We start from the raw sequence: 230,686 nt of genomic DNA, 5'->3' as shown, positions 1-230,686 counted from the left end.
AATGACAAATGGGTGAACCCATGGTTATCCTTTTTAACGGAAAAGGGTGTTGACTATCATTTGGCTGCGAAAGTGGAGAGCATCGATTGTGTCGATGGTGTCATCCGAAGCGCGAAGGTAACGGAGAACGGCGAAACTTTTGACGTTGAAGCGGATTATTTCATTGCCGCATTCCCAGTAGAGGTGATGGGGAAATTCATTACTGGCGCAATGTTAGAAGCAGACCCAACACTTGCTGGTGTTCAGAAGTTGGTTGATTCTGTGGCATGGATGAACGGGATCCAGTATTATTTGAAAAAGGATGTTACAATTACGCATGGCCATGTTATTTATTTGGATGCTCCTTGGTCGCTCACATCCGTTTCACAGAAACAATTCTGGCCAGATGTTCATCTGAGCGAGTATGGCGATGGCACGGTTCAAGGCGTACTGTCTGTAGATATTTCTGATTGGGATACACCAGGAATTCTATACGGTAAGCCAGCCACGCTTTGTACGGCTGAAGAGATCAAAGAGGAAGTCTGGGCACAGATGAAGAAAAGCCTGAATGTGGATGGAGCCGTTATTTTGGAAGACGAAGTCCTGCATTCCTGGTTCCTGGATACCGATATCCAGTTTGATAATCCTGAACATGCGTGCACGAATATGGAACCACTCCTTATTAACCGTGTAGGGACTTGGGATTACCGCCCAGAAGCGTACACCGCTATTCCGAATTTGTTCTTAGGGGCTGATTACGTTCGTACGAATACGAATCTTGCGACGATGGAAGGTGCCAATGAAGCAGCGCGCCGTGCGGTTAATGCGATTCTTGAACGAGACGGTTCGAAGGAAAAGCCATGTAAAATATGGGAAATGTATACCTTTGAGCTGGGGCATCTCGATATATTGAAGCCTTATCATGTACATGATAAGCACCGTTTTGAGAAAGGTCTTCCTTGGGACGGCAAGATGATAGGTTGGTAATACATAGCAGGTAGTACATAGCAGATAATACATAATTCCAGGCCAATGCGCTCCTTAATTGCTAAGGGGCGTTTGTCTGTGGAAGTACCTGGCAGCAAGTTTTACTAGGAGGATTTTATGTTAATTTTGCCGGAATATGAATTGATCAGACAGATTTACCAAGGCGACCGGACCGTGCTGTTCCGTGCCATCCATAAGCCGACTATGGAAAAAGTAATTATCAAAACCCTTCGCTCGGATTTTCCGGTTTCTGCGGATGTAGCACGACTGAAGCGAGAATATGAAATTGGCAAAATGCTTGATATATCCGGTATTGTGAAACCGCTGGGGCTGCCGAAATACCAGAACAGCATAGCGCTTGTTTTGGAGGACTTTGACGGCGATACCTTGTCAGCTTACTTTCCTTTGTTTCGCCAGTCTCTTCAGGCGTTCTTAACGGCAGCGATTCAATTGGTCAAGATCGTCGGAAATATTCATCAGCGTTACGTCATACATAAAGATATTAAGCCAAGCAACATTATTATTAATCCCGACAAAAAGATTATGAAACTAGCGGATTTCAGCATCTCGTCCTTTACTAGAGAGCGTCAGGAAATGCTGGATCCGAATCAACTTGAAGGAACACTAAGTTATATGTCCCCAGAACAAACAGGCCGAATGAATCGGATTATCGATTATCGCTCGGACTATTATTCCCTAGGGGTTACTTTTTACGAAATGCTCACGGGCCGGCTTCCTTTTCAAACAGAAGATCCAGTGGAGCTTATTCATTGTCACTTTGCAGTGACGCCAGTTTCTCCAGATAACATCAGGATGGATATCCCCAAGCCTCTAGCCGAAATTGTTATGAAACTCTTGGCCAAAAATGCAGAAGATCGCTATCAAAGCGCTTACGGGATTATTCAGGATCTTGAGCATTGTCTGATGATGGTCAATACGCCAGATGAAATCCACAATTTCACCATTGGCCTCTATGATATGACCGATATGTTCCAAATACCGCAGGGGTTATATGGACGTTCCCAAGAAATTGAAAAGTTGCTGCACGTCTATTCCCGTGCTATTCATGGCTCAGTGGAAGCCGTTTGGGTAACGGGGGAGTCCGGTTACGGCAAATCGTTCCTCATTGCAGAGACGATGAAGATGGTTATGAAGGACAACAGTTGGTTCTTGGCCGGACGCTTTGAACCCGGCAAACAACATGTCTCTTATCATGCGCTATCGAGAGCGCTTCGGCAGTTAGTCCGTCAGCTTCTGACGGAGAAAGATCAACAAATTGAAGAGTACCACGTGCAATTGCTTAAAGTGCTGGGAACAAGCGGTAAAGTATTAACCGATTTAATCCCAGAACTTGATCTGCTGATCGGTGAGCAGCCTAACGCGAAGCAGCTCCCGCCGCAAGAGACGCAAAATCGGTTGCATTTCTTATTGCAGCAGTTTCTACTCATCTTTTGCTCGAAAGATAGACCAATCGTGCTGTTTCTTGATGATTTGCAGTGGGCGGATGCGGCTTCCTTGCAGTTCATTGATCTGCTTTTAAGCGACTCGCAGATGAGGCATTTCCTATTTATTGGTTCCTATCGAAGCGAACACGATACCAATTGGTTATCCTCCACGCATGTTCAACTGCTCGACAAGCTGCCAGAACGGCTTGTTTCCGAACGCATAGTGCTAAAGGCGCTGGAAATCAGCGATGTCAAACAGTTGGTTGCAGAGTCGTTAAAGACGGAAAACCAGCAAGTAGCCGAATTGGCACAGCTGGTTCTGCAAAAAACAGGGGGCAATCCTTTTTTCGTTAAGCAATTCCTAACGGCCTTATATGAACAAAACTTGCTTGCCTACAGCTATGAAGCCAATCGGTGGATCTGGGATATGAATGAAATTCAAAAGTTGCGAATTACAGACAATCTCATGTTCCTTTTGGCAGAAAAATTGCTGCGAATGCCGTCCAGAACGCAATATTTATTACGACAGGCAGCTTGCTTGGGTGCAACCTTCGATCTCGAGGCGCTAGGCATCATTGCGATGACGTCATTTGAAGATGTCTTACAAGAACTGGAAGTTTCTATCCAAACAGGTTTGATCATCCCAGTTGGTACGGACTATAAATTTTATACGGATTCGCAAGGCCATTCAGGCGCTCAAGACATTCGCTTTATGTTCGTGCATGACTCCATTCAGGAAGCTGTATATGGTTCAATCGAGCAATCTAATCTGGCTGAGACACATTTGCACATTGCACGCAAGTTGTTGGAGTATTTACCTGAAGCACAAATCGAGCAGCGCTTATTCGATATCATCAACCATATGAATTTAGGTTCCGATTTATTAAAAGAGCGTCAAGAGCTTGTTACTCTGCTTGAGTTCAACTTGCGAGCTGGCCGTAAAGCCAAATCCTCGAATGCCTATCGTTCAGCGCTGCAGTATTACAACAAGGCTTTGGCGCTGCTGATTTTGGTAGATAATAAGGAGATGGAGGATCTCAGTTTCTCGATTCGGCTTGAAAAGTCCGAGGTACTCTATTTGAACGGCCAAGCAGATGAGGCAGAGACATCCTATGAGCAACTGCTCCTGGATGCCCGCACGAACGAGCTGAAGCTTGAAGTGTATAACTTACAAGTAATTTTGTACACCAACGTAGGAAAACAGCGCAAAAGTGTCGAGGTCGGCTTAAAAGCACTGGCAGAACAAGGAATTCGCATACCCAGTGAACCAACGAGTGCGAACATTTTTCTAGCCTATCTCAACCTAAAAGCCAAAATTGGGCGCAAAAATACGCTGCAGCTGTATGATCTGCCAATCATGGAAGACGAATACCGCTTCAAATTGATGAGTTTGATGATGAGTATTGCCGTTTCTGCTTATTTCGTAAATACGAATTTATTCGTACTTTTCATGTTCATCATGACCAAACACGCTTTGAAATACGGCAATACACCAGTTATGGCCTACGTGTACGGCTCCTATGGATTAATCCTGGGTTCGGGCTTCGGAGACTATCAGCTTGGTTACCAATATGGACAGCTTGGCGACAGGTTGAATGCCCGTTTCCAATCTCATCAATACCGCAGTAAAAGCCACTTCTCCTTCGGGTTGTTCGTTACACCTTGGGTCAAACCGCTGCAAGTTAGTTTGGAGCATCTGAACGAGTCATTCAAAAGCGGAATCGAAGACGGAGATCTCGTTTTCGCCGGCTATGCACTGACCTATCAAGTGCTGGCGAAGGACTTTCAAGGTGTGGCGCTTCCTGAGGTGCAAGAGGATTTGAACAAACATTATCGCATCCTGGAACAGACCAACCATCATGACACGCTGCTTATGTTAGAAATGCTGCGCATGGTGATTCAGAATCTGGAAGGAAAAGCCGGCAATCCCCTGATCGTTGGCACGGATGAAGAAGCGGAAGAGCGGTTTGTCCAGAAGCTGATTATCCACCCGAATCAAGTGATTTTACATGAATATAAGGTTAAAAAAATGATGCTGTACTATTTGTTCGGTCAGTACGATGCTGCTCTGCAGACTGGCAAAGAAGCAGAACCGATGCAGTCCGTCTCTTTCGGATTGTTCCACATTCCTGAGAACTATTTCTACTATACATTGTCCATTGCTGCTACGTATAAGGATGCTACCATTTTTGAGCAGAAGGTTTTCGCCAAGCAGGTGGGCAAAATGCAGCGCAAAATGGACAAGTGGGCAGCCCACTGTCCGGAGAACTTCTCGCATCTTAGCTCTTTGATGCGTGCCGAGTGGAGCCGTGTCACGGGGAATTTCCAGAAAGCCGAGCAGGACTACGAAATGTCCATACGGCAAGCAAGGGAGCAGGGCTTCATCCAACATGAAGCGATCGCCTGCGAGCTGGCAGGAAGGCTGTACAAAGATGCAGGCCGCGAGAAAATCGCTAAAACGTACTTCATTGATGCCTATTATGGCTATTTAAGCTGGGGTGCCAAAGCAAAGGCCGATGAGCTGAAGCTGCGCTATCCGAACTACTTAACCTCACTCAAGGAGCAGCAGGACTGGAGTACGACGAATATTAGCGACTACTCGCTGCAGGCGCTGGATTTTATGACGATCATGAATACATCCAGGTCCTTGTCCAGTGAAGTTAATTTGGAGCAGTTGATCAAACGATTGATGGAAATTGTAACCTATTCATCAGGCGCAGAGCGAAGTATCCTTGTTTTGAAGGAGAAAGAAAGCCTGTATGTCGAGGCGGAAATGCTTGCAACAGAAGGAAAAGATTCCTGCACAGTGAGTTCGGTTGCCTTGGAAACGCGGGAAGATCTCCCAGCTGCTGTTATTCATTTCGTTGCTCGGACGAAGGAAGGCGTCGTTCTGGATGATGCCGCGAACAAAGGAATCTTCACCCATGATCCTTATATTCGCGCAGCCGAAGGCAGGTCGATTTTCTGTGAGCCTATTCTGCATCAAGGCAATCTCGTCGGAGTTTTTTATCTGGAAAATAATTTGATTCGCAATGCCTTTACGTCGGACCGCCTTGATATTATCAAGCTGCTGTCTGCACAGGCGGCTATTTCCATTGAAAATGCCAGACTTTATAACGATTTGGAGTCAAAAGTCAAAGAGCGCACGAATGAATTGATCCTGATGGAGACCTCGCGGCGCGATTTGCTTTCCAATATTTCGCATGATTTGGGTACACCGCTGACTTCCATTCAGGGTTATGTAGAAGCGATTCTGGACGGCGTGATTCAGGAGCCCGAAGAACAAAGAAAGTATCTCTCCGTTGTGCATATGCGCATTGTCGGTATCCAGCGATTGATTACCGATCTCTATCAGCTGAGTCGTTTGGAGACGAAGCAGTTCCACTTCCAGCTCGCGCCTACCTCATGTCAGACCATGGTGCGCCAGCTTTTTGCCAAGTATGAACTGGACTGTGCAAATGCAGGTATCACTTATACGCTGGACATGGCGAGTTCGGAAGATGAAGAAATGCTGTTAACCGTTGATACGGATCGCATCGAGCAGGTATATGCGAACATTATTTACAATGCCATTAAGTTTTCGGCCAAAGGCGGCTTCATTCATGTGCATGCAGACATTAAAGGTGATCCGCGCGAGCTTGTGATCCGAGTTACTGATACTGGCGTCGGAATCAGCGAGGAAGATCTGCCGCATATTTTTGAAAGGTTCTACAAGGTTTCTAAATCACGCAGTACATCTGGTGGAAGCGGGCTAGGTCTTGCCATTGCCAAAGAGATTGTCCAGTATCACGGAGGGCAAATCTGGGCAGAGAGCCGTCTAGGGAAAGGCTGCAGTATCTCGTTCTCTTTGCCCGTACACCGGATTTAATGAAAAAGGAGCTAAGATGCTTGCTAGCGCTTAGCTCCTTTGCTTTTGGATATTGCTGTTCGGTATCGATCGCGCAAACCTCCCGAACTCACCAGTTTCGCTGCTGTAACGATGTTTTACATCGCTAACGCACGCTGAACGGGCTCCAGGACAGCTGTAACGATGTAAAACATCGTTAACTATCGCGCAAACCTCCCGAACTCACCAGTTTCGCTGCTGTAACGATGTTTTACATCGCTAACGCACGCTTTACGGGCTTAAGGACAACTGTAACGATGTAAAACATCGTCAACTATCGCGCAAACCTCCCGAACTCACCAGTTTCGCTGCTGTAACGATGTTTTACATCGCTAACGCACGCTTTACGGGCTTAAGGACAACTGTAACGTTGTAAAACATCGTTAGAGCCCGCGCATAGCGGGGGAAGCCCTTCATGGACGAATCGTCACGCGGGTGTTGATGGGCACGAGTGAAGCTAGCTCAAGTACATCCTCATTGTACATTCGGATGCATCCGTGAGAGGTGCGTTTGCCAATGGAGGAAGGGTCATTCGTGCCATGAATGCCATAATGCGGTCTGCTCAGTCCCATCCAGAAGGCGCCGAAAGGTCCGCCTGGATCGGCCTGTTTATTGATAATTTTATACTCGCCTATGGGTGTTCGAGTTACCATCCGGCCGATCCCCACCGGGAAACCGCGCACAACGCGATTTACATCGAGCAAATATAATTGGAAATCGGACAGGTCAATAATAATGCGATAATTAGGCATGGGAATTTCACCTCGGTCTATCTTATGTGGGTACATGGGGAACGAACAGGGCGCTTAACCTTTTTCGAAAATAAATCGGACTTGTGGTATACTGCTTTAGTTAGATTAGATATCAGTCATCCAAGGGAGCTACAGTCATGCAATCTTTTTTACAATTCAATCCAACGAAATTATGGTTCGGCAAAGGGCAAATAGAGCAGCTAACGAGGGAACTTGGCACTCCTGGTAAGAAGGTATTGCTCGTATTTGGCGGCGGAAGCATCAAGAATAATGGCGTTTACGAGGCTGTTAAACAACAGCTTGACCATATGCAAGCAGAAGTGCATGAGATGTCAGGCGTTGAGCCGAACCCGCGGCTTACGACAGTGAAGAAGGGAATCGAACTGTGCAGAGAGCATGGAATTGAGCTCATTCTTGCTGTAGGCGGGGGCAGCGTGATTGACTGTGCCAAAGCGATTTCAGTTGGCGTTTATTATGAGGGAGATGTTTGGGACATTATTACGCGCAAAGCTGTTCCTGCCAAAGCATTGCCGTTCGGAACGGTGCTAACATTAGCAGCTACGGGCTCCGAGATGAACAACATTTCAGTCATTACTCACTGGGAGAAAAATGAAAAACGCGGCTGGAGCAGCCCACTGGCATATCCGGCATTCTCAATTTTGGACCCGGCGTTTACGTATTCGGTGCCACTCGACCAAACGGTATACGGCATAGTAGACATGATGTCTCACGTGCTTGAGCAGTATTTCCACCTCACAGAAAATACGCCAATGATGGATCGTTTCATGGAGTCGGTGCTGTTGACGGTCATAGAAGCTGCGCCCAAACTGCTTGAGAATCTGCACAGTTATGAGCATCGAGCAACAATCATGTATGCAGGAACCACGGCTTTTAACGGGCTTCTATCGAGTGGAACCGATGGTGGAGACTGGGCATCTCACCAGATCGAGCACGGCTTGTCCGCAGTCTATGATATTCCGCATGGCGGAGGTCTTGCCATCATTTATCCGAACTGGATGAGACACTGCGCAGAGGATGACCCATCACGAATGAAAAAGCTGGCGATGACTGTTTTCGGGGTTGATCCCACAGGCAAAACGGATCACGAAATTGCCTACGAAGGCATTGAGGCGCTGCGTCAATTCTGGAATTCACTAGGTGCGCCGAATTGTTTAGCGGACTATGACATTAGTGATTCCAGACTGGAAGAGTTAATTCATAAGTCCTTCATGAAGGAGCAAGTCGGGAGTTACAAAATCATGACGCGCGATACGGTCAGAGAAATCCTGACGAATTCCCTATGATGAAATATTATTTATTCGTGTTGGCTGGCGCTTGCAGCTTCGGATTGTTATCCACATTTGTTAAAAAGGCTTATGAATCGGGCTTCCACGTGGGGGAAGTGGTTGGCAGCCAAAATTTGTTTGGCGTGCTGATGATTTGGATATTGGTTCTCGTTACAGCGAAATCTAATCGAGGCGGCTCAGCCGAGACCAAGAAGTATAAAGTGGCACCGCGGCAAGCCTTATCGCTTATGGCCGTTGGAACAACTTCTGGTTTAACCGGTATTTTCTATTATGCAGCTTTGCAGTATATCTCGGCTTCCTTTGCTATTATTCTTCTGTTTCAATTTACATGGATTGGAATTGTACTTGAGGCTATAACGGAGCGGAAACGTCCGGGAAAAGATAAAGTATTTGCGCTCATCATCTTGTTTGTCGGAATCATTATGGCGAGCGGATATCTGAGTGGCGGTCAAGAAGCACCATCCTTGATGGGGATTAGTCTAGGACTTCTCTCTGCTCTGACTTATGCCTTGTTCATTATGTTTAGCGGTAAAGTTTCTAGCGCAGTTGCGCCAATCACACGCAGCGCTATCATGCAGTCAGGATCGTTAATCTTGGTCATGCTGGTGTATCCGCCGCATTTTCTATTTAACGGCTCTTTACATGAAGAGCTTCTGCCTTGGGCTCTGCTGCTTGCTTTCTTCGGCGTTGTCATACCGCCGCTGTTTTTCGCTATTGGAGTCCCACGCATTGGCGGTGGACTTGCCACTATTATGAGTGCCGCTGAATTGCCGACTGCGGTCATCATGTCCTTCGTTGTGCTTCATGAAACCGTAAATGGCGTGCAATGGTTGGGTGTTATTATTACAATGCTTGGTATTGCTCTGCCAGAGCTCATGAAGTTTCGGAAGCGGCGGAGCCAATTGGGTGTGAATTAGCATGAGGTGAACTCTACATCGTAATGATGAGGGAGTTCACCTTTTTTTTATGCATCAAAGTATAATTTTTTAGATTTTGTATGATTTTTTAGATCTGTTTTCGTATGAAAAGTGCGATCTTGTTACGTTATTTGCGATTTACCCCTGCTAGCCGCGGGTGCTAAGCTGTGACTAGTCAGGAGGAATGAAGATGAAGAAACGAAGCAGCAACCCCGCATTGCTTGTTATGACACTACCCGGGCTCATCTTATTGATCGCCTTCCATTACTTGCCTATCGGCGGGATATTGATCGCTTTCAAAGATTTCAGCTATTCGGGTGGAAGCTTTCTAAAGAATTTCGAGAACAGCTCCTGGGTTGGGCTCAAAAACTTCGAGTTTTTCATCCAAACACCGGATGCACTCATCATCACACGCAATACCATCTTGTACAATCTGGTGTTTATCGCGCTTGGGACAGTAGCGAGCGTATTTCTCGCTATTGCTTTAAATGAACTGAGGAATCGCCGGGCGGCAAAAATATATCAGACGTTCATTTTGCTTCCTTATTTTTTATCGTGGATTGCCGTCAGCTACTTATTTTTTGGCTTTCTCAGCGCAGATAAAGGCATCATCAACAGCATGATTCTTCAGCCGCTCGGTGCAAAACCTGTGGAATGGTACAGCCAGCAGTCGTACTGGCCTTACATTCTAGTCTTCGCGAACTTGTGGAAGTACGCAGGTTATAACGCGATCGTCTACTTGGCGGCCATCACGGGCATCGATCCGGATTACTATGAAGCGGCATCACTCGACGGAGCCTCCAAATGGCAGCAAATCCGCCATATTACGATTCCGTCCATCTCAACGGTAATCACGCTGATGGTACTGCTAGGCATCGGTCGCATGTTTTTTGCCGACTTTGGCCTTTTTTACCAAGTTCCCCTTAATTCTGGGGCGCTCTTTGAGGTCACGAATGTGATCGACACCTATGTGTACCGTGCTTTGATGAACAGCGGCGATATCGGAATGTCTGCAGCAGCTAGCACCTTCCAGGCGTTCGTTGGATTCGTGCTTGTGGTACTGTCCAATTGGATTGTCCGAAGAATTGACAAGGAAAAAGCGATTTTCTAGAAAGGGGAAGACAACGAATGAAGTCGTCAGGAGGCAACATCAACGCCATCCCGAAGTCCGTCAACGCAGCTTTTCATCTCGTATTTATGCTAATGAGTTTAACCTGCATCATACCACTCATCCTTGTTGCCGTTGTTTCCATCACCGATGAGAAGAGTGTTGCCGCAATTGGGTATCGTTTTATACCGGATTATATTTCGCTTGAAGCTTATCGGTACTTGTGGCAGCAGGGGAATGTTATCATTCATGCCTATGGGGTCACGCTTTTCGTTACGGTGGTGGGTACCATTATGAGCTTGCTGATTACCGCAATGTTTGCCTACCCGCTGTCGCGGAAGGATTTCGACTACCGTAAGTTGTTCGCATTTTTGGTGGTATTTACTTTATTATTCCATGGCGGCATGGTTTCTTGGTACCTGGTTACAACGCAAATTCTGCATTTGAAAAATAATATCTGGGCGCTAATCGTTCCCTATCTCTTTAATGGTTGGTACGTGATGATTTTGCGAACGTATTTTGCAACAACGATCCCTGACGCCATTGTGGAGTCAGCCAAAATCGACGGGGCCGGCGAGTACCGTATTTTCTTTTCCATCATCCTAAGGCTCTCATTACCTGGGCTTGCTACGGTAGGTTTGTTCAGCGCTATTGTCTATTGGAACGATTGGTGGCTTCCGCTGATGCTCATTCATGATGACAAAATCATGAATATGCAGTACCTCATGTACAAAGCGCAGAGCATGTCGGACTTCCTTTCCTCAGCTAACGCACTAAATTATGGCGCTACGATGGGGATAGCACCGCCTTCCTTAACGCTGCGAATGGCGCTTGCCGTCATTGGAATCGGTCCAATTGTGCTGGCATATCCATTTTTCCAAAAATATTTCGTTCAGGGTTTGACCATTGGGGCAGTGAAAGGCTAATCTAAGGCTAATCCCAGGGAACTGGATAGCATATAAATGACTCAGGGAGGTTTTTGAGCATGTTAAAGGGGTTTAAGGTGACTCAGCTCACCGTAACAGCAATTGTACTGGTGTCTATGTTAGCGACTGGATGCAGCAATGGGAGCAAGCCTGCAGAAGAAACGAGCACTCCGAGCACGAGCAATACGACAACCTTACCTAAGAAAGCGCTTGCATCGTATCAGATTGATTGGTATATCATTGGACCAGGACCTCAGCCGGACGGCGAGTTAGTAGAAGCAGAAATCAACAAAATCACGCAACCCAAGATCAATGCTACGGTTAAAATGCACGTCATACCATTTGCAGATTATGATGCTAAAATGACAGCTCTGCTTGCCACAGGCGAGAAGGTCGATCTGATGTTCACATCAAATGGAAATATGAACTACAATACGCTGGTCGGCAAGGGCGGGCTAGTCGATATCACGGATAAATTAGATACGCTGGCTCCTGACGCCAAAAAGCTGCTGTCTGATGGGTTCCTGCAAGCAAGCGCAATTAAAGGGCGCACCTACACGATGGCGGCTAATAAAGAGAAGGGCTCTTGGCTCGGTTTCCTTGCTAACAAGACAATGATGGAGAAGTACAAGATTGATATTAGCCAAATTAATTCGCTGGAAGAGCTGGAGCCTGCGCTCAAAACGATTAAAGAGAATGAAGCTGGCGCTATCCCGCTGCTGGCAGTAGGTGCAAGCCGTATACCGAACTACGTTAACCGTAATCTCTGGAATGTATCGCCGGTACAATCGATTGTGCTGAAAAAGGATGCAAGCGGGTACACGTTAGAGCTTGATGAACCCGAGTATTTGAAAACGCTTAAAACGTTGAATAAGTTTTACCAAGCCGGCTATATCCCGAAGGATGCTGCTGTCATGAAGGCGACAAACAGCGATCGCGCCAAGTCTGCGTTTATGTTCGGACAATTGAAGCCGTATGTTGATGTGCAGGTTTCTAATGCTTATGGAGCACCGTTTATTTACCATAACTTCGGCAAACCGATTACAACAACGAATGATTTGGTAGGCTCCATGATGGGCATTCCAACTAACTCCAAAGATCCGGATCGCGTATTGATGTTCTACAATATGATGTACACCGACAAGCAGTTAATCAATCTCGTGGGTCGTGGGATCGAAGGCAAACATATTGTAAAGACAGCTGACAACAGGATTGAATATGCGCCAGGAACGGAAAATGGGAAAAAGTCTGGTTACAATCCCAATGAGACATGGGCATACGGGAATCAATTCCTTACTTATTTGATGCCTGGCGAGCCGGATGATATTTGGGAGCAGTTCAAAAAATTCAACGGCGAATCCGAAATCATGCCAGACCTGGGTTTCAACTTTGACAGTTCAGCGCTAAAAACAGAGGTTGCTGCAATTAAGAACGTCGAAAGCGAATTCCGTCCGATTCTGGAAACGGGCTCCGTTGAGCCGGATTCGACGATTCCTAAGTTCAAAGAGAAACTGAAAGCGGCAGGAATCGATAAGGTTCTCGAAGAAATGAATAAGCAATATGCACAGTGGAAAACCGCTAACAAGAAGTAAAAAATAGGGAACAAGAGGGAGAAAGAATGAAACTGCCAAATCGAATGTCGGAAAGCCGTTATTTCTCCAGCTTGTTCCTTTATTCCTCGACGCTAACCGCTGTCATTGTGCTTGCTGTGACTTATATTTTATATGTCAATTTCGTCCATATTGAACAAAAGAAAATCTTTTCGTATTCGGAAGAATCCTTATCTCAAATAAGTTCATCAGCAGATGCGATGCTGGAAAATGCGAAAATGGCGATTGCCCAAATTTTGCTCGATCGAGATATGCCCAAAGTATTTTATCAGTCAGAGACGGACCCTGTTGAGACGAAAACGATTACAGACCGGATTAATTTAATCGGATCTATGCCTTTTCTGCATTCTGTGTATCTCTATAACGGAAAACTTGATCTATATTACACGTCCACAATTGGATTGCAAAAGAGTGCTTACTTCGCCGATCAAGGAATCGTTGAAATCATGAATGATTATAACAGTGACATGAATTTGAAACCGATTACACGCACAATCAAAAATGCGTCAACCGTTGGTAACATGGATTATAATGTGTATTCTTTTATCTATTACGAAAATTCCGGTTCGGGAAGAGGCAGTGCCATCATTCTGAACATTTCAGATACGTGGATGAAAAAGGCGATTGCCACAATGGATAAAAGCCAAAGCGGCGGCATCATCATCCTTGATTCGGATGGCGTACTGGTTAGCAGCATCTATAAGGATCAAATGCTCAGCGACTTGTCGCATCAGGCATTCGTGCAGGACATTTTGCATGCGGAGGAGAAATCGGGTCATTTTATCGGCGATGTGGATGGCGTGAAATCATTAGTGACCTATGCTTCTTCCGATGCGCTTAATTGGAAATTCGTCCGGTACACCCCCTATGAGGTTGCGGTAAAAGAAGTCGACAAGATGAGAAGCAGAACGCTGCTGCTTTGTTTCATGCTTATTGCGCTTGGACTTTCGCTAGCCTATCTGACTTCCCGTCGATTGAATCGTCCATTCGCTGAAATGTTGAAGAAGCTGGGGGTTCAGGATCAAGCGATAAGAGAAAATTCCTTTAAGTCGAAACAAGAGTTTTTGAAGCAATGGGTGATGGAGGGCGGATCGTTTCCTCCGAATGTGCTGCAGAAGCGCTTTGACACCCATGGGATCAAGCTGAATTTGCAGGATGAAGTGCGAGTGCTGCTTTTGAAAATGGATCGTTATAAGGACATATGCCGCCAATTTGAGTGGAACGATAGAGGTTTATTGCGATTTGGGTTGATGAACATTGCTTTGGAGATTATGAGCAAACATGTTCCATGCGAAGCGGTGGATTCTGGTGATGATCATGTGATCCTCCTCTTTCATTGGCTCCAAATCGATGAGCTTGAAAAGGACATCGCTCAAATTCAACAGGAGATTAAGAAATATCTCAAATTCTCCGTAACTTCGGCTGTCAGTCGAGTCGGCGAGGATGTGACATTGTGCCATAGCTGTTACTCGGAGGCGCTGGAAATCTCGAGATTTCGGGTATTTGCCGGATGGGAAGCTCATCTTGACGCCGATCAGACATCGGAAGCGATGAAACGTTCCTACCGGTATCCGATGCAAAAGGAAGAGCTTCTGACTGATGCGCTAATGCTCGGCAAGATGGAGGAAGTTAAACTGCTCTGTCAGTCTATTTTGGATTCGACGGAAGGGTATTCGTATAAAGATTTGAATTTAACGGTGCTGCGGTTGTTTTTCTCCATCAATATGGTGGTAGATACACTTGAGAAGGCATCCGGCTATAGCTTCGGCATTCCGTTTAATGAAATGTTTGCGCACTTGGCCGAACTGGAGAGATTATGTGATATTAGCGATAGTTTTATGGAGATGTTCCAGCAAATTGAAGATAAGCTCGGCGAGAAGAAAAGCGCCAAGTATGAAGAGCTAATCCGAAAAATATATGCCATCATTGACGTTGAATATCGCAAAGAAGATTTGTGCTTAGATCATATCGCAGACATTTTAAATATGTCACCAGTTTATCTTGGCAGGCTGATCAAGAAACACACATCAAAGTCAGTGACGGACTATATCAATGAAGTTAGAATAGAGAAAGCTGCAGAAATGCTGGAAGGCAGCGAAATGCTCATTTCTGAAATTTCAAGCGTAACAGGATTTGCTAGCACGAGCTACTTCGGTCGGGTGTTCAAGAAGATTCACGGCATTACCCCTAATGAGTATAGGCAAAAAATGAGGGCGGCAGCGAGTAATTTGTGAGTTTGCCGTTCATGGAGGCGATGAGGAATGGTATCGCAAACGGGTGCAGACATCATACGCAAAACAGCACTTGTCACAGGTGGCAGCCGTGGGATTGGCAGGGGCATTGCTTTCGTGCTCGCAGAGCGCGGGTTCGATCTGGTTATTAGTCATTGGCAGGACGAAGTGAATGCGAAGGAGACTTCAGAGCTTATCAGGCATACGTTCGGCCGATCCTGTGAGGTGTTCGAAGGGAATCTGGCGGAGGAGAACGAGCCGGTTAAGCTTGCAGAGCAAGCGATTCATGTTAGGGGTCGCATTGATGTTCTGGTGAACAATGCAGGCATTACGCTTTTTAAAGCAATTGATAAGATTGATATTCTCCATACGAACCGGCTTCTTCACCTGAATTTTCGCGCGCCCGTTCTTCTTATGCAAGCAATCAGCCAGCATATGATTGAGCAGGGGATTCAAGGAAACATCGTGAACATTACCTCAACTCGGGCAGAGCGCGCCTATGCGCAAGATGCTGTGTACGGCGGTGTTAAAGCTGCTTTGGCGAGGGCGGCGGCATCTGCTGCCATTGATCTTGCTCCTCACGGCATCCGCGTCAATTGTATCGGACCAGGAGCGATTGATACAAGAGATGGAAGTTTGGAACCGCTTCATGTTGTCAATCCGGGTGTGCCGCTTAATCGATCCGGAACACCCAAAGATATCGGCAGAGCAGTCGCTTGGCTAGTGTCTCAGGAAGCCTCTTACATGACGGGCACAACGCTGCGTGTTGACGGCGGACTTATTCTGCCCGGTACGCCTCATTAACTTACTAACTTAAGGGAGATGAACGAGTTGTCACAATTACAAATTCGGGATGTACGCGTGATCTTGACCGCTCCGGATGGTATTAATCTTGTTGTTGTCAAAGTGGAGACGACTGAACCTGGCTTATATGGAATCGGTTGTGCTACATTTACCCAGCGTCATTTGACTGTGGCGAGCGCGGTAGAGCAGTACATGAAACCATTTCTTGTGGGTAAAGATCCGCGCCGTATCGAAGATATCTGGCAAACGTCCATGGTCAGCTCTTATTGGCGCAACGGACCTGTACTGAATAACGCCATTGCCGGCGTCGACATGGCGCTGTGGGATATCAAGGGCAAGCTTGCGAATATGCCTGTGTATGAGCTGCTTGGCGGTAAATGCCGCGAAGCGGCGGCGGTCTACCGCCATGCCGATGGACGAGATCCACAAGAAGTCGAACATAATGTTCGCGCTTTCATTGAGCAAGGCTACCGCTACTTGCGCTGCCAGATGGGCGGTTACGGCGGTCGCGGCCATCAACTGCATTCTCCGGAGAATGCGCAGCCCGGCGCGTATTTTGACCCGCAGGCTTATTCGCGCAGCGTGCCTCGTCTGTTCGAGCATATGCGCCTGCAGCTGGGCAACGAAATTGAACTGCTCCATGATATCCACGAGCGGCTTGTGCCGATTGAGGCTGTTCGGTTGGCGAAGCAGCTTGAGCCGTACAGGCTCTTCTTCCTCGAAGACGCGCTGCCCCCTGAGCAGCTCGATTGGTTTGAAAATCTTCGCAGCCAGTGCGCTACACCGCTTGCGATGGGCGAGCTGTTCGTGCATCCAGCAGAATGGATGCCGCTTATTTCGCGGCGCCTCATTGATTTCATACGCTGCCATATCAGCGCCATCGGCGGTCTGACGCCGGCTAGGAAGCTGGCTGCGCTTTGCGAAGCTTTTGGCGTGCGAACGGCTTGGCACGGGCCGGGGGATCTTTCTCCGGTGGGGGCAGCAGCTAATATCCATCTCGATTTGGCCAGTCCAAATTTCGGTATACAGGAGTGGACTGAATATTCGGAGCAGGCTAGAGAAGTATTTCCCGGGTGCCCGGAAGTTCGGAGCGGTTATGTCTACGTCAACGATAAGCCAGGGGTTGGTGTCGACGTGGACGAGAGCAAAGCTGCACTGTACCCTTGTCATGATAAATTGCCAGCGTGGACGCTGGCTCGAATTCCGGATGGAACAGCCATTCGGCCTTAGTGAATGGAGTGAGTGCAGTGGAGGTGAAGAAGCAGAAGCCCCTCTATGTTTGTGAACATGCGGACTTTGATCACTCTCCATCATTTGACGATCCCGTTTGGAAGGGACTGCCTGCGATCAGCCTTTGTGACATCGTCACAGGAGACCGCCCAAGGTTGTCCACGAATGTTAAAGTATGTTGGAACCGATGGCGTGCAGCCATCTATTTCCGGTTCAAATGTGAGGACGATCACGTCATAGCCACAATGAAGCATCATGATGATTCCCTTTACGAAGAAGATGTTGTAGAGGTATTTATTTGCGAAACTGGCGAGCTTACCGCGTACAAAGAGTTCGAGGTTTCTCCGGCGAATGTGAAATTTGACGCCATTATTCACTATGATCCTGCTCATCTGCCAATACGGGTAAATAGGGAGTGGCACGCACTTGACTGGAAAACGGAGACTCGCGTTTTGTTGGGGGGTTATGTATCCATTTGGGATATCCCGCTGCACAACTTTCGGGGAGGCGTTCCCTCTGCAGGCGACGTATGGCGGATGAACCTTTTTCGCATCGACCGGGGGAGCGGCGAGCCGGATGAGTTTTCGGCATGGTCACCAGTGGGGACGATGCAGTTCCATACGCCGGAGAAATTTGGCTTCTTGCAGTTTGCTTGAGAGCCGTTTTCGTGTAAAGTTAGATGCGAGCACCTTAACTGATGTCATTTTATATGAAGCTATCGAAAAGGCGAGGTTGATGAAGTTGGATTTGAAAACGGAACGTTTAGAACTGCATATGGTGGATATCTCGGGTTCAAAGTTTAACAAAGTGAAGGCGGAGCATCTCGTTTTTGATAACGTGAACCTGGCAAACACGAACATTCATAATGCGAATATGAGTGAGATCGAGCTCGATGATATTAATATGCAAAAGTCAAAGATCACGAATACCAATCTTTCGAATACGCGTATTCAAAATGCCAACTTCACCAATGTTCAGATGGAACATGTTCATCTAATTGATACCTCATTCACGAAATGCAATCTGAAGAACACAAAAATAGAGAACTGTGATTTGACCGATGCTGAGCTTACAAATTGTGAACTCAAAGGCATGAAAATCAATGGCATTCTAGTTGAAGATTTACTCAAAAACTATTCAGCCAACCAATAAGTCAGGAAGAGCAGGAGACACGAATGCCATTCTTACAGCGAATTACCTTGGACTGGTCCGAGCTGTCCGAAGCGGATAAGGAAGAATTTCCGTTTAACATTAGGCCCATTCGACAAATCAATGAGCTCAGGTTCCGCTCGAATGTTACCTTTTTTATCGGGAATAATGGTTCGGGGAAGTCTACTCTGCTGGAGGCGATCGGTGTCTCCTGCGGCTTTAGTGTGGTTGGAGGCAGAGATTTAACGATCAAGAAAGAAAAAGATAATGAATCGCTAGCGAATATCATGAGACTATCCTGGCTTCCTAAAGTCAGCCACGGACTCTTTTTCCGTGCGGAGACCTTTGATACATTTGCCGGTTATATCGATGAGCTTGCGAAGGATCCCTATATTGGATTTCAAGCTTACGCGCCATATGGGGGCAAATCCTTAAATGAGCAGTCGCATGGACAAGCATTTTTAACCTTTTTCCAAAACCGGTTGGGCCGTAAGGGCTTGTATTTACTGGATGAGCCTGAGTCAGCGCTTTCTCCGCAAAATCAGTTGGCTTTCCTAAGCATGATTCGGGAATTAGAGAAATCAGGTAATGCGCAATTTATTATAGCGACGCATTCTCCGATCATCATGGCGTATCCTGGCGCGCAAATTTTGCAGTTTACTGAAACCACTCTCGAGCCTATCTCGTATGAAGATACGGATCATTTCAATTTAACGAGAGATTTCTTGAATCATCGGGAGCGGTATTTTCGGGCTCTTTTTGATGATGGGGAAGCGGAGGAGTAATCATGTCTTTTTTTAAGAAAATGATGGCTAAAGTAGGGATTGGGAACATTGAAATTGATACACAGTTTCATACGGAGTCCTTCATTCCTGGGCAGCTGGTAGAAGGAGTCGTCGTTGCCAAAGGCGGGAGTGTGGAGCAGAAAGTAGACAAAATCTATTTTCAAATCATGACCGAATACCTCAAGCCGGCAGAAAATGATTCGAATCGGATGCACAGAGAAACGGTTGTGATCGCCAATATTCTGCTTGGGGAAAGCTTTGTATTTGAACCGGAAGAATCGGTCGAAATCCCTTTTCATTTCGTGTTACCGCATGAGACACCTATCTCGATTGGTGTTAGCCCGATCTGGATCCGTACAGGGATGGATGTGGATAACGCGGTTGATCCATCCGATCGTGATCCGATTGAGGTGCTGGCTCACCCACATACGTCGGTTATCTTTGAGGCGCTGGAGGAATTAGGGTTTCATTTACATAAAGCAGAGAACGAATATTATCCACAGCGCAATTATCACTTGCCATTTATTCAGAACTTTGAATTTGTGCCTTATCAAAATGGTGAATACCGCAGTACTGTTGATGAACTGGAACTTGTCTTTTATCCGGATGAGAACGGCGTTGAGGTCCTCCTGGAATTCGATCGCAGAACGCGGGGATTTGGCGGACTTTTATCGGATATGCTGGATACGGATGAGTCCCATCACCGTTATTATTTCAGCATGGAAGAGCTGGAAGAGGGCGCTGAATCAGTGGCGGATCAGTTCCGTGGTATTTTTGACGATTTGTTGGATGTGTAACTCGCATAGCTATGAAAAACCCTTCTCCCCTTAGCAATTAAGGGGCAGAAGGGTTTTTTATTATCCAAGCAGCCTATGTAAAATGCTGAAGACGCAGGTCTTGAGCAAGTCTTTGAGCTTTTAAAAGATCGGTACTCTTGCTTTGTTGCCGTCTTTTGAATATATAATGGCTTCGGAAGTAAATAGATCTACGCTTTCTACGGATTTAATTAAGTTAGTCATTGTTAATCTGTTGTTCTGTAAAGCATTCAGAAGTGCAGGTAGTAATTTGTGGTCGGTACCAACGAAATTTACCGAAATGGATTTCTTGTTAAACAAGATGCTCATGCGCATTCATTCATCCCCTAAGAAGTATTTTAATAAAGTTTATGAGTCAGTCTTTGAAAAAATCTTGAAAAATGTGTTCGAGATGTGAATGTTTTTTCAAAGATTGTGTAGGACAAAGAGCAACTTCGTTAGAATAACATGCCCAGTACGAGAAGTTGGTCGAAACCTAGTGTCACAAATTGACTTTATTTGTAGAGCGGGTAGAGGCGATTGGTGGGAGAATGGGAAATCGACTGCATGGGGGAACTACAGGGCGTTATTTCCATGAAAAGTTGAAGTTTCGATGATGTAGGAAACTAGGGAGCGCTATTCTGGGGTTTTTGCTCAAGTAGGGCATATCCCGGGGCGGATAAGACCCTGTAGTTCCGCTTGCGTGGAGGGTTTGCTCGGAGAGTTTGCTGTGGATGGTTCTCTTGGTGGGTTGTTGTTGATGATTTGCTCGAAGTGTTGCAGAGAGAGTTTGGTGTGGAGGAGACGAAAAGGAAGTGCTAAGCAGGCTTTGCCGGCTAAATTGTGCAAAGAGACTGCCCAATAGGTTCATCTAAAGGACAGCCTAATTGATCTATTTAGTTACCGTAAAAGTCAACTTCCGTTATGGAGTTCCACCCGTTGCCGGATGAATTGCCGTGACCGACGATGCGGACATAGCGGCCTGCCGTATCTGTAAAGTCGTAGGTCACTTGCGATAACGTCGTACTGCTTACTTTGTTCGATAACACATTTGTCCAGTTCGTATTGTCGCTAGAAATTTGGACGTCAAAGGTGGTGGTGCGGATGTCGCCTTGATGGAAGGCGATCGATGCATAGGCAATGGTTTTGCTAGCGCCCAAATCATACTTAATCCATTGGCCGTCGCCCTGAGAAGACCAACGTGTGCTCAAGCTGTTGTCTAGTGTATTCGTGGCGACATTCCCATCGTTGCCGCTATCGCTAACAGCTGAAACACTCAAGAGGGATGGTGTTGGCGTCCCGCCCGTGCAGGATGTGTAAGTTGTAACCCCAACTGTGTACATATTTCCCGCAGGCGTGCGAGTATTGTTGCAGGCTTTCGCAGAACCCCCGTTAACCAGCACGACATTAGGGGTAGCATTATCTAAATTGGCTGTATTGTTGTAAAAGTCATTGTTATAACCCCAACCTGGTGAGCGTTCATGCACCTGGAAGGCGTCGACGATAATGGAGTTGCCATTGCGGTTAACGATATTATTGCGAATGATGGAATTATTGCCTTTAACATCCATGAAGCTATCGGCTGCATTGGCGCCGCTGATGCCTGTACCGTTGAAGGTGCTGTTCTCTACGATGGTGCCAGTTGTGCCTTCTTTGATGTCGACGGATTCAGCAGTCACGTTCGGCCCGATCGTTACATTCGTAATACGATTGTTATTCGCTTCCTTGATATAGGTTTCCCATTTACCGACGTCAGAACCGACGTAAAGACCTTCGCCATAATCGGCGGTAACTTGTCCGGTATCGTGCACACTGGAATTTTGAATAACGTTGTTGGAACTTCCATCGCGGTAATGAACGCCCTCTTCACCAATATTGTAGACTTCGATACCATCAATTAAGCCGTTGTTGGCATTGTCAATCATGATGCCTTTCTTGGCATTGGTAATCTTCAGATTTTTCACTTGGGTGTAATCGCCAGTCAGGTAAAGCGTATAGCCGCTGGAAGTTCCTCCGCCATTCAGTATGGCTTTGTTGGTGGCACTGGCGCTTTCAATTGTGATCGGATTCGAAGCCGTGCCATTTACACCGGACACAAAGTTGCCCGTGTAGGTTCCTGCGGCAAGTATGATCCGGTCGCCGGGGGCCGCATTCGCCAGGGCAGTTGTGAGGCATGAGGCTGTACTGCAGTTAACGGTTGCTGCTCCAGCTTGCGCCGGCCATGCAAACGCAGCTATGATCGTCGAAACGAGCAGCAGGCGGGAGGATCTCCTCCTAAAAACGTTTGATAAGCCGGCTGATCTCATTGAAAAATAAGTCATTACCTCATACCACCCTTCCCAAAGCGTAATCGCTTACAAAACAAACCATATCATACGACTTCAAATATTTCAAACATTTTCGTACATAAAAAATAGAAAAGAAACATCCGCGACAGCAGTGCACAACGAAAAAGAGGCCCTGAGGCCTCTCATAAGGTTTTACGCATGTGCTAGTTGTTTGATTTCAAGCCTAGTCGTAGTTAAATATGTAAGCTCCGGCGTCGCAAATCTTTCCGCTAACTGCCGAAGGCGCATATAAATTGTTCTTAATATTACGCAATCCATCTGAGTAATCAGACAGCGGTTTGCGATGAAATCGTGCATGCTTACTTTGATCAGATCGTCGCTGCTGCGCAAATCGGTTATTTTTTGCTTGATAGGATGACCGAAATGAACGACATATTGCCTTTGGAGAGTAGCATTTTGAAACAATTCGACACAACGTTTTGATACGTGTACTTGTCTTTTTGCCCCGAAGGCATCCGTGACAGTAAGCAGTTGCTTTTTAGCGTCTAAGGAACTCTTTTTTAAATAAACAATTTCATGGGCCTCAATGCCCTCGACCAGGAGACGGATAATAATCGCGTCTTGCGCATTTGTACAGCCAACCTCAATGTGTTCAATTTTCTCAAGTGTAAGAATACGAAATCAACTTCCCTTCCCAAGTAAAAATGATTTTCTGTAAAAGTTTCATGCGGCTTTCAGTAATATGCAACTATATAAACTATGCAGGAGCGGGGCAGATTTATGCCGAATTACAAAAAATATAAATTTTCAGAAAATAAGCAGGGAATGTCGACTCCATGAAGAATTTGGTTGTTAACTTTATGAATAAAGTTGTGAGGGGGTTGTCAAGATGGCGAAGGAAGAGACGGATTTGAAAAAGGTATTAGGGTTAAAAGACGCGATTGGCATTGCCATTGGTCAAATCATTGGAGCAGGCATCATGTCCATTACAGGGATTGCTATTGGTTTGACGGGGACTGGGGTGCCGCTGGCTTTCGTGCTTTCCTCGATTTTTATGCTCATAATTACGATTCCTCTTGCGGTCCTAGGGTCTGTGTTGCCAACAACAGGCGGTATGTACACCTACACAAGCCGGCTGCTGTCTCCAAATGCGGGGTTTGTTTATCTGCTCTTATTCACCTTCGGTCATTTGACCATTGCGGTCTATGCGATCTCATTCGCCCAATATTTACAGGGACTTATGCCGGAGACACCCATTATGCTGGTCGCCTTCATCATTCTCACATTTTTCTATCTCATTAATTTGTTCGGTGTGAAATTTATGTCATCTTTGGGTAAATGGTTGGTCGTGATCAAACTGCTTTCGCTACTCGTCTTCATTGTGTGGGGAGTCTCAGAAGTAGATTACTCGGTGTTTCATCCAAGGGAGATGATGCCAGGTGGTTGGACGGGGCTCCTAACAGCCGTAGGGATGACCTCCTTCGCTTCCGGCGGCGCTTATGCGGTTGTTGAGATGGGAGGGGAGATGAAGCGCCCTCATCGGGATATTCCGCTTGCCATCCTGATTAGCAGTGGTATCGTTGCTCTTTTGTACATTGGTATAGGCATTGTAGCGACTGGTGTTTTGCCGGTTAGCGAGGTTGCGGGAGAGTCTCTTGCTGATGTGGCCAGAGCGATATTACCCAATCCGTTGTTTTTGTTCTTCATCATTGGGGGAGCCATGTTCGCGTTAGCTTCAACGTTGAACGTGACATTCTCTTGGGTGACGAGGGGAATGCTCGTTGCTTGCCGGGACGGTTGGCTGCCTGCAGCATTTGGTGCTGTTAACCGCAAATTCGGCACACCGCACTGGTTGCTGACGTTCTACTATATACTCGGCGTCATCCCAATTGTGACGGGCATATCCTTAACGACGATTTCTCAGCTTGGTGTCGGCATCTTGCTCTTCTCAAGCATTTTCCCTGTCCTCTCGGCCGTTCAACTGCCACGCAAGCATCCGGAGCTATATCGTAAAGCTCCATTCACCATGAAACCAACGCTGCTATATATCATTGTCTCGATAGCTGTTATTCTACTAGTGTACCAGGGTTATTTACTGCTAAGCGGGCTGTCAACTCCCTTGATTATTGGGAATATCGTGTTGTTCGCAGCTTCTATTCTATATGTGAAAATTGTTGGCAGACGAAGAATCGGTCGATTAGACATTAATTTAACGCAATAATAGCTTTTAATTCTTTGGCAAATTCTCTGGATGCGATGGATTGATGCCGATTTTTTAATCTTATCGAGCAGAAGGAGACATCCATGTCTTCTCCTGTGATCTCTAAGGCAATTGTGTTCCCTGTAAGAATGTAGGGGTCATACTTCAATCCGAGTTCGGTATAAAAACCAATGGCAATGCCTTCGGCGATCACGCGTTTGGCCGCTTCCGAGTTTCCGAGTTTGAATAAAATATTAGGTTCCCCATACTTTTTGAGCTTTTCAATTAAGTATTCGGAATTGAGCAGGATAGGTTGATTCGCCAGTTCCTCAATGGAGATGTTTGTCCGGTGAGCGAATGGCGAATTTTTGCCTACACAGGCCATAACTCGATTATCCATCAGCTTTTCTACAGTTAATTGTTTATTGTTCTCTTCATGCTGATTAGACAAAGCAACTAGTCCCATGTCGACGTTGCCTGAAAGAACCTCTTGTTTGATCTGCTGGTAATCAAGCTCGAGCATTTCTAGCTCAACCTCGGGGTGTTTTCCTTTGAAAATAGCTAATGCTCCAGGGAGTACGCTTAAGCACAGGCTGGGTACGGACGCAATGGAGAGGACTCCGGAGAGCTCTTTGTCATGATGACTGACAGACTCCCGGAGTTCCTCTACTTTGCTAATGATTTCTTCTGCTTTACTTATGATTAGCTTGCCTTCTTCTGTAGGTGCGGCGCCAAAACGTGATCGGGTAAAAAGCTTAACGCCAAGTTCCTCTTCTAAAGAGACGATGGCTTGTGAAATATTCGGTTGGGAAACATGCAGCTTCTCAGCTGCAAGGGAAATAGAGCCTGTTTGGTTGATTTCGATCATATATAGCAGTTGTTCGATACGCATAATTCACCCTGCCCCTGTAGGATATATTGGAGTAAATATATCCCATACATCAGGGGAAGGCAATGATAGTGAAGGCCTATTTTAATAGGAAGGGACTTCTGCGTTCAGTTTGCTGCTCTCGCGAATTTGAGCGTTAAAAACAAAGCGGGAAAGCACAACGCTGATTTCATATAAAGCAAACAATGGCAGGGCGACCATCAGATGTGAAATAAGATCAGGCGGTGAAATGAGGCTGGCCGTGATGACGAGCACGAGATAGGCGTACCGGCGAAACTTGTGCAGGAGCTTCGGATTAATCAGCTTGATTCGCGTCAGGAACATCACGACGATAGGCAACTCGAAAGCGATGGATAAGGGGAGCACGATGTTCAGCATAAAGCCGAAATATTGAGCAACGCCATAGGTTTGGGTCAATCCAAGGTTTTCCGTGATCCGCACTGTGAATGTCATACACATTGGGAAAACGACGAAGTAGGCGAAGGAAAGGCCGATAATAAAACAAAGAAAGGTATAAGGAATATAGCGCAGCGTAGCGCTTTGTTCTTCCTTGGTAAGACCCTCTTTAACGAAGCCCCATAATTGAAAAAGAATAAAAGGCAGCGTGATTGTAAGTGAAATTACGAAGGCGATCATCATATAGATGCGAATGCCATCCATAGGGGAGAATACATGCCAACTCATATCTGAAGCTGGTGGCGTTTCTTTGAAGTAAAGAAGAATTTTCTGGGCTGCGAAAAAACCGCCAATCATCGTAAGAACAAGGACGACCAAAATACGAATAATACGGGTTCGGAGTTCGGATAAATGGTCAACCAGTGACATCATTTCTTTTAGTTGCATAGAAGGCACCTCCAACTTTCAGTTTGCCTTACGAACCTGCCAACATGCGCTTGAGCTCGACGGTGTGGAAGCCGTTCGACATTTTCGTATGAATGTCCATAATCAATTGAATATCCTCGAAAGAATATTTACGAACGCCACCTTTGCTCCTCTCCGGAAAAATAAGCTTCCGATCCTCGTAGTAGCGAATTTGTCTTTCTGATAATCCTGTTAATTCACTGACTACTCCAATTTGTATCACTTTCTTTTGCGTCATCTTCGTTATCATCGTCATCCAACCTCCAATTATGTAAGTTAAACTAACATGTAAGTGACGTAAACATAAGTAAACTCTATCATTACGGCAAATTTAGATCAAATAATCCATTTTTATCCTAGTATAAGTTTTATTTATGTAATGTTATCTTACACAAAGTAATGACGAAACCGTTTTCCGTTGGTATGTTTAATGTGCGGTTTATCCAAACACGAACGAGGAGATGGGAGCATGGAAAAGACACCGATCAAAGAAGATCAAATTACACGTAGACAATTTTTGACTACAGTCGGAAAAGTAGGAGGGTCAGCCGCACTTTTCAGTGTAATGGGTACATTAGGTTTGTTATCCCCAGAGACAATGAAAGCAGCCGACTATACGCCTCCTTCAGGCTGGGATCTCACATCTACAAATCGCAATGGCAAGAAAGTGATCATTTTAGGCGGAGGGATTGCAGGTTTAACAGCTGCCTATGAATTAGGAAATGCGGGGTATCAATGCACCATTCTAGAAGCTAGAGCTCGTGCGGGTGGTAGAGCGTGGTCGGTTCGCAGAGGAACGTCGGTCACGGAAATTGGCGGCACCAAGCAAGTTGCCCGCTTTGATAATGGTATGTATTTTAACGCAGGACCGATGCGGATTCCACAGTTTCATGTGACTTTGGATTATGCCCGTAAATTTGGCGTAGCGCTCGAGCCTTTTAACAATGTGAACGAAAGTGGCTACTACTACAATGAAAATGTTGGCGAATTATCAGGTGTGAAAATTCCGAAGCGCCAGGCCAAAGCGGATGTACGAGGTTATGTAGCTGAAATGCTGGCGAAAGCCGTGAATCAGAAGGCGCTGGATCTCCCACTGACAACAGAAGAAAAAGCGAAACTTGTCGCATACTTGAAATCCGAAGGAGATCTTAACGCGGATCTGTTCTATAAAGGTTCGGAGCGGGCCGGATACACCGAGGAACCAGGCGGTAAATTTGACTCAGGCGTCCGGAAAGATCCATTTAGCTTAAAAGCCATCATTAATTCCGGTTTTGGACAATATTTTAGCAGCGAATATTCCTATGATCAACAAATGATGATGTTCCACCCGGTTGGCGGGATGGATATGATTGCCAAAGCTTTTGAGAAGCGTGTCAGCGACAAAATTGAGTTCCATTCCGAAGTGCAAGAAATTAAACAATCATCCGATGGCGTAACCATTCTGTATAAAGATTTGAACACGGGTGCTGGCAAAGAGATTTCAGGAGACTTCTGTATCTGTACGATTCCGCTCCCTGTCCTCAAAGATATTAAGGCTGATTTCTCGGCTGAAATGAGGACCGCTATTTCCAAAATCGCGTACGCATCTGCAGGTAAAATTGGTCTTCAATTCAAACGCCGCTTCTGGGAGGAAGATGAGTTCATCTACGGCGGAAGCTCGCTGACGAATATGGATATTTCCAGCATCTATTATCCGCCTACCGAATATTTTGCCAAAAAAGGGCTGCTGCTCGGCTACTACGCCTTCGGCGGCAATGCGGATAAACTTGGTAAAATGACACCTGCCCAACGTGAAGACCATGCTTTGAACCAAGGCGCCAAAATTCATCCGCAATATCATAAAGAGTTCGAAGCCTCGTTCTCCATCGACTGGAAGAGTATCAAGTATAATCTGGGTGGATGGGCTTCATATACGGCAGATGACCGTAAAACCTACTATCCGACTTTGTGTAAGCCGGACGGTCGCATTTATTTGGCAGGGGAGCACATCAGTTATATTACCGCTTGGCAAGCAGGGGCTATCGAATCTGCAAGAAAAGTGGTCACCGAGATTCATGAGCGCGTCATGAAAGAGTAGACAAAGGGAGCGATGAACGATGATCTTAACTAAAAAAGTGAAAACAATAGCAGCTGTCACCATAGGTTCATGTCTCATTTGTGTTAGCGCTTATGCAGCGGGAGCTGAAAAGACGAATAAATACGCAGCTGAACCTATTAACGAAGTCGAGTTCTACGGCAATCCGAGCTCTTCAATTGCTGCGGGCGTATCCGTCCCGGCTGGCTCTTCCTATTTGTTCACAAGCGGTACCGTACCGCCAGTTATTAATAAAGAAGGCAAAACCATCTACGAGCGTTATGGGGATACCAAAACGCAAGGTATCGGTATTTTGAAGGAAATTGAGAAGCAACTGAAGGAGAAAGGCTTAACGCTTGCCGATGTCGCTTATCTGCGTGTCTATGTAACAGCTGATGCCGCCAAAGACAATAAGTTTGATTATCAAGGCTGGTTTGATGCGTATGCTCAATTCTTCGGCACAGAAGCAAATCCAGTTAAACCGGCGCGTTCTACGGTTGGCGTGGCAGGTCTCGTTAGCTCTGACTGGCTGATCGAAATCGAAGCGGTAGCGGTATATCCGAAACATCATAACCTAGACTAATGAAACGGAGTTGATGATCTATGCTGCAAAATATTGGGTTTCCAGGTCTCATGTTAATCTTAGTTGTTGTGCTGGTGTTATTTGGACCTTCCAAGCTTCCAGAGCTTGGGCGCGCTGTTGGCCGCACGCTGCATGAATTTAAGAGTTCTGCCAGGGAACTTGTTTCCGATGGCAAAGAAACAGCTGACCATATCGAGAAGGATGATAAGCTGCTTGATAAAGCAAAGGCTTAACTTACTGTACGAGTAAACGAAACCTGTACCTGCGATCCTCCTTTGCGAGGGCTGCAAGTGCAGGTTTTTTTGCCTATAAAAAACACTGGCAGGCCTAGGTTTTACACAATTGTATGAAGGCTGGATGTGGTATAGTGTGCTCACGCAAAAGGTTGCCAGTTCATTCCATCATTTGGAGGGATCGCGATTGAAACTAAGCACGAATGTAGATGTGAGAAAAGAACCGTTTCACCTGAACCATTACAAGATTAGCCGAAAACTCACGTGGGAAATTTACCATGCTCATCCTTGTATGGAATTCCTGTATGTCTACGAGGGCCATGGCCGTGTCGAGGTGAACAAGCAGGTTTTCCCTATTGAACCTGGTACGCTGCTAGTGTTTCAGCCTTTTCAATTGCACCGGATCCAAATAAAGGGTCCATTCATCCGCTCCATCCTCATGTTTGACCCCTATAAGCTGGATGCAGCACTGCTCGCTTTTAGTGGAATTCGCCAATGGTTTAATATCCTCTGGAAGCAGCCTTTACAACGTCAGGCTATTGGCGAGCAACAGCAAGTGGCAGCTTTATTTGAGCGGCTCCACCAGAAACTGGCGCGTATACACATTCATAAACAGCAGGAAGAGTTCGTTTTATCTCTTATAGCTATACTTCAGGGGATTGAACCTGTTAGAAAAGAATTGTATAGCGGGCTTGAAGACAAGCTGAGACCACGGTATTCTCATACGGCCATGCAGATGATCGAATGGATTGAACTTCACTATAAAGAGAAATTTGATTTGAATCGGATGTCCGAGGACTTGCACTTGTCCACCTATTACTTGTCTCATACGTTTCGGCAGTCAACAGGCAGTTCCATCACGGAATTTATCGTGGCCCGCAGGTTAAAAGAAGCATGTTTGCTGCTCGAAACAACGAATAAAACAGCCAGCTTCATCGCGCAGGAGGTCGGTTTTCTGAATGGATCTTATTTATGCCGGGTATTCAAAACGGTTCTTGGCATCACCCCGAAGACATACCGACAGCAGCTTTAAAAATACCGCAACTCAGTGCAACTTCTAAACAATAGAGGGACACATGCCAAGCTGGCAATCTTTTATACTTTTAAATGTAAGCGTTGCCACTTTGGTGGGAAGTGTGGAAAGGAGGAGTGTGTGAACCTGTCTACAGCTGATCTACTGGGCAACGAGGAGAAGATTTGAACTTTTGGGAGGAATGGTGTAATGGTGAAAATATTTCGTAAGAATGCAGGGAAAACTTGGGCAGCGGTTCTGCTTTCGTCTTGGATGCTGATGGCGCTGCCATCGTTCGCAGGTGCCGCGACGACAACACTTACTCCGAGTGATGACTCTTATGTTCATCAAAGTAATGGGGATTCCAATTACGGGACAGCAACTTCCTTGTATGTCAAAAATGATGCAAGCGCATCTCGATATTCGTATCTCAAATTTAATCTAAGCGGACTAACGGGTGTGACAAGCGCCAAATTGCGTGTTTACGGGAGCGCGTCGGCAGCTACGGTTCTATCTGCCTATCAGACTGCTGACAGTTGGACGCAGACGGCGCTTACATGGAATAATAAACCTGCTGTTGGCAGCTCGGCTGGGAGTGTCTCAATCAATACGACGAATACGTATAACGAAATTGATGTGACTTCCTATGTAACGGCACAAGCCTCAGGGGATGGCGTTGTTTCTTTCGCGCTACAGGAAAGTGTCGGCAAGTACACAACCTTGAATAGCAGTGAAAATGCGGCCAATAAACCTCAGCTTGTGGTCGTTAGCGGTAGTGGCGGTGGGGGCGCGGATACACAGGCGCCTACTGCGCCTTCAGGTTTGACGGGGTCTGCGGTCTCCAGTTCGCAAATTAATTTAAGTTGGAACGCAGCCACCGACAATGTGGGGGTTACGGGTTATGATGTGTACCGCAATGGCACATTCCTTAAAACCGTGAGCGGCACTTCGACCAGCGATACGGGTCTGACAGCTTCGACGACTTACAGCTATTATGTCAAAGCGAAAGATGCCGCAGGCAATGCTTCCAACCAAAGCAGTACGATCAATGCGACAACAAATGCAGGGGCACCGCCGACAGGTTGTACGAATGCGCTGAATACAACTGCAGCCATCCAGAATGCGATGTTGAATGCGGCAGCAGGTACTGTGATCTCTATTGCTCCAGGCACTTACACAGGTGACCGCTCAACGAGTGGCGATCCAGGCGGTCAGGGTTTGTTCTATTCAGGTAAAAGCGGGACATCTGCGAATCCGATTATCCTGAAAAGCTGCGACGCCGCGAATCCTGCGATCCTCAAAGGCATCAATGTGAACGATGGCTCATACGGCATTCACCTGACAGGTGATTACTGGCAAATTCGAGATATCGAGATCACCAATGCTCAAAAAGGAATCATCATTGACAACGGGAACCGCAATCTACTTAACAATGTTGAAGTGCATTACGTTGGAGACGAAGGTGTGCATTTCCGTGACGGCAGCTCCAACAACACACTGGAGTATTCTACGATCTATGATACCGGCAAATACCAAGCGGGTTACGGTGAAGGGGCGTATGTAGGTTCGGATTCCAGCTCGGATTATGAGCATGTTGTGACAGGGAATGTGATTTCACACACGAATTTTGACGGCGGTATTACAGCTGAGCATATTGACGTTAAAGAAGGAGCTAGCGGTACAATAATCGAGTATTGTACGTTCAACGGGACAGGGATAAGCGGCGCGAACAGTGCAGACAGCTTTATCGATATCAAAGGTGTAAATACAATCGTGCGTTACAATCAAGGCTACAGAAACGGCAATTCCAATGTGTTGGATGCGTTCCAAGTTCGTACTCATGGTACGGAGTATGCGACAGGCACGAATAATGCTTTTAACAATAACACCTTGAATTTGGATAACTCAACAGGCTATGTGGTGTATGCGACAAGCGCTGCTACTGGGACGACTGCACAGAATGACACCCGTACGGGTGGAGGTAACTTGTATAATTCCAATGTGAATGAATAATGGTGAAGAAGAAGAGGAGGCCCCTGATGCGGGGCTTCTTTTTGCATGTAGGAACTTTATTGCATATAGAAGCAGGCAACATCTACTTGAGCAAGTCAAGTATCGTCGCTACAGCATTTTCTGCAAATGTTCGATCGGGGCGAGATTTCATTAATACAGTAAGTCCAATCATTGAAACGACGAGTGTCTGTGCTAACACTTTTGAGTTCACATCTTTCCCGAGTTCGCCAGATCGCTTTCCTCGTTCAATGGTTTCCTCAAATAACGCCGCAAGATACATCTGATGTTCTCTTGTAAGTACTTCGAATTTTGCATCATGGGGAGCAAGTTCTACCATCACATTGAGGCAAAAACACCCCCGGTTGGGTCCTTCCTTGTATACTTCCGCTACAATCCCCTCAAAGAAGGAGCGAAACGCTTCTTTTGTGGATGAAATGCTTTGAAGTCGAGCGCGAACGAAGGAAGAATGGAATTGATTATATTTGCGTAGCGCAGCTTCAAACAGTTCCTTCTTGTCTCCGAACGCGGAGTAAATACTGGGACGTTGTATCCCCATTCGTGACGTTAACTCGCTTAATGAAGTTGCTTCATACCCCTTTTCCCAAAACAGTTCCATAGCTGCATGTAATGCCTTTTCTTCATCAAACTCCCTGGGCCGTACCATTAGCCATTCCTCTTTTCATATCGTACAGTATGAAATAATCATAGTATTTACGGTGTGAATAGTCAAGTTTACTTCACCTTAACTTGACTGTATATCAATATTAACTCATTATAGTTACATACCAATTGGTATGTAACATAGTTGTTCAGCAGAATGAAGTGCAAGAAGTACTTATACAAACAAAACGTTTATAAAGGAGACTTTCCATGACTCAGTATCGCAAAATCGACTTGTACTCGAATTATGACGGCACCTTTCCATTCAAGCCGCACTTCACGCATGCTCCCGGCTTCGCCATGCACTATGTCGACGAGGGGCGGCAAGGAGACGAAACCATCCTTTGCCTACATGGCGAGCCGACCTGGGGTTATTTGTTCCGTCATCTGATCCCAGTTTTGAGCGAAGATTATCGTGTCGTCGTCCCCGACCATATGGGCTTCGGTAAAAGCGCGACGCCACAGGACCGCAGCTATTGGCTGCAGGACCATATCGATAATCTCGAACAGTTTGTTTTGGCGCTCGACCTGCAAGATATTACGCTTGTTATGCACGATTTCGGCGGGCCGGTGGGCATGGGACTTGCTGCGCGCCATCCAAATCGTATTCGTAGGCTGATCTCGACGAACGGTCCGACACCATTTGGCCAGCTTGACCTCGTCGACCGGCTAATCTCCAATGCTGGTGTTTCTCCCTGGTTCCAATGGATCTTGAGAGCTGAAAAGGAAGGCAGCCTTGAGACCGTCCTGAGCCAGCTTGGTTTTAACATCCTCAGCACGCTCAAATTGAACGGCTTCGAGAACAATGAGCTAATTACCGAAACTTGGCTCGCTGCTTATGGCTCACGCTTTGTCGGCCCGGCTGACTGTGTCGGCGCTATTGGATGGGCTAAAGGGTTCGCCACGGGTGCGCACCAGTTTGAAACGCCGGGTGCAGCAGCTGTAAGCTTTATCCGTGGGAAGCCCGCGCTTGCAATCTGGGGGGATGCTGACCGTACGCTTCAATTCGATCATTTTCTGCCGCTTTTCACAGAGCTATTTCCAAATGCACCTATTCATCGGCTCGTAGGAGTGGGCCATTACTGTCTGGAGGATGCACCAGACGAAATTGGACGTCTCATAGTAGACTTCATCCGGCGGAACTGATATTTTCCCTAGAAGTGAGAGGGGATTAAAACGTTGGAGTTATGGGCATGCATGAGAATAAATGCTCTCGTTTCGTCACTTTTGCATATCGACATTGTCAGGTTTATATGGGATTATGTAGGGTAGTGATTGGGAGATGAGGGGGCGGCGGCAGTGAGTACTGCACGTGGTATCGCACTGGTGACAGGCGCATCGAGCGGATTCGGTTTATTAACGTCAATTGGCATGGCTCAAAAAGGGTATCAAGTGATCGCGACGATGCGCGACTTGAGCAGAAGCGATTCTTTGATGCAGCAAGCTGAAAAGGCAGGCGTGACCTCATTTATCGATACCCTGATCTTAGATGTATCGATTCCGACATCGATTGAGCAGGCTGTTTCTGCTATCATGAAGAAGTATGGACGAATTGATGTGCTGATTAACAATGCCGGTTTCGCTGTTGGCGGATATGTGGAAGATGTCCCGATGGAAGCATGGCGATCCCAACTGGAAACGAATGTGTTTGGGGTCATTGCGACTACCAAGGCTGTTTTACCTTTCATGCGCGCTAGTCAGTCAGGCTGTATCATTAATGTGAGCAGTGTGAGCGGATTGTCCGCCTTTCCTGGGTACGCGCCGTACAGTACATCCAAGTTTGCAATCGAGGGCTTTAGCGAATCCCTTCGTTTGGAAATGATGCCGTTTGGCATTCGTGTACATCTTGTTGAACCGGGAGCTTACCGCACAGAGATTTGGCGAAAAGGTTTCGAGACGATCCATACGACGGAAGCATCGCCATACTGGCAGCGCCTTAGCAGGGTGCTGGCGTATTCGCGGAAAGCATCCATGACTGCACCCGATCCGCAGGAAGTCGCAGACGTAATCGCGCGGCTGGTGGACAGGCCGGGGACTAAGCTTCGATATCCGCTTGGCCGTGGCGTGCAGATGGGACTGTGGGCAAGAAGTTTTTTGCCATGGAAATGGTACGAAGGCCTATTAAATCGATTGTTGAAGTGACAGTGACAGTGACAGTGACAGTGACAGGGAGTCCAGAACGCAGAAAACCAAGGAGTGAAATGAATGTCTCGCAAGTGGGAACGAATGGTCAGTAAAAATGCTAAGAAAATAAATAAGGATAGGTCCAAAAGAGGGATTGCCCCTATTTCTACAGATCCTGATCGGGCTGAAGTATTTAAGGGCAGAAGCATCATGTTAGCTTTGTTTTTCGTCCTGATTTCCGTCTTTCTATTGTTGACCTTGACTAAAACGAGTGGGGACAAAATGTATTGGTATACAACCTGCGCATATTTGGTCGTTGGCTTGTTCGTTTATTTCATTCGCCGGCCTTATTTGAAGGTGAGTAAGACGAGTCTGTCGAAGCGTGGTTTTGCCAGAGAGCTGATGCTTAGCGCGGATAACATTAACGAGATCGTGTATGCGCCTGGACAAGTGGTGATTCATCTGAAAGGCAAGTCACCGCGCTGGGTTTACAACAGAACGTTGAATCGTTTTGATGTTGCGGCAATGGCGGGCAAACTAAAGAAATTTGCTGAGCAGAATCAAGTTACTTTTGTAGATAAAACAGTATAGGTATAGGAAGAAGAAGCTATCCCAAAAGTCGAAAGACCAAGGAATAGCTTCTTTTTTGTATTTACGGGGCAGGATCTAGTCATACTTATCCTCGTCAACTCGGAGAACATTATCCATGATCAGCTCGGCTTCTGTCTCGAAGTTAAGGTGGAGCGGTGGTGGGAGTATGTCCAGGATGTCCTGCACCATCTCCATATCCATCAGCTCCTCGATGGATTGCGGCCGTGGATCTAACGCTTGGACCCATTCACGGAAAGTATCGATGAATAGGTAAAAAGAGGACTGGAATTGGTCCGCGACCGCTTCCTGCTCGTCATTTCGCGAGGCCGACATGGCGTTCCAGTTGTTGATGGTCGTTTGCAGGGCTTGTTCAACGTTAGGATTCATGTGATCTCCTTTGACAACTCGTTTATTCGCAATATAGCGCTGCGAATGGACTTCTGTCAAGGACATGTATCCAGCTATGGAAGTGGCATCGGATCATGGCTCCCAAGCTCATGCCAAAGCTTGCGTAGACGAGCGAATGAGCAGCTCCGAAGGCAGAATCATCTTCCGGTGCTCCTGCGTTGCTTCGCCTTCAATGCGCTCAATGAGCAGCTGCATGCCGAGCGCCCCGAATTGGTAGGCAGGCTGCGAAGCTACGGTTAAGAAAGGATTTAAGACGTCCGTGTGGCCAAAGTCGTCAAAGCAAACGACAGAGAGATCACGGGGAACCTGCAGACCGCGCTTTCTCAAAGCTTGAATGGCGCCGATTGCCAGCATGTTGTTGGCTGCAAAAATGGCGGTAGGTGGATTCTCATGATGGATCAAAGCATCAAGCGCAGATTCATCTTGAAAATCGCGAAAGTTCCGATGAATCACGAGCGAGTCCTCTACAGCGAGTCCATTCAACAGGTGCGCTTCGCGATAGCCCGTATATCTTAAGCGAGCGGTAGAGACATCAGGGGAACCGTTAATCATGGCGATACGGCGATGCCCGAGCTCGATCAAGTGCTCGACGAGTTTTCTTGCACCTTCTTTGCTATCGCCAAGTACGAGATCAGCTTCAATACCCGGGATTTCACGGTCAAGCACGACGAAAGGAATATTGTGTTTCTGCAGTTGCAGCAAGTTCTCAAGCGAGTGATCCCCGGTCGGAGCAAACAGGACGCCATCCACGCGAGTAGATAACATCATATCGACGTAACCTTTCTCCTTCGCATAGTCCTCGTCGCTATTCGCGAACAACAGCCGGTATCCAGCTCGTAGAGCCGCATCCTCAGCTCCGCGAGCCAGTGTCGTATAGAACGGATTCGTAATATCGGTTATGAGCAGGGACAGAATTTTAGTCTTTTGAAGCACGAGGCTGCGAGCCATTGAGTTCGGAATATAGTGGAGTTCTTCCATAACCTTCTTCACGCGCTTACGCGTGGCCTCGCTGATGCGGCCCGTGTTATTGATAACTCGGGAAACGGTCATGGCCGAAACGCCGGCTTTTTCAGCGATATCATAAATTGTTATCAAGTAGCTTCACCTTTTCATTCATGTATTTGTCTATTGTATAGAAATTAAAGATTGACAGCAAGGCATAAAGTTGATAATTTTGAGTTATCGATAACACACATTTTTAGAGGAGGACTTGAATATGCTAAAAGGAATACCTTCCATTTTGTCACCTGAGTTATTGAAGGTGCTGATGGAGATGGGCCATGGCGATGAGATTATTATAGCGGATGGAAACTTTCCGGCAGCAAGTCATACGAATCGTCTGCTTCGTTGCGACGGCCATGGCGTCCCGGAATTATTGGAAGCGGTTTTATCGTTGTTTCCGCTGGATACATATAGTGAACAGCCGGTTGCTTTAATGGCGGTTGTCCCAGGTGATCAAGTAGAAACGCCGATCTGGGGCGTATATGAAGAAATTATTCAAAAGCACATTACACCAGAGATTGAGTATGTAGAACGCTTTGCGTTTTATGAAAGAGCTAAGAAAGCCTATGCCATTGTAGCCACAAGCGAGAAGGCTCTGTACGCTAATGTAATTTTGAAAAAAGGTGTCATCAGCTCCTAATTTGAATTATCGATAACTCTAAATTTAACGTGTGTCAGGACTGTATAAATCGAAATAACCCAATACCGAGGAGGATAACAAAATGGCAAACAGTAACCACAGATGGAATCAGGAATTCCCTAAGATCGGGATCAGACCAACGATTGACGGCAGAAGAAAAGGGGTACGTGAATCCCTTGAAGAGCAGACGATGAACATGGCTAAAGCCGTTGCTGCACTCTTGAGTGAAACTTTGAAATATCCGAATGGCGAGCCTGTCGAGTGTGTCATTGCGGACACTTGTATTGGCGGGGTGGCAGAAGCAGCTGCAGCTGCGAGCAAATTCACGAAATCCGGCGTAGGCGTGTCCATTACAGTTACTCCTTGTTGGTGCTACGGAACTGAAACGATGGATATGGACCCATCCACACCGAAAGCGATTTGGGGCTTTAACGGTACAGAGCGTCCTGGAGCCGTTTATTTGGCAGCTGTTTTGTCTGGTCACGCGCAAAAAGGGATTCCTGCCTTCGGCATTTACGGGAAAGATGTGCAGGATGCCGGTACGACGGATATTCCGCAGGACGTTCAGGATAAATTGATCCGTTTCTCTAAGGCTGGCCTTGCAGCCGCTTACATGAAAGGTAAATCGTATTTGGCGATTGGCTCCGTTTCCATGGGGATTGCGGGTTCCATCGTGAACGAGGAATTATTTCAGAATTACCTTGGCATGCGCAATGAATATGTGGATATGTCGGAGCTAGTTCGCCGTATTGACGAGGAAATTTTCGATCCGGAAGAGTACAAGTTGGCATTAAACTGGGTCAAAGAGAACTGCGCAGAAGGACCGGATAACAATCCAGCCGCCATCCAACAAACCCGCGAAAGAAAAGATCAGAATTGGGAGACCGTTGTGAAAATGTCCTTGATTGTCAAGGATCTAATGATAGGCAATCCGCGACTGAACGATCTTGAATTTGGAGAAGAAGCACTTGGTCACAATGCGATTCTTTCTGGTTTCCAAGGTCAGCGCCACTGGACAGATCACTTCCCGAACGGCGACTTCATGGAAGCTATCCTGAATACGTCTTTTGACTGGAACGGCAAACGCGCGCCTTTTTTGGTTGCAACTGAAAACGACAGCCTTAACGGGGTTGCGATGCTCTTCGGTAACCTGTTGACGAACACGGCGCAAATTTTTGCTGATGTAAGAACCTATTGGAGTCCTGATGCAGTTAAACGGGTAACGGGGCACACATTAAGCGGTGCAGCCAAAGACGGCATTCTTCACTTAATCAACTCAGGTCCGGCAGCACTTGACGGTACGGGTGAGCAGACGCGTGATGGTCAGCCTGTTATGAAGCCATATTGGGAAATCACCGATGAAGAAGTGGGCAAATGCCTGAAAGCGACATCCTGGCGCCCGGCTTCCGTCGAATACTTCCGTGGGGGCGGGTACTCGTCAGACTTCCTTACCAAAGGCGGGATGCCAGTTACGATGTCCCGAATCAACCTTGTGAAGGGCTTGGGACCTGTTCTGCAATTGGCCGAAGGCTACTCGGTGGATCTGCCTGAGGATGTTCATAAGACATTAGATGATCGTACGGATTCAACGTGGCCGACAACATGGTTTGCTCCTATTTTGACAGGAGAAGGGTCATTCACTGATGTGTACTCCGTTATGGATAACTGGGGTTCGAACCACGGTTCAATCAGCTACGGCCATATTGGCGCAGATTTGATCACTTTGGCGGCGATTTTGAGAATTCCGGTTTCTATGCATAACGTGGCCAAAGAGCAAGTTTTCCGTCCGCGCGTTTGGAGTAATTTCGGAACGTCCGATCCTGAAGGTGCGGATTTCAGAGCTTGCAGCTCCTTCGGTCCTTTATACAAGTAAGAGGAATTGAGGTGGCCCTTGTGAGTACGAACCCTTTGAATATGTTGGCCGTCGATTTCGGGGCTAGCAGTGGCAGAACGATGCTAGGGCGGTGGAATGGCTCAAAACTTACAGTAGAAGAGATTCACCGCTTTGCCAATGATCCTGTTGAGCTCGGCGGTAGGCTATATTGGGACTTTCTAAGGCTTTTTCATGAGTTAAAAAAAGGCATTCATGCCTTTAAACAGCAGTCATCGGGTAGCCCAGCGTCTATTGCGGTAGACACATGGGGAGTCGACTATGGTTTCGTTGATGGCAAGGGAAAGCTGCTTGGCAACCCGTATCATTATAGGGAAGCTCGCAATGCAGAGGCCATGGAGGCTATGCTGCAGCATACTTCTCCGCAGGATTTGTACAGCAGATCAGGCATTCAGCCCTTATCTTTTAATACGATTTTTCAACTTTATGCGGAGAAAAATGAGCAGGGCTTAGCGCTGCCTGAGGATGTTCGTCTGCTGCTCATGCCGGACTTATTCCGTTTCTATTTATCCGGCATCCGCTCAACTGAGTACACAATCGCCAGCACAACGGGCCTGCTTGATTCGGCGGCAAGGAACTGGGATCGGAGCTTGCTGCACAAGCTCGGTATCCCGGCAAGCTTGTTCACAGACATTGTGATGCCTGGAACGAAGGAAGGGAATCTGCGTCAAGAAATCGCTGATGAACTCCAGATCGGTGGCATGTCCGTCATAGCGACTGCTTCGCATGACACGGCTTCTGCGGTCGTATCTATCCCTTCATTGGAGAAGGATTACGCGTTCATCTCGTGCGGCACTTGGTCGCTCATGGGTGTTGAAATCGATCAACCGATTTTGACGGAAGAAAGTCTCAGCTATGGTTTTACGAATGAAGGCGGCGCAGAACATAAAATTCGCATGCTGAAGAATATTATGGGCCTGTGGCTGCTGCAAGAATGCAAAAGGCAGTGGGAGCTAGAGGGGGAATCCCTCAGCTTCGCTCAGATGCAGGAGATGGCGAAGGCAGAACCTGGACTTCATAGCTATGTAGATGCGCAAGACCCGGTATTCCTGGCTCCGGGCAATATGCCGGATCGAATTCGCCGTTATTGCGCGCAATCCGGCCAATCCGTACCGCAAACAAAAGCGGAGCTTGTTCGCTGTGTGGTGGACAGTTTGGCGATGAAATTCAAACAAACGTTAGATGAAATCGAAGAGCTGCTGGGCAAAAAGCTGCAAACGATTCATATGGTGGGAGGCGGCATTCAAAACCACCTGCTGTGCCAGCTTACGGCGAATGCAACGGGACGTCCGGTCATTGCAGGGCCTATTGAAGCGACAGCCATCGGCAACATGATGATGCAGGTCAAAGCGCATGGCGAGGTGGATTCGCTCGATCAGATTCGCCAAGCCGTCAGGGATTCCTTTCCGCCAGACCATTATGAGTCGCAAGATGAGTCACAGTGGCAGGAAGCTTATCAAACGTTCAGGCAAGTAATTGCCAAGAAATCTGTAAGGAGCTGAAGACGTGATGTCGGAGCAACATATAAGAGAAGAATTAACGAAATATGCACGGAAAAGTGTAGCCAAAGGTCTCGTCGTAGGTCCAGGCGGTAATATCAGCGCGAGATTCGAGGATACGATGTATCTTTCCCCGAGCGGTTTTGCGCTCGAGGATATTGAGCCGGAACAATGGGTTCCGGTTGATATCCCTTCGGGGACTATTTTAGACAAAACGTATCGTCCATCATCTGAAGTCCTCATGCACTTATTCTGCTATCGCGTGAATCCGAACATGACAGCGATTGTGCATACGCACCCAGCCTACTGTATTGCATTAACACTTGTGGATGATGAACTGCCGATGCTGTTCCCGGACCAAGCTGCGTTAGTCGGCGATGTAGCCTTCGTACCTTACGTTGTGCCAACAACAGATAAACTGGCGAACCTTGTAGCTGAAAAGGCTGATCGATACACCTCGATTTTGCTGAAAAATCATGGGCTCGTGACCACCGGCAAAAACCTGCGTGAAGCCTACTACCGCACCGAAGTGATGGAAGAAAGCGCAAAAATTTATCTCATCGCCAAATCGGTCGGCACGCCTAGAAGGCTGACGGAGGAAGAGTACAAAGAGATTCAAGGCTTGGAAAGCGAAGCTTACCGCGTAAATTTATTGCAGCAAATGAAATAGAGCTGTAATCTGAAAAACCCGTTTTCATCGGTATCCGATGGGGGCGGGTTTTTATGTGTTGGTTGCTTTGGTGGGGCGGAGGTTGCTTTGGTAGAGTGATGGTTGCTTTGGTGAAGTGCTGGTTGCTTAGTTGATGTGTTGTGATAGTGATGAGTTAGTGTGATGTGCTAGTGTTGTGTGGTGTTGTAATGTATCGGATATGGAGATAGTGGCGGCTACAAGCCCAACTCATTGGACGATTTCCAATGAAAACCCAATTACAGGTGCTAATTCGTCCTTTTCGTTGGACAAAATCCAACCAAAAGACGATTTTGGCTTGTTTTAGCCCCATTTTTGTCGATCGCGTTGGATTTCATCCAACGAAACGAAGAAAACACCCTTCAAAAAGCAGTTCTCGTTGGAAAACATCCAACGGGAACTGGAGGTAGGGTGTTGAATATTGGAAGTAGGGTGTAAGTGTGAAGATTAAGAAGCAGCAGTCAGCACCAAGTAGAACAAAAAGGGAATGGATATGGGGTGGAAAAGCGTAGCGCCCGTATTTGAAATCGTGCTCCAACCATAAAAACCAATTCAAAAGAAGCACGATTTCAAGAAACGGTTGGAAGCCCATATCCAATTCCCTCCCCGCGCTCAAATGTTGAAGGTATAGTCATTCACTCTTGTGTGTTTACTCATCCACTCTATGTGTTTAGTCATTCACTCTGTAGGTTTAGTCTTTCAATGGGTCACATAGTTACATCCGACACAACAACCGTAATAAAAACCATAGGAAAACCAACTGTTGTACAATAAAATGAAGAGGATGCAGGAAAAGAATGCCGAGGTGACCTATGGTAAATATTTTAGTTGTAGATGACGAGCCGATGATTTGTAAGGGTGTTGCAACGATTTTGAAGCAATCCAAACTGGATATTGGCGAGGTTTTTATTGCCTATAACGGATTTGAAGCGCTCGATTTCATCCATTTGGAAAAAATTGACCTTGTGTTTACCGATATTCAGATGGAAAAGATGAATGGCATTGAATTAATTGAAAATATATTCATGGAAGATCCATCGATCCCGATTGTCATTTTATCCGCCCATGGCGAATTTGAATATGCCCAGAAAGCGATCCGTTTCGGAGCCAAAGAATATTTGGTTAAGCCGATTACGCCGCCGTACTTGATTGCGGTAACAGCGAAGCTGCTCAAGGAAAAGGAAGAGCGGCAGCAGCATTTTTCCAATTGGGAAGGCAACCGAACGTTGGCGGATATTACCACGCTTGAGATGAACTATTATTTGAGCGAGATTGTCACGGGAACCGTTCATGAATCCGAAGTGCAAGGCATCAGGGAGAAGCTCCGAAATCGTTTGTCCGGTACCCATTACAGCATGCTGGTTATCAAATTATTTTTGAACCGGGGCGGCATTAGAGATGAGGAAATTGCAACGCTGAAAGACCGTAGTCTTCTGAAGTACGCCGCATTGAATATCATCGAAGAGACGGCAAGCCAGTGGAGCCATCTTGTGTTCAATACGCACAATTCCACCTTTACCTTGTTGATGCAAATCCCTGAGGAGGAGAAACAAGGAACACTCCGTATTAATCAGATGCTGATGGTAGCTCAAATGATCAATGCGAATTTGCAAAAATACGTGAATGTCAAATGCCAAATCGGCATCAGCCGCATTCAGGAAGGCATCATCAAGTGGCCTGTCATCTTTAAAGAAGCGATGGAGAGCTTGACGTGGGGCGAGACACAGAAAGACCACTATATGTTTTACATAGAGGATATCGGGAAAACGACGAATGAGCAGAATTTAACAAACACGCAGGTAGACGAGGCGAATAATCGCATTGTTTTTGACACGAAAACGTATATTGAACATCATTTTTGCGAGAAAGGACTGAAGCTGCAGGACATCGCAGACAGTGTGCATTTGAGCCCCAATTATTTGAGTTATCTGTTTAAAAGAGTGATGGGCCAGGGAATCTGGGATTATGTGACGCAGCTGCGGATGGAAAAAGGGAAACAGCTGATTCTCACGACAGATAAACGCCGATATGAGATTTCGGAGGAAATCGGGTACGAATCGCCGGAGCATTTTAGTAAAATATTTAAAAAGCATTTTGGGATGAATATTTCGGAGATCAAAGTAGCGGGACCGTAATATGCGACATGATTAACGTAACAAGGCACATCGCTAGGCTGCCGGGGTACCCCTTATAATCGGAATTGTAGCAGCAAACGTAACTAACATGATGTTGAAAGGGGAACCAACTATGAGAGGTAAAAAGACATCCGCAATCAGTGCAATCGCACTGACTGTCCTACTGGCAGGATGTGGCACGCCGTCAGCAACAACAAACGCACCAAGTGCTAGCCCGGCAAGTCCGGCCGCAACAGGGGCAACGGGCGCTTCTACGGCAACGCCTGCAGCCAAAAGGGTGACCATCACCGCCCAAGGCTTCAAGCCGGATCAAAAAGAGAAAAACGATCAACTGGATCAGCGGATCGCCCGTTTTAAAGCGAAAAATCCGAACGTTGAATTCAAGAAAGACGACTGGCAGTACAATCCGCTTGAAATCGGGATCAAAATGGCTTCCAACAGCGCTCCAACTGAATACACAACCTATGCGACGGAAGGCAAAGTGCTCGTTGACAAGAAGTGGGTAGCGGACATTTCCGACTCCATGAATGCCTGGGAGCATGCGAAAGATATGAATGATCTCCTTTCCAAACCGTTCGTTGTGAATGGAAAAACGTATGGCGTACCGATTGATGGATACGTGATGACGATTACGTTAAACAAAAAGCTGTTCAAAGAGAAAGGCGTCGAACTGCCGCCAATGGATTGGACGTGGGATGACCTACTTGCAGCTGCGAGAAAAATCAACGATCCAGCCAAAGGCATCGCAGGCTTTATCCCAATGGGGAAAGGCCCGGAAGCGGGTTGGAACTGGACGAATTTCCTCTATGCAGCAGGCGGGGACGTACAGAAGCTTGATGGCGGCAAAGTCGTAGGCATCTTCAATTCAGACGCAGGTTTGAAAGCGCTTGAATTTTATAAAAAGCTGAAAGATGAGAACTTGATTCCGCAGAACTGGGCACTCGGCTACGGCGATGCACTGAGCGCATTCTCTCAAGGACGCGGCGCGATGGTGATGTGCGGAAGCGGCAATGCAGCGGATGCAGCGATTAATGAAGGTGGCATCTCCAAAGAGGATATGGTCGTGTATCCGATGCCGGCGCTAACCAAAGGCGGCAAGCATACAGGGGTTCTCGGCGGCAACTACCGCGTGATCAATCCGAAGAGCGACAAAGATCAACAGGCTGTAGCCTTCAAATGGATTACGGATGAGTACTTCACGGACGATTTCTTGAACTCCACGAAAAAAGAGATCGAGGACCGTAAAACGAAAAACCGCGTCTATATTCCACAGCCGATTAACTACTGGAAAGATTCCTCTGATTTCGGTAAAAAGTACACGGACTTATTAGCTAAATATGACAATGTCTTCAAATACGATCCGCAGCTGCTCAGCCTTTGGGACGGCAAGCCGGAAGCCCAGTACGAAGCCCAAAAGTATTACACAGAGATGGCCAATGTGATCCAAAAAGTGTTCACAACCAAAGAGATAGATTTGAAAAAGGCTCTAGCGGATGCATCGAACAAAGTGCAATCAGAAGTATTTGATAAAGTGAAAGTCGAATAGCGACCGGAACAGTCGGATCTAAGCTGCCTTTGCGGTTTAGGTCCGATTTCATAAGGAGTGTTGGAGATGGATGCAGAATTAAGTGTACAGCCTGTCGCTGCGGCAAGCGGAGTTAAAAGGAAGATTAATTGGTATTTGTGGGGGACTCTCTTCATCATCCCGGAGATTGTGTTATTTATTATTTTCTTGTGGGTCCCGATTATCAAAGGTATTTTCTACAGCTTCTACACGATTGATTTTGTGGACGGCAATCATTTTATTGGTCTTGCAAATTATCTAAGTATTTTTCAGGATGAGCTGTTGCTGATATCTGTCAAAAATACCTTGTTTTATATGGCGCTTGGTGTCTTGATTGGCTTCTGGGTGCCTCCGCTCATTGCTATCGCTGTCTCTGAATTGAAGTGGTTTCAGGGGGGAGCGCGCATTATCGGATACTTGCCAAGCGCGATTCCCGCTATTGTCTTATATGGCATGTGGCAGTGGTTCTATGATGCAGTTGGTCCGATTAACTCCCTTTTGCAATCGTTGGGGTTTCCTCAGCTGCAATTCTTCAGTCCTAAACTGGCCATGGGTTCTATTGTTTTGCTTGAAACGTGGCAAAGCTTTGGGGCGGCTACGCTCATCTATATCGCTGCTATCGTAGGAATTCCAAGGGATATTTATGAAGCGGCGGAGATCGACGGGGCGAGCGTGTGGCAGCGAATTCGCAATATTACTTTGCCTAGTATCCGAACATTGATGCTGCTTCTGCTGCTTCTGCAGGTAATCACGACGTCACAAGGCTTCCAGGCGCAGTTATCCATGACGGATGGCGGGCCGAACAATGCTACGTTAACGTACCTGCTATGGCTTAATCATACGGCATTCCGAGATCTTGATTTTGGCAAAGCAAGCGCGATGGGCAGCTTAATGTTTTTCGTGTTAATCCTGTTGTCCGTGTTATACAATCTGCTGCAGCGTAGAGGTGAGAAGGCATGAAGCAAGAAGAACGCGGCATTATTTCTAGCTTTGATATGAAAAAAGGCACGGTGCGCACGGGCTACACCATCATGGTGGTGCTGATGTTTTTGATGGGTGTAACGATGCTGTACCCGTTTTTCAATACGTTTTTTGGTTCATTGAAAACGCGGGAGGAATTTTTCGCTTTCCCTCCAACCTTTTTCCCGAAGAGCTGGGTTTGGACTAATTATAAGGATGCTTTCACCGGATTTGATCTGCCTTTGTTGACTTTTCTCAAAAATACGGTGTTCATCTATGTCGGCAACGTGATTGTTTCCCTGCTGCTGATCGGATTAGCGGCGTATGCGCTGTCTCATTTAAAAGTTCCTTTCAAACGATGGGTGACGCTGTTTTTCTTTTCAACGCTCCTCATCCCGCCGGCCACGTACGTTGTGCCTAACTTGCTCAATTTGAAAAGTCTAGGTATGTTGAATACCTACTGGGCTTTCTGGCTGCCGGCTGCGGCTAATGCGTATTTCATGCTGCTGCTCAAAAACTTCTTTGACGGCATTCACAAAGAGATTCTCGAAGCGGCGAGGATAGATGGCGCAAGCGAATTCAGCTCTTTCCTCCGGATTGCGGTTCCGCTTTCTACTCCAATCATAGGAACGCTGTTAATGTTATCCTTTTCGGCAACGTGGAACGATTTCTACTGGCCGAGTCTCGTCATGTCGGAGAGAGGGATGTATCCCCTCGCAACTGGGATTTATCTGTATGTTGTTTACTCGACATCGGTTATCCCGTGGAGTGTCCGGTTCGCGGTATTGACGATGGCGATGCTGCCGCCGGTGGTGTTTTTCCTCGTTTTTCAAAAATTTATTATTCGCGGTATTTCGGTTTCCGGTGTAAAAGGATAAGCGAATAACGCCCATCAGAATGATTTCTGGTGGCGTTTTCTTTTGCTTAAAGGAGAATGTCTCCACGATCGCGAAACTAGGTGAAAGCAAGGCGTATCAGGAGTATGACCTGATGAAATGGCTGGAAAGAAAGGGTAATCCGTATGCGAAAAATGCTGCGTAATATGAATCTGATGAAAAAGCTGATCGTCCTGCTCATCTTTTTCGTCGTCATCCCGATATTGGTTCTGGATTTGGTTGTCGCCAAAAAGCTGGAGTCCATTACAGAAGAACAGGTGGGCAATGCCTTGCTGCAATTAGTTCGGGGAAGTCACTTAACGCTAGACAGGGAAAGCAGCGATTTCGAGGAAAAGACGGAGAAAATAATGATCTCTCAGGAGATTCAACAGCTCGCGAGCATCCCGTCCTCATCGGAATATGAGCGATTTGAAATCTTCAAGACGCTCGATAAATATTTGAGCAATTATTCGACGAATGCGATTCGTTATTCGATGTTCTTTTCAGACACAGATAAGCAGTATTCCTTCGTGCCGAATTCGGATATTTTAAACAACGGGATCTTCTATGCAACGGATTTGAATGCGCTCTCTTGGTACAAATCGGTCAGCCAAGCCAAGGGGAAAGGGGTTCTTCGCGTTATTGATAAGTTCGGCTATAATCCGAATAACGTGAAAACCGTTGCCTATTTGCGGCAGCTCAACAGCATTTATAACGGGGAAACGGTCATTGGCTACTTACTTGTGTCGGGCATTGAGACACCGTTGCAGCAGGATTTTTCGCCTTTTGACAAGTATGCGGATGGCCAAGTCATGCTGCTGGACCAAGAAAACACGGTGCTCGCAACTAACACGGAGAAATTCCAAATCGGCTCCAGGGTGGCCGCTGCAGCAGACAGAGTGGAGGGGGTTTATAAGCTGAAGGAAGCTGGTGTGGAGTATATGCATGTTCTTTATACAAGTGAGGCTACAAACACGAAACTACTCATGAGGGTGCCCGTTCAATCCATCATTATCGATCATATCAGTGTGCAGCGTCTCGTGGATTGGATTATGTTTATTTATTTTTTCATTTTATTTTTGGCGAGCATGTACTTTATTCAATCGATCTTGAAGCCGATTTCGAGGCTAGCGCGAATTACCAATTCCTATCATCCGGGCAGACCACTGGCGATTTCCATGCATTCGGAGAGTAAAAATGAGATCGTGCTGCTCAGCAACCATTTTATTCGGATGACGGACCGTTTGAATCAGACGATTTATGATCAATATGAGCTGGAGTTAAAGCATAAGGAAATCGAACTATCGATTCTTCATACGCAAATAAATCCGCACCTCCTGTACAACACATTGGAGTCTGTTTATTGGCATACTTTTATGGAAGGCGCGACAGAATCAGCAGAAATGATTAAGGATTTATCGCTTATCATGCGAATTGGGCTAAGCAAAGGAAAGCTGTTGATACCGGTCATGGAGGAAATGAATCACGCGGAAGCTTATGTCCGCTTGCAATTGTTCCGCTACGAGTACGCGTTCCAGGTACATTGGGACATTGAGGAGGATGCCAAAAAGTACCTCGTGCCGAAGGTCATCCTCCAGCCGATCATTGAGAATGCCATTCTGCACGGCATTAAGCATATGAGTCAAGACGGGGAGTTGTGGATCACGGTCCGAGTGCGCAAGAGCCTCGTCATTATCAGCGTAGAAGATAACGGTTACCGGCAGACGGATATCGAGATGCTAAATGCTATTATAAAAGGCAAAGAAAACAATCGAGGGTTCGGCATTATTAATGTTCAGAAGCGGATACAGCTGCATTTTGGCAGCAGCTATGGCTTGCGTTATAGCCACAGAGAAGATCAAGGCGTGCGCGCCTGGATTGAGATTCCGGCGATCCTTGACGAGAACGAATGGAAGCAGCCTCCGGCCTGAGGCTTGGGTTGCAGGTGATGCAATCGCCCTATCACCTTGCATCTGAGGAACTACAGGCCGCTATTTCCTCTCAAAAGTTAACATTTGAGCACAACCTCAGTAATTTCATTGCACTTTGTACAACGAAGGGGAGGAAATACTGAATACCCCCTAACTATGTTGCACAAAGTACAACATAGTGGGAATTATAGCCCTAAAACTAGCTTAACTGTCGCACGGATTTCCGCATCAAGCCCAATCAGCCTCCTCCCAACGGCGGATTCACGCCTGTGGCATTGACTGAGTCCGTCTATAATGCACTTTCTACAACCATTTGGCTGTTATTGCGACATTAGAGCAAGCTACATTGCACTTTCTACAACCATTTGCTCTCAAAAGTTAACATTTGAGCACAACCTCAGTAATTTCATTGCACTTTGTACAACGAAGGGGAGGAAATACCGAATACCCCCTAACTATGTTGCACAAAGTACAACATAGTGGGAATTATAGCCCTAAAACTAGCTTAACTGTCGCACGGATTTCCGCATCAAGCCCAATCAGCCTCCTCCCAACGGCGGATTCACGCCTGTGGCATTGACCGAGTCCGTCTATAATGCACTTTCTACAACCATTTGCTCTCAAAAGCTAACATTTCTGAGCACAACCGCAGTAATGTCATTGCACTTTGTACAAAGAAGGGAAGGAAATACCGAATAACCCCCTAAATAGCTCGAGTGCCTCTAGAGGACTCCAGTTCCTTCCAAGTAAAAAACTTAGCGGAAATCACCGCAAGATTAGCTGAAATGAAATCACAAAAGAACCCAGCGGTATAAAGATACCGCTGGGTTCTTTCCTGTGAGGCTATGTTTAAGTTTAGTTTTGCGGAAAACCAAACTCGCTATTCGTTGATGTGTTGGGATCAGTAAATTCCACATATTGATCGACCGTATCCAGGACCTGGCTCAGCTGCCAGCGGCTAAAAATAACATGGTCTGAAGAGATAGCATTATATGTGCTTTCTTCTTTACTAATCTTAAAGCCTCGGTAATTCTCATATATGGTTCTCATTCTGATCTCTCCCTCACTTTGATGTATATCTTAAACTATCATCAAACGCGGATTTTTGGTAGAGGTGTAAATTGATAGATATTGTCAAATCTTGGCTTATTTCATGTAAATATCATGAATTGCTTCTATTTTGCTGCCTATAGACGGTTGGGGGCATCCCAATATGCTTCTTAAACGCTTTAGAAAAGCTAAATAAATCAGGATAGCCAACGGAGTTTGCAATTTCTGAAAGGGTATACGCCGTTTGCTCCAAGAGAAGTTTGGCCTCATTCATTTTCAAACTCTGGAGGTACTGCATCGGTGTAACCCCGTATGTTTGTCCGAATTGTTTGGTAAAATGAGTTCTCTCTACGCCAACATGCTCGGATACTCGCTGTACAGTGATTCCCTCGGCGTAATGGATTTGCATATAGGAGAGGCCCATCTGCAGCCAGCTAAGTGCGCGGTTTGCATGATTAGAGGCAGGCCGGTGCACGCCGGACAAAGAATCAAAAACTTGATAAAGATGAATAAGCCTCGATAAATCCATCGCCTGGCGTTCTCCTTCGCTGACTGCGCTTATGAAATTCCACATCAGACTGATGGCTTGCTCAGTATCTGCGCTTGAGAGATGAGGCGAATGGGGGCTCAGTCCAATTCGTTCCAACAGATGAAGCGACTGTTTCCCGTCAAAAGCCACGAAGATTTTACGCAGCGGATTGTTCGCGACCGTCACATATTCATGCGTCACCTGCGGAAATAAGCAAAACATATCTCCTTTGCCAAGTGAAAAGGTTTGATTGTTTTGAACAAATGTTCCTTGGCCATCCAGAACGAAAATCAAATAATAATAGGGCGTCGTCCTAGGACCGATATGATAATTGGATTTCGCGATATTATGACCAATACGAATCGGCCAGACATTGCCGGCTTTTTCAAATTCAGAAGGTGTAAAATAATAAATTTCCAAATATTCATGATGATCTTCACGCATGTTCTTCCTCATCGACTACACCTCTTTTTCACATGCCCTGCATACCTTATATTCATGAAGGAGGCAGAACCACAACTCCATAATAAGATCATAACCCACAAATTGACAAGTTAAAAATAACGCGAAATGACATTGACCCTGACCGGTGTTCGTTGTTATGATACTAATACATTCTATTCCTACCTTTTTTGTAGGATATTGACCAGGCTACTGGAAATAACAACATTTATAATAACATCAAGTCGACAGGAGAGACTGAGATGACACTTCATAAAGAGATTGAGTTTGGTTGGTTTTTACCGACATCAGGTGATGGCAAGTATGTTGGAGTAGCCCCGGAGCGAGAAGCTACGTTAGAATATTTAATCGATGTTGCACAAACGGCAGAGCGATCTGGGTTTGAATTTGTGCTGATCCCAACAGGCGGCGCTTGCTTGGACGCTTGGGTTGTGGGCTCTGCCGTGATGAGTCATACGACTACATTGCGCCCGCTAGTCGCGGTACGACCTGGACTTGTTGCTCCCGTTCTAGCAGCGCGCATGGGAGCAGCATTGGATGTGCTTTCTGGAGGGCGGGCTATGATTAACGTCGTAACCGGCTCGTCCGTGCAGGATTTGGAGGAACTAGGGGATCCCTTAGCGCATGCCCATGATGAAAGATACGAGCGTGCGAAAGAGTATGTAGAGGTTATGCAGCAGGCTTGGACGCAAACAGAAGTTCTCGCGGCTTCCGAGTTTGCGGATGCAGCGAAGGGTGAAGCGGTTAAAGAAAACAAACTTTATCAAGGCAAGTACTATCAATTCAATCGTCCCGTGTCATCCCCTTTAACGATTCAAAAGCCGCATCCACCTTTTTACCTAGGAGGAAGTTCTCCAGTTGCCAAGCGATTGGCTGTTGAGACTGCTGACACCTATCTCATGTGGGGAGAGCCGCATGACTGGATTCGCGAGCAGATCGGTGAGATAGAAACGGTTCGGGCTGAGTATAAGGCAGAAACAGGAGTCGATCGTCCTCTTCGTTATGGATTAAGAGCACAGGTGCTCGTTCGTGAAACGGAAGAAGAGGCTTGGGCAGCAGCTTGGGAGAGCATCTCCAAGGTATCGCCGGAAGCCATTGAGAAAGCGCAAGCAGCGTTTGCCAAAACAGATGCTACCAATCAGCAGCGTCAGAACGATTTAAGAGAGCTTTCGAAGGGTCAACAATTCGTCGTAGGACCCAATCTGTGGACCGGTTTATCACTGGTTCGGTCCGGCGGTGCAATCCTCCTTGTAGGTACAGCCGACCAGGTCGCGGATCGTTTGATTGAATATGCTGAACTCGGCATCTCGTCGTTCATCCTTTCTGGGTACCCTCATCTGGAGGAGGCCGAAACTTTTGGTCAAGCCGCACTTCCTTTATTCCGGGAAAAATGGCAGTTGAAGCTGGCAGAAGCCGGAGTGCCATCCAACGTTTAAATGAAGCAACACTTATAATGAAACAAACAATCAGGAGGTCTTTCCATGAAAAAACATAAAAGAAAGAGCGGGTTCCTCGTCGCAACGGTCACACTGCTATCCATTCTTACGGCAGCATGCGGATCAGCTGCGGACACTAGCGCGACGCCAGGAGCATCAACTGGGGCAAGCGCGACTGCTGCTTCAGGCAACCCTGTTACCATTAGCTTCTTGCATTGGCGTGGAGAAGACGTGAACTCCTTGAACGGCATTATTGCCAAATTCCAAGCCGAGAATCCGGCCATTAAGGTCGAGATGCAAACGATGCCCTCGGAACAGTACCAATCCACAGCACAAGCAAAGCTGGCGGACGGTTCTGTAGGTGATGTTTTTACATCGTTCCCTGGCGCGCAGTTCGAAGCGTTATCCAAAGCGGGTATTTTCGCGGATTTATCCTCAGAAAAGTTTCTTGGCAATTATAATGATACCCTCATTCAAGTGGGCAAAAAAGACGGTAAACAAGTGGCGGTGCCTTACCAGCTGGTTTACAACGATCCAATTTATAACGTCAAATTGTTCCAAAAGTTTAATCTGACTCCGCCTAAGGATTGGGAAGGCTTTCTAGTTTTATGCGAAACGTTGAAAAAGAACGGCATCATTCCGATCGCCTTCGCAGGTGCGGATATTGGCCCTGGGCAATTTATGAATACGATGGTTATGAACAATGAACCAAGCACCGATATTTTCACCAAAGTTGAAGCGGGCCAAGCGAAATTAACCGACGAGTTCTGGGTCAAAACCTTAACCCAGTTCAAGGAGCTTAACGATAAAGGCTATCTCCAGCCTGATGCGCTTGGGACGAAGGACGCGGCAGCGGGGGCTCTATTTATACAAGAAAAAGCAGCCATTCTGGCCAGCGGATCTTATCAATTAGCGCAAAATAAAAAGCAAAATCCGAATCTGGAGCAAAAATTGCTCGCTCCAATTACAGTTGCTGCTGATCAAGCAAAATTCGAAGGTGTACATACCAGTACATTCATGCTAGCGGTAAATAGTAAATCCAAGCATCCAGCTGAGGCTAAGAAATTCATTGAATTTTTAAGTCGCAAGGAGATTGCAGGTACGTATGCGAATGAGACAGGGCAAAATGTAACGGTCAAAGACGTCCAGTACACAACCCCCGAGCTTCAGGTAGCGACAGAGTGGGCAGGTAAGAAAACACTCTTCCAGCCTCGCTTCAGCATCACGAGTGCTGATAATCAGAAGGCCATTACGAATTCGATTCAGGCCGTGCTCAGCGGTAAATCGCCTCAGGATGCTGCGAAAGAAGCGCAGGCTATTATCGATCAGCATCTAGTCAAATAAGATGACACATAATCGCCGTGTGCTATGGTTGTTCCTTCTGCCGGGAACGCTGCTGTATTTGTTCTTATTCGTCTTGCCGACATTCACCGGATTGTTTTACTCGTTTACAGATTGGGACGGCGTATCGCCGTCCTATCAGCTTGTCGGAATGAACAATTACGCCAAAACACTGCATAACATTGTCTTCCAGAAAGCGCTCTGGAACAATACGAAATTCATGCTGACGGTTGTGATTGCACAAACGCTTGTGTCCTTGGCGCTAGCCATGTTGCTCGTGAAAAATACGAAAATTCACGTGCTACTGCGTGCGCTTTACTTTTTCCCGACCATCCTCTCGTCTGTAGCGGTGGGGCTCATTTGGTCGTTTATGTACGATCCGTCCCTTGGACTTATCAATACTTTGCTCCACCAAACAGGGCTTGGGGCTTGGGGGCAAAACTGGATTGGCGGGGTCAAAATCGCGCTTTACGCCATTGCGGGTGTTCAGGTCTGGGCACATGCCGGGCAAATGATGATTGTATTTATTGCTGGCCTGCATGCGATTCCAGAAGAGTTGTATGAGGCGGCGAAAATGGATGGGGGCACCAAGTGGCAGGTATTCCGTAAAGTAACCTGGCCGCTGTTAGCTCCGTCAGCGACGATTGTAGTTGCCTATACGACGATCCAGTCGTTTAAAGCTTTTGATTTAATCTTTACCATGACGGATGGCGGTCCCAATTATGCTACCGAAATTTTGACCACATACATTTATCACACGGCTTTTGCTAACTATTCGTTTGGCATGGCTTCTGCCGGTTCTGTTTTGTTCCTGATTTTGTTGTCTATTTTGACGATCCTGCAGTTCAAAGCGCTGCGTGCGGATCGTGTTTCGTATTAATCCAAAAGAGGTTAACTAATTATGGGAATGAAATGGTTTGGTCGCGTTGTGCTGTTGCTGTACGCACTCATTATCTCAGCACCTTTATATTTTGTTTTTATTTCGTCGTTTAAGTCGACGCAGCACTTTTTTGCTTCACCGCTGGGATGGCCGAAGCCATTCACAATGTCTAACTTCACGTCCATGTTCAGAGGCCAGACGATCGGCAAGTACTTTTTGAACAGTGTAGAAGTGACATTAGGTACGGTACTAATTGAGCTGCTGTTAGGCAGCTTGATCGCCTATGCGATCTTCCGGTTGGGTGGCAAACTCGCAACAGTTTTGTTTGCATTGTTCCTTGCAGGACTTATCGTCCCGTCTCAGGTGAACATGCTGCCCATCTATTCGTTAACGCACAAACTTGGCTGGTCAGACAGTTTATATGGCTTAATTCTTGTCTCAGTCGCCATGCTGATGCCTTTAACGGTCTTCATGCTGAAAGGCTTCATGCAGGTACTCAGCAAAGAGATTCTGGAAGCCGGCAGCATCGATGGTGCGGGCGAGTGGAAGTTATACTCTCGCATTGCACTGCCTTTGTCGGCGCCTTCACTCGCCGCTACGGCAACCTTCTTGTTCGTCATGGTATGGAATGATTTGCTCATTCCGATGCTGCTCATCAACAGTAAATCGAAGCTCACGCTTCCGCTTGCCATGCTGCAGTTCCGCGGCGAATACGTGACGGATTACCCGATGTTGTTAACAGGCGTTGTGATTACAGCAGCACCGATGGTTGTCTTGTTTTTGTTCCTGCAGCGTTATTTTGTTGCTGGCGTGATGGCGGGGTCATTGAAGGGATAGTTAGACGACAGCCGTCAGTATCTGCTCAACTGAGGCTGTTCTCTTGAAAGAGCTGCAGGCTGTCATTGGATGAAATCCAACGAAATGCGAAGATTTGGAGGTTGCATGTTATTTTTGTTGGATGATATCCAATGGAATCCTAATTTTTAAGTCAAAATAGCACGATTTTCCCGAAGTCATTGGATTTCATCCAACGAGAAGGAGAAAATTCACCTGATGAGGGCATTCTCATTGGATTTCATCCAATGAGAACTCGTATCTGATTTGGCCTCATGCAGAATGCCCAAAAAGTTGCCGTTGTCTTGTGTGTTAAACACTCCCGAATAGCACAATATATGGAGGGCACGAGCAGTCAAGGATTGAGGCTTGACTGTTTTTTGCTATTCTGTGCTTTCTTGTGTTACAGTTAGAAGTGAGGTGATCGACGATGTTTAAATTGGGTATTTTGGACCAATCACAAATAGGGGAAGGTCGCACGGCGGCAAGTGCGTTGGCCGAAACAACAGAGCTGGCGCAAGAAGCGGATAAATTGGGGTATTCGCGATATTGGGTATCAGAGCATCATGCTTCGCAAGCACTCGCGCACTCAAGTCCAGAGGTGCTTATTGCACATTTGGCTGCCAAAACAAATCGAATACGATTAGGATCAGGCGGCATTATGATGCCTCATTACAGTGCTTATAAAGTAGCAGAGAACTTCCGATTGCTGGAAGCACTTCATCCGGGGCGGATTGACGTTGGTCTCGGCCGCGCACCAGGCGGTATGCCGATATCCACACGTGCCTTGCAAGAAGGAAAATACACAAGTGTAGACCAATATCCACAGCAGGTTGCTGATCTAACGGGTTATTTGTATGACTCGCTGCCGCCGAGCCACCGTTTTGCGGCTTTGCACGCATCTCCAATTATTGAGACTGCACCGGAAATTTGGCTCTTGGGTTCTTCTTACGATAGTGCCCGAATTGCTGCTGATCAAGGGGCTGCTTTTGGCTTTGCGCAATTTTTTGGTAATGCAGACTGCGAGCAGGCTTTGCGGATTTATCGTGAGAACTTTAAGCCGTCGATCCTGAATGAACAAGCTCACTCCCTGGCAGCAATTATGGTTATTTGCGCAGATACGGAAGAAGAGGCGAAACGTCTGGCTTCGAGCTCGGATTTATTTTTCTTATCACTAGGCCGCGGCGCATTGCTGCCATCTTTTCCTTCAGCTGAGACAGCAACGAATTATCCCTATACGCCGGGGGATCTAGCTATGATCCAAGAGCGTCAGCATAAGCGGGTCGTTGGTACACCGGAGCAAGTCAAAGCGCAAATGATTAAGCTTAACGAAGCTTATCAAGCTGATGAATTAATGGTTGTTTCGCCTATTCATGATGTGGCAGCGAGAATCCATTCCTATCGGTTATTGGCTGAAGTATTTGACATGAAGGGCTAATATATTTGCCATCTGATGTAGCATCGTACATTATTTTATCGCAAAAATTTGCGTTTTTTTGCTCTTGCCATTACACTTAAACCAAAAATGGAGTGGTGAAATGAGCAAGAACAGAGTTTGGAACAAAGGGAAACGCAATGGCGGCGGTGGGCCGGCACCTGGAACGGGCTATAAAGAGAAGATCGCTGAGGCTGCGAAGGCAGAAGGCAAGAATCCAGAGATTGATTACAACAATCCGATCAATCAAGTTCGGCCAATGAAACGCGAGAATTGGGTCCAGCGGCCTGTACGCGTCATCCGGGAACAACCTAAAACATAAATAAAAAACCTATTCGATCTTGTAAGGATCTGGATAGGTTTTTTTGTTTGGTTTTAAGGCATAAGACTTCTAACATAATGAAAGGCATCGTTCATGGTTTCATCCGTAAGCTGCTCTAAGGAGATGTCAACGCCCGGTTTAACGCGGTGGAGCTTCTCCAGAAACGATTTGGTTTGGAAAATACCTTCGCCGGAACGCACGGACTTGAGATTGCCGTCTTGAACGACAACATCTTTCAAATGCGCAAGCACGATGCGGTCGCCGAAAGCTGCAAATGCTCCGTCCAGGAATTCCTCTTGTGCATCAATGGCAGTAGGAGGAAGCAAATTAACGGGATCAAAGACCACCCCTAAATTGCTCGACGGGATTTCTTTTAGAATACGAACCATTTTTTCTGTGCTGGATAAGGTGTGTGTGAAAACAGGTTCAAGACCAATGTGAACTCCCCAACGCTCCGCTTCCTCGGCTAATTCCTCAACGGTTTGCTTAAGAAGTTCCCAACCGATGGCTTCATAACGCTCAGGATCCTGCGTGAGATAAGTAGTTAAATCAGCCGTTTCCGTTGCTACGATGGACGTTCCTAGATCTCTAGCATAACGCAGATGTTCTTTGAATCTGTTGATTTCATGGCGGCGTTGCTGCGGGTCTGGATGAATCGGATTGATGTAGCAACCGAGTACGCCAATGCGGACGCCAGCGCGCTGGAACTGTTCGCCAATATGGTTCGCGAGTCCAGGGCTAAGCTTGCCCAAACTTGTGTCGATATCGCTGATGGCTTTGCTAAGAGCCAACTGCACGAAGTCAATGCCTCGTCCGCGCAGCTTCTCTGTTAGTTGATTCAGTGGCAGATGACCGACCGTGTGAGCTAACGTCCCGATGCCCATCTATCTCGCCATCCATCCGCCGTCCACGCATAATACGTGTCCGTTCATATAATCCGAAGCGTTGGAGGATAAGAAAACGACAGGTCCTTTGAGATCTTCAGGTGAGCCCCAACGGCCGGCTGGGATGCGCTCTGTAATGGATTGTGTGCGCTTCTCGTCTTTCAGGATTGGCGCAGTGTTATTCGTCGTCATATAACCAGGTGCGATGGCATTGACTTGGATGCCTTTGCCAGCCCATTCGTTGGCTAATGCCTTGGTAACACCTGCAATCGCATGTTTGCTTGCTGTATAACCCGGTACGTTAATGCCGCCTTGATAAGTCAGCATGGAAGCAATGTTGACGATTTTGCCGCTGCCGCGCTCGATCATGTGACGGCCGATCAGCTGGCACAAGAAGAAAGCGGAGTTCAAGTTCAGGTCGATGACATCGTGCCAGTCTTCACGCGAATGATCAACCGCCGGTGTACGACGAATAATTCCCGCGTTGTTCACAAGAATATCGATGCCGCCATAAATGCCGACAGCTCGGTTCACGACATCCTCAAGGATGTCTTCGTTGCTTAAATCAGCCGCGATCAGCTCAGCTTTGGCGCCTAATGCGCGAATCGCTTCAACGGTCTGTACGCTTTCGGATGAAGATACAGCAATGACGTTAGCACCTGCTTCTGCAAGTCCAATAGCCATTGCTTGCCCTAGTCCGCCGGAAGCTCCGGTAACGAAAGCTGTTTTTCCTGCTAAGTTAAAAAGTGTCATGCAACATACTCCTTTTCACTAGTGAGTGACGATTTGGATACCGGCATTACGGTATTGCTTGGCCGTTTCTGCGGGTAGGTTACTGTCGGTGATAATCATGGCCACCTCCGACAAAGAGGCAAACGTGCGCAGGGCACATTGACCGAATTTGTAATGATCGGCAACACCATAGACGGTTGCGCTGGAAGCAATCAACGCGCGTTTGTAGTCAGCGTGATCACTCGTATAAATCGTAAAGCCGTGCTGCAGATGTACGCCGGTCGCAGAAATGAACGATTTCTGAATGTTAAGCGAGTTCACATAGGCAACAGCTTCTGGCCCAGCGAGCATGTTCCGCGTTCTGTAGCCGCCAGGGACAACGAGCCGGATTTCTTCCTTATGAACGAGCTCGGAAATAATGTACAAATCATTGGTTACAACAGTAAGCGGCTGATTGTCCAGCCGCCTAGCAATTTCAAGTGTTGTGCTGCCGCCGTCGAGGGCAATGATGTCCCCTGGCTGAATGTAGCGAAGGGAGATCGTCGCAATTTCCGATTTTTGATCGGCATGTTTGACGATCGGCTCCTTCGTCGAAAGAATGCCCAGTTGATCGCTTTGAGCGAGCATAGCGCCGCCATGAATGCGGACGAGCAGCCCTTTTTCCTCCAACTTGGCCAAATCTTCACGAATTGTTTTGCCTGTTACGTCCAGTCGTTCACTGAGTTCGTTAACCGTGACTTCTTTCTGTGCCAGGAGTATTTCCATAATGGTTTCATATCTGCGTAAAGGGTTCATCGATGATCATCACTTTCCAAATGAGAGATTACCGATTATTTTAAATCTTTCATAGCCACGGCGTCCATATCGTCGAACATTTGATTTTCGCCAGCCATACCCCAGATGAATGTATAGTTATTAGTGCCTACGCCGCTATGAATGGACCAGCTTGGGGAAATGATCGCTTGCTCATTGCGCATGACAACGTGACGCGTTTGTTGCGGCTCACCCATCATGTGGAAAACAACAGCATCTTCCGGCATATCGAAATAGAAGTAAACTTCGGAACGGCGGTTGTGTGTATGAGACGGCATAGTGTTCCACATGTTACCTGGTTTGAGAAGGGTCATACCCATAACGAGTTGACAGCTTTGAATGCCATCTAAGTGGATATATTTGTAGATTGTACGTTCATTGGAAGTATTGATGCTGCCCAGGTGAGCAGGAGTAGCTTCGCTAATTGCTGCTTTTACAGTTGGGTATGTTTTGTGAGCAGGCGTTGAGTTGAAGTAATATTTAGCTGGATCAGCTGCATTTTCGCTGGCAAACGTAATGTCCTTTGAGCCTAAACCGATGTAAATGCAATCCTTAGGATCCATGTTATAAACGGTTCCGTCAACGGTAATCGTTCCACGGCCACCAACGTTAATGATACCAATTTCACGACGCTCTAAGAAATAATCAGCCGCCATTTCTTTCTTATCAGCTTGCAGCTGCAGGGAACCTGTAATCGGAAGAACGCCACCAATGATAAAACGGTCAACGTGGGAGTACACCAGTTTAATCTCGTTTGGTGCAAACAATGCGTTGATTTGAAACTCGGATTGTAAGCGCTCTGTGTCAAATTGTTTAACTTCATTCGGGTGTGAGGCGTAACGGATATCCATGTGATAATCGCTCCTTGATTTGGTTTATTTGAGTTGATATAGGTTCATATAGGTTTAATTTACTCCAATAAGGAGGATTAAGCAAGTGTTTTCGGAGGATGTAACAAATCGTTCCAAAGAAGTGAATAAAGGAGAAACATTAAGGAAAAAACAACTCTACAGGAGGTTATGTCTATGGATAAAAGTCACTATTTCGACCACGTCTGCAACGATACGATCCCGACCAAACCTGAGGAAGAAAATACGACACCAAATGATTTGGTCAGTGAGGCTGTCGAGGAGATTATGGACAATATCAAAAGCGCCTTCTCGACCAACGAGCGGGATTAAGAGAAAGGACGGAGCAGGGTTGCTGCTTCGTCCTTTTTTCGTTTTGTTAGCTGCGGGGCGGCTAGCTTCCGTTGAACGGAACTACAAGGCGCTATTTCTGCGAAATGCGCCTTTTTTGGAAAGAAGGGGAACTAGGGGCCGCTATTCCTGGAATTTGTCGGAAGCTCCGCCTAAAACTGAGAAATAATGGCCTGTAGTTCCCCTGCATTAGCCCTATCGCCGCTTTTCTGCGAAATAGCGGCTCGTAGTTCCGCTAAGGTGGCTGAGTCCGCCACCTTAGCTCGTTCTTGAAGCTGCGCCCCCCGCGACGCCTCACTAGAACGCTTTTCAACCAGCGTTCACTGCCCACAACCAACCGAAAGTCGCAGATAGCAGGCTCTTCAACTAGCATAACCAACAGAGGGGCAGTTGCCCCCTCTAGAGCATCTCCTACGGCGGAGTTCCGCCGTTGAACGGAACTACAAGGCGCTATTTCTGCGAAATGCCGCTTTTTTGGAGAGAAGGGGAACCAGAGGCCGCTATTTCAAGTTATTTGGCGGAAATTCCGCCTAAAACTGTGAAATAAGGGCCTGTAGTTCCCCAGCATTAGCCCTATCGCCGCTTTTCTGTGAATTAGCGGCCTGTATTTCCTCTAAGATGACCGGCGGGCCACCTAGTCTCTTTCGTGAGTTCGAACGCCCTAAACCCATGCTGATCGCACGCTCTAAAGCGCGTGGCTCCTAAGCTCATCCCACACCAAGCCCTCACTGGCTCATCCGCCACTGCACAGGCGTCATGCCAATTATTCGCTTAAACACAGTGGCAAAATGCTGAGAGGAAGCGTAGCCTAGCCTATTAGCGATCTCGGTAATTGTATCCTTGCTCTCAGCCAGCAAGCTGCAAGCTTTTTTGATCCGCATCCGTTCGATATAACTCATTGGAGGCAGTCCCGTGTACGACTGAAAAGTCCGAAAAAAGTGGGAGGGACTAACGCGGACTATGCCAGCTAATTCTTCAACGTCTGGTCGCCATTCAGGCTCATCTTCGATGCGGCGAAGCAGCAGATTGAATTGATCGGTTAGGTCGTCCGCAAGCGAAAACATTCGCTCATTCGGCTGCACGATGGCAAGCAACAGTCCCATAATAGCCTGCCGTATGGAGGTGGAACGCAGCGGGCTGTTGCTGTTTATTGCTTCGCCTAGCTTCCGGAAGCCTTGAACGGCTTGCAGGCCGATATGGCGAACTCGCGGGAGCATCTGCAAGGCGCTAGCGAAGCCTTCGCTTTCATGCAAAGGAAGTCGAAGCCAATCCCCCGGATGGGGAGGTGTGACGATGAACCACCAGAACCGGCTCGGCTCTATGACATTGAAGCCGCCGCGATGCAGCTCGCCAGGGCAAGTGTGGAAGACATCGCCCGCTTTGGTTTCATAGACTTGTCCGTCCAGTTCCCAGCTTGCTTTCCCGCGCTCTACCAAAACAAATTCATACCCATCATGTTTATGATAGGAGAGGGGAAGCGCCGATTTGATTTCATCGAAGCCGAAAAGGACTAGCTCTGGAACATCGGTAATCGATTCTTGGAAAGCAGCATCATAGGTCCAGCGGGGACTTAGTTTGGCAACCATAGGAAAGCCTCCTTGTCCGAACATGTTCTTATTTGTCTTCTATGTTTCTCATACTACTCAGCAGGTCTATGAACGTCAATGGCGAGCGGAAACCGTATGATGAAAGCAAGACGAATAAGGAGGCCTGTTAAAATGACTATGCAAGCAGAAAGAACTTACAAAATTACATATCAGGATAAGGAGACTTTCGAGCGGGATGGCTATTGGATTTCGCCGAAACTTCTGGATGATGGCCAGATTGAACGACTTCGTGAGGCGCACGAGCGAATTTGGAGCGGTGACTATGACGGGGACGGACTTCCGATGAACCATTATCGGGCAAATTCCAACCCAGACGCGCTCCGCAAGCTGGACAATGGCTGGTGGATTAATGACGAGGTTCGTCGTACCGTTACAGATCCGTTGATTGGAGAGCTGACAGCAGACTTATTGCAAACCGATGAAATTCGACTTTGGCATGATCAGGTCATCTATAAGCCAGGTGTCGGGGACAAAATAACGGCGGTAGGCAACGTGGGCTGGCATCAAGATTATGGCTATTGGCAGTGTTCCAGCAATCCGGGCATGGTGACCGTGTGGATTGCCCTTCAGGACACTGATTTGACAAATGGCGGGATGAAAACGATCGTTGGTTCTCATAAATGGGGGCTGATCCCGGATAGCAACACGTTCTTTAATCCCAACATGGAAGAGCTCAGGGATAAATACGCAGCTGGCCGCGATTGGGTGGAAGAGCCCTGCATTTTGAAGGCAGGGCAGGCTAGCTTTCATCATGGACTGACGTTCCACGGGTCCGGTGCGAACACAACGACGGAGCCTCGTTTGTCAGTCGTAGCACATTTGATGCCTGGCGGCACAAGCTACCGAGCAGGTGTTCAGCGGCATGACAATATCCGGCTGCTAGGGCCGCGCCCGCAGCAGGGACAGCCTTTTGCGAACGCGTATTTTCCGGTTTTGTTCAAGCGTTAATCGCCTCTGAAAATTCGATCCATCACGCTGCACAAAAGGCTCATCATCTCGTCGATTTCCGCTTTGGATACAATCAAAGCGGGCATCAGACGGATGGTACTCGGGCTAGACGCGTTAATCAGCAAGCCAGCATGCAGGCAAGCGGCTGCCAGCTCGGCACCACGCGGCTCAGGCAAATCAAAGGCTAGCAGTAATCCTTTTCCGCGGATATCGGTTAGTCCATAACGCTCCTGAATCTCATGAAGCTGTTGCAGCAAATAAGCACCTTGCTCTGCAGCTTGCTGAGGAAGCTTGCGCTGTAGCACCTCGCCTACGACAGCAAGGCCTACGGCCATGGCAAGTGGTTGCCCTGTATAGGTTCCACCTTGGTCACCTGCTTCAAAAAGGTTATACGCTTCTTTCGCAAGCATCGCCGATAATGGAAACCCGCCGCCAATCCCTTTGGCAAGGGTGAGGACATCCGGCAGTACACCGTAATGCTCATAAGCGAACATGGTTCCAGTCCTTCCAATTCCGGTTTGGACCTCATCGAACATGAGCAAAATCCCTTGTTCATCGCATAACGTGCGGAGTTCCTGGATGTAGGCGGAGTTAGCTTCATAAACGCCGCCTTCGCCTTGGATGAGCTCAATTAGAATAGCGCAAGTATTCGGAGTAATCGCTTGCTTCATTGCTTCAATATCATTAAAAGGCACTTTCACGAAGCCGGGAAATTGCGGAGCAAACATTTGCTCCCAGCCGGCCTTTCCTGTTGCTGCCGTAGTTGCCAATGAACGCCCGTGAAAGCTGCGCTTCGTTGTAATAATTTCGAAAGCGCCATTTTTACGGACGGCCCCATACTTACGAGCAAGCTTGATTGCACTTTCATTGGCTTCTGCGCCTGTGCTGCCAAAAAACACTCGCTCTAGTCCCGATAATCCCGTTAACAGGTGGGCAAATTCAACCATCGGCTTGTTATAAAAGCCTGGACTTGCATGAACGAGCTTGCTTGACTGCTCTAGCAAAGCATCGCTGATGACTTTAGGAGAATGGCCTAAGCTGGTAACCGCCCACCCCCCGATAAAATCCAAATATTTTTTCCCGTCTGTATCCCACAGGTACATCCCTTTGCCATGCTCCATGACGACCTGAGGCCTGTTTGCAATAAACAGAATGGAAGCATTCGCCTCTTCTAGCCATTCATTCGTAACTGTTTTTACTTTTTCCATGCAGACACATCCTTCCTAATAAAAATAAGAAATAATGAATAATTATACATATGTACGTATTTTTATTCAATCCAAAAAATGCCATGATTGTCCATTATTATTTGGCGAAGGTACAGCTACGTGTAAGGTGTGCGTAATTGGCTGCAAGAGGATTTTCTTTTTATCATTAGACGGTTACAATGTCGTTAGGAATGACAGCATGTTTGTGAAGGGGAAAGGAGACGATTATGCCTGATAACGTTTCGTTATTTCCGGCTCTTTTGATGGGAGCGAATGGTCACCCGCACGTGATGGCGTACTATTTTAAACAATGGCAAGGCTTTGAAATGCCCTTTCACCGTCATGATGCCACAGAGATTATGTACACAATCCAAGGTTATTGCGAAATCGAGATTCAAATCCAGCCGTCACATACCGAGAAGGTCGCGCTCAAAAAAGGCGAATTTATTATTATCAATGCCAACGTACCCCATCGTTTGCTCGTAGATGTAGCTAATCCATGCAGAATGCTGAATGTAGAGTTTCGGTTCACACCTAATAAAGGGGTTTTTCCGTCGATTCAGCAATTAGCTGCCGAAGATGATCTGCTGATCGCTTTATTGGCGTCAGAAGCTCCCTATTTGGTACTGCGGGATGGGGACGAAGTTTACCATATTATGAAAAGCTTGGTGCTTGAACTGGATAAAGCAGCTAACAAAAGCGACTTGATGGTTCAACTTCTGATCACGCAGCTGCTGATTCGAATTGCTCGAGTTTGGCGTGAAACGGTAAATAATGGCGAAGCGCAGAGTGAAAGATATGTCAAAATTTCGATGGAGTACTTGCATCAGAACTATGATCGCGACATTCAAGTGAAGGATATTGCCGGAGCTGTTAATTTGCATCCTGGGTATTTGCAGCGAATTTTCAAATCCCTGACTGGACAGACACTAATGGCTTATTTAACCGGTATCCGGATGGAAAAAGCCAAGATGCTGCTGCTCGAAACCGATGTGCCGATTTCCGAGATTTGTGATTACATCGGCGTCGGAAGCCGGCAGTATTTTCATATGCTTTTTAAAGATTATACGGGTCTGACGCCAACGGATTTTCGTAAATCGATGTATGCGGAGAAACGGAATTATCCAGAAAGAAGTTAGAATTTTTGACAAAAGTGAGACGAGGAAGTTAGAAATTTGATAACGGTTTCTCTTTCGTGCTTGATACAATGTGAAAGGTAGAGAACACGATAGAGAGGGCGATAAACATGTCATTTAAAGTAGCTTTTATTGGAGCAGGAAGCATTGGATTTACACGCGGATTACTAAGGGATTTATTATCAGTTCCTGAGTTTAAAGATATTCAGGTCGCTTTTACAGACATTAATCAACATAATTTGGATATGGTTACAGAACTGTGCCAAAGAGATATTTCGGAGAATGGTCTGAACATCCAAATTCAAGCAAGCACGGACCGCAGAGAAGCATTGAAAGACGCAAAGTATGTCTTATGTACGATTCGTGTCGGAGGTCTGGAAGCTTTTGCAACGGATGTAGATATCCCGCTCAAATATGGCGTTGATCAGTGCGTTGGAGATACATTATGCGCTGGGGGCATTATGTACGGTCAACGTGGGATCTCGGAAATGCTGCGTATTTGCGGAGACATTCGCGACGTAGCTTCACCGGATGTGCTGCTGTTAAACTACGCGAATCCAATGGCGATGCTGACATGGGCTTGCAATACTTACGGCGGGGTACGGACGATCGGGTTATGTCACGGCGTGCAGCATGGACATCGTCAAATTGCTAACGTGTACGGCTTGAAGAAAGAAGAAGTCGATATTATTTGTGCAGGCATCAATCATCAAACCTGGTATGTACAAGCCCGCCATCAAGGCAAGGATCTGACACAAGGGCTGCTTGAAGCATTCGAGAACCACCCGGAATATGCCCGCACAGAGAAAGTGCGCATCGACATGCTTCGCCGTTTCGGCTATTACAGCACAGAATCCAATGGGCATCTTAGCGAGTATGTGCCTTGGTACCGGAAGCGCGCCAGTGAGATCCAAGATTGGATCGATCTAGGGAGCTGGATTAATGGTGAAACCGGCGGCTACCTGCGCGTATGTACAGAAGGCCGGAACTGGTTCGAGACCGATTTCCCGAACTGGATGAAGGAAAAGGCGACGGTTTACACAGCCGAGAAGCGCAGTGAAGAGCACGGATCCTACATCATCGAGGGACTTGAAACCGGACGTGTGTACCGCGGACATTTCAACGTAGTGAATAATGGCGTTATCTCGAATCTGCCAAACGATGCTATCATTGAAGCGCCGGGTTATGTGGATGCCAACGGCATTTCGATGCCGCATGTTGGAGATCTTCCGCTGGGACCTGCTGCTGTATGTAATGTCAGTATTTCTGTGCAGCGTCTTGCTGTGGAAGCGGCTGTGCATGGAGACGATAAACTGCTTCGTCAAGCGTTCATGATGGATCCTCTCGTTGGGGCTGTCTGCAATCCGAAAGAAATTTGGCAAATGGTGGATGAGATGCTGGTTGCCCAAGAGAAGTGGCTGCCACAGTACGGAACTGCGATTGAAGAGGCCAAAAACCGCCTTGCCGCAGGCAATCTCATTCCTACCCGTGACTATGAAGGCGCAGCGCGCTTGAAGGTGAAAACGGTGGAAGAAATGAAGCTGGACCGTGAAGCTGCTAACAAAAATGCAGGCGAAGCAGACAAAGGGAAAGATCGCGCGGCTGTCTCATCGTAACATGTTGTGTGATGTTCGTTTATTTTCAAGTATGTTCATTTAGGTGCTTTTGGGTTATAATTAGTTCTGTAAGTGAAGGGCCGCTTGCGGCCCTTTTTTATTTTTCTAAGATTGCTCAAATGGGAGAGGGGAAAGTCAGATGTCGAATATTGGCGTATGGGAACCGGCTGAGCCGGGCGTTAAACGCTGCATTTTGAAAGCTGAGGTTGGGTTAATGATGATGGAGGTTCACTTTGAGCCAGGAGCCATAGGTTACCAGCACAGCCACGTGCATGAACAAATGTCCTATTGCTTAAAAGGCAAAATAGAGTTTACGATAGATGGTGTTGTGACGGTCATCGAACAAGGACAAACGGTTTACATACCTAGCGGAGCGCAGCATGGCGTAACGGCTTTAGAAGCATCCGCTTTGCTGGATGTATTTACACCGATTCGTGAAGATCTTGTGAAACGTTAACCAGTTGCTCTTGCAACTGGTTTTCTTTCTTTTAATATGAATGCGTTTACATGACGAAGGGGAGGAGGCTAACGATGGGGAGAAAAAGCCGCCGAGCTTGGACTTGGTTTTATAGGAGCTTGTTTTTGCGTGATCGACCGTTGACCGTTAAACTGCTTGTATATTCCGCTATGCTGGTCGTTATTCCGCTGCTTATCGTCGGGCTCATTTCGTATCAGAAGTCATCGGAAGTGCTGCGCGAGGAAGCGAGTTTAAGCAACGAACAAATCATCGAGCAGGTGAAGCTGCACATCGAATATTATATTCGGGATTTCGAAATCGACTCCATACGGATGCAAAATCACCCCTCGATGCAGCAGTTTCTTCGCATGACGAGTGAGCAGGAAGTGAGAGAGTCGGGCATTCGCGAGCCGATGATGCAGCTGCTGAAAGATACAGCGTACTCCCGATCGGACATTTCACGGATCATGCTTATTATGGAAAATCAAACGGTGCTCGATACGAGTATGAATAAAAATGTGACACCGGCGCTGCAGCTGATTCAGGAGCCATGGTTCATCAGTGTGCCTGCTAACAGCGACATTATGCTCATTATTCGTCCGCCTTCAGAGCGATATGAGCTGGAGGATGTACCGGTGCTGTCCATTGTAAAGCGATTGGTTAGTCCCAATACCTTAGAACCTGTTGCTACTCTCATCATGGAAGTGAATTTCAAACGTATTCAAGAAATTGCTGAACGTGTAACGATTGGAAGAACGGGATATTTATCGATTCTAGACCCGAGCGGAAGGTATATTTATTCCCCAGAGTACGCGGATATTGGTCATCTGGCGGCGTGGGATCAGCTGGACTATATTTTGCAGCAGGAGAGCGGCTCCTATCAGGCGTTAACTGGCGCTAAGCCTTTTTATACGTTTAGCCGGTCGTCCTATTTAAATTGGAGACTAGTAACGACAATCCCTGAGCACGAGCTGACGCGCGGAACACACTATATCCGGCAAACCATTTGGTGGACGGTCGCTGTGACCCTCGTTATTGCTTACCTAATCGGGATTGGCTTTGCGACAAGCATCGTTCGCCCCGTGCGGGCTTTGCAGTATTTCATGAAACGGGTAAAAGAAGGAGATTTTAGGGCACGGGCGGACATTGAATCGAAGGATGAGATGGGTCAGTTGACGAATGATTTTAATAAAATGGTTGAAAAGCTGCAAATTCTGCTGGGCGAGATTTATTATTCGCAGCTGCGGGAGAAGGATCTCCAGCTTCGCCAGAAGGAAACTGAGCTTAAGGTGCTCCAATCCCAAGTGAATCCACACTTTCTTATGAATGCTTTGGAAACGGTGCGGGGGATGGCGCTGGAAAAAGATATGACCGACATCTCGGTGTTAGTCGCCTCTTTGGCGAGGCTGCTGCGCTACAATTTGAATCATGCTGGAGCAACGAGCTCTGTGCAGCAGGAAATTCACATCTGTGAGATGTATTTGCGGATACAGCAGTACCGTTTTGAGGAGAAGCTCAGTTATGAATTTCAAATTCCACATTGGGCGGAAAATCAGACGATTGCGAAGTTTGCCCTGCAGCCCTTGGTTGAAAATTGCGTGATCCATGGCATCGAGACGAGTGACCGCCCGGTTCATATTGTCATTTCTGCTAAGCAGCTGGATGAGCATCAATTTGTCATCGAGATTCATGATACCGGGATGGGGATACCGGCAGAAAGGCTTCGTACTTTGCAGATCGATTTGCTTCAGAAAGATATGGTTGCAGCCGTTTCACAAATAGGGATCGTGAATGTGCATCGGCGCATCGCCTATTTATTCGGGGAAGCTTATGGATTGGAGTTAGAAAGCTGCGCAGGCGCAGGAACGACCGTTAGCTTGAAATTGCCGCTGGGACTTGGGCTGCGGGAAGGGGCGTAGGGAATATGTACAAAATCATTCTCGCCGACGATGAAAAATGGGTTCGGGTTGTGCTGCGCAAGGCTGTGGAGCAAACGAAGCTTCCTGTTACAATTGTGCAGGAATGTGCCAATGGTCTTGAAGCCTTGGACGCAGTGCAAAAACATGATGCGGATTTAGTTATTTCCGATGTGAAAATGCCGATTATGGACGGCATCGGTTTGGCAGAACAGATGTGGGCGATGACAGCGAATCTGGTGCTTGTGAGCGGTTATGACGATTTTCAATTCGCGCAGAAAGCGATACGTTACGGGGTCAAAGATTATCTGCTAAAGCCAGTGGAAATGGAGGCGATGGCGGATTGCTTGGAGCGATGGATACAAGGTAGAGAGCTGTTGAAAGAGGCGATAGGAGACACGAATGCTTCTCTTCAGACGGAGAAAGCCGAGATGTCTGTCATCGAACAAGTGCAGCAGTTTGTAGCTGCTAATTTAGCGAAGGATATCACTTTAACCGATGCGGCAGCGTTGGTTCATCTGAATCCTAGCTACTTGAGTCAACTGTTTAAGCAGCAAACAGGTGGCAAGTTTGTTGATTATGTCATCGTCTTGCGGATGGAAGAAGCGAAGAGGCTGCTTATCAAAACAGCTTTGCGCGTATCTGAAATCGCGGAGAGACTGGGGTATGGCGATATTGCTTATTTCAGCAATACGTTTAAGAAGCTGACGGGTAGCTCCCCTTTGGAATATCGAAAAAGTGGAGGGAAGCCGGAAGAGAAGAAAGGAACCTGAGATTGGCTCAGGTTCCTTTTGGCTTTTAGGTTAGATGGAAATACTTTTCTGTCATCCCGTGTGCGAATGAAAAGTAACAGTACTTTCTTCAACTATTTGGTAAACGAGATTTAGAGGACAAGCGACTTTATTTTCTCGCCTTTTCAATAGCTTCCAGAGTCTCTTTGTACTCTGTGCGGTATTTCTCGATAACTGGTTTTACTGCGTCCTGCCATGGCTTGAGATCAGAAACATCGGTGATGGTGACACCTGCCGCTTTGACTTTGGCCTCGGAGTCTTTCTCGAATTTATCCCATTCGGCTTTCTGGGTTTGGACGGACTCGAGGGCTGCTTTTTTGATCAGCGCTTTGTCGTCATTGCTTAGCTTATCCCAAGCTACTTTGGAGATCAACAGCACTTCCGGCACCCGTTGATGCTGGTCAAGAATGAGATTTTTTGCCTGCTGAAAATGATTGGAGGAGAAATAGCTTGGATAGTTGTTCTCAGCGGCATCGATAACACCTGTCTGCAAGGCGTTGAACACGTCGCCGTATGGCATTGGTGTTGCATTCGCACCGAGCGCGTTCATGAGATCGATGTTTACTTTGTTTTGAATAACACGAATCTTAAGCCCTTTCAGATCAGCGATGCTTTTGATCGGTTTCTTGGAGTAGAAATGACGCGCTCCGGAGCTATAGTAGGCAAGGCCCTTCATGCGCGAGGATTCCAAACTGTCCAGCAGCTTTGTGCCTTGCTCACTCTCTAGGAACTTCCATTGGTGATTATCGTTGTCGAAAATATAAGGCAAGCTGAACACTTCATATTGTTTGTTGAAGCCGCCAAGCGCTCCGGTGCTGACGCGGGTGAACTCAATCGCACCCAATTGCACCTGTTCAATAACCGCTTTCTCTTCACCGAGCTGGGATGCTGGGAAGACATCGATTTTGATGCGGCCGTTGGAGGCTTGGTTCACGAGTTCGGCGAATTTCTTGTCGCCAAGTGTCGTCGGATAATCAGCAGGATGCGTTTCTGCTAGACGAAATGTCAACTTAGGGCCATCGGCTTTCTTCGTTGCTGCAGGGCTAGCTGCGCCTGGTGCCGTAGTAGAGCTGCTGGTTGTCGGAGTGCTTCCGCCGCCGCAAGCGACTAGCAGTAGACTTGCACCGAGCATCGTGCTAAGCGCGGTTATATATGATTTTTTCAATTTCATCATGTGTGATCACTCTTTTCATCGAATTAGTTGGTTATTTCAGAAGATTTGGCAGCCACATCACAAGGCCTGGAATATAAGTCAGGATCATGAGAACGACGCACATGACATAGAAGAAGGGCATCATCGCTTTGGTGCCTTCAGAAATGGAAATATTACCGATCGCCGAGCCGACGAATAAAACGGTTCCAACAGGAGGCGTCAGCAATCCGATGCCTAAGTTTAACATCATAATGATGCCGAAGTGAACAGGATCCATCCCAAGTGCGGTGACGACAGGCAGCAGAATCGGTGTCATGATCAGGATGAGCGGAGCCATATCCATAGGTGCGCCAAGCAAGAGCAGCAAAACGTTGATGATCAGCAAAATGACAATGGGGCTATCGGTGATGCCTAGCATCCAATCCGTTAGCATGCCGGGAACTTTGAGGAAAGCGAGCACATAACTGAACGTAGCGGAGGCGGCAATGAGGAAAAGCACCATCGCGACTGTTCGGAACGTACGTTTCAGGATGATCCACATACGGCTGATCGGAATATCTCGGTATACGAGAAAGGTTAGGATAAAAGCATACAAACACGCTAACGCGCCGCTTTCTGTAGCCGTAAACCAACCCGTGAAAATACCGCCAAGGATGATGACGGCTGTTAAAAGAGAAAGCAGGCCGTCGCGCACAATTTTGGGGATATCCCGCATCGGAACGGCTTCGCTTTTGGTATAGCCGCGTTTAATGGCAATGAAATAGCTTGTAATCATAAGCGATACGCATAGGATCAAGCCGGGAACGATGCCAGCGAGAAAAAGCGAGGCAATGGAAATCCCACCTCCAGCTGCCAAAGAATACAGCACGAGATTGTGGCTTGGAGGAACGACGACGCCTTGAATGGCGGCAGAGACGGTGACACCTACGGCGTAGTCGGTGTCGTAGCCTTTTTTCTTCATCATGGGAATCATGACGGAGCCGATAGAGGAAACATCCGCAATGGCGGAGCCAGAAATGTTCCCGAAGAACATGCAGGCAACGCAGTTGACCATAGCTAGGCCGCCGCGAATGCCCCCTACGAGAACTTGGGCGAGATTGATGAGGCGCAAGGCCATTTGGCCTTCGCTCATGATTTGGCCAGCCAGGATGAAAAACGGAATGGTCAGAAGCGAGTAAGAATTCATCCCTTGAATCATCGTCTGGCCTACGGTCGCCAGCGGGACTTTCAAGTAAAGCAGTGTAAGCAGGGAAGAACCGGCTAAAGCTAGCGAGATCGGGAAGCGTAGGATGATCAGACCAACGAAGACGATGCAAAGAATGAGTATGGCAATGGTCGGATCCATTAGTGGTTGCCTCCTTCCTGAAGATTAGCATGCCGTTTCGTTTCGATCCCGAACAACTGCAGCAGCGCATAAGCACAGGTCATAACGCCTGTGATCGGCATGATGACGTAGAGTGTGCTGTTCGGCAGGCCCGTGGCAGGCAGCTCAGATTCATTCATCATCACGGTGAAATCCCAGCCATAGAACACAAGATAGATGCCAAAGGCGAGAATGACCAACTCGATCGCTTTATCCAGAGCTTTGTTGACGGGTGCTGGAAGCTTGTGGGTAAAGGAGTCGATGCCGAGATGAAGCTTTTCCCGAAAGCCAATCGCGATGCCCATGAAGGAGAACCAAACGAGCAGCAGCATGGTCACTTCTTCAGACCAGAAGAATACGAAATCGAACAGCTTGCGCGTCATCACCTGCACGGTGACGATGATGATCATGCTGAGCAATCCGATGAGTGCGGCCGATTCGATGAATGTATCGATGCCTAGCGCTATTTTGCGAAGTAACCGCATCGTCAAGCAACCTCCCCTCTCTTGTTTTGTAAGTGCTTTCATTTGAATTGACTTAAGTATAGCGTTCCAGGGTTTGAGGTGGAACGCCATTGCTTTTAGGTTTTTTTGTAGTTTTTTTAGGAGATAGAGGAAAGTGTGGGGAGTGGAGTGAGGAGAAGTTGTGGAAGGTGTAGGGTGAGAAATGAGGAGAAGTTGTGGAGATGAGTGAGGGAGAGTGGAGAAGAGAAGTTGTGAGATGAGTGAGGGAGAATGGATAAGAGAAGTTGTGGAGATGAGTGAGGGAGAACGGAGAAGAGAGGTTGTGAAGATGAGTGAGTGAGAGTGGAGAAGAGAAGTTGTGGAGATGAGTGAGGGAGAACGGAGAAGAGAGGTTGTGAAGATGAGTGAGTGAGAGTGGAGAAGAGAAGTTGTGGAGATGAGCGAGGGGGAATAGAGGCGAGAAGTTGTGAGATGAGTGAGGGAGAATGGAGAAGAGAAGTTATTGAGATGAGTGAGGGAGAGTGGAGAAGAGAAGTTGTGGAGATGAATGAGTGGGAATGGAGGCGAGGTGGAGTGGCGGACATGCTGTGTAAAACCAAGATGGTTATTCATTGTTATTTTGAGAAAAATGACCTATTGCCAGTAAAGCCGTGGGTCTTTGCTACGACCGAGGATTTTAGGCAGCGGTACTTGGTGGCGCACTGCACTATGTTGCAGTTTGTACAACCATATGGGTGTCTATTTGGCTCATTGCCCCTCTATGTTGCAGTTTGTACAACCATTTCGCATGAAATGGGCATTTCTTTGTTATCTAGGGCTAAATGATTGTATGTTGTACAATGAAGATGAAATTGCATCGTAAAAAGCGCCTGCATGTTGTATAAAATACAACGTGAAGTTGGCTTTTAAGCGTTCATCGTAGCGGAGGTGAAGCTGTTCCACCTATTGGTGCAGATCACGTCCTCCTCCCCAAAAACTCATTGGACATATTCCAATGAAACCAGGCTCTAGCCGCGTAAATTCTACTCTTCATTGGACATATTCCAATGAGAGGACTAATTTCAGCGTTTTTGAGGTCAATTTCTTAGTGTCTATTGGAAATCATCCAATGAGATGATGCATTCTGCTCTGAATTTGCTGAGTTCATTGGATTTCATCCAACGACCAGCTGCGATAGTGTATAATTCCAGCAGAATCACTCTGCAAAGGTACTTTCATACTCCAAAGGTGTGTGATCCACACAGATGCACCTGATCTGACCTGGCCGCACCTCACTCACTCACTCACTCGCCTCACGCACCTCACCCTTCATCTCACACAAAATGCAACCCCATATAAACGGCTACGCCCCATATCATGCATGCGGAAACTTTATTCAACCTCGCGATAAAACGCCCGCTTGTATCGTGTTTACCAACGAGCCGCCCTGCAAATGCTAATCCAAAAAACCATAGCCAAGACACACATACGATGCTGATCATGAACACCCACTTTTCCCCGCCAGCATAGTTCAAGGAATTTGTGCCAATAACGCCAATCGTATCTAAAATAGCATGAGGATTCAGCAAGGAAACAGATGCCGCAAAAAGAACTTGTTTTTTCGGCTGGCGCACTATCCCTTCCTGTGTAGAAGGAACAGTGCTTGGCTTACTGCGCCAAAGCACCCAGCCCATGTAGAGCAGGAATAAGCAGCCAATTCCGTACAATGCCGCTTGCAGCCATGAAAAGGTTAGCACGATAAGGGAAACCCCAAAAACCGCTGCGAGAATAAGGAGGGTATCACAGAGGGAAGCTGTGAGAATAACTGGCAGTGCCCCAAGGTAAGAGCGCTGGCTGGCGCCTTGATTAAACACAAAAACATTTTGCACCCCAACAGGTAAAATAAGTCCAAAGCCCAAAACCACCGCATGTAATATCGTTTGAAACAAAATAATCGCCCCTATCTAGCTGTCGAATTCTTTCTTAGTATAGAGGGAATCTGACAGTTGTCTCCGTCCAAATGGATGGAATTGACCCCAACCAAATGATATAGTGAAGCTGTAAGGAAGGAGGAACCGATGGATTGGAGACCTGATTTATCATCTGAAACTCCGTTATATCAACAGATTAAAGAGTTTATTATCCATAAAATATCGCTGGGAGAATGGGCTGTTGGGACCAAAATTCCTTCACAGCGGGCTTTGGCTGAGCATTTTGGCGTGAATCGCAGCACGGTTGTAACGGCAATCAGCGATTTAATTGCTGATGGATTATTGGAAGGAAACACCAAAGGCGGAACGAAGGTTATTAATAACTCTTGGAACCTGTTAACCGCTTCTCCTCCTCCAGACTGGAGCTCATATGTACAAGCCGGAGCACACTATCCCAACCAAGCGGCTATCCAGCACATCAATCGGGCAGAATTTCAAGAAGGTATCATTCGGCTTGGAACCGGGGAGCTTTCACCCGATTTGCTGCCATCTGAACGGATGAAGGAGATTTTCGCTGAAAGCCGGGCGACGAATTCGTTCCTCTTGGGCTACGAAGAACCGAAGGGGAATCTTTATTTACGCAAGCAGCTCGCAGCTTACCTGCAAGGAATTGGCGTCAATACTTCGCCATCGAACATCCTGATTGTCTCTGGAGCTCTCCAAGCTTTACAGCTCATTTCCATTGGATTGCTGCCGCGGGGTTCTTCCATTCTTTTGGAAAAGCCATCCTACTTGTATTCTGTCCATGTTTTTCAGTCAAATCGTATAAAGCTCGTAGGTTTACCTATGGATGAGAATGGCCTGCTTACGAACCAGATTGGACGTTACAAAAAGGGCTATAATGCCTCGCTGCTCTATACGATACCAACCTTTCAAAATCCAACAGGCACTTTGATGCCCGAGGGCAGGCGCCAGGCGCTAATGAACGCTTGCGCCGATGAAGGTCTCCCGATTATTGAGGATGACGCGTACAGGGAGCTTTGGTTTGATGAACCGCCGCCTTTACCTCTTAAAGCGAGGGACCCACACGCGTTGGTTCTGTATCTGGGGACGTTGTCCAAGACGTTAAGTCCAGGGCTTCGCATTGGTTGGGTGGTTGCTCCTGAGCCCGTGATCGAACGATTAGCGGATATCAAAATGCAGAATGACTATGGTTCGAGCTCTGTCTCTCAATGGGCTGCAGCGGAGTGGCTAGGAAGAGGCTTGTATCAGGAGCACCTTGTTACGATCAGAGCGCAATTGAAGATGAGACGAGATCGTACGGTGCGGCTGCTCCAAACTTATTTCACTGGGATTGGCAGTTGGTCGGTACCTACGGGAGGTTTCTACATTTGGGTTCAGCTAACAGTCGATGTTCCGATGCAAATCCTATTTGAGCGCGCTTTAAAAGAGGGTGTTTTGTTAAATCCCGGTTCGATTTATAATCGACTTACAGGCAACTATTTGCGAATCTCTTACGCCTATGCCAAGCTGCATGAGCTTGAATGGGGCCTTAAGCGAGTAGCGATTTTGATCCGAGATTTGGTTGGTAAAAAAAGATTGGAAAGGTGAGCGGGATATGTCAACGAATGACACGCGAACAAATAAGGAAGAAGAGCAATCAGACCTGCCTAAGCTTTCAAATCCTGCACTTCGTGCACTCGCAGGCGCCGGATATCACCGGCTTGAAAAGCTCAGCAAGACGACTGAAAAAGAGATTATGAAGCTGCATGGCATGGGACCGAAATCGCTGGACCCGCTTCGCCGTGCACTTGCCGAGAAGGGACTGACATTTGCAGATGAATCTTAATAGCAGTAATCCCAAGCAAATAGCCGCTGAACAAGCAGTGGAATATATTCAGGATGGCATGACGGTAGGCTTAGGCACAGGCTCCACCGCCTATTGGGCTATCCAGCAAATTGGAAAGAAAGTTCTTAACGGACTACAAATAAAGGCAGTAGCAACATCCATACAATCGGAGAACTTGGCTAAGGAGCTTGGCATTCCGTTGATTCCTCTTTCTGAAGTAGAAGAGATAGATGTTACGATTGATGGCGCTGACGAAGTAGACGGTGCGTGGAATCTGGTCAAAGGCGGAGGAGGTGCGCTGCTGCGTGAGAAAATCATTGCTTCATCCAGCAAGCAGCTTATTATCGTTGTTGATGAAAGCAAGGTTGTCGACTATTTGGGGAAGTTCCACTTGCCAGTTGAAGTTGTGAAGTTCGGTTACGAGCTTACCCGCAACAAGCTTAGAGCGCTTGGATGCGAACCAAAGCTGAGAATGATGGATCAACAACCTTTTACGACAGACAATGGCAACTATATTCTGGATTGTGATTTTAAACAGATTAAGAGGCCAAGTGAGTGCCATGATGCCATTAATAACATCCCGGGTGTTGTCGATAATGGTTTATTTATTAAGATGGCTGCAAGAGTCATCGTTGGTTATCAAGACGGATCTGTGAAAGAGCTGAAGCTTGTCTAATAACTAGGAATGGTGGGAGCGCAGGAGATGTTGTTGAACAAGGCAGTTTGTGTAACCGGAACGGACAGAGGGATTGGACTCGCAATGACTGATGCTCTTTTGCATCAGGGATTTACCGTTTATGCTGGCGGCATTCTGGACAATAACGAGAAGCTCAGCAAGCTCGCGGTACAATTTCCGAATCAACTGCACGCTTTCAAGTTGGACGTGGGATCTGACGAGAGTGTAAGGGAAGCAGCCCGTTATATCAAAAGTAAAACGAATCAGTTGGAGCTTTTGATCAACAACGCTGCCATTCTCGGAGATACCGTGAAAACGATCGAAGATGATCTCGATTTTGAAGAGATTCAGAAGGTATACAATGTGACAGCTCTTGGCGCCATTCGGATGTCTAATAGCTTGATTGAACCGATCATGAATGGCGGAAAGTTGATTGTTAACATCTCTTCCGAAGCAGGCAGTATTGCGAACAGCCATCGGGATGCATGGTTCGGGTACTGCATGGCCAAATCAGCTTTGAATATGGGTTCTACAGTCGTTCATAACAAAATTCGCAAAGAAGGCGGGCGCGTCCTGCTGATCCATCCTGGGTGGGTCAAATCCTTTATGAGCGGTGAATGGAATCCAGCGGGCACCTTTTCTTCGGAAGAAGCCGCCGCGAATATTTTGAATCGGATTGAAGAGCACAAGGACAAGCTGATGGAACTACCGCTTTATATCGAAGCCGACAGCGGAAAAGAGCTGCCCTGGTAAATGGGAGAGGAGAAGGACATATGCGTGAGATAAAAGTCATGTTGATTGGCGATAACACGGATGCTCCTTGGCATCCGCTAGAGCCTGCTAGGCAGCAGCTTGCAGCCATTCTTGGCAACGAGTTTGCGCTAACTGCTACGGAAGACTATCAAACTTTCGCTATACTTGACCACAGCCAGTTTCCTTTGTGCATTTCCTACACGGACTGTTGGAATCGAGACCTGACGCCGCAACAAACCGCGGGACTGCTGCGATATGTCGCAGGGGGAGGCGGCTTGCTGGTTATCCATAATGGTATTTCTCTCCATCGCAGCTACGAGCTGCTGCAGATGATGGGGGCGAAATTCACCGGTCATCCTCCTTACCAGCCATTAACTTATTATGGTTCAGCGGCAAGCCATCCGTTATTGGAAGGTGTCGAGAATTTCAACTTGGAAGAGGAGCCTTACTTATTCGAATTTGATCCTTTTACGAAGAAAACGGTTTTTATGGAGTTTGAATTTGAAGGAAAACGGTACCCCGCGGCATGGGAGCACACTTACGGTCTAGGGAAGGTTGTGTATTTGCAGCCTGGGCATCATGCCCCTTCTTTTCAGCCCGCATCCTATCGGCGTCTAGTGCTGAATAGTGCGCGTTGGTTGAGCCGTCAGGCGTAGATGAAAGCCGCTTAACTCGCTATTTTTCCATATACTCCCTAGTTGGGAATTGTGCTACAATAGGCCAAAAGAGTCGCTAAAGGAGTGAGGATGTTGGAACATTATTTGTTCAAGCAGTTGGCATTCGTTAGAGATCAAGTCTTGCAAGCAGTTGAAGGGACTTCGGAAGAGAAAGCAGACCAGATTCCGGATGGATTCCGTAATTCAATCCGATGGCAAATGGGGCACATTTATGTCGTGATGGAAAGGTACGCTTTTCAATATATGGAGCTCCCGCTTCATCTACCGCAAGGGTTCAAGGAGCAGTTTGAGTACAAGACTTCCCCATTAACTACGCCAGCGGACATTGTTGTTCCTACTCTTTCAGAGCTGAAAATGCTGCTAAAAAGGCAGATTGAGAGAATTCACAGTGAATTGGGTGACAGACTGCATGACAACGTGACACCTTATACAACTTCCGCAGGGATGAGACTCGAATCATTAGAACAGTTCCTCAGCTTTAATTTATATCATGAAGGCATGCACTTTAGTGTCATTAAAATATACAAGGTATTATTATCTAAATAAATAACAGTTTGACGAATGGAGGAGATCCTCAAATGATGAGGTTCATCATGTTCGCAAGGCCTCCCTGCTAAGACGTAACCTTACGTTGTTCACGAGCACCGCCGATCTGGTTGAGTCTATACACCCAATCAGATAACGGAGAGGAGCTCCACATGAACAACACAATGAATATACGAATCCTATTTGCGCTTCGCTTTTTTTCCAGTCTCATCCCAGCTTATGTCATCGAGAGGTTGTACTGGGAGGAGCGGGGCATGACGATTCAGATGGTCGTATATACGGAAATTATATTTGCCCTGACCATCGTGCTGCTAGAAGTTCCAACAGGTGTAATAGCAGACAAATGGGGCAGGAAAAAAATGCTCGTACTAAGCGCGCTGCTAGGCTGCTGCGAGTTTCTGATTCTGATCGTTGCGACTGAGTTTTGGCATTTTGCGCTCGTCGTCTTCTTGGCCGGGATCTCTCGTTCGGCAAGCAGCGGCTCCGAGAACGCACTGTTGTATGATACATTAATGCAGCAGGGGAAGGCTTCTCAGTTCGAGAAGCTGCTTGGACGATTGAACGCCTGTGATTTGCTCTCAGCCATCCTTGCGGCACTCTGCGGGAGCTTGCTCGCTGGTAAATTCGGTCTCGAACTGAACTACTGGCTATCACTAGTCAGTTCAGGTATTGCCCTAATGCTAGCATTCCTGCTGATCGAGCCGCCGATGGGGGGAGAGGGCGCGGAGGATACCGAGGAAGCCATTCCTTTTAAAACGTATGTAACGGCATCATTGCGTTTTTTTAAGGGAAATCCTAATGTCTCCCTTGTTATGCTTTCCGGCATGGTCACAGGCGCTTCGATGAGCTACATTGAAGAATTTTGGCAGTTGTACGCAAACAGATTAGGAACGCCAGTCTACTTTTTCGGGGTACTGTCATCTGTTATTATGCTTTTGCAGCTGCCTGGCAACCTAATGGCCTATGCGCTTTTGCGGCGAATCAGTTACAGGAAGCTGATTGTCCTAATTACGGCGATCATCACGATTGGGTTTCTCTGTGTTTCTATCAGCCATAATTTCATCGGACTGGCAGCCATGCTGATCATCTGCTTATTCTCTGGCGTCATGCAGCCGCTTGCCTCCGGTTACTTGCATCACCGCATAGATTCGAATATGAGGGCAACGATCGATTCCTTTCAGTCTCTGGGGGAGAATGTGCTAAGCACGTTCGCAGGACTTGGCTTCGGCTATTTCGCTGCTCGGTATGACGTATTTGGCGGCTATGGGTTTATTGCACTGCTTTGTTTTGCTTCTTTTGTTTGGTTTGTTTGTGTGTCTCGCACAGTTAAACAAATATAAAAGAGAACAAACGGAAGTCCTTGTGACTTCTTTTTTTTGTTTATTTTTATTTTGAAGAGGATGAGCATTGACGGGACAGGGTTAGCGCGGTAAAGTAAAAGTAATCGGTTATCCAATTTATGGGGAGAGGGTGTAGCGCATGACCACTAGCGGGAAGTTCGCATGGACATGGACGATTCGGGAGGAAGTTCTGGAGGAGTACGTCCAAATGCATTTGGCGCCTTGGCCAGAAATTATGGAAGAACACAGTAAAGCAGGGATCAGGGATTACTCCATTTTCCAAAATGGCAATCAATTCTTCTATTGCTTTTTATGCGATGATGTGGAAGCCGCTTTTGCCTATTTGGCTGAGAGCGAGGCTTGCAATCGATGGAACGCTATTACGAGCAAAATGGTTGTAGGTTCCTTCGATTTCCGTGAAGCCGTACCGATTCAACCGATGCGCGAAGTTTTCTATTTGAAATAGTACATAAATCATAGAAGAGGCTGTCCCAGAAGTCATGAAAATGACGGAGGGGTAGCCTCTTTTGTGGTTTATCGTAGTTCCGCTATCTTCTCTACGAGGATTTCGCCTGCTGAACGACGGCTTCGATATAGGCTCTAAGTGTTTTAATAAAGGTTCTCATAGCATATCCGACATATCTGTCACTGCGGTAAATCAAACAAATATCCTGAGAGGGTGTAGGATGCCGCAGGCTCACGACCTTTATGTCCGGATTTGGCAGGGTATCCAGCAGCAATCGTGGCAGCACACAAGCGCCAACTCCGCTCTGCACCATTTGGAGGAGAGAAGATAATGTTGTTGTCACCATATGCGGCTGCAGAGTAAACCCTTGATCCGTGCAGAAGCGATCGATCAGCTTGCGGCATTGATGGTCGGGAGGAAACATGACCATTTTCAAGTCATTTAACCTGCTTAGAGGGATGAAATTCTCGTTAGCAATGGGATCGTTTACACGGACGGCAAGTGAAAATTCTTCGTGAAATAGAGGAATAGAGGTGAGTCGGTCATCGCTAACAGGTCCGATCGTTACTCCAACATCAATGCTTCGGTCCAGAACTTGATCGGTTACTTTCGTGGTTTCCAAAAGAGAGAGCGAAATAGTGGGATAGGTCTGATGGAAATTCAGCAGCAAGGCATTGAACATGAGATCCGCATCACCGGGTAAGACACCGATGGATAGCGATCCGCCTTGCATTTGCTTCAAGTCAGCAATAGCATCGCTTGCCTGCTTCAGATGCCCGAACACAGATGCACCATGTTCCTGCAGAATGGCTCCGGCTTCTGTAAGAACGATGGTTTTGCCCACTCGATCGAAAAGGAGAACGCCTAATTCTTCTTCCAATCTCCTAATCTGTTGACTGATGTTGGGAGCGCTGACTCCCATCTTATCGGCTGCTCTCGTGAAGTGAAGTTCTTCACATATCGCCATAAAATATTGTAGCTGCTTTAACTCCATAGCTCACACTCGCTTTCAAAGGCATCGCTGAAGGCAGTTTCAATCCTTATTGTTGCTTCATCTTCTTTCTCTGTCAATGCCTAATCGTTAACTTATACTTAACGTTCCGGTAATTCGCACTGCATTGATGGTACCTCCCATGAAATCTATACTAAAAACATAACAAATGCTTCTCAATTCTAAGGAGGTTAAACAGATGTCAGAAACCATTATCGGCACGGCAAAAACAGTACGTCAAGTGGCACTTCACAAGGTGCAGAGTATCCCAGAAGAACTATTTGACATACAACCAGATTCGTATAATAACACGATTCGCTGGAACGTTGGACACATGATTTATTGGATGGATGCCTACATGAAGCTTGGTTTCTCGAAAGATTCGGCCATACCCGAAAGTTATGCGGGGTTCTTTAACTCCGGTACAGCACCAGCTAACTGGAACCAAATACCACCGTCGAAAGAAGAACTCATCAAGCAGTTATCTGCACAACTTAATCAAATAAGTGAATTATCCCCTGAGAGTCTGGAGGCACCTTTCGAATCTCCGCTGCAATTTGGACCGCTCACGTTCCATAAGGTGGGAGAGCTGCTCAACTTTGGAGTTGTCCATGAAGGGATGCATCTTGCAACCTGTGATTGCTTACTTAAGGTGATTGACAAGAAGCATTAAATGCACATGATTGAAATAAGCCGGGACATGATGAAATCATGCCCCGGCTTATGGTAATGAAAGAGCAAGACTCAGTATCAGCTCTCCGTAACAACCGGGAACGTAATCTCAACCTCCGTGCCAACGCCGGGAACGCTGCGATAAATGAGGTTTGCTGATTCGCCAAAATAATGCCGAATGCGCTCAAGTACATTTTTCACACCGTAACCGCTGCCCCCGATTTTACTTCGGCTAATTCCCATCATAATGTCTTCGATCTGTCGCCCATTCATGCCTACACCATCATCCTTGATGAGCAATTGAATGCTGTCTTGTATGAATTTGCCTTGTACCGTTATGGTTCCCTCGCGACCAGCGCGTCCAAGAATACCATGCAGGATAGCATTTTCAACGAGTGGCTGAAGAGTGATTTTGGGTATGGCGTACTCAAGCAGTTCATCTGGTACATCGATTTGGAAGTTGATCTTATTTTCAAAACGAATGTTTTGAATCTGTACGTAGAACGAGACATGCTGGAGCTCCTCGCGCAGCGAGATGATATCTTTGCCGCTGCTCAAGCTTACTTTATAGAAACGAGCTAGCGCTTTGACGACTTTTTTGATATCGGTGTTCAGTCCGCTGTCAGCCATCCAGTTAATGAGATCCAGGGTATTATACAGAAAGTGCGGGTTAATCTGCGATTGGAGCGCCTTTAACTCCGCATTTTTCACTTCTTGCCCGAGCCTGTAGTGCTCCTTATTCATGGAGCTGATCTGCTCAACCATGTAGTTGTAGGTTTGAATCAGCTCGCCAATTTCATCTTTCCCCTGCGTCTGTGCAAGTGCGATCAGATTCCCTTGTTGCACATCCCTTAGACGGCTCGTTAATTGCGTAATTCGCCTCGTTACTGAGAACGAAAATAAATAAGCAAGCAGATAGGCGATTGCGCTGACGATTAGCAAAATGACGAGTAAATCATTGCGCAGTTGATGACTTTGCTGGACAACTTGATCCAGAGGAATAACGGTAAGCATTCCCCAATTGGAAGGGAGCTGTCGGTATAAGTAGTAATTATTTTTGGTCTGCCAAGTGATGGAGACCTCATCTCCGGGGCCGATAGCATTCGGCAACTCGATTTTGGTGTCAGCGACGGGTTCGGAAGCGAGGACGATTTGATGATTTTGATCGACCAGGAATGTGGTACTATTCTTGACAACGTTTGCTTTTTTCAGCATGGACCGAATGGTCTCTGCTTGCACATCAACTCGAAGCTGCCCAATAGGTACAGAGTAATTGTTCGGATCCAGGATACTGCGGACCACATAGAGTGAAGAGTCGTCATGTGTGGCATTTTTACCTAGCTCGGGTGATGAGCACCATAGGTATTTGGCATGAAGCTCTTTCAATCGGTCAAAGCAGGGACTCTGAACGGTCTGATCCATAGGCAGGAAATTCTCAGTTTCATTGGAGAAAATGAACGTTTTGGGTACATACAAAATGACTCGCGAGATATCGAGACTATCCTGCATAGACCTCAGCAATTGTTTGAGATTACTGTAATCCTGGAGTTCGCGATTGATATCTTGTGTTGCGTTCGGATCTAGTAGAATACCCGAGATGGTGGAATTGGACACCAATATATTCGTTGTTTCGGCTATACGCTGTACTCTGTAATTAAGAAAGGAATACGTTTGATCAAAGCCCATCTTGGCGGAGTAAGTCACATGATTAATAATGATGTCGGACATTTTGTCCGAGGCGATGAATTGATAGAACCCCAGAGGCAGCATGATTAGCAGCAGGTACGTGTACATAACCTTATGACGCAGTTTGGTGTTATACAGCCATTTACGCAGAACTTGAATGAAGGAAAAGATCATGGCTGACAACGCTCCCGATAGTCGGAGGGGGTCATCCCCGTTGATTTGCGGAATATTTTGGCGAAATGCTCCCCGTCCTTATAACCTACTTGAGAAGCGACATCCAGTACTTTCAATCGATTGTTGCGCAGCAAATCCTTCGCTTTTTCCATGCGATATTCCGTTACGTATTGCTTAATTGTTTTGCCTGTTGCTTCTTTGAAAATCGAAATGAGATGCGAAGCCGTCATTTGCATGTGGTCGCTCACGTCCTGCACGGATAAATCATCATCAGCAAAATGAAGATGGATATAGCGAGTAATGCGGGAGCTGGTAGATGACATGCCTCCGTTAGTCCGCTCGATAAGTGCGTATTTCAGCTCTTGGAGCTTAGAACTTGTCACTCGCTGAATATCGTCCAAATAATGACATTCTTGAATGAGCTTCCAGGGGACATCGTTTTCTTCCGAAGCATCGAAAAGTCTCATATTTCGGCTTTGGGCAAATTTGTCCATTTCCAGAATGAAACGGTAATACAGCTCTTTCACACTTACAATCAATGTTCCTGGATGTTGACGGATATCTGATGTAACGGTTCGCAGCAGTTGATCAAGTTCATCGAAATTTTCTTCAATCAACGCTTTCTGGAAACGGTTTAACTGCTCAGGGGGTGCTTGATAGTGCTGAGAGCTTGCCTCGCTTCCATGATTATCATGAAGGATGATCGAGCATGGTTTATGAAAAAAAGACGCTTGTAAGCGAAGGACTGCGCTTGTGTAGGATTCCTGCAGTCTTCTGGCATTCGGCATTATTACCCCGGCAGCCATGGAATAAAGCTCAAATTCACGCTTCAATACGAGTGATAGTTCATAACAAATATGATGAAGAGCATGGCTTTCGATGTCGTCATTGTGATGTGAAAACAAATGGATGATGACATGGTGATCATCTTTGGGCGCGTATAAGTAAGGTTTGCCGCAAGAGGTTAATATTGTATCCAAGATGATCCCTAGTTGATCTTTGGAAGGGAGAGGTGACACAAGCTTGATCATGACCGTCACTGCTGGTCCTTGCAGGGCTGCCTCAAAATCTGCGGCTACAAGGCGATTATGCAGGTTCTCATCGTCAAATCCTCCACGTATAAGGTGCAGAGCTGCTTCTTGCTTGATGTAACTTTTGTTTTCTCTAGCTACTGAGTCATTTACGAGATGTCGCTGCTCTTCCTGACATAATGTAATCGCAGCATGAAGGGCTTCTTCCAGCTCTTCGATATCGATCGGCTTCTCTACATAGCTAACTGCTTTTAACGTGATGGCTGCTTTTAAATAATCTTTATCGGCATAACCGCTCATAAAGACAATTTTACACTGGGGGTATTTCCGGCGAAGGTGAAAGGCGAGCTCAATGCCATCCATCCGGGGCATACGTATATCTGTAAGGACAATGTCCGGTTTGATCTGCTCGGCAATCGCCACAGCCTCTAAACCGTCAACCGCCTCGAAAAACTCCGTAATTCCGAGTGACTCCCAAGCAATCGACTTGCGAATGCCATCTCTAGTAAATTTCTCATCCTCTGCAAATAGAAGCTTCATAGTAGGGCCCCCTTTTATGTAGCTATAGATTATCGCAATTTGGACGGCAATACTACTACCTGAGGCGGGGATCTGCAAAACTTACAGGGAATCGATATTTTGTCGGGTTATCACGTCTTATCGAACCTGATAATTTAGATACAGGAGAGTTAACCAACAACCAACACACAACCAGAATCGAATGGGGGGAATGTATAGAGATGAGAACAGGGCTCCTGTATCGAATGAAGTCCAAAAAAACACTATTGTTCATGATTGCGCCTGCAGTCCTGTACTTCTTGCTTTTTAGCTATGTACCGATGGCCGGGATCGTTCTTGCATTCAAGCAATACCGGTATGATCTAGGCATACTGGGCTCGCCATGGGTCGGATTTGAAAATTTCAAATTCTTTTTTATGACAGGAGACGCCTTTAGAGTCACACGAAACACGATGCTATACAACGCTGCATTTATTCTAATCAATAATGTCCTGCAGATTGCCGCCGCTATTTTTATGGCCGAAATTGGTTCCAAGCTGTTTCGTAAAACAGCGCAAACTTTGATGTTCCTGCCTTATTTTCTATCGTGGGTGGTAGTAGGAGCTGTTGCGTACAACTTGTTTAATTACGAGCATGGTACCGTCAATACGCTGCTGCGCATGCTGCACATACCAGAAATCGATATCTACACAACTCCGGAATATTGGACCTATATTCTAGTGTTTTTCTCGGCTTGGAAAACGATTGGTTACGGCGCTGTCTTCTATATGGCTTCCATATTGAGCATTGACCGTGAGACCTATGAAGCTGCTGAAATTGATGGCGCTAATGTCTTCCAACGGATACGTTTCATAACGCTTCCATCGCTGCGTCCAACGATTACGATTCTTATCTTACTTGCCATTGGCGGGATCTTCCGTGGAGACTTCGGACTCTTTTATCAGCTAGTAGGCAATAATGGACTGCTCTATCAAACAACGGATGTTATTGATACGTACGTATATCGTTCTTTGCTGGTTAACAATGAAATCGGGATGTCATCCGCTATTGGGTTTTATCAATCGATTCTTTGCTTTGTGACCATTATGCTCACGAATTTCCTCGTGCGTAAATCAGATAAAGATAACGCGCTTTTCTAAACATACAGCATTTTGCGGGGTGAACCTATGAATACGACGAGTGTCAAAAAAAGCCGCATCGACCAGCGGTCGTTGGATGTATTGGGCTATGTATTTATCAGCCTGATTTGCTTGGCCTGCCTAATCCCATTTCTACTCATTATCAGTGGATCGCTGACAAGCGAATCCTCCATTACAAGCGATGGATTTCGCTTATGGCCGAAAGAATTTTCTTGGGATGCCTATACCTTCGCGCTTAAGCATCCTGAGCAGTTTGTTAAATCCTACTTACTGACAATAGCTCTAACGATTACAGGTACGATTATAGGGTTGTTTATATCCGCAATGGCGGCATATGTGCTGCAGCGTCAGGATTTTGAATGGCGTGGTGGATTTTCCTTCTTTTTCTACTTTACTACCCTGTTTAACGGCGGGCTTGTTCCATGGTACATCTTAATGGTTAACTATTTGCACATGAAGAATACGTTCTGGTCTTTGCTCTTGCCACCGTTATTGAACGTGTTCTACATTATCATCTTACGCACTTTTTTGCGCAGCATCCCCGATGCAATTACCGAGTCAGCGAAAATCGACGGCGCAGGAGATTTTACGATCTTTCTTCGATTGATTTTGCCACTTGCGAAGCCAGGACTAGCCACCATCGGTCTGTTTACGGCATTGAATTATTGGAATGATTGGTTTAACTCGCTGCTGTTCGTGCAAAATGAGAAGCTGTACACTCTGCAATATTTACTTTATAAAATGCTTGGCAATCTCGAAGGAATTCGCAAGGTGATGGCCATTACCGGTATGCAAGTGACTGAATTGCCTGGGGAAAGCCTGAAGATGGCTCTAGCCATTCTTGTAACGGGACCTATTATTTTCTTGTATCCGTTTGTCCAACGCTATTTTGTGCAGGGCTTAACTGTTGGCGCTGTAAAAGGGTAACCCCGGGAAGTCAAATTCCCGGTTATCATATAGGTATTCATTTGTTCATAAGGGGAGAAAAAAATGGTAAAATCCAAGAAATTTGCTAAGTTCGGTTTGGCATCGCTTTTCGTGATGGGGACTGTGTTGACGGCATGCAGCACCAAGGATACTGCTCCGACACCTGCCTCTGCGGCACCTCAAGCAAGCGCTTCCGCAGCTTCTAACGGTATGGATACGAGCAAGGAAGTTAAGCTTAAGATGGTTTTGCTTGGCTCTAAGCCTAAAGCGTTTGATGAGGTTTATGGTGAAGTCAATAAATTGATGAAGCAAAAAATTAATGCCACCCTGGATGTGAGCTTCCTCGACTGGGGCGAGTATCAGCAGAAATATCCGCTTATGTTTGCAGCGAATGAAGACTTCGATCTCGTGTTCTCAGCCACTTGGTCCTACTATGCGCAGCAGGCTACCAAAAATGGTTACATGGAATTAACGGAAGATATGATCAAGAAGTTCGCTCCGAAAACGTGGGCCGAAGAGCCCAAAGTAGCGTGGGAGCAGGCGAAAATCAACGGTAAAATTTATATGGTTCCGCAAAATAATTTCGAATACAGCTATCATATCGTTGGGATACGCGGTGATTTGCGCCAGAAATACAATCTGCCTGAGCTAAAAACGTACGATGACTACGTAACTTACATGAAAACAATTGCAGAGAAAGAAAAAGATTTCAAACCAAGTATTGGCGTCAGTGAGTTCAATGCCGTAGAATTGATTCAACCAAATGAGTGGAACTTCGTCGTACCACAGCTGCCTGTCACGTATAAAGTAACGGATCCATCCAGTAAATTATTCAACTACGTAGACACGCCGGAATTTGCTGATTTTGCTAAGAAAATGAATGAAACGCAAAAAGCAGGTGCTTGGTCCAGAGACGCCATTGCCAATAAAGTGGATAAAACCCAAGCGTTCAAAGACGGTAAACTAGCTTCCGTTGAGTGGAACTTAGGGACACTGCTGCGCACCAAATCTGAAATGCAAACCACGCATCCAGACTGGAAAGTAGAGTTATATGATTTGAGTGCGGATAGGAAGCGTCTATCTAATCCATTCATCAATAACGGAATGTCCATTCACGCTGGTTCCAAGAACTACGAACGCGGTTTGATGGCGATTGATTTACTTCGATATGACCCTGAAATTCATGACCTAACGAATTATGGCATCAAAGGCAAGCACTATGAGCCAGTAGGTAACGATCAATTCAAACCGCTGCCAGCTTCTGCTGATTTTCCGCCATCCGGTACGGATCCATGGGGTTGGAACTCCTTGCATGAGCGCTTAGATTCCACAGTTGCCGCTGAAACGCAGAAATTCACTGAGAACTGGAAGAAAACAGTAACGGTGAATCACCCGTTAGAAACGTTTACCTTTGATGATAGTAAGGTGAAAAATGAGGTTGCAGCTGTAAGCAATGTGATGGATACTTATGGTAAGCCGTTGTTCTATGGTTTAGTTGATCCGAATGATGCAGCGCATGGCTTGAAAATTTTTAATGATAAGCTGAAGCAAGCTGGCATTGATAAGATCGTGGCGGAAATGCAGAACCAAGCCAATCCTTTGATTGCAAAAAAATAAGTCGATGGTTGTTCCGCTTCCTGAAATCAGGAGGCGGAAATTGGCTTTTATAGGTCAAACTCCAATAATATCCAAGAGGTGAACAGCTTGTCACACAAATATCCGCCCGTTAGTCCTAAGCTGCCTGTATTCATGCATGGCGCTGATTACAATCCCGATCAATGGCAGCATGATCCTCAGGTGCTTGAAGAGGATATTCGTTTAATGAAGCTTGCCAAATGTAATGTAATGGCTATCGGCATTTTTGGCTGGTCGGCTCTTGAACCGGAAGAAGGCGTGTTTACCTTTGAATGGTTGGACCGTGTGCTGAATGCCTTTGCCGAGAACGGCATCTACGCCTGGTTGGCAACGCCAAGCGGGGCAAGACCGGCATGGATGGCGGAGAAATACCCGGAAGTGCTGCGTGTTGGCGCTAATCGCGTGCGCAACCTCTTCGGTGCTCGCCATAATCATTGTTATACATCTCCCGTGTATCGTAACAAAGTAGCGGTGATGAATCAGAAATTAGCTGAACGATACTCCCAGCATCCGGCCGTTGTTGGTTGGCATATCTCCAATGAATATAGCGATGATTGCCATTGCAATTATTGCCAAGACGCCTTTCGCGGGTGGCTGCAAAGCAAATATGGAACGCTTGATGCGCTGAACATGGCATGGTGGACAAGTTTCTGGAGCCATACCTATACAAGCTGGTCGCAAATCGAATCTCCGGCACCACATGGGGAGAAGCTTGTGCATGGCATGAATCTGGATTGGAAGCGCTTCGTGACAGATCAGACCGTTGATTTCTGCCGTCATGAGATCGCTCCACTGAAAGCTATCAACCCTGAGCTTCCTGTTACAGCCAATCTCATGGACGCTTACGAAGGATTGAACTACTGGAAATTTACGGATGTGCTGGATGTGATTTCATGGGATGCGTATCCAACTTGGCATCATGCGAAGGATCAAAGCAGCTTGGCTGCTTGGTTCTCACTCAATCATGACATGTTCCGCTCCTTGCGAGGCGGTCAGCCGTTCCTGCTGATGGAAAGCACACCGAGCTTAACGAATTGGCAGCCTGTTTCCAAACTTAAGAGACCGGGCATGCATCTGCTATCCTCTTTGCAGGCTGTTGCTCACGGTTCTGATTCTGTTCAATATTTCCAGTGGCGTAAAAGCAGAGGCGCCAGCGAGAAGCTTCATGGCGCTGTTGTCGATCATGTCGGGCATGAGCACACGCGCGTATTCCGGGATGTTGCAGAGCTTGGCGGTCATCTCGAGAAGCTGACGGAAATTGTGGGTACGACAGTTCCGGCGGAAACCGCGATCATTTTCGATTGGGAGAATCGTTGGGCTGTTAAAGATTCGCAAGGTCCGCGCAACATGGGAATTAATTATGAGCAGACGGTTCTAAGTCATTATCAAGCATTCTGGGACCAGGGAGTTCCTGTTGATGTCATTGATATGACAGGCGATTTTAGCAAATACAAGCTCGTTGTCGCTCCGATGCTGTATATGGTTCGTCCTGGCGTCGGAGAGCGGATTGAGCAATTCGTTGCTGGCGGAGGCACTTTCGTAGCCACTTACTGGTCAGGGATCGTGGACGAGAACGATTTGTGCTTCCTTGGCGGATTCCCAGGGCCGCTTCGTCAAACGCTAGGCATTTGGTCCGAAGAGATTGACGGGCTTTATGATCATGATGAAAATCAAATCATCTACTCGGAAGGGAACTCGCTTGAACTCACAGGGTCCTATAAAGTACATGAGCTGTGCGAGTTAATCCACTTGGAAGGGGCTCGAGCCCTTGCTGTCTATGGCGATGACTTCTATGCGGGCAGGCCAGCTCTGACGGTTAATCAATTTGGCCAAGGAAAAGCTTACTATATCGCAGCCCGTGCGGAGCAATCGTTCCAGAGCAGCTTCTATAAGCAGATCATAAAAGAGACCAATATCGAGCCAGCTTTACAAGCGGAACTGCCTCACGAGGTTACAGCGCAAATTCGAACAGATGGCGTTAGCGAATTCATTTTCTTGATGAATTTCAGCGACCAAGATCAGACGATTAAGCTCGATGAACATACCTATTCTGATATGCTTACTGTTGGTGACACAGATGGTTCTGGCACCGTCGGCTCAAGCCTAGTGCTGCAGCCATACGGGGTGCGAGTTCTGAAGCGGAGCAAGTCGTAGAGCGATAGATTGGATGTTGGGAATGAATCCCAGCATCCTTTTTTTTATGAAGTTAAAGGGAATGACGCCTTCAACCGCGAAGAATCAGTGCAACACGACCTTACACAGGAAGAAAAGTGGTGACTTTACATGAAGACGGGCTTCCGCCTCTGGTTCGATGAAATTCGTAATATGCGGATTAAAGCGAAGCTGTTTCTGCTTATTACCATTACGATGGCTGTTAGCTCAAGCATTTCTCTCGTAGGCTTACAGATCGGCTTTTCGATGTATGATCAGCAAATTTACGAGAAATCGTCGCAAGTTCTGAATCTTTCCTCCACGTTGATTGAGAATGAACTGAATAAAGTAGAGCGGCTGACTTTCAGCATCATGTCGGATGAGCAGATACAGCAGCATTTGATTGTGATGAATTCGAACGAATCGGATTATATCCGCATTCAATCCCGCGCCAAGCTCGTAGACCGGCTAGTGCAGTATATCAACTCAGAGACGTATATCTCAGCGGCGGATATTACCGATGTGAACGGAAATAGCTACTCCAGCGGAAATTTGACAACGCTTTCTCCGGAGCGGAAAGCTCTGATCCAAGAAACATCCGATCGCGGTGGGGGCAGTTTGGGTTGGGTAAATCCGGATGCGCAGGATTACAGCCTCATTGCGACGAGGCAGATCCGATCCTCCGACAATTTGGAGCTCAAGAAGCTCGGCAGCTTAGTGCTGCATGTCAATTTGGACAAGATGGTGAATCAATATGCCAGAGAAGCTGTGACCCGAGACGGCGAGCTCATTATTGTCTCTAAAGGGACTTTAGTCTACCCGAGGACTGTGAGCATGAAGTCATTGATTAGCGAAGACAGTCCGATAGGATCTTCCTTGAGGGGATTTCGCATTATCGAACAGGATGGTGAGAAATATTTTGTTTCGCATATTCATTCTGATTATTTGGGCTGGACGTACTACAACACCCTGCCGTTCCAAACGATTTTTTATAACCTCACCTTGATGAAAAATTGGATGATCGCCGCATTCCTTATTTCTTTTTTTCTGCTGGTCGGATTCGGTATGGCGGTTGCGCGAAGCGTCACTCGTCCGATCGAAGGCTTAATTAGCAATATGCGAGGGCTGCAAATCAGTGATTTGGAAAATTCGGAGCTTCCGCCGATTGCGCCAATTTCTCAGCAGATGGATGAAGTTGGACTGCTTCAGCGGACGTACCGGATGATGATTGTGCGGATTCAGGAATTGATCAAAGAGAACTATACGAAGCAGATTATCATCAAAGAGACCGAGTTCCGATCCTTACAGGCGCAGATCAACCCGCATTTTCTGTATAACACGTTGGAATCAATCAACTGGATTTCTAAGATGAATGGGCAGAAGCAAGTTTCGCAAATGGTGGAATCGCTTGGTTATCTGCTTCGTTCGTCCATTAGTTTGAAGCAGGATATGATCCCAATTGAAGACGAACTGAAGCTTGTGCAGCATTATATCACGATTCAAAAGGTTCGTTTTGAGGAGCGGCTTGACTTCCGGCTGGACGTTTCTGAGGTTTTGAGAGGTTATTGCATTCCGAAATTGACGCTGCAGCCCTTGCTGGAAAATGCGATCAAGTATGCGGTCGAGGTCATGCTGGAACCCTGCATCATCCACATTAGGGGGCGGGAGGAAGGCGATTCTGTTCTTCTGATCGTTGAAGATAATGGCCCCGGTATCGATGAGGCTTACTTGGAACAAATCCTGACGGGTGAACGTCAATCCAGAGGCACAGGCATCGGCCTGAAAAATATTGATGAGCGAATTAAGCTATCGTTTGGCGAAGAATTTGGCATTCAAGTAGAAAATCGCACGGATGGCGGCGCACGTATTACCATTCGTATACCGATGACGAAAAGAGGGTAACGACTTATGTACAAAGTGTTATTGGTTGATGATGAACGGATGATTCTAGAAGGGATTTCATCCATTGTGGATTGGAAATCTGTTGATACTGAGCTAATAGGTACCGCCCGCAATGGAATTGAAGCCTATGCCTTCGTCTGTAAGCACGAGCCCGATATTGTTATCAGCGATATTCGGATGCCTGGTATGGACGGCTTGCAGCTAGTCGCCAAAGTCAAAGAAACTCATCCCCATACGCGTTTTATCATGCTTTCGGGTTTTGATGAATTCGAATATGCGCAAATTGCCATGCAGCATGGCGTTAAGCATTACTTGTTGAAGCCGTGCAACGAGAACAGCATTTTGAAAGCACTTAGTGAAATTGCTGCCGAGTACAAACAGGAAGAGAGCAAGGAAGGCTTCATCCAGTCGATGAAAGCCAATTTACAGAAGGTCTTGCCGCATGTCAAAGAGCAATTCTTGAAGGAGTTCGTGACGAATAAATCGTATGGCAGCCGAGACTGGGAATATTATGAGGATTTATTCGGACTGCATGTCAGCGGAAGGAAAGTTCGTTTGTTATTATTCCGTCTGGAAGACAAGTTCGAATATGAGCATTTATTTGCCGTGAAAAATATTGCTGAAGATATTCTCGATGAACCGCTCCTGAGCTCAACCATTGCGGAGCAAATTTTGGTGATGATTGAGGATCAGGACGACATGAAGCGGCTGCAGGAGCAAATTGAAGAGATCCGGCGTATTTTTATGCTGTATTACAAAATAGATACGACCGCCGCTTTAAGCGAAGCTGGGGAAATCGGGGAAGCCAGAAAACTTTATTTGCAAGCGATTGATTGCTTAAGCCATCGTTTCTATCTAGGGGAAGGCGGGCTAATCACGATGCGCGACATTCTGGGTTCTGCGCAGCCGAGTAAAGCCCAGTTTGTTTTCGATGAAGATCGCATTATATTTCCGATTCGCGCAGGAAATTGGGAAGAAGCCGAAGCAAGTATTGAAGCGTTTCAAGACCTTCTTGTGAACTCCCGATTAGACATACAGACGACGAAATCATATGTCATTCAAAGCTTTATTTCCATGACAAGATTATGCGCAGAACCGCAAATGCACCAATATATGGGGCTAATTGGCCATATCTCGCAGCTGGAAACGCTGCAGGCGAGCATCCAGCTGCTGAAGCAAACCGCTTCCGAAATTACGCACGTCATTTTTGAACAGAACAGAAACAAACATTCCCAGGTCATTCAGAAAGTGATCGATATTGTGAATACGGAGCTCTCGAACGCCGAGCTGTCGCTCAACTGGGTAGCGCACAAAATGCTGTACATGAATCCGGATTATCTGGGGAAATTGTTCAAAAAAGAAACGGGTGAGCGCTTCTCTAACTACGTCGTCACGGTGAGGATCCGCAAAGCCATGGAGCTTATCAAATCGAATGATGATGTCAAAATGTTTGAGCTGGCCGAACAATTAGGTTTCGGCGATAATCCGCAGTACTTTTCGCAGGTGTTCAAGAAGATTGCTGGCTGCGCTCCTTCCGAGTATAAGAAGCTGACGCTGTAGCCTCGTATTCACTGTTTTTTGAACATTTAACGCGGTAAATTAGATTCAACTTTTGCTCCTGCAAGCCCATAATAAGAGTTGTGGAGCGCAGGGTACACAGGAGGACGCTAACAATGAAACGCAGACTATTCCCAGCCATGCTTCTAATTCCATTGATGTTCTCCGTAATCGGATGCAGCGCGAAACAACCATCTGCGGATGGAAACCCGACGACAATTGAGTCTGAAAGAAGCAGCTCCAAGCAAGAAGTTAAGCTGCGAATTGCCTGGTGGGGCGGTCAATCGAGACATGATTACACGTTGAAGCTGATTGCCATGTATCAGGAGCTGAACCCGAACGTGAAAATTGATACGGAATATGCCGGCTTTGATGATTTCTGGAAAAAGCTAGCACCGCAAGCGGCGGCCAATCAATTGCCCGATATTATCCAGATGGATATCTCGTATCTAACCCAATATGCGACGAAGGATCAATTGGAAGACTTGTCTGAGCTGACGAATAGCGGAACGATCGATGTGCGATTAGCATCGCCAGAGACGATTGATTCCGGACGAGTCGATGGTAAGTTGTATGGCATACCGTTAGGCGTGAATGCGATGGGTACCACCTACGATGCAGCCATGCTGAAGGGGGCAGGGATATCTGCCATCCCAAAGAGCTGGACATGGTTCGATTTGGAGCAAATTGCCAAGCAAATGAAGGCAAAAGGTAAAGTGCTCGATCATATGCGCTTCGATCAGTTTTTTCCTTACTATCTGCGCACGCAAGATCAGCACTATTTTAGCCAGGATGGTACGAGTCTTGGATTTACCGATCCGCGATATTTTATAGATTACTTCACCATGTATCTCCAGTGGTACGAAGCGGGTTATATGCGCGACTGGGGCAAAGAGTCATTGTCCAAGCTGACGCCTGAGGAGAACCCGATTGCTCTAGGGGATGGTTTCATGACGATGGCGTGGTCGAATCAATTCACGTCGCTGCAGGAAGCCGCTAACAAGCCTCTTAGTTTAACCGGACTGCCGGGACCGAATGGGAAACTAGGGCTATACTTAAAGCCCACGATGCTGTTCTCCATCGCCAAAAGCTCTAAGCAAAAGACCGAAGCAGCCAAATTCATCTCATGGTTTCTAAATGATTTGGAGGCCAATAAACTGATCAAAGGCGATCGGGGAATTCCCATTTCCTCGAAGGTCAAAGACGCGCTGAAGCCTACGCTCTCTGAAGAAGAATTGAAAGTGTACGATTATGTAACTTGGGTGGAGAAGAACAGCAGCCCCATGGATCCTCCTGATCCGATCGGGTCAGCAGAGGTTAGCAGGCTGCTGCGTGATATGCAAGAACAAATCCTGTTTCGCAAGATCACGGTGGAAGAGGCCGCTGCCAAATTCATGAGTGAAGCTAACGCCATTTTAGCTAAAAATAAGAAGTGAACATCGATGGTTACAACACGTTGTCCAGGTATAAAAGGGTGGCTCTAAGCCAGCTGCCCTTCCAAATACACAGAAAATGATAAGCATAAAGGAGTGGAATTATGAAACTACGTGAAAATGATCACATAGTCGGCTATGTGTTTGTCTCACCTTTCATTCTTGGATTTTTGATCTTCACGCTGTTTCCCATGTTTTCTTCGCTCTATTTCTCATTTACGGAGTATGATTTATTGTCTCCGCCGCGATGGGTAGGATTCTCGAATTACGAGAAGATGTTCACAAATGATGACAAAATTATAGATTCGATTCGTGTGACGCTAACCTACGTGCTCACATCCGTTCCGATGCGTCTAATCATCGCCTTATTGGTAGCCATGCTGCTCAATCGCGCTGCTAGAGGGATTGGGTTATACCGAGCCACTTATTACTTACCGTCGCTCATTGGCGGAAGCGTGGCGGTATCTATCATGTGGCGTCAAATTTTCGGGGACAAAGGGCTGATCAATGCCTTCCTTGGAAGCATAGGTATCCATACCACGACCTCTTGGATTGGTTTGCCGGCTACGGCACTTGGTACGTTGGTGCTCTTGTCAGTCTGGCAGTTCGGTTCTTCGATGCTTATCTTTCTTGCTGGGCTCAAAAACATCCCAGGCACTTACTACGAGGCAGCAAGCGTGGATGGAGCGGGTCCTGTTCGCAAATTTTTTCACATCACATTGCCTTTGTTAAGTCCAATCATCTTGTTTAATCTCATTCTGCAAACGATTTCGGGCTTCCTAACCTTCACGCCGGCTTATATCATTTCGAACGGTGAAGGCGGACCGCTTAATAATACGCTGCTGTATTCGCTGTATTTATTCCATCGCGCATTTGTCTTCTTTGAAATGGGTTATGCCTCAGCAATGGCTTGGTTCATGCTCATCTTAATCGGGCTCATCACCTTGGTTATTTTCAAAACATCAAAATATTGGGTTCATTACGAGAGCTAGGAGGGATCTGACATGGTATTTCGAGCGAAAAATATGAAAACAGTGCTGTATCATCTGATCGTATGCCTCATCGCGCTTATAGCGATTTATCCGATTCTATGGCTGGTCGCCAGCTCCTTTAAGCCAAATGAAGAGATTTACACAACAGCAACCTCTCTGATCCCCAGCAGGCTGGAGTGGGGCAACTATGTGTCCGGTTGGAAGGGATTTGCAGGCATTACGTTCGCAACCTTCATGAAAAATAGCTTCATTATCGTCATTCTTTCGACCATCGGTGCAGTGGCATCCTCCGCTGTTGTCGGATACGGCTTCGCTCGCATCAAGTTTGCCGGGAGTAAGTTCTGGTTCTCCATGGTGATGCTGACGCTGCTGCTACCTCAAGATGTAACCATCATTTCGCAGTATATTTTGTTCGCCAAAATTGGCTGGTTATCGAGCTTTAAACCGATTATTGTGCCGCAGTTTTTCGGAATTCCGTTCTTTATTTTTCTAATTATGCAATTTATCCGCACGATTCCACCTGAGCTTGATGAGGCTGCGAAAATGGATGGCTGCAGCAAATACAGCATTTTCTACAAAATTATTATTCCGCTTATCGTCCCGGCTCTAGTGACATCGGCAATCTTCTCCTTCTACTGGAGATGGGACGATTTCTACACGCCGCTGCTCTATTTAAATAATGCCGAGCTTTACCCTGTATCCCTAGCGCTTAAGCTTTTCTTAGACAGTGAGTCCTTAAATAACTGGGGCGGCATGTTCGCCATGTCGACTTTATCCTTAGTCCCGATCTTCGTTGTGTTCATGATTTTCCAGAAATATATTGTTGACGGAATATCGACGAGCGGCTTGAAAGGGTAACGAGCATGAGTACTCATTTAATCAATAACCGTCTACAGGGAGGAAATGAAGAGATGCCAGCTTTACAATTCGATCCAGATGAAATTCGTCAAGTCATTGACCGCGTTGTGCATAGAACGTTCCGCATGGACTTTAATTGGGATTGGCCGGGCGGCGTAGCTTTCTACGGTGTGACGGAAGCTTATGAAGCAACAGGAAATAAAGAGTATCTTGATATGTTAAAAGAATGGGTTGATGAGAAGTTGGAGGATGGGCTGCCCAAGCTGTCCGTTAACGGCATCTCGATCGGTCACTCTTTGTTAACCTTGTACAAGGAAACCGGGGAAGACCGGTATATAGAAATCGCAACGCAAATGGCGGACTTCCTGAAGCATGAGGCGGAGCGATTTGGAGATGGTATTTTCCAACATACAGTGAACTCGGAGACATACAATTTCCCCGAGCAGGCATGGGTGGATACGATGTTCATGGCGGGCTACTTCCTGGTGCGTATCGGGTCGATGTTGAATCGTGAGGATTATTTCGAGGACGGATTGAAGCAATATCACGGGCATGAGAATGTGCTGCAGGATGCAGCAACGAACTTGTATTACCACGGGTGGGATAATCTGGTGCAAAATCATATGTCAGGTATCTATTGGGCACGCGGCAATTCATGGGCTGCTATAACGATGGCGAGGGCATTGAGGCTCGTTCATGTGACTCATCCATCTTTTATGATTATTGAAGGCTCTCTGCGTGATCAATTAAGCGCACTTGTGCGTTTGCAGGATGAAAGCGGGTTATGGCATACCGTTCTGACGGATAAGGATGCCTATTTGGAAACATCCGGTTCTGCAGGTATCGCGGCCGCACTAATCGGTGCAGGTCCGTTATACAATAAATATACGAACAAGTCGATTAAGGGTATTCTTTCACGCATCACAGAGGACGGTACTGTTGCGGGAGTGTCTGCTGGCACAGCGGTCATGCGGGATATTGACGGCTACAAAGGAGTTCCTTACAAACGAATTCAAGGATGGGGTCAAGGTCTGGGACTCATCTTCTTATCTTCCTTGCTTAACCGCAGGGACTGGTAGAGGGCAGAAATGATGAATATACATTTGAAATTTGATTTTGGTCCGCAGCAAAGCGCAGCCAAAGACGGCTTTACGAAAATTAGCCATAATTCATTCTATCCTGAGAGTAATGGCGGGGGCTATGGCTTTCTGGAAGGCTCTGAGGTGTATGAGAGGGATCGGGGGAGACCGGAAGCGCTTCGTCAAGACTTTTGCATTCCCACCCGCGCTGTGTTCCTTGTCGATTTGCCGAATGGCAATTATACGATTCACACGCTAATGGGGGACCTGATTACAGCGACTGCAACGGGCTTGAAGGTAGGACAGGGAAGGCTGCTTCTGTCGGAATGCCGAACAGCGGCGGGGGAGTTCGTGTCTAACATCTTTAGCGTCCATGTAACAGATGGACAATTAAGGCTTGCATTCTCGGGCGTTGCGCCTCGTATTAACGCGCTAGAGATCATTTCGGCGCCTCAAGCGGCTACCTTGTATTTGGTTGGCGACTCCACCGTAACGGATCAGCCGCAGGATGGATATCCATACACAGGGTGGGGGCAAATGCTCCCGCTTTTCATCAAAGCGGATGCTGCCGTAGCGAATTATGCACTGTCAGGTCGCAGCTCCAAGAGCTTCCTGAATGAAGGGCAATTCGCGCCGATTCTTGAAGCAATGACAGCGAATGATTACTTGTTCATTCAATTTGGGCATAACGATCAAAAGCTGGACGAGGAGCGGGCGACTTCCCCTTTTACCACCTACAAAGAGCATTTAATGATCTATATTCAGGAAGCTCGGGCGCGGGGGGCTGTTCCAATTCTTGTTACGCCTGTGCAGCGGAGATTTTTTGATCAAGCTGGTAAAATCACTGACACGCACGGTGACTACATTACGGCTATGAAGCAGTTGGCGGAAGAGGCGGATGTGATTCTCATTGATTTGGCGGAAGAAAGCAAGCAATTGTTTGAAACGCTCGGTCCTGAGGAAACCAAATCGTTGTTCATGTGGGCCTGGCCCGGGGAGTTCCCTAATTTCCCCAAAGGGGCGGAGGATAATACCCATTTCCAAGAAAAAGGCGGTATCGCGATCGCCGAATTAGTAGTTGCATGTATCCGTAAGCAACATATTCAGCCACTTTGGCGCTATCTTCGATAGGCATTGGATAAGCTTATCCTAACGGAACCAGGTTGACCCGTCTGAAATAGACGTGGTTTTGCCTGGTTCTTTACCAGTCCATTTTACTTGAAAGCGATTCAAGCCTGTAGCATTTATACAAGTCTTGCATATTTTAAACATAAAGCTTAGTACTTACGAAGAGACGGTGATAGGTTTGGAGATTCGAAACTGGCTATTGGAGCATAACGGAGGGATACGCGAATGAAACGTCTTCACATTGTTCAAGTGATTTCTAATTTTCCGGATGCTCAGAAGCTGCCGCCTACGAATCAGGGAGGGACAGAGAAGGTTGTTCATGAACTGACCGAAAGTCTTGTGCAAAGAGGCCACCAGGTGACAATTTTCGCGACTAGAGGCAGTCGGACAAGCGCCAAATTGGTTCCTTTTCCGGTGGGGCTTCGTGATCAGGGTATCGCCAGTTATGTTTTGCGAAAAATGCCGCCAGGCGTAGATGTCATCCATGATCACACCTTCACTTCTGCTCTAGGGATTCGCAAGCTGAGCATTCCAACGGTGTGTACGATGCACCTTCCTGTGAAACAGCGCGTGAAGCACCCTGTCTATGTTTCAAAGCGGGCGAAAACGGTGATGGGCAATAATCGCGGGCACTTCGTCTATAATGGCCTTAATCCCAATGATTATGAGTTCAGTTCAAGAAAAAGCAATATCATGGTTTTCATGGGACGAATTTTGCGGGAAAAAGGGGTTCTGCATGCCATTGAGATCGCTGAGAAAACGAACCGCAAGCTGATCATCGCCGGACCGATTAAGGATCAAGCCTTGTTTCGCAAGGAAATCATGCCTCGTATTCAGAATAATCCTAATATTAAATTCGTAGGTCCTGTCGGGGGCAAAAGAAAACAAAAGCTGCTCAAATACGCGGCTTGTCTATTATTTCCTACGGTCTGGGAAGAACCCTTTGGGCTTGTTATGATTGAAGCGATGGTGTGTGGTACGCCTGTAATTGCTTTAAATCGTGGCGCCGTCCCAGAGGTCATGGCGGGGTTCCCTGAGCTGATATGTCGTTCTGTTCCCGAAATGATTGCCAAAGTCAAGCAAGGGCGTTACCCGGAACCTGCTGCGCTCCGCAGTTATGTGATTCGAAGGTTTGCCACGTCCCTCATGACAAGCAGATACTTAGCCATTTATCAGAAAGCGATGAAAAAATAGTTGGTTTTGCCGCGCGCGCATGCCCTAAGGGTATGCGCTTTTTGCACGCTACTGCCTATGGGTGAATACACTGGAGTACAATTCCACAAACGGGCAATGGGGAGGAAAACAGATGAGAAGGAAGTTAACGGTAAAGCGGGACCCACGTGACTTTCGCGACTTTTTTTACCGAAGCGTTAATTATGTGCGTGAATCTCAGCTGCCCCGCAAAGTCGACTTACGGAGCAAGCTTTCTCCAATTGTCAATCAAGGGAATTTAGGTTCTTGTACGTCGAATGCCATTGTAAGCGGACTGCGTGAATATTGGCTGCGTCAAGAAAGCGATTCATCGCTACGGTTATCCCGGCTTTTTCATTATTGGCACGAGAGACAATTAGAAGGTACGGTAAACAGGGACTCTGGCGCAACAGTCCGCGACGGTATGAAAGTGCTACAGAAAATCGGTGTTTGCCCGGAAAGCGAATGGCCGTATCAAATTGCCAAATTTAAAGAGAAGCCAGATGGAGAAGCTGAGCAAGCGGCAGGGAGCTATCGAATTGGCAGCTATCATCGCATTCATGATCTGGCGGGAATCAAAGCGGCTTTGGCGGACGGTCAGCCTGTTGTCTTCGGGATCTATTTATATGCTTCCTTCGAAAGCTTAGCTGTTCTCAAGACCGGACGGGTTCCGTATCCAGATCGTAAGAAAGAAATGCTGCTTGGCGGGCACGCCATGTTAGCTGTTGGGTATAGGGATGGCAAGAAGAAAGGTCAGGGTGTGGTGATCGCCCGAAACTCTTGGGGAAAAGGCTGGGGTGACCAAGGCTACTGCTATTTACCCTATTCGTTCTTCAAAAGTAATCTTCTCACGTTCGATTATTGGACCGGAAAATAGCGTGTGCTTTTAGGAGGGAGTAAGCTGTGATGAGTGTTGAAGACGCCAATAAAATCATTGCCTTTTTATCTGCGGCATACATGGCAACAGACGATCCGCAGGCAAGAGAAGAGTTTCACCGGTTAGCGAATGAATTGAGGAAAGCTTCCGGTCAACCAACGCAATAGCACAATGAATGTTATCCAAAAGATCTGAAATGATCTGAAACAAGGGGCGGCTCGCATGCCAAAAGAAGATAATCTCAAACTGCTTATTTTAGTACTATTTGTCCTTCTTACATTAATTCTCCTCATGATGTATTAAAAGCAAAAACAGCCGGTACACGAGAGCTTGCTCTCGTGAGTATCGGCTGTTTTTGTGTCCAAATTAGAACCCTTTGTATTGCGGCTCTTCGTTCTCCAATTGCTGTACCCTGGAGGAAACTTGAGTAACAATGTCTTGCGCGGCCATTGCGGCAGTTTCATACAGCTGTTTAGCTTCTTGATTCTGCGTTGCTAACGCAAAGGTCTCTAGGCTGGCTTGCGCGCTTTTGAGGGAGGCTAAAGTTGTTTTTACTTGAGCAGCTACAGTCATGGTAGACACCTCTTCATTTGAATTTGGATGCAACCAAAGAACATAATGATTTCACTTGTTTGCGATCATTAATATACCCTGACTTTTCTTTCTCATAATTGACAATTAAATCCAAAATAATTCGATGATAGCACCCGCTTATTTTGCACATAATGACTTTGTTTGGAGCTTCGCGAAGGAAAGGGGAACAAGTTATGGCAGATTGGGTACATATCGCTATTAGAGCTTTTAGCGCATTAGTCATTCTGTTTGTACTGACACGAATCCTAGGGAAGAAGCAAATATCTCAGCTGACGTTTTTCGAATATGTGATTGGGATCACGCTCGGCGACTTGGCTGGTGCCATTTCAACGGATATAGAAAGCAACTTCATGCATGGGATTGTCGCTATATTAGTTTGGTGTCTTGTACCTTTTATATTGGAGCTGCTGACACTCAAGAGCAAAACCTTGCGCATGTTGTTTGAAGGGAAAGGCACAGTGGTCATCAAAGATGGGAAGGTTCTTGAGGATAATTTGAAAAAAGAAAGATATACAGGGGACGAGCTTCTCGAGCAGCTGCGCACCAAAAGTGTTTTCCGGGTTGCGGATGTGGAGTTTGCGATACTTGAATCTAGCGGCGACTTGAGCGTTTTACTCAAAAGTGATATGCAGCCTCTGACGCCCAAACATCTGGGAATGAAGCTGGGCACAGAGAAACCAACCCAGACAGTCATTATGGATGGGGTGATCCAAAAAGAACCTTTAGCTGCAGCAGGTAAAGGATTGGGATGGCTGCAAACGGAACTGGATAAGCTAGGAGTAACGAAAGAAAATGTGTTTCTTGGGCATGTGGACACCAACGGGGAATTCACCGTTGATCTCTATGATGACAAGCTGCAAGTGCCTCAGCCGAGCGAAAGACCTGCGCTTCTAGCAACGCTGAAGAAATGTGAAGCGGATCTGGAGCTGTATTCCTTAACAACGAAGCATCCTGATGCGAAGAAAATGTATCAAGATTGTTCAGTCATGATGACGAAGATCATTCAGGATCTTCATTCCCTGTTAAGATCCTAGTCAAGCAGGAGGGAAAGTATGCCCAACAATAAGAAGAAGAATCTAACAATGACCCAACAGGAATATCAGGAATTAGCCAAACGAATAGAACCGAAGAGACCTGTTTTTAAAAATTGCCTTAGAGCTTTTTTAGTTGGCGGCTTGATTTGTTTAATTGGTGAGTGCTTTATGCAAATGTTTATCAATTGGTTTGGGTTTACAGAGAAAACAGCCGGCAACCCGACAGTGGCTGTCCTGATTATTATTTCAGTCATTTTAACAAGCTTCGGTATCTACGATAAAATTGCTCAGTGGGCTGGCGCGGGAAGCGCTGTTCCTGTTACAGGGTTCGCAAACTCCCTTTGTTCTGCTGCGATTGAGCACCGTGCTGAGGGACTAGTTCTTGGTGTAGGTGGAAATATGTTTAAACTAGCCGGTTCTGTCATTGTTTTTGGTACCGTGGCTGCTTTCATTGTGGGCCTCTTGCATCTAATCATAATGGGTGGGGGTTGATTATATGCTGAAAGGGCATCAAAGCTGGGTATTCGAGAATCGTCCTGTGATTCTGTCAACAGGGACAGTCGTTGGGCCTGATGAAGGCGAAGGCCCCCTTGCTGAAGATTTTGACATTGTGCATGGCGATCTGACCATCGGTCAGAAGACGTGGGAGAAAGCAGAGAAGGCGCTGCTTGAGGAAGCCGCGCAGCATGCCCTCGATAATGCCGGACTCACGGGCGGCCAAATTCAGTTCTATATTGGAGGCGATCTGATGAATCAGATCATCTCCAATACGTTTGCGGCACGCACGCTGGGCATGCCGTATCTTGGCATCTTCGGCGCTTGCTCGACCTCGATGGAAGGGCTGGCGCTCGCCGCGCAGCTGCTCGACTCAGGCGCCGCCAATTATGTAATGGCAGGCACCTGCAGCCACAACTGCACGGTGGAGAAGCAGTTCCGCTATCCGACGGAATACGGATCGCAGAAGCCGCCGACAGCGCAGTACACCGTGACGGGCGCTGGGGTGGCGGTGCTTGGGAAGACGGGGGATGGCCCCGTCATCACGTCGGCAACGATTGGCAGGGTTGTGGATATGGGCATCACCGACCCATTTAATATGGGCGCAGCCATGGCTCCGGCTGCGGTTGATACGATTCAGGCTCACTTCCGCGATTTGGGCCGCGAGCCAGGTTATTATGATCTCATTGTAACCGGGGATCTTGCTGCAGTCGGTTCGGAGATTGCACGTGAACTTTTTGAGAAGCACAAGGTTCCGATTGAACAAACGACCTATGACGATTGCGGCTTATTGATCTATCAGCGGGACAAGCAGAATGTGCAAGCAGGAGGCAGCGGCTGCGGCTGCTCAGCAACCGTCACCTATGGGCATCTCCTCAAGCGCATGAAGAAAGGAGAGCTGAAACGCATTCTTGTTGTTGCTACAGGCGCATTGTTGTCTCCGCTCTCCTTCCAGCAAGGGGAAAGCATCCCATGTATCGCGCATGCAGTTTCTATCGAGTCTGGAGGGTTGTACGCATGAACTTTTTTTGGGCTTTTGTCATTGGCGGCGCTATCTGTGTCTTCGGTCAGCTCTTAATGGATGTTGGGAAGCTGACGCCGGCACATACGATGAGTACGCTCGTCGTCCTTGGTGCTATCGCAGATGGTTGCAATTTGTATGACCCATTCATTGAATTTGCGGGCGCAGGAGCGACCGTTCCGATTACCAGCTTTGGTAACGCCTTGGTTCATGGGGCTCTGGAGGAGCTGCACAAGGATGGCTACATTGGGATCATAACCGGGATCTTCAAAGTGACCAGCGCGGGTGTCTCGGCAGCGATTATTTTCTCGTTTATTGCCGCTGTGTTTGTTAAACCGAAGGGATAGAAAGATCTACCAAGAGGGGCTGTCTCAGAAGGTCAGGAATGACCTGATGAATAGTCCCTTCCGGCAATATGGAGGAGCTAAGCGTATTCAAGACGCTTAGCTCCTTTTTCAACAGTTAATTAATATGGTTTTGGGTGGTCCAATCCAACCCCACAAACTGCAAAAAGTACAGCAAATGATCTCACTTTTGCCGTTTCTAGAGATAAACATGTAAAAAGTACATGTCATTCATTGCCTTTTACCCGACATACGCAGAAATCACCAATTTAGCTGCACTTTTTGCAGGATTTGTATGGCGCCAGACTTACGTCTCCACTCCCCAATCCAAACTCGCGGAGCACGCCACAATATCTCCCGCCCCGCCTACGCGTACAGTTCAACCATTTCCACTTTTTGCCTTTCCCAACCCCCGTTAAAACCCCAATAACGCTGCTAAATTCACATGGGTAATTTTAACAAATAAATTTAGAGGAATTACAAGTATACGGACGAAAAACTTTGCTGTAAACTGGATTTACGCACTTTTCTCTTCTATTTTAAGAATTACGGTCATTTTGGCGATTTTTTGCCAAAAGGTCGTGATAAGATGAGGTTTTAATGCAACGCAGCAAACGCTTACGAAAACTAAGCTCATGCTTACGACGTAAGTTTCCTAGTGATAACCATCAGCGCTTACGAAGTAAGTTTTCTTATGAAAACTCAGCAGTGCTTACGAAGTAAGTTTTCTAATGAAAACTCTAAGGAGGATTAAGTCATGGAAACTGCCACCCATCATCATGTAGAAGTTTTAACAAGACTGAAAACGAATTTAGAATCATGCATTCTCGGCAAGAGCGCTGAGATTGAATTACTGTTGACTGCGATGCTGGCCGGCGGTCATGTGTTGCTCGAAGATGTGCCTGGTACTGGCAAGACCGTGCTGATCAAGGCTCTCGCCCGTTCCATTGACGGCCAATTCCGTCGCATTCAGTGTAATCCCGATTTATTGCCTTCCGACATTACCGGTGTTTCCATATATCATCCCAAAGAAGAGAAATTCCTGTTTCGTTCAGGACCGATCATGGCGAATATTTTACTAGTCGATGAAATCAATCGCGCAACGACCAAAACACAGTCGGCTTTGCTGGAAGCGATGGAAGAGCAGCATATTACGGTAGACGGCGATATCCATGAGCTGCCATCTCCTTTTCTCATGCTGGCCACTCAAAATCCGATTGATTTCGAAGGCACTTACATCCTGCCAGAAGCGCAGCTTGACCGCTTTATGATTAAGCTTAGCTTAGGTTACCCGAGTGAAGCTGCCGAGAAACAGATGATCGCTTCCCAGAGCAAAGCGCATCCGATGGAAGCCTTGCATGCTGTGATGGATACGGCCGAAGTATTAGCAGCACAGGAGCAAGCGCGCAGGGTACATATGGATGACGCGGTCTCGGATTATTTAGTCAGTATTACCAGAAAAACGCGCGAGCATCAGGCTGTATTTCTGGGTGCAAGCCCACGTGCTACGCTTTCACTTGTGCTAGCTTCGAAGGCATATGCGTTCCTGAAAGGCAGAGAGTATGTCATTCCTGATGACATCAAGTACCTTGCGCCTTTTGTGCTCGGTCACCGCATGATTCTTCATTCCGAAGCCCGCATGGATGGAGCCACCGTTAACTCCGTACTCGGTTCCATTTTTGAGCAGGTGCGCGTGCCAGTTCGATTGGAGAAGTGAGCCTATGACTCGACCGGTATTCAAACGATTCGGGGAGCGTCCCCGGTTTCCGGCTCCTTTATGGCTATTGATTTCCTGCTTCACGGCTAGCTTATTCTTCATGTTATTTCAAGGTGGTAAGCTAGCTTCCATGCTTTTTATTATCATCACCCTCTTGTCGATCTATTTACTCTCTGGCAACTGGAGCGGCATCAGGCGCGCGCAAGGAACGCGAAAGCTCTCCATTCCAGGGCAGGATGCACAACTTGAAGCAGGTCAATCGCTGCAAATCGGCATTGGTGTGCAGATTCCTGGTTTTTGGCCGATTCCTTATATGATCATTAAAGATCAGTTCATTCGTCAGAGCGGCGAAGAAACCATCTTTGAAGGTTCGCTGATTCCGGATTGGAAGCGGCGAGGGGAACTGTTGTACAGTACGCCTCCGCTGCGAAGGGGATATTACCGCTTTGGTGATACGGAATGTCTCACCGAGGATATTTTTGGCTTCTTCCAGCATAAGGGACGCTTGGAACTGCAGCAATCGATTACGGTGTACCCGCAAACCGTTGCCATCCGGGAATGGGCGCAATTCCATCAAATGCTCAAAGGCATGCAGCATCATTCCACGACGACTAGAGCGCACCGGGAAACGACGCAAATTAACGGTGTCCGTGAATATATTTACGGTGATCGCTTATCCCGCATTCACTGGAATGCAACAGCGAAGACGGGGACTTGGAAGTCTAAAGAGTTCGAGCGGGAGTCACTGCCCAAAACGATCATTTTATTAGACCGGACGGCTCGTGCCTATGGTGACGCTGCTGAATTTGAACTAGCTGTCTCTGTGGCGGCATCCTTGTTCCGCTATGGAGCCGGCCGCGATTTGGCGCTGGGATTGCTTTCGATCGGGAAAGAGTCCACCTATTTTGAACCGAAACAAAGCCAGAATCATCACAAGCATATTTTAAAACATTTGGTCGGGGTTGAAGCTGATGGCTTTCACTCTTTGCAGCAAATATTAAAAGAACATGCGCGGGAACTGCCCGCTGGCTGCTTCTTTGTCCTTATTTCCCCGCAAAAGGGCGCTGTCATGATGCAGGTGCTGACGCAGCTCGAGCATCTTCAAATGAATCCTTGTCATATGTGGATTCATGCTGAACCCTCACATGCGTTCAAACTGCAGGGTACGGTACAGGAAAGCGCAAAGGACGATTGGGTCAAAGCGATTCGCTCACAAGGCTATATGGGGTATGAGGTAAGTCAATTAACGGACTTGCCTAACCTGTTGGGAGGGGCGAAACGATATGCTTAGCTCCTTTTGGAAAAGAATTGTTTTCACCGATTGGGAAGAACGCATAAGCGCGCTTCTTACTGGTATTTATCTATATCAATTTGTTATTTGGATCATGAAGGAAGACGGCTTATGGCTCCCTGAAACAGTCGTATTTGCCACAGGAACATTAAGCCTAGTGGCGGTCACCTATCTGATCCCGCATCTTCGCCACATCTGGCGCATTCTCATCCAATTTGGATTGGTTATCGCTCTTCATGTCATTGGGATGGGTTACCATTTCGTTGCTGTACAGGTGACGACTTGGAAAGGCGCGCTCCGATGGATCGCATTAAACGCAGGTCAGTTAGAGCCGTATATTTGGTTTAGTTTAGGTACGTGGCTGACTTATTTGTTTGCCATGTGGTCTATCAAATCCAGGCTGCGTATTTTCGTTCTCATTGCTGTCAGCATTTTGTTTTTTGCTATACGGGATTCCTTCAGCACCATTTTCTTGTGGCCGCAAGTAGCGATGGTTATCTTCTGTGGATTTTCACTGTTGATGGTTCGTCACTTTGCTAAACTGAAGAAACGGGCACCTGTTATTTGGGAAACAATTACGGATTATCCCTCATCGCTTCTGCTCCCAGTTGGGCTGATCGTGGGTGTCATTACGCTTGTTGGGTTATTGGCTCCTACTGTAGAACCAGTGCTAACCGATCCTTATACGGCTTACAAAGTAAGTCGGGGTGAATCCGTACCTTTATTAGGAAAAGGGGTAAGCGTCACGGCATCTACCGCCGATGCTTCATCGGGCTATAGCAGAGATGACAGCCTGCTAGGCGGAGGATTTCAATTTGACTACACACCTGTAATGACAGTTGAGACTAGCAAACGCAGCTATTTCCGAGGCGAGACGAGAGCTCAGTATAATGGAAAAGGATGGGAGCTTAGTCCGAATGAGAAAAAGCTTCCAATGAATCGGATTAATTTGAATACACTGCCTCTTGATCCAAGGTTTGACCTCTCACTTTTGAAAACGCAGGAAGTCACACAAACCGTTGTTATGCAGAGAGAGGATGTTTTTCCGGTTCTCTTTGGCGGTTATGCCATCCAGCGTCTGGTGGAAGTAAATCAAGGTGAGAATCCGTTCCAGCGAATTCTATGGTCGCCTCGGCAATCTGAGCTGCGTTACACAGGCAGAACGAATTACCCCAAAGAGTATGCCATTATTACGCAGGAGCCTATTTTGGATGTAGCGCAACTGCGCGAGGTGAAGAGTGACTATACGAATAAACCGGAATGGGCGGAGTATTTGCAAATACCAGCGGATCTTCCGGAACGTGTCAAACAACTTGCGATCGATATCACCAAATCAGCGACAAATCCTTATGATAAGGCCAAGCTGATTGAAGCTTATTTATCGGAGCATTACCCGTATACGAATACCCCGGACGAAAGTAAAGGCAAAAGCAAAGACTTTGTAGATCGTTTCTTGTTTGAAATCAAACAGGGATACTGTGATTATTATTCCACGTCAATGGCCGTGCTTACGCGTTCAATCGGGCTTCCGACCCGCTGGGTTAAGGGGTATTCATCAGGAACTTCACCAGAGTCTGATCAGATGCGTGAATTGGGTATTTTGAGTCAATTAGGTGAAGACATCGATGCTGACGCTGCCGGCACTTATACAGTCCGGAACTCCGATGCTCATTCTTGGGTTGAAGTGTATTTTGAGGGCTTTGGCTGGATTCCTTTTGAGCCTACTTCCGGTTTTGCGCTACCGAATGTGTTTCCTGAGGAGACGCCTCCGCCTGTTGATCTCTCTACAGAGAGCGATCCGGTTACGGTACCAGAAGAAACAGAGCAAGCTCCAAGTTTTACTTGGCTATGGTTGACGTTAAGTGGAATTGGTGCTGCTCTAGTGATCGCTGCTGGTACTGTGTTCATGCTCAAAAGCAATTATTGGCGGACATGGCGTATGCACAGAAAGAAATTGAAAGCCGTTAATTTTAATCAGAAAATTATTGTGGAATTTGAGAAGCTTCTGCGGATGAGCAGGCGTAAGGGCTATACAAGATTAGAGCATGAAACGATGAGAGAAGCCACGGCTAGGTGGTCAAGCCAAAGCAAGTGGATGAAAAAAGATCTGGAAACGGTACTAGAGCTGTTTGAACGAGCAAAATACAGTCAAAGTGTTTCTACCGAAAGCGATTATCAAACTGTGAGTCAATCGATTACGAAATTAAAAGAACAAATGAAATAGGCAAAGAGAGCCACTCCCCCTTCCCGGGGGGTGGTTTTCCCTATGAGAGGAGCATATACAAATGGCTTTTATCGATTGTCATTTTTATTCAGATTCCCTAGGTGTCTCAGCTTCTATGTATGTTATTTTACCGCAGCCGGCGCAAAATCAGATCGGGATGGCCTCAGCGAGCTACGGCACTACAAAGCACCCTACGCTGTACTTATTGCATGGTTTATCTGACGATCACACCATATGGATGCGGAGAACGTCCATCGAGCGGTATGCGGCCAAGCTAGGGATTGCCGTTGTTATGCCGGCTGTTAATCGCAGCTTTTATACGGACATGGCGGCAGGTCCGAAATACTGGACGTTTATTAGCGAAGAATTGCCGGCAATTGCTAGATCCTTTTTTCCGCTCGCAGAGGAGCGAGAATTGAATTATGCTGCGGGGTTGTCGATGGGCGGATATGGCGCGATGAAGCTGGCTCTCACTCATCCGGACCGGTTTGCAGCCGCTGCCAGCTTGTCTGGATCCGTAGATATTTCGCACCGAGCATTGAACTTTCCGGATGATTTTAAGTTGATTTATGGCGATGTGACGACGATCAAAGGCAGTAGGAATGATTTGTTCTACTTGGCAGAGCAGGTGAGTGCTAGCAAGGGACCGAAGCCGGGCTTATATCAGTGCTGCGGTACGGAAGATTTCCTATATGAAGATAATATCCGTTTCCGTAATTATTGCAGGGAATTGGGTCTAGACTTGACCTATGAGGAAGGGCCTGGCGAACATGAGTGGGGCTATTGGGACCGTAAAATTCAAAATGTCCTGAATTGGCTGCCGCTTCCAGCCCGTACCTAGTGGGAAAATATGTTCTTTTCTTTTTGCAACAAACGGGTCACTATGGTATAGTTTCTCGTATATGTCGAGGAAGCAGTGGAGGGAAATGGTTTGCTGAAAAAGCTCGTACCCAGACAGTCCGTGCATACAATCTATGATATTGATGCCAATCATCTATGGGGATTTGGTGTTCGAGGTATCATTACCGATCTCGATAACACACTCGTAGGCGCACGCGATCCGCATGCGACTCCAGAGTTAATAGAGTGGTTGAACCGATTGCAGAAGATGGGCTTCAAGGTCGTCATCGTGTCCAACAACAATCATGGGCGCGTATCCGCCTTTGCGGAGCCGTTAGGCATTCCATTCATTCACAGAGCCAAGAAACCATGGAACGTTTCATTTCACAGAGCTATGAAGCTGCTTGGTACGAATGCGAGACAAACAGCGGTCATAGGCGATCAAATGCTGACGGATGTGCTTGGCGGCAATCGAATGGGGCTTTACACGATTCTGGTAAATCCAATTTCCATTCATGACGAAGGTTTTTTCACGCGAATTAACCGGCGGATTGAGAAATGGGCAAATGCCAGGATGAAGAATTAGGAGGTTTCATGAGTATAGAAACGATTAATCATTGTGCGGGATGCGGCGTATTGCTGCAAACAGAAGACAAAAGCAAGCTCGGATTTATTCCGGCCGAAGCGCTGCAAAAGGAACCGGTTATTTGTCAACGCTGCTACCGGATCAAGCATTATAACGAATCTTCAAGCATCACGCTGCAGCAGGACGACTTCCTGAAATTGCTTGGACATGTCGGTCAAACCAAGGCGCTAGTTGTGAAGATTGTAGACATTTTTGATTTTGAAGGCAGTATGATCAGCAGTTTGGGTCGTTTTGTCGGCACGAATCCGGTTCTGCTTGTCGTCAATAAGATTGACTTGCTGCCGAAAGTGACAAATGCCAACAAGATCATCAACTGGGTGCAGCGTAGAGCCAAAGAGGCCAACCTGAAGGTTGTTGATATCGTGCTCTGCAGCGCGAAGAAAAACATCGGCTTCGATCGCGTGATTACGGCAGTGCAGGAATACCGCGGCGACATGGATGTGTATGTTGTTGGTGCTACCAATGTCGGGAAATCGACGCTTATTAACCGTTTAATCAGCGATTACAGCGATTTGGAAGCGGAGCTTACGACATCCCAGTACCCGGGAACGACGCTGGATTTGGTCAAAATCCCGCTTGACGATGGGCGGTTTATCGTAGATACGCCGGGGATTGTACACTTGCACCGTTTAACCGAGGTTGTGAAGAAACGTGATTTGGCTCGGATCATGCCAGATAAGCCGCTCAAACCCGTTGTTTTTCAGTTAAATGAAGAACAAACGTTGTTTTTTGGCGCGTTAGCTCGGTTTGATTTTATAAAAGGCGAACACCAGTCGTTCACATGCTACACGTCCAACGCGATCCAGATACATCGCACGAAGTTGGAGCGGGCAGATGATCTGTACGCAGATCACAAAGGCGTCATGCTTGCGCCTCCGAATGAAGCGGACTTGGACGAGCTGCCTCCACTTGTGAAGCATGGGCTGAACATTCCAAAGGGGAAACAAATGGATGTGCTCATCTCTGGTTTAGGTTGGATCAAAGTGAACAGCCTAGCCGGTTCACAGCTTGCCGTTCATGCACCGAAGGGGATCAAGGTTATCACACGCGAGTCATTGATATAGGGGGACCAGAGGAAACCATGGAGAAGAGCCGGGCGATTGATAGTCATACGATTCTATATGGGGTATTCGGAGATCCGATACGGCACTCCCGTTCTCCCATTATGCTGAATCGCGCTTTTCAAGAGGCAGACATTAACGCAGTTTATGCTGCATTTCATGTGCGTCCTGACGAGCTTGGGGATGCGGTTCGGGGAATTCGGGCACTGGGGTATCGCGGGATTAATGTCACGATTCCACATAAAGTAGAAGTTATGCAGTACTTGGACGAAATTGACGAGGGAGCTCGGGTCGTCGGCGCGGTGAATACAATCGTGAATGAAGATGGCAAGCTCATCGGTTACAATACGGATGGTATTGGCTACGTACGGTCGCTTAAAGAAGAGACTGGTATCGATCTGTTGGGCAAAAACGTTCTTGTACTCGGAGCAGGCGGAGCTGCTAGAGGTGTTGCTTATGCGCTTGCCAAAGAGGGAGCAGCCTGCATTTATATAGCTAACCGAACCAAAGCGCGCGCTTTGGAGCTGGCAGAGACGATCAGCGCTTTTACGAAGACAATCGGTCTAGGGCTTGATGAGATTTCGAATGTCGTTGATGAAGTGGCTTTCGTATTGAATACAACCTCGGCTGGTATGCATCCACATACGGATGAGCTGCCAATGCCGGTTGAACTTTTAAGAGAACATCATCTCGTTAGTGATTTGATCTATAATCCACGAATTACAAGGTTCCTTCGAGAGGCTGAAGCCCTGGGATCCCGCATCCATGGCGGACTGGGTATGTTTATTTATCAAGGAGCTTTTGCTTTTGAATACTGGACTGGTAAGCCTGCGCCCGTTGCGGCGATGAGACAGGTGGTAGAACAGTCGTTAGCTGAATAAGAATGAATAGAGGGACATCCATGTTAACAGGCAAACAGAAACGTTATTTGCGCTCGCTAGCGCACCATGTAGATCCGATTTTCCAAGTAGGAAAAGGCGGCGTGAACGAACACTTAATCCGTCATATCCAAGAAGCACTGGAAGTACGTGAGTTGATCAAAATTACGGTGCTGAACAACAGCGGAGAAGATCGTGCTGAGGTAGGTACTGAATTGTCCGAGAAATCCGGTGCTGAGCTTGTACAAGTGATCGGTAAAATCGTCGTGCTTTACAAAGAATCGCGTGATAAGAAGAAGATTGAACTGCCGAGCTAAAGAGGTGTAAGCATGCTTGTCGGAATTATGGGTGGAACCTTCGACCCGATCCATACCGGTCATTTGATCGCTGCGGAGCGGGCGAGGGTGGAAGCAGGATTAGACGAAGTATGGCTGATGCCGGCTAATGTGCCGCCGCATAAGTCCAATGCACCGAAGGCCACTACGCAGCAGCGCTGGGAAATGGTTTGCCTTGCTGCGGAAGGGAATCCTTTTTTTCGTCCAATTGATATCGAAATCAGCAAAGGCGGCGTATCCTATAGTATCGATACGATCGAACTGCTGCGCAAAGAATATCCCACTACAGAATTTGCTTATATTATAGGTGCAGATATGGTTCAGTATTTGCCGCAGTGGCATCGCATCGATGACATCGTGCGGCATATTCGCTTTATCGGTTTAGCCAGACCTGGGTACGAACTGGATATGGCGCATATGTCGGCTAACATCCGCTCGCAAGTAACTATTGTCCCTATGCCGCTTGTTGAAATTTCATCCACGGCTATTCGCGAGGAACGAGGGCAGAAACGATCGGTCCGGTACCTTGTTCCAGAAGTTGTGAACGGCTACATGGAGGTGAACCAATTGTATGAAGCGTGAGAAGCTAATCGCCGCAGTTAAAGAACAGATGCCCGAGAGGCGCTGGCTCCACACACTTGGTGTTATGGAAACAAGCGTCATGCTTGCCAAGCGATTCGGCGGAGATCCGGTCAAAGCTGATCTTGCAGCTATTTTACATGATTATTGCAAGTATTGGCCTGTGCAGGAGCAAGCTAAGATTATTCGCGAGAATGGGCTGCCGCAAGATTTATTGGATTTTGACAAGGAGCTTTGGCATGCTCATGCTGGGGCGTTCATTGCTCAGTCGCAATTTGGCATTCAGGATGAGGAGATACTAGATGCTATTCGGTATCATACCTCAGGGCGCGAACGGATGACGCTGCTCGACAAAATCGTATGTTTAGCGGATTATATGGAGCCAGGCCGTGAATTCCCCGGGGTGGAGCTCATCCGCGAAGAAGCCAAGATCAGCTTGGAGAAGGCGCTAGTTGCCGGTTTTGATTCTACGATTCGGTTTTTAATTGAAAAAGGAAAACGAATTTATCCGCTTACCATTTTGACACGGAATGATTTGATTCAACAAATAAACACCTAACTTATGGAGGTTGATTGAATGAGTAAAAACCCAGAGGAAGTATTAGCATTTGTCGTTGAGGCGGCTGAAGATAAAAAAGCAGCGGACGTTGTAACTCTTAATTTGCAAGGTGTATCCATGATTGCGGATTACTTCGTTATTTGCCACGGAAATTCGGAAACACAAGTGCAAGCAATTGCTAGCGAAGCCAGAAAGAAAGCACATGAATACGGCGTCACGATCAGAGGCTATGAAGGTATTGATACAGCAAGATGGGTTCTGCTTGATTTAGGAGATGTTGTTCTGCACGTTTTCCACCGCGATGATCGCGAATACTATAACATCGAAAGACTTTGGTCCGATGCCAAAGTTGTGGAGCGCGTATGAGACTGGAAGCAGGATCCCTCGTTACCCTTGAGGTAGCGAGGGAAGTTCCACCAAACGGTTATTTCCTGAGCGACGGCTATCAGGATGTCCTTTTACCGTATGCGGAGATTGTGGGTAAGATCAAACCGGGAGAGCACGTGGAAGCCTTTTTATTCCATGATACGCAGGACAGGCTGATGGCTACCATGAAACGTCCGCTCGTCCAGATGGGCGAAGTGGGGCTACTCGAGGTAGTGGATATTCACCCGAGATTTGGCTATTTTCTGGAGATGGGATTGGGACGTAACTTGCTTCTTCCTTACCGTCATGTACCGGAACTTGAGGAATTGCGACCTCAAGTAGGGGACAAGGTGTTTGCAACGTTAGCTCACGACCGTCAAGGTCGTTTAATTGCGAAATTGGCTCTGGAGGATGATCTGGCTCCACTCTGTGTGCGTGCTCCTTCAAGCTGGAGCAACCGCTGGGTGAAAGCCCGCGTGTACAGACCGCTGCAGATGGGCACTTTCGTTATTTGCGAGGCCGGTGTTCTCGGTTACGGGATAATCGGACTTATCGTTCCTACGGAGAGAACTCGTCTACTTCGTGTTGGTGAGCTGGTTGACGTGCGAGTCGCCTTCGTTCGTGAAGAGGATGGTCGCGTGAACTTGTCGATGAGACAGCCGAAGGAAAAAGGGATGGATGAAGACGCAGAGAAAATTCTTAGTGTTCTAGCGTCGCGACCTGGAAATGCAATGCCATTTTCAGATAAAACGTCTGCGGATATCATTAAGGAGCGGTTCGGTCTAAGCAAAGCGGCATTTAAGCGCGCGCTAGGCAAGCTGATGAAAGACGGGCTCATCTATCAGGAGGACAATTGGACTTATCTGAAACAAGAGGAGAATCCTAGTCAAAATGAGCTATGAGAAATTTGCCTATACGTATGACCGTCTAATGAACAGCATGCCTTACGAGGATTGGCTTCGTTTTGTCAAAGAAAGCTTTGAGCGGTTTGGCGTGAAGCCGGTTTCGATCGTTGATCTCGGCTGCGGCACTGGCAATTTGACGATTCCGCTGGCGCTGGAAGGTTATCACATGACAGGAATTGACTTGTCGGAGGATATGCTGGCTGTAGCTGAACAAAAAGCAGGAGAACAGCCTCAGCTTGCGCGCGGTGGATCCGTTCGCTTGTTTCAGCAGGATTTGCGAGAGTGGGAACTAGGGGAGCCTGTTGATGCTGCTCTATCTTTCTGTGATAGCCTGAACTATTTGCTAGAAGAAGAGGACATCGTAGATGCTTTCCGTCAAACCTATGAAGGGCTTAAGCCCGGCGGTTTATTCCTGTTCGATGTGCATACGCCTGAGCAATTGCTTGCTTATGCGGAGTCTCAACCTTTTTTCTTGAACGAAGATGATGTAGCATATATTTGGACAAGCGAGTTGGATGAGGAAAGAGTTCAAATTCAGCACGATTTGACCATCTTTGTCAAAGAGGAAGGCGGCAAGGAACTATTCCGGCGCATCGATGAAACGCATGAGCAGCGTGCTTATGCGCTTGAATGGCTGGAGCAGATGCTGCGGGCTGCAGGCTTTCGTGAAGTGCATAAGGCTGCTGACTTTACATGGGATCAACCCACGAAGCTGACAGAGCGGGCTTTCTTTATTGCGAAGAAATAAAAGCATAAGGAGCCCCGCCGCTTGACAGTACGGCATTATTTTACATATAATCAAAGCTAATCAGATGATCACAAAGCTTGGAAGAGGATTAGTAACTTGCACAGCATCTCGCAGAGAGCCGGTTAAAGGGTGGAAGCCGGTAGATGTCCGTTTAGTGAACTCGCCTTGGAGCTAGATGGTGAATCGCCACGCACGTTGGCGCTAGCCGGATCGTTTCACCCGCGTTAAGGGGCAGAGTGAGCACAGGCAAAGTATGCCTTGTGTTAACTAGGGTGGTACCACGGGAATCTAACCTCTCGTCCCTAGCGATATCCGCTAGCGATGAGGGGTTTTTTGGCGCTTATAGCCGTACACAGGGAGGAAATTTCACATGACACAGGAAACGAAAGAAACAAAGGAATTACAAGGCTACAATCCGCAAGCGATTGAGCCCAAATGGCAAGGTTATTGGGATGCTAAGAAAACATTCAAAGTGCTGGAAAACTCGGATAAGCCGAAATTTTATGCGCTGGATATGTTTCCATATCCTTCAGGAGCCGGGCTGCATGTAGGACATCCGGAAGGATATACGGCAACGGATATCGTCTCCCGTTTTAAACGGATGAGAGGCTACAACGTTCTTCACCCAATGGGCTGGGACGCGTTCGGACTTCCGGCTGAGCAATACGCGCTGGATACGGGGAATGACCCTCGTGATTTTACGAAGAAAAACATCGATACGTTCCGCCGGCAAATTAAATCGCTCGGATTTTCCTACGATTGGGATCGTGAGATCTCCACAACGGATCCTGAGTATTACAAATGGACGCAATGGATCTTCATCCAGCTGTACAACAAAGGGCTTGCTTATGTAGATGAAGTACCTGTGAACTGGTGTCCTGCACTGGGAACGGTGCTTGCCAATGAAGAGGTTATCGACGGCCTAAGTGAGCGTGGAGGCCATCCGGTTATCCGTAAACCGATGCGTCAATGGATTTTGAGAATTACCGAATACGCGGAACGTTTGCTCGAGGATCTGGAAGAGCTGGACTGGTCGGAGAGCATTAAGGATATGCAGCGCAACTGGATCGGGAAATCGACCGGAGCTGAAGTTCAATTTGCTATCGAAGGGCATGAAGAGAAGAGTCTGACTGTGTTTACAACACGTCCAGATACTTTGTTCGGAGCGACTTATTGTGTACTTGCACCTGAGCACGAGCTTGTAGAGCAAATTACAACTGACGGGCAAACGGCTGCTGTGAAGGAATATCAAGAAAAGGCTTCCCGCAAAAGTGATTTAGAGCGTACAGATTTGGCTAAGGACAAAACAGGTGTATTCACAGGTGCCTATGCAATTAATCCTGTAAATGGCGGGAAAGTGCCGATCTGGATCGCTGACTATGTACTTGGCGGTTACGGTACGGGAGCGATCATGGCTGTGCCTGGACACGATCAACGTGACTGGGAGTTTGCTAAACAGTTTGATCTGCCGATTATTGAAGTCGTGCAAGGCGGCAATGTAGAGAAAGAAGCTTACGCTGGAGATGGCGCTCATGTGAATTCCGGACCTATTGATGGGATGAACATTGAGCAAGGGATCAGCCATATGATCGCATGGCTTGAAGAGAGCGGCAAAGGCCGCGGTAAGGTCACTTACCGCTTGAGAGATTGGTTGTTCAGCCGTCAAAGATACTGGGGAGAGCCGATTCCAATTCTTCATTTGGAAGATGGCACGATGAAGCCAGTACCGGTTGACCAGCTTCCGCTTCTGCTTCCTCAAGTCGATGAAATTAAACCTTCGGGCACAGGGGAATCACCACTTGCGAACGTATCGGAATGGGTGAACACAATCGATCCGGAAACGGGGATGAAAGCCCGCCGCGAGACGAATACGATGCCGCAATGGGCTGGCAGCTGCTGGTATTACCTGCGCTTCATCGATCCGCGTAATGATCAAGAGTTCTGCTCACAAGAGCTTCAACAGCAATGGCTGCCAGTTGATCTATATATCGGCGGCGCAGAGCATGCGGTACTTCACTTGCTGTATGCCCGTTTCTGGCATAAAGTGCTTTATGATCTTGGATTTGTTCACACGAAAGAGCCGTTCCATAAGCTGGTAAACCAAGGGATGATTCTTGGCGAAAACATGGAGAAAATGAGTAAATCACGCGGCAACGTTGTAAATCCGGATGATATCGTGAGTGATCAAGGCGCGGATACACTGCGTATTTACGAAATGTTCATGGGACCGCTTGAAGCGACAAAACCTTGGAATACGACGGGTGTAGACGGGATTTACCGCTATTTGAACCGTGTGTGGAGGCTGTTTGTGGATGAGAACGGTCAAGTTCAATCCAAAATCAGCGCGGATGAAACGCTTGGAAGTGACACGTTCAAACGAACATGGCATCGTTCTATCAAAAAGATCACCGAGGATTTCGAAGCACTGCGGTTTAATACGGCGATCAGCCAAATGATGATTTTCGTCAATGAAGCTTACAAAACAGAGATTTTACCGCTCGAAGCGATGAAAAACTTCGTTCAGATGTTATCTCCGCTTGCGCCGCATTTGGCGGAAGAGCTGTGGGAGAAGCTTGGTGGCACAGAGTCGATTACGTATACGCCATGGCCGACTTATGACGAAGCTTGGACCGTCGATAATGAAATTGAGATCGTGGTGCAGGTCAATGGCAAAATTGTGGACCGTGTTCTGATTTCAAAAGACACCGATGAAGCTGCGATGGAGAAAATCGCTTTTGATCTTGATAAAGTCAAAGAAGCGACCGCCGGAAAGGCCGTTCGCAAATTGATTGTTGTAAAAGGGAAATTAGTGAACATCGTTGTAGGTTAGTCAAGAAAAAGACTATTGAGAAGACTGCTGCTTGATTGTTAATTGCTGCTCAGTCTTCTCAAGGTCTTCCTGATATTTGGTGTGCGTAGCGCGGATAACGCGGGAGAAAACACCGGAAAGCTCTTCATCCAAAATACGCAATCCTTCCGCCGTAATACCGCCGGGCACGGAGACGCGTTTTTGCAAGGTCATAGGGTTAAATCCGCCCGTCGTCAGCAGTTTACCTGTTCCAAGTGTCATCTCACTAGCAAGCAGAGTTGCTTCTTCAGGGGAGATGCCTGTTACTTCAACGGCTGCATCGATAAAGGACTGTATGAAATTGGCAAGAAATGCAGGACCGCAGCTGGATAGGTCTGATGAGATGCGTGTATAGTTTTCAGAAACTCGTATCGGAGACGAGATATGGGCAAATAAGTTTTCAAGCCATTCTTTATCCTCAGGTTGCATCCGATTACCATGAATACAGAGTGTAGCACCGCTCAATACATAGTTCGTAATACTTGGAATGATTTTACTTATTTTGGCCGGCAAAAGACTTTCCAAATGCTTAATCAGCACAGGACTTGTGATGGATACGATGAATTGGGAAGGAAGCAAGTCCTCTTTAATTTCATCAATAACCTTTTTAAATTCAGAAGGCTTCACACAGAGGAAAATAATATCGCTCTCCAGCACGACTTCTCTATTCGATTGGGCTACCAGAAGCCCAGGGTATGTCTCCGCAAGAAGCTCAACTTTACGAATCGTTCGATTTCCTGCAATTATTTGCTCCGGATTGAAAGCCCCAGAATGAATGAATGCTTCAATCAGAATACTTCCCATACTCCCAGTGCCGATGAATCCTGCTTTCATCTAGTAATCCCTCCCGAAAAAAATCAGTCACTTTCATTAATATTTATAGAACGGGGTCAGTTTTGGATGCCATTCGGATGCTTTTTCATGTATATGCATGCTTCTTTGCCATTATGAAAGTTTAGCATGTTTTTTTACTGTGCAATTTAATTTCAATGTTAGGAGGGAGTTTGTGATCGTACTTCGATATCGAAAATTTCTGTATGTTTCTATGGTTGTTTGTTTTGCCGTTTTTGTCGTATGGCCATTTGTGGCAGGGGGGCGGTCATCGATGATACAGACGGGGTTTGAACCCGTGAATGCGCAAATAGAAGCTCTCATTGTTGAAGGGGAGGAAACAGCTCTGGCAGCCTCATCTGCATCTGCAAGTCCTGCAACTCATTCAAGCCCCGTAACCCCTGCAACCCCCACCCCAGGTGTGTCTCCGGCTGCCTCAATTACAAACATCACTGAACCTCCGCCCTCGAAGTTAAAAGAAAGCCCAAACCCAGACCCAGACCCAAGCCGAAGTCCAGATCCGAACCCGAACGCAAGAGCAATTGCGAGTCCATCACCGTCGCCTTCTCATGGTTTATTGGATTTGAACACTGCAACACTTAAGCAGTTAAATGATTTGCCTGGGATCGGTGAGAGCAAAGCAAGAGCAATTCTGGATTACCGCATGGAAAAAGGTAGATTTAGCAAGGTTGAAGAATTAACGGAGGTGAAGGGCATTGGGGATAAAATGCTGGAAAAGCTGAAGCCTTTTGTTTACGTAACTTCAACATAGTCCTTTCTTTCATTTTGAGATGAAGTATGAGAGAATACTAGAAATGAAAAAAGGAATATAAAGGACACATGGGAGGGGGAGCTTACGATGAGCGTCCGTAAAGATTGGGACACTTATTTTCTAGATATTGCCTATATGGCTTCCACACGCTCCAGATGTAATCGACGGCACGTCGGAGCTGTGCTCGTTCAAGGCAAAAAGCTGCTCGGAACTGCTTATAACGGTGCTCCGATGGGGGTAGCTGATTGCACAGAAGCAGGCTGCATGCTTGTGGAAGAAATCGAGCTGAAAGTGGTGGAGGATGTTGAGGAAGTGGTGCGCAAACAGCGCTGTATCCGCACCATTCACGCCGAGCAAAATCTTCTGCTATTTACAGATCGCGAGGATCGGGAGGGCTCTACCGTCTATGTCACCGATCAGCCTTGCTGGACTTGTGCAAATATGCTCGCAAACAGCGGTGTGACCGAGATTGTTTTCCATCGCGGCTATCCGAAGGATCACGAGAAAGTTAGTCATTTAATGACTGCTAGAGGCATCAACTTCCGCCGTATGGAAGGGTACGAGCCTCCACCCGGCACAGTATCTGACGTTGTGAATTAGATCAAATTAAATAGACACTGAGGAAGAACCTCATTTCAGCTGGAGCCTATCAAAAGGGCTCATCTGAAATGAGGTTCTTTGTTTAGACTGAAGGGAGAAATAAGCTCAAATGAAACGACCAGTTGTTATAGGATGCTGTCTGTGGATAACTGGCTACGTGCTCGCGCTCTACAGCGAGCTGCCGTGGCTGTCGATGACGACGAGCGTGCTAATGCTTGCCGCGATTGTCGTCATCCACCTGCTGCGGCTGCCCGGCCGACAGCCGCTGTGCGCCCTCCTGCTGGTCGGAGTAGCCTACGGCTACTTCCAATGGACCGACCAGCGCAACGTCACAGCCCTGCTGCCCCGCACGCAGCAGGAAAACCCGGACGGCCGCGAAGTCACGCTGCTCGGCCGATTCAGTTCCCCTGTCACCGTTGACGGGGACAGGGCTAGCTTTACCGTGGAAGCGGAGTCCGTCCGCTTCCAGGACCACGCTTTCCCGCTCGGCGGGGAAAGCGTGCAGGTCTCGCTGCGCTTGCTGGCGCAGGCGCAGCAGGAGGTGGCGTCGGCTTGGCGCCGAGGCGACGCCCTGACGCTCACGGGGACGCTGCGCAGCCCGTCCCCGGCACGCAACTTCGGCGGCTTCGACTACCGCCGATATCTGCGCCTTCACCACACCCATTGGCAGCTTTTAGCCAAAGGGGTGGATCAGGCGCAGGTGCAGCCTGCGGCTGCGAGCTTCCGCGCAGTTCAACTGCTGCGCTGGAACGACATGCTGCGGGAGAGCCTCAGCCGCCGCATGGACCAGATTTTCCCCGCGCAGCAGGCGGGGTTCATGAAGAGCATGCTGATCGGGTTGACTGACGATCTAGATCCAGAACGCTTCCAGCAATTTTCGGAGCTGGGACTGACCCATATTTTAGCCATATCCGGTTTGAATGTTGCTGTATTTCTAGGCGTTTGCTTCTGGGGCATGCGACGCTTAAAGCTAACCAAAGAAACTTATTTGCGCATATGCTTCTGGTTGCTGCCCTTCTACATTCTGCTGACAGGGGCGTCGCCTTCTATTGTAAGGGCGGGACTCATGGCCATGGTGGCGCTTTACGCGGCAAGGAAGGGAGTAACGAAGGATGTGCTGCATAGCATGGCGATCGTGGCCTGGATCATGCTGTTGTGGAATCCTTATTTCTTGCTGGACGTTAGCTTTCAGCTTTCTTTTCTCGTCACTCTTGGACTTATTCTCGGTGTGCAGCGTGTAAATGATTTGCTAGAAGGGTGGATTACCTCATCTGTTTTAAGAAACACAGCATCAATTACACTTGTTTCGCAATTCGTTTCTTTCCCCGTTTCGATCTATTATTTTAATCAGTTTTCCTTGTTATCCTGGTTGGCTAATGCCATTCTGGTGCCAATTATCAGCTTGGCTGTCTTTCCTGCTGGCATTGTGGCTGTCCTTGCGGGACTTCTCTATTTACCGGCAGGGAAAGGAATGGGTTGGCTCATTTCTTGGTTCAATGAAGCGATTTTTTGGTCGACAGACAGGCTGCAGCAGTTGCATTTATTTAAACAGATTTGGCCCACTCCGAGCTTGCCATGGATCGTTTTTTATTATCTGCTCTTGATTGGGATTTATGGCCTTTGGCGGAGATGGCTTCTCGCTAACAGGGATGAGCCCCCGATTAGGTTAGAGCGTTTACAAGATCAATCAGGCGGGAAAAGGCTTATAGGCTTATGGCTAGCTGTAGGAAGTTTGCTTATTCTATTGTGGATAGGCTATTCACCTGATCGACTCGAGAGGACTGGACTTGTTCAATTTATGGATGTGGGTCAAGGGGATGCCATTTTAATCCGGACACCGTATGGCCGAAATCTCCAGATAGATGGGGGAGGAACAATTACGTTCAGCAAGGCTGGCGAGAGTTGGAAAGTGCGAAAAGATCCTTACGAAGTAGGAAAAAAACTGCTGGTTCCTTTGCTCAAAAAACGTGGTGTTCATCAGTTGGATGTGCTTGTGTTGTCTCATGAAGATGCCGACCACAGTGGTGGGCTTCAGGCTATTATCGAACAAATTCCTGTTAAGCAATTTTTGTTCAACGGCACCTACAATCCGAATAAGGGGATAGAGAAACTGTTCCATACAGCCATAGATCGGAAATTTCCAATGCTTGCTGGAGAACAAAGCGAATGGATTCAAGTAGATCCTGTGACTAGACTACGGGTTCTATATCCCTTTGTGGAGACAGCGGGACATGCAGAGGTCGTGGAGGAGCAAAACGAATATTCCGTCGTAATCCTGCTGGAAATGCTGGGAACGAAGTGGCTTTTTACTGGAGACATGGGAAAGGACTCGGAGCTGGCACTCCTGAGTCGTCTCAAAGAGAACAAGGAGGAGCCGTATCATCTTGATGTGTTAAAAATAGCCCACCATGGCAGCAAGTACTCCACTTCGCAGGAATGGTTGGATTATTGGAAGCCTCGAACGGCTGTGATTTCAGTAGGAGCCGGAAATCTATATGGTCATCCTGCTCCGGATGTCTTGGACCGTTTAAGAAATAGGGGCACGCAAGTATTTCGAACGGACCAGATGGGAGAGGTGCAGTTAGAAGTGCGTAAGGATGGCATAGTTTCACGTACCAAAATCAATCAAATAGACTGAAATCAACCGTCTTTCCCGCTTATCTCCAAATAATTCGGCTTACGAATTGGCCTCTGGGGTCTTTGATTGCTGCTGATCAGTTTCGTTTTGCTGCTTCCATGGCGGATCCCCGTTTTTATGAAGGAGCTGATTAATGAGATAAGTACCAAGTGGTACTGCAAAAGCTAGAATTGTACAGATCAAGACCAATCCAGAAGGCATTATCCCTAAAAATGTTGACCACATGGCTGACTACTCCTTTGTTGATTCGAAAATATTGCCAATACGCCGGATAATCACTTTGACTTGTACTTCGACCTCTGCTTGTGTGAACAAGTTTTCTCCGTTATCCCAATTTTCCGCAATCGGCTTCCACATTTTATAATGATCTTGGAATAAATAAGGGCCTAGTCCCAATGCGTCTTTTTTGTAGGATTGCTGCAATTTTTTTATCGTTTTATAGGTCGTAGATGTCAGTTTGTCTTCCAAGCTTTTCTCTAGCATTTCTACGGTTTTCCCGTCAGAAGGATCGACGTTGATGATGGATTTGTCCAAAGTTCCTTCCGCAATGATTTTAATTGTAAATTTCATATGTCCAGGGCTTGTTTGCTGGACGTTAAATGTCCTGTTTGCGCGTTCTACTTTAAAGCCCACGGTTTGATCATTCATGTTGGATTCAATGATTCCCCCTTTCACTCGTTTCGTAATAAAGTTTAGTCCCTGAGTTTCTTCGCCGTTCAAGAAGCCGAGTAATTGCTTGGTGTTTCCATCAAGTAAGGCGCTTCCGTTTAGCGTTACGCCCCCATCTTCCTTCTTTATTGTTTGGATAACAAAGCTTTCATGTTTGATTAAATATTCATGAACATCGCCAATCCTGGATTCGGGAAGCATGTAATTCGTTTTTTGATTGTTTTTGGCAATCGAGGAGATGTAGTCAATCGGTGTTGATTCGTTGTTTGGGAAAATATTGAGTATATCCGAGGCTTTTCCATCCGAGATTAATATTTGGACACCTCGCCGCATTTCGCTATTTCGCAGAAAAAAATCCAGCATATTGGGAAGGTTGGATTTGTTTTTAGCCACATCGCTAGAAATAATGATGATTCTTAAATGTTCGAAATAAGGAGAACGGCTTGTTTTTCCCGCTATTCTGGCAGCTATTGCCGGCATCGAATTTTCTGTTGTTGAGATATTAAAATAAGCCTGCCCGGCATGTGGATTTGTGCTGCTGCCTTGGCTGCTGCCGCTGCTTTGCTTTAGGCCGCCAGGCACTATCATTTGATAAGTGCCTTTGTATAGGTTTTTTGTGGTGTCCGCATCCGGTTTGTCGATAGCGACTCCGACTACGAAGCCGCGTTGATTAATTTCCACACGGTCCCAGCAACCAGTCAGCATTGACAATGTACAGCCGAGATATAGCGTGCACACAATTTTTCTAGGCAGCATCGCTCTTCACTCCCCGAAGCTTGGCCACTACATAAATAAGAATTGGAAACAGAATGCTCACCACTATGCCTGAGTAACTAATGATGGAGCTTATTTTACTAAAATCAGATAAATTTTTCGGGTACATGCACAATAAATAAATGATCGGACTAAGGACAAATACCCATGTTTTGTGCTTGGGTTTGGCGAACAAAGACCGAAGTCCATAAATCGTGCAATCATAAGCCATTACAGTTGTTGTAAATACAGCCATAATCCAAATCGTAAAGAATATGGACTCGAACCGTTCAAAAAATTCACCTGGGATCTGCATTTCCTTCGCAAGCTCAACGGCAGGATAAGTAATTTCAGGCAGCGCGAGCTGAGAAAAAACGCCAACGCAGACAAGATAGATGGACGTATATAATACGAGAGGGATAAGTACACCGATAGCGACTGCTTTAGGGGCATCATTTGGGCGATTCATCATCGTAATATAAAATAGGACGACTTCAAAACCGAGCAGTGAAAAAGCAGTCGTTTTCGTGGCTTCAGCTAATGATTTCAAATCCGTCGTAAAAAATGGCTTTAATTCTTTCACATCGACCATACCGAGGCTAAAGAGCAAAACGGCTACTGTGACAAAAAGTACGATCGGAATAAATAAGATATTTAAACGAATAAGACCTACGCGGCTCCCACTTACGGCATACACGTTTACCATTAAAAATGCAAAAGCAATGACCTCGACAGGCGTCGTCTCAAATAAATATTGTTTGGCAATATTGGCGATAGCTCGAACTTCAAAAGCGCAAAAAGAGAGAAAATAGAGTGATAGCAATAAAACAGCAGCGAAGGCAATGGGTTTTGTGACCGCGGCAGAGGCATATGCATAGTAGCCTTGGGTGCTGAAATTCGTCGCAATCTTGGCGAGCATCCAAGCGACTCCAACGGCAATTATGCCCGCTGAGAACATGGATATCCAACCATCTGAGCCATTGACTGTTTTCGCCAACTCGCGCGGGAGCATCAGGATGCCAACCCCAATAATCATGGATGTCACTGTTATGGAAATATCCAATAAGCTAATCTCTTTATCTCCGTATTCAAAAGACTTCATGCTTTATTACTCCTTCGTTTTCATTCTGTCCTCATTTTTAGTTTGAAGCATTTGCGGCCTTTTCTTCATGAAGTGAAGTGGAGCGCGCAGGACGAGATCTTTCCATTCACGGATGAACAGAGGCGCAAAGGGTGTGGAGTATGGGATTCCGAAGCTTTTGAGATTAACGATATGGATGTTGATCATGATATAAGCCAGAATGACTCCGTACAGCCCAAGGAATGCTGCGGCTAACATAATGCCAAACCGCATCACGCGCAGTGAAATAGCAAATGAATACGACGGCAGCGAGAAAGAGGAAATGGCCGTGACGGCAACGACAATAACCATGACGGGACTTACCATGCCGGCAGCTACTGCGGACTCTCCGATGACCAAACCGCCTACGATACCGATCGTTTGCCCAATGGGCTTGGGCAGACGCAGTCCTGCTTCTCGCAGCAGTTCCAACGTGAATTCCATGACGAATGCTTCAATGACTGCTGGAAACGGCACACCCTCCCTTGACCCTGCGATAGAAAAAGCAAGCTTGGAAGGGATCATCCCGTGATGAAACTCAAGCAACGAAATATAGAGTGCTGGCAGGAAGGTCGCAATAAAGGCAGATATTAGTCGCAGAATACGAGTCAGCGTAGATATCAGCCAGTTCTGATAATAATCTTCAGGCGATTGTAGGCTGGAGGAGAACGTGATCGGCAAAATGAGCGAAAAGGGATCGCCGTCAACTAGAATAGCGACGCGCCCTTGGAGGAGAGCCCCAGAAACTTTGTCAGGCCGCTCTGTATTCAAAATGACAGGGAAAGGGCTCAGAAAGCTATCCGTGATCCATTGCTCCAAATAACCGGAACCTTCGATATCGTCGATATCAATACTGTTGATGCGCCGTATAACCTCTTTCACTAGATCCGGATGTACGATATCAGCAATATAGGCGACAACGACTTTTCTTCGGGCTCTTCGGCCGATTTGATAGGTGTCAAAAACAAGATTCGTTTCTTTTATTCGTCTTCTAAGCATCGCGGTATTTGTTCGTAAATCTTCTGTGAAACCGATCCGCGGCCCGCGAATGATGGATTCGGTTTGCGGTTCTTCAATGCCTCGCGTTTTCCAACCGTTGCTAGAAACAATAATATATTGGGATAGACTGTCCAATAAAATCAGTGTGTTGCCGGAAAGAATCTCTAAGAGTGCCTCATCCAGAAGTTCGCCTGTCTCGATCTTAAAATTAGTTAAAATCTGCTGTGTCAGTGTATTTAATAGTTCCAAGGCTGAGCTGACAGGCTGGATGGCGGAATGAAGCATCGGATTAATGAGCTGTTCATTAACAAGCGTCGTATCTACCAGTCCATCAATGCAGACGATTGCACAAGGATACTCTTCCTGGCCAACCGTAAACTGTCTGATAATGAGATCGCTAGGCTGATGCAGCAGCGTTCTTATTGTATTCAAGTTATCCTGCAAGGTCGGCAGCATAACCTTATGATCTGATGAAGAAGATGTGTTTGCTTGCAGTTTCGTCATAGTGCTGTGAGACATGCGTCTTCTTCCGAATAATTGTTTGAACACGGCAAGTCCTCCGCTTAGTAAGTAGCTTCTCAGTAATATTTACCACTTTAGTTAGAATTAAACGGTTTTTGTAAGGTACTACGCAAACATAGTACTTTCCGAACTATGGAAAAAGTTTAAAATGAAGATTAATTTGACCTAAATCAGAAAGGGGATGAACGAATTCATCCGATTGGATTAAACTAACACGCTTCTTTTACGTCTAAGAAGTGTATTTATTCGTGAAAGTTTGTTATTCTGGAAGTTGCAAACAGCCTTTATATTTTTTATTCTAAAATATTGCAACATTATGAGACGTTGCTGCGTCTGTAAGATTGCAAGAGGGAGGGATCCCAGTGGTAGCACCCGAACTGGTTAAAAGAGCTCAGGCCGGTGATCGTGATGCACTCATTACCCTATTGCGAGAAATTGAGTCTCACGTCTATCGAACCGCTTATTATATTTTGAATAATGAACAAGATGCCCTTGACGCTTCACAGGAGGCGCTCCTTCGGATTTATACCAAAATTAATTCATACGAAGAAAAAGCGTTGTTTAAGACGTGGGTACAGCGGATTGTAACGAACATCTGCATCGATAAATTTCGCAAGGCGAAACCTACGGTTTCTATTGATGAGCATGATATGACGTTTACTGCAGAGCAAAATGTTGAATATGAAATTATGTCTGGCTATTTAGCCAAAGATATTCGTGAAGCAATCGATAAGCTTCCCGAGCACCATCGGTCTGTTGTTGTACTCCGTTATTTGCAGGACTTTTCGTATCATGAGATTGCCGAATCTTTAAATTTACCGCTAAATACGGTGAAGTCTTACTTATTTCGAGCTAGACAGCAGTTACAATTGTTGCTCCAAGAATATCAGAAAGGAGGTGTTCGGGGATGAATTGTCAAGAGGTGATGGAACTTATGCAAAGGCAGCTGGATGGAGATCTGAACTCGCAAGAGGAAGATGAGCTCCAAGCTCATTTAGCCTATTGTTTGGACTGTGTACAAGTGTTTGAACGTTTACAAAGATTGTCGGGTGAGTTAGCCCAATTACCGAAGGTTGTTCCTCCATACAGCTTGGTCGATGCCATTCTGCCGCAGCTAGCAGAGATTGATAAAGAAGCCGCGGCGTCCATTACCGACAAGGCAGCTGTCTTCAGCGCAGAAGTTAGCCATATCGAACAAGGACAGCGCAAGAAACTCCCTTGGACACGCCGATTAGGATCACAGTTTTCTTGGAAATTTGCAAGTGGCGTCGTTGCCGCTGGACTCATTATTGGTTTCTTTGGTTTTAACATGAAGCATTCTGTGTTGGATAACGCCGATGGGCTTGTGCCGATGGCAGCAACTAACCAAGGAGCTGAGCATCAGGAAACGGGTGCCCCAGAGTTGAAGTTGAATCGAGAAGCCCCGGATCAGAAGAAAGTTTCAGATCATCCTGGCGCTAACGAATCACCTGCTCCGAATGATGCTGCTTCTACATCTAATTCGGGAGCGGGTCAGGAGTCACAACCTCCTGGGTCAAGTGTAGCAGGACCGCAAGCTACAACGAATGCACCACTAGAAAAGCCGGATACAATCAGTCCGTCCACGCCGTTGGACTCCAAGGATACATCCCGCATGGGTCCTTCGACTTCAGAGCCAGCACGCATGAAAGATCCAGATCCAGCAGGCGGCAATGAGCAGAAAGCAGCGGGTCAGAATCAAACGAATCCGAATCCAGCCCCTATTGCTACTAATAAAGCGGATAATGATCAGAAGACAGCAACTACACAGCCTTCACCAACACCTACTCCAACTCCTAATGCAAAAAGAGGGACAGAGAGTGATGCAGGAACTGGCATGTTTGCTGCGACCGTACCGGTCACTGATAATTTTAAGAAGTCAGCAACAGGGACATTGACAGCGGCTGTTGAAAATTATCACGTGGTGATCCGTAATAGCGAAACTCTGGAAATTGTATTCGAGTCCAAGCAAGTTTGGAAGCCTGAGGATCAGATTACATTGGTGGATTGGACGAAGGATGATAAATTATTTTATCAAGTCCAAAGCGAGGGTACACTTCACACGATTCGTGTCGATGTGAAGCTCAAGAAGGAAGAATCTCCTTAAAAAAGATTGAAATGAACGCACCATTAGAAGGGCTCTTGCGTATGTTATACAAAAGGGAAGCAGGAGCATGCTATGGGGTTCGCCCACACGGTCTAAGGTTTCTAGAGCCTTGAGCCGGTGTTTAAATAGACAGACAAAGGGATTATTTCAAGGTCTTAGGACTTTGACGTAATCCCTTTGTTGTTGGTAAAATGAAGGCGAGGAGTGAACGCCATCTATGGACGCAAAGAGAGCATTGAAAGATATACAAGCAGGTCGGCAAGCACCCGTGTATTTGTGCTACGGTCCTGAGAAATATAAAATGAGAGAGTTCATTCAGGTGTTAACAGATTCACTCATTGAGCCGGAGCATAAAGAATTTGCTGTGAGTAAATTCGATTTGAGCGAGATCTCACTTTCTTCCGTACTTGAAGATGCGGAGACGCTTCCGTTCATGGTGCCTAAGAAGCTTGTCATCGCCAAAAACGCGCTGTTTTTTACAGGAGCCAAGGAAAGTACGAAGATTGAGCATCACTTAGATCGTCTAACCGACTATTTGAAATCGCCTGCCGAGCACACTGTTGTTGTCTTTACTGTAGACGCGGATAAATTAGACGAGCGCAAAAAGATCGTAAAAGCACTCAAAGACATGGAGGCGGCAGTTCCCTTTCTATCACTTAGTCCTGAGGAGCTGCAGCAATGGGTGGCTGCTAGGGCGCGCCAGCGGGGGTTCTCGTTTACTGGGGAAGCAACGGACCAACTGATTCTGTATACAGGCGGCAATTTACAATCGTTATCGGCAGAAATCGAGAAGATCTCCTTATATGTGGGAGCCGGAAGCGAGGCTACAACGGATGTCATTGACCAGCTTGTCGCTCGAAGCACAGAGCAGAACGTTTTCATTCTTATAGAAGACATTGTGAATGTGAGATTGGAGCGTGCCTTCGTCATCTTGGAGGAGTTGCTGAAGCAGCGGGAAGAGCCGATTAAGATAGCCGCACTTATTGCAAGGCAATTTCGCATCATGCTGCAGGTCAAAGAGCTTAGCAAACAAGGATATTCCCAGCAGCAAATGGCGTCTCAGATTGGCCTGCATCCATTCGCGGTGAAGGTGGCTGAAGGTCAGGCACGTAAATATAATATTGAGAAACTGAGCGCTATTATGTCCCAGCTGGCTGATCTTGATTTTCAGATGAAGACTGGGAAAATTGATAAAGTGCTAGGTTTAGAAATGTTCCTTCTTAGGCTGGCTGCCTAGGAAGTTTTTTTTCTCATGAAAGGAAAAAAGCCCAATTCTCCGAAGAGAACTGGACTTTTGTTTTTATGTCCTGTATTACGCTTGGGCCGTAAGAGCGTTCAGCTTTTTAGCCAGACGGGACTTCTTGCGGTTAGCGGCATTTTTATGGATTAAACCTTTAGAAGCTGCTTTGTCTAACTTTTTGGAAGCGTTAATTAGAGCTTCTGGGCTTGCAGCTGTTTCGAAAGCTTTCACAGCAGTACGCAGAGCGGACTTTTGGGAAGCGTTACGAAGACGGCGCTTTTCGCTAACTTTTACTCGTTTAATAGCGGATTTAATGTTTGGCATGAAATTCACCTCCTACTTACAAAACACGGTTCAACGTTACATTTGTATGTTTGCTGACAACTTTAAGTATTCTACCATGCAACTATTGAAAATGCAAGACCTGTCAATAGGTTTTCAGTGGTTTTTGCATTTGTATAGCGGCCTCCATTTCGTCACACACTAAGAGATGCAATGCACCTCAGAAAGGGGAACTTCTATGGACTTAAGCTCTTTCACAACACATACAGATCTTGCGCTAGATGCAAGGGATATGGCTCATGCAGCGAATCAAGGGCAGCCGATACCTGGTATTGAACAGGAGTCGACTCGTGAAAATGGGATACGCGTTACTAAAATCAATGTGAAAAACGAAGAAGGTTCCAAAGCCCTTGGTAAACTATTAGGACATTATATAACAATAGAAGTTCCTGCACTACGGGAAAAAGACAGCCAATTGCAGGACCGCGTAGCGACGAAGCTAGCTCAGGAATTTGAGCAGTTTTTACGGGATATCGGAATTCCTCAGAACGCCAAAGCGCTCGTAATCGGGCTAGGCAATTCCAATGTTACACCCGATGCGCTCGGACCCCTTGTTGTTGAGAATATTATGGTCACTCGGCACTACTTTGAACTGATGCCTGAGGATGTAAGTCCTGGTTATCGTCCCGTCAGTGCGGTAGCTCCCGGAGTACTAGGAACAACAGGGATTGAAAGCAGCGATATCGTGCTCGGGATTGTTGAAAAATCCAAGCCTGATTTCATCATCGCGATCGATGCGCTGGCTTCCAGATCGCTCGATCGGGTAAATACGACCATCCAAATTGCGGATACAGGCATTCATCCGGGTTCTGGTATCGGCAATAAGCGCAAAGGGCTAACAAAGGAGAACCTTGGTATTCCAGTCGTTGCAATTGGCGTCCCCACGGTTGTTTATGCTTCGACGATAGTCAATAATGCTTTCGACCTCATGCAAAAGCATTTTAGCGAACAGACAAACAATACGGGACAGATCCTTGGGCTGCTGGACAATATTCATGAAGAGGAGCGCCTTCAGCTCGTCAAAGAAGTGCTGAATCCTGTAGGCCATGATTTGTTAGTCACTCCGAAGGAGATTGACCAGTTTATTGAGGACATTGCCAATATTATTGCGAGCGGTTTGAATGCTGCTCTGCACGATGCGGTAGGCGTCGAGAATGTAGCGGCTTATACACACTGAATTAACCAGAACTGTCTCTGCGATCATCGTGGAAACAGTTCTTTCTTTTGCCTATTTATAGCTCGAACTGGAAGGAAAAAGATGGCAGACGTCGAAGTAACTGACGATCACCATAAAATAAGGAAGTGGTTCTGTGAGCAGTTCGCAGCTGGCAAAGCTATTCATTGGGTCGTCTGCTGAAAGCATTGACGTAGCAGAGGCTTTGCAGTCTAACCTCCATTTTTCCTGTGATGTCACAGTTTGGAGTCAGTTATTATTCCCGCCTTCACATACAACACTAGCCCCTCTAATTAAGCAGGCTCAAGCAAGTGATTTTGCTATCTTTGTCTTTCAACCAAATGATTTAACGCTATTGAGAGATTCAGTGGTCAGCACCGTTCGTGATAACGTTATCCTGGAACTCGGTTTATTCATCGGACAAATTGGCCTAGAAAGAACCTATTTTCTGATTCCGGAAAAAGAAGACTTACATATTGCCAGTGACCTTTTAGGATTGACACCGCTTACCTTTAAGGCCGATCATCCTTCAGGCTTGATGGCGGGTCTTGGACCGGCCACCTATACCGTGAAACGAATGCTGAAGGAGTTAGGATTGAGAATCAAATGAAACCTAAAATTTTTATTGGCTGTTCGTCTGCAAGTCTACTATGGGCGGAATTCTATCAATCGCAGCTAGCTTCATCGGCTGATGTCACCGTTATTAACCAAGGCGTCCTGACGGCATCCCAGCATAAATTAAAGATGCTCAAAAAGCATATTGAAGAAACAGATTTTGCACTGCTGATTTTGACTCGTGAGGACATGCAGCATGAGGTGACCTATGCCAATCTCTTGGTACTCATTGGTCTTTGTATTGGTGAACTAGGGCATAGTCGGACATTTATTGTGATGTCTAGCGATGGCGAGCTGCCTGATTATCTCGAAGGTTACAGCCCGCTGCGGCTCGATGACACGCAAATGAATAGAGAGATCGGGGAATTGGCAGGTCCTCATCTGTATCCGATGAAGAGCAGCATTGCTGCACACAAGAAAAGGGTAAAGCCATCGGATTTGAAAAAAAATGATGCCATCCGCAGTTTCCTCTTTGATGCGCTGGATTCTCTGAGTGTCTCAAACGTGGATTATGACCGTGTTCTAGACAAATTCCATAAGACATTTGATACCAATTGTGGTATAATTGAGCTTCAAGAAGTGACGGCTGCAACCTTGTTTGAACTTCTTGATGACGGAGTTACTTTACAGCAGTTTGGCCGTGCGGGACAGGTGAGCAATAATCACAGCTTTAACGTGAATGACCCTACCAGCTACCTAGCGGAATGTTACCGCGGCAAAGATACGAACATCTACCTCGGGCGAGCCAAGGACAAAGAAGACGGCGAGTTTGAATATATATATTGCGTGAAGCTGCATCCAACGATCGTTTCCTCCATACATTTCAAAACAAGAGCGGATATACCGCAGCGCAATCACCATCAAGTCATGATGGAGTTATCGGAAAGAAATGCGAAGCTCGTGTCTTCACTCAAATCCATTGTGAAAGGAAGGATTCTCTATGCTGAAGCACATGAAGAAAGTTCGTAACCGACTAACCGCCAAAAGTACACACAAAGCTACCGATAAGAGCTTGCTCAAAACATATAACGGCCCCACAGTCTTAAATAAACCAAGTGGGGTAACAATCGTAGCCAAAGGAACATTCGATTTCGAATCCCTAGCTTAATTTTATATGGAAGATCCAAGAACCCCGAATGGGGTTCTTTTTTCTTTTCAATAAGCCTAGCCTAAGGGTGCACTTTATTGATGTTCAAGAGTGAATAACTGCAGTTTCTGAGCAATGGAGCGTTCCCGCGGATCTCAGGACCACCTAAAGGTGTCAGAGACTTGATCGCTGACGCTTTTTTTATTTTCTACTCACTAGACTATCAAAAAAATCTATCGTTTCGGGTTCTATCGACGGGGCTCGTTTCATAGATTGAATTAAGATAGTTTAGGAGGAATCAGACTATGAAATGGACTTCAGCCACACTCAATCTCAGCCATGTTCGAAAAACGTTTCAGAGCGCCAGTTCCGTCGGAAAAACGTTCTTTATTCTCAGTGCAGCAACGTTAGCCATTTTTGTTCTAGTTGGTGTAGGGGGCTATCTGCAGAATAAAGTCATAACGACCTCGCCGGTTTCGTCGATGAAAAGTTTAGCCGCGTCCGTCACAAATCAATTTTTTATCGATATGCTCGGCATGGAAGTGCCTCATCTAAATAAAGACCAGAAGAAATTTACGTTCTCTCAGCATAATGTCTTTCATTTTGCTTTCCAGTTCCTGACGGACATTAATCCAAGCGATCCGAAAAGTTTGGTGGCCAGTGAAGTTCCAGGTATGGATGCCAACAAATCAACTGTTCTGGTCAAAGGAAGCGAAGCGAACCCGAGCGATCCTGTTGATTACAACCCCGTTTCCACGAATCTGGAAGCAGAGGCCAAGAATCCCCCGAGCCCAACACCTGAACCTACACCTACAGGAACTACAACGCCAGTCCTTAGTCAAACCGGTCAGCCGCCCAAATCAGCAGGAGACAATGTGGCTTTCATTTATCAAACTCATAGCAATGAATCTTTCCTGCCTGAACTCAAGGGTGTTACGGATCCGGACAAAGCTTACAGCGACAAAGTCAATATCATTTCTGTCGGCCAACGCCTAGCGCAGAATCTTGAAAAAGACGGAATTGGAGCGGTTCATTCACAGACCATTTATCCAAGCACGGTTAAAAATTTCGAATATCCATACTCTTATAAATATTCCCTTAAGACTTTGCAGGAAGCAGCCGTCAAGCATCCTGATTTACAGTACTATTTCGATCTCCATCGCGACTCGGCTGCCCGTAATAAAACAACCGCCACAATTGATGGCAAGGATTACGCACAGGTGTATTTCATAATCGGCGGAAAGAATCCAAATTGGAAGAAAAATGAAGAGTTCGCCAACAAGATTCATCAAGTATTGGAAGCTAAACATCCTGGAATCTCCAAAGGAATCCATGCCAAGGAAGCTAGTGAAGGCAATGGCTTATACAATCAGAACTTTTCGCCAAACAATATATTGATTGAGGTAGGCGGTCCTTACAATTCACTGGAGGAGTGCTACCGAACTACAGATTGGCTGGCCGAAGCGATTTCAGAAGTGATTTTGAATGCTAAGAAAGTGGATGCTCCGGCTACAAGTCCTAAACAATCCTAAGCTAGTTGAAGAAATTTGGAGTAATTTCATGAAATTTAAAGGAGGTTTTATCATGAAGCTGAGGCGCTTTTATATTAAGGTGAGCTTGTTCGGATTGCTGCTGCTGTTCTGCATTTTATTCGGTGTCAGCTTAGCATCCAGCGGGATGGAGCGCATACAAGGTCCTCAGCCTTCGGCTAAAGCCACCGCTCAAGAGCCAGTAAAGCCAGGGGGTAAGGGGACAGCGGCAACTGCTACGACCACTACGGCAGCTGGAACCGCTGGGAAGGCAACCCCATCCGCAGCCCCCAAAGGTGATACGGGAGTAAAAGCAAATACAGGTGTAACCTCAACCGCAAAGTCTGAAACCGATAAGACGACAGATCCCGTAGCTGATCACGACAATTCTTTGAATCATGTGGGCAATAAACTCGGAGACCTGCTGCAGATAGCATCGCATCATGGAATTAAGCTGTTCGTGTCGATATTTGACGCTATACTTGGCAAAGGATAGGGGTGTACATTGCCGCAACTTCCCACAACTGCTATAATGAAAATTATTTGCATGTTGTGGGGGTTATTACGTTAGCATGACTGACATTCGCGAAAGACAATCAAGAATTCGAAACTTTTCTATCATCGCTCATATCGATCACGGCAAATCAACACTTGCTGACCGCATCTTGGAATATACAGGTGCTCTGTCCTCCCGTGAGATGCAGGAGCAGGTACTTGACCAAATGGATCTGGAGCGGGAACGCGGGATTACAATCAAGCTGCAGGCGGTAAGGCTAAGTTACCGTGCGGATGACGGGATAGATTATATCCTCAATCTGATTGATACACCAGGACACGTCGACTTTACTTATGAAGTTTCCCGAAGCCTTGCGGCTTGCGAAGGGGCTTTGTTGGTAGTTGATGCTGCGCAGGGTATTGAAGCCCAAACGCTGGCTAACGTGTATCTGGCCCTGGAAAATAACTTAGAAATATTACCTGTTATTAATAAAATCGATTTGCCAAGCGCTGATCCGGATAAAGTGAAAAAGGAAATTGAGGACGTGATCGGACTCGATGCCAGTGAGGCTGTGCACGCTTCAGCGAAAGCGGGCATTGGAATCAAGGAAATCATCGAGCAAGTTTGTCAAAAGGTGCCGGCTCCGCAGGGCAATCCAGACAATCCGCTCAAAGCATTGATTTTCGACTCCCACTATGACGCTTACAAAGGAGTTATCGTGTATGTGCGTGTAGTGGATGGTTCGATCAAGGCAGGCTCCAAAATCAAGATGATGGCAACTAACAAAGTCTTCGAAGTCATTGAGGTTGGAGCTTTCAAACCGAGAATGGCCTCGGTTCCATCGCTCGAAGTCGGAGATGTTGGATTTATCGTAGCCGGTATCAAAAATGTAGGAGATACGCGTGTCGGGGACACAGTAACCGAAGCGGATCGCCAAGCACCAGAAGCGCTGCCAGGCTACCGACGGATCAACCCGATGGTATTCTGCGGACTGTATCCGATTGAAACAACGGATTACAATGATTTGCGTGAAGCTCTGCAGAAATTGGAACTCAATGATGCATCGCTTCGCTTCGAACCTGAAACATCGACTGCGTTAGGATTCGGCTTCCGCTGTGGATTCTTGGGACTTCTGCACATGGAGATCATTCAGGAACGTATTGAACGTGAGTTCAACATTCCGCTCATTACGACGGCGCCAAGCGTTATCTATCGTATTACGTTAACGAATGGCGATGTGATGGACATTGATAATCCATCGAATTATCCAGATCCGCAGCGTATCGATTTCGTTGAAGAACCTTATGTGAAAGCTTCTGTTATTGTACCGAATGATTATGTAGGTACCATCATGGAGCTGTGCCAAGGCAAACGCGGCGAATATTTGAACATGGAGTATTTGGATACCAATCGTGTCACATTGACTTACGACATTCCATTGTCCGAAATCGTTTATGACTTCTTCGATATGTTGAAGTCCAGAACCAAAGGTTACGCGTCCTTTGATTACGAGTTATCCGGATATAAGAAGTCGAGCCTCGTGAAAATGGACATTTTGCTCAATTCCGAGCAGGTCGATGCACTCTCCTTCATTGTTCACCGTGATACCGCCTATCACCGCGGCAAAATCATTTGTGACAAATTGAAGGATTTGATTCCTCGCCAAATGTTCGAAGTGCCGATTCAAGCAGCTATCGGACAAAAGATCGTAGCCCGTGAAACCGTTAAAGCGATGCGTAAAAACGTTCTTGCCAAGTGTTACGGCGGTGACATTTCGCGTAAACGGAAATTGCTCGATAAGCAAAAAGAAGGTAAAAAGCGCATGAAGCAGGTCGGCAGCGTTGAGGTGCCGCAAGAAGCATTCATGGCTGTACTCAAAATAGACGAATAGTTTGCAATGAATAAGAAGCTGGGGTGGCAGAGTACTCTGCCCCTTGGCTTCTTATCAGTTGATAACCTTGACAAACGCGCCCGTCCATAAGGACGACGCAATCGGCTGTCCAGGATAGAAAGGAAATACCCCTATGTTAGTTTCTTATGCAGCTCCAACTGCTGTGTACATTCATATCCCGTTTTGCACAAATAAATGTCATTATTGCGATTTTAACTCCTATGTGCTCAAAGGCCAGCCTGTTATGGAATATTTGGATGCGCTGGAACGCGAAATGGAGCTTACCGTAAAGAATAATCCGCCAGCTAAAGTGGAAACAATCTTCGTGGGCGGAGGAACACCGACCGTTTTGCTTCCTGATCAAATGGAACGTTTCTTGCGAATGGTCCGTACCTATTTTCCGGCTGACGCGGCAGAAGTCGAGTTTTCGATGGAAGCCAACCCGGGGACGACGGATGAAGATAAGCTTGCAGTTATGAAAGAAGGCGGCGTCAACCGTATAAGCTTTGGCGTGCAATCTTTTAATAACGACCTGCTTGCGGCGATTGGCCGCATTCATAATACAGATGATGTGCATAGAAGCATCGAGAATGCCAAAAAGCTTGGTTTTAACAATTTGTCCATCGATTTAATGTTTGGCTTGCCCAAACAGACCGTTGAGATCATGCAAGCGACTTTGGATGAAGCCCTATCGCTCGATCTTCAGCATTATTCCATTTACAGTTTAAAAGTGGAAGAAAACACATTGTTTCATACGTTGTTTAACAAAAATCAGCTGCCGCTGCCAAGTGAAGATGAAGAAGTCGATATGTATGAGCTCATCATGAAGCGTTTGGAAGCAGCGGGATACAAGCAATATGAGATTAGTAACTTTGCGAAGCCAGGGCGAGAAAGCAGACACAATACGATGTATTGGCGTAATCGCTCTTATTATGGACTTGGCGCAGGCGCGCATGGGTATATGAATAGACAGCGTCATGTTAATGTAAAAGGGATTCAGCCTTACATCGATGCCACAAAGGTAGGCTTGCCAATCACGGAGCAATTTGAAGTGACGCGGCAAGAAGCTATGGAAGATTTCATGATGGTCGGCCTGCGTCTATTGGAAGGTGTTCGGAATGTCGATTTCCAAGAACAGTTTGGAGAGACGATCGAAGCGCACTTCGGAGAAACAATTAAAGGCTGGGAACAGAAAAAATTGCTGGAACAAACGCCTGACGGGTATCGACTGTCTAAACATGGCATACTGCTGGGCAACGAAGTGTTTGCCTCATTCTTGACTTAGGTCACTCTAAGGCGTTACCCTGAGCAGGGCAAAAAATCCCTTGTGCAAATATACGGTATGTTGTATATTTATACATGAATCCACAAGCGTTTCAGCGGTTTGGCTGTGATGACGCTAGCGTGGGTTTTGTGCATTTTTGTTGCGAATGGTGGGATGACAGTGAATTCATCAACTACAGTGTCCGTTAGGAAAGCGTCGATAATCGATATCGAGAAGCTTTATGAAATTATACAAGGCTATGCGAAGCAGGGCATTATGTTGCCGCGTACCAGAGAAATGTTGGAGGAGCAAATTGACTCCTTCGTCGTTGCTGAGCACGACGGTACGTTAATCGGCTGCGGCTCTCTTACAAGGCTTGGGCCAGATCTTGTTGAGATTCGCTCACTAGGCATGACCCCAGGTTTCAAAGGACAAGGAATTGGCGGCAAACTGGTCGATTTCTTGGTTGAAGAAGCAAGAAGCCAAGGCATTGTGAAAGTAATGGCCTTAACGTATGAAGTTGCTTTTTTCCAGAAAAATGGTTTTACACTGGTACCAAAAGAGATTTTTCCGGAGAAGGTTTGGAAAGATTGTATGCATTGCAAAAAACAGTATTGCTGCGATGAAATCGCCGTACTCAAACGATTGGATTGACTTGACAACAGACCTTAGGGTCTGTTATTTTTGTATTAGGATTTAGCACTCACTAAATACGAGTGCTAACGAAAGTGATCATAGAGCGATTGTGAAGAGGAGGGGTACTTGATGTTGACGGATCGGCAACGCATGATTTTAAGTGCTATCATAGATGATTATGTTCGTTCAGCAGAGCCAATTGGTTCAAGAAGTATTTCAAAACGAGGCAATGTCGGTTTTAGTCCGGCTACGATTCGTAACGAAATGTCCGATCTCGAAGAGATGGGTTACTTGGAACAGCCCCATACGTCCGCAGGCCGTATACCCTCACACAAAGGTTATCGTTACTATGTCGATCATTTGCTCCAGCATGGAACTTTGCATGAGAATGATTTGAATTCAATGAAGGGTACCTTTGCGCAGCGCATTCAAGAGATGGAAGGCGTCATCCAGCATGTCGCTGGAGTGCTGTCCTCTCTGACGAATTATACGTCGATTGTGCTTGGGCCGGAGGTATTCAGTACTACGCTGAAGCATTTGCAGATCATCCCTCTTACAGAGACGACCGCTGTCGCCATCATTGTCATGAATACAGGCCATGTGGAGAACAAAACGATTACGATTCCTGAAGGAATTCGGATGTCCGACATCGAGAAGGTTGTCAATATTCTGAATGCCAAATTGCAGAATGTACCGCTAATTCAGTTTAAATCCCGACTATATAATGAAGTTGCTAGTGAGTTGGGCAAATACGTGAATGGCTATCAGGAGCTGCTTTCGGTTGTGGAAAGTGTGCTTCAAAGTGATGAGAAGGATCGCGTGTTTCTTAGCGGTATGACCAATATGCTGACACAGCCTGAGTTCAAAGATGTTGAGAAGGTTAAAAGCATTTTTGATTTATTGGAAGAAGCACCTACTCTTATCAAGTTGTTTACTCCGTCAAATGAAGGCATGGAGATCAAAATCGGTGCTGAAAATAGTATTGAAGCCATTAATAATTGCAGTTTAATAACGGCCTCCTATTCGATTGGCGGTCAGCCGCTAGGTACAATAGGCATCTTGGGGCCAACGCGAATGGAATACGGCAGGGTTATTAGTCTAATGAATCATTTATCGAAGCAAATGGAAGACGTGCTGGGACGTTGGTACGGCAAATGAGCGGTATCAAGACGGGACACAGCGAGAGCGAAGAGCGTTACTCGACATTAGTTAATAATGCATCAGCTGTTAGGGCTATTTGTTCTGCGGTTGAGGGCACACTGGGTCCTAAGGGACTTGACACTATGCTGGTTGGCGGGCAGGGTGAAGTAATTATCACAAACGATGGGGTCACCATTTTAGAAAAAATGGACGTCTCCCATCCCGCTGCCAGATTGATGATTCAGGTTGCGCGCAGCCAGCAAAGGCAGATTGGCGACGGAACGACGACAGCGACAGTCCTTGCCGGTGCGCTGGTACAGGAAGGTGTCGCGCAAGTAACGCGCGGCGTACCGGTCGCGAAGGTCGTCAGCGGGATGCTGCAAGGCATCGAGCTGGCGGTAGAGAGCCTAGAGCGCCGAAGCCGCGCGATTACGGGACTAGGCGATGCTGCGCTGAAGCGCATCGCGATCACAGCAGGCCGAGAGCAGACCGATATCGCGAGGCTCATCGTTCAAGCCGCCGAAGCGGTCGGCGAGGCGAAGCTTCGCGAAGACGGCTATCGCTTCGCGGACAGCGTGATCGCCCATGAAGAGGCGAGCAGCGAGGTCTGGACCGGCATTCTGCTGAACCAGAAGCCGATGAACCTGCATCTCGACCAAGAGCGCCGAGATGCCCGCATTCTTGTCCTGCATGATGCCTTGGAGCCTGAGGCGGTCAGCGAGGAATCGCTGGTCACCGAGGCAGGCTTCCAGCGCTACATGCAGCTGAGAGAGATCTTCCGCAGCAACCTTGCGTCGCTGCTGGAGCTCGGGGTCGGACTCATCGCATCCGACCGAGGGGTTGACCCCGAGGCGGAGCAGTTCTGCTCCGACCATGGCATTATCGTGCTGCAGCGCTTGTCCCGCAGGGACTTGCAGCACCTCAGCGAGCACACCGGTGCTCGGCCGGTGCGTCGCACGGCGCTGCGCAAGAGCGCGCCCGAGCTTGACGCGGCGCTAGGCCGCGCGGGCTACGCCGCGTACGACGAGCGCCTGGGGCGCGTGCGCGTAGCGGGTGGTCACGGTGAGCAGCACGTGACCGTGATCGTCGGCGCAGCGACGCGCGAAGCCGCGCACGAGCGCTCGCGCATCGCCAAGGACGCCGCGTCGGCCGTGCAAGCCGCCGTGCGCGGCGGGTACTTGCCCGGAGGCGGCGCCGCGGAGATGGCGGTCGCTCATGACCTAGAGCGCGTACGCGAGACGATGAAGGGCATGGAAGGCTTCGGTGTGGCTGCTGTTGCGGGAGCACTGCGTAAGCCGCTGGCTCAGATCGTTGTCAACGCGGGTTACAATCCGCTTGAGAAGGTTGAGGAGCTGAAAGCGGCGCAGATCGCGCTGGAAACTGACAGCCTTGGCATCGATTGCGATACCGGTCAAGTCACGGACTTCGTCGAAGCCGGCATTGTAGACCCCGCAGATGTGAAAATTCACGCGTTGCAGGCTGCAGGAGAGGTTGCTGCTGCTGTACTGCGAATTCATACAGTTATTAAGATGAAGCAGCCTTTTGAAGAAGAGTAAAGCTGGGCAAACTGACGATAACGAAATTTTGTTGTATTATGTTGAGGAGGTGAAGGACAATTGAGTACTGATAACAAAACAGATGAGCAAGACGTGAACACTACATACGCAGCCGACAACGAGCAAACCGCTGATAAAGAGGAAGATGCAGCAGCTCAAGACACTCAAGCTGATGCTTCTGCGGAAGCAAGTGAACTAGAGAAGGCGCGTGTGCAAGCCGAAGAAAACTACCAACGTTTATTGCGCGTTCAAGCGGACTTCGACAACTTCCGCCGCCGCGCTAGAGCGGAGAAGGAAGATTTTGCTAAATATGCTTCACTTAAATTGATTGAGCAGCTATTGCCGATTGTAGACAACTTCGATCGCGCGTTAGCGTCAAGCAAAGAGACGAAGGATTTCGACGCGTTGGCCAAAGGTTTGGATATGACGTACCGCGGAATGGATCAACTGCTGACAGCCGAAGGCCTGAAGCCGATCGAAGCCGTTGGTCAGCCGTTCAACCCGGAATTCCACCAAGCTGTTATGCAAGTTGAATCTGACGAGCACGAGGAAGGCATTGTAGTTGAGGAGCTTCAAAAAGGCTACATTCTTAAAGACAAAGTCATCCGACCAGCCATGGTGAAAGTTAGCGTGTAGATCTCATTATTTTAAAAATTAAACTATCTAAATCTATTCAACATGCTCCGTAGGAGCAAAAGGAGGAAGCTTTAACATGAGTAAAGTTATTGGTATTGACTTAGGTACTACAAATTCTTGCGTAGCTGTTATGGAAGGCGGAGAAGCCGTCGTAATTCCTAACCCGGAAGGTAACCGTACGACGCCGTCCGTTGTAGGTTTCAAGAAAGATGGCGAGCGCGTAGTTGGTGAAACAGCGAAACGTCAAGCGATCACAAACCCTGACAAAACAATCAGCTCCATCAAACGTCACATCGGTACGAACCACAAAGAACACATCGATGGCAAAGACTACACACCACAAGAAATTTCGGCTATTATTCTTCAAAAGCTGAAAGCTGATGCAGAAGCTTACTTGGGCCAAACGGTAACACAAGCTGTTATCACGGTTCCAGCTTATTTCAATGACAGCCAACGTCAAGCTACTAAAGATGCTGGTAAAATCGCTGGTCTTGAAGTACTTCGTATCGTCAATGAGCCAACAGCTGCAGCACTAGCTTATGGTTTGGAGAAAACAGAAGATCAAACAATTCTTGTTTATGACCTTGGTGGCGGTACGTTTGACGTGTCCATCCTTGAACTCGGCGATGGTTTCTTCGAAGTTAAAGCAACAAGCGGTGACAACAAGCTAGGTGGAGATGATTTTGACCAAGTCATCATTGACTACCTCGTAGCTGAATTCAAAAAAGAGCAAGGCATTGATCTTAGCAAAGATAAAGCTGCTGTTCAACGTTTGAAAGATGCTGCTGAAAAAGCGAAAAAAGAGCTTTCCGGCGTATTAACTACAACGGTTTCCCTACCGTTCATTACAGTAGCTGACGGCGTGCCTCAGCATTTGGAGTTAAACCTTACTCGCGCGAAATTCGAAGAGATTTCCGCACACTTGGTAGAAAGAACGCTTGGACCAACTCGCCAAGCTTTACAAGATTCCGGGCTTTCCACTAGCCAAATCGACAAAGTCGTTCTTGTCGGCGGATCCACGCGTATTCCTGCGGTTGTAGAAGCGATCAAAAAATTGACAGGTAAAGAGCCTCACAAAGGCGTTAACCCGGACGAAGTTGTTGCGCTAGGCGCAGCTGTTCAAGCTGGTGTTTTGACTGGTGAAGTAAAAGACGTTGTTCTTCTTGACGTAACACCACTTTCCCTTGGTATCGAGACAGCAGGCGGCGTGTTCACAAAAATGATCGATCGTAATACGACGATCCCTACAACGAAATCACAAGTGTACTCCACTTATGCAGATAACCAAACTAGCGTTGAGATTCACGTGCTTCAAGGTGAGCGCTCCATGGCTAGCGGCAACAAAACACTGGGCCGTTTCATGCTTGGTGATATTCCTCCGGCTCCACGCGGCGTTCCGCAAATCGAAGTTAGCTTCGATATCGATGCGAATGGTATCGTAAACGTGTCCGCTTTGGATAAAGGAACTGGCAAAAGCCAAAAAATCACGATCACTTCTTCCAGCGGCTTGAGCGATGCGGAAGTTGAACAAATGGTGAAAGACGCGGAAGCACACGCTGAGGAAGATCGCGCTCGTAAAGAGATGGTAGAAGCTCGTAACGAAGCCGACCAACTTGTATATTCCGTTGACAAAACGATCAAAGATCTTGGTGACAAAGTAGACCAAAGCGAGATCGATAAAGCAAATGCTGCCAAAGAGAAAGTAACAGCTGCTCTAGCTGGCAACGATCTTGAAGCAATCAAAGCAGCAACTGCAGAGCTTACAGAAGTGATCCAACAGCTTTCTGTGAAGCTGTATGAGCAAGCTTCCGCAGGGCAAGGTCCAGATGACGGTGCAGCAGGCGGAGGCGCTGGCGAAGCTCCTAAAGGCAGAGAAAATGTTGTTGATGCAGACTACGAAGTTGTTGACGAACCAAAAAAATAAACATATCCTATAGTAATGCTGGATGTGTAGAAACGTATGAGTCAAAGCCAAGGGGGCTCCCCGTGGCTTTGACTTTCCGTTTGTAGTCTTGAACATGGGAGTGGAACAATGAGTAAACGTGATTATTATGAGGTGCTTGGGGTCGGCAAGGATGCTTCGCAAGAAGACATCAAAAAGGCTTACCGTAAAATGGCGCGTCAGTATCACCCTGACGTGAATAAAGCTGCTGATGCGGAAGATAAATTCAAAGAAGCAAAAGATGCTTATGATGTGCTGAGCGACGATCAGAAGAAAGCGCAATATGACCGTTTTGGTCACGTTGATCCGAACCAAGGGATGGGCGGCGGCCAAGACTTCAGTGGCGGCTTTGGCGATATTTTTGATATGTTCTTTGGCGGTGGCGGCGGTGGAAACCGTCGTAACCCGAATGCGCCACAGCGCGGAAACGATTTGCAATACACGATGACAATTGAGTTTAAGGAAGCGATTTTCGGTAAAGAAACCGATATTCATATTCCGCGAACAGAAAATTGTGATACATGTAACGGGTCTGGTGCGAAGCCGGGAACGAAGCCAGAAACTTGTGGCGGCTGCCACGGCAGCGGTCAGCAGGAAGTTGTACAAAATACAGCCTTCGGCCGCATCGTGAATCGCCGCGTATGTACGCAGTGTAATGGCTCGGGTAAAATCATCAAAGAAAAATGCGGAACTTGCCATGGCGCAGGAAAAGTGAAAAAACAACGCACCATTCACATCAAGATTCCAGCTGGTGTGGATGATGGCGCACAACTTCGTGTATCAGGCGAAGGAGAAGGCGGAACTCGTGGAGGCCCGTCCGGCGATCTTTACGTTGTTATCCGTGTGAAATCTCATGAGTTCTTTGAGCGTGAAGGCAATGACGTCTATTGCGAAGTGCCACTAACCTTTATTCAAGCGGCACTAGGCGATGAGATCGAAATCCCGACGCTGACAGAGAAAGTGAAGCTCAAAATTCCGGCAGGCACACAAACCGATACCTATTTCCGCTTAAAAGGAAAAGGGGTTCCCCACCTGCGCGGCTTTGGTCAAGGTGATCAGCACGTGAAAGTGATCGTGGTAACGCCTACGAGCTTGAGTGATGATCAGAAGGATTTGCTGCGCCAATTCGGCAAGCAAACCGGTGAGCATACGCATGAGCAGAGCCAATCGATTTTCGAACGTATGAAAAGAGCCTTCTTAGGCGATTAAAATGATATTTTCCTATAGGAACTGAAGCACTCCCTTGACGTTTTCACAGATCATTGATCTGTTGAAGAGGCCAAGTGGAGTGTTTTTTGTTTGCTTGTTTACATTCGGATAACAGTATATGGAATCTTTTACATAGCGAATACGTTAGGATAACTTCCACTTAATCTATGAAAGTTATGCTAGATCACGTGAGATATTATATATTTGGAGGGAATACACCTTGAAAAAAAGCTTGAAACAAATCATGGGTTCCGGTCTAGCAATTTCCTTACTGGCCTTAAACGTAGCAGGCGTAGCATCAGCTGCTGAAACGACTCCGACTACCGTACCAGCGGAGCAACCGCAATCCAAAAATTTGATTGTACTTATCGGTGATGGAATGGGTCCAGCTGAAGTAACAGCAGCAAGATACTACTCCAAAAAGTTCCTAAATAAAGACCGCTTAGAGCTCGATGGCGGATACTATGTTGGTAAAGCAACTACATACTCGCAACCAGGTCCATACACGACAGAATCCGGTGCTGTAACTGACTCAGCTGCAGCTGCTACTGCTTTCTCGACAGGTAACAAAACTTACAATAATGCAATCAGCGTATCTAACGGCGATGTTGCTAAACCTTATGCTTCAATTATCGAAGCAGCAATGAAACAAGGCAAGGCTACTGGACTTGTTTCTACAGACAATATTACTGGAGCAACACCTGCGGTATGGGCATCCCACGTTCGCCAACGCGGCAACCAAAACGCAATTGCTACGCAATACTTAGCTAGCGGAGTTAACGTTATTTTCGGCGGCGGTAAAACGAATTTTGTAACAAAAGATGATAAAGGAAAGCGTTCTGACAAAAATATCATTCCTGATTATGAAGCAAAAGGCTTCACAACAGCGTTTGATAAAGCTGGCTTAGATGCTATTCCAGCTACAGCTGACCATGCGCTTGGACTTTTCGCAATGAATGAAATCCCATATGTGCTGGATCGCGATGCGAGCATCCCAAGCTTGCCGCAAATGACGCAAAAAGCACTTGATATCTTGTCCCAAAATAAAGATGGTTTCGTGCTATTGGTTGAACAAGGACGTATCGATCACGCGGGCCACGCTAACGATCTACCATCCAACATTCAAGAGATGCTGGAGCTGGATGCAACTTTCAAAACATTAGTCGATTTCGCGAAAAAAGATGGAAATACTTCCGTTGTTGTCTCGGCTGACCATGAAACAGGTGGATTATCCTTGGGGATTAACAATGTGTACGAATTGAACGTAGATTTGTTTAATAAGCAAAAGCACTCATATGAGTATTTGGATGCAATTTTGAAAACAGCTCAAACAGCTGATGACGTTCGTAAAATCGTTGCTGAAAACGTTGGTTTCACAGACTTGTCAGACGAGGAAATTGCCTTGATTTTGAAAGGTGACGGATCTTCCTATGGACGCGCTGGCGGTTACAACGCTGTAGTATCCAAACGTTTGGCTATTGGCTGGACGGGACATGGACATACTGGCGTAGACGTTGGTGTATGGGCTTACGGACCGATCGCTTCTTTGGTTAAAGGCGACATCGATAATACGGATATCGCAAAAAGCGGTGCTAAAGTAATTGGCGCTGACCTAGCTGCTGCAACAACAGAACTGCAAGATAAGTACTTGTACCCGCTGTTCAAAGTGACTCGCGATAATAAAACATTATTCACAGCGAAATCACTTGCTGAAGCATTAGACATTCAAGTTGTTTGGGATGAAGCGACGAAGTCCGTTACGCTTTCCAAAGACAGCCAAAAGTTGTCCGTACTTGTTGAAACTGGTGCTATTACGGAAAATGGCAGTGCAAGCACACTTGTTGGCAATGTAGACAATGGCAAACTATACCTGCCGCTGGAAGCTTTCAATAAGCTGACTGGCAAAACAATGACATGGGATTCAATCAACGAGCGCATCGTGAAAAACTAAAAGCCAAGGCAAAGAAAGGACAGGGGATCACGCTTCCCTTGTCCTCTTTTCCTATCTTTGACCTATGAATTTGGAGGACAGCTATGATTGAGTTGAACAATATTTCAAAGTCATTCACGATGCATGGCCAAAAGCTGAACATATTAAGCGTTCCTTCGTGGAGCATTGAACAAGGAGAACGAATTGCTTTGCTCGGCCCAAGTGGTAGCGGAAAAAGCACCCTCCTGCACTTGCTCAGCGGCGTCATGATTCCTGACGAAGGTGAAATACGTGTGAACGGTTTACCACTCCATACATTTTCACAAAGCAAAAGAGACCGTTTCCGTGCGGAGCATGTCGGTTACATTTTTCAGGATTTTCACTTGATTTCATCTTTGACCGCCAGACAAAACGTGGAGCTCATTGTCCCGCATACCTGGACGAAAAAGCAGACAAAAGACCAGCTTGATGACTGGTTCGAAAGAGTCGGCTTGAAGGATCGCCAGTATCATATGCCTTATGAGCTGTCGAGGGGGCAGCAGCAAAGAGCCGCCATCATTCGTGCTATCCTGACGAAACCGCAGCTTGTGCTCGCCGATGAGCCTACAGGCAGCTTAGATTGGGAAACGGCAGGCGAAGTCATGTCATTGCTGCTGGACATATGTGGGACAGAGAAACTCACACTCGTTACCGTTACGCATGATTTGCATTTGGCGGAAATGTACCCGAGACGTGTGCATATTGGTGAGATTAATGAGGTATCAAGGAGAAGTGCCGTATGAGATTAGTGTCTTTAGTCTGGAGAAACATGCTTCACCGTAAAACACTTTCACTGCTTACCATTTTATCGGTGACGATTACGGCGGCTTTGGTCGTCTTTTTGCTGCTTTGCAGCGAAGGGCTGGAGCAGGGAGCTGAAAAGGGCTATGGTCCCTTCGAGGTAACGATCGGCGCCAAAGGCAGCGCGTCGCAGCTTGCTTTGAACACCTATTATCATGTAGGCGCTCCTATTGGAAATGTTCCCTATACACTTGTTGGTGAACTTCAAAAGGATGAATCTGTTGATCGCGCATACGCGATGACAACGGGGGATAACTATAACGGATTTCCTATCGTAGGGATCGAACCTGGCTATTTTGCTTCCCGCTATGGAACAGAGAAGCAGATGGCTGAAGGAAAAATGTATGGGAAGCTTGGCGAAACCATTGTTGGGTCGCACATTGCGAGCTCGCTAGGCCTGCATGTCGGAGATAAATTCCAAGGCGCACATGGCTTGATTCAAGGGCTGGAGGAAGCAGAAGGCGAAGATCACGAAGATGAGTCGGCTGAAGAGGAGCATCACCACAACTTTACATATACCGTAGTTGGCATCTTGCCGCCATTGTTCACTTCTGATGATAGAGCTGTTTTTACTACCTTGGATTATGCTTGGGCTGTGCATGAGGGGCAGGATGCTGAGCATCGGGAAGTCACCTCCATTCTAATTAAACCAAAGACGCTGCTGGGTGCACAAGCGATCAAAACGAAATACGGACAAATGAACAATGTTCAGGCGATTTATACAAGTAAAGCGGTAGCAGATGTTGTGAATGTCATTGACAAAGGAACTGGGGCGCTAACGGTTGTAACGATAATCTGCATATTGCTTGCCGCAGGCACCATCCTTCTTTCGCTTGTTGCAGCTGTGAATGAACGGAAGAAAGACGTCGCTTTACTGCGCTTAATTGGAAAATCCAAAGGATTCATCTGGACTTCACTGATCGGAGAAGGACTATTGCTAACGGTGATTGGTCTTGTTTGCGGTATGCTTGCTGGCCATTTTGGCGGTTATTTGAGCCGCGAAGTTGTATTTGAATATACAGGTCTGCAGCTGAAATCCTTTCAGTTCATGCAGGGAGAATGGCTGTTAATCGCAGGAACATTAGGTATTGGCGTTCTTGCTTCAGCTGGCCCGGCACTGCAGGCTTATCGTGTAGACCCCTTGCAATTATTTAAGTCATGAAGTCTGAGGTGATAAAAATGAGAAAAATGCTATTCACGATTGTTTTGGTTGTCGTCTTGCTCGTTTCAGGATGTGGTCAAAAGAAAATAGACACGGCAGGTCAAACGTTCGGAAGTATAGAACAGACGACGATTGAAAGCTCCGTACCTTCTCCTACACCAGCTGTAAGTTCACAGCCAGCCTCTTCTGCTGCGCCGGACAAAGCAGTTCCGTCCGCATCGCCAAAGCCCACGACAGAAGCAGTAGCGACAACAATCGTTAAAGAAACGCAGGCTACACCGCTTCCATCTTCCAAAGTCTCGGAGCCGCCTAAAGCTGTGCAAAGCGCGCCTCCCCAAGCGGATGCTGCGAATGTCAAAGCAGATGCTGCGCCATCGTCCAGCCCGCAACCGAAGCCTACAGGAGCCGAACCAAGTAAAACTGTAAAGCCATCGCCGCCAGCTTCCAACGAAATAAACTGGGATCAGTTTTTTGACAATGAGAAGCAAGATACACCCTCGGATCGCTTCTGGGATATGAGTGGTAAAACGGTGCAAATCAAAGGTTTTATGGGTGAAGTGCTTTCCTTTGACAAGCATTGGTTTCTGCTGATTCCCAAACCAGGGGCAGAGTGCCCTTTTGATAACGGGGATGAAACCTACTGGAATAAAATCATGATCGTATTTGTACCGGATGATGTCAAACTTCGATATACGTCGGGGCCTCTGCTTATTACAGGTAAGCTGGATGTAGGCGTGAAACTGGATGAATCGGGCTACAAGACGATGTTCCGGCTCTATGATGCCAATTTCGAAAAAATAAAGGAATAGCCTGCTTCGCATAATATAGATTCGTTGTGGCAAACTAAAAACTGGATTTTACTATGATAGCTTTTAGGAGGTTCAACGATGAGTGCGAAGCAAAACCAAGAGAAGCATAGTCAATTACCAGTTGCCAAAAACGAGGATGTAGAATTTGCGGCTGAGGTTGCCGATAGGGACGATTTCGAGGCTGCTGAACGAGCGAAAGCCGCGGATCATAGACAGGAAGAGAATTAACATGGCGGAAAAAGCAATACTTGCTTATTTTCATTCACCTGAGCAAGCAGAAGGTGCGGCAGCCAAGCTAAAAGCGCTCAGAGCTGCTGATGTTCAAGTGGACCGGTTCAATAATGATATTGGACGCGGCTTTGAATCTGCGATGGCGGATAGTATGCTAAGCGTAGACGGAGATATGAAGTCAGTAGGCCTAGATATCATCCTGGCTGCAGTTATTGATGACTCTGTCTATGATCAAGCTTGCCGTGTTATTGAGAGTGCCGGCGGTTCCATATAAGCAAACAAAAGCATCTGTTACCCGTGTATGACGCGAGTAAAAGATGCTTTTGTAGTTTTGGGAAAAGTTAAGTTAATTATGGACGTTCATCAAGCGAATGAGCTGATCTGGAGCGTCTGTAATAATGCTTGTGACACCGAGTGCCAGCATACGTTTCATCACCGCTTTGTCGTTGACCGTCCAAACGTAAACTTCTTTGTCGTGCGAAGCGGCTTCTTTCATGAATTCATCGTTGACTAGCGGGAATGCCGCAGAGACAACGTCGTAATCTTGATTTTCCCAGAGAGAGGAAGTTTCTGATTTCTGGCTTATAATTAGCCCTGTTTTAATATGAGGATTCATTTTCTTAACGGTGTGAAGTAAGCCGGCATCAAAGGATGTCACCGTGCATTGTTTCTCAAACCCATGAGCGCCAATGATTTCAACCGTCTTCTCGGCCAGTTGTACCCCGTGCCCATTGTTTTTCAACTCTATATTCAGCTTAATCCGGTCTTTTGCCAGCTCGATCACTTCATCGAGGGTGGGGACGCGTTCACTATAAAATTTGGGACTGAACCAACGGCCAGCGCTGACGGTTTTGAGCTCAGATGAGGTCACTTCCCACATGTTTTTGTTAATTCCCGTCGTGCGTTGAACATTGTCATCATGCATGAGCATAACGACTCCGTCCATGGTTTCTTGCACATCTAGTTCGGCGAATCCAGCTTTATCCGCAATGGCTTGACGGAAGGCGCTCAGCGTATTCTCAGGCGTTTTCTTGGAACTGCCGCGGTGAGCGGTCACTTGGCTGTAGTTGTCAGCCAGCAGGGTGGCACTAGCGAAAGGTGCTGAGAGCTCCAACCCAACAATAATAAGAAAAATAAGTAAAGTTCTTACCATGGAAAGACTCCATTCTAGGATAGTATAAGTGCGGCAATGGCCATTTGATAACTACTGTCCACCTGTTATTAAATGTACCACGGATTTATTAGGAGATTATTAAGAAAATAAAAAATATAACGCTTACATTACAGCTATTTTACCCAAGAAGCGAAGTGTAGTACAATGATCCTTGTGAAAATAGCCCTGATGGGCTTATTTTCGCGAAGGTGATAACCGATAGGAGGAGCTCTACCGATGCTTTGGCAAGAATTAACCGTACATACGACAGAAGAAGCAATAGAAATGATTACGAACTTTGTTCATGAATTAGGCGCTGGGGGCGTCTCTATTGAAGAATCAGGGACATTAAACAAAGAACGGGATACGTCATTTGGTCAGCTTTACGAAACGCCTTTCAATGATATTCCGGAAGGAAGAGCTGTGATCAAAGGCTACTTCTACCATGGGACAGACATGGAGCCCGTTATGGCGAATTTAAAGGCTTCGGTCGAACTGCTAAGCGATTACGACATTGATACAGGCAATCCAACTTATGAATTAAAAGAAGTGGATGATGAGGATTGGGCGCACGCTTGGAAGCAGTATTTCAAACCGATCCGTATTACGGACCGTCTAACGATTAAACCGACATGGGAAGAGTACACGGCTTCACCTGGTGAACTGATTTTGGAGCTTGATCCCGGTATGGCTTTCGGAACAGGCACACACGCGACAACATCACTATGCTTGAAAACGCTGGAGAAAGTGCTCAAGCCAGGGGATGATGTCATTGATGTTGGAACGGGCTCCGGAATTTTATCCGTTGCAGCTGCAAAGCTTGGGGCTAAGCATGTCCTTGCGGTAGATCTAGATCCTGTAGCGGTTACTAGTGCTGAGGATAATACGAGACAGAATGGACTCGAGACTAACATTACGGTGAAATTGAGTGATTTGCTCGGCGTCCTGAAAGAAAGCGAAACAGAAGGTGCTGACAAGCTAGGCGTCACAATTCCTGTGCAGCTGGTTGTCGCTAACATTTTGGCAGAGGTTATTGTTACTTTCGTTGATGATGTTTATGAAGTTCTGCAGCAAGGTGGCTATTACATAACGTCCGGTATTATTACCGCTAAGGAAGAGCTCGTCGAAAAAGCGCTGGTTGCTGCCAAATTCACAATTGTAGAGAAAAACTATGATTCGAATTGGGTTGTGATCGTAGCTAGAAAGCTGTAGGTGTTCACCCATGGGAGGATTATTGTTTTATGACTGGAATACGCTGCCTTTCGTTATTCTGGTCCTCGTGCTATCGTTTACGATTCATGAATTCGCACATGCGTACAGCGCTTATAAGTTAGGAGACTCAACGGCTTATCAATTCGGCAGGGTTTCCTTGAATCCGATGGTTCACTTAGATCTCTTCGGGACCATTATGCTGCTTATTGCCGGGTTCGGGTGGGCGAAGCCAGTGCCTGTCAACCGCGGAAATTTCAAAAGCCCCCGTTTAATGGGGATTATCGTTACAGCAGCAGGACCGATAAGTAACTTGATTCTTGCATTTATCAGTTTATTTGTTTTTGTGCTATTCCAGAAATACGGCTGGCTCGAAGGCATGTCAACGGGAAGCGCCAGTGCCGTTCTAATCTTTTTAAAATTGATGGTGAGCACGAACCTTACATTGTTCTTGTTTAACCTTATTCCAATTCCGCCGCTCGACGGATACCGTATTATTCAAGATCTCGTGGATTTGAGATACACGGAATCTTTGCAAAAGTTTGAGCAGTGGGCATCGGTGATTTTCCTGCTTGTTGTATTCGTTCGACCGCTGCGCCAAGTTACCTTAGATCCTTACTTAGGATTAGGGAATAATATTATCGAGCTATTCGCCAAGCCGATTGCGTTTATTCTTGGGATGTAGCTACCTAGCTGCCAGTTTCATCCCTTTGTAGCTTTTCTGATTCAAAACAGGTATGATGGTGAGTGGAAGATTCACTAAGGAATCCAATTTGCATGGAAATGAACGAAGATAGAGAGGCTTTGACTATGCAGCGTTATTTTCTCCCGCCTGTGCAGTTCCACCTTAACAATCAGACCGTCACCATTGAGGGTGACGACGCACATCATCTGATGCGCGTGATGCGGGCAGATATCGGAGACGAGGTTATTTGCAGCAATGGCTTGGATCGCGAAGTGCTCGTACGCATTTCTCAGTTAGATAAAGGGCTAGTGACCGCGGAAATCGTGAAGGAGCTGCCTATGAACGCTGAATCGGCGGTTCAGGTCTGGATTGCTCAGAGCCTGCCCAAAGGCGATAAGATGGAAACGATCATTCAAAAAGGGACCGAGATCGGGGCAGCCCGGTTTCTTCCTTTTATATCAGAGCGTACGATTGTGCAGTACGATGCCAAGAAAGAAGCGAAGCGAACAGAACGTTGGCAGAAGATTGCCAAAGAAGCCGCTGAGCAAGCACATCGAAATCGTGTGCCGCAGGTAGAAGCCGTTTATTCGTGGAAGCAGCTGCTGCAGCAAGCCAAAGAAGCGGATGCTGCGTGGATCTGTTATGAAAAAGAAGATGGGCAGCAACTGAAGCCAGCTATCCAGGAAGCACTGGCCGCGGGCAAATTGGGACAAGGAAGCAAAGTCGTTATTGCAGTAGGGCCGGAAGGCGGATTTACGGAGCAAGAAATTAAGCAGGCCGAAGAGGCTGGTTTCCGTTCCGTATCGCTAGGGGCTCGTATTTTACGCACGGAGACTGCTGCAATGGTAGGTCTTACGTGTCTTTTCTATGAAACCGGAGAGATGGGAGGATAAGCGTTATGGCAACGGTAGCGTTTCATACATTAGGTTGTAAAGTTAATTTCTATGATACAGAAGCCATCTGGCAGCTTTTCAAAAATGAGGGATACGAACAGGTTGATTTCGAGCAAACGGCAGACGTTTACGTCATCAATACCTGTACGGTAACGAATACGGGGGATAAAAAGAGCCGCCAAATGATTCGTCGTGCGATTCGCCGCAATCCAGAGGCGATAGTTGCCGTAACAGGCTGTTATGCGCAAACTTCTCCGGCTGAGATTATGGCGATCCCGGGTGTCGATATGGTTATTGGTACACAGGACAGGGAGAAAATTATTCCGATTGTGAAGCAATTTGAAACGGATCGTCAACCGATTAATGCGGTTCGCAACATTATGAAAACACGTCAGTTCGAAGAACTGGATGTGCCTGATTTTGCCGACCGGACGAGAGCTTTTCTGAAAATTCAAGAGGGCTGCAACAACTTCTGTACGTTTTGTATCATTCCGTGGTCTCGCGGGCTAATGCGCAGTCGTGACCCTCTGAGCGTTATTGCACAAGCGGAGCAGTTAGTGGCTGCCGGATATCAAGAAATTGTCCTGACGGGTATTCACACCGGCGGTTATGGCGAAGATATTGAGGATTACAGCTTGGCTAAGCTATTGTGGGATTTGGACAAAGTCGAAGGCTTGAAACGTATTCGTATTTCTTCGATTGAAGCCAGCCAAATTACAGACGAAGTCATTGAAGTGTTGAAATCCTCGGACAAAATGTGCCGTCATCTGCACATTCCGTTGCAAGCAGGAGATGATCGTGTATTAGCGCGCATGCGCAGAAAATATACGACAGCTGAATTTGCCAGCAAAATTGAGCGCCTGCATGAAATTATGCCGGATGTTGCCATTACGACGGACGTTATCGTGGGTTTCCCGGGTGAAACCGAGGAAATGTTCCGGAATGGCGTGGCTTTCATGGAACGTATGAAATTCTCTGAGATGCACGTCTTCCCTTATTCCAAGCGGACAGGTACACCTGCTGCGCGGATGGAAGATCAAGTGGAAGAGGAAATCAAAAATACACGTGTTCACGAATTGATCGATCTTTCTGAGAAAATGCAGCTTGCTTATGCGCAGCAGTTTGTAGGGCAAGTACTGGAAGTAATTCCAGAACGAACTTACAAAGGTGCGCCAGATAGCGGCTTGTACATGGGTTACTCAGATAACTATGTGCAGCTTGTTTTCCAAGGTTCCGAAGACATGATCGGCCAAGTTTGCCGTGTGAAAGTTACGGAAGCAGGCGTGAATGAAAGTAAGGGTCAACTGGTACGTGTGTTAGAAGCAGCATCCGTTGTAAACCTGTAGACATATTTGTAGTCGATAACATCTACCTCTAAGCGCGGTCTTTCATCCTGATATGACCGCGATAGAGGTTTTCTCTATTAGCAGCAGGTAGTGAACAAAAAATATTATTTATGAGGTGCATCTAATGACTTTGAATGCGAAAGAAATTGCCAAATATATCGACCATACGCTTTTGAAACCAGACGCAAGCACGGCGGCTATCCATAAACTGTGCGAAGAAGCAGCTCAGCACCAGTTTTTCAGCGTATGCGTGAACTCTCAGTTTGTTGGCGTAGCTAGCAAAGCGTTGGAAGGAACAGGCGTGAAAGTTGCAGCAGTTGTAGGCTTCCCGCTTGGTGCAAGCTTGAGCGAAGTGAAAGCATTTGAGGCTGCGAAAGCAGTGGAGAACGGTGCGGCTGAAATCGATACCGTACTTCCGATTGGTTTGCTGCTTGAAGGTCAATATGATGCTGTACGTTCGGACATTAAACAAGTTGTAGATGCTGTCAAAGGAAAAGCGATTGTTAAAGTAATTATGGAAACAGGCTTTTTGAATGATGAACAAAAGGTAGCGGCTTGCAAGCTTTCAGAAGAAGCGGGTGCTCACTTTGTAAAAACATCGACAGGCTTCGGTCCAGGCGGTGCGACGGTTGAAGATGTACGTCTTATGCGCGCAAACGTATCGGATACGATTGGTGTCAAAGCATCGGGTGGCGTTAGAGATTTGCAAGCGGCGGTTGCGATGATTGAAGCTGGAGCAACCCGCTTAGGCACTAGCTCAGGCGTAGCTATTGTGAACGGAACTCAAGGCGCTTCCACATACTAAGATAACAAAAGGGTAAGGCGATCAGTGAACAGGCGACATTGAAAATTGTCTGTGAGCGAGCAATTTGTGAGGAAGCATCATCCGCCAGCAGGGCTGAAATGCTGACAAGCTGATGGATGAAGGGGTAAAAGAGGATCGCGCCTCCAACGTTGAGCAGGATATGCGACCAGGCGACGTATCGCCCGGCGCGAGAGGAACTCAACCCGGCGATCAGTGCCGTCACGCAGGTGCCTACGTTGGCACCGATTGTGATGGCAATGCCCAGCTCGACGGGGATGCCTTGAATCGCCGCGAGGCCCATAGCCATCGCGATAACCGCTGCGCTGCTGTGCACCAGAGCAGTGACGGCTGCGCCGGCGATGATGCCCCACAGCAAGCTTTGCTCAGCTTCTGTGACAAACCAAGCGAAGAGCCCACGGGACTGCAGCGCAGGCCCGATCGTTTGCATGATCTCGATGCCGAGCAGCACGAGCGAGAAGCCCGCCACCGCCAGCGATCCGTAGCGGACGCTGGGCAGCCAGTCGCGCCAGCTGGCCGGGGCGACTGGTTCTTGCCCTCGCGCCGCTGATGGCGGCAAGGGACCGGCCAACCAGCTCGCCATCCAGATGGCGGCGCTCACAAGCAGGATCGGCACGCCGATCCCCCCGAGGCTGAGTCCGATCAGCTCGGTGGTGAGGCAAGTGCCGATGTTCGTGCCGAGAATGACGCCGAGCGTTCTCGGGAAGGTCAAGACGCCAGCGCCGACAAGGCCGATGGCGATGACCGTAATGGCGGTGCTGCTTTGCAGCGCCGCCGTGAGCACGGTGCCGGTGATGAGGCCGCGCACCGGTGTTCGGGTAAACCGCTCCAGCCAGAGCTGGAGGCGGGGGCCTGCCCACATTTGAAGCGATGTTTCCATGAGCTTCATGCCGAAGAGAAATAAAACTAACCCTGCAAGCACAGGTAGGATAATGGTAGTCATCATCATAGCATTCTCCCTCGCAAATGAACTTTTCATTATCACTCAATATATGTGACCGTACAGACAAGCATGACAAGCACCAGAGAGACGGAACGTATCACACAAAGGACGGCTAACTGACATATGGCAGCAGTATTTTTACATAAAAAACGTAAAGCTCGTTTAGAGCAAGGTCACCCATGGGTGTACAAAAGTGAGATTGAGCGGGTAGACGGGGAAGTTGTTCCGGGGCAGCTCGTTCCGGTGCAAACGCATCTGGGCCAGTATTTGGCGACGGGCTATTACAATGAAGCTTCGCAAATAACGGTCCGAATTGTATCGTATAAGCCGCTTGAAGCCATGACGACGGACTTTTTTGTTGAGCGGTTCACACGCTGCTTGCAGCATCGCAGCCGCTTTGTGAAAGAGGCGAAATCTTACCGGTTAGTCTATGGTGAGGCGGACTTTTTACCGGGGCTTATTGTGGATAAGTTCGAGGATACGCTCGTTGTACAAATTCTCACACTCGGGATGGATCGCTGTCGTGAGCAGATTGTTGCAGCACTCGTCCAAGTTGTAAAGCCGACAGGCATTTACGAGCGCAGCGACGTGTCGATCCGCGAGTTAGAAGGCTTGGAGCAGACCAAAGGCTTATTATATGGCGAATGTCCCAAACATGTGGATATTCTTGAAAATGGCCTGCGCATCCGAGTGGATATCGAAGAGGGCCAAAAAACCGGCTATTTCTTTGACCAAAGAGAAAATCGTGCAGCCATTGCTCCGTTGATGACAGGTTGGGGCTATCGCAGCGGCATCGAGCTTCAAGAAGTGGAGCACGAGGGAGCTGTGCAGACGCTGCCCGTTAATGCGAACGGCAAAGTCGTGACATTCCCTCACTGGGATGGCGCCTCCGTGCTGGAGTGCTTCTCCCATACCGGTAGCTTTACCCTCAACGCGTGTAAATTCGGCGCTAAAAAAGTGACCTGCTTGGACATTTCCGAGCACGCCATTGAAAGTGCGAGAACGAATGTTGGTTTGAATGGTTTCCAAGACCGTGTCGAATTTGTTGTCGCGGATGCATTTGAATATTTGAGAACCCAAGTCAGAGGCTTGGATGAACGGAAAGTGCGTGCTAACGCTGGAAGCAGCGCTCAAGGGAAAAAGATCGACACGTCTAAGCCGGTTGCTGAGGGCGGCAGGACTTGGGATGTCGTCATTCTGGATCCCCCGGCTTTTGCCAAAACAAAAAGCGCAGTTGAAGGCGCGTGCCGCGGCTACAAAGATATTAACCTGCACGGCATGAAGCTTGTGAATGAAGGCGGGTATCTGGTTACGGCAAGCTGCTCGTACCACATGCACCCGGAGCTTTTCCTGGAGACGATTCATGCGGCGGCGACGGATGCAGGCAAACTCTTGCGTTTAGTTGAATTCCGCGGAGCGGGCATGGACCATCCGCGCATTCTCGGCGTGGATGAGGGGCATTACTTGAAATTCGCGATTTTTGAGGTGCGAAGCAAATAAGTTGAGTAGAGCGGGGCCAACGTGGCCTCGTTTTTTTTGTGAGGAGTAGCTGAGGTACTTCAGTTCCTAGCGTATGTTGTATTTTGTACAACGATTTGAGGATTATTACCCTTAATTCGTGCGTTTCGTTGTACAAAGTGCAATGATTTTGCTGTAGAAACTTAATAAGTCATGTCCTGAGCTTAATTGGTTGTATTTTATACAGGATAGGGCGTGCTAATGGAGCAAAACGTGGGTATTCATTGTAGAAAATGCAGCATAGGCGCGATAGGAGACTTCGGGTTCACGTGCCGAATCTACGAGTTGTCTATTTCTATAAACAAATATAATCACTAAATTTACACTGATATATTTTATTTATCATAATGAAAGAAAACACGAATTGGATGAATATGCTATTTGTGAATATGATGAAGAAAAGCACTTACACTCTTACACCGAAAGGAAAATGACGATATGGCATCGGTAACCGGGTTGGACGGTATTGTAGCAGCAGAAACAGAATTGTCCTTGGTTGATGGACAAAACGGGGTCCTGGTTTATCGCGGATACGAAGCGAAGGAGCTTGCCCTGTACAACAGTTTTGAGGAGGTCGCCTATTTACTTTGGCATGGGGAACTTCCGTCCACGGAGGCGCTAAGCGCATCCCATAAGCAATGGGCGAAGCAACGCAGCATACCTGCCGAACTGAAGGCGGTACTGGATTTGCTGCCAAAAGAAAGCGAAATGATGAGCGTGCTTCGCACAGCTACCTCTGTTCTAGGCACAATCAGCCATCAGGAGGCTGAATGGCCGCTGCATTTTGAGAGGATTCTCGCGAATACCCTCATGCTGCCAACAATCATTGCTTATCACTATCGGCGATCGCAAGGGCTAACGCCAATTGAGCCTGATCCGCAGTTAGATCATGTTGCCAATTATTTGTACATGCTGACAGGTTCCGTGCCGCAGCAGGTTCATGTGAAAGTATTAACAGCCTATTTGATCTTAGCTATGGAGCATGGGATGAATGCTTCTACATTTGCCGGACGCGTTGTGTTATCTACACAATCAGATCTTGCTTCTGCGCTTTGTGCTTCCATCGGAGCAATGAAAGGGCCACTGCATGGTGGAGCGCCATCGGAAGTGCTTCATATGTTGGATGCAATTGGAGACAAAGAGAATGCGGAGGCGTGGCTGCGTGAAGAGCTGAAGGCTGGCAGAAAGCTCATGGGCTTTGGTCACCGCATTTACAAAACAAACGATCCTAGAGCGGATGCGCTTAGGCACCTCATGACTGAACTCGCTGCTGAAGATCCATGGTTCGAATTAGCCATCCACGTAGAAAAGGTAGCTGTTGAGCTGCTAAATGAATATAAGCCAGATCGGAAATTGTACGTAAACGTGGAATTTTATGCTGCAGCTGTGATGCGAGCGATTGCACTTCCGACATCACTCTTTACACCGAGCTTCACGCTCAGCAGAATGGTAGGATGGACAGCTCATTTGTTGGAGCAAACAAGCTGTAATCGTATTTTTCGACCGCAGTCGGTCTATATCGGCGAACTGCCGGTGTCGCTGCGAAATCGTTCCTAGACAGTTAAAGATTTTCAAGTGAAAAGCCATCTTCCCTGTCATGAATTTTCATGGTAGTGGGGAGAGGCTTTTTTGTTATGCCATCTTAAGCCCATCATCTGCCACGCCTCTTTTCTACCAAAAGTATGATAGAATAGATAAGATTGATATCTTTAGAGATCAGCTTGAAGGAGGCCCTGTATGTCTATTCGTTTCGTGATCGGCAGAGCCGGCAGCGGAAAAAGTGAACGTTGTTTAATAGAAATGAAGCATCAGTTGGCGGCAGAGCCGGAAGGTGACCCGCTCGTGTTATTGGTGCCGGAGCAGGCGACCTTTCAGGCTGAACATGCCATTGTGTCAGATCCCGGCATTCGGGGGATGATTCGTGCTCAGGTGTTAAGCTTTCACCGTTTGGCTTGGCGTGTTATGCAAGAAGAAGGCGGGACAGCGAGACTGCCGATTGATGATATGGGTAAGAAACTGCTGCTTACAAGCATTTTACATAAACAGAAAGAAAAGCTTCGCTTATTCGGCCACTCGGCTGAGCAAATGGGTTTCGTAGATCGTTTAAACCAGCTTTTTACGGAGATGAAAAGGTATTGTGTAACGGCTAAGCAGCTCGAAGAGCATGAGCAGAAACGGGCTTCTGTATTAGGAGAGAGCGGTCTGCTTCGAGATAAAATGCATGACATTCAGCTGATTTATCGCCAATTTGAATCGGAGCTATCCCGGCAGTATTTGGACGGCGAGGATTATTTGACACTGCTGGCGGAGCAGATTCCGAATTCCGCTTATTTGCAGTCTGCATCCGTTTGGATTGATGGTTTTCATGGTTTTACACCACAGGAGTTTGCCGTACTTGGCGCGTTATTTTCGACATGTAAACAGGTAACGATTACACTGTGCCTCGACCGGGAACTGCAAGCCGGGGATACGCCGGATGAGCTGGATTTATTTCACCCTACAGCGACGACGATGGTTCGGCTGCAGGAGCTTATTTGGCAGCTCGGATTGCCGTCAGCTGAGGTTCATCTTTTGGCGCTGGATCGTTCGCCACGTTATGACGATAGCCCGCTACTCGGGTATTTGGAGCGCAATTTTGACCGCCGGATTGGCGGAGGAGCTCAGCGTTATAAACCGGCTGCATATGAGAAGATAAGCGATCAGCTCGTGATTGCAGAGGCTGTTCACCGCCGTGCTGAAGTAGAAGGCGCAGTGAGGGATATGCTGCATTTGGTTCGTGAGCATGGCGTACGTTGGCGTGAAGTAGCCGTCATGGTTCGAAATATGGAAGGCTACCAGGATTTATTAAAAGCGGTACTGACCGATTATGAAATTCCGCACTTTTTTGACCAAAAAAGGACGGTGTTGCATCACCCGCTGGTTGAATTTATTCGTTCAGCGCTGGAGGTTGTTCAGCATAATTGGCATTATGATGCCGTATTCCGCTGTGTCAAAACGGATTTGCTGCTGCCAAGTGAAGCTGCCGATCAGAGAACAGAGCTCGATAAGCTGGAAAACTATGTGCTCGCATTTGGTATCCAAGGCTACAGATGGACCGATGGCAAGCCATGGAGCTACAAATTCCGGGCCAATCTGGAGCAGGCTGATGAAGGTATTCAGGAACAGACAGCTGAATTAGCTGCATTGAATAGAAGCAAAGAGTGGGTGGTGAAGCCGCTTCTTGCTTTTGCCAAACGCCTACAGCAAGCTGAGTCCGTTAAAGCGCAAGTTGAAGCTCTTTATGAACTTTTGATTGCTGTACAGGCTCCAGAGAAATTGGAAGCTTGGAGTCAGCAAGCGATTCATGACGGCAAACCGGAAAAAGCCCGTGAGCATGGCCAAATGTGGAACAGTGTCATGGAGATGCTGGATCAATTAGTAGAGACGATGGGGGACGATGAGCTGTCCCTTGAGATATTTAATAGCCTCGTTGAGACGGGCATGGAGAGCATGAAGCTAGGACTGGTGCCACCTTCGATGGATCAATTATTGATCGGAAGCATGGATCGGACGCGGTCAAGCGGTATTCGTTATGCATACATCTTGGGTGTGAACGATGGCGTTATCCCTGCTCAAATGCCGGAAAAAGGGGTCCTGACGGAAGCAGAACGGAGCGTTCTGATGGAGTCTGGTCTCCCGATGGCAGACGGAAGTCGGCGTAAACTTCTGGATGAGCAATTTATCGTATACACCTCTTTAACCGTACCGGGTAAAAGACTGTGGATGAGCTATCCGCTGGCTGATGAAGAAGGCAAGTCGCTCTTGCCCTCTGAGCTAATTAAACAAATGCGTCAGTTATTTCCCGGGACCGAGACACCGCTTTTACTTGCGGAACCGGCTGCTGAATCTCCGGAAGATGAGCAGGCCGCCTATATGGCGCATCCGAATCAGGCCATCTCCTATTTGGCAGTACGCATGAAGCACTGGATGCTTGGCGGCCGCATGGCCGATCTATGGTGGGAAACCTACAACTGGTATGCAGATAAGCCTGAATGGCAAATGAAGCTGCAATCGGTGGTTCAAGCGCTTCGTTATACGAATAAAGAGAACAAAATATCGTCCAAAACAAGCAAGCTCTTATATGGACAAAACCTGCGGGCCAGCGTCTCTCGCATGGAGAAATATGTGGCGTGTCCCTTCTCCCACTTCGTATCCCACGGCTTAAGACTGCAGGAAAGACGAGTGTACCGGCTGGATGCCCCGGATATCGGGCAATTGTTTCATGCGGCATTGAACCAGTTTGTTCAAAGATTGCAGCAGGATCAACTTGATTGGGGGTCACTGTCAGCAGAGGAGTGCATGGAGCGTTCCGCTCAGGTAGTGGATGAACTTGCTCCAAGACTGCAAGGGGAAATATTGCTTAGCTCCAGCAGATACGCCTATATAGCGAGAAAATTGAAGCAAGTCGTGGGCAGAGCAGCAGTCGTGTTAGGCGAACATGCGAAGCATGGCCAGTTTGAACCGTTAGGTCTGGAGATCGATTTCGGCCCAGGCAAAGAATTGCCTCCTTTGACCTTTGATTTAGAGAATGGCTGCACAATGGAAATCATTGGACGAATCGACCGGGTGGATCGGGCGGATGGCGAACAAGGCGTATTACTGCGAGTCATTGATTACAAATCAAGCTCAACCTCTTTGCAGTTGTCTGAGGTGTATTACGGGCTGTCCCTGCAAATGCTCACTTATTTGGATGTCATCATTACCCATGCGGAACGTTGGCTGGGTATTGCGGCGAAGCCAGCAGGAGTGCTTTATTTCCATGTGCATAACCCGATGCTTCAGCAAAAAAATGCCTTGGACCCTGCGGCCGTAGAGAAAGAGCTGCGGAAACGTTTTAAAATGAAAGGTTTGATCACGGCTGACGCTGAAGTTGCTGGATTGATGGATAGCGAGCTGTTAAAAAGCGCGGGGCACTCGCAATTAATTCCAGTGGCTTTGAAGAAGGATGGAAGCTTCTATTCAAGCTCCTCCGTCGCCACAGATGAACAATGGGATACTCTCAGGAAATATGTGCGTAAGCAGGTAAAAGGAATCGGAACGAGCATTACCGATGGTCATGTGGACATTGCTCCATACCGATTAGGCAAGAAAACAGCCTGCTTGCACTGTTCATATAAATCGATTTGTCAGTTTGATCCATTGTTTGAAGGCAATGAAATCCACGTTCTGAAACAGCGTGGGAAAGACCAGCTCTGGTCCGAATTGGAGCAAAACGTTAGCCCGTGATGAGGACGGAAAGGAGTGTAACGAAGTGAATAAACAACAACAGCCTAAGCCTCCAGGCAGTACTTGGACGGACGATCAGTGGGATGCGATTACCCTAAAAGGTCAAAATATGCTCGTTGCCGCTGCGGCCGGATCAGGCAAAACCGCCGTACTTGTGGAGCGCATTATCCGGCGAATTTCCGATGAGTGGGAGCCCATCGATGTAGACCGATTACTGGTCGCAACCTTTACCAAAGCGGCAGCCTCGGAAATGAAACATCGCATACGCGAAGCGCTGGAGAAAGAGCTGATGAAGCAGCCGCACTCGCAGCATTTGCGTAAGCAGATTGCGCTGATGGGGCGCGCCTCGATTACAACGCTGCATTCCTTTTGTTTGGAAGTTGTGCAGCGTTACTTCAGCCTCATTCGTCTTGATCCCGGCTTCCGGATTGCGAATGAGACGGAAGCGGAGCTCATGCGCCAAGACCTGCTTGGCGAGATGTTAGAGGAATATTACGCGGAAAGCGGAGAGAACAGCGCTTTCTGGCGGCTGGTCGATTCGTTCAGCGGGGAGCGCAACGACGACGCAATCATGCAGCTTATTCAGAAGCTGTATGATGTGTCGCGCAGCCACCCGTGGCCGGAGCATTGGCTCCGAGCGACGGCTTCGATGTTCGGGGCGCCGGAGTCCGCACCGCAGGAGGTGCCGGATGAGGCAGCTGCCGTTATGCAGGAGGCGCTGCCATATGTTGCCGCTGCGTCAGCACCGGCGGACTACGCGATCTGGGAGCAAAGTCTGATCCGCGACTTGGCTTTGGAGTTGGAAGGAGCCGCCGACTTACTGCGTCAGGCGATAGAAATCGCCGATTCGCCAGGCGGACCAGCTCCTTATTTGGACAATTTACGAGAAGATCTATTGCTCGTAAATAACTTACTGGAGACGACAACCTATCCGTGGTCCGTTCTGTATCTAGGTTTTCAAACCGTGGAGTTTGGCAAGCTCAAAGCATGCAAAGGCGACGACTACGACAAAGCGCTGCAAGAAGAAGTCAAGGAGCTGCGCAATAAAGTCAAAGAGCAAATTAACAAAATGCAAGAGGAGTTATTCGGCCGGACCCCTGAGCAATTCCATCAGGAAATTGCCGATATGGCACCGCTTCTACATACTTTAGTTGATTTGGTTGCGGATTTCGGACATCGTTATCAGGCAGGAAAACAAGCTAAAGGTTTAATCGATTTCGCTGATTTGGAACATTACTGCTTACAAATTCTGAGCGCGCCAGGCTCCATTCCGGGTGAATTGGTTCCATCTGAGGCAGCTCAGGCTTATCGGAAGCAATTCGCTGAAGTATTGCTCGATGAATATCAGGATACGAATCGTGTGCAAGAAGCGATTGTGGAATTGATTTCGAACGCAAACCCTGGAAATCGGTTCATGGTTGGCGATGTGAAGCAAAGTATTTACCGGTTCCGACTTGCGGAGCCAGGTCTCTTCCTTGAGAAATATAAAGCATACCGCTCCAATAAAGCGGAGTCGCAAGAAGTGCCTTCCGCGGGCGGCAGAATAGATTTGGCGCGTAACTTCCGCAGCCGGATCGAAGTCGTGGACGCGGTCAATTTTATTTTTAAACAAATGATGAATGAAACCGTAGGCGAAGTCGCTTATGATGAGCGGGCTGAGCTTGTATATGGAGCGGGTTATCCACCATCTGCCTCAGATTGTTCGGTTGAGATGCTGATAATTGATCGCGCAACAGATGCGCCGGACCCAAGCGAAGCTTATTCGACTGATTCAGAAGAAAATGAGGAAATGAATGCCGAAGCTTTACCCGAAGGAGCTGCTATAGATCCCGTTTTGGAAGCGCAAGAGCTGGAGACCGCACAATTAGAAGCGCGAACCATAGCCCGCCAAATTCAAGATCTGATGGGTGCCGGTGGGAAGGAAGCTTTTCAAGTATTTGATAAAAGAACCGGCGGTGATCGCCCAGTCACGTACCGGGATATCGTCATCCTTCTGCGTGCCACGCAGATGTGGTCGCCTATTCTCATTGAAGAACTTAAGAAGATGGGTATACCTGCTTACGCAGAGCTAAGTACGGGCTACTTTTCCGCGACAGAAGTGGAAGTCATGTTATCTCTGTTAAAAGTCATCGATAATCCGTATCAGGATGTGCCGCTTGCTGCTGTATTGCGGTCACCGGTGGTGCAGCTCACAGCCGAGGATTTAGCGCTGATTCGCATTGCAGATAAATCGGTGCCGTTCTACGATTCTGTGCTGCAGGCTGCGAGCGATGAGAAGACCGAAGAGAATGAGGTTTTGCTGCAAAAGCTGAACTATTTCCTGGAGCTGCTGGAAGCATGGCGGACCGAGGCTAGACAAGGCTCTTTGGCGGATTTAATCTGGCATATCTACAGACAAACAGGTTACTACGATTTCGCCGGCGGCTTGCCGGGTGGCGTGCAAAGACAGGCTAACTTGAGAGCTTTGTACGATCGTGCCAGACAATATGAAAGCACATCCTTGCGCGGGTTATTCCGCTTCCTCCGTTTTATTGAAAGAATGAAAGAAAGCGGTGGGGATCTGGGCACAGCACGTGCGCTCGGGGAGCAAGAAGACGTTGTAAGGATCATGTCGATTCATAAAAGTAAAGGTCTCGAATTCCCCGTAGTTTTCGGGGCCGGTATGGCTAAAATGTTTAACCAGCGCGATCTGAACGATTCATTTCTTCTGCATAAAGAGCTCGGGTTCGGCCCGCGGTTTGTAGACACGACACTACGTGTAAGCTATCCAACCTTGCCTTCTCTTGCCATAAAAAGAAGGATGAAGCTGGAGCTGCTTGCGGAAGAAATGCGGGTGCTCTATGTAGCACTGACTAGAGCTAGAGAGAAACTTTATTTGCTTGGTACTGTCAAATCATTGGATAAGCTGTTGCGCGGATGGGGCAGGCATCTGTCCAGAACGGAATGGTATTTGCCTGATTTCGAGCTGGCGAAAGCCAAAAGCTATCTGGATTGGGTGGGTCCAGCCCTGCTTAGGCATCCTAACGCTACTCTCTGGAGAGAACGTCTAGGCATAAGTGAAGCTTCTTCAGGGGTGCGATTATTGGAAGATCCTTCGGCATGGAAGCTGACCGTCATCAAGCCAGAAAGCTTGCTAACGGATGAAGCGTTGGAAGAACACAACATGGCCCCTGACGGAGATCGAATGGACAACATTCGCCGGATTGAGGCCGTGACGACGTCGGGTGAGTGGCAGGAATGGCTAGATGACCGGCTGTCATGGTCGTATTCGTTCCCTGAAGCACCTAAACTTTTTGCGAAGACGACCGTTTCCGAAATGAAGCGCTTGTCAGAGCTGAATCGAATTGCGGATGAGATGGAAATGCCGGCTGCAACAGAAGTCGTAACTCCAGGAGTGGCGACGTCATCTTCTGGAAGCGGAAGGTCCATGATTTGGCGCAGGCCTAAATTTATGGAAGAGAAGAAGCTGTCAGCAGCGGAAAAAGGAACGGTTGTCCACGCTGTCATGCAAAATCTCTCCCTGCAGGAAGTGCCGACAGAGGAGAGTATTCGAGGGACACTCCAAGACATGTTAAATAAGCAAACATTGACTACTGATCAAAGTGAAGTGGTGGATATTCCGGTTGTGCTGCGCTTTTTCCAGACAGAGGTTGGAAAGCGGATGCTTCAGGCAAGGAATGTACAACGCGAGGTGCCCTTCAGCTATGGTCTGCAGGCAGATGAGGTTTACGCGGGAACTGATCGTTCCACGAGCGGTGAAACGGTACTGATTCAAGGAGTCATCGATTGTTTATTTGAGGATGAACTTGGGCTGGTTTTGGTTGATTATAAAACAGATGCAGTAAAAGGTAACAGCGATATGGAGCTAAAACTGCGGTATGAGCAGCAAATTTCCCTCTATACGCGTGCCGTGGAACATATTTGGAAGCGTCCAGTTCATGGAAAGTTTCTGTATTTCTTTGATGGAGCGAAGCTGCTCGAAATGTAAGGTGGAGGATGAGGTATGCGAATATTACACACGGGTGACTGGCATTTTGGCCGAACGCTGGAAGGGCGAAGCCGTCTGGAGGAGCAGTCTGCTTTTGTGGACGAGCTAGTAGGTATCGTAGAAGACCAAGAGATTGATTTGGTCCTAATTGCTGGCGATATCTATGATAGTGTCAATCCTCCGGCAGCTGCGGAACAGCTTTTCTATGAAAGTATTGCGCGTCTTGCAGATGGAGGGAAACGTCACGTTGCCATTATCGCAGGCAACCATGATCATCCGGATCGTGTCGCTGCAGCGGCACCGCTTGCGGGCAAACAAAGCATTACATTGATCGGCATGCCTGTGCCTGAAATCCAGTCTATAGGAATCGCTCGTACTGGGGAGCTGGCGCGTCTTATTGCTTTGCCTTATCCGTCGGAGTCGCGTCTTAAGGAGCTTCTCTCGGAAGTTGCGGAGGAGGAAGCGCTGCGGAGCAAATATTCCGAACGAGTTGGAGCGCTGATTCGTAAACAGGCGGCTTCTTTTGAGCCGGGGACTGTTAATTTAATCATGAGTCACCTCTATGTGCTAGGAGGTCTCGAAACAGAGTCAGAGCGACCGATTCAAGTGGGCGGCGCGTATACCGTAGATACAACTGCGCTGACAGCAGGCGCGCAGTATGTGGCGCTAGGCCATTTGCATAGACCGCAAAATGTAAAAGCAGCTTCGCCTATACGCTATTGCGGATCGCCAATTGCTTATAGCTTCTCGGAAGCCGGACAAGCCAAGTCCGTAACTGTCCTAGATCTGCAGCCTGGGCAGTCAGCCGAGCCTAAAGAGATTTATCTAACCTCAGGACGTCCGCTCGTCAGCTGGAAAGCCAAAGAAGGTGTAGGGCAGGTTCACCAATGGCTGGAAGAGAAGCGGGATGCTGCAGCATGGATTGACCTCGAGATCAACATGACGGAAGCGATGTCCATTGAACAAATTCAATCACTGCGCAAAGCTTATGACGGATTTATTCATATCCGTCCCATTTATCCGGAGATGGAGGCTGTCAGGACAGCAGCGCCAAAGGCAGATCTATCGATGGAGGAGCATTTCACGCGCTTCTATTCTCGGCAAACCGGAGGCGCCCAGCCAGAGCCCGAGCTGATCCGGCTGTTCCTGGAGCTCCTGCAGGAGAAGGACTTGGCAGATGCGTCAGGGGAGTAGGATGGTTAGACCCACCTCAGATATTACATGTAGAATGTACAGTGAATTCGTGGAATTTCGTTGGGTTAGCTAGCGATCATGTAATTTGTACATCAAAATGATGAATTTTGCGCTTTTTATAGACGGAATCTGCATTTTTACTGTACTTTTTGCATGATAATCGTCTTAATTACACCTGTTAGTAAAAGTTTAATGTATGTTTTACATCTTGTAACACTAGGAGGACCTGAATATGCGTCCAATTGAGCTGCAAATGTCCGGGCTCCAAAGCTACCGAGAGCTGCAAAAGATTGATTTTAACCAACTGGTAGGAGCGGGTGTATTCGGTATTTTTGGACCGACGGGAAGCGGGAAATCGTCGATTCTCGATGCGATTACGCTCTCTTTGTACGGTAAAGTCGAGCGAGCCAGCGGCGGCACGCAAGCGATCATGAATCATGCGGAGCAGACATTGTTCGTTTCTTTCACTTTTGAGCTCACGAATGCAGTGGGTACAGAACGTTATCGCGTAGAGCGTCAATTCAAGCGCGGCACGGAGATGTCCATTAACGGAACGATTGCCAGACTGCTCCATTTGCAAGAGAAGGAGACCATTGTACTTGCGGACAAAGCAGGCGAAGTCAATCAGAAAGTGCTGCATATCCTCGGATTATCCATGCAGGATTTCACGAGAGCGGTCGTATTGCCGCAAGGGAAATTCGCGGAATTTCTGACTTTGACGGGCAAAGATCGCAGGCAGATGCTGCAAAGACTTTTCCACTTGGAGCAATATGGGGATCAGCTCAGCGCTAAGGTAAGCTCCAAAGTGAAAGAAACGGATAGTATGGTGAAACAGCTTGCAGCAGAACAGATGGGCCTGGGGGATGCCTCGGAGCAAGCTTTGCAAGCAGCCAATGAGAGACTTCAAGAAGCTGAAAGTGAAGCCGTGAGAAGCCGTCTGCATTTGAATGAACAGGAAAAGTGTTACGAGGAACACAAGCAGATTTATCACTGGCAGCAGGAGCAAATCGTGCTGGAAGCGGAAGCGCAAAAACTGCAGGAGCAAGAAACTCACATACGTGAGAAAGAGCTTCTATTGGGGCATGCGGATCTAGCAGAAAAAGTTAAACCCTATCTGGAGCAGCATGAATTAGCTGTCAAGGACGTACAAACAGGACAATCGAAACTAGACATTTCGAAAGTAAGCCAGCAAACTACTGAGGCAGCGTATCAGCAAGCAACGGAGCAATATGAACAGGCTCAGCAAGAGCTTTCGTTGAAGGAAGGACCTTTGTTACTCCGGTTAGACCAGTTGCAGCAGGCGCTCGTTATTCAGCAGGAACTGGATCATGTTGGGCAGCAGGTAAAGATTGCTCAGCAGCAAGAAAATGAAGTGAAAACAGCGTTAGCAGCGCTGCAACTGGAAATTAAGAAAAGCAATGAGACGAAGCAAAAAGCTATTTTGAAACAAACGGAACTGAAGGAGCAGCTCAGGCAAACAGAAACCAATACAGCGACTACCCAACTGTTACATAAAGCGCTTCAGGAGAAAAAAACGATTGAACAGCTGCAGCTGCAGAAGGAAGGTGCTCAAAAAGCGTTCGAAGAGAGAGTTCGTTCACATGCTGCGCTTGAGCATAATCATTTGCAATTAGCAGATAAGCAGAAAGCAATGATGGATAAGCTGCATGTATGGCTTCAACGTTCAAATGAAATCAATTTGGAGGGGCAGAAGCAGAATGCCTCTTTCAATGGCTTTATTCCTGCCTTGCAAGCCCAACTAGACCAGATGAAGTTGCGTTGGAAAATGCAAGAACGCCATGCTCTGGCAGCGATATTGGCGGGTGAGTTAGCGGATGGAGATCATTGTCCTGTGTGCGGAGCAACCGAGCATCCGTCCAAACTCATTCCATCAGCAGGAACAGCAACCGGAGAAGAAACCGAGTTGCAGATTCAACAAGGGGAAGCGCTGCTTCAAAAGGTCAAAGAGCGCCTATATACCCATCAACAGCGATTACATAGAATGGCAGCTGTTATACAGCAAGCTGTTGAGCTGGCGTCGCAACAATCACGCTCTCCATTGGCTGAGCCTGAAGAAGTGGGACAAGCATGGAAAGAAGCAGCAGCAGGACTAGAAGGAACAGTATCTCTGCGTGAGACTGAGTCGCAGGAAGGAACTGGACTCTCAGGCTTCCAACAGAATTGGACAAAAATGGAAGATAACTGGAATGCAGTTATGTCCCGTGCCGATGAGCTCGAACAGTCGTTCCAAGCGTTATCTAAAGAGCATCATGCACATGAACAACAGACTGTGCAAGTGGCTGCTCAGCAGCAAGCAGCTGCAAGTCTACTAACTGAAGCGGAAGCTAATCTCACAGCTGTTCATTCAACAATGAACGAACAAATGAAGCAGTGGCAACATAGATATACGGAGCTTTCTTGGGAAGAGATAGACGCTCAGCTGGAACAACAGCTTGCCAAAGAAAGGCTCGCAGAGGAGCTTCGCGGACGCATCGAGAAGAGCATCCCCTTTATGGATGAGCTGATTGTGAAGATCGACGAGCTCCAGCGTGCCGCAACGGAGCAGGATCGGACCGCTCTGCAGCTGCACGAGCGTCTGCAGGGGCTCGCGCAGCTCGCTGCCGACAAGTCGCGGCAGCTGGCGCAGCGCGCGCCCGGCGCGGCTGTGCCGCAGCTCATCGCGGAGGCGACCTCCGCGCTTGAGCGGCTGCGTCTCGCCGCGCAGCAAACCAAGCTCGCGCACGCTGCCGCGCAGCGCGAGCAGTCCCTGGCGGCGCAGCGCTACAGCGCCGCCGCCGAAGCCGCTGCCGCTGCCGCGCGGCAGCTGGCACAGACGGAGCGCGCGCTGCATGGCGCGCTCGCGGAGAACGGCTTCGCGTCGCGCGAAGCCGCAGAAGCGGCGGCGCTGGCGCCTGAGCAGCGCCGCCAGTGGGCTCAGCTCGCGGCGGAGCACCGCGAGCGCGAGCAGGCGCTGCGCGCCCAGCTGGCGCAGCTGGCAGCGAAGCTGCAGGGCCGCGTGCTGAGCGCGGACGCATGGGCGCAGACGCAGGCGCTGCTGAGCGCCGCGAAGGCCGCCGCGGAGGCTGCGCTTGAGTCGCGAGCCAAGGCGGCCCAGGGCGCAAGCGAGCTTGCTGCGCGGCATGCGCGGTGGTGCGAGCTCGAGGCGCAGCGCGCCGAGCAAGCGAAGCAGCTGGAGCGGCTGGGCAAGCTGCAAGCTGTGCTGAAAGCGAATGCCTTCGTTGAGTATTTGGCCGAAGAGCAGCTGATGCAAGTCAGCCGCGCAGCTTCGGAGCGGCTGGGTGAATTAACGCGTCGACGTTATGCGATTGAAGTCGACTCGGGTGGCGGGTTTGTCATTCGTGATGATGCCAACGGCGGCGTCAAGAGACCGGTTAGCACGCTGTCAGGCGGCGAAACCTTCCTGACTTCTTTAGCCCTAGCGCTCGCACTCTCCGCGCAAATTCAGCTCAAAGGCGAATATCCTTTGGAATTTTTCTTCCTAGATGAGGGCTTCGGCACTCTGGATCAGGAATTGCTGGATATGGTTATTGGCGCTTTGGAAAAGCTTCACATGGACAGCTTAGCGGTTGGCGTCATTTCTCACGTACCTGAATTGCGTGCTCGTTTAGCCCGCAAATTAATTGTTCAGCCAGCGGAGCCGTCTGGCCGCGGGAGCCGTATTGTGCTCGAAGAGCAGTAGGTGTTTTTTATTCCTACATGTTAGGTAAAATCATCAAGCCGATTCGTACAAGTTGGCATACACTGCTACATCTTTTACGAAGAGGAGAATGGTGAATGGCTACATTTCATGAGGCACTGAAACACAAGAATAGAATTTCACCAGTTTTGTTGAAGCGTGCGGAGGTTGTCGCGGTGGGTGTTGGCTATATGGATCCCAGCAAGCCTGCGCTAGGCTCAGGTGTCGTTGTGTACACCCAGAAGAAAATCGTTCCCTCTAGCATGACTAGCCTCAAAGGTGTGCTCGCCAAAGCGGGTTCGGCAGTACCTATTCGCTTCGTTTCTTCTGGGGAATTCAAGAGGCATGCTGCGGCTCCGAAACCGAAAGCAGTGAAAATAGGCAGCTATCAAGGTAAGAATCGCCCTGTTCCCGGAGGTGTGAGCTTGGGGAAAGTGGATCCGGATTCCACAGGAACAGGCGGCCTCATCGTAACGAAGAACAATCAGTTGTATATCTTGAGTAATAACCATGTACTTGTCAAAAATAACTCGTCAGCTTCGGCCATTACGGTACAACCAGGTCCTGCGGATGGCGGTCAAGCACCAAGAGATACCATAGGAAGCCTCTTTGATTTCACCAAGTTAGTCCCGAACGGCATCAATTTCCAGGATTCTGCGCTTGCTAAGCCGACTTCGAACAGTTTGCTTAATCCAAGATACTTGATTAGCTCATCAGGTAGACTTATTACAGTTCCTGGTCATATATCGACTTATCCTGTCGGGCTGCAATTAATGAAGTCAGGCCGTACAAGTGGATTTGCCAGAGGAACAATTGAAGCTAATCATGCAGACGTGCGAGTGACTTATGGAGGAACATTGGGCGATCTGACATTCCGTAACCAATTGGTCATTCGCGGTACTAGAGGACCTGTATCCCTTCCCGGGGATTCCGGCTCAGTTTGGCTGCGCTCCAGTGACCGCTTTGCTGCGGGGCTTAATTTCGCTGGAAGTGATAATGGCATGCTTTCGATCAGTAACCCCATCGATGTTGTAATGTCTAGGTATGGCGTGCGTACGGCTGTTCCTGCAGCCAGAGGTACCTTCAAAGCAGGCGTTATTAAAGGGCTTGCGGCGCGGGGAAATCATGCACTCGTGAAGCCCCTCTCTGTAGGAGAACGCAAGCGCATCCGCGCTGTACGTGCCACTGCGAAGTAAGACACAGACTAAGCTGAAAAAGAGCTGGATAGGAGATATGTCCTATCCAGCTCTTTTTATTATTTTCATCAATAGATGCTACTTTCCGGTCGTGTGTACGTATCAAGTATAGACACACCACTTACCAGAAGCCTGAAGGGAGTCATTTTTTCTTGAAAAAAATAAAAAAAAGAATCAGTATCATGACGTTTGTCGTAGGTGTATTAGCTGCCAGTTTGGCTAGCTCGCCTGCGCCTGCACATGCAGATATCGTATGGGATCATTGGCAAAAAGCAGAGTCGCTAGTTGCCAGCGGCAATAAAGCGGAGGCCGTCTCGCATTGGCAGTTTCTTGCGAATCACTATGCTAACATCGGGGATTGGGAGAATACGGCACTGTTCTATGGAAAGTTAGCTTCTTATTTCGATGCTACCTTAGATTATGAGCAGGCCATTCATGATTATGAGCTGGAAAATGAGTACTGGGTCAAAGCAGGCCGAGATTGGGGGGCTGTTAAGCTGCAGCGAGCCGATCAAATCCGGACAACTGTTGAATTATATAGACAGGAGCGTGATCAGTCTTCTATAAGGGACTTGGCTCTGCCTCCAAACGGCAAACTGGCCAAGTTTGAACCTGCATACGGGACATATCTAGGGATTTATTCGGAACAGGATCCCAAAGTAGGTAACCTGTTTACCAAGACAGAATCTGTGTATGGTAAAAAACACGCGATTTATTTGGCCTATGCGCATTGGGGGCAAGGTTTTCCGGCGACGTATGCGAAAAGAGCCAAAGATGCAGGCGGTGCGCTGCAAATCGCATGGGAGCCTGATGATGGCTTGGACCCGGTAGCCGATGGCGCATATTTGCGGAAATGGGCGCAGGAGGCGAAGGCCGCGGGTATCCCAATCTTTTTGCGTTTTGCTGGAGAAATGAATGGGGCTTGGGTCAAATGGCACGGGAATCCCACTCAATATATAGCGAAATTTCGTATGCTGCATGATGTATTTGCGGCTGAAGCGCCGAACGTGGCTATGGTATGGAGCCCTGGAGATGTACCTGCGAATGATATCGACCCGTATTATCCCGGGGATGACTATGTAGACTGGGTTGGCGTCAGTTTATATATTGAGCCCTATGAAAATGGGGACCCTTCGCTGCCTTCCATGTTAGCTACAAGCAATGTCGAGAGACTGACCAGACTGTACAATACGTATTCTGATCGTAAACCGCTTATGCTAAGTGAAACGGGAGTTCCGCACTACCAGCATGCGGCTGGAGAAGATTTTACAGAATGGGCAAAGCTCAATCTGCAGCGTCTATATGAAATTATGCCTTACAAATATCCGAGACTGAAAGCCATTACTTACTTTAATGTCAATCAAGGGTTGAATAACGCCCAAAACGACTATTCCCTATCCAGCTCGTCTGATATCCAAAATTACTATACCAAACTAATTGCAAATCCCTATTTGCTATCGAAAGTGACCGATTCTGCTCAACCGGCTGATAGCGTAGGTTATGTGCCAGTCGATGCTGATCACCAATCATTTACGAAGAAAACCAAGTTCGTTCCTTTTATTAAAATACCCGAGGTGTACATTGGGAAAGTCGAGTATATCCTCAATGGACGAGTTATTGCGACTCAGACTGAACTGCCATATGGCTTGGATCTGCGTGCAGGCGAAGTTCCTGAAGGTTCCGTTCTTCAATTGCGTGTGTTGAACAAATCCGGCAAGCAAGTCACGCTGCGTACCTTTGGCATATCTTCTCAGGTGTCCGTGGATATTGACGGAAAAGATCAGGTTTTCGAGCAGGCTCCAGCCATCGTAAACGGATCTACACTAACACCGCTTCGAGCTATCTTTGAAGCCATGGGAGCGACGGTAGAGTACGAAGCAGCGACTAGAACAGTCAATGCGAAAAAAGGGAGCACAACCGTACGCCTAACGCTTGACCAGAAAACCGTGTATGTGAACGGAAAAGCCATGCAGCTGGAAGAGCCGGCTCGGCTCGTAAACGGCTACACGCTTGCTCCTGCCAGATTCGTAGGGGAAACCTTTGGCGGCAAATTGGCTTGGGATGGCAGCAGCCGAACCGTCACGATCTCAACCAAATAGTTCTGGATAGCAAAAAAACGGCTCCAACTTTGGCTTATCGTCAAAGTTGGAGCCGTTTTTAATTTTAAAACCTTATACATTTTGAAGTGCTTGCTGTACTTCTTGAACAACCGACAGGGCAGCCGTGCGTGCGCTTGAGAATGCGCGTTCTGCGAGCTCGCCTTTGCCCGTACAACCGTCACCGCAGAAGTAGAAAGGCACATTTTCGACGCGTATAGGAAGAAGATGATTGGTCGAAATGTTTTTCACGCTGGATACCATCGCTTTCTTGGACACCCTTTTCACCGCGGTAACATCGCGCCAGCCTGGGTAATGCTTATCGAACAAAGCTTCCATCTGCGTGTTTTTACTTTCGAGATAGGCTTTGCGTTGTTCATCGCTTTCGAATTGATCGCTCAAGTAGGCGATACCCTGCAGCAGTTGCCCGCCTTCAGGCACTAGCGTGTGATCCGTTGCGGAAACATCACTGATGAATAGCTTGTTATCCATGTCGCTAATATAGCTAAACGGTCTTGCAACAACCTTGCTAAGTCCTACGTCGTATACCATAACTTCAGTAGCTGTGTTGGATTCATAAGGTGCCAAGAATGGCTCCCATGCCGTGCCTTTCAACAATTTGACGACTTGCTGTACCGGCATTGCGAAAATCACTTTATCAAAGGATTCTTCGCGGTTTTTCGTTTGAAGCACGAATTTCCGGTCTGCATAACGCAGGCTCTCTACGCCTTCTTGAATAGCGATTTCCCATCTGCCTGATGTTGTGAGTTTTTGTTTAAGCTGGTTGGTGATGACGGCCCAGCTTCCAAGAATATAGTTAACCGGCTTCGAAGAAAGGAACAGGTTATGGTAGTACTCGCTGATCACCGCACCGGACACATTGCGTGCATCTTCAGGGGTGATGAAAAAGTTGGAGCAAACAAGATGTTCCCATAGTTCTTTAACATCCTCGTCCGCATTGGATTCAGCAAGATAATCAGCTAGGGTAGCATAATTTTTTAGGTTATGGATGTTTGCGATAATGGCGGCAATTTCACCAACGAATCGAACTTTTTGCGCCGTGCTAAGTAAATCCGTTTTTAGGAGGTTGATGGCATCTAGTGGCGCGGTAGTAAGTTGATTGTGCTTCGCATAAACGACTTTCCGTTTATCTACTTGCTTGGATGAGAAAGACAATCCTAGTTCTCGCTCCATGTTCGTAATGGTGTGACGATCTATTCCATAAATGGCATGTGCGCCGTAGTTGAGTGTGAATCCTGCTTTCTCATAAGTAAATGCACGGCCACCAAGCTGCGGACTGCGCTCAAAAAGAATACCTTCGATATGCGGGTTCTCCGATAAATAAGCGGCAGCAGTTAATCCGGCTAAGCCTCCACCAATAATAGCTACTTTCATTTTGTGTTCCTCCTTGGGGACTGGTTCTACCTGCAGCGGTGCGTAAGGCTCGTTTACACGAATGCCCACCCACATCCAAGCTAAGTTGTTTTTCATCATATCGACTAAATCAGTGTGCTCTTGATTGCACCAAGTTCGAATCGTGCCGTTATACATGCATACGAGCAGTTCTACTTTTTTCGGTTCAGGCAGCCAATGCAGCAAGCTCTCAGAGAGTACATTTAACTGGCGCTGTTCTTCCGTTTTTACGGTTTCATTTTGTAAGGATAAGGCTTGTAAACTTCGAATTAGAAGAGGTATAACGCGAATGTTAGACGCTAAGTCTAAAAATAAGCGATTAATATGTCCTTCAAGCGATTGCACCTTGGAAGGAGGCATTTTTACCCATTCTTGAATCAGTTGGATCTGTTTGCTGTAAAGGTCAGCAATGATGGCGTCTTTACTTTTGAAATAATGGTAAAAAGTTCCTTTGGAAGTCCCCGTTGCTGAGATGATGTCGTCAACAGATACGTTCTCGTAGCCTTTTTCCATAAACATCGATAAGGCGACGTCCATCATGACATCACGCTTTTTGCGGGTGGTGGCCCTCATGAATTGGCTCATCCGGTCACTCCATTCCAACCATCGATTTATTTCTATTATATGCAAAATTAGACCGATAGTCTACATGTGAATTGACCGATGTATAAATTGTTCGCAGGAAAAAATAATCTAAACAATTGTTTACCGTGTGATGGTGATATACGTAGTCTATACTTCTTATTAGAACCACATGAGAGGATGAATTTAACACTTGACTAAAGAAGAATTAGGCTGGAATTTGTTTTTTGAAAAAGCGTTCGAACCTTACCTTGAAGAAGGGTACCAAGCTGGACGGGTGTCCTTGGAACATAAACATATGTACCGCGTTCAAACAGAATCCGGTGAAGCACTAGCAGAGGTTTCAGGGAAGATGCGACATCTTGCTGTTCGCCGCGAAGACTATCCCGCTGTTGGCGATTGGGTTGTTGTCTCCGTGCGCGAAGAGGAGCAGCGAGCAACCATCCATGCTGTTCTGCCGCGTAAGAGTAAGTTTTCCCGGAAAGTTGCCGGTCAAGTCACAGAAGAGCAAATTGTAGCTACAAACGTGGATACTGTATTTCTGGTTACAGCGCTAAATCTGGATTTTAATGTTCGGCGTATTGAACGGTACTTGGTATTGGCTTGGGAAAGCGGTGCTAATCCCGTTATTATCCTCAGCAAAGCGGACTTATGCGAGGATCCGGAAGCACTTGCGGCTGAGGCCGCGGCTGTTGCCGTGGGCGTGCCTATTCATATCATCAGCTCTGCCGAAAACAGAGGACTTGCAGAATTGGCTGCGTATGTGACACCTGGTCAAACAGTCGCGCTGCTCGGATCTTCTGGTGTGGGCAAATCAACCTTGGTGAACCGCATTTATGGGAAAGAAATTTTGGAAACGGGAGATATCCGTGAAGGCGATGACAAAGGTAAGCATACAACGACCCACCGTGAGCTGATTACGCTGCCTGGAGGAGGTATCCTGATCGACACGCCTGGCATGCGCGAACTGCAGCTTTGGGATGCATCCGAGGGTTTGAGCACGTCTTTCCAAGACATTGAGGAGCTTGCGCAGCAATGTTATTTCCAAGATTGCAAGCATGAGAATGAACCGAAATGCGCTGTCAAAGGTGCTCTGGAGGAAGGCACACTTCCGCAAGAACGTTTTAACAACTATGTGAAATTGCAGAAGGAGCTTGCTTATTTGGCGCGCAAAGAAGATAAAGGTCTTCAAGCTGCCGAAAAGGCGAAATGGAAGAAGATTCATCAGTCTTTGAAGAGCCAGATTAATCGCTAAGATGTTTTTGGAAATCAATCATGCGTGTGAAGTAGCCTTTTGCCTAGAGCTGAATATGCTGTAGAAAAAAGGAGGCATGAGCCCATGAAACATCCCGAAATTCATGAGATTTGCAAAAAACATATGTACCGTTATGTCAGTGTAACGATGACAAGCGGAGCTGTTTATGACGGCATTGTCGAGAATGTGGATGATGACAATTTATACTTAGCTGTGCCAATCGGCGGTATGGATCATGAACAGATGAGAGCATTCCTGCCCTACGGAGGTTATCCTTATCCGTATTATGGCTACCCGTATCCTGGATATGGATATGGATATGGATTTGGACGTCGAAGATTTGCAAGGCAAGTCCTGCCATTAGCTGGTTTACTAGCTTTGTCATTGCTTCCTTATTATTAATAGAAAACCAATTTCTTGTTAAGAAATCTCTCCGTTTGACGGTGGGGTTTCTTTTTTTTGCTATTGTTCCTTGGAATAGGACGGATTGGGTTGGATTTTTTCGCGCATTTCCGATAAAATTAAAAGCATAGATTTTTAAGAAAGTGGAGGGACTAGCCCATTTATGAGTGATTGTATTTTTTGCAAAATTGTTGCGGGGGAACTGCCCTCGAAAAAAGTGTTCGAGAACGACGAAATTCTAGCTTTTCACGACATCCAACCAGCCTCGCCGATCCATGTACTTATCATTCCCAAAAAGCACATCGTATCATTAGCTGACGCCCAAGCGGAAGACTGGTCTACTATTGGGCAAGTGCAAGCGGCTGCCGCGCAAATTGCTAGAGAACTAGACATTGAAGAGTCAGGTTATCGAGTCATCACCAATGTTGGTGCAAATGCTGGACAAATTGTTCACCATATCCATTATCACTTGATGGGCGGGGCGCGTTTAGCTCCTTTAGGGGTTCATAATTAGGGTCAACTTTTAAAAACCTAACTATTCGATTGACACCCTAATTACTATCACCTATAATGAGATTTGATGAACCGTTTGATCCTAGATGGTCTGTTCGGAGGGAGGGAAATCTGTTGTCAGAAACTCGAGTTCGTAAGAACGAAACTATAGATGCTGCACTTCGTCGCTTTAAGCGTTCCATCGCTAAGGATGGCATTCTAGCAGAAGTTAAGAAACGTAAACATTATGACAAGCCTAGCGTTAAGCGTAAGCTTAAATCTGAGGCTGCTCGCAAGAGAAAGTTCTAGGAGGCAATATGAGCTTAAGCGATCGATTGAACGAAGATATGAAGCAAGCGATGAAGAGTCAGGACAAGTTCAAACTCTCTGTAATTCGAATGGTTAGATCAACAATTAAGAATTCTGAGATAGATCTGAAAAGATCCTTAGATGACAATGAAGTGCTTGACGTACTAACTCGTGAAATCAAACAGCGTAAGGATTCCCTCCAAGAATTTACGAAGGCCGGCAGAGATGATCTGGCCGAGAGCCTGAAGGCTGAACTTGTCATTCTAGCTGAGTACATGCCGCAACAGCTTTCTGAGGAAGAAGTGAAAGCCATTGTACAGCAGACCATCCAGCAAATTGGTGCTTCTTCCAAAGCGGATATGGGCAAAGTGATGACGGCATTGATGCCTCAGGTTAAAGGACGCGCTGATGGGAAACTTCTTAATCAGTTGGTCCAACAATTATTGGGATAATACTTAAATATGTTAGTATGACAAGACCGAGCGGATATGATATCCTCTCGGTCTTTTTATTTTCCTGCAAAACGAAACAGTTTATGGCATATGACGTACATATTAATGATAAGGAAGAATCAGGAAAGGAGTGAAAGATGATGTTTGCAGAAAACTTATCGGCCTTTCTGACCCATCCAATTACAGCGACCGTGTTGTTGATGGTCGGCATTATTGGAATCGCTTTAGAACTTCTTTTTTTCAGCAGCGGTTTACTTGCATTAGCAGGCGTCGCTGGTTTTGGACTATATTTTCTTGGGTTTTATTTGGCGGGATTTGCTGGGTTCGGCGATTTGGCCGTGTTTGGCATCGGGTTAGTGCTTCTTATCTTGGAACTGGTCGTTCCTAGCTTTGGGATTCTTAGTGTGCTGGGTGCCATATGCCTTTTTGGCGGGGTGCTGCTCGCTTCTTCGAACCCTATGGATGCCGCGGTCATGCTGGGAATAGCGTTGCTCGTAGCCATCGTTGTCATTGCCTTTGCCATTAAGACATTTAAACACCGCGGCGTATGGAATCGATTTATTTTGAAGGAGCAGTTAACAACGGACAAGGGCTTTACCTCAAGCCCAGACAGAACGCATTTAATAGGGCTTACAGGGCAATCGGTTACGCCACTTAGGCCTGCTGGCACTGCGATCATTCAAGGAGAACGTGTGGATGTCGTGACGAACGGGAGCTTTATTTCGAATGCGAAGGAAATTATTGTTGTAGACGTTGAAGGGGCTCGTATTGTTGTTAGAGAGATTGAAGCTAATCAGGCTACTAATTCTTAGGAGGACAAATGAATGAATATTGAACCAGGGCTCTATTTAGTACTGCTTGCGGCTATCATCATTATTGTGCTTTCGATACTGCTCAGTGTTGTTCCGGTCATGTTGTGGATTTCTGCGCTTGCATCTGGGGTGCGTATCAGTATTATTACTTTAATTGCAATGAGGCTGCGCCGTGTTACACCAAGCAGAATCGTGAACCCAATGATCAAAGCGACCAAAGCCGGTCTGGATTTAAGCATTAATCAATTGGAAAGTCACTTCCTTGCCGGCGGTAATGTGGACAGAGTCGTTAATGCCTTGATCGCGGCTCACCGGGCCAAAATCAATTTGGAGTTTGAACGTGCGGCAGCTATCGACTTGGCGGGCCGTGATGTGCTGCTAGCTGTACAAATGAGCGTTAATCCGCGAGTGATTGAAACTCCGAACGTTTCTGCGGTTGCTAAGAACGGGATTGAAGTCAAGGTTATTGCGAGAGTGACGGTACGCGCTAATATTGAGCGTTTGGTCGGCGGCGCCGGGGAAGAAACGATTATTGCTCGCGTCGGCGAGGGGATTGTCACTACAGTTGGTTCCAGCGACTCGCATAAGGACGTTTTGGAGAATCCGGATCTGATCTCCCGAACTGTTCTAGGCAAAGGTTTGGACGCCGGAACGGCTTTTGAAATCCTGTCCATCGATATTGCAGACGTAGATGTTGGGAAAAACATCGGTGCACATCTGCAAACAGAACAAGCAGAGGCCGATAAACGTATCGCTCAGGCGAAAGCCGAAGAAAGACGTGCAATGGCGGTTGCGGCCGAGCAAGAGATGAAGGCTAAGGTCGTAGAGATGCGCGCCAAAGTTGTTGAATCGGAATCGCAAGTGCCTCTTGCCATGTCAGAAGCACTGCGCAGCGGCAAACTCGGCGTCATGGACTATATGAATCTCAAAAATATTGAAGCAGACACTCAAATGCGCTCAACGCTCGGTAAAGTTAATGATGGCAAGAGCGAGAAAGACTCCTAGCCCATGAGGTGATTGCGTGGAACAGCTCATTGAATTTATATTTAAACATTGGTATTTAGTCATTATTGCGATAACCTTTCTGTATCAACTTCAGAACAAAGGGCGGCGAGCGAGTCAAAAAGCGACGAGAATGGGCATGCCCACATTTGGTGAGCCGCCTAGCCAAGCTCAGCGGCGTCCTGAGGCAAGGGAACTGGAGCGGAAGGTAGTTGAGTCAACCCAACCACTCGGAAGCTTACGAGACGAATTCGGTCGTTCTAGCGCCGCGCACAACGCAGCGTCTAATCCAAAGAAGAAAGTCTCTCCTTTCGGTTCCCCTAAGCAGGGGAATTTAGATAGCTCACCTGTCTATGCAGGCGATCTTACACTCGCAAGCCCTTTTCCAGAGTCACCTAGTCAAGACCAGCTTCTGCAAGGAGTTGTGTGGGCTGAAATTCTTGGTCCTCCAAGGTCGAAAAAGCCTTATCGCAAATAATAGCCACAATAGCAGGCGCCACTTCGAGCAATCGGAAAGGCGCTTTTTGTTTTCCAGTTTTTTCACATAAATCCGGTGCAAACCGCATAATTTGGTAGAAAGCTATGCGACTTTTCTGTCGTTATGATCATCTAGTTAGAGGGGGTAGTGCCCAGCTATGCGTCGCTTGAGCCGCAAATGGAACCAGTTCACGGCCAAAATTCTGGATCTTCCCCAGGATGTGGTGCAGGACTTGCCGCGCATCACGATGATTGGCAACGTGCAGCTTTATGTGGAGAATCACCGGGGCGTACTCCATTTTTCCAGTGAAAACCTAAAGCTTGAATTAACAAAAGGGACGCTAGAAGTGTTCGGTAAAAACTTGGTCATTCGAGCCATTCTCTCAGAGGAAGTTTTTATTGAAGGCTTGATCGACGATGTCAGATACATGCCATAGATGAACGACTGGGAAGGGGTGCAGGGTTATGAAACAATCGATGTTCATTGCCCGTTTGCGCGGGTATGTGCGCATTCAAATTCGGGGGAATGGGTGTGAAAGGTTGATTAATCCCATGATGGAGAAAGCGTTCTCCATTTGGGATATTCAAGCTACCAAGGATGGCAAGCTAGAGCTTAATATTCTGATTAAAGATTTCTTCAAACTTAAGCCGCTGCTCAAACGGACAGGCTGCCGGATGCATGTACTAGAGCGGTACGGGCTTCCTTTTTTTATGGAAAGATTGGGGCGTAGGAAGGTTTTTCTGGGCGGAATAGCTGCGTTTATTATTGGAATATACCTATTGACCTCCCTAGTCTGGCAAATCACGGTGGAGGGCAATGACCGCATCTCAGAAGCGGAAATATTACAGGCAGCCTCCAAACAAGGCATACATGTGTATCAGTGGAAATTCAGGCTGAAAAAGGCTGAGGATCTATCGCGGGAGATCCAGGGCATGCTGCCAGGAACTGCATGGGTTGGTGTTGAGATACGCGGTACACATATCACGATTAAAGTCGTTGAAGCGACGATACCGGATAAACAGGATCTCAAGAATCCGCGGAATCTAGTTGCTGCAAAAAATGCGCTTGTCACAGAGATTTTATCCGATAAAGGGAAACCGATGGTGAAGCCAAATACGTATGTGAAAAAAGGGGACGTGCTTATTTCGGGTACGATCGGAGATGAGCAGAACAGTCAAGTGGTCGTTGCGAGTGGCAAGGTAAGAGGTATTGTTTGGTATACCTCCCGAATTGAATCCCCGCTTACGAAAACCTATAAAGCATATACGGGAGAGGCAACTAATCGTAATTATTTTGTTTTCGGTACGAGAGCTTTACAAGTAAGCGGCTATGGGAAGTTAGGTTTTGAGCATTTTGAAACGATTCCAGAGCGTAAAACACTGGCCTGGCGTTCTTTCACGCTACCTATCGGCTGGTTGCATGAAAAGGTTATGGAAGTTGAAGTCGTAGAAGAACCTATAGATCCTGCGATCGCTAAAAAGACAGGCCTGGAGCAAGCTAGAGCGAAGCTGCTCGGGGCTGCAGGGCCTGATGCTAGAGTCGCAGGTGAAAAAATTTTGCATGAAAAATCAGAGAATGGTAAAATTTATATAGACGTGCATTTTGAAGTCGAAGAAAATATCGCCGAAGAGCAACCAATTGTCATACGAGGAGAATGAGACCTGTTGGTAGAAAACGCACAATCCGTCAAGCTAACATTGAAAAACCCAGCCGAAGGGCTGGCATTGTTTGGTCCCCAGGACAAATTTCTGCATGTGATTGAGAGAGAGATTAACGCGCAAATTTTTACGCGTGAAGCCGAAATAACGATTCAAGGTCCGGCTGCGGAAGTGAATTCGCTTCAGCAGCTTTTTGAGGTTCTTCTGCAGCTCATCCGCAATAACTACACGTTGACAGAGCGGGATGTACTGTATGCCGTTGAGCTCGCTAAGCAGATGAAAGCGGATCAATTGCTAGATTTGTTCAAAGGTGAGATTACGACAACACATCGTGGTAAACCGATTCGCGTCAAAACGATTGGACAGCGGAAATACGTAGAGACGATTAAGAAGAAAGATATCGTTTTTGGAATTGGACCTGCGGGCACAGGCAAAACGTATTTGGCTGTCGTACTCGCGGTTACGCGTCTGAAAGAAGGCGCTGTCAAAAGGATCGTTTTAACGCGGCCAGCTGTTGAGGCAGGAGAAAGCCTGGGCTTTTTGCCTGGCGATCTACAGGAAAAAGTTGACCCCTATTTGCGCCCATTGTATGATGCTCTTAATGATGTCCTGGGACCTGATCAGGTAGCGAAATCATTAGAACGTGGACTGATTGAGATTGCTCCTCTAGCGTATATGCGCGGGAGAACCTTGGACGATTCATTTATTATTCTGGATGAAGCCCAAAATACGACACCTGAACAAATGAAAATGTTTCTGACACGGCTCGGTTTCGGATCCAAGATGGTCATTACCGGTGACGTGACACAAATTGATTTGCCACGCGGCAAATCGTCAGGACTTGTAGAAGCTGCTCGAATTCTCGATGGAATTGAGGAGCTTGGCTTTATTTACTTTGATGAGCAGGACGTTGTGAGACATTCACTCGTTCAGAAAATCATTGTGGCCTACAATGCTGAAAAGGATAAGTAACTGTGCTGGTTTGTCAGGTAGAGAGGAATGACCTTCCGTGATGAAAAATGAAGTGCAAATGAAAGGTAAATTTCATTACCAGCTGAACGGATGGAAATACAGTACCGGAATTCGAATACTGTTGTTTCTCTTGCTGGCTTTAGTTTTCTATATATCTCTTTATGCAAAGCTCGTTCCTCAGGTTTATGACATTGAGTTAGGAACAACCAGTGAAACAACGATCTATGCGCCAAGACAAATTGAGAACGCTATAGCGACGGAACAAGCGAAAGAAGATGCGGCCAAGCGGGTTCAGCCTGTTTATCGCATCGTAAATCTCAAAAATGATACGATGATTGACGCCATTTATGATAAATTATTACAAATTAATGCAGATGAAGAAGTGAAGTTCGATGATAAAGTAAGCATTTTCCGTCGTGTGATTCCTCAGTTAATCAGTGATTTGGAAAATCAGTCGATCAAGTCGCTCAGCACAAGCGGTCAGTACAATGAAACACTGATTGAGCAGATCCAACAGGGTCTAGCTGAGCAGCAGTATCCGCTGCCTGAGGAGTCTTACTTCAAGCTTCCAAGGTTGACCAAAGAAGACTTGACGGCCATGCGTCCTGTAACCAAGGATATCGTTACGAAACTGATGAACGATCAAATTCTTGACGCTCAGACGGCAAGGGCCAAAGTCGCCGAAATGGTGAACACTTCGAACTTGGCTAAGAATACGATGCGAGAAATGGTTACAGAGATTGCCCGGGCAGTCATCACACCGAATAAGTTCTTTGATCAGAAGGGTACGGATGATGCCAAAGGACAAGCTAGGGAGAATGTTAAACCGGTGTACATCAACAAAAATGATGTGCTTGTCAAGGTTGGGGATGTCATCACCGAAGAGATTTATGCAAGATTGGACAAACTGGAATTGCTCAAAAGCAAAGCGAATCACTTGCCGCAAATTGGTTTAGTGATCCTCTCCGCCTTATTGTCTTTTGTCGTTTCTATGTTCGTCCGGCAGAGCCTGCTTGCGATTAAATACAATAATTCTCAGCTTCTGATGCTGATCTTGATTTTTTTAATTAATATCACGTGTATGAAAATCATCTCACTTGTCCAGAACTTGGACTATCCGTTTATCGGTTATCTAGCTCCCACTGCATTAGGAAGTATTCTGATTGCCATTTTATTGGATGCACCGCTGGCTTTTATTTCATCGGTCTTATTCTCTCTAATGGCAAGTATTATTTTTAATGCGGAGCATACGCTTCTTTTTGACTTCCGGTACGGGTTAGTGTCCTTGGTTATTTGTTTCAGTGCTGTATTCACGATTCAACGAGCTAGTCAGCGTGCTACGATCTTGAAAGCTGGCTTAATGATTGCCTTTTTCGCGATGCTTACGATCACATCCATGCTGCTTATGGAAGATCATTTTCAGCAGCGCGAAGCGATCATGTCTCTTTCTTTTGCCGCTGCCGGTGGATTGTTAACCGTTGTCTTCGTTATTGGCTTGCTTCCGTTCTTCGAGGTTGCCTTCGGAATTCTTTCTCCACTGAAATTGGTGGAGCTTTCGAACCCGAATCATCCCTTGCTGCGGAAACTGCTTACGGAGACTCCGGGAACGTACCATCACAGTGTCATGGTTGGTAATTTATCAGAGGCGGCTGCTGAGTCCATCGGCGCAGACGGGCTTCTCTGCAGGGTCGGCTCTTATTATCACGATATCGGTAAGACCAAACGTCCGAGTTATTTTATCGAAAATCAGACCAATATTGAGAATCCGCATGATCGCATCGATCCGAATTTAAGTAAATCCATCATTATCGCCCATCCGCGTGATGGCGTTGAGATGCTTAAAGATTTTAAGATGCCCAAAGCGATCAGAGATATTGCCGAACAGCACCACGGTACAACGCTGCTGCACTTTTTCTATCATAAAGCGGTGAAACAAGCCGAAGAAGAAGGCAGTGAGAAGGAAATCCGCGAAGAGGACTTCCGTTATACAGGGCCTAAAGCCCAGTCGAAGGAAGCCGCTATTGTAGGGATTGCTGACAGTGTTGAGGCAGCCGTTCGTTCACTGCGCAATCCGACTTTGGAGCAGATTGATTCCATGGTGCACAAAATCATCAAATCCAGGTTAGACGATGGTCAATTCAATGAATGTGACATCACTCTAAAGGAATTGGATAAAATCGCCAAAACATTGAATGAGACCTTGCTTGGTATTTTTCATGCGAGGATTGAGTATCCAAACGAACTGTCGCCTAAGAAAACAGGGACATAAAGAATTGACAGGAGGGTGCCGTATATGGCAAGTATGGATTTAACGCTAGAGTGGAGCAGCGAGCAGGAAGTGAAAGATATCACGCCAGCTTTTATAGAGAAAATCGAGGAGCTGCTGCGGTTAGCCGGCGAGCTTGAAGGCGTTACAGCTGGTGAAGTTGCCCTTACGTTCGTCGATGATGAAGCGATCCAAGAGCTAAACAAGCAGTATCGCGATCTGGATAAACCAACAGATGTGCTGTCTTTTGCCATGACCGAGTTTGGCGAAGATGAGATTCAGATTAATTATGAAGATAATGAGCTGAATAGCGCTGAAGGACCTGACGATGATGAGACGGTGTCTGAAGCATTCATTGAACCGCTTGGGGATATTATTATTTCGGTACCGCGCGCAATTGCTCAGGCTGAAGACTATGGACATTCCGTAGAGCGGGAACTTGGCTTCTTGTTCGTTCATGGATTCTTGCATTTAATTGGATACGATCACCAAAGCGAAGACGAAGAGAAGATTATGTTTGCTAAGCAGGAGGACATTTTGCAGAAGGCAGGTTTAACCCGCTAATGACAAACGGCTTCCGTAAATGGCGCAGAAGCTTCCGGTATGCCTACGAAGGAATCAAATATGCCTTAGATACGCAGCGCAATATGAAATTCCATTTTTGCGTTGCTTTTCTTGTTTTGTTGGCTGCTTTGTTTGCACGATTGCCCAAAACGGATATCCTATTTATCTTGTTAGCCGTCACCTTAATGATTGTTACAGAGCTGATCAATACGGCTGTGGAAAAGACGGTGGACCTGGCGATGCCAGAACGCCATCCGTTAGCCAAAATCGCAAAGGACGTCGCTGCGGCGTCCGTCTTGGTGTCTGCAGGTTTTGCAGTCATCGTTGGGATGATTGTTTTCTATGAACCGATTGATCAGCTTCTACGTGAATCTAGGACGCAGGATACGCAGGTATCCGCAGGGACGATTTGGATACTTATCTCCTTGGTTATTTTGACCGTCATTGTTATCGAAACACGTTTCTCGGACAAAGGGAAGCTAGTTCGCCCAAGTTTATTGACGGCGATAGCTTTCTCAATATCCACAGTTATTGTCATATTCGTCTCGCAGACAATTGTTGCGCTGCTTGCTTATACGCTCGCTGCACTTATATTTATTATGCTGTACGACAAAAAGACCCGTCCTTTTCCTGCGCTTTTTCTAGGCGCACTTATTGGCACAGTTGTCACAATCCTAGCTTTATCCTGTCTAAACATGTTATAACGTTACTAATACAGAAAGAAGGATGATGGCCATGAATCAACAAGAACTCATTCAACACGCTAAAGAAGCGATGAAGAGAGCCTATACGCCATATTCCCATTTTAACGTTGGCGCGGCTTTACTGGATGCGGATGGTCATGTTCATTACGGCTGTAATGTGGAGAATGCCGCATATGGACCTACGAACTGTGCTGAGCGAACTGCGCTTTTCCGCGCAATTGCAGACGGGCACAAAGCAGGTTCCTTCCGAGCCATTGCCGTCATGGGCGATACGGAAGCCCCGATTTCGCCTTGCGGCGTATGCCGGCAGGTACTGGTTGAGTTATGCGGGCCGGATATGCCGGTTTATCTAGGTAATCTCAAAGGAGATTTTGCAGAAACAACGGTTTCCGCTTTATTGCCTGGCGCTTTTACAACGAAAGATTTGCATTCAAATGGAGGATAATTAGAAGTGGCTAAAAAAGAATTTAAATCAGGCTTTGTCGCAATCATCGGACGTCCGAACGTTGGGAAATCAACGCTAATGAACCAAATCATCGGACAAAAAATCGCCATCATGTCTGACAAGCCTCAAACAACTAGAAACAAGATTCATGGTGTCTATACGTCAGCAAATGGCCAGATCGTCTTCTTGGATACGCCGGGAATTCACAAACCGACTTCCAAATTAGGTGATTATATGAGTAAAGTTGCTCATGGCACCCTTGGAGAGGTAGATGCTGTGCTTTTCCTTGTTGATGTGGTTGATGGAATTGGCGGCGGCGACAGATATATTATTGAACAGTTAAAGCACGTTGAAACACCGGTTATTTTGGTATTAAACAAAATTGACCTTGTACAGCCAGAAGCTCTGCTTGCTATCATTACCCAGTACAAAGATCTATATAATTTTGCAGAAATAGTACCCGTTTCCGCGCTTAAAGGCAATAACGTAACGACACTTTTAGAGCAAATTATTAAATATTTGCCTGAAGGACCTCAGTACTATCCAGCCGATCAGATTACTGATCATCCAGAGCAGTTCGTGTGCGCGGAGCTTGTTCGCGAGAAAATACTGCATTTGACCCGCGAAGAAATCCCGCATTCCATTGCTGTCCAAATCGAGGATATGCGTGTTGAACCTAATGGTGTTGTGCATATTTCAGCGGTTATCTTTGTTGAACGCGATTCCCAGAAAGGTATCGTAATTGGCAAACAAGGAAGCTTGCTCAAAGAAATCGGCAGGCAAGCCCGTAGGGATATTGAAACACTGCTTGGCTCCAAAACCTTTTTAGAACTTTGGGTAAAGGTGAAGAAAGACTGGAGAAATCAAGACAGAGTGCTGAAGGATCTAGGCTTCCGACACGATTAATTTGAGATTTCCTAAGTGTTCCAGTTATTTGTCCGCATAGAGAAGCTTTCTCTGCACATCCTATGAACATCACGTTCGATGGGGAGGATGCTGAACATGAAAGACTTTTCGTGGACGTATTTTTCAAAGACCGGTGATGTAGACGCCTACCTTTTGTACAAACAAGTTACCGGGCAACCCGGCATGGACACGGATGTACAGGAAGAGGATCAAAGTAATGAAGAGCCGCTCGAAGGTCTGAATTTGTAAGTGAACAATTTCGTAAACTCAGAGCGGCACACATGGGGGAAATCATTTGCTGCGTAGTGTACAGGGGATCGTACTCCGTAGTATGGACTATGGAGAGGGGAACAAGATCATTAGTCTGTTCACCCCCGAGCTAGGTAAGGTTGGAGTCATGGCTCGGGGTGCGAAGAAAGTGAAAAGTAGACATGCCGCCGTTACGCAGCTTTTTACGTACGGCGATTTTGTTTTTTTTAAAACTCGTGGTCAGATGGGATCATTGAATTCTGCGGAAATTGTCGAAGCTCATCACGCGTTGCGAGAAGATTTGCACATGTCTGCGCATGCCTCTTATTTGGCCGAAATGACGGACCGCATGCTAGGTGATGAAGAAGGCAGCACGTATCTGTTTGAACAGCTCAAAGCAGGTTTAATGGCGATTGAAGAGGGCAAGGATATGCAAATCGTTGTTCACCTCTATGAAATGAAAATGTTTGAGTTAGCTGGTTATCTGCCTGTTACGGACGCTTGCGTTTCTTGCGGCGAAACCACGGACATCACTCACTTCAGCCCTTCCATGGGCGGAACTCTGTGCAACAGATGTCGTTATAAGGATACCGTCGCAATTCGTGTTGGGGAAGGCGCGCTCAAGCTGCTTAAATTATTCCCGCGCATGGATATGCGCAGACTCGGCGCTGTTCAGGTCAAGGATGAAACGAAAACGCAGCTTAAAACATGTATGAGGACTTATATGGATATACATATCGGAGTGAAATGGAAATCAAGAGACTTTATCGAACAAATGGAAAAATACAATATATGAACTTGGTCTAATTTGACATGTGTTGTTCGCTTTGATATGATGTGGTGGAAAACACCTCGCCTTTGTGCTGTCCGCATATCGGTGAGTTTTTTTATGCTTATGTTCTGTTCAAATCTACTTTACATACAAATGCTAATGTAGGGCCTAGTCCCTGCTGATATGGTTGAAAGGGGCTATAGGAAAATGGATCATCCATTACCTACTCGGGTTTATGTCGTTTCTGACTCTGTTGGGGAAACAGGGGAGTCTGTTGTACGCGCTGCTGCCATGCAATTTCATCCGGTTCCTGTGGAGATTGTAAGAGCGCCATTTATCCATGATATCGAAGGCATCGATAAAGTGATTAATGCGATTCGCATTCATGGCGGTATCGTTGTCTTTACCTTGGTCATACCGGAATTGCGTGACGATCTTATTGCCAAAGCCAAAGAGCACGGTATCCCGCATATTGATCTTCTTGGACCTGTGGTGAACACTTTAGGGCAGGCGCTGCGCCAAGAGCCGCGTAGACAGCCAGGTATGATTCATCCGCTCGATGAGGACTATTTTAAAAAGGTTGAGGCGGTTGAATTTGCCGTTAAATATGATGATGGCCGGGACTTTAGCGGTATTCAAAAAGCAGATATCATCCTACTTGGCGTGTCCCGCACATCCAAAACTCCTTTATCCATGTATTTAGCCCACAAAAGGTTTAAAGTGGCTAACGTACCTTTAGTGCCAGAGATGCAGCCTCCTGCTGCTATCTATACCGTTGCAAAGGATAAAATAATCGGACTTCGGATCGATCCGGATAAGTTGAATGTTATTCGCCAAGAACGGCTTCGCACACTCGGACTTGCAGAAAATGCAACCTATGCGAATGTGGAACGTATAAAAATAGAACTGGCTTTTGCTGACAAAATTATGAGCAAAATCGGTTGTGTGATCTTCGATGTCTCAAATCGCGCTGTTGAGGAAACGGCAAGTTTGGTAATGGATCATATTGAACGGGTTCAATAAGGTTTTATGTTTCTACTTGCAGGATTTTTTAGAAGTTCATCGTATATAATAGTACGGTGAGATTTCGTGAAAAAAGGGCGTGGGCTGAACCGAATGGGTACGAGAAATATAATCGTTGATGCCGATGCTTGTCCCGTTAAAACTGAAATAGAAGAAGCAGGTAGGCAGTTCGGTGTACAAGTTGTGCTAGTTGCTTCGTTTGATCATCGAATGAAAGAGAATCCAGGCGTTAAGGTCGTGCAAGTGGATCGCTCCGATCAATCCGTTGATTTGTACATCGCCAATCAAATTAAATCTGGTGATATTTTGGTGACGCAGGATTTCGGTCTCGCAGCGCTTGGGTTAGCGAAAGGCTCGTATTGTTTGACGAATCGAGGTCAGGAATATACGGACAGCTCGATAGATTTCTTATTGGATCGTCGTCATACTTCAGCAAAAATGCGAAGATCGGGCAAGCATTCGAAGGGTCCAAAACCCTTTACAGACGAGGATCGTAAATATTTTCTACATGGTTTGACAAAACTTTTAAAAAAATTGCAGGAAATCGAAATTGAATAGCGAATAGTACTTAGTCGGAAAAGCGACCTGAATTGTGGGTGGAAATAACATGAGGTACGGACGCATACCTGAAGAGGTCATTGAGGCTGTACTGAAACGCCATGACATCGTTGATGTGATTGGCAGGCACGTACATTTGAGTAAACAAGGGCATTATATGAAAGGGCTATGTCCTTTCCATTCAGAAAAAAGTCCTTCATTCACAGTCACGCCGGAAAAACAAATATATCGTTGCTTCGGGTGCAATGTAGGCGGGAATTTAATTCGTTTCGTCATGGAAATAGAAGGCCTAAGTTTCTCAGAAGCCATTACTAAGCTAGCGGAAGAAGCGGATATCCCCATAACGTGGGAAGAAGCGTCCGAGGAACAGAACGAACAGCAGCAAGAGAAAGTAACCCTGCTGAAAGCTTATGACTTTGCAGCTAAACTTTATCATTATATCTTAGGCAATACAGAGCAAGGCAAAGTGGCTAAAGGGTATTTGGCTTCAAGAGGAATTTCTGATAAGCTGATCGATACGTTTCAAATCGGTTATGCCCCTGCGATGTGGGATACGTTAGTCCAGCAACTCGTGAAACGAGAGTTCGATCTTACGCTAATGGAAAAAGGCGGATTAATTTCGGCCAAACACGAAGGATCTGGCTACGTGGATAAATTCAGGGAGCGCATCATGTTCCCCATTTGCGATGCTGCCGGCAAGGTAATTGCGTTTGGCGGGAGATCAATGGGCGATGCTCAGCCCAAGTATCTCAATAGTCCCGAGTCTACTCTTTTTAATAAAAGCAGAACCATGTACAATCTTCACTTGGCTAGACCTAATATGCGAAAACTGCAGCAAGCGGTCCTTTTTGAAGGCTATGTAGATGTCATCAAAGCTTGGGAAGCAGGGATTAACAATGGGGTCGCCACGATGGGGACTGCACTAACGAAAGAACACGCGGCGCTGCTGAACCGCAACGCCGACCAAATCGTCGTATGTTATGATGGCGATAATGCAGGACAGTCGGCTGCTTTCAAAAGTATTCCGATCCTAGAAGAGACAGGAAGCCGAGTTACCGTAGCGATGCTGCCGGATGGTAAGGACCCTGATGATTACGTAAAACAATATGGTTTTGACCGATTCGTGCGGGAGATTATTGAACCTGCCGTACCATCGATGAAATATAAGCTTTTGTACATCCGCAAAAATTTTAAGTTGCATGAGGACGGTGACCGACTTCGTTATCTGCAATCCGCTGTGAAGTTAATTAGTGAACTACACTCTCCGATGGAACGCGAACATTACTTGAAGCAGTTGGCTTCTGAATTCCCAGATTCCTCATATGAGGCGATGAAGTTAGACCTTCACGAAATCTTGCTGCAATCGGAAAAAAACCGACCGGATGGGGATAATAAACCAATTCTGTGGAATAATGTTATGAATAATGGGAGAACAGCGGAACGAACACGCAAGAAAACGCCTTCGCTTTTGCCAGCTTATCACAATGCTGAACGATTGATTTTGGCTGTTATGATGCATGATCGCGATGTTTGCGCACATGTTGAAGAACAGTTAGGAGATCAATTCAACGTTGAAGCTCACGCAGTCTTAGCTGCTTATTTATATGCTTACTACGCTCAGAATGCTGAGCCGGATGCAAGCCGATACATTGCCATGCTGCAAGACGAACAGCTGGAGAGCTTGGCCAGTTCCATCGTTATGATGGGAGCGGGTCATGGAATCAACGAACAAGTGATTGACGACTATATTCGCCAAATTCGTAAAGTTCCAATGCAAGAAGAGATTGAACGTAAGAAAGAAGAACGTGTTCGCGCGGAGCGCGAAGGCGACCATCTTCGAGCAGCACAAATTGCAGTTGAAATTATCGCCCTAGAAAAACGATTGAAGTCAACGTAGAGCTACTGAATTGACTAGGGAGGAGGGAGTCCGTACTATGGCGAATGATCAGCGTACAGAACTAGAGACAGAGTTGACCTTGGACCAGGTGAAAGACCAGCTTATAGAGCAAGGTAAAAAGCGGTCTTCACTAACTTACAAGGATATTATGGAGAAATTAGCTCCCTTCGATCAGGATCCTGAGCAAATCGATGAGTTTTTTGAGCAGCTATCGGAGCAAGGTATCGATGTAGGGAATGAATCGGATGACGATTCCATGAATCCTGAAGAAAATGATCGCGATGAATTTAACTTCGATGATGATCTGGCTTTGCCGCCAGGGATTAAGATTAATGATCCAGTTCGGATGTATTTGAAAGAAATTGGTCGTGTGCCTCTTCTTTCTGCGGAAGATGAAGTTGGTTTAGCCAAACGGATTGAGAACGGGGACGAAGAGGCGAAGCGACGCTTGGCAGAAGCGAACCTAAGACTCGTTGTAAGTATTGCCAAAAGATATGTAGGCCGCGGCATGTTGTTCTTGGATTTGATCCAAGAAGGAAATATGGGACTCATTAAAGCTGTTGAGAAGTTTGACCACACGAAAGGTTACAAGTTCTCTACGTATGCAACTTGGTGGATTCGTCAAGCCATTACACGCGCGATTGCAGACCAAGCGAGAACGATTCGTATTCCTGTACATATGGTCGAAACCATCAACAAATTGATTCGTGTTTCCCGTCAATTGCTGCAAGAACTGGGGCGCGAACCAACACCAGAAGAAATTGCAAAAGAGATGGACTTAAGTACGGATAAAGTACGTGAAATTATGAAAATCGCACAAGAGCCTGTATCCTTGGAAACACCAATTGGTGAAGAAGATGACTCGCATTTGGGAGATTTCATTGAAGACCAAGAAGCGCTAGCGCCGGCAGATGCTGCTGCTTATGAACTTCTGAAAGAACAACTAGAGGACGTATTAGATACGTTGACTGAGAGAGAAGAAAATGTGCTTCGCTTACGTTTCGGTCTTGATGATGGCCGCACACGCACACTAGAAGAAGTAGGGAAAGTATTCGGTGTTACACGTGAACGGATTCGTCAAATTGAAGCAAAAGCTTTGCGCAAATTGAGACATCCTAGCCGTAGTAAACGCCTGAAGGATTTCTTGGAATAAATCGCTGTGAGAGGGCCCTGCCAGTTTCGGCGGGGTCTTTTTTATTTGAAAAGAACTACTAAAACCTAAGCATGAAATCACCGATAAAGTAGTAGGAAGGTGAGAGATGATATGGATACAGAGAAACGAAAAGTAATTGTCAGAGAAATTGATCATTGGCGGAGAAGCAAACTGCTTCCTGAACACTATTGTGATTTTCTGATGAATTTGTACATGGATGAAATAACACCGAAACCTGCATCCATCATGGGGGTTTCTGCCTCTTCAATTGCAAACAGTTCTTGGAAAATATGGTTAGTCGTTATGGCGGTCATAGCCGCTCTGGCCTTATCTGCTCTTAATTTTAACTCTTTTGGAATGCCAATGCAAATTGGAATTTCCGCACTTTTTGTCATCGTTTGCTATGCGTTTGCTTATCGTCAATTTCATAAATCCCCAGTGATTTCTTATCTGCTTTGCGGTGTTTCTTCTATAGCTTTGCTGCTGCTGGGACTATATTTAATGGATATGTATAATGTAAGTTCATCTTATACGTATATTGGTTATTTAGCTTTTTGCAGTGTAGTCTGGTTAATCAACGGCGTCATAGGGAAAATGGGCATTTTCCAATTTTGTGGTTGGATAGGGCTAGTTGGAACTTATGGCTGGCTGCTTTTGCAAAAAATGAGCAATCCAGGTTGGTTCTCTCTTGAAATTAGTTGGATTCCAGTTAGTATTGTACTTATATGGATTGCTTGGCTTGCGCATCATACCAATAAGCAAGCAGCAAGTGTGCTTTTAGTTGTGGGCGTTTTAGTTTGGTTTATTCCTGAAGCGATGACATTTCTTACGGATGTTGATATGAGTTCCCGCGTCATTCAATTGTCGTTTACAGGGAAGTTAGTTTCTGCGGGCGCGGCATTTTTCTTGTTGCGTAAAAAATGGGTAGAGTGGGTTGTTTAAGAGATGGTTAAATTATCAAAAAGATTGCAAATGATTGCAGATCGTGTCCCTGTAGGTTCAAAAGTTGCGGACATCGGGTCCGATCATGCTTTGTTGCCGACCTATTTGGCGCAACAAGGCATGATTGTTTTTGCCGTCGCAGGTGAAGTCAATCCTGGCCCCTTCGAGGCGGCAACACGACAAGTGCTTGAGAGCGGTTTGTCTAAAAAAATAAGTGTAAGATCCGGTGACGGCTTGGCGGTCATTGAACCAGGCGAAGTGAATGTGATCACGATTGCTGGCATGGGCGGCAGTTTGATGGCGAGCATTTTGGAATCTGGAAAGCAGAAGCTGAGTGGTGTTACACATCTGATTTTACAACCGAACGTCGGGGAAGATCAGGTTCGCAAATGGCTTCTTGCAGAGGGCTGGAACTTGGATGCGGAAGCTATCCTTGAAGAAGACGGGAAGATTTATGAGATTTTGACGGCAACTGCAGGAAGTGCAGCTTTTGACAAGAATTCACAGGAAGCCCTCTATGCCGAACGTACATTGTCAGGAGGAATTGCCGTAAGTAAGGAGCGTTTGCTCCAAATGGGACCTTACTTATTAGATGAAGCTCCCGATGTGTGGTTCAGGAAGTGGGATAGCGAATTGAAGAAATTGGCGATGATTGAAGGCCAATTAAAGCTTTCATCTGCAGAAGCATCCGCGGCAAAAGCAGAGCAAATCGCCCAAGAGATCAAGGAAATAAAGGAGGTACTCGCTTGTTTGCAAAAGGCCAAACCGTAATTCAGCTGTTTGAACAGCTGGCACCCAAGCATTATGCGATGCCTGATGACAAAATTGGCTTACAACTGGGCTCCTTGCAGAAGGAAATCCAGAAGGTGCTAGTTGCACTGGATGTCAACGATGAAGTGGTGGAAGAAGCGATTCGCCTAGGGGCTAATCTCATTATTGCTCATCATGCGATCATTTTCAGGCCGCTTGCACATCTGCAGACAGATACCCCAGCAGGCCGATTATATGAAAAATTAATCAAAAACGACATTGCTGTCTATATCGCACATACGAATTTGGATGTGGCGGAAGGCGGAGTCAATGATATGATGGCTGATAAGCTTGGACTAAAGGAGCTCACCCATCTGGAAGATGTGCATACAGAGAAGCTGCAGAAGCTAGTCGTCTTCGTGCCTGAGACGCATCATCAGGCCGTGCTGGATGCCCTCTTCACCGCGGGAGCGGGGTGGATCGGGCAGTACAGCCACTGCAGCTTCAACATCCCCGGAACGGGGACGTTCCTTCCGCAGGAAGGGACTCACCCGTATATCGGGGAAGCAGGAAAGCTTGAACGCGTACAAGAAGTACGCGTTGAAACGATCGTAACCGCCAGCGTCCAGCGCAAGGCGGTACAGGCAATGTTGAAGGCCCACCCTTACGAGGAGGTGGCCTATGATCTCTACCCGATGGATCTGAAGGGTAGAGTGTTCGGTCTTGGGCGCGTGGGCAAGCTACCCGCGCCGATGACGCTCCGCGAGCTGACGGAGCTCGCGAAGACGGCCTTCGACGTGCCGATGGTGCGCGTCGTTGGTGATTTAACACGGCCTATCCGCAAGGTGGCCGTGCTTGGGGGTTCCGGCGGCCGCTATATGCGGCACGCCATGTTTGCCGGCGCCGATGTGCTGGTCACCGGCGACATTGACTACCATACCGCGCACGATGCGCTTGCGGCAGGGCTTGCTTTGATCGACGTTGGGCATAATGTCGAGAAGATCATGAAGCGCGGCGTGGCGGACTATCTCGCCGCGCAATTAACCAAAACGGATACGCAAGTACTGGCATCCGAAGTGAATACGGAACCTTTCCAATTCATCTAGGCAAATATAGCTAGTTGTAATTCGGAGACATTCCTAGTATACTATCAAATGCATCGGAAAGTTTGACAGACAATCGCTGGCTGTGGGTAAGCCACAGCGAGAGGAAAGTCCGGGCTCCATATGGCAGGGTGCTGGATAACGTCCAGTCAGCGCGAGTTGAAGGATAGGGCCACAGAAATGGACCGCCGATGGCTCATCTTCGGATGAGATCAGGCAAGGGTGGAACCGTGGTGTAAGAGACCACGAGGTTCTATGGTGACATAGATCCTGGTAAACCCCACTTGGAGCAAGACCTAGAGGAACGCTAGCCGTCTTCGAGACAGCAGTCTTCGCCTGAGACGCGTTCGGGTTGGTCGCTTGAGCTGTGCAGCAATGTATGGCCTAGATAGATGATTGTCGCTTCAATGGTGGCAGGGGACAGACGCCCGTTATGACCACCGGAAGTACAGAACCCGGCTTACGGCAAACTTTCCATACTGTCGGTTACCCGCAAGGCTTCGGCTTTGCGGGTATTTCAATTTTTAAATCAAAAAGGCCACCCTAGGTATCGAACCACAGGGCAGCCTTTTTTTTAGTTTTTTATTTGTTCATGACAACAGCTGCATATTTCTTGGAAACCAGATTCATCTGACGAAACCAACGGGATGGCCAGTCGAAACCGATACTCGGTTGTTCTTCTGCTTTTTGAACAGCTTTGACGACATCAATTAGACCATAGCCGAAATATTTGTCATGACCCGCGGTGCCAATATCTTGCGCAGTATCCCTCATAATTTGATATACTTCCGTATTTTTCAAATTAGGATTTGTAGAGCGGATGAGAGCTGCTAGTGCGGTCACATGCGGGCTGGCCATGGAAGTGCCTGATAATGCGGCATATTGATTATTTGGATACGTGCTGGCAATACTCACGCCAGGAGCCGTTACATCAATATAATCTCCGTAATTGGAAAAAGGAGCTTTGTTGTTCTCTGAATCGCTGGCTGCGACAGCGAACACTTCTGGATAAGCGGCCGGGTAGCCCGGTCTTTCCGTATTGTCATTTCCGCTCGCCGCGATCAATGCCACGTCCTTGTCGTACGCATATTTGATAGCATCATGCAGAAATCCGGAGTCAGCATAGTTGCCTAAGCTTAAATTCATTACTTTGGCGCCATGATCAGCAGCCCATATAATGCCTTGAGCAACGGAATAGGTGCTGCCTGCTCCTGTTTGATCTAATACTTTTACCGGGAGCACTTTGTTATACCAGCTAATTCCTGCTACACCCAAATTGTTATTGACCAGAGCCGCGATGACTCCTGTCACGTGAGTTCCGTGTCCAACATCATCTTGCGGCTTGTCATCGCCGCTGATCACATTATAGCCTGACAGAAGCTTGTCTTTGAGATCTGGATGCTGTAAGTCCACGCCTGTGTCTACGACAGCCACGATTACATCCTTGGTGCCTCTGTTCACCTGCCAACCTTGTTCGGTCTCAATCAGCGGCAGATTCCATTGATATCGGCTGTACAAATTATCATTAGGTTTGAAATTCGGAGCAATGCTCGTTGTTTCATCAGGGCTAGTTGTATCTGTACTATCTGTGTAGTCACTTGAATCTTTTGAATCGGCTTCCTCTTGATCATCGTAGTAATCATTGGTCAAATATAAGAAATGAGGCTCAACATAAGCAACATCCCATTTTTTAAAATAGGCCATTAAGGCTTTAGCTTCCATGCCTTCCGTACGGAAAACATACGTATAGCCTAGTTTTTGCATCGAATTGGCTTTGATCTCTGATTTTATTTGAGACAGCTGCTCTTCGGTAGGGTCCTTTTTGAACTTAACGACAACTTCGTTTTGATGATAGTGGCTTGTGCCTTGATTATCCTCTGGATGATCAACCACTTTGTCTTTTAAAGTATCTGTATCTACCGATTCGACTTTCCATCGATTTTCGTTCGGATAAGGCTCGAGACGTAGATTTTTCATCTGATGGTCTGTGACTTGATGAAGGATATCTTGATGAATAACACCAATAAGGGATGAGTTACCGTCTGTAGATGGAGTTCCCTGAACAAAAAACACCTGTTGTGCAGCTCCAAATTTCGGTGACTGATAATGCTTGCCAGATTCCGCAGCTACTTTTGCTTCTGCTAAATAGGTGCTTGCTTGCTCCTTATAGGAAGCAGGGATTTCTCCGACTTTTATTCCTTGCTCTAAAGCCTGTTTATTTTTTGACCAAATCAGAATATCCATTTTCTCATGCTGCGTCTTCATATCCCCGAGTACTTTGGCCGCGGACTCACCTGACTCAATTTGGGAAATCATTTTTGTGTAATCAATCGAGCACTGGGATCGGCATAAATCATCCGTTAGCTTAACATCCTGCTGCAGTAAAGACATTTTCTGATCCGTCTCGTATTTCGCACTGTAAACTTCAGGACCGGGTGTATTCTCATTGTTAGAGTGGTGGGGAAATAGAATGATACCTAAACCAAGAACTAGACTAATAGAAGATAAATAACGCCACATCGATAGTCCTCCTTCTTAACTCGTTTCTCCGCTTCTGTCAGCAAACGCAGTATCTTAGATTAGAGTGAGTTTATGAGGATTCTTTTATGCATGGAATCGGGAGTTTTACATATACCTTTTCAGGTTAATTTATGGTAGGATAGGAATAGCGCAATTAGAGGAGGTCTTCATAAATGGCTGTTTTTAATGTAAAAAATGTTTGTGATTCAACGCGTACGAAGCTAAAAGAAACTACCGCCAAAATGGAGCTGTTTCTGAATCAACATTCGCTTTCACAACTCAATGTAGAGAATGATCCCGCTATGGATGAATTTTATCGTGGTTATCTCCAAGATACGCGTCATCTATTAGTTTTCTGTGAAGTGGCATATGAGAAATTGGGCGTAAGTTTGAGACGTCCAACTTTTAACGTTGATTTTTCGGAAAAAGTTTTGTATGAGGTATATCATACTTGTGTGAATACATTTTTCTATCCTAAGAACGAATGTTATTCCGAGGATGGCCGTTATGCTTATACAGGACAAGATGCAATCCGCTTCCGTAAAAAGCCTTCTCGTGAAGTGCGTGATTTAACGATTGAATTGTCCAAAGTATTCGAAGAGCTTCGCGAAGATCTGGCCTATTATGAGACAGATTACATCACGCAGCGCCGTATGCAAGGTGAAAAAGTATAATTGTAATGCAAAATTACAAAAGATATAAGGGATGCGGCAAGTAGCGCATCTCTTTTCTTTTAAAAGGGGACATGATGCATGCAGCGCGAACAATTAATCAACCACTCCATCTCGATTATTACAGGCAATCAGCATCCTCGCGGAGGTTACATAGCATCTCCACTTTTTCCTCCTTATGCATACAGTTGGCTGCGAGACGGGACGTTTATAGCAAATGCAATGGATCGTGTGGGCGAGACGGATAGCTCAGCACTTTTCTATAGATGGGTTGCTGGAGTCTTAAAGAACAAACGTTCGAGTGTGGATACACTTATACATAAACATGAAAACAAAGAGTGGATCGATCGTTCTGAGTTTTTGGGAACCCGCTATCATCTGGATGGAAGAGACGATGTTTCGGAGTGGGGCCATTTTCAATTGGATGGTTATGGGGCTTGGCTTTGGGGTCTTACGGAGCACGTGAAAACGACCGGAAATAATGGACTGTTGGAAGAACTCAGGGAGAGTATTGAAATTACAGTTGATTATTTGATGACATTCTGGCACTATCCGAACTTTGATTGTTGGGAAGAGTACCCTGATTATGTTCATCCTGCAACATTAGCCTGTGTATATGGCGGACTGAAGGCACTAGGAGAATTAGAGCAGCGTTCTGAACTGCTAGATAAGGCGTCTATGGTTAAGGACTTCATACTTAGCCATTGCGTCTACGAAGGCCGTTTCGTGAAGTCTGTCCACTGCCTGGATGAAATCTGGAAACCGGCCTTAACAGGTGTAGACGCAAGTCTGCTTTGGCTTGCAGTTCCTTTCGGCGTGTGCGAAGTTGATGATCCTATTATGCGGAAAACGGTAGAATTAATTGAGAGTGAACTGAAACATGGGGGCATTCAACGTTATGTAGAAGACCGTTACTATGGTGGCGGTGAGTGGCTCCTGCTAACGGCTTGGTATGGATGGTATCAGAAGGAGCTTGGAAACCGTGAAGAGGCGCAGCGGTGTCTGGCATGGATCATAAGCAAAGCCGACCACGTTGGGCGCCTTCCCGAACAGGTCCCTGATCAGCTCAGAGAGTCTTCTTCTTATTCGGAGTGGCTGGGTAAATGGGGTGAACCCGCGCTGCCGCTGCTCTGGTCTCACGCGATGTTCTTGGTGCTATCTGACAGTCTTGCCTGAGCATAGCTCGCCCCAATAGCGGGTAAATTGTTAATGGGGTGATGACTATGCCAGATGTAAAATGTTCAGTTGCCAACTGCGAATATTGGACGCAAGGTAACAACTGCAACGCAGGAACCATTATGATTGAAGTAGATCAGCATGCCAACGCTAATTACAATGAAGAGTTTGCAGGGGAATCATTCGATACCGATCATCAAGATGCAGCGAGCAAAGCCGCGAACACTTGCTGCCACACCTTTCAAGCAAAGAAGAAGCAGTAATCATGCGCCAGCATGGAGGCAATTTGGATAAAACCACCAAGGAGCGGTTCCAGCTGGATCAACTTCGGACCGAAAGTGGTCTGAACAGCAAGGAAGAATATGCAACCGAGATTACAGCGCCCACGCGGAGAATTCAATATGCTGAGCCCTATCAAGCGAAACGTGCAGAGGTCCAGAAGTCGGATGTTACCGATGAGGAGATCGATGATCTAGTTGAAGCTGTTACACGAAATAAGGCGGTAGGATACATCGCTTTGTTCGTCGCATTGGCTTCACTCTTTGTATGGCCTGTGCTGCTTGGCGTATCGGGCATTGTGTTAGGGGTTATTGCATTCCTTATGGGCAACAAGGGAGTCGGGACCTGGTCTGTCGTTCTTGGTTTTATTGCTGTAGCTGCTTATTTTTTACTGTTTCCATTTTATTCGTAATGTTGGAAAAACAAGCCGAGATATCGGCTTGTTTTTCTTTTTCAGAAGAAAATCGGGTATATTCGTGTTTTAGAAGGATAATTAGCGGCTTAAGACTCGTTATGGCATCATTTTAAACCCTATACTCCCGTTTGCTCGTACTATTTGGCTTCAAGAGTCATATTCGCACCTTTGAATGATTACAGTATTATTATATAATGAAAAGTGATAATTCAAATTTAAATTAAAATTAAGGGAGGTGTACCTACTCTCCTTGGTGCGGAAACCGTGCTTGACAGGGGATAGGTAAGGTATTGGAAGATCCTTTGCCCGAAACGTTAATTAGCTTTCTATTAATGTTTGGACTGGTGTTACTGAATGGTTTTTTTGTCGCAGCTGAATTCGCGATGGTGAAAGTAAGAGGTAGTCGAATTGATTCTCTTGTAGATGAAGGACGCCGCAATGCGAAATTCGCGCAAGGAATTATGAATAATCTCGATGCGTACTTAGGTGCTTGTCAGCTCGGGATTACACTTACTTCGTTGGGACTTGGTTATGTCGGGGAGCCGACCTTTGCAAAAATTTTGGAACCACTATTCGCTCCGCTGAATTTGCCAGATTCGGTGTTCCACACGATTACCTTTATTATTGCCTTTTCATTGATGACTACTTTGCATATTACACTGGGTGAACAATTCCCCAAAACATATGCAATTCGTAAAGCTGAGCAGATCACATTGCTTTCCGCGGGACCGATGGTCTTATTTTACAGAATCATGTATCCATTTATTTGGTTGCTTAACGGGATATCCAACTGGATGCTCCGCCGCGCAGGCATTGAGCCGACAACGGAACATGAATCGGCGCATACGGAGGATGAAATCCGTGTCCTCATGAAAGAAAGCCACAAAAATGGACTTATAGATAATACAGAGCTTACGCTTGTTGATAATATATTCGGATTCGCCGAGACAACAGCCAGAGAAATTATGATTCCAAGAACCGAGATGGAATGTTTGTATGCGGGACTTTCCTATTCGGAGAATCTAGCGATAGCGATTAAGGAAATGCGTACGCGCTACCCGGTATGTGATCCGGACAAAGACAATATCATTGGCTTCGTCCATATCAAGGATTTGCTCAAGCCGGATGCGAACCTGAAAGGAATCAAGAAAATCATTCGTCCGATTACGACGGTGCCGGATTCCATTCATATCAGTGATTTGCTGAAAATGATGCAAAAAAGAAAAAGTCAGATGGCACTGCTTATTGACGAATATGGCGGAACATCTGGACTTGTAACGCTGGAAGACATCATGGAAGAAATCGTTGGTGAAATTCAGGATGAGTTCGATGAGGAACGTCCAACAATCGAAATCAAAGATGAGCACACGTTTTCCATTGATGGTCTGCTTTTGATTGATGAAGTGAATGATTATTTCGGACTTGATATCGAGTCTGACGACTACGATACAATTGGTGGCTGGATCTACTCGCAGACAGAGATTCCGCCTAGCAAGAATCAACAGGTGACTTATAACGACGAGTTCTTGTTCATCGTGGAAGAAACAGATCACTTGCGAATTTCAAGATTGATTGTAAGAAAAATGACGGAACAAGATGAAATTTTACAACAGAACATTTCTTGAATAGATAGAGGGACAGTCAAATGACTGTCCTTTTTTTATTTTCGGAAAATTTAGGATAGTCGTAAGGGCACAAAACGTGTACAATAAAAACAACGAATGATGATAAGAAACGAGGTAGGGCGGATGAACAGCACGAACAGCATTGATCCAAGAGTGATGAAGGAGCTGCTGCAGCTTCAAGTGATGGGGAGAATTAGTTTGTTATCCGGGGATTCCGAAGCATCCAGTACGGACGATTCCAGTGATTTCGGCTCATTACTGAACACGCTGATGGGACAAGTTTCTGGTTCTGGGCTTGACGGTCAGCCTTTGCTCAATCCTACGTCAGCAAATAACGTACCAAGCTCCCTGGGAGCTTTGAATAAAGCCTATACGCCGCTCCAGAGTTGGAGTCAATCTAGTTCTACATCCCAGTTTGACACTTTAATTCAAGAGGCTAGCGCCAAATATGGGGTTGATGAGTCACTGGTAAAGGCGGTTATTCAGCAGGAATCTGCTTTCAACCATCAAGCGGTCTCCCCAGCCGGCGCTAAAGGCTTGATGCAGCTTATGGACGGCACCGGACGTGGATTTGGCGTGACGAATCCGTTTGACCCTAAGCAGAATGTTGATGCGGGTACGCATTTTCTGAGCAATCTGATTCAGAAGTACAATGGGAACGAAGGCGTTGCTCTTGCTGCGTACAATGCCGGTCCAGGACGTGTGGATCGCTTAGGCATCAAGAACGACCAAGACTTATCTAATAAATTGCACCAATTGCCGAAGGAAACGCAAGCATATGTCTCTCAGGTTTTAGGTCATAAGATGAAATTTTCACTGTAAACGGCAATTTCGAGGAGCTGATTTTCGCATGAATCATGCGGAGATCGGCTTTTTGTGTTCTAGTGCATGCTTGAGTTATGCGCTGTTTTAGGCTTTAATGATGTAAGGAAATTATTTTGATTGCTTAGGCTGCAGGGCATGGAAAAAGGGGAATCAGCAAGAACATGCTATATTTGGATAACGCGGCAACTACGCCGCCATATAACGAAGTCATCGATACGATCGCAGAAGTTATGAAAGTGCACTATGGAAATCCATCCTCCATTCATGGATTAGGTGTCCAAGCAGAGAAGCTGCTGCAGAGCGCTAAAGAAGTGATTGCGGGAGCACTGGGTGTCATGCCAGCTAGTATTATTTGCACATCCGGAGGAACGGAGAGTAATAATCTAGCAATTCGAGGTGCTGCCTATCAATATCAGAATCGGGGCAAGCATCTTATCACAACACAAATTGAGCATCCTTCTGTGAAGGAAGTTTTCCTTAGTTTGGAACGCGAAGGATTTCGCGTAACGTATTTGCCTGTTAATCGGAATGGCTGTCTAGAAGTACAGACACTTCGAGAAGCCCTATGTGAGGATACAATTTTAGTAAGCGTGATGTATGTCAATAACGAAATAGGCACAATTCAGCCGATTCAAGCAATCGGAGAGTTACTTGCCAAGTATCCGAAAGTGGTGTTTCATGTAGACGCCGTGCAAGGCATCGCAAAGCTCCCTTTATCCATTAAGGAATGGGGCGTAGATTTATGCAGTGTTTCTGCGCATAAGTTTCGCGGACCCAAGGGGGTGGGCTTTCTGTTCCGTAGAGAGGGTGTTCAGTTGAAGCCGCAACTTGTTGGCGGAGGGCAAGAGAATGGACTTCGCTCAGGAACAGAGAACGTTCCGCTCATTGTTGGAATGGCCAAGGCTCTGCGCTTATCCATGCAGAACTTGCCGGCGAAGCTAGAGCATAAATATCGGCTAAGACACCATCTTGTAGACGGTATCCTTACGATTCCCGAGCTAACGTTAATGGGATCTGAACGTCATGAGGAGATGGCTCCGCATATTGTTCATTTTGCTTTTACCGGGATGAAAGCGGAAGTTGTCGTTCATGCCTTAGAGCAAAGACAAATCTATATTTCAACGAAATCAGCTTGTGCTTCGGATGCGTCTGATCCCAGCGAAGTCATGCTGGCGTTAGGGTGTACGCGTGAACAAGCTGTCAGCGGGCTTAGAATCAGCTTTTCGGATGAGCATCAGATAGAAGATATGGAACAATTTTTGCTAGCACTTAGGGATGTTGTGAATGAACTTTCTCCCATGTTAAGCAAATCAACAGCCAGAAAGGGGCAGCAACAATGAAACCGGATTGTTTAATCTTGCGTTTTGGTGAATTAACACTGAAAGGCAGGAATCGTAAGCGTTTTGAGCGCAGCGTCAACACACAAATTCGTAAAGTTTTAGGGGCATTTCCTGATTTGAGGTATATTCCGGAGTATGGACGCGTATATGTGGAGCTAGGGGGAGCAGCGTACGAAGAGGCTTCAGAAGCATTGCAACGCGTATTTGGCCTGGCATCGTTCAGTCCGGCCTACCACGCTCCTATGGAGTCAGAGGCCATTAAAGAAGCTGCACTGCGCATTATGCAAAATTTGCCTAAACCTCCAAAGACCTTTAAGGTGAATGTCCGCAGGGTTAATAAATCTTTTCCGCTAGACTCCCAACAAATGAATTATCTCGTCGGTGGCTACATTCTAGAAGCAATTCCTGGTCTGCAGGTGGATGTTCGTGATCCAGAAATTGAGCTTCGTGTAGAAATTCGTGAAGACCAAGTACTTTTGTATGCAGAAGTCATTGAGGGAGCGGGGGGATTCCCGGCAGACACGAGCGGAAAGGCACTGCTGATGCTTTCTGGAGGGATCGATAGTCCTGTAGCAGGTTGGTTAGGGATGCGAAAAGGGCTTACCATCGAGGCGATACACTTTCATAGTTATCCTTATACAAGTGAACGTGCAAAGGATAAAGTGATAGATCTAGCTCACCAGCTTGCAGGGTACACGGATTCTATCAGGTTGCACTTAGTGCCTTTTACAGAAGTGCAGACGTCCATACACCGTGAATATAAGGATAATTTATTAGTTACGCTAATCCGAAGGGCCATGTATCGCATAGCTGAGCAAGTTGCTGATCGTGAAGGTCTAAGCGCGTTAGTGACCGGAGAAAGCTTAGGACAGGTAGCTAGTCAAACACTGCCAAGCTTGAATGTAATTGGACGCGTTGTCACCTTGCCGATTTTACAGCCGCTCATGATGATGGACAAGCAAGAAATTATACGAATTGCCGAAAACATCGGCACGTTCCCGATTTCAATTTTACCGTATGAAGATTGCTGCTCCTTATTTCTTCCTCCCTCTCCGAGCACTAATCCGAACCTGCAAATGGTAGAGCGGATCGAGAACAGCATGGACTTTTTGCCTGAATTAATCCAGAAAGCCGTGGAACAAACGGAAACAATTGAAATTGTACATGGTCAAATGAAGAAGGTGCCCGATCAGCATTTGTTCTAAATGCTTTTCTTGCGCCAAGCAGTAGGTGACTTCATCACCACTCTTCACCAGCTCGCCATGGATCCCGGGAGGAAAGTAAAGCATGATTGATGCGCTCATTTTGTTTTTACAAATTATGTTGATCAATATTGTGCTTAGCGGCGATAATGCGGTTGTTATTGCGCTCGCGAGTAAAAATCTTCCCGTTGAACAGCGTAAGCTGGCCGTGTGGTGGGGGGCTTTCGGAGCCATAGCGTTGCGGCTGGTGCTTACGTTAGTGGCTGTAAGCCTTCTCGATATTCCCTATATTCAAGCGGGCGGATCGATCTTATTATTCTGGATTGCAATCAAACTGCTGACCGATGATGACAGTCATGCGAATGTGAAAGAAGCTTCGACCCTTGGCAAAGCCATCTGGACAATTATCGTCGCGGATTTCGTGATGAGTCTTGACAACGTGCTAGCGATTGCGGCCAAAGGCAACGGTAACAATACAGTAATTATTTTGGGTATTGGACTTAGTATCCCTATCATTATTTGGGGAAGCACACTGGTTATGAATTTACTGCACAAATATCCGGTGCTTGTTCTTTTAGGGGCAGGTATCCTCGGCTATACAGCTGGTGAAATGTTTGTAAAAGACGAGAAAATGATCGATTGGTTCCTTCACGATTACGAGTTTCTACATGTCTGGATCCCGATTATTGCATCCGCCCTTGTCATTGTAATTGGTGCATCAGTGAAGTGGCTGAGATTACTGCAATTAAAAATAAGAAACGAATAGGAAATAGCAAAACCGCCAAGCTGGTCTTACACAGCGAAGCGGTTTTATTTTTGTTCGGCTTAAAATTGAAACTTTTTTCCAATTTTGTCGTCTAGTTATGAGATAGGCATATGTAGAAGGGAGTTACGCAATTGAGACCTAGTTTGCTTAAGAAACCGAGATTTCGACTACACATTATGATGAGTGGTATCCTCCTTGCATTATGGCTGATGGGCTGCGAGCCATTGTTGCAGACAGCTGATGCTGCGGACTCAGCACGGATTGAAATTGAAACTCAAATTGGTTTTGGAGCTTCCAATGTCAAACAAGGGAAATGGCATGTTGCTACCATGACCCTTCGTAATCAGGGAACTGACTTAGCTGGCGATTTAGTCCTGCAGGTGGCTAATCCGAATCGAAGCAAGGATTTTAATTATGTGCAGCATGTTGAACTTCCCCAAGGCAGCACGAAAGTCGTTACGATGCTCTTACCCGGGTATGCTTTTTCAAAAAGCAATAATACAATCTCTTTTTATGAAAAATCTCAAAAAAACGGCAAGAAAGTAGCGCTAGATGGCATGTCGTACTTGGAAGCATTCAGTTTGCCAAAGGAAACACTGCAGGTAGGTGTTCTGGCTAGAGATGTAGATACGCTTAACTTTTTAACACTGCTTAATCAAACTGGCAGCAAGTTGAATGTTCTGCATCTTAAACAGGAGGAAATTCCGAAGGATTCATTGGGGTTAGACGGTCTGGACGTTCTTGCAATCAATGACTTCGCAGCGGATACCTTAACGGAACAGCAAGTACAAGCCATTCAGCTGTGGACACAAAGAGGGGGCACACTGTTACTCGCAGGGGGTGCGGGTTATCCGAAGTCAGCAGCACCTTTTGCTAAAGCAGCTCCTGTTATTTATGAAGGGACCACGGTGGTTAATGAGCTCCCTGTTATTGAAAAAATAGGTGGGAAGGAGCTTGTTTTACCGCAGCCTTTCACGTTGTCGCAAGCGAAATTGGCGAGTGGAGCAGAGTCTATTCTGTCAGTGGGGAATGTGCCTGTGTTGGCCCGTACTGCTTACGGAAGCGGTTTCGTTACCTACGTAGCCTACAATTTATCGCTAAATCCGCTTGCATCCTGGAATGGGAATCAGCGGTTATGGGAGCAAATTCTCTCTGGGCCAATCGCGGCTGCGAATACTTACAATATGAATCAAATGAGATATGGCAATGATCCTAATAGGGAACTGGATCGCGCATTGGAATATTTCCCTTCCCTGCAACCTCCTAAGCTTCCGATGCTGGCACTTGTCTTGCTTCTGTATGCCATTGTCGTGGGACCATTGCTATATATGGTTTTGACACGACTAGATCGCAGAGAGTGGGCTTGGTACGTGATCCCAATAGCTGCTGTTGTAACCAGCATTGGTGTTTTTCAATTTGGTGCAACGAATCGAGGTAGTTTGATGGCTCAATCGTTGTCTACGGTTACATTGAACGGCACAGGATCAGGCATCCAACAATCTGCTGTCTCAGTCTTTCTCCCGAAAGGCGGGGATTTAGAATTGAAATTTGCCGGAAATACGGCAATCTCACCGCTTCTTCTATCCGAAACTTACCCGTCTATGCCGCTCCATGAGCAAAATGAGCTTGTCATCCGGCAAGAAGCGGGAGCAGCCAACGTACAGCTGCAGGATGTTCCTTACTCGTCCATCTCTAAGTTAACCGTTGAAGGAAATCAACTAATTCCACTTGGAAAACTAGACTATCATATGTCAGATTTAACGGCCAAAGGTGCAAAAGGTCAGGTTACGAATAACACGACCAAAGATTTAACGGATGTTGCCGTCCTTATCAACCAATTATATGTCAAAATTGGCGAGATTCCAGCGGGAGCTTCGGCGAATTTCGATACGGCGAGTGGCGGAAGCGTGATGAATGGGCCTGATATTGCACAGCTAGTATTTCCATATCCGAACAACAACGGAATCGACGTTGGTTTGCATCAGCGCTCATTGCTCAGCAGCTATTTGAATCGTAAGGCAAAGTTCTCAGGAGGGATCACGCCAATGATTGTTGGATGGATGAAAGATCAAACGTCCATCACGCTCGCATCGGGAGGCAGCATTCCAACTGAGCAGCTGACACTAATTACGCAAGACATGACTATCAATTATGTAACGTCAGAGGGTAAAATCGTTATTCCAAGCACAGCGATTGTGCCGGCACTCATCGATAATCATTTGAGAATGAGCTCAATTCAGTTCCAAAACGGCCCTTTCATGCAAATGGGAAGCGGTGATGTGACACTTGATTATCAACTACCGACATTAGCAGGAGCAACGTATCAATCTATGGAAATGACGGGAGACCCTAATCCGGATGTAAAGGCAGAGTTATGGAATTCGGAGACCAAGGCATGGGAAGAAGTCACCTTAAAATCGTACCAATCCTGGGAGGGAGAAAACCTGCAGCCATATATCGTCGAGGGAAAATCGATACGCATGAAAATAACGACGATTCAAAATAACATCATGTTCCGGATCCCTGCCATTTCTTTGGAGGGGGCTGTGCAACGATGATTTCCATTACAGAATTAACCAAGAAATACGGGAACTTTACAGCTCTCGATGCCTTGAGCATGGAGATTGATAAAGGAACGGTTTTTGGCTTTGTTGGACCGAACGGAGCGGGGAAATCCACGACAATGTCCATCCTAGCCACGCTGTTAAACCCAACTTCCGGAACTGCTAAGGTTGGCGGTTATGACGTGACCGAGAAGCCGAAAGAAGTGCGTAAGCTGATTGGGTATATGCCTGATTTTTTCGGAGTCTACGACAATTTCAAAACGACCGAATACTTGGACTTTTACGGTGCGAGTTATGGTATTCCGAGGACTGACAGGCTGAAGCTAATTCCGCAACTGCTTGATCTTGTTAATTTATCAGAGAAAGCTGACTTCTACGTGGATTCGTTATCTAGAGGGATGAAGCAGCGTTTATGCTTGGCTAGATGTTTGGTCCATGAGCCGGAAGTGCTGATTCTGGACGAACCTGCATCGGGACTAGATCCGCGAGCGCGTATCGAAATGAGAGAAATATTGAAAGAACTTAAGGCTATGGGCAAAACGATCATTATTTCCTCACACATTTTACCTGAGCTGGCCGAGATGGTGGATGAAATCGGAGTCATTGAATACGGAAAGCTGATTGCGAAGGGGAAAGTGTCAGATATTCAAAATCGGATGAAAGCCAATCGGGTTCTCCAAATTCGCATGGTGAGCAGAACGGAAGAAGCCTTGAAATTCCTGAAGGATCAGCCTCATGTTACGATGGTGCTGCAGGATGAGAAGGGATTGCATGTTCATTTCGGAGGGACGGATGAAGATCAATCATTGCTGCTTGCAAGCTTAGTGGAGAAAGGATTTCCACTCCTATCGTTCAGTGAAGCATTAACGAATTTGGAAGATGTGTTCCTGGAAATTACGAAAGGAGGCGGCGCACACGATGAGCAGCAGGTTAAATTGGATTAATCCGGTTATGGAAAAAGAGTTCCGTTTACGCATGAGGACCATCCGCTCTCCGCTCTCGATCCTGGTGTATCTTCTGGCCATCGGCTTGATTGCGCTTGGATTTGCTTATATTAACATGAGCCATCAGCAAGCTGGTGTGTTAAGTACTGCAAGAAGCAGCGAATTATTTTATTTTCTGAGCGGAACACAATTAGTGCTGATCGCGTTCATGACGCCAGGTTTAACAGCAGGCGTAGTAAGCGGTGAGCGAGAGAAGCAAACCTTAAATATGTTGTTGACGACGCAGCAAAGCTCAGGAACCATTATTCTCAGCAAGCTGTTTGCCTCACTTAGTTTTATGTTGTTAACTGTCGTTGCTACGATGCCGCTTTACAGTATTGTATTCCTTTACGGGGGAGTTTCACCAACGCAAGTACTTGCCGTATTTGTTTTTTATATCTTTGTGATGGTGTTATTCGGAGCAGTGGGGATTTTCTTTTCTACGATTCTGAAGAAAACCGTTATTTCCGTTATTGCCACTTATGGGTTTGTGCTTTTTATATTTGGTTTTACTGCACTCGCAGGTCTATTTTTCGGAAACATTGGAAGAGCAGGAACGAACGAAGAAGTTCTTGGTTATTTTCTGAGTTTTAACCCTATGGCTGTTCTAGTTTCTCTCATGATTCCTGATTTTGCCAAACAATTGTTCAAAGGGCATACATATCTGCAGATGTGGCATATTTTTATTGGTTTTTACACAGTTCTTTCCATTGTTCTAATTGGGCTAAGTGTGAGATATTTACGCCCGATTATGAAAAGAAAGAAATAACGAGGTTCAGGAAGGAGATGCCCCACGATGAAATTCACATCGCTGGATGAGCTGCTGTTCCCAGTCAAATTGCGGATGTTAAAAGTTAAAGGACTTCACTTTTTCCTGCGAAGCTTGATCATTGGGCTAGGCATGGCTTGCTTGTGGATGGCGTTGGGACGATTTTTTCTGATAAGCGGTTACCGGGTTAGTGCGTTGATGAGTATGGTGGCAGTTCTTGCGGCAGGAGGAATATGGTTGATCGTTCGCCGTCCGGGTATGCTCGACGCTGCCAAACTGCTTGATGACAACGGTTTAGAAGATAGAATGATTACAGCGATTCGTTATAAAGAGCAAACATCTTTGATTGCTGAGCTGCAAAGACAGGATGCGCTTGAAAAGGGTGCTTTTTTCGTAGAAAGCCAGTTAGAACAAGTCGTATCGCTGCGTGTCGCTAGAAAGACGTGGCTTGCTGGTGCAAGTCTGGTTGCCGCGTTGGTACTCCTGCTGCTTTTGCCTAATCCTAAAGATACGATATTGCAGCAGGCAGGCAAAGATAAAGCATGGATGCAGGAACAGAAGGAGCATGTAGCTGAGATTCAGAAACAATTGCAAGCCAAGCCTTCTGCCTACCCAGCGGTAAAGCAAATGACGAAAGATTTAAATGAGTTGGAGCGCAGACTGGGGCAAACCCTTACGTCTTCGAAAGCTTTGGATGAATTGGAAAAATCGCTTAAAAAAATGGAAGCGGGCATTGGTGAGCTTGAGAAGCAGAAGCAGCGCTCCGAACAGTGGGCGGAGTCGATGCAGCGGACACAGGCACTGCGCGAGCTGGGCAAGGCGCTTGGGCAGAATAGCCCAGAGGGCATTCAGCGCGAGGCAGCGAAGCTGAGCGAACAAGTGCAGAAGCTGACGCCGGAGCAGAAGCAGCTCCTTGCCAGCGAGCTGGAGCGGCTCGCAGCTTCCGCTGCAGCTGCGACGCCAGAACAGGAGCAGCTTCTTCGCGAGCAGCTCCAACAGGCCGCAAGCGCGCTGCGCAGCGGCGAGAATGCTGCTGCGCAGCTGAGCCAGCTGCAGGCTGGGCTGACGGCTGCCAGCGCGGCGCAGCAAGCCTTGGCGCAGCAGCAGGCGCAAGCCGCGGAGGCGGCTGCGAGCCTTGCCGCCGGTGCGCTGCCGCAGGCGCGTGAGATTGCCGCGAGCGGGGCGCAGCCGGGGCAAGCGTGGGCGCCAGGCGGCCGTGCGGAGCAGCTGGCTGCGGCGAGCGGTGCTGGCAAGGCGCCGGGCGCGGCAGGCCAGGCCCAGGGCGGCGCTGCCGGAGGCACGAGCCCGGGTGGCACGAGCGGAGCCGGCGGCACTGGAACTGGAACTGGAACTGGAACTGGAACTGGCGGTGCCAGCGGAAGCGGAGGCACTGGCGCAGCCGGCGGTACGCAGGGCGGCACCGGGGCTGGCTCGCGCGGGCTTGTGGCGACGCCGCGCGAGCGCTCCGGCACCGGTGGGACATACGTCGACGGCGGTCCTACCAGCGGCACCGGAGGCGAAGTGAGCCAAGGAGGCTCGGCTCCGGCGATGGACGGTGCTTCGCGGCCTTACGAGGATGTCTACGCCGAATACGAAGCGGAAGCCTCAAGCGCGTTGAACCGCTCTGAATTGCCGCAGCATATGCAAAAACTGGTGCGAGATTATTTTCTTGAAATACAGCCTCAGAGGTAGAAAAGTTAGCGTTTCGGGAGGGGAGTAGGAGCAGATGGTCGAGTCGAAGGGACAATTAGAAGCATGGGGAGAAGCGGTCTCCCGGATGAAAGAACAAATTGGCCGTGTCATTGTTGGACAGGAAGAGGTGGTGGAGCAGCTGCTTTGGTGCATTTTTGCCGGAGGACATGCACTGCTAGAGGGAATTCCGGGGCTCGGTAAAACGATGCTCGTCAAAACGATCGCAGATACCGTTGATCTCAGCTTTACACGAATTCAGTTCACACCTGATTTAATGCCTGCTGATATAACGGGGACGAATGTCATACAATTCGGGACGAAAGGCGAGACTTCGTATAAATTTCAAAAAGGCCCGCTATTTGGACATGTTGTGCTAGCAGATGAAATCAATCGGGCAACACCGAAGACACAGAGTGCACTGTTAGAAGCGATGCAAGAGAAAACAGTAACTGTAGGCTCAGAAACGCACCTGCTGTCATCTCCATTTTTCGTGCTAGCTACGCAAAATCCGTTAGAGCAGGAAGGGACATACCCTCTTCCGGAAGCACAGCTGGACCGATTTCTACTTAAAATTCATGTCACGTATCCGACTAAAAATGAACTGAAGCAAATTGTGCTGCGAACGACCTCCACAATTCAACTTCAGGCCGAGAAAGTGGCGGATGGCGCCTTGATTCAAGATATCCAAAAGGGTTTGAAAGAAATATTAGTCACTGAAGACATGCTTGATTATGCGGTTCAGATGTTGATGAATACACATCCTGAAGAGCAGACGGCGCCGGTGGAAGTCAAGAAATATGTGCGTTTCGGCTCAGGACCACGCGGGGTGCAGGCGATCATCGCGGTAGCAAAGGTGCGTGCATTTCTTGCTGGTCGATTCCACATCTCCAAACAAGACCTGCATGCGGTAGCTTTACCAGCATTAAGACATCGGCTGTTCCTTAACTTCGAGGGTCAAGCAATGGGGATAGCGCCTGACAACATCATCGCTGCTATTATCAGTTCCATGGAGCAAAGTCGATGAGCAGCGGGGGGCATCTGCTAGATCCTGCGCTGATGCGCCGACTAGATCAATTGAGCATTGCCGCTAAAAGTAGGATTAGAGGAACCATGCAAGGGAGGAGACGATCCAAAGACTTAGGCGCTTCTCTAGAATTTGCAGATTATCGCTTGTATTCGCCAGGAGACGATACACGTCAATTGGATTGGCATGCCTACGGCAGAACCGGTAAGCCGTTTATTAAGCTTTTTATGGATGAACAGGAGCTTCAGGTTAACTTATGGTTAGATGCGTCCGCTTCCATGGATTTCGGGAGGAAAGAGGGAGCAGATTCTGTGCGACTTTCCAAATGGGAGTATGCCAGGCAGTTGGCTGCCGGAATTGGGTATCTGTCTTTGAATCGCTATGATCGCGTTAGCGCGGCTGTTTTTACAACACAAATAACAAAGCAGATGAAGCTCCTTCGCGGGAAAGGAAGCTCGCATCGGCTATTCGAATTTCTGGGCAATTGTGACCCTGCGGGGACAGGAGATATAGGTGCGGTTTTTGGGAACCCAGCTATTTTGCCTCGTCAATCAGGGATGACTTGGATATTTTCTGATTTTTTGTATGAGGAAGGCGTTGAAGACGCCTTGAAATATGTCCAGGTGGCCAAGCAGGAAGTCGTCGTCGTGCAAGTACTTGCTCCTGAGGAGCTTGACCCGAAGCTAACCGGCGAGCTGCGGCTCATCGACAGTGAGTCCAGAGCAGCGCGAGAAGTGGCGATGAGCAGCAAAGTGCTGCAGAACTACAGAGCTGCCGCAATGGCCTATACGCAAATGGTGAGGGCCTTTTGTCATGAGCGAGGTATCACGTATGTGCTTGCTGTTACGGATGTTTCGCCAGGCGATTTCCTGCTAGGAGAATTTCGGCGCAGTGGCTTGGTACGTTAACTGCTTATCGCTGTGGAAGGTGTACACGGCGCCAAACGTGCCAAAAGCTCCACCCATAAATAAGCAGAAACACAATAATAAGTATGGTTGAGAAGCGGTACATAAGCGCGTAGCTTCCACTTATGTTCGCTAAGGCTCCAAGAACCATGGCTCCAAGTCCTATGCCTAGATCATTGGCTGAAAAGAAGGTCCCGTTCGCCGCACCGCGCCGATTAGGGGCTGCGCGAGCAATTGTCCATGCCTGCAAGGCAGGCTGTATAGAACCGAATCCGATACCATAGCATAATGCTGCAATAGCCAAGCTGAGCTCAGTGTGAGCATATGAAAGCAGGAGTAGTCCAGTTATCGTGAAAAGAGCGCCTGGCAGCAGCACCCATTCAGGACCTTTGCGGTCAAAGAGCACACCTGTAATAGGCCGCACAATAAGCACCATCGAGGCATTGCATAGAAAAAACCAACCTACATTCGAAATGCCGGCTTCATGGCCGAACAAAGTAATGAAAGTCACAATCCCTCCATAACAAATTGCTGTACACAGCAGCAAAGCCGAGGGGAGCAAAGCCGTGCGCTCCCACAAACGGTCAATGAGCTTCGGCCGTTGAGCCGATTTGTCGACAGGTAAAGGTTTGGCATAGGAAATAAAAAGTGAACTAAATAAGGAAAGCACTGCTAGCAGTGTGGAAATCAATAGAACGCGATGGAAACTATACGTTTGCATGATCCATAATCCAGTAAGCGGAGCAAGCGCCATGGCAAATGTATTGGATAATCCGTAATATCCCATACCTTCCCCGCGACGTTCGGGCGGAATGATATCAGCGATTACTGTTCCTAAGGATGTTGTAGATATGCCCCAACCAATCCCATGAACGAATCGGGCGGCAAGAATGAGGGTAATAACAGCCATATACGAATAGCCCGCTATCGTCAGTGCGCAGATAGATAATCCTACAAGCAGCACGTGCTTTCTACCGAGCAAGTCAAGCGCTCGCCCGGCAAAAGGGCGGGTTAGAAGTGATGAAATCGTAAAAATACCGATGACAAGTCCGACTTGCAGATCATTGCCCCCTAACTGCGATATATGCGAAGGAATGGTTGGGATCAGCATTTGAAAACTAAAAAAAAGCAGTAAATTGGACAGTGATGTGACAAGAAAAGCTTTGGTCCAGAGCGGTTTCCGTTTCTTCTTTTCATTTTCAGACAAAGATTTCATGTGACCTCCCATGTTGAGCGTAGGCAAACCTGTAAGATAGAGGGAAATCAGGCAGCACGCCTTTCAGTATGCCCAGAGGAAGGAAATTGAACGCAACAGGAAGTTTGAAGTAAAGTAATCCACCAAGAGTATGTTTTAGATTAATAATCGTTTCGGAAAGGTGACACTTATGCAATTCGCAACTGTAAGCGGGCTGTGGTTCTCTTTGTCTATACCCTTCATTGTGCTGTTGTATATGTTGAAGCGCCGATATATCGACACAGAGATATCCAGCCACCTGCTTTGGCGGCGCATACTCCGCGAGCAAGAGGCGAACCAGCCATGGCAGCGTCTCCGACGCCAATTACTGCTACTGCTTCAGCTCTTGGCAGCAATCTTTCTAGTTTTGGCTTTGATGCAACCTGTGATCCGAAGTCAACAAGCTGTGAAATCTCATGTCTTTTTTGTCATTGATACATCAGCAAGCATGGCGACATTAACGAATCAAGGTTCAACAAGATTGGAACAAGCAAAACAAAGCATTTTGTCCTATGTACAAGAGGAAGCAAAGAACCGCACGTATTCTCTTATGGTCATTAAGGATCAGCCTGAACTGATTTTACAAAAGGAAACGGAGGTTTCAGCGTTTCGAGATGCCTTGAATGCGATATCCCCTTTTTACGGCAAAACAAATGTTCAAGAATCGCTGTCTTTGGCTTCAGCACTAACGCGCGAAGAATTCGATGGGGAAGTACGCATCTATACAGACAGCCAGTGGCCAGAGAAAGTGGAGAATATCACTTTTGCGGTACCTGCTCAAATCGTTAATGCTCAAGGGAGCGGTGAAAGCGCTGCGCCTTCCAAAGAGCAGGCTGCGGTAAATGTGTCAATTTCACAATTCGGAGTCAAAAATAGGGAAACGGAAGTCAGCGCGGTTGCCGTGCTGAAAAATTGGAGCACGGTAAGCACGGAGGTGGAAACCAAGCTTTTCGCGGATTCGCAGGTCGTTCGGACAGATAAGTTGCAGCTGAAGGCCGGTGAGCAAAAGTCGTTATTTATGGAAAAATTGGCCTATGCCAATGTGTACAAGCTTGAAATAGAAACAAAGGATTCTTTGGAAGCTGACAACAGTGGTTATGCTTTTCCAGAAGGCACAGGGCGAACGCAAGTCGCCTATGTAGGAGATGGGAATCTTTTCTTGCAAAAAGCTCTACTTTTGGCCAAGGCAGACGTCCTTCATATTCAAAAAAGCGAGGATGGTACGTATCCGCCACCGATAGGTTTGAAACCGGATCTTATCATCGTTGATGGCGTAGATGAATCTGCGCTCAAGACAGCCAAATGGCAAGAACTTCTAGCTGCTAAGCCCATTTGGCGGATTGGATCTTCCGGAGCGGCAATGACGGCTATAGAAAGCAACTCTCCTTTTACAATCGAAGATCATCCAATCATGCGCTATATTCATCTTCAGGATGTGAACGTTGCACAGGCACAGAGCCGAGCGCTTCTGCCATGGGAAAAAGCGATCGTATCTTCTGCTGGCATTCCGTTGATCTTGGCAGGAGTGGAAGAAGGTGCTGCAAGAGTATCATTTACTTTTCCACTAGATCAAACGGATATAGGTCTTCGGCCGGAATTCCCTATTTTTGTGCAAAATGCGCTTGCTTGGTTGACTCAGCATCAGGGAGGCAACCTTGGCCGCGTCATAGCAGGGGAACGGATTGATGTCAGCTTGCATCCTCAGGCTGTTAAAGCGGTATGGACAGCAGAAGGAGAAGCGGGAGTCAAAGAGCAGGCAGCAGATTTAACTGGAAAAGTACTGGCTTCAAGGCAATCGGTGCCGAAGCTTCCGGGATTGTATACGTTTAAAGAATTTGACGAAGCAGAACATGAGGTTGATGCACGCTTAGTCGAGGTGGTGATGGATGCTAGGGAATCCAACGTGAACACTGTAACGAACAATAAGCTAAGCGTGAAACCACTCTCTGATCAGCAATCTCTAGTAAATGAAAGAAATGATCTTAGCTTAGGTTTGACTTCATTAGTTCCTTGGGTCGTGTTGTTTTTACTTGTGCTGCTTGTGATGGAATGGGAGGTGTACCGGCGTGGGCATTCAGTTTAAATACTCTCTCGGGCTACTCTTACTATTGCTGCTGCCAGCTTACTTATGGTGGATTTGGCGAACCCTCCACAGGCTGCAAGGGGCAAGAAAAAAGCTCGTTATTACGCTTCGCGCCGTGGTACTTCTCCTTTTAATCATGGCGTTATCGGGAGCTCAACTGTTCACTGACTTCAATAACAAAAGCATTGTGTTCGCGGTTGACCGCTCAGACAGCGTAAAGGAAGAAACTAAAGAAGCGCAATGGATCCGAGACGCGGTAAAAGCTCGCGGATCCGTTCAAGACGAAGCTGGTGTCGTATCCTTAGCGCTGCAAGCTTCGATTGAGAAGCCGCTTGATAGAAGAGACATGGATGGCTTTCAATTCACAACCCAATCGAATCCTCAATTCTCGAATGTGGCTTCAGGTTTACAACTAGCTTCGAGCCTCCTCACGAAAGGAAATGCAGGACGTGTCATCGTCATGTCCGATGGTGAAGAAAATGTGGGAGATATGCTGCGTCAAGGAAAGCTCCTCCGTGATCGCGGGATTCAGGTAGACATTGTACCTCTTGCTGGCAAAGAGCGTAAAGATGCAGCGGTTGAAGCGGTTCGCGTTCCAGAAAAGCTCTATCAAGCTGAAGCCTATACGATAGAGGTGGTTATCCGTTCCACGAGCTCAGGGCCGGCTCAATTGCGATTATTTGAGGACAATCAAGAAGTGACTGTGCAGTCCCTTGAGCTGACTAAAGGAGAGAATCGGTTTGCCCTTCAGTCGCTTGCCAAAGAATCAGGCTTTCATCGCTATCGCGCTGAAGTGTACATGGAGGGTGATGAGCTTTCAGCCAATAATACGCACTACGCGTTCAGCAAGGTTCAAGGGCCGCCGAAGGTGCTTATTGTAGAGGGGAAAGCGGGTATTTCGCAAAACGTGGAGGGAGCGCTGCAAGCTGCTTTGATTCCTTATGAAACCATACAACCAGAGCTTTTATCCAATGATTTCGTGACTTATACCGGCTATGAAAGCATTATTCTCAACAATACAGCGGCGACTCAAATCCCTCAGCTCAAAATGGAAATGATCGAGGGCGCGGTCCGCGATTACGGTGTTGGCCTTGTCATGCTTGGAGGAGACAACAGCTACGGGTTAGGCGGGTATTTCAAAACACCCATTGAGCGAGCGCTGCCCGTATATATGGATTTACGCGGGAAACGGGAAATTCCGTCCCTAGGCATTGTGCTGGTCATGGATAAATCAGGCAGTATGTCCGGAGAAAAAATAAAGCTGGCACAAGAAGCAGCCTCACGAACGGTTGATCTTTTAAGAGAAAAAGATACGCTTGGGGTACTTGGCTTCGATTCTTCACCGATATGGTATGTGCAGCCCCAAAAGTTGAATCAGAAGCAGGATGTCATCCAGAAAATCAATTCGATTCCTGCAGACGGTGGAACTGAAATTTATACCGCGGTGGCAGAGGCTTATGCCAAGCTATCGAAGGTAGATGCCCAGCGGAAGCATATCATTTTGCTAACGGATGGTCAGTCCGCAACGACACAAAGTTATGAAACGTTAACCGCTGAGATGCAAAAGGAAAACATCACGATGTCGACGGTAGCTATCGGAACAGATGCGGATCAAGCCTTGTTAAGCCAACTTGCTGAACTTTCGAAGGGCAGATATTATGCAGCGGTGGATCAAACGACGATTCCGGCTATTTTTAGCCGCGAAGCTGTTCTCATCTCCCGCACTTATGTGGTTAATCAGCCCTTTGTGCCTGCTGTAACTGGCGGCTCGGATTGGGGAAGTTTGTGGGGCGGTGGCCTGCCGCAGCTCCAAGGTTACATCGCTACAACACCGAAGGAAGCAGCAGAAGTGGTATTGTCCAGCCCGGAGCCTGATCCGGTTTTGGCAAGATGGCAATATGGCTCAGGAAGGTCCGTAGCCTGGACTAGCGATGTTACCGGCGCGTGGTCCTCATCATGGGTCACATGGTCATCCTTTGCGCCGATGCTTACCAGCATGATCAAATGGACTTTCCCGCAATTTCAATCCTCGCCACTCGAATTGAACGGGCATTTATCAGGTGACGAGCTGGCACTCCAAGCCAAGGTCGGTAATTCCGAGCTTGATGGTTCAGGCGGGCAGGGGGAGCTTCGTGCCACCGTGACGGATGAAGATTTAGGTACGCGGGAGTTAACTTTTACTTCTACAGCTCCTGGTGATTATTCAGCACAGCTATCTGTGGATAAGTCTGGCGTCTATCTGGCCAAAACCGAGCTCTTCGCCGCAGGCAGCGAGGCGGAAGATGCGCCAAGGCGCGTCATCGGCAGCTCGACGACCGGCATCGTGATCCCGTATTCTCCGGAATACCGGATCACGGACGGCTCCGGGCTCAGCAAGCTTCAGCAGCTGGCTGAGCTTACAGGCGGCCGGATGCTCTCGCTAGAGCATCCGGAAGAAGCCTTCGCCTTCGCTTCTGCCGCGCAGAAGCGATACATCCCCATCAGCGAGTACCTGCTGATGGCTGCGCTCGCGCTGCTGCTGATGGACATCGCAGCGCGTCGCCTTGCACTGCCGCCAGGCCTGTGGGCCCGGGCGTTCACTTGGCGGGCCGCTGCTGCGGGCCCGCCCTCGCCGGAGACGCCGCTGGCGCGTCTCCGTGAACGCAAGCAGCTTGCGGAGCATAAGCTGCAGCGCGGTTCGGAGCGCCGGGCCGCAGGCGGCGCTCCACCGGCCGCTCCGCGGCCCGTACCGGAGCAGCCTGCTGCTGCTCCGGAGGCTCCGGCGGCTGGCGGTGCGCCGCCGGACAGCATGAGCCGTTTGCTGGAAGCCAAACGGCGCGGCGGTGGCCGCAAATAGCTTGCAGGCTAGCAATTTCGAGCAAGGTACGATAAACTACTTGTTGAATGGTGTCGAAAACGACATCGAATTGACAAGTGAAATAGGAGGGAATTCTTATGGCTAGAAATAGCTACTCCATCGGTATCCTGTTAATTGGCCTGGCCGTATTATTGCTTCTTGGGAAATTAGGCGTTATTCACTTTATTTTTTCCTTCTTCTGGCCTCTTGTTTTGCTTGCTCCCGGACTGCTTTTTCACATCTTGTACTTTAACCGCACGTGGCCGGCAGGCGTACTCGTCCCTGGAGGCATTTTGACGACGTATGGCTTGATGTTCTTTTTCTGCAACATATTTGGTTGGGGGTCCATGAGCTATCTCTGGCCTGGATTCATACTCGGAGTAGCCATCGGATTATATGAGCTCCATCTGTTCGATCGCGGGAGTGACCGAGGGGTTTGGATAGGCGCACTAGTGCTCGGCATCATTTCAGTCGTACTTTTCGGAATCACCCTGCTTGTCAAATTAGGGATATATGTAATCGCTTTGATCCTTGTTGCAGCGGGGCTTCTTATGATTTTCCGCAGGAAAAATGTGTGGTAATCCATATGTGTTTTATGTAAAAGTTATATGTTGTTCGCCAATTACCTTGCATAATGTCGAGAAACTGCGTATAATAAACATAAATGTCAAGCGTCGGCGCTTTTGTCCGACGCTTGTTTTATGAACAGAGACGAAAATTATAGGGTAGAGAGGGTTTGACATTCATGCAAGCAAGAGAAAAGATCCGCAATATTGCAATTATCGCTCACGTTGACCACGGCAAAACAACACTCGTAGATAAATTACTACAACAATCCGGTACATTCCGTGACAATGAAGCTGTCCAAGAAAGAGCGATGGACTCAAACGATCTCGAGAGAGAGCGCGGTATTACCATTCTTGCAAAAAATACAGCTATTAATTATAAAGATTACCTGATTAATATCGTAGATACACCAGGACATGCCGACTTTGGCGGTGAAGTAGAGCGTATCATGAAGATGGTTGACGGCGTATTGCTCGTTGTTGATGCCTTCGAAGGTACAATGCCACAAACAAAGTTCGTTCTTCGTAAAGCTCTTGAAAGCAACCTTAAGCCAGTTGTTGTCGTTAACAAAATTGACCGTCCGAATGCTCGTCCAGCTGAAGTTGTGGACGAAGTTCTTGACTTGTTCATTGAACTAGGTGCAACGGATGAACAACTTGATTTCCACGTGGTTTATGCTTCCGCGTTACAAGGTACTTCCAGCCTTGAAGCTGATAAGCAAGATCAGAACATGGAAGCTATCTATGAAACAATCGTTACACACATTCCTTCACCAACGGAAGATGTGGATCAACCGCTGCAATTCCTTGTTACACTGATGGATTACAACGAATACCTAGGTCGTATCGGCGTTGGTCGTGTGAACCGCGGTAAAATTCGTCAAGGCCAAACCGTTGCGGTTATGACTCGTGAAGGCGGACAAAAGCAAGCAAGAATCGAGAAACTTTTCGGATTCACAGGCTTGAAGCGTATTGAGATCGAAGAAGCAGCAGCAGGGGATATCATTGCTATTGCCGGTATCAAAGATATTAACATT

The 230,686-nt window shown here is 47.1% G+C and carries 205 protein-coding genes, 1 other RNA gene, 2 pseudogenes and 1 other annotated feature (2 of these 209 only partly in view); of the genes and pseudogenes, 171 read left to right on the top strand and 37 right to left on the bottom strand.

Annotated features, from left to right (window positions below):
• The 3 genes and pseudogenes from AC58VC_RS11765 to AC58VC_RS11755 all read left to right on the top strand — a co-directional run.
• On the top strand, positions 1 to 966 hold the 3' portion of the coding sequence (locus tag AC58VC_RS11765) for a hydroxysqualene dehydroxylase (protein WP_497368922.1). It extends 687 nt beyond the left edge of the window; 966 of the gene's 1,653 nt are visible here — the last part of the coding sequence; its start codon lies beyond the left edge, outside the window; its stop codon occupies positions 964 to 966.
• Between the two features lie 117 nt (positions 967 to 1,083).
• Positions 1,084 to 5,772: pseudogene (locus AC58VC_RS11760) on the top strand (AAA family ATPase); the annotation flags it as partial.
• A gap of 54 nt (positions 5,773 to 5,826) precedes the next feature.
• Positions 5,827 to 6,279 (top strand): sensor histidine kinase, encoded by a 453-nt coding sequence (locus AC58VC_RS11755; protein WP_497369027.1) that lies wholly within the window; start codon positions 5,827 to 5,829, stop codon positions 6,277 to 6,279.
• A gap of 431 nt (positions 6,280 to 6,710) precedes the next feature.
• Here AC58VC_RS11755 and AC58VC_RS11750 read toward each other — a convergent pair whose 3' ends face one another.
• Positions 6,711 to 7,049: a L,D-transpeptidase gene (locus tag AC58VC_RS11750; protein WP_497368921.1), complete on the bottom strand. Its 339-nt coding sequence runs from the start codon at positions 7,047 to 7,049 to the stop codon at positions 6,711 to 6,713.
• 137 nt (positions 7,050 to 7,186) lie between these two features.
• Here AC58VC_RS11750 and AC58VC_RS11745 point away from each other — a divergent pair, with 137 nt between their 5' ends.
• The 12 genes from AC58VC_RS11745 (at position 7,187) to AC58VC_RS11690 (ending at position 19,913) form a co-directional block, all read left to right on the top strand.
• Positions 7,187 to 8,353 carry an iron-containing alcohol dehydrogenase gene (locus AC58VC_RS11745; RefSeq protein WP_497368920.1) on the top strand — a complete coding sequence of 389 codons (1,167 nt, stop codon included), beginning with the start codon at positions 7,187 to 7,189 and terminating at the stop codon, positions 8,351 to 8,353.
• Entirely contained in the window at positions 8,350 to 9,273 is a 924-nt protein-coding gene (locus AC58VC_RS11740; RefSeq protein ID WP_497368919.1) for an EamA family transporter, read from the top strand. Before AC58VC_RS11745 ends, AC58VC_RS11740 begins: the two co-directional genes overlap by 4 nt.
• A gap of 190 nt (positions 9,274 to 9,463) precedes the next feature.
• On the top strand, positions 9,464 to 10,384 hold the full coding sequence (locus AC58VC_RS11735; protein WP_497368918.1) for an ABC transporter permease: 921 nt from the start codon (positions 9,464 to 9,466) through the stop codon (positions 10,382 to 10,384).
• 17 nt (positions 10,385 to 10,401) lie between these two features.
• A complete protein-coding gene (locus tag AC58VC_RS11730; protein ID WP_497368917.1) occupies positions 10,402 to 11,307 on the top strand; it encodes a carbohydrate ABC transporter permease in 906 nt (301 codons plus the stop codon).
• A 59-nt stretch (positions 11,308 to 11,366) separates the two neighbouring features.
• Positions 11,367 to 12,899: an ABC transporter substrate-binding protein gene (locus tag AC58VC_RS11725; RefSeq protein ID WP_497368916.1), complete on the top strand. Its 1,533-nt coding sequence runs from the start codon at positions 11,367 to 11,369 to the stop codon at positions 12,897 to 12,899.
• A gap of 26 nt (positions 12,900 to 12,925) precedes the next feature.
• Positions 12,926 to 15,151: an AraC family transcriptional regulator gene (locus tag AC58VC_RS11720; RefSeq protein WP_497368915.1), complete on the top strand. Its 2,226-nt coding sequence runs from the start codon at positions 12,926 to 12,928 to the stop codon at positions 15,149 to 15,151.
• Positions 15,152 to 15,178: 27 nt separating this feature from the next.
• Positions 15,179 to 15,952 carry an SDR family NAD(P)-dependent oxidoreductase gene (locus AC58VC_RS11715; protein ID WP_497368914.1) on the top strand — a complete coding sequence of 258 codons (774 nt, stop codon included), beginning with the start codon at positions 15,179 to 15,181 and terminating at the stop codon, positions 15,950 to 15,952.
• A gap of 18 nt (positions 15,953 to 15,970) precedes the next feature.
• Positions 15,971 to 17,182 carry an enolase C-terminal domain-like protein gene (locus AC58VC_RS11710; RefSeq protein ID WP_497368913.1) on the top strand — a complete coding sequence of 404 codons (1,212 nt, stop codon included), beginning with the start codon at positions 15,971 to 15,973 and terminating at the stop codon, positions 17,180 to 17,182.
• A gap of 8 nt (positions 17,183 to 17,190) precedes the next feature.
• Positions 17,191 to 17,838 carry a carbohydrate-binding family 9-like protein gene (locus AC58VC_RS11705; RefSeq protein ID WP_497368912.1) on the top strand — a complete coding sequence of 216 codons (648 nt, stop codon included), beginning with the start codon at positions 17,191 to 17,193 and terminating at the stop codon, positions 17,836 to 17,838.
• Positions 17,831 to 18,334, top strand: coding sequence for a pentapeptide repeat-containing protein (locus AC58VC_RS11700; RefSeq protein ID WP_497368911.1), 504 nt, complete (start codon positions 17,831 to 17,833; stop codon positions 18,332 to 18,334). Before AC58VC_RS11705 ends, AC58VC_RS11700 begins: the two co-directional genes overlap by 8 nt.
• Positions 18,335 to 18,357: 23 nt before the next feature.
• Positions 18,358 to 19,116, top strand: coding sequence for an AAA family ATPase (locus AC58VC_RS11695; protein WP_497368910.1), 759 nt, complete (start codon positions 18,358 to 18,360; stop codon positions 19,114 to 19,116).
• A gap of 2 nt (positions 19,117 to 19,118) precedes the next feature.
• A complete protein-coding gene (locus AC58VC_RS11690; RefSeq protein WP_497368909.1) occupies positions 19,119 to 19,913 on the top strand; it encodes a sporulation protein in 795 nt (264 codons plus the stop codon).
• A 120-nt stretch (positions 19,914 to 20,033) separates the two neighbouring features.
• Here AC58VC_RS11690 and AC58VC_RS11685 read toward each other — a convergent pair whose 3' ends face one another.
• The 3 genes from AC58VC_RS11685 to AC58VC_RS11675 form a co-directional block, all read right to left on the bottom strand.
• Positions 20,034 to 20,246, bottom strand: a complete 213-nt coding sequence (locus tag AC58VC_RS11685; RefSeq protein WP_497368908.1) for a hypothetical protein — start codon at positions 20,244 to 20,246, stop codon at positions 20,034 to 20,036.
• Between the two features lie 560 nt (positions 20,247 to 20,806).
• Positions 20,807 to 22,231 carry a discoidin domain-containing protein gene (locus tag AC58VC_RS11680; protein ID WP_497368907.1) on the bottom strand — a complete coding sequence of 475 codons (1,425 nt, stop codon included), beginning with the start codon at positions 22,229 to 22,231 and terminating at the stop codon, positions 20,807 to 20,809.
• A gap of 159 nt (positions 22,232 to 22,390) precedes the next feature.
• Positions 22,391 to 22,873 carry a phage lytic cycle repressor MrpR family protein gene (locus AC58VC_RS11675; protein ID WP_497369026.1) on the bottom strand — a complete coding sequence of 161 codons (483 nt, stop codon included), beginning with the start codon at positions 22,871 to 22,873 and terminating at the stop codon, positions 22,391 to 22,393.
• Positions 22,874 to 23,087: 214 nt separating this feature from the next.
• On the opposite strand from AC58VC_RS11675, the gene AC58VC_RS11670 reads away from it, so the two are divergent.
• Positions 23,088 to 24,419: an APC family permease gene (locus AC58VC_RS11670; RefSeq protein WP_497368906.1), complete on the top strand. Its 1,332-nt coding sequence runs from the start codon at positions 23,088 to 23,090 to the stop codon at positions 24,417 to 24,419.
• Here AC58VC_RS11670 and AC58VC_RS11665 read toward each other — a convergent pair.
• The 3 genes from AC58VC_RS11665 to AC58VC_RS11655 all read right to left on the bottom strand — a co-directional run bounded on the left by AC58VC_RS11665 (position 24,403) and on the right by AC58VC_RS11655 (position 26,386).
• Positions 24,403 to 25,290 (bottom strand): LysR family transcriptional regulator, encoded by an 888-nt coding sequence (locus tag AC58VC_RS11665; RefSeq protein WP_497368905.1) that lies wholly within the window; start codon positions 25,288 to 25,290, stop codon positions 24,403 to 24,405. The genes AC58VC_RS11670 and AC58VC_RS11665 overlap by 17 nt on opposite strands.
• Before the next feature lie 81 nt (positions 25,291 to 25,371).
• A complete protein-coding gene (tatC, locus tag AC58VC_RS11660; protein ID WP_497368904.1) occupies positions 25,372 to 26,130 on the bottom strand; it encodes a twin-arginine translocase subunit TatC in 759 nt (252 codons plus the stop codon).
• 28 nt (positions 26,131 to 26,158) lie between these two features.
• Positions 26,159 to 26,386, bottom strand: coding sequence for a MerR family transcriptional regulator (locus AC58VC_RS11655; protein ID WP_497369025.1), 228 nt, complete (start codon positions 26,384 to 26,386; stop codon positions 26,159 to 26,161).
• Between the two features lie 231 nt (positions 26,387 to 26,617).
• Here AC58VC_RS11655 and AC58VC_RS11650 point away from each other — a divergent pair, with 231 nt between their 5' ends.
• The 5 genes from AC58VC_RS11650 to AC58VC_RS11630 all read left to right on the top strand — a co-directional run bounded on the left by AC58VC_RS11650 (position 26,618) and on the right by AC58VC_RS11630 (position 32,063).
• The gene (locus tag AC58VC_RS11650) at positions 26,618 to 28,225 is read left to right on the top strand and encodes a flavin monoamine oxidase family protein (protein ID WP_497368903.1); all 1,608 of its coding nucleotides are present in this window, start codon (positions 26,618 to 26,620) and stop codon (positions 28,223 to 28,225) included.
• A 19-nt stretch (positions 28,226 to 28,244) separates the two neighbouring features.
• Positions 28,245 to 28,805 carry a RidA family protein gene (locus AC58VC_RS11645; RefSeq protein ID WP_497368902.1) on the top strand — a complete coding sequence of 187 codons (561 nt, stop codon included), beginning with the start codon at positions 28,245 to 28,247 and terminating at the stop codon, positions 28,803 to 28,805.
• A gap of 20 nt (positions 28,806 to 28,825) precedes the next feature.
• Positions 28,826 to 29,038, top strand: coding sequence for a twin-arginine translocase TatA/TatE family subunit (gene tatA / locus AC58VC_RS11640; RefSeq protein ID WP_161406213.1), 213 nt, complete (start codon positions 28,826 to 28,828; stop codon positions 29,036 to 29,038).
• 187 nt (positions 29,039 to 29,225) lie between these two features.
• Positions 29,226 to 30,071 (top strand): helix-turn-helix transcriptional regulator, encoded by an 846-nt coding sequence (locus AC58VC_RS11635; protein ID WP_497368901.1) that lies wholly within the window; start codon positions 29,226 to 29,228, stop codon positions 30,069 to 30,071.
• 189 nt (positions 30,072 to 30,260) lie between these two features.
• On the top strand, positions 30,261 to 32,063 hold the full coding sequence (locus AC58VC_RS11630) for a CBM96 family carbohydrate-binding protein (protein ID WP_497368900.1): 1,803 nt from the start codon (positions 30,261 to 30,263) through the stop codon (positions 32,061 to 32,063).
• A gap of 82 nt (positions 32,064 to 32,145) precedes the next feature.
• Here AC58VC_RS11630 and AC58VC_RS11625 read toward each other — a convergent pair whose 3' ends face one another.
• A complete protein-coding gene (locus AC58VC_RS11625) occupies positions 32,146 to 32,727 on the bottom strand; it encodes a TetR/AcrR family transcriptional regulator (RefSeq protein ID WP_497368899.1) in 582 nt (193 codons plus the stop codon).
• Between the two features lie 206 nt (positions 32,728 to 32,933).
• Between AC58VC_RS11625 and AC58VC_RS11620 the strand changes: the two genes are divergently transcribed.
• From AC58VC_RS11620 to AC58VC_RS11610, 3 genes are all read left to right on the top strand, one after another.
• A complete protein-coding gene (locus tag AC58VC_RS11620; protein ID WP_497368898.1) occupies positions 32,934 to 33,869 on the top strand; it encodes an alpha/beta fold hydrolase in 936 nt (311 codons plus the stop codon).
• A gap of 153 nt (positions 33,870 to 34,022) precedes the next feature.
• Entirely contained in the window at positions 34,023 to 34,865 is an 843-nt protein-coding gene (locus tag AC58VC_RS11615) for an SDR family oxidoreductase (RefSeq protein WP_497368897.1), read from the top strand.
• A gap of 63 nt (positions 34,866 to 34,928) precedes the next feature.
• Entirely contained in the window at positions 34,929 to 35,438 is a 510-nt protein-coding gene (locus tag AC58VC_RS11610) for a hypothetical protein (protein WP_497368896.1), read from the top strand.
• 75 nt (positions 35,439 to 35,513) lie between these two features.
• On the opposite strand, the gene AC58VC_RS11605 is transcribed toward AC58VC_RS11610, so the two are convergent.
• Both AC58VC_RS11605 and AC58VC_RS11600 read right to left on the bottom strand, forming a co-directional pair.
• The gene (locus AC58VC_RS11605) at positions 35,514 to 35,891 is read right to left on the bottom strand and encodes a hypothetical protein (RefSeq protein WP_497368895.1); all 378 of its coding nucleotides are present in this window, start codon (positions 35,889 to 35,891) and stop codon (positions 35,514 to 35,516) included.
• A gap of 42 nt (positions 35,892 to 35,933) precedes the next feature.
• On the bottom strand, positions 35,934 to 36,941 hold the full coding sequence (locus AC58VC_RS11600) for a LacI family DNA-binding transcriptional regulator (protein WP_497368894.1): 1,008 nt from the start codon (positions 36,939 to 36,941) through the stop codon (positions 35,934 to 35,936).
• A gap of 121 nt (positions 36,942 to 37,062) precedes the next feature.
• On the opposite strand from AC58VC_RS11600, the gene fucU reads away from it, so the two are divergent.
• The 9 genes from fucU to AC58VC_RS11555 all read left to right on the top strand — a co-directional run bounded on the left by fucU (position 37,063) and on the right by AC58VC_RS11555 (position 49,031).
• Positions 37,063 to 37,488 carry an L-fucose mutarotase gene (fucU, locus tag AC58VC_RS11595; RefSeq protein WP_497368893.1) on the top strand — a complete coding sequence of 142 codons (426 nt, stop codon included), beginning with the start codon at positions 37,063 to 37,065 and terminating at the stop codon, positions 37,486 to 37,488.
• 82 nt (positions 37,489 to 37,570) lie between these two features.
• Entirely contained in the window at positions 37,571 to 39,361 is a 1,791-nt protein-coding gene (locus AC58VC_RS11590; protein WP_497368892.1) for an L-fucose isomerase, read from the top strand.
• 20 nt (positions 39,362 to 39,381) lie between these two features.
• Positions 39,382 to 40,881: a rhamnulokinase gene (locus tag AC58VC_RS11585; protein WP_497368891.1), complete on the top strand. Its 1,500-nt coding sequence runs from the start codon at positions 39,382 to 39,384 to the stop codon at positions 40,879 to 40,881.
• A 7-nt stretch (positions 40,882 to 40,888) separates the two neighbouring features.
• On the top strand, positions 40,889 to 41,548 hold the full coding sequence (locus AC58VC_RS11580) for a class II aldolase/adducin family protein (protein WP_497368890.1): 660 nt from the start codon (positions 40,889 to 40,891) through the stop codon (positions 41,546 to 41,548).
• Positions 41,549 to 42,378: 830 nt separating this feature from the next.
• The gene (locus AC58VC_RS11575) at positions 42,379 to 43,701 is read left to right on the top strand and encodes a response regulator transcription factor (protein ID WP_497368889.1); all 1,323 of its coding nucleotides are present in this window, start codon (positions 42,379 to 42,381) and stop codon (positions 43,699 to 43,701) included.
• Positions 43,702 to 43,813: 112 nt separating this feature from the next.
• Positions 43,814 to 45,247: an ABC transporter substrate-binding protein gene (locus AC58VC_RS11570; protein ID WP_497368888.1), complete on the top strand. Its 1,434-nt coding sequence runs from the start codon at positions 43,814 to 43,816 to the stop codon at positions 45,245 to 45,247.
• A 66-nt stretch (positions 45,248 to 45,313) separates the two neighbouring features.
• On the top strand, positions 45,314 to 46,225 hold the full coding sequence (locus AC58VC_RS11565) for a carbohydrate ABC transporter permease (RefSeq protein WP_497368887.1): 912 nt from the start codon (positions 45,314 to 45,316) through the stop codon (positions 46,223 to 46,225).
• Entirely contained in the window at positions 46,222 to 47,103 is an 882-nt protein-coding gene (locus AC58VC_RS11560) for a carbohydrate ABC transporter permease (protein ID WP_497368886.1), read from the top strand. The genes AC58VC_RS11565 and AC58VC_RS11560 overlap by 4 nt, the downstream gene beginning before the upstream one ends.
• 143 nt (positions 47,104 to 47,246) lie before the next feature.
• The gene (locus AC58VC_RS11555; RefSeq protein WP_497368885.1) at positions 47,247 to 49,031 is read left to right on the top strand and encodes a cache domain-containing sensor histidine kinase; all 1,785 of its coding nucleotides are present in this window, start codon (positions 47,247 to 47,249) and stop codon (positions 49,029 to 49,031) included.
• Positions 49,032 to 49,886: 855 nt separating this feature from the next.
• On the opposite strand, the gene AC58VC_RS11550 is transcribed toward AC58VC_RS11555, so the two are convergent.
• Together AC58VC_RS11550 and AC58VC_RS11545 are read right to left on the bottom strand one after the other, a co-directional pair.
• Positions 49,887 to 50,081, bottom strand: a complete 195-nt coding sequence (locus tag AC58VC_RS11550) for a hypothetical protein (RefSeq protein WP_497368884.1) — start codon at positions 50,079 to 50,081, stop codon at positions 49,887 to 49,889.
• A 112-nt stretch (positions 50,082 to 50,193) separates the two neighbouring features.
• Positions 50,194 to 51,066: an AraC family transcriptional regulator gene (locus tag AC58VC_RS11545; RefSeq protein WP_497368883.1), complete on the bottom strand. Its 873-nt coding sequence runs from the start codon at positions 51,064 to 51,066 to the stop codon at positions 50,194 to 50,196.
• A 248-nt stretch (positions 51,067 to 51,314) separates the two neighbouring features.
• On the opposite strand from AC58VC_RS11545, the gene AC58VC_RS11540 reads away from it, so the two are divergent.
• From AC58VC_RS11540 to AC58VC_RS11515, 6 genes are all read left to right on the top strand, one after another.
• Positions 51,315 to 52,508 (top strand): LLM class flavin-dependent oxidoreductase, encoded by a 1,194-nt coding sequence (locus tag AC58VC_RS11540; RefSeq protein WP_497368882.1) that lies wholly within the window; start codon positions 51,315 to 51,317, stop codon positions 52,506 to 52,508.
• Positions 52,509 to 52,553: 45 nt separating this feature from the next.
• Positions 52,554 to 53,852 (top strand): ABC transporter substrate-binding protein, encoded by a 1,299-nt coding sequence (locus tag AC58VC_RS11535; RefSeq protein WP_497368881.1) that lies wholly within the window; start codon positions 52,554 to 52,556, stop codon positions 53,850 to 53,852.
• 1 nt (position 53,853) lies between these two features.
• The gene (locus tag AC58VC_RS11530; protein ID WP_497368880.1) at positions 53,854 to 54,729 is read left to right on the top strand and encodes a carbohydrate ABC transporter permease; all 876 of its coding nucleotides are present in this window, start codon (positions 53,854 to 53,856) and stop codon (positions 54,727 to 54,729) included.
• A 21-nt stretch (positions 54,730 to 54,750) separates the two neighbouring features.
• Complete coding sequence (locus tag AC58VC_RS11525) at positions 54,751 to 55,566, top strand: carbohydrate ABC transporter permease (protein WP_497368879.1); 816 nt, start codon at positions 54,751 to 54,753, stop codon at positions 55,564 to 55,566.
• Between the two features lie 427 nt (positions 55,567 to 55,993).
• Positions 55,994 to 57,001, top strand: coding sequence for an LLM class flavin-dependent oxidoreductase (locus AC58VC_RS11520; protein ID WP_145657146.1), 1,008 nt, complete (start codon positions 55,994 to 55,996; stop codon positions 56,999 to 57,001).
• A gap of 100 nt (positions 57,002 to 57,101) precedes the next feature.
• Positions 57,102 to 57,320, top strand: coding sequence for a hypothetical protein (locus AC58VC_RS11515; protein WP_497368878.1), 219 nt, complete (start codon positions 57,102 to 57,104; stop codon positions 57,318 to 57,320).
• A 53-nt stretch (positions 57,321 to 57,373) separates the two neighbouring features.
• Here the strand turns inward: AC58VC_RS11515 and AC58VC_RS11510 are convergent, their stop codons facing one another.
• The 4 genes from AC58VC_RS11510 to kduI are packed head-to-tail and all read right to left on the bottom strand — an operon-like array spanning position 57,374 to position 60,600.
• Complete coding sequence (locus AC58VC_RS11510; protein ID WP_497368877.1) at positions 57,374 to 58,204, bottom strand: sugar phosphate isomerase/epimerase family protein; 831 nt, start codon at positions 58,202 to 58,204, stop codon at positions 57,374 to 57,376.
• The gene (gene kduD / locus AC58VC_RS11505; protein WP_497368876.1) at positions 58,205 to 58,957 is read right to left on the bottom strand and encodes a 2-dehydro-3-deoxy-D-gluconate 5-dehydrogenase KduD; all 753 of its coding nucleotides are present in this window, start codon (positions 58,955 to 58,957) and stop codon (positions 58,205 to 58,207) included.
• A gap of 18 nt (positions 58,958 to 58,975) precedes the next feature.
• Positions 58,976 to 59,731 (bottom strand): DeoR/GlpR family DNA-binding transcription regulator, encoded by a 756-nt coding sequence (locus AC58VC_RS11500; RefSeq protein ID WP_497368875.1) that lies wholly within the window; start codon positions 59,729 to 59,731, stop codon positions 58,976 to 58,978.
• Between the two features lie 35 nt (positions 59,732 to 59,766).
• A complete protein-coding gene (kduI, locus tag AC58VC_RS11495) occupies positions 59,767 to 60,600 on the bottom strand; it encodes a 5-dehydro-4-deoxy-D-glucuronate isomerase (protein ID WP_145657135.1) in 834 nt (277 codons plus the stop codon).
• Between the two features lie 174 nt (positions 60,601 to 60,774).
• Here kduI and AC58VC_RS11490 point away from each other — a divergent pair, with 174 nt between their 5' ends.
• Complete coding sequence (locus AC58VC_RS11490) at positions 60,775 to 60,930, top strand: hypothetical protein (protein WP_497368874.1); 156 nt, start codon at positions 60,775 to 60,777, stop codon at positions 60,928 to 60,930.
• A 743-nt stretch (positions 60,931 to 61,673) separates the two neighbouring features.
• Here the strand turns inward: AC58VC_RS11490 and AC58VC_RS11485 are convergent.
• Positions 61,674 to 62,534: an AraC family transcriptional regulator gene (locus tag AC58VC_RS11485; protein WP_497368873.1), complete on the bottom strand. Its 861-nt coding sequence runs from the start codon at positions 62,532 to 62,534 to the stop codon at positions 61,674 to 61,676.
• Between the two features lie 132 nt (positions 62,535 to 62,666).
• On the opposite strand from AC58VC_RS11485, the gene AC58VC_RS11480 reads away from it, so the two are divergent.
• Positions 62,667 to 63,503 (top strand): phytanoyl-CoA dioxygenase family protein, encoded by an 837-nt coding sequence (locus AC58VC_RS11480; RefSeq protein WP_497368872.1) that lies wholly within the window; start codon positions 62,667 to 62,669, stop codon positions 63,501 to 63,503.
• On the opposite strand, the gene AC58VC_RS11475 is transcribed toward AC58VC_RS11480, so the two are convergent.
• Positions 63,500 to 64,711 (bottom strand): aspartate aminotransferase family protein, encoded by a 1,212-nt coding sequence (locus tag AC58VC_RS11475; RefSeq protein ID WP_497368871.1) that lies wholly within the window; start codon positions 64,709 to 64,711, stop codon positions 63,500 to 63,502. The genes AC58VC_RS11480 and AC58VC_RS11475 overlap by 4 nt on opposite strands.
• Before the next feature lie 227 nt (positions 64,712 to 64,938).
• On the opposite strand from AC58VC_RS11475, the gene AC58VC_RS11470 reads away from it, so the two are divergent.
• The 5 genes from AC58VC_RS11470 to AC58VC_RS11450 all read left to right on the top strand — a co-directional run bounded on the left by AC58VC_RS11470 (position 64,939) and on the right by AC58VC_RS11450 (position 70,609).
• Entirely contained in the window at positions 64,939 to 65,850 is a 912-nt protein-coding gene (locus AC58VC_RS11470; protein WP_497368870.1) for an AraC family transcriptional regulator, read from the top strand.
• A gap of 107 nt (positions 65,851 to 65,957) precedes the next feature.
• Positions 65,958 to 67,463: an alpha-glucosidase/alpha-galactosidase gene (locus tag AC58VC_RS11465; RefSeq protein ID WP_497368869.1), complete on the top strand. Its 1,506-nt coding sequence runs from the start codon at positions 65,958 to 65,960 to the stop codon at positions 67,461 to 67,463.
• Between the two features lie 139 nt (positions 67,464 to 67,602).
• The gene (locus AC58VC_RS11460) at positions 67,603 to 67,920 is read left to right on the top strand and encodes a cupin domain-containing protein (RefSeq protein ID WP_497368868.1); all 318 of its coding nucleotides are present in this window, start codon (positions 67,603 to 67,605) and stop codon (positions 67,918 to 67,920) included.
• A gap of 74 nt (positions 67,921 to 67,994) precedes the next feature.
• On the top strand, positions 67,995 to 69,839 hold the full coding sequence (locus AC58VC_RS11455; RefSeq protein WP_497368867.1) for a sensor histidine kinase: 1,845 nt from the start codon (positions 67,995 to 67,997) through the stop codon (positions 69,837 to 69,839).
• A 5-nt stretch (positions 69,840 to 69,844) separates the two neighbouring features.
• On the top strand, positions 69,845 to 70,609 hold the full coding sequence (locus tag AC58VC_RS11450; protein WP_497368866.1) for a response regulator transcription factor: 765 nt from the start codon (positions 69,845 to 69,847) through the stop codon (positions 70,607 to 70,609).
• A 127-nt stretch (positions 70,610 to 70,736) separates the two neighbouring features.
• Here AC58VC_RS11450 and AC58VC_RS11445 read toward each other — a convergent pair whose 3' ends face one another.
• The 4 genes from AC58VC_RS11445 to AC58VC_RS11430 form a co-directional block, all read right to left on the bottom strand.
• Positions 70,737 to 71,801 carry a TRAP transporter substrate-binding protein gene (locus AC58VC_RS11445; protein WP_497368865.1) on the bottom strand — a complete coding sequence of 355 codons (1,065 nt, stop codon included), beginning with the start codon at positions 71,799 to 71,801 and terminating at the stop codon, positions 70,737 to 70,739.
• Positions 71,802 to 71,832: 31 nt separating this feature from the next.
• Complete coding sequence (locus AC58VC_RS11440; RefSeq protein WP_497368864.1) at positions 71,833 to 73,125, bottom strand: TRAP transporter large permease; 1,293 nt, start codon at positions 73,123 to 73,125, stop codon at positions 71,833 to 71,835.
• A complete protein-coding gene (locus AC58VC_RS11435; protein WP_497368863.1) occupies positions 73,125 to 73,628 on the bottom strand; it encodes a TRAP transporter small permease in 504 nt (167 codons plus the stop codon). Before AC58VC_RS11435 ends, AC58VC_RS11440 begins: the two co-directional genes overlap by 1 nt.
• A 1,292-nt stretch (positions 73,629 to 74,920) precedes the next feature.
• Positions 74,921 to 75,535 (bottom strand): LysE/ArgO family amino acid transporter, encoded by a 615-nt coding sequence (locus AC58VC_RS11430; protein ID WP_497368862.1) that lies wholly within the window; start codon positions 75,533 to 75,535, stop codon positions 74,921 to 74,923.
• Positions 75,536 to 75,664: 129 nt separating this feature from the next.
• On the opposite strand from AC58VC_RS11430, the gene AC58VC_RS11425 reads away from it, so the two are divergent.
• The 8 genes from AC58VC_RS11425 (at position 75,665) to AC58VC_RS11390 (ending at position 81,824) form a co-directional block, all read left to right on the top strand.
• The gene (locus AC58VC_RS11425) at positions 75,665 to 77,128 is read left to right on the top strand and encodes an aminotransferase-like domain-containing protein (protein ID WP_497368861.1); all 1,464 of its coding nucleotides are present in this window, start codon (positions 75,665 to 75,667) and stop codon (positions 77,126 to 77,128) included.
• Positions 77,129 to 77,135: 7 nt separating this feature from the next.
• The gene (locus AC58VC_RS11420; protein ID WP_497368860.1) at positions 77,136 to 77,366 is read left to right on the top strand and encodes a DNA-directed RNA polymerase subunit alpha C-terminal domain-containing protein; all 231 of its coding nucleotides are present in this window, start codon (positions 77,136 to 77,138) and stop codon (positions 77,364 to 77,366) included.
• Positions 77,356 to 78,042: a ribose-5-phosphate isomerase RpiA gene (rpiA, locus tag AC58VC_RS11415; RefSeq protein WP_497369024.1), complete on the top strand. Its 687-nt coding sequence runs from the start codon at positions 77,356 to 77,358 to the stop codon at positions 78,040 to 78,042. Before AC58VC_RS11420 ends, rpiA begins: the two co-directional genes overlap by 11 nt.
• A 27-nt stretch (positions 78,043 to 78,069) precedes the next feature.
• Entirely contained in the window at positions 78,070 to 78,795 is a 726-nt protein-coding gene (locus AC58VC_RS11410; RefSeq protein ID WP_497368859.1) for an SDR family NAD(P)-dependent oxidoreductase, read from the top strand.
• A gap of 20 nt (positions 78,796 to 78,815) precedes the next feature.
• Positions 78,816 to 79,451 (top strand): ThuA domain-containing protein, encoded by a 636-nt coding sequence (locus AC58VC_RS11405; RefSeq protein WP_497368858.1) that lies wholly within the window; start codon positions 78,816 to 78,818, stop codon positions 79,449 to 79,451.
• Between the two features lie 93 nt (positions 79,452 to 79,544).
• Positions 79,545 to 80,018, top strand: a complete 474-nt coding sequence (locus tag AC58VC_RS11400) for a DinB family protein (protein ID WP_497368857.1) — start codon at positions 79,545 to 79,547, stop codon at positions 80,016 to 80,018.
• Positions 80,019 to 80,170: 152 nt separating this feature from the next.
• Positions 80,171 to 81,358: an MFS transporter gene (locus AC58VC_RS11395; protein WP_497368856.1), complete on the top strand. Its 1,188-nt coding sequence runs from the start codon at positions 80,171 to 80,173 to the stop codon at positions 81,356 to 81,358.
• A 139-nt stretch (positions 81,359 to 81,497) separates the two neighbouring features.
• Positions 81,498 to 81,824, top strand: coding sequence for an L-rhamnose mutarotase (locus tag AC58VC_RS11390; protein ID WP_497368855.1), 327 nt, complete (start codon positions 81,498 to 81,500; stop codon positions 81,822 to 81,824).
• A gap of 91 nt (positions 81,825 to 81,915) precedes the next feature.
• Here the strand turns inward: AC58VC_RS11390 and AC58VC_RS11385 are convergent, their stop codons facing one another.
• Positions 81,916 to 82,818 carry a LysR family transcriptional regulator gene (locus tag AC58VC_RS11385; RefSeq protein WP_497368854.1) on the bottom strand — a complete coding sequence of 301 codons (903 nt, stop codon included), beginning with the start codon at positions 82,816 to 82,818 and terminating at the stop codon, positions 81,916 to 81,918.
• Between the two features lie 196 nt (positions 82,819 to 83,014).
• Between AC58VC_RS11385 and AC58VC_RS11380 the strand changes: the two genes are divergently transcribed.
• Positions 83,015 to 83,488 carry a DinB family protein gene (locus AC58VC_RS11380; protein ID WP_497368853.1) on the top strand — a complete coding sequence of 158 codons (474 nt, stop codon included), beginning with the start codon at positions 83,015 to 83,017 and terminating at the stop codon, positions 83,486 to 83,488.
• Between the two features lie 77 nt (positions 83,489 to 83,565).
• Here AC58VC_RS11380 and AC58VC_RS11375 read toward each other — a convergent pair whose 3' ends face one another.
• Positions 83,566 to 85,347 carry a cache domain-containing sensor histidine kinase gene (locus AC58VC_RS11375; protein ID WP_497368852.1) on the bottom strand — a complete coding sequence of 594 codons (1,782 nt, stop codon included), beginning with the start codon at positions 85,345 to 85,347 and terminating at the stop codon, positions 83,566 to 83,568.
• Complete coding sequence (locus tag AC58VC_RS11370) at positions 85,344 to 86,918, bottom strand: response regulator (protein ID WP_497368851.1); 1,575 nt, start codon at positions 86,916 to 86,918, stop codon at positions 85,344 to 85,346. The genes AC58VC_RS11375 and AC58VC_RS11370 overlap by 4 nt, the downstream gene beginning before the upstream one ends.
• 200 nt (positions 86,919 to 87,118) lie before the next feature.
• Here AC58VC_RS11370 and AC58VC_RS11365 point away from each other — a divergent pair, with 200 nt between their 5' ends.
• From AC58VC_RS11365 to AC58VC_RS11300, 14 genes are all read left to right on the top strand, one after another.
• Positions 87,119 to 88,036, top strand: coding sequence for an ABC transporter permease (locus tag AC58VC_RS11365; RefSeq protein WP_497368850.1), 918 nt, complete (start codon positions 87,119 to 87,121; stop codon positions 88,034 to 88,036).
• Positions 88,037 to 88,063: 27 nt separating this feature from the next.
• On the top strand, positions 88,064 to 88,963 hold the full coding sequence (locus AC58VC_RS11360) for a carbohydrate ABC transporter permease (RefSeq protein WP_497368849.1): 900 nt from the start codon (positions 88,064 to 88,066) through the stop codon (positions 88,961 to 88,963).
• A gap of 63 nt (positions 88,964 to 89,026) precedes the next feature.
• Entirely contained in the window at positions 89,027 to 90,580 is a 1,554-nt protein-coding gene (locus AC58VC_RS11355; protein ID WP_497368848.1) for an ABC transporter substrate-binding protein, read from the top strand.
• Positions 90,581 to 90,712: 132 nt separating this feature from the next.
• Complete coding sequence (locus AC58VC_RS11350) at positions 90,713 to 92,752, top strand: beta-galactosidase (RefSeq protein WP_497369023.1); 2,040 nt, start codon at positions 90,713 to 90,715, stop codon at positions 92,750 to 92,752.
• A 129-nt stretch (positions 92,753 to 92,881) separates the two neighbouring features.
• Positions 92,882 to 94,651 (top strand): sensor histidine kinase, encoded by a 1,770-nt coding sequence (locus AC58VC_RS11345; protein ID WP_497368847.1) that lies wholly within the window; start codon positions 92,882 to 92,884, stop codon positions 94,649 to 94,651.
• Between the two features lie 6 nt (positions 94,652 to 94,657).
• Complete coding sequence (locus AC58VC_RS11340; RefSeq protein WP_497368846.1) at positions 94,658 to 96,211, top strand: response regulator; 1,554 nt, start codon at positions 94,658 to 94,660, stop codon at positions 96,209 to 96,211.
• Between the two features lie 113 nt (positions 96,212 to 96,324).
• The gene (locus AC58VC_RS11335) at positions 96,325 to 97,644 is read left to right on the top strand and encodes an ABC transporter substrate-binding protein (protein WP_497368845.1); all 1,320 of its coding nucleotides are present in this window, start codon (positions 96,325 to 96,327) and stop codon (positions 97,642 to 97,644) included.
• Between the two features lie 101 nt (positions 97,645 to 97,745).
• Positions 97,746 to 98,633, top strand: coding sequence for a carbohydrate ABC transporter permease (locus AC58VC_RS11330; RefSeq protein WP_497368844.1), 888 nt, complete (start codon positions 97,746 to 97,748; stop codon positions 98,631 to 98,633).
• Between the two features lie 33 nt (positions 98,634 to 98,666).
• The gene (locus tag AC58VC_RS11325; RefSeq protein ID WP_497369022.1) at positions 98,667 to 99,491 is read left to right on the top strand and encodes a carbohydrate ABC transporter permease; all 825 of its coding nucleotides are present in this window, start codon (positions 98,667 to 98,669) and stop codon (positions 99,489 to 99,491) included.
• Between the two features lie 53 nt (positions 99,492 to 99,544).
• Positions 99,545 to 100,570 carry a glycoside hydrolase family 88/105 protein gene (locus AC58VC_RS11320; RefSeq protein ID WP_497368843.1) on the top strand — a complete coding sequence of 342 codons (1,026 nt, stop codon included), beginning with the start codon at positions 99,545 to 99,547 and terminating at the stop codon, positions 100,568 to 100,570.
• 12 nt (positions 100,571 to 100,582) lie between these two features.
• A complete protein-coding gene (locus tag AC58VC_RS11315) occupies positions 100,583 to 101,701 on the top strand; it encodes a rhamnogalacturonan acetylesterase (RefSeq protein ID WP_497368842.1) in 1,119 nt (372 codons plus the stop codon).
• 222 nt (positions 101,702 to 101,923) lie between these two features.
• The gene (locus AC58VC_RS11310) at positions 101,924 to 102,892 is read left to right on the top strand and encodes a glycosyltransferase family 4 protein (protein WP_497368841.1); all 969 of its coding nucleotides are present in this window, start codon (positions 101,924 to 101,926) and stop codon (positions 102,890 to 102,892) included.
• 112 nt (positions 102,893 to 103,004) lie between these two features.
• Positions 103,005 to 103,766, top strand: coding sequence for a C1 family peptidase (locus AC58VC_RS11305; RefSeq protein ID WP_497368840.1), 762 nt, complete (start codon positions 103,005 to 103,007; stop codon positions 103,764 to 103,766).
• Between the two features lie 29 nt (positions 103,767 to 103,795).
• Complete coding sequence (locus AC58VC_RS11300; RefSeq protein ID WP_497368839.1) at positions 103,796 to 103,933, top strand: N-acetylmuramoyl-L-alanine amidase; 138 nt, start codon at positions 103,796 to 103,798, stop codon at positions 103,931 to 103,933.
• A 199-nt stretch (positions 103,934 to 104,132) separates the two neighbouring features.
• On the opposite strand, the gene AC58VC_RS11295 is transcribed toward AC58VC_RS11300, so the two are convergent.
• On the bottom strand, positions 104,133 to 104,339 hold the full coding sequence (locus tag AC58VC_RS11295; protein WP_497368838.1) for a DUF1657 domain-containing protein: 207 nt from the start codon (positions 104,337 to 104,339) through the stop codon (positions 104,133 to 104,135).
• Positions 104,340 to 104,533: 194 nt separating this feature from the next.
• On the opposite strand from AC58VC_RS11295, the gene AC58VC_RS11290 reads away from it, so the two are divergent.
• The 18 genes from AC58VC_RS11290 (at position 104,534) to leuS (ending at position 122,233) form a co-directional block, all read left to right on the top strand.
• Complete coding sequence (locus tag AC58VC_RS11290; RefSeq protein WP_497368837.1) at positions 104,534 to 105,394, top strand: DUF421 domain-containing protein; 861 nt, start codon at positions 104,534 to 104,536, stop codon at positions 105,392 to 105,394.
• Positions 105,395 to 105,412: 18 nt separating this feature from the next.
• Positions 105,413 to 105,886 carry a stage V sporulation protein AC gene (gene spoVAC, locus AC58VC_RS11285; protein ID WP_497368836.1) on the top strand — a complete coding sequence of 158 codons (474 nt, stop codon included), beginning with the start codon at positions 105,413 to 105,415 and terminating at the stop codon, positions 105,884 to 105,886.
• A gap of 4 nt (positions 105,887 to 105,890) precedes the next feature.
• Positions 105,891 to 106,910 (top strand): stage V sporulation protein AD, encoded by a 1,020-nt coding sequence (gene spoVAD, locus AC58VC_RS11280; protein WP_497368835.1) that lies wholly within the window; start codon positions 105,891 to 105,893, stop codon positions 106,908 to 106,910.
• Complete coding sequence (gene spoVAE / locus AC58VC_RS11275; RefSeq protein ID WP_145657083.1) at positions 106,907 to 107,257, top strand: stage V sporulation protein AE; 351 nt, start codon at positions 106,907 to 106,909, stop codon at positions 107,255 to 107,257. Before spoVAD ends, spoVAE begins: the two co-directional genes overlap by 4 nt.
• Positions 107,258 to 108,011: 754 nt before the next feature.
• Positions 108,012 to 108,971: an AAA family ATPase gene (locus AC58VC_RS11270; RefSeq protein WP_497368834.1), complete on the top strand. Its 960-nt coding sequence runs from the start codon at positions 108,012 to 108,014 to the stop codon at positions 108,969 to 108,971.
• A 4-nt stretch (positions 108,972 to 108,975) separates the two neighbouring features.
• Positions 108,976 to 110,262, top strand: coding sequence for a DUF58 domain-containing protein (locus AC58VC_RS11265; protein WP_497368833.1), 1,287 nt, complete (start codon positions 108,976 to 108,978; stop codon positions 110,260 to 110,262).
• Complete coding sequence (locus AC58VC_RS11260) at positions 110,255 to 112,486, top strand: transglutaminase TgpA family protein (RefSeq protein ID WP_497368832.1); 2,232 nt, start codon at positions 110,255 to 110,257, stop codon at positions 112,484 to 112,486. The genes AC58VC_RS11265 and AC58VC_RS11260 overlap by 8 nt, the downstream gene beginning before the upstream one ends.
• Before the next feature lie 61 nt (positions 112,487 to 112,547).
• Positions 112,548 to 113,327 carry an alpha/beta hydrolase gene (locus AC58VC_RS11255; protein WP_497368831.1) on the top strand — a complete coding sequence of 260 codons (780 nt, stop codon included), beginning with the start codon at positions 112,548 to 112,550 and terminating at the stop codon, positions 113,325 to 113,327.
• A gap of 90 nt (positions 113,328 to 113,417) precedes the next feature.
• Positions 113,418 to 113,912, top strand: a complete 495-nt coding sequence (locus AC58VC_RS11250) for a YqeG family HAD IIIA-type phosphatase (RefSeq protein ID WP_497368830.1) — start codon at positions 113,418 to 113,420, stop codon at positions 113,910 to 113,912.
• A gap of 8 nt (positions 113,913 to 113,920) precedes the next feature.
• Positions 113,921 to 115,036, top strand: a complete 1,116-nt coding sequence (yqeH, locus tag AC58VC_RS11245) for a ribosome biogenesis GTPase YqeH (RefSeq protein ID WP_497368829.1) — start codon at positions 113,921 to 113,923, stop codon at positions 115,034 to 115,036.
• Between the two features lie 17 nt (positions 115,037 to 115,053).
• Complete coding sequence (gene aroE / locus AC58VC_RS11240) at positions 115,054 to 115,914, top strand: shikimate dehydrogenase (RefSeq protein ID WP_497368828.1); 861 nt, start codon at positions 115,054 to 115,056, stop codon at positions 115,912 to 115,914.
• A gap of 20 nt (positions 115,915 to 115,934) precedes the next feature.
• Positions 115,935 to 116,228, top strand: coding sequence for a ribosome assembly RNA-binding protein YhbY (yhbY, locus tag AC58VC_RS11235; RefSeq protein WP_497369021.1), 294 nt, complete (start codon positions 115,935 to 115,937; stop codon positions 116,226 to 116,228).
• A gap of 12 nt (positions 116,229 to 116,240) precedes the next feature.
• Entirely contained in the window at positions 116,241 to 116,828 is a 588-nt protein-coding gene (locus AC58VC_RS11230; protein WP_497368827.1) for a nicotinate-nucleotide adenylyltransferase, read from the top strand.
• Positions 116,818 to 117,384 (top strand): bis(5'-nucleosyl)-tetraphosphatase (symmetrical) YqeK, encoded by a 567-nt coding sequence (gene yqeK / locus AC58VC_RS11225; protein WP_497368826.1) that lies wholly within the window; start codon positions 116,818 to 116,820, stop codon positions 117,382 to 117,384. Before AC58VC_RS11230 ends, yqeK begins: the two co-directional genes overlap by 11 nt.
• A gap of 18 nt (positions 117,385 to 117,402) precedes the next feature.
• The gene (gene rsfS, locus AC58VC_RS11220; RefSeq protein ID WP_477498717.1) at positions 117,403 to 117,750 is read left to right on the top strand and encodes a ribosome silencing factor; all 348 of its coding nucleotides are present in this window, start codon (positions 117,403 to 117,405) and stop codon (positions 117,748 to 117,750) included.
• The gene (locus tag AC58VC_RS11215; protein ID WP_497368825.1) at positions 117,747 to 118,652 is read left to right on the top strand and encodes a CvfB family protein; all 906 of its coding nucleotides are present in this window, start codon (positions 117,747 to 117,749) and stop codon (positions 118,650 to 118,652) included. Before rsfS ends, AC58VC_RS11215 begins: the two co-directional genes overlap by 4 nt.
• Positions 118,642 to 119,403: a class I SAM-dependent DNA methyltransferase gene (locus AC58VC_RS11210; protein WP_497368824.1), complete on the top strand. Its 762-nt coding sequence runs from the start codon at positions 118,642 to 118,644 to the stop codon at positions 119,401 to 119,403. Before AC58VC_RS11215 ends, AC58VC_RS11210 begins: the two co-directional genes overlap by 11 nt.
• Before the next feature lie 69 nt (positions 119,404 to 119,472).
• Positions 119,473 to 119,710, top strand: a binding site (T-box leader).
• A 63-nt stretch (positions 119,711 to 119,773) separates the two neighbouring features.
• Positions 119,774 to 122,233 carry a leucine--tRNA ligase gene (leuS, locus tag AC58VC_RS11205; RefSeq protein ID WP_497368823.1) on the top strand — a complete coding sequence of 820 codons (2,460 nt, stop codon included), beginning with the start codon at positions 119,774 to 119,776 and terminating at the stop codon, positions 122,231 to 122,233.
• Positions 122,234 to 122,245: 12 nt separating this feature from the next.
• On the opposite strand, the gene comER is transcribed toward leuS, so the two are convergent.
• Complete coding sequence (gene comER, locus AC58VC_RS11200) at positions 122,246 to 123,085, bottom strand: late competence protein ComER (RefSeq protein WP_497368822.1); 840 nt, start codon at positions 123,083 to 123,085, stop codon at positions 122,246 to 122,248.
• Positions 123,086 to 123,257: 172 nt separating this feature from the next.
• On the opposite strand from comER, the gene AC58VC_RS11195 reads away from it, so the two are divergent.
• The 3 genes from AC58VC_RS11195 to AC58VC_RS11185 all read left to right on the top strand — a co-directional run bounded on the left by AC58VC_RS11195 (position 123,258) and on the right by AC58VC_RS11185 (position 127,092).
• The gene (locus AC58VC_RS11195) at positions 123,258 to 123,854 is read left to right on the top strand and encodes a ComEA family DNA-binding protein (RefSeq protein ID WP_497368821.1); all 597 of its coding nucleotides are present in this window, start codon (positions 123,258 to 123,260) and stop codon (positions 123,852 to 123,854) included.
• Between the two features lie 87 nt (positions 123,855 to 123,941).
• Positions 123,942 to 124,454 (top strand): deoxycytidylate deaminase, encoded by a 513-nt coding sequence (locus AC58VC_RS11190; RefSeq protein WP_497368820.1) that lies wholly within the window; start codon positions 123,942 to 123,944, stop codon positions 124,452 to 124,454.
• 109 nt (positions 124,455 to 124,563) lie between these two features.
• The gene (locus AC58VC_RS11185) at positions 124,564 to 127,092 is read left to right on the top strand and encodes a DNA internalization-related competence protein ComEC/Rec2 (RefSeq protein ID WP_497368819.1); all 2,529 of its coding nucleotides are present in this window, start codon (positions 124,564 to 124,566) and stop codon (positions 127,090 to 127,092) included.
• 39 nt (positions 127,093 to 127,131) lie between these two features.
• Here AC58VC_RS11185 and AC58VC_RS11180 read toward each other — a convergent pair whose 3' ends face one another.
• Genes AC58VC_RS11180 through AC58VC_RS11165 form a run of 4 tightly spaced genes read right to left on the bottom strand, consistent with a single transcriptional unit; the run spans position 127,132 to position 131,137 of the window.
• Positions 127,132 to 127,317: a hypothetical protein gene (locus tag AC58VC_RS11180; protein WP_497368818.1), complete on the bottom strand. Its 186-nt coding sequence runs from the start codon at positions 127,315 to 127,317 to the stop codon at positions 127,132 to 127,134.
• Between the two features lie 6 nt (positions 127,318 to 127,323).
• Positions 127,324 to 128,517: a Ger(x)C family spore germination protein gene (locus AC58VC_RS11175; protein WP_497368817.1), complete on the bottom strand. Its 1,194-nt coding sequence runs from the start codon at positions 128,515 to 128,517 to the stop codon at positions 127,324 to 127,326.
• Positions 128,507 to 129,616 (bottom strand): GerAB/ArcD/ProY family transporter, encoded by a 1,110-nt coding sequence (locus tag AC58VC_RS11170; protein WP_497368816.1) that lies wholly within the window; start codon positions 129,614 to 129,616, stop codon positions 128,507 to 128,509. The genes AC58VC_RS11175 and AC58VC_RS11170 overlap by 11 nt, the downstream gene beginning before the upstream one ends.
• A gap of 6 nt (positions 129,617 to 129,622) precedes the next feature.
• Positions 129,623 to 131,137 carry a spore germination protein gene (locus tag AC58VC_RS11165; RefSeq protein WP_497369020.1) on the bottom strand — a complete coding sequence of 505 codons (1,515 nt, stop codon included), beginning with the start codon at positions 131,135 to 131,137 and terminating at the stop codon, positions 129,623 to 129,625.
• Positions 131,138 to 131,517: 380 nt separating this feature from the next.
• Between AC58VC_RS11165 and AC58VC_RS11160 the strand changes: the two genes are divergently transcribed.
• The 3 genes from AC58VC_RS11160 (at position 131,518) to holA (ending at position 134,517) form a co-directional block, all read left to right on the top strand.
• Entirely contained in the window at positions 131,518 to 132,066 is a 549-nt protein-coding gene (locus AC58VC_RS11160) for an RNA polymerase sigma factor (protein WP_145657049.1), read from the top strand.
• Positions 132,063 to 133,280: an anti-sigma factor family protein gene (locus AC58VC_RS11155; RefSeq protein WP_497368815.1), complete on the top strand. Its 1,218-nt coding sequence runs from the start codon at positions 132,063 to 132,065 to the stop codon at positions 133,278 to 133,280. Before AC58VC_RS11160 ends, AC58VC_RS11155 begins: the two co-directional genes overlap by 4 nt.
• A gap of 217 nt (positions 133,281 to 133,497) precedes the next feature.
• Positions 133,498 to 134,517 carry a DNA polymerase III subunit delta gene (gene holA / locus AC58VC_RS11150; RefSeq protein ID WP_497368814.1) on the top strand — a complete coding sequence of 340 codons (1,020 nt, stop codon included), beginning with the start codon at positions 133,498 to 133,500 and terminating at the stop codon, positions 134,515 to 134,517.
• 75 nt (positions 134,518 to 134,592) lie between these two features.
• Here holA and rpsT read toward each other — a convergent pair whose 3' ends face one another.
• Positions 134,593 to 134,844: a 30S ribosomal protein S20 gene (rpsT, locus tag AC58VC_RS11145; protein ID WP_145657043.1), complete on the bottom strand. Its 252-nt coding sequence runs from the start codon at positions 134,842 to 134,844 to the stop codon at positions 134,593 to 134,595.
• A gap of 196 nt (positions 134,845 to 135,040) precedes the next feature.
• On the opposite strand from rpsT, the gene gpr reads away from it, so the two are divergent.
• From gpr to AC58VC_RS11045, 20 genes are all read left to right on the top strand, one after another.
• A complete protein-coding gene (gpr, locus tag AC58VC_RS11140; RefSeq protein ID WP_497368813.1) occupies positions 135,041 to 136,039 on the top strand; it encodes a GPR endopeptidase in 999 nt (332 codons plus the stop codon).
• Positions 136,040 to 136,172: 133 nt separating this feature from the next.
• Complete coding sequence (locus tag AC58VC_RS11135; RefSeq protein ID WP_497368812.1) at positions 136,173 to 136,646, top strand: nucleotide-binding protein; 474 nt, start codon at positions 136,173 to 136,175, stop codon at positions 136,644 to 136,646.
• Positions 136,643 to 137,620: a TIR domain-containing protein gene (locus AC58VC_RS11130; protein WP_497368811.1), complete on the top strand. Its 978-nt coding sequence runs from the start codon at positions 136,643 to 136,645 to the stop codon at positions 137,618 to 137,620. The genes AC58VC_RS11135 and AC58VC_RS11130 overlap by 4 nt, the downstream gene beginning before the upstream one ends.
• Positions 137,592 to 137,759, top strand: a complete 168-nt coding sequence (locus tag AC58VC_RS11125; RefSeq protein WP_497368810.1) for a hypothetical protein — start codon at positions 137,592 to 137,594, stop codon at positions 137,757 to 137,759. The genes AC58VC_RS11130 and AC58VC_RS11125 overlap by 29 nt, the downstream gene beginning before the upstream one ends.
• A gap of 284 nt (positions 137,760 to 138,043) precedes the next feature.
• Positions 138,044 to 139,270, top strand: a complete 1,227-nt coding sequence (spoIIP, locus tag AC58VC_RS11120) for a stage II sporulation protein P (protein ID WP_497368809.1) — start codon at positions 138,044 to 138,046, stop codon at positions 139,268 to 139,270.
• A 52-nt stretch (positions 139,271 to 139,322) separates the two neighbouring features.
• Positions 139,323 to 139,763 (top strand): DUF3679 domain-containing protein, encoded by a 441-nt coding sequence (locus AC58VC_RS11115; RefSeq protein WP_497368808.1) that lies wholly within the window; start codon positions 139,323 to 139,325, stop codon positions 139,761 to 139,763.
• 76 nt (positions 139,764 to 139,839) lie between these two features.
• Positions 139,840 to 141,654, top strand: coding sequence for a translation elongation factor 4 (lepA, locus tag AC58VC_RS11110; protein WP_497368807.1), 1,815 nt, complete (start codon positions 139,840 to 139,842; stop codon positions 141,652 to 141,654).
• Between the two features lie 133 nt (positions 141,655 to 141,787).
• Positions 141,788 to 142,939 (top strand): radical SAM family heme chaperone HemW, encoded by a 1,152-nt coding sequence (gene hemW, locus AC58VC_RS11105; protein ID WP_497368806.1) that lies wholly within the window; start codon positions 141,788 to 141,790, stop codon positions 142,937 to 142,939.
• A 159-nt stretch (positions 142,940 to 143,098) separates the two neighbouring features.
• Complete coding sequence (locus AC58VC_RS11100) at positions 143,099 to 143,572, top strand: N-acetyltransferase (RefSeq protein WP_497368805.1); 474 nt, start codon at positions 143,099 to 143,101, stop codon at positions 143,570 to 143,572.
• A 111-nt stretch (positions 143,573 to 143,683) separates the two neighbouring features.
• Positions 143,684 to 144,712, top strand: a complete 1,029-nt coding sequence (gene hrcA / locus AC58VC_RS11095) for a heat-inducible transcriptional repressor HrcA (RefSeq protein ID WP_161406122.1) — start codon at positions 143,684 to 143,686, stop codon at positions 144,710 to 144,712.
• Positions 144,709 to 146,250, top strand: coding sequence for a TCP-1/cpn60 chaperonin family protein (locus tag AC58VC_RS11090; protein WP_497368804.1), 1,542 nt, complete (start codon positions 144,709 to 144,711; stop codon positions 146,248 to 146,250). Before hrcA ends, AC58VC_RS11090 begins: the two co-directional genes overlap by 4 nt.
• Positions 146,251 to 146,310: 60 nt before the next feature.
• Positions 146,311 to 146,886: a nucleotide exchange factor GrpE gene (gene grpE / locus AC58VC_RS11085; RefSeq protein ID WP_497368803.1), complete on the top strand. Its 576-nt coding sequence runs from the start codon at positions 146,311 to 146,313 to the stop codon at positions 146,884 to 146,886.
• Between the two features lie 76 nt (positions 146,887 to 146,962).
• Positions 146,963 to 148,810: a molecular chaperone DnaK gene (gene dnaK, locus AC58VC_RS11080; RefSeq protein ID WP_497368802.1), complete on the top strand. Its 1,848-nt coding sequence runs from the start codon at positions 146,963 to 146,965 to the stop codon at positions 148,808 to 148,810.
• Between the two features lie 108 nt (positions 148,811 to 148,918).
• Positions 148,919 to 150,037 (top strand): molecular chaperone DnaJ, encoded by a 1,119-nt coding sequence (gene dnaJ / locus AC58VC_RS11075; protein ID WP_497368801.1) that lies wholly within the window; start codon positions 148,919 to 148,921, stop codon positions 150,035 to 150,037.
• Between the two features lie 220 nt (positions 150,038 to 150,257).
• On the top strand, positions 150,258 to 151,988 hold the full coding sequence (locus tag AC58VC_RS11070) for an alkaline phosphatase (RefSeq protein WP_497368800.1): 1,731 nt from the start codon (positions 150,258 to 150,260) through the stop codon (positions 151,986 to 151,988).
• Positions 151,989 to 152,071: 83 nt separating this feature from the next.
• Positions 152,072 to 152,749 (top strand): ABC transporter ATP-binding protein, encoded by a 678-nt coding sequence (locus tag AC58VC_RS11065; protein ID WP_497368799.1) that lies wholly within the window; start codon positions 152,072 to 152,074, stop codon positions 152,747 to 152,749.
• A complete protein-coding gene (locus AC58VC_RS11060; protein WP_497368798.1) occupies positions 152,746 to 153,969 on the top strand; it encodes an ABC transporter permease in 1,224 nt (407 codons plus the stop codon). Before AC58VC_RS11065 ends, AC58VC_RS11060 begins: the two co-directional genes overlap by 4 nt.
• Before the next feature lie 17 nt (positions 153,970 to 153,986).
• Complete coding sequence (locus tag AC58VC_RS11055) at positions 153,987 to 154,778, top strand: hypothetical protein (protein ID WP_497368797.1); 792 nt, start codon at positions 153,987 to 153,989, stop codon at positions 154,776 to 154,778.
• A gap of 78 nt (positions 154,779 to 154,856) precedes the next feature.
• A complete protein-coding gene (locus AC58VC_RS11050; RefSeq protein WP_145657015.1) occupies positions 154,857 to 155,006 on the top strand; it encodes a YfhD family protein in 150 nt (49 codons plus the stop codon).
• Position 155,007: 1 nt separating this feature from the next.
• Positions 155,008 to 155,283, top strand: coding sequence for a hypothetical protein (locus AC58VC_RS11045; protein WP_145657014.1), 276 nt, complete (start codon positions 155,008 to 155,010; stop codon positions 155,281 to 155,283).
• A 72-nt stretch (positions 155,284 to 155,355) separates the two neighbouring features.
• On the opposite strand, the gene AC58VC_RS11040 is transcribed toward AC58VC_RS11045, so the two are convergent.
• Entirely contained in the window at positions 155,356 to 156,162 is an 807-nt protein-coding gene (locus AC58VC_RS11040; protein ID WP_497368796.1) for a glycerophosphodiester phosphodiesterase, read from the bottom strand.
• 237 nt (positions 156,163 to 156,399) lie between these two features.
• On the opposite strand from AC58VC_RS11040, the gene prmA reads away from it, so the two are divergent.
• The 5 genes from prmA (at position 156,400) to deoC (ending at position 161,100) form a co-directional block, all read left to right on the top strand.
• On the top strand, positions 156,400 to 157,374 hold the full coding sequence (prmA, locus tag AC58VC_RS11035; protein ID WP_497368795.1) for a 50S ribosomal protein L11 methyltransferase: 975 nt from the start codon (positions 156,400 to 156,402) through the stop codon (positions 157,372 to 157,374).
• 10 nt (positions 157,375 to 157,384) lie between these two features.
• Positions 157,385 to 158,056 (top strand): site-2 protease family protein, encoded by a 672-nt coding sequence (locus AC58VC_RS11030; protein ID WP_497368794.1) that lies wholly within the window; start codon positions 157,385 to 157,387, stop codon positions 158,054 to 158,056.
• A 125-nt stretch (positions 158,057 to 158,181) separates the two neighbouring features.
• A complete protein-coding gene (locus AC58VC_RS11025; RefSeq protein WP_497369019.1) occupies positions 158,182 to 158,949 on the top strand; it encodes a 16S rRNA (uracil(1498)-N(3))-methyltransferase in 768 nt (255 codons plus the stop codon).
• A 5-nt stretch (positions 158,950 to 158,954) separates the two neighbouring features.
• The gene (gene mtaB, locus AC58VC_RS11020; RefSeq protein WP_497368793.1) at positions 158,955 to 160,295 is read left to right on the top strand and encodes a tRNA (N(6)-L-threonylcarbamoyladenosine(37)-C(2))-methylthiotransferase MtaB; all 1,341 of its coding nucleotides are present in this window, start codon (positions 158,955 to 158,957) and stop codon (positions 160,293 to 160,295) included.
• Between the two features lie 124 nt (positions 160,296 to 160,419).
• On the top strand, positions 160,420 to 161,100 hold the full coding sequence (deoC, locus tag AC58VC_RS11015) for a deoxyribose-phosphate aldolase (protein ID WP_497368792.1): 681 nt from the start codon (positions 160,420 to 160,422) through the stop codon (positions 161,098 to 161,100).
• On the opposite strand, the gene AC58VC_RS11010 is transcribed toward deoC, so the two are convergent.
• Positions 161,063 to 162,040 carry a Na/Pi cotransporter family protein gene (locus AC58VC_RS11010; RefSeq protein WP_497368791.1) on the bottom strand — a complete coding sequence of 326 codons (978 nt, stop codon included), beginning with the start codon at positions 162,038 to 162,040 and terminating at the stop codon, positions 161,063 to 161,065. The two genes, deoC and AC58VC_RS11010, sit on opposite strands and share 38 nt — an antisense overlap.
• A gap of 144 nt (positions 162,041 to 162,184) precedes the next feature.
• On the opposite strand from AC58VC_RS11010, the gene AC58VC_RS11005 reads away from it, so the two are divergent.
• The 8 genes from AC58VC_RS11005 (at position 162,185) to AC58VC_RS10970 (ending at position 181,018) form a co-directional block, all read left to right on the top strand.
• Entirely contained in the window at positions 162,185 to 163,561 is a 1,377-nt protein-coding gene (locus tag AC58VC_RS11005) for a class I SAM-dependent rRNA methyltransferase (RefSeq protein WP_497368790.1), read from the top strand.
• 456 nt (positions 163,562 to 164,017) lie between these two features.
• Positions 164,018 to 165,136: a citrate synthase gene (locus AC58VC_RS11000; RefSeq protein ID WP_497368789.1), complete on the top strand. Its 1,119-nt coding sequence runs from the start codon at positions 164,018 to 164,020 to the stop codon at positions 165,134 to 165,136.
• Between the two features lie 180 nt (positions 165,137 to 165,316).
• On the top strand, positions 165,317 to 168,844 hold the full coding sequence (addB, locus tag AC58VC_RS10995; protein WP_497368788.1) for a helicase-exonuclease AddAB subunit AddB: 3,528 nt from the start codon (positions 165,317 to 165,319) through the stop codon (positions 168,842 to 168,844).
• Positions 168,845 to 168,869: 25 nt separating this feature from the next.
• The gene (addA, locus tag AC58VC_RS10990) at positions 168,870 to 172,832 is read left to right on the top strand and encodes a helicase-exonuclease AddAB subunit AddA (protein ID WP_497368787.1); all 3,963 of its coding nucleotides are present in this window, start codon (positions 168,870 to 168,872) and stop codon (positions 172,830 to 172,832) included.
• A 15-nt stretch (positions 172,833 to 172,847) separates the two neighbouring features.
• A complete protein-coding gene (locus tag AC58VC_RS10985) occupies positions 172,848 to 174,026 on the top strand; it encodes an exonuclease SbcCD subunit D (protein ID WP_497368786.1) in 1,179 nt (392 codons plus the stop codon).
• Positions 174,027 to 174,258: 232 nt separating this feature from the next.
• Positions 174,259 to 177,726, top strand: a complete 3,468-nt coding sequence (locus tag AC58VC_RS10980; RefSeq protein WP_497368785.1) for an SbcC/MukB-like Walker B domain-containing protein — start codon at positions 174,259 to 174,261, stop codon at positions 177,724 to 177,726.
• A gap of 95 nt (positions 177,727 to 177,821) precedes the next feature.
• On the top strand, positions 177,822 to 178,919 hold the full coding sequence (locus tag AC58VC_RS10975; RefSeq protein WP_497368784.1) for a chymotrypsin family serine protease: 1,098 nt from the start codon (positions 177,822 to 177,824) through the stop codon (positions 178,917 to 178,919).
• A gap of 152 nt (positions 178,920 to 179,071) precedes the next feature.
• Entirely contained in the window at positions 179,072 to 181,018 is a 1,947-nt protein-coding gene (locus AC58VC_RS10970; protein ID WP_497368783.1) for a stalk domain-containing protein, read from the top strand.
• Positions 181,019 to 181,090: 72 nt separating this feature from the next.
• Here AC58VC_RS10970 and AC58VC_RS10965 read toward each other — a convergent pair whose 3' ends face one another.
• Positions 181,091 to 183,013 carry an FAD-dependent oxidoreductase gene (locus tag AC58VC_RS10965; RefSeq protein WP_497368782.1) on the bottom strand — a complete coding sequence of 641 codons (1,923 nt, stop codon included), beginning with the start codon at positions 183,011 to 183,013 and terminating at the stop codon, positions 181,091 to 181,093.
• Between the two features lie 190 nt (positions 183,014 to 183,203).
• On the opposite strand from AC58VC_RS10965, the gene rsgA reads away from it, so the two are divergent.
• The 26 genes and pseudogenes from rsgA to rnpB all read left to right on the top strand — a co-directional run bounded on the left by rsgA (position 183,204) and on the right by rnpB (position 204,652).
• Positions 183,204 to 184,265, top strand: a complete 1,062-nt coding sequence (gene rsgA, locus AC58VC_RS10960; RefSeq protein WP_497368781.1) for a ribosome small subunit-dependent GTPase A — start codon at positions 183,204 to 183,206, stop codon at positions 184,263 to 184,265.
• Positions 184,266 to 184,349: 84 nt separating this feature from the next.
• Positions 184,350 to 184,667 carry a hypothetical protein gene (locus AC58VC_RS10955; RefSeq protein WP_497368780.1) on the top strand — a complete coding sequence of 106 codons (318 nt, stop codon included), beginning with the start codon at positions 184,350 to 184,352 and terminating at the stop codon, positions 184,665 to 184,667.
• 163 nt (positions 184,668 to 184,830) lie between these two features.
• Positions 184,831 to 185,181 (top strand): histidine triad nucleotide-binding protein, encoded by a 351-nt coding sequence (locus tag AC58VC_RS10950; protein WP_497368779.1) that lies wholly within the window; start codon positions 184,831 to 184,833, stop codon positions 185,179 to 185,181.
• A gap of 113 nt (positions 185,182 to 185,294) precedes the next feature.
• Complete coding sequence (rpsU, locus tag AC58VC_RS10945) at positions 185,295 to 185,468, top strand: 30S ribosomal protein S21 (RefSeq protein ID WP_029195880.1); 174 nt, start codon at positions 185,295 to 185,297, stop codon at positions 185,466 to 185,468.
• Positions 185,469 to 185,476: 8 nt separating this feature from the next.
• Positions 185,477 to 185,920 carry a GatB/YqeY domain-containing protein gene (locus AC58VC_RS10940; protein WP_497368778.1) on the top strand — a complete coding sequence of 148 codons (444 nt, stop codon included), beginning with the start codon at positions 185,477 to 185,479 and terminating at the stop codon, positions 185,918 to 185,920.
• A gap of 140 nt (positions 185,921 to 186,060) precedes the next feature.
• Entirely contained in the window at positions 186,061 to 186,732 is a 672-nt protein-coding gene (locus tag AC58VC_RS10935; protein ID WP_497368777.1) for an NfeD family protein, read from the top strand.
• A 12-nt stretch (positions 186,733 to 186,744) separates the two neighbouring features.
• Entirely contained in the window at positions 186,745 to 187,737 is a 993-nt protein-coding gene (floA, locus tag AC58VC_RS10930; protein ID WP_497368776.1) for a flotillin-like protein FloA, read from the top strand.
• 16 nt (positions 187,738 to 187,753) lie between these two features.
• On the top strand, positions 187,754 to 188,212 hold the full coding sequence (locus tag AC58VC_RS10925; RefSeq protein WP_497368775.1) for a YqfB family membrane protein: 459 nt from the start codon (positions 187,754 to 187,756) through the stop codon (positions 188,210 to 188,212).
• 157 nt (positions 188,213 to 188,369) lie between these two features.
• Positions 188,370 to 188,648 (top strand): sporulation protein YqfC, encoded by a 279-nt coding sequence (yqfC, locus tag AC58VC_RS10920; protein WP_157321660.1) that lies wholly within the window; start codon positions 188,370 to 188,372, stop codon positions 188,646 to 188,648.
• A 28-nt stretch (positions 188,649 to 188,676) separates the two neighbouring features.
• Positions 188,677 to 189,870 carry a sporulation protein YqfD gene (yqfD, locus tag AC58VC_RS10915; protein ID WP_497368774.1) on the top strand — a complete coding sequence of 398 codons (1,194 nt, stop codon included), beginning with the start codon at positions 188,677 to 188,679 and terminating at the stop codon, positions 189,868 to 189,870.
• Between the two features lie 6 nt (positions 189,871 to 189,876).
• Entirely contained in the window at positions 189,877 to 190,842 is a 966-nt protein-coding gene (locus AC58VC_RS10910; RefSeq protein WP_497368773.1) for a PhoH family protein, read from the top strand.
• Positions 190,843 to 190,882: 40 nt separating this feature from the next.
• A complete protein-coding gene (locus AC58VC_RS10905; RefSeq protein WP_497368772.1) occupies positions 190,883 to 193,111 on the top strand; it encodes an HD family phosphohydrolase in 2,229 nt (742 codons plus the stop codon).
• 33 nt (positions 193,112 to 193,144) lie between these two features.
• Complete coding sequence (ybeY, locus tag AC58VC_RS10900) at positions 193,145 to 193,672, top strand: rRNA maturation RNase YbeY (RefSeq protein ID WP_497369018.1); 528 nt, start codon at positions 193,145 to 193,147, stop codon at positions 193,670 to 193,672.
• Positions 193,672 to 194,376: a diacylglycerol kinase family protein gene (locus tag AC58VC_RS10895; RefSeq protein ID WP_497368771.1), complete on the top strand. Its 705-nt coding sequence runs from the start codon at positions 193,672 to 193,674 to the stop codon at positions 194,374 to 194,376. Before ybeY ends, AC58VC_RS10895 begins: the two co-directional genes overlap by 1 nt.
• A 13-nt stretch (positions 194,377 to 194,389) precedes the next feature.
• Positions 194,390 to 194,821, top strand: a pseudogene (locus tag AC58VC_RS10890) (cytidine deaminase); the annotation flags it as partial.
• A gap of 6 nt (positions 194,822 to 194,827) precedes the next feature.
• Positions 194,828 to 195,727: a GTPase Era gene (era, locus tag AC58VC_RS10885; protein ID WP_161406093.1), complete on the top strand. Its 900-nt coding sequence runs from the start codon at positions 194,828 to 194,830 to the stop codon at positions 195,725 to 195,727.
• Positions 195,728 to 195,823: 96 nt separating this feature from the next.
• Entirely contained in the window at positions 195,824 to 195,976 is a 153-nt protein-coding gene (locus AC58VC_RS10880) for a YqzL family protein (protein WP_127451872.1), read from the top strand.
• Positions 195,977 to 196,022: 46 nt separating this feature from the next.
• A complete protein-coding gene (recO, locus tag AC58VC_RS10875; protein WP_497368770.1) occupies positions 196,023 to 196,772 on the top strand; it encodes a DNA repair protein RecO in 750 nt (249 codons plus the stop codon).
• A 183-nt stretch (positions 196,773 to 196,955) separates the two neighbouring features.
• The gene (locus AC58VC_RS10870) at positions 196,956 to 197,771 is read left to right on the top strand and encodes a pyruvate, water dikinase regulatory protein (RefSeq protein ID WP_145656981.1); all 816 of its coding nucleotides are present in this window, start codon (positions 196,956 to 196,958) and stop codon (positions 197,769 to 197,771) included.
• Positions 197,772 to 197,864: 93 nt separating this feature from the next.
• Complete coding sequence (locus AC58VC_RS10865) at positions 197,865 to 198,329, top strand: YaiI/YqxD family protein (protein WP_497369017.1); 465 nt, start codon at positions 197,865 to 197,867, stop codon at positions 198,327 to 198,329.
• A gap of 49 nt (positions 198,330 to 198,378) precedes the next feature.
• Positions 198,379 to 200,226: a DNA primase gene (gene dnaG, locus AC58VC_RS10860; protein ID WP_497368769.1), complete on the top strand. Its 1,848-nt coding sequence runs from the start codon at positions 198,379 to 198,381 to the stop codon at positions 200,224 to 200,226.
• 37 nt (positions 200,227 to 200,263) lie between these two features.
• Positions 200,264 to 201,379: an RNA polymerase sigma factor RpoD gene (gene rpoD, locus AC58VC_RS10855; protein ID WP_127451881.1), complete on the top strand. Its 1,116-nt coding sequence runs from the start codon at positions 200,264 to 200,266 to the stop codon at positions 201,377 to 201,379.
• A 111-nt stretch (positions 201,380 to 201,490) separates the two neighbouring features.
• Entirely contained in the window at positions 201,491 to 202,321 is an 831-nt protein-coding gene (locus AC58VC_RS10850) for a hypothetical protein (RefSeq protein ID WP_497368768.1), read from the top strand.
• 3 nt (positions 202,322 to 202,324) lie between these two features.
• Positions 202,325 to 203,092, top strand: coding sequence for a tRNA (adenine(22)-N(1))-methyltransferase (locus AC58VC_RS10845; RefSeq protein ID WP_497368767.1), 768 nt, complete (start codon positions 202,325 to 202,327; stop codon positions 203,090 to 203,092).
• Positions 203,068 to 204,177, top strand: a complete 1,110-nt coding sequence (locus AC58VC_RS10840) for a Nif3-like dinuclear metal center hexameric protein (RefSeq protein WP_497368766.1) — start codon at positions 203,068 to 203,070, stop codon at positions 204,175 to 204,177. Before AC58VC_RS10845 ends, AC58VC_RS10840 begins: the two co-directional genes overlap by 25 nt.
• A gap of 57 nt (positions 204,178 to 204,234) precedes the next feature.
• An RNA gene (gene rnpB, locus AC58VC_RS10835) (RNase P RNA component class A) lies at positions 204,235 to 204,652 on the top strand.
• A 104-nt stretch (positions 204,653 to 204,756) separates the two neighbouring features.
• On the opposite strand, the gene AC58VC_RS10830 is transcribed toward rnpB, so the two are convergent.
• Positions 204,757 to 206,694, bottom strand: coding sequence for a S8 family peptidase (locus AC58VC_RS10830; protein WP_497368765.1), 1,938 nt, complete (start codon positions 206,692 to 206,694; stop codon positions 204,757 to 204,759).
• A 173-nt stretch (positions 206,695 to 206,867) separates the two neighbouring features.
• On the opposite strand from AC58VC_RS10830, the gene AC58VC_RS10825 reads away from it, so the two are divergent.
• The 15 genes from AC58VC_RS10825 (at position 206,868) to AC58VC_RS10755 (ending at position 222,933) form a co-directional block, all read left to right on the top strand.
• A complete protein-coding gene (locus AC58VC_RS10825) occupies positions 206,868 to 207,368 on the top strand; it encodes a YpuI family protein (RefSeq protein WP_145656973.1) in 501 nt (166 codons plus the stop codon).
• A gap of 78 nt (positions 207,369 to 207,446) precedes the next feature.
• Entirely contained in the window at positions 207,447 to 208,541 is a 1,095-nt protein-coding gene (locus AC58VC_RS10820) for a glycoside hydrolase family 15 protein (protein WP_497368764.1), read from the top strand.
• Positions 208,542 to 208,588: 47 nt separating this feature from the next.
• Entirely contained in the window at positions 208,589 to 208,804 is a 216-nt protein-coding gene (locus AC58VC_RS10815; RefSeq protein WP_127451895.1) for a DUF1540 domain-containing protein, read from the top strand.
• 2 nt (positions 208,805 to 208,806) lie between these two features.
• The gene (locus AC58VC_RS10810) at positions 208,807 to 209,232 is read left to right on the top strand and encodes a hypothetical protein (protein ID WP_497368763.1); all 426 of its coding nucleotides are present in this window, start codon (positions 208,807 to 208,809) and stop codon (positions 209,230 to 209,232) included.
• Positions 209,233 to 209,567: 335 nt separating this feature from the next.
• Positions 209,568 to 210,860 (top strand): hemolysin family protein, encoded by a 1,293-nt coding sequence (locus AC58VC_RS10805; protein ID WP_497369016.1) that lies wholly within the window; start codon positions 209,568 to 209,570, stop codon positions 210,858 to 210,860.
• 96 nt (positions 210,861 to 210,956) lie between these two features.
• Positions 210,957 to 211,682: a lytic transglycosylase domain-containing protein gene (locus tag AC58VC_RS10800; RefSeq protein ID WP_497368762.1), complete on the top strand. Its 726-nt coding sequence runs from the start codon at positions 210,957 to 210,959 to the stop codon at positions 211,680 to 211,682.
• Positions 211,683 to 211,846: 164 nt separating this feature from the next.
• Entirely contained in the window at positions 211,847 to 213,025 is a 1,179-nt protein-coding gene (locus AC58VC_RS10795) for a cysteine desulfurase family protein (RefSeq protein WP_497368761.1), read from the top strand.
• On the top strand, positions 213,022 to 214,230 hold the full coding sequence (gene thiI / locus AC58VC_RS10790; RefSeq protein ID WP_497368760.1) for a tRNA uracil 4-sulfurtransferase ThiI: 1,209 nt from the start codon (positions 213,022 to 213,024) through the stop codon (positions 214,228 to 214,230). The genes AC58VC_RS10795 and thiI overlap by 4 nt, the downstream gene beginning before the upstream one ends.
• 82 nt (positions 214,231 to 214,312) lie before the next feature.
• The gene (locus AC58VC_RS10785; protein WP_497368759.1) at positions 214,313 to 214,993 is read left to right on the top strand and encodes a TerC family protein; all 681 of its coding nucleotides are present in this window, start codon (positions 214,313 to 214,315) and stop codon (positions 214,991 to 214,993) included.
• A 179-nt stretch (positions 214,994 to 215,172) separates the two neighbouring features.
• A complete protein-coding gene (locus tag AC58VC_RS10780) occupies positions 215,173 to 217,551 on the top strand; it encodes a DUF8725 domain-containing protein (RefSeq protein WP_497368758.1) in 2,379 nt (792 codons plus the stop codon).
• Complete coding sequence (locus AC58VC_RS10775; RefSeq protein WP_497368757.1) at positions 217,548 to 218,501, top strand: ABC transporter ATP-binding protein; 954 nt, start codon at positions 217,548 to 217,550, stop codon at positions 218,499 to 218,501. The genes AC58VC_RS10780 and AC58VC_RS10775 overlap by 4 nt, the downstream gene beginning before the upstream one ends.
• On the top strand, positions 218,476 to 219,309 hold the full coding sequence (locus AC58VC_RS10770; protein ID WP_497368756.1) for an ABC transporter permease: 834 nt from the start codon (positions 218,476 to 218,478) through the stop codon (positions 219,307 to 219,309). The genes AC58VC_RS10775 and AC58VC_RS10770 overlap by 26 nt, the downstream gene beginning before the upstream one ends.
• Positions 219,310 to 219,336: 27 nt before the next feature.
• Positions 219,337 to 221,001 carry a DUF8809 domain-containing protein gene (locus AC58VC_RS10765; RefSeq protein WP_497368755.1) on the top strand — a complete coding sequence of 555 codons (1,665 nt, stop codon included), beginning with the start codon at positions 219,337 to 219,339 and terminating at the stop codon, positions 220,999 to 221,001.
• Positions 221,002 to 221,035: 34 nt separating this feature from the next.
• A complete protein-coding gene (locus AC58VC_RS10760) occupies positions 221,036 to 222,025 on the top strand; it encodes an AAA family ATPase (protein ID WP_497368754.1) in 990 nt (329 codons plus the stop codon).
• Positions 222,022 to 222,933 carry a DUF58 domain-containing protein gene (locus AC58VC_RS10755; RefSeq protein ID WP_497368753.1) on the top strand — a complete coding sequence of 304 codons (912 nt, stop codon included), beginning with the start codon at positions 222,022 to 222,024 and terminating at the stop codon, positions 222,931 to 222,933. Before AC58VC_RS10760 ends, AC58VC_RS10755 begins: the two co-directional genes overlap by 4 nt.
• Before the next feature lie 4 nt (positions 222,934 to 222,937).
• On the opposite strand, the gene AC58VC_RS10750 is transcribed toward AC58VC_RS10755, so the two are convergent.
• On the bottom strand, positions 222,938 to 224,146 hold the full coding sequence (locus AC58VC_RS10750; RefSeq protein ID WP_497368752.1) for an MFS transporter: 1,209 nt from the start codon (positions 224,144 to 224,146) through the stop codon (positions 222,938 to 222,940).
• Between the two features lie 169 nt (positions 224,147 to 224,315).
• Between AC58VC_RS10750 and AC58VC_RS10745 the strand changes: the two genes are divergently transcribed.
• From AC58VC_RS10745 to typA, 4 genes are all read left to right on the top strand, one after another.
• Positions 224,316 to 226,247, top strand: a complete 1,932-nt coding sequence (locus tag AC58VC_RS10745) for a vWA domain-containing protein (RefSeq protein ID WP_497368751.1) — start codon at positions 224,316 to 224,318, stop codon at positions 226,245 to 226,247.
• Positions 226,231 to 229,083, top strand: a complete 2,853-nt coding sequence (locus tag AC58VC_RS10740) for a VWA domain-containing protein (RefSeq protein WP_497368750.1) — start codon at positions 226,231 to 226,233, stop codon at positions 229,081 to 229,083. Before AC58VC_RS10745 ends, AC58VC_RS10740 begins: the two co-directional genes overlap by 17 nt.
• 98 nt (positions 229,084 to 229,181) lie before the next feature.
• Positions 229,182 to 229,664 carry a LiaF transmembrane domain-containing protein gene (locus tag AC58VC_RS10735; RefSeq protein WP_161406078.1) on the top strand — a complete coding sequence of 161 codons (483 nt, stop codon included), beginning with the start codon at positions 229,182 to 229,184 and terminating at the stop codon, positions 229,662 to 229,664.
• Between the two features lie 164 nt (positions 229,665 to 229,828).
• Positions 229,829 to 230,686 carry the 5' portion of a translational GTPase TypA gene (typA, locus tag AC58VC_RS10730; RefSeq protein ID WP_497368749.1) on the top strand. Its footprint extends 984 nt past the window's final position, so 858 of the gene's 1,842 nt are visible here — the first part of the coding sequence; the start codon lies at positions 229,829 to 229,831; the stop codon falls past the right edge of the window.

The organism is Paenibacillus sp. J22R67 (assembly GCF_059692175.1).
Note: the sequence above shows the minus strand (reverse complement) of the source record. Positions and strands in the feature narration are given on the sequence as shown.

What these genes read in the sequence shown, in the direction of transcription:
- AC58VC_RS11500 (WP_497368875.1), bottom strand. Translation starts at nt 59,731, where the DNA reads ATGAACCCTTTACGCAGATATGAAACCATTATGGAAATACTCCTGGCA.
- rpoD (WP_127451881.1), top strand. Translation starts at nt 200,264, where the DNA reads ATGGCGAATGATCAGCGTACAGAACTAGAGACAGAGTTGACCTTGGAC.
- yqfD (WP_497368774.1), top strand. Translation starts at nt 188,677, where the DNA reads ATGAAACAATCGATGTTCATTGCCCGTTTGCGCGGGTATGTGCGCATT.
- AC58VC_RS10805 (WP_497369016.1), top strand. Translation starts at nt 209,568, where the DNA reads ATGTTTGGACTGGTGTTACTGAATGGTTTTTTTGTCGCAGCTGAATTC.
- AC58VC_RS11365 (WP_497368850.1), top strand. Translation starts at nt 87,119, where the DNA reads ATGAGAACAGGGCTCCTGTATCGAATGAAGTCCAAAAAAACACTATTG.
- AC58VC_RS11560 (WP_497368886.1), top strand. Translation starts at nt 46,222, where the DNA reads ATGAAGCAAGAAGAACGCGGCATTATTTCTAGCTTTGATATGAAAAAA.
- AC58VC_RS11480 (WP_497368872.1), top strand. Translation starts at nt 62,667, where the DNA reads ATGACTATGCAAGCAGAAAGAACTTACAAAATTACATATCAGGATAAG.
- AC58VC_RS11390 (WP_497368855.1), top strand. Translation starts at nt 81,498, where the DNA reads ATGACCACTAGCGGGAAGTTCGCATGGACATGGACGATTCGGGAGGAA.
- AC58VC_RS11515 (WP_497368878.1), top strand. Translation starts at nt 57,102, where the DNA reads ATGAGCAAGAACAGAGTTTGGAACAAAGGGAAACGCAATGGCGGCGGT.
- aroE (WP_497368828.1), top strand. Translation starts at nt 115,054, where the DNA reads ATGGAGAAGAGCCGGGCGATTGATAGTCATACGATTCTATATGGGGTA.
- fucU (WP_497368893.1), top strand. Translation starts at nt 37,063, where the DNA reads ATGCTAAAAGGAATACCTTCCATTTTGTCACCTGAGTTATTGAAGGTG.
- AC58VC_RS11420 (WP_497368860.1), top strand. Translation starts at nt 77,136, where the DNA reads ATGTCAACGAATGACACGCGAACAAATAAGGAAGAAGAGCAATCAGAC.
- hemW (WP_497368806.1), top strand. Translation starts at nt 141,788, where the DNA reads ATGTTAGTTTCTTATGCAGCTCCAACTGCTGTGTACATTCATATCCCG.
- AC58VC_RS10745 (WP_497368751.1), top strand. Translation starts at nt 224,316, where the DNA reads ATGCAATTCGCAACTGTAAGCGGGCTGTGGTTCTCTTTGTCTATACCC.
- AC58VC_RS10760 (WP_497368754.1), top strand. Translation starts at nt 221,036, where the DNA reads ATGGTCGAGTCGAAGGGACAATTAGAAGCATGGGGAGAAGCGGTCTCC.
- AC58VC_RS11265 (WP_497368833.1), top strand. Translation starts at nt 108,976, where the DNA reads ATGACTCGACCGGTATTCAAACGATTCGGGGAGCGTCCCCGGTTTCCG.
- yhbY (WP_497369021.1), top strand. Translation starts at nt 115,935, where the DNA reads ATGTTAACAGGCAAACAGAAACGTTATTTGCGCTCGCTAGCGCACCAT.
- AC58VC_RS11540 (WP_497368882.1), top strand. Translation starts at nt 51,315, where the DNA reads ATGACACTTCATAAAGAGATTGAGTTTGGTTGGTTTTTACCGACATCA.
- AC58VC_RS11185 (WP_497368819.1), top strand. Translation starts at nt 124,564, where the DNA reads ATGAAACGACCAGTTGTTATAGGATGCTGTCTGTGGATAACTGGCTAC.
- AC58VC_RS11315 (WP_497368842.1), top strand. Translation starts at nt 100,583, where the DNA reads ATGAATATACATTTGAAATTTGATTTTGGTCCGCAGCAAAGCGCAGCC.
- AC58VC_RS10830 (WP_497368765.1), bottom strand. Translation starts at nt 206,694, where the DNA reads ATGTGGCGTTATTTATCTTCTATTAGTCTAGTTCTTGGTTTAGGTATC.
- AC58VC_RS11330 (WP_497368844.1), top strand. Translation starts at nt 97,746, where the DNA reads ATGAAACTACGTGAAAATGATCACATAGTCGGCTATGTGTTTGTCTCA.
- AC58VC_RS10865 (WP_497369017.1), top strand. Translation starts at nt 197,865, where the DNA reads ATGGGTACGAGAAATATAATCGTTGATGCCGATGCTTGTCCCGTTAAA.
- ybeY (WP_497369018.1), top strand. Translation starts at nt 193,145, where the DNA reads ATGGATTTAACGCTAGAGTGGAGCAGCGAGCAGGAAGTGAAAGATATC.
- AC58VC_RS11040 (WP_497368796.1), bottom strand. Translation starts at nt 156,162, where the DNA reads ATGGTAAGAACTTTACTTATTTTTCTTATTATTGTTGGGTTGGAGCTC.
- AC58VC_RS11650 (WP_497368903.1), top strand. Translation starts at nt 26,618, where the DNA reads ATGGAAAAGACACCGATCAAAGAAGATCAAATTACACGTAGACAATTT.
- AC58VC_RS11680 (WP_497368907.1), bottom strand. Translation starts at nt 22,231, where the DNA reads ATGACTTATTTTTCAATGAGATCAGCCGGCTTATCAAACGTTTTTAGG.
- AC58VC_RS11230 (WP_497368827.1), top strand. Translation starts at nt 116,241, where the DNA reads ATGCTTGTCGGAATTATGGGTGGAACCTTCGACCCGATCCATACCGGT.
- AC58VC_RS11715 (WP_497368914.1), top strand. Translation starts at nt 15,179, where the DNA reads ATGGTATCGCAAACGGGTGCAGACATCATACGCAAAACAGCACTTGTC.
- AC58VC_RS11410 (WP_497368859.1), top strand. Translation starts at nt 78,070, where the DNA reads ATGTTGTTGAACAAGGCAGTTTGTGTAACCGGAACGGACAGAGGGATT.
- kduI (WP_145657135.1), bottom strand. Translation starts at nt 60,600, where the DNA reads ATGGATATCCGTTACGCCTCACACCCGAATGAAGTTAAACAATTTGAC.
- spoVAE (WP_145657083.1), top strand. Translation starts at nt 106,907, where the DNA reads ATGAACTTTTTTTGGGCTTTTGTCATTGGCGGCGCTATCTGTGTCTTC.
- AC58VC_RS11545 (WP_497368883.1), bottom strand. Translation starts at nt 51,066, where the DNA reads ATGAGGAAGAACATGCGTGAAGATCATCATGAATATTTGGAAATTTAT.
- AC58VC_RS11625 (WP_497368899.1), bottom strand. Translation starts at nt 32,727, where the DNA reads ATGGTACGGCCCAGGGAGTTTGATGAAGAAAAGGCATTACATGCAGCT.
- AC58VC_RS11740 (WP_497368919.1), top strand. Translation starts at nt 8,350, where the DNA reads ATGATGAAATATTATTTATTCGTGTTGGCTGGCGCTTGCAGCTTCGGA.
- AC58VC_RS11050 (WP_145657015.1), top strand. Translation starts at nt 154,857, where the DNA reads ATGAGTGCGAAGCAAAACCAAGAGAAGCATAGTCAATTACCAGTTGCC.
- AC58VC_RS11725 (WP_497368916.1), top strand. Translation starts at nt 11,367, where the DNA reads ATGTTAAAGGGGTTTAAGGTGACTCAGCTCACCGTAACAGCAATTGTA.
- AC58VC_RS10820 (WP_497368764.1), top strand. Translation starts at nt 207,447, where the DNA reads ATGCAGCGCGAACAATTAATCAACCACTCCATCTCGATTATTACAGGC.
- AC58VC_RS10810 (WP_497368763.1), top strand. Translation starts at nt 208,807, where the DNA reads ATGCGCCAGCATGGAGGCAATTTGGATAAAACCACCAAGGAGCGGTTC.
- AC58VC_RS11405 (WP_497368858.1), top strand. Translation starts at nt 78,816, where the DNA reads ATGCGTGAGATAAAAGTCATGTTGATTGGCGATAACACGGATGCTCCT.
- AC58VC_RS11290 (WP_497368837.1), top strand. Translation starts at nt 104,534, where the DNA reads ATGGCAGATTGGGTACATATCGCTATTAGAGCTTTTAGCGCATTAGTC.
- AC58VC_RS11370 (WP_497368851.1), bottom strand. Translation starts at nt 86,918, where the DNA reads ATGAAGCTTCTATTTGCAGAGGATGAGAAATTTACTAGAGATGGCATT.
- tatC (WP_497368904.1), bottom strand. Translation starts at nt 26,130, where the DNA reads ATGCAACTAAAAGAAATGATGTCACTGGTTGACCATTTATCCGAACTC.
- AC58VC_RS11260 (WP_497368832.1), top strand. Translation starts at nt 110,255, where the DNA reads ATGCTTAGCTCCTTTTGGAAAAGAATTGTTTTCACCGATTGGGAAGAA.
- rpsT (WP_145657043.1), bottom strand. Translation starts at nt 134,844, where the DNA reads ATGCCAAACATTAAATCCGCTATTAAACGAGTAAAAGTTAGCGAAAAG.
- AC58VC_RS10795 (WP_497368761.1), top strand. Translation starts at nt 211,847, where the DNA reads ATGCTATATTTGGATAACGCGGCAACTACGCCGCCATATAACGAAGTC.
- AC58VC_RS11115 (WP_497368808.1), top strand. Translation starts at nt 139,323, where the DNA reads ATGAAGCTGAGGCGCTTTTATATTAAGGTGAGCTTGTTCGGATTGCTG.
- dnaG (WP_497368769.1), top strand. Translation starts at nt 198,379, where the DNA reads ATGAGGTACGGACGCATACCTGAAGAGGTCATTGAGGCTGTACTGAAA.
- AC58VC_RS11695 (WP_497368910.1), top strand. Translation starts at nt 18,358, where the DNA reads ATGCCATTCTTACAGCGAATTACCTTGGACTGGTCCGAGCTGTCCGAA.
- AC58VC_RS11670 (WP_497368906.1), top strand. Translation starts at nt 23,088, where the DNA reads ATGGCGAAGGAAGAGACGGATTTGAAAAAGGTATTAGGGTTAAAAGAC.
- AC58VC_RS11395 (WP_497368856.1), top strand. Translation starts at nt 80,171, where the DNA reads ATGAACAACACAATGAATATACGAATCCTATTTGCGCTTCGCTTTTTT.
- AC58VC_RS11305 (WP_497368840.1), top strand. Translation starts at nt 103,005, where the DNA reads ATGAGAAGGAAGTTAACGGTAAAGCGGGACCCACGTGACTTTCGCGAC.
- AC58VC_RS10955 (WP_497368780.1), top strand. Translation starts at nt 184,350, where the DNA reads ATGAAACATCCCGAAATTCATGAGATTTGCAAAAAACATATGTACCGT.
- AC58VC_RS10755 (WP_497368753.1), top strand. Translation starts at nt 222,022, where the DNA reads ATGAGCAGCGGGGGGCATCTGCTAGATCCTGCGCTGATGCGCCGACTA.
- AC58VC_RS11295 (WP_497368838.1), bottom strand. Translation starts at nt 104,339, where the DNA reads ATGACTGTAGCTGCTCAAGTAAAAACAACTTTAGCCTCCCTCAAAAGC.
- deoC (WP_497368792.1), top strand. Translation starts at nt 160,420, where the DNA reads ATGACTTTGAATGCGAAAGAAATTGCCAAATATATCGACCATACGCTT.
- addB (WP_497368788.1), top strand. Translation starts at nt 165,317, where the DNA reads ATGTCTATTCGTTTCGTGATCGGCAGAGCCGGCAGCGGAAAAAGTGAA.
- AC58VC_RS11355 (WP_497368848.1), top strand. Translation starts at nt 89,027, where the DNA reads ATGGTAAAATCCAAGAAATTTGCTAAGTTCGGTTTGGCATCGCTTTTC.
- spoIIP (WP_497368809.1), top strand. Translation starts at nt 138,044, where the DNA reads ATGAAATGGACTTCAGCCACACTCAATCTCAGCCATGTTCGAAAAACG.
- AC58VC_RS11735 (WP_497368918.1), top strand. Translation starts at nt 9,464, where the DNA reads ATGAAGAAACGAAGCAGCAACCCCGCATTGCTTGTTATGACACTACCC.
- AC58VC_RS11520 (WP_145657146.1), top strand. Translation starts at nt 55,994, where the DNA reads ATGTTTAAATTGGGTATTTTGGACCAATCACAAATAGGGGAAGGTCGC.
- AC58VC_RS11440 (WP_497368864.1), bottom strand. Translation starts at nt 73,125, where the DNA reads ATGGATCCGACCATTGCCATACTCATTCTTTGCATCGTCTTCGTTGGT.
- AC58VC_RS11350 (WP_497369023.1), top strand. Translation starts at nt 90,713, where the DNA reads ATGCATGGCGCTGATTACAATCCCGATCAATGGCAGCATGATCCTCAG.
- AC58VC_RS11555 (WP_497368885.1), top strand. Translation starts at nt 47,247, where the DNA reads ATGCGAAAAATGCTGCGTAATATGAATCTGATGAAAAAGCTGATCGTC.
- comER (WP_497368822.1), bottom strand. Translation starts at nt 123,085, where the DNA reads ATGAAAGCAGGATTCATCGGCACTGGGAGTATGGGAAGTATTCTGATT.
- AC58VC_RS11490 (WP_497368874.1), top strand. Translation starts at nt 60,775, where the DNA reads ATGGATAAAAGTCACTATTTCGACCACGTCTGCAACGATACGATCCCG.
- AC58VC_RS11575 (WP_497368889.1), top strand. Translation starts at nt 42,379, where the DNA reads ATGGTAAATATTTTAGTTGTAGATGACGAGCCGATGATTTGTAAGGGT.
- AC58VC_RS11530 (WP_497368880.1), top strand. Translation starts at nt 53,854, where the DNA reads ATGACACATAATCGCCGTGTGCTATGGTTGTTCCTTCTGCCGGGAACG.
- AC58VC_RS11610 (WP_497368896.1), top strand. Translation starts at nt 34,929, where the DNA reads ATGTCTCGCAAGTGGGAACGAATGGTCAGTAAAAATGCTAAGAAAATA.
- AC58VC_RS10825 (WP_145656973.1), top strand. Translation starts at nt 206,868, where the DNA reads ATGGCTGTTTTTAATGTAAAAAATGTTTGTGATTCAACGCGTACGAAG.
- AC58VC_RS11450 (WP_497368866.1), top strand. Translation starts at nt 69,845, where the DNA reads ATGTACAAAATCATTCTCGCCGACGATGAAAAATGGGTTCGGGTTGTG.
- AC58VC_RS11170 (WP_497368816.1), bottom strand. Translation starts at nt 129,616, where the DNA reads ATGAAGTCTTTTGAATACGGAGATAAAGAGATTAGCTTATTGGATATT.
- AC58VC_RS11510 (WP_497368877.1), bottom strand. Translation starts at nt 58,204, where the DNA reads ATGGGCATCGGGACGTTAGCTCACACGGTCGGTCATCTGCCACTGAAT.
- AC58VC_RS11030 (WP_497368794.1), top strand. Translation starts at nt 157,385, where the DNA reads ATGGGAGGATTATTGTTTTATGACTGGAATACGCTGCCTTTCGTTATT.
- AC58VC_RS10765 (WP_497368755.1), top strand. Translation starts at nt 219,337, where the DNA reads ATGAAATTCACATCGCTGGATGAGCTGCTGTTCCCAGTCAAATTGCGG.
- AC58VC_RS11165 (WP_497369020.1), bottom strand. Translation starts at nt 131,137, where the DNA reads ATGACGAAACTGCAAGCAAACACATCTTCTTCATCAGATCATAAGGTT.
- AC58VC_RS11470 (WP_497368870.1), top strand. Translation starts at nt 64,939, where the DNA reads ATGCCTGATAACGTTTCGTTATTTCCGGCTCTTTTGATGGGAGCGAAT.
- AC58VC_RS11630 (WP_497368900.1), top strand. Translation starts at nt 30,261, where the DNA reads ATGGTGAAAATATTTCGTAAGAATGCAGGGAAAACTTGGGCAGCGGTT.
- yqeH (WP_497368829.1), top strand. Translation starts at nt 113,921, where the DNA reads ATGAGTATAGAAACGATTAATCATTGTGCGGGATGCGGCGTATTGCTG.
- AC58VC_RS11210 (WP_497368824.1), top strand. Translation starts at nt 118,642, where the DNA reads ATGAGCTATGAGAAATTTGCCTATACGTATGACCGTCTAATGAACAGC.
- AC58VC_RS11710 (WP_497368913.1), top strand. Translation starts at nt 15,971, where the DNA reads ATGAACGAGTTGTCACAATTACAAATTCGGGATGTACGCGTGATCTTG.
- AC58VC_RS11565 (WP_497368887.1), top strand. Translation starts at nt 45,314, where the DNA reads ATGGATGCAGAATTAAGTGTACAGCCTGTCGCTGCGGCAAGCGGAGTT.
- AC58VC_RS10905 (WP_497368772.1), top strand. Translation starts at nt 190,883, where the DNA reads ATGAAAAATGAAGTGCAAATGAAAGGTAAATTTCATTACCAGCTGAAC.
- AC58VC_RS11090 (WP_497368804.1), top strand. Translation starts at nt 144,709, where the DNA reads ATGAGCGGTATCAAGACGGGACACAGCGAGAGCGAAGAGCGTTACTCG.
- AC58VC_RS11755 (WP_497369027.1), top strand. Translation starts at nt 5,827, where the DNA reads ATGGTGCGCCAGCTTTTTGCCAAGTATGAACTGGACTGTGCAAATGCA.
- leuS (WP_497368823.1), top strand. Translation starts at nt 119,774, where the DNA reads ATGACACAGGAAACGAAAGAAACAAAGGAATTACAAGGCTACAATCCG.
- AC58VC_RS11155 (WP_497368815.1), top strand. Translation starts at nt 132,063, where the DNA reads ATGAATTGTCAAGAGGTGATGGAACTTATGCAAAGGCAGCTGGATGGA.
- AC58VC_RS11525 (WP_497368879.1), top strand. Translation starts at nt 54,751, where the DNA reads ATGGGAATGAAATGGTTTGGTCGCGTTGTGCTGTTGCTGTACGCACTC.
- AC58VC_RS10940 (WP_497368778.1), top strand. Translation starts at nt 185,477, where the DNA reads ATGAGCTTAAGCGATCGATTGAACGAAGATATGAAGCAAGCGATGAAG.
- AC58VC_RS11535 (WP_497368881.1), top strand. Translation starts at nt 52,554, where the DNA reads ATGAAAAAACATAAAAGAAAGAGCGGGTTCCTCGTCGCAACGGTCACA.
- thiI (WP_497368760.1), top strand. Translation starts at nt 213,022, where the DNA reads ATGAAACCGGATTGTTTAATCTTGCGTTTTGGTGAATTAACACTGAAA.
- AC58VC_RS11605 (WP_497368895.1), bottom strand. Translation starts at nt 35,891, where the DNA reads ATGTCCTTGACAGAAGTCCATTCGCAGCGCTATATTGCGAATAAACGA.
- AC58VC_RS11475 (WP_497368871.1), bottom strand. Translation starts at nt 64,711, where the DNA reads ATGGAAAAAGTAAAAACAGTTACGAATGAATGGCTAGAAGAGGCGAAT.
- AC58VC_RS11340 (WP_497368846.1), top strand. Translation starts at nt 94,658, where the DNA reads ATGTACAAAGTGTTATTGGTTGATGATGAACGGATGATTCTAGAAGGG.
- AC58VC_RS11190 (WP_497368820.1), top strand. Translation starts at nt 123,942, where the DNA reads ATGAGCGTCCGTAAAGATTGGGACACTTATTTTCTAGATATTGCCTAT.
- AC58VC_RS11665 (WP_497368905.1), bottom strand. Translation starts at nt 25,290, where the DNA reads ATGCGTATCGAACAACTGCTATATATGATCGAAATCAACCAAACAGGC.
- AC58VC_RS11270 (WP_497368834.1), top strand. Translation starts at nt 108,012, where the DNA reads ATGGAAACTGCCACCCATCATCATGTAGAAGTTTTAACAAGACTGAAA.
- AC58VC_RS11465 (WP_497368869.1), top strand. Translation starts at nt 65,958, where the DNA reads ATGTCATTTAAAGTAGCTTTTATTGGAGCAGGAAGCATTGGATTTACA.
- spoVAC (WP_497368836.1), top strand. Translation starts at nt 105,413, where the DNA reads ATGCCCAACAATAAGAAGAAGAATCTAACAATGACCCAACAGGAATAT.
- AC58VC_RS11745 (WP_497368920.1), top strand. Translation starts at nt 7,187, where the DNA reads ATGCAATCTTTTTTACAATTCAATCCAACGAAATTATGGTTCGGCAAA.
- AC58VC_RS10815 (WP_127451895.1), top strand. Translation starts at nt 208,589, where the DNA reads ATGCCAGATGTAAAATGTTCAGTTGCCAACTGCGAATATTGGACGCAA.
- AC58VC_RS11060 (WP_497368798.1), top strand. Translation starts at nt 152,746, where the DNA reads ATGAGATTAGTGTCTTTAGTCTGGAGAAACATGCTTCACCGTAAAACA.
- AC58VC_RS11180 (WP_497368818.1), bottom strand. Translation starts at nt 127,317, where the DNA reads ATGTGGTCAACATTTTTAGGGATAATGCCTTCTGGATTGGTCTTGATC.
- mtaB (WP_497368793.1), top strand. Translation starts at nt 158,955, where the DNA reads ATGGCAACGGTAGCGTTTCATACATTAGGTTGTAAAGTTAATTTCTAT.
- AC58VC_RS11335 (WP_497368845.1), top strand. Translation starts at nt 96,325, where the DNA reads ATGAAACGCAGACTATTCCCAGCCATGCTTCTAATTCCATTGATGTTC.
- AC58VC_RS11685 (WP_497368908.1), bottom strand. Translation starts at nt 20,246, where the DNA reads ATGCGCATGAGCATCTTGTTTAACAAGAAATCCATTTCGGTAAATTTC.
- AC58VC_RS11570 (WP_497368888.1), top strand. Translation starts at nt 43,814, where the DNA reads ATGAGAGGTAAAAAGACATCCGCAATCAGTGCAATCGCACTGACTGTC.
- AC58VC_RS11550 (WP_497368884.1), bottom strand. Translation starts at nt 50,081, where the DNA reads ATGAGAACCATATATGAGAATTACCGAGGCTTTAAGATTAGTAAAGAA.
- AC58VC_RS11690 (WP_497368909.1), top strand. Translation starts at nt 19,119, where the DNA reads ATGTCTTTTTTTAAGAAAATGATGGCTAAAGTAGGGATTGGGAACATT.
- AC58VC_RS11325 (WP_497369022.1), top strand. Translation starts at nt 98,667, where the DNA reads ATGAAAACAGTGCTGTATCATCTGATCGTATGCCTCATCGCGCTTATA.
- AC58VC_RS11730 (WP_497368917.1), top strand. Translation starts at nt 10,402, where the DNA reads ATGAAGTCGTCAGGAGGCAACATCAACGCCATCCCGAAGTCCGTCAAC.
- AC58VC_RS10735 (WP_161406078.1), top strand. Translation starts at nt 229,182, where the DNA reads ATGGCTAGAAATAGCTACTCCATCGGTATCCTGTTAATTGGCCTGGCC.
- AC58VC_RS11360 (WP_497368849.1), top strand. Translation starts at nt 88,064, where the DNA reads ATGAATACGACGAGTGTCAAAAAAAGCCGCATCGACCAGCGGTCGTTG.
- AC58VC_RS11005 (WP_497368790.1), top strand. Translation starts at nt 162,185, where the DNA reads ATGGCAGCAGTATTTTTACATAAAAAACGTAAAGCTCGTTTAGAGCAA.
- AC58VC_RS11750 (WP_497368921.1), bottom strand. Translation starts at nt 7,049, where the DNA reads ATGCCTAATTATCGCATTATTATTGACCTGTCCGATTTCCAATTATAT.
- AC58VC_RS11375 (WP_497368852.1), bottom strand. Translation starts at nt 85,347, where the DNA reads ATGATCTTTTCCTTCATTCAAGTTCTGCGTAAATGGCTGTATAACACC.
- AC58VC_RS10950 (WP_497368779.1), top strand. Translation starts at nt 184,831, where the DNA reads ATGAGTGATTGTATTTTTTGCAAAATTGTTGCGGGGGAACTGCCCTCG.
- hrcA (WP_161406122.1), top strand. Translation starts at nt 143,684, where the DNA reads ATGTTGACGGATCGGCAACGCATGATTTTAAGTGCTATCATAGATGAT.
- AC58VC_RS10845 (WP_497368767.1), top strand. Translation starts at nt 202,325, where the DNA reads ATGGTTAAATTATCAAAAAGATTGCAAATGATTGCAGATCGTGTCCCT.
- AC58VC_RS11455 (WP_497368867.1), top strand. Translation starts at nt 67,995, where the DNA reads ATGGGGAGAAAAAGCCGCCGAGCTTGGACTTGGTTTTATAGGAGCTTG.
- floA (WP_497368776.1), top strand. Translation starts at nt 186,745, where the DNA reads ATGAATATTGAACCAGGGCTCTATTTAGTACTGCTTGCGGCTATCATC.
- AC58VC_RS11580 (WP_497368890.1), top strand. Translation starts at nt 40,889, where the DNA reads ATGTCGGAGCAACATATAAGAGAAGAATTAACGAAATATGCACGGAAA.
- dnaK (WP_497368802.1), top strand. Translation starts at nt 146,963, where the DNA reads ATGAGTAAAGTTATTGGTATTGACTTAGGTACTACAAATTCTTGCGTA.
- AC58VC_RS11435 (WP_497368863.1), bottom strand. Translation starts at nt 73,628, where the DNA reads ATGCGGTTACTTCGCAAAATAGCGCTAGGCATCGATACATTCATCGAA.
- AC58VC_RS11485 (WP_497368873.1), bottom strand. Translation starts at nt 62,534, where the DNA reads ATGGTTGCCAAACTAAGTCCCCGCTGGACCTATGATGCTGCTTTCCAA.
- rpiA (WP_497369024.1), top strand. Translation starts at nt 77,356, where the DNA reads ATGAATCTTAATAGCAGTAATCCCAAGCAAATAGCCGCTGAACAAGCA.
- AC58VC_RS11425 (WP_497368861.1), top strand. Translation starts at nt 75,665, where the DNA reads ATGGATTGGAGACCTGATTTATCATCTGAAACTCCGTTATATCAACAG.
- AC58VC_RS10800 (WP_497368762.1), top strand. Translation starts at nt 210,957, where the DNA reads ATGATGATAAGAAACGAGGTAGGGCGGATGAACAGCACGAACAGCATT.
- AC58VC_RS10775 (WP_497368757.1), top strand. Translation starts at nt 217,548, where the DNA reads ATGATTTCCATTACAGAATTAACCAAGAAATACGGGAACTTTACAGCT.
- AC58VC_RS10770 (WP_497368756.1), top strand. Translation starts at nt 218,476, where the DNA reads ATGAGCAGCAGGTTAAATTGGATTAATCCGGTTATGGAAAAAGAGTTC.
- prmA (WP_497368795.1), top strand. Translation starts at nt 156,400, where the DNA reads ATGCTTTGGCAAGAATTAACCGTACATACGACAGAAGAAGCAATAGAA.
- AC58VC_RS11620 (WP_497368898.1), top strand. Translation starts at nt 32,934, where the DNA reads ATGACTCAGTATCGCAAAATCGACTTGTACTCGAATTATGACGGCACC.
- tatA (WP_161406213.1), top strand. Translation starts at nt 28,826, where the DNA reads ATGCTGCAAAATATTGGGTTTCCAGGTCTCATGTTAATCTTAGTTGTT.
- holA (WP_497368814.1), top strand. Translation starts at nt 133,498, where the DNA reads ATGGACGCAAAGAGAGCATTGAAAGATATACAAGCAGGTCGGCAAGCA.
- AC58VC_RS11125 (WP_497368810.1), top strand. Translation starts at nt 137,592, where the DNA reads ATGCTGAAGCACATGAAGAAAGTTCGTAACCGACTAACCGCCAAAAGT.
- AC58VC_RS11310 (WP_497368841.1), top strand. Translation starts at nt 101,924, where the DNA reads ATGAAACGTCTTCACATTGTTCAAGTGATTTCTAATTTTCCGGATGCT.
- AC58VC_RS11175 (WP_497368817.1), bottom strand. Translation starts at nt 128,517, where the DNA reads ATGCTGCCTAGAAAAATTGTGTGCACGCTATATCTCGGCTGTACATTG.
- AC58VC_RS10850 (WP_497368768.1), top strand. Translation starts at nt 201,491, where the DNA reads ATGGATACAGAGAAACGAAAAGTAATTGTCAGAGAAATTGATCATTGG.
- rsfS (WP_477498717.1), top strand. Translation starts at nt 117,403, where the DNA reads ATGAGTAAAAACCCAGAGGAAGTATTAGCATTTGTCGTTGAGGCGGCT.
- AC58VC_RS11130 (WP_497368811.1), top strand. Translation starts at nt 136,643, where the DNA reads ATGAAACCTAAAATTTTTATTGGCTGTTCGTCTGCAAGTCTACTATGG.
- AC58VC_RS11065 (WP_497368799.1), top strand. Translation starts at nt 152,072, where the DNA reads ATGATTGAGTTGAACAATATTTCAAAGTCATTCACGATGCATGGCCAA.
- AC58VC_RS11025 (WP_497369019.1), top strand. Translation starts at nt 158,182, where the DNA reads ATGCAGCGTTATTTTCTCCCGCCTGTGCAGTTCCACCTTAACAATCAG.
- AC58VC_RS11300 (WP_497368839.1), top strand. Translation starts at nt 103,796, where the DNA reads ATGAGTGTTGAAGACGCCAATAAAATCATTGCCTTTTTATCTGCGGCA.
- lepA (WP_497368807.1), top strand. Translation starts at nt 139,840, where the DNA reads ATGACTGACATTCGCGAAAGACAATCAAGAATTCGAAACTTTTCTATC.
- AC58VC_RS11445 (WP_497368865.1), bottom strand. Translation starts at nt 71,801, where the DNA reads ATGATGAAATTGAAAAAATCATATATAACCGCGCTTAGCACGATGCTC.
- AC58VC_RS10965 (WP_497368782.1), bottom strand. Translation starts at nt 183,013, where the DNA reads ATGAGCCAATTCATGAGGGCCACCACCCGCAAAAAGCGTGATGTCATG.
- AC58VC_RS11055 (WP_497368797.1), top strand. Translation starts at nt 153,987, where the DNA reads ATGAGAAAAATGCTATTCACGATTGTTTTGGTTGTCGTCTTGCTCGTT.
- kduD (WP_497368876.1), bottom strand. Translation starts at nt 58,957, where the DNA reads ATGACACTTTTTAACTTAGCAGGAAAAACAGCTTTCGTTACCGGAGCT.
- AC58VC_RS10935 (WP_497368777.1), top strand. Translation starts at nt 186,061, where the DNA reads ATGTTTGCAGAAAACTTATCGGCCTTTCTGACCCATCCAATTACAGCG.
- AC58VC_RS11215 (WP_497368825.1), top strand. Translation starts at nt 117,747, where the DNA reads ATGAGACTGGAAGCAGGATCCCTCGTTACCCTTGAGGTAGCGAGGGAA.
- AC58VC_RS11045 (WP_145657014.1), top strand. Translation starts at nt 155,008, where the DNA reads ATGGCGGAAAAAGCAATACTTGCTTATTTTCATTCACCTGAGCAAGCA.
- AC58VC_RS11320 (WP_497368843.1), top strand. Translation starts at nt 99,545, where the DNA reads ATGCCAGCTTTACAATTCGATCCAGATGAAATTCGTCAAGTCATTGAC.
- AC58VC_RS11655 (WP_497369025.1), bottom strand. Translation starts at nt 26,386, where the DNA reads ATGACGCAAAAGAAAGTGATACAAATTGGAGTAGTCAGTGAATTAACA.
- AC58VC_RS10975 (WP_497368784.1), top strand. Translation starts at nt 177,822, where the DNA reads ATGGCTACATTTCATGAGGCACTGAAACACAAGAATAGAATTTCACCA.
- yqfC (WP_157321660.1), top strand. Translation starts at nt 188,370, where the DNA reads ATGCGTCGCTTGAGCCGCAAATGGAACCAGTTCACGGCCAAAATTCTG.
- AC58VC_RS11385 (WP_497368854.1), bottom strand. Translation starts at nt 82,818, where the DNA reads ATGGAGTTAAAGCAGCTACAATATTTTATGGCGATATGTGAAGAACTT.
- AC58VC_RS10750 (WP_497368752.1), bottom strand. Translation starts at nt 224,146, where the DNA reads ATGAAATCTTTGTCTGAAAATGAAAAGAAGAAACGGAAACCGCTCTGG.
- AC58VC_RS10880 (WP_127451872.1), top strand. Translation starts at nt 195,824, where the DNA reads ATGAAAGACTTTTCGTGGACGTATTTTTCAAAGACCGGTGATGTAGAC.
- AC58VC_RS11460 (WP_497368868.1), top strand. Translation starts at nt 67,603, where the DNA reads ATGTCGAATATTGGCGTATGGGAACCGGCTGAGCCGGGCGTTAAACGC.
- yqeK (WP_497368826.1), top strand. Translation starts at nt 116,818, where the DNA reads ATGAAGCGTGAGAAGCTAATCGCCGCAGTTAAAGAACAGATGCCCGAG.
- AC58VC_RS10785 (WP_497368759.1), top strand. Translation starts at nt 214,313, where the DNA reads ATGATTGATGCGCTCATTTTGTTTTTACAAATTATGTTGATCAATATT.
- AC58VC_RS10985 (WP_497368786.1), top strand. Translation starts at nt 172,848, where the DNA reads ATGCGAATATTACACACGGGTGACTGGCATTTTGGCCGAACGCTGGAA.
- AC58VC_RS11590 (WP_497368892.1), top strand. Translation starts at nt 37,571, where the DNA reads ATGGCAAACAGTAACCACAGATGGAATCAGGAATTCCCTAAGATCGGG.
- AC58VC_RS11720 (WP_497368915.1), top strand. Translation starts at nt 12,926, where the DNA reads ATGAAACTGCCAAATCGAATGTCGGAAAGCCGTTATTTCTCCAGCTTG.
- AC58VC_RS10980 (WP_497368785.1), top strand. Translation starts at nt 174,259, where the DNA reads ATGCGTCCAATTGAGCTGCAAATGTCCGGGCTCCAAAGCTACCGAGAG.
- dnaJ (WP_497368801.1), top strand. Translation starts at nt 148,919, where the DNA reads ATGAGTAAACGTGATTATTATGAGGTGCTTGGGGTCGGCAAGGATGCT.
- AC58VC_RS10780 (WP_497368758.1), top strand. Translation starts at nt 215,173, where the DNA reads ATGAGTGGTATCCTCCTTGCATTATGGCTGATGGGCTGCGAGCCATTG.
- AC58VC_RS11345 (WP_497368847.1), top strand. Translation starts at nt 92,882, where the DNA reads ATGAAGACGGGCTTCCGCCTCTGGTTCGATGAAATTCGTAATATGCGG.
- AC58VC_RS10895 (WP_497368771.1), top strand. Translation starts at nt 193,672, where the DNA reads ATGACAAACGGCTTCCGTAAATGGCGCAGAAGCTTCCGGTATGCCTAC.
- AC58VC_RS11000 (WP_497368789.1), top strand. Translation starts at nt 164,018, where the DNA reads ATGGCATCGGTAACCGGGTTGGACGGTATTGTAGCAGCAGAAACAGAA.
- AC58VC_RS11380 (WP_497368853.1), top strand. Translation starts at nt 83,015, where the DNA reads ATGTCAGAAACCATTATCGGCACGGCAAAAACAGTACGTCAAGTGGCA.
- spoVAD (WP_497368835.1), top strand. Translation starts at nt 105,891, where the DNA reads ATGCTGAAAGGGCATCAAAGCTGGGTATTCGAGAATCGTCCTGTGATT.
- AC58VC_RS10870 (WP_145656981.1), top strand. Translation starts at nt 196,956, where the DNA reads ATGGATCATCCATTACCTACTCGGGTTTATGTCGTTTCTGACTCTGTT.
- gpr (WP_497368813.1), top strand. Translation starts at nt 135,041, where the DNA reads ATGGACTTAAGCTCTTTCACAACACATACAGATCTTGCGCTAGATGCA.
- AC58VC_RS11255 (WP_497368831.1), top strand. Translation starts at nt 112,548, where the DNA reads ATGGCTTTTATCGATTGTCATTTTTATTCAGATTCCCTAGGTGTCTCA.
- AC58VC_RS11645 (WP_497368902.1), top strand. Translation starts at nt 28,245, where the DNA reads ATGATCTTAACTAAAAAAGTGAAAACAATAGCAGCTGTCACCATAGGT.